We start from the raw sequence: 186,641 nt of genomic DNA, 5'->3' as shown, positions 1-186,641 counted from the left end.
TTGCTCACGTGTTACTCACCCGTTCGCCACTGATCCACTCCAGCAAGCTGGAGCTTCACCGTTCGACTTGCATGTGTTAAGCACGCCGCCAGCGTTCATCCTGAGCCAGGATCAAACTCTCCGTGAAGAAAAAATGCTGACCCCACCGGGAAAACGGTGAAGCAGCGAGTTTGATGCTGACCAAAAACGGATGTCAAAACTGACTTCCAAAATTGATCCAAAGGAATCTCGCAACCAACCAAAAAGGCCGGTTGCCGAGGTTATTTGGCATTTGACAAGTGCACGCTGTTGAGTTCTCAAGGATCGGATGCTCCCAGCCCTGCGACTCCCGCCGCAGCCCTCCGGGGCAACTTCTCTATCTTATCCATCTCGCTCGGCTTGTCAATCCGACACGCCGAGGCGCTGTCTGAGCGACGGGCGCCGGCATCGTCGAGGAGACCTCGAGGAGCTGGATCCTCCACCCTAGACCCGAGGGTCGGCGCGCTCAAGAGCCCGCTGTTCGGAGTGGAGTTCGTCGTCGACCTGGGGTGGGAGCCTTCCGGCTCAACCTCACCGCTTGGCGGCGACAAGGGAATACATTACGTGGATCCGAGGGGCGGGGCAAACCCGGCCATCCCCCGGGCGTGTCGCGCCCCCGGGGCGGGGCCCGTCAGGCGACGAAGAGGCCGGCGAGCGCCTTCTTGCCGCGCCGCAGGACGGACACTCCCCCGGGGAGGGAGCCGGTCACGACCGCGGAGTCGTCGTCGACCTTGGCACCGTCGATCGCGACGCCGCCCTGGGCGATCGCACGCCGCGCCTCGGACGCCGACGACACCAGCCCGGTCTCCACGAGCGCCTGCACGACCGGCGTCCCCGACGCCACATCCGCGTGAGGCAGCTCCCGCAGCGCGGCGGCGAGGGTCGCGGCGTCGAGCGTCGCGAGATCGCCCTTGCCGAAGAGCGCCTCCGAGGCCGCGACCGCGGCCTGCGTGGCCTCGGGGCCGTGCACGGTCGTGGTCACCTCGAGCGCGAGGCGCTTCTGCGCGGCGCGGCGGAACGGCTCCTCGGCGACGAGCCGCTCGTACTCCTCGATCTCGGCGCGGGTGAGGAACGTGAACACCTTCAGCCGCGCGATCACATCGGCGTCATCGGTGTTGAGCCAGAACTGGTACATCGCATACGGGCTGCACATCTCGGCGTCGAGCCAGATCGCGTTGCCCTCGCTCTTGCCGAACTTGGTGCCGTCGCTGTTCGTGATCAGCGGCGTGCCGATGGCGTGGACCGAGACGCCCTCGACCTTGTGGATCAGGTCGACGCCGCTCGTCAGGTTCCCCCACTGGTCGCTGCCGCCCGTCTGCAGCACGCAGCCGTACTGGCGGTGGAGCTCCAGGTAGTCCAGACCCTGCAGGATCTGGTAGCTGAACTCGGTGTAGCTGATGCCCGCATCCGAGTTGAGGCGGGCGCTGACCGCGTCCTTCTTGATCATCGTCCCGACGCGGAAGTGCTTTCCGATCTCACGCAGGAAGTCGATCGCGGACAGCGGCGCCGTCCAGTCGAGGTTGTTCACGATGCGCGCGGCGTCGTCGCCGTCGAAGTCGAGGAAGCGCTCGACCTGCGCGCGCAGCTTCTGCACCCACTCCGCCACGGTCTCGCGCGTGTTCAGGGTGCGCTCGGCGGTCGGGCGCGGGTCGCCGATCAGCCCGGTCGAGCCGCCGACCAGCGCGAGAGGCCGGTGGCCGGCAAGCTGGAGCCGGCGCATGGTGAGCAGCTGCACGAGGTTGCCCAGGTGCAGGCTCGGCGCGGTCGGGTCGAAGCCGCAGTAGAACACGATCGGCGGGCCCGCGAGCAGCTCGCGCAGCGCCTCCTGGTCGGTCGACACGTGCACGAGCCCTCGCCAGAGGAGCTCGTCCCAGATGGTGTCGAAGGACGGATCGGTCTTCGGTGCGGCCACGGTCTCGGTCACCCCACCAGCCTAGGGCGTGCGCCGGGTCAGGCCGCGCCGATGCCGAACCACACGAGGAAGGCCAGCGACAGGGCCTGCACCCAGCTGACCATGCTGCCCACCAGGAAGTACTCGGCCCGGTCTCCCCCGTCGCCGTCGCGCGAGATCTCGGGGAAGCGCACGATGCCCTTCGCGGCGATGAACGCCGCGAGCAGCGGGTAGGCGGCGGCGAGCGTGAGCGCGAACACGATCGCGCGCTCGAGCGGGCCGATCAGCCGGCCGCCCCTCATGACCTGACCCGGACCGAGCTTCGGCATGGCCGTCGGATCGACGATCTCGTGCCGCTCCTCCGGGATCGGATCCGGAGCGATGTTCTCGCGCTCGAGAGCGGCGCGCACGACGACGTTCGCGGCCTCCATCAGGTAGGCGACGGCGCCGAGCGTCAGGACGATCGCGGGAAGCGACAGGGCACCGACCGGAGACGCGATCGACACGGGACCGAACAGACCGGATCCGGCGTCCGCGGGCACCAGGACCACCGCGAGCGCGGCGAGCGAGCCGACCGCCGCGGCGGGCCAGATCGAGGCCGGCGACCGGCCCATGTCCGGCATGAGCTGCAGCCACAGCGCGCCGACCACGACCGCCGCGATGCCGGCGAACGGCGCGGCCGTGACGACGCCGAGCGCCAGGATGGCCACCGCCACGACGCCGAGCGACGCCAGGCGGATCGGCGCCGGCGAGCGCTTGAAGACCGTCCGCACGAGATCGGCGGCGCCGACCGCGAGCAGCAGCAGGCCGGCGAGGATCATGCCCCCATCATGCCCGCCGCGTCCGACATCCCGGCGTCACCGGGCCGCGTTTCCCGGGGCGGGACCTCACAGACCGAGGGCGTGGACCGCTGCCTGGGCGCGGGCGACGAGCTCGGCGCGCTGCTCGGCCACGCGCTCCGGAGCGGTGCCGCCGGCGCCCGTGCGGCTCGCGACCGAGCCCTCGATCGAGAGCACGGCGCGGACCTCCGGGGTGAGGTGGGACGAGACCGACGCGAGCACCTCGTCGGAGGCGTCCTCGAGGCCGATCCCGCGCTCCTCGCACGCCCGGACCAGCGCGCCCGAGATCTCGTGCGCGTCGCGGAACGGGACCCGCCGCTTCACGAGCCACTCGGCGACATCCGTCGCGAGCGAGAACCCCTGAGGCGCGAGCTCCGCCATGCGGGCGGCGTCGAAGCGCATGGTCGCGACCATGCCGGTGAACGCCGGCAGCACGACCTCGAGGGTCGCGACCGAGTCGAACACCGGCTCCTTGTCCTCCTGCAGGTCGCGGTTGTACGCGAGCGGCAGGCCCTTGAGCGTGGTGAGCAGGCCCGCGAGGTTGCCGACCAGGCGCCCCGCCTTGCCGCGCGCCAGCTCGGCGATGTCGGGGTTCTTCTTCTGCGGCATGATGCTCGAGCCCGTGGAGTACCCGTCGTCCAGCGTGACGAAGCCGAACTCGCGCGTGTTCCAGAGGATGATCTCCTCGGCGAAGCGCGACAGGTCGACGCCGATCTGCGCCGCGATGAACGCGAACTCCGCCACGACGTCGCGCGACGACGTGCCGTCGAGCGAGTTCTCTGCGGGCCGGTCGAGGCCCAGCTCGCTCGCGACCAGCTGCGGGTCCAGGCCCAGCGTCGACCCGGCGAGCGCGCCGCCGCCGTACGGCGACACGGCGGCGCGGGCGCGCCAGTCGCGGAGGCGCTCGAGGTCGCGCACGAGCGGCCAGGCGTGGGCCTGGAGGTGGTGCGCCAGCAGCACCGGCTGAGCGTGCTGCAGGTGGGTGCGGCCGGGCAGGATGACGTCGGGGTGCGCGTCGGCCTGCGCGACGAGCGCGTCGATCAGCGCGAGCAGCTCCTTGGCGATCACGCGGGCGTGGTCGAGCAGGTACATGCGCACGAGCGTCGCGATCTGGTCGTTGCGGCTGCGGCCGGCGCGCAGGCGGCCGCCCAGCTCGGGCCCGACGACCTCGATCAGCGCGGCCTCGAGCGCGCCGTGCACGTCCTCGTCGCCGGGGCGGGCCCGCAGCGAGCCGTCCTGGACGGCCTTCGCGAGGGTGTCGAGGCCCTCGTGCATGCGGCGCTCCTCGTCGGGCTCCAGGTATCCCGCCGCCGCGAGCGCCTTGGCGTGCGCGTGCGAGCCCGCGATGTCGTACAGCGCCAGCTGCCAGTCGAAGTGGGTGGAGCGGCTGAGCGCCTGCAGCTCAGGCGACGGCCCGGTCGCGAAACGCGCGCCCCAGAGGGCGCCCTCGTTGGTCCCGTGCTGGCCGCTCGGCTGCTCGCTGCTCATGCGTCCCAGCCTATCGAGCGCGCGCCGCCCTCCCCGCCCGAGGTCGCTCCCTCCGGGGCGCCGGAGATCCCCGGAGCGCGCTCTACGCCGCGCCGGCCGGCGCCTCGCGGGGACCGACCCGGGCCACCCAGCCGACCAGGCGCTCGAGCGGGCCCCGCCCGAGCAGCAGCGCCCACGCGGTGCACCCGGCGAGCGTCGCGATGGTCAGCGGCCAGAACGGATCCAGCGCGCGGAACGCCGCGAGCTCCGATCCCGCCTCGCCCGCCGGCGGCTGCAGCGCCGCCCATGTCAGGAGCTGCGCCGTGTACGCCGTGAGCGGCATCGAACCGACCGCGCGCAGGGGCAGGAACACGGCCCGCGCGGGCGTCGCGCACAGGAGCGTGCACAGCGCGATCGCTCCGAGCGCGAACCCGCCCGATCCGACGGCCTCCCCCATGCCGCTCGAGTGCGCGGTGCTCGACAGCACCACGCCCCAGATCGAGTCCGCGGGCGCGAGCTCCGCCCAGCGGCCCACGATGCCGTAGCCCACGGCCGCCAGCACCGCGCCGACCGCGAGCAGGAGCGTCGCGGTCGCGGGACGCGCGAAGGCCATCCGGCCCGTGCCGATGCCCGCGAGGACGAAGGCCAGCCACAGCGCGAACGGGTAGTGCCATCCGATCGTGTGGGCGACGGTCTGCCCCGCCTCGCCGTCCCACAGCGGCAGCTGGTCGATCGCGAAGACGGCGAACGGCGCGGCCACGGCCACGCCGGCGGACGCCGCGAACAGCCACCCGACCGGCAGCCGCAGGAACGGGAGCGCCAGGAGGAACAGGATGCCGTACGCGGGCAGGATCACGAGCACGGGGGTCTGCAGCATCACGAGCAGGACGCCCAGCAGCCAGATGCAGGCGGCGCGGAGGGCGAGCGAGCAGCGGGCGCTCGCCATCCGGGCGCCGTCGAACGGGCGCTCCCCGCCCGTCACCAGCGCGAGCGACACCCCTGCCAGCGTCGCGAACAGGATGGACGAGCGCCCGTTGACGACGTCGGTCCACGTCGCTGGATGCGTCCATTCGAACGCCGTGGTGTCGAGCAGGTGCGCGGCGAACATGCCGACGACGGCGAGGCCGCGCGCGAGGTCGATCCCGGGCTCGCGCCCGGGACCGTCCAGCCGCGCGCGGCCTCGGTCGAAGCGGCCTCGCAGGCCGCCGTGGGTGGTGCGGGTCAGGCCTGCCGCAGCAGCCACACCAGCAGCGCCTTCTGCGCGTGCAGGCGGTTCTCCGCCTCGTCCCAGATCACGCTCTGGGGACCGTCGATCACCTCGGCGTCGACCTCGTAGCCGCGGTCGGCGGGAAGGCAGTGGATGAAGATCGCGCCCGGATCCGCGACCGACATGGTCTCCTGCGTGACCTTGTAGGCGCCGAGGTCGCGCAGGCGCGCGAGCTTCTCCTCCTCCTTGCCCATGGAGACCCAGGTGTCGGTGACGACCACGTCGGCGCCCGCGGCGGCCTCGAGCGGGTCGGTGTAGAGCGTCACCGAGCCCCCGGTCTCGAGCGCGATGCGGTCGGCGTCGGCCACGACGTCCTCACGGGGCGCGTAGGACTCGGGCGAGGCGACGCGCACGTGCATTCCGGCGGTGACGCCCGCGAGCACGTAGGAGTGCGCCATGTTGCTCGCGCCGTCGCCGAAGAACGACAGCGTGAGGCCCTTCAGGTCGCCCTTGTGCTCGCGGATGGTGAGCAGGTCGGCCAGCAGCTGGCAGGGGTGGAAGTCGTCGCTGAGCGCGTTCACGACCGGGACGCGCGTCCCCTGCGCCATCTCCTCCAGGCCCGCCTGCGCGTACGTCCGCCACACGATCGCGGCGACCTGGCGCTCGAGCACGCGCGCGGTGTCGGCGGGCGTCTCCTTGCCGCCGAGCTGGCTGTTGGCGGTCGAGATGATAAGCGGCGTGCCGCCCAGGTCCGCGATCCCGACCGCGAACGACACGCGCGTGCGGGTCGACGACTTGTCGAAGATCACCGCGACGGTCTGCGGGCCCGCGAGGCTCTTGTCGGCCCAGCGGTCCTGCTTCAGCGTCGCGGCGAGATCCAGGATCTCGGCCTGCTCGGCGGGCGTGATGTCGTCGTCGCGCAGGAAGTGGCGGGTCATGCGGGGTTCCCCTCGGTCGTGGCAGCGGCGTGGCGGGAGGCGACCTCCTCGAGCGCGGCCGCGAAGGTCGACGTGAACTCCGCGACCTCGGCGTCGCCGATCGTGTAGGCCGGCGCGATGCGGATCGCGTCGTCGGTGGGCGCGTTGACGATCAGTCCCCGCGCGTGGGCGGTCGCGCGCACCTCGGCGGCGACGGGCGCGGTCAGCGCGATGCCGATGAGCAGGCCGGAGCCGCGCGTGCCCGCGACCAGCGGCATGCCCTCGACGGCCGCGCGCAGCTGCGCGCCGCGCGCCGTCACGTTGGCGAGCAGGTCGCGATCCTGGATCTCCTGGATCACCGCGTTCGCGACCGCGCTGGCGAGCGGGTTGCCACCGAACGTCGAGTTGTGGGTGCCGGGATAGAACAGGTCGCTCGCGTCGCCGAACGTCACGACGGCGCCGAGCGGGAAGCCCGCCGCGATGCCCTTGGCGAGCGTGATGGCGTCGGGCGCGACGCCCTCGGCCTGGAACGCGAACCAGTGGCCCGTGCGCCCCATCCCGGTCTGGACCTCGTCGAGGATGAGCAGCGCGCCGTGAGCGGTCGTGAGCTCGCGCGCGCGCCGCAGGTAGCCCTCGGGCAGCGGCAGCACGCCGGCCTCGCCCTGGATGGGCTCCACCACGAGGGCCGCGACCTGCTCGCCGCCCGCGAACAGCTCCTCGAGCGCCTCGAGCGTCGGCTCGATGTGGGTGACGCCCGGCAGCAGCGGACGGAACGGATCCTGGTACGCGGCCTTGGGGGTGAGGGCGAGCGCGCCCGTGGAGCGCCCGTGGAACGCTCCGTGCAGGCTCGCGATCACGGCGTCCTGGCGGCCGGTCTTCGCGGCGTGCAGGCGCGCGAGCTTGATCGCGGTCTCGTTGGCCTCGGTGCCCGAGTTCGCGAGGAACACGCGGCCCCGCTCCCCCGTGCCTGCCAGCTCCTTCAGCCGCGCGGCGAGCTCGAGCTGCTGCGGCGTCGCGAAGTAGTTCGACACGTGCGCCAGCGTGGCCGCCTGGCGGCTGACCGCCTCGACGAACACCGGATGGGCGTGCCCGAGCGAGTTCACGGCGATGCCGCCGAGGAAGTCGAGGTAGCGCGTGCCGTCGGCGTCCCACACGTGGGAGCCCTCGCCGCGGGTGAGGAGGGCGAGACGACCGCCCAGGCTCATGAGGTCGCGCGCGGCCGCGTCCTGCCAGGCCGCGGTCGCGGCATCCGTGGTCTGCTGTGCGCTCATGATGCGGTCACCTGCGTTCCGATCCCCTTGCTCGTGAACAGCTCGACGAGCACAGAGTGCTGCACGCGGCCGTCGATGATCGCCGCCGCGCCGACCCCGCCCTCGACCGCGTCGAGGCACGCCTGCATCTTCGGGATCATGCCGCTCTCCAGGCGCGGCATCATCTCGCGCAGCTCGTCCGCGGTGAGGTGCGAGACGAGCGAGTCGCGGTTGGGCCAGTCCGCGTACAGGCCGGCGACGTCGGTCAGGACGACGAGCTTGCGCGCCTTGAGCGCGATCGCGAGCGCCGCGGCCGCGGCATCCGCGTTCACGTTGAGCGACTGGCCGGGGTGGTCCAGATCCGGCGCGATGCTGGAGACGACCGGGATGCGGCCCGCGTCGAGGTGGTCGAGCACGGCGGAGGGGTCGACCTTCACCACGTCGCCCACGCGCCCGAGGCTCTCCTCGACGCCGTCGATGACCACGCCGCGCTTGCGTCCGCCGAACAGCCCGGCGTCCTCGCCGCTCAGCCCCGTGGCCAGCGGCCCATGCGAGTTGATCTTCGCGACGAGCTGCGGGTTGATGTGGCCCGTGAGCACCATCCGGACGACGCTGATCGCCTCCGTGCTCGTGACGCGGTAGCCGCCCTTGAACTCGCTCGGGATCGCGAGGCGGTCGAGCATGCTCGAGATCTGCGGTCCGCCGCCGTGCACCACGACCGGGCGGACGCCCACGTAGCGCAGGTACGCGATGTCCTGCGCGAACGCGTCCTGCAGCTCCTCGCTGATCATGGCGTTGCCGCCGTACTTCACGACGACGATCTGGTCGCGGTAGCGCTTCACCCACGGCAGCGACTCGATGAGGGTGGCCGCCTTCGCGGCGGCCTCCTCGGGGCTGGTGTCCTGGATGTCGATGTGATCGGAGCTCATGAGGAGTAGGCGCTGTTCTCGTGCACGTAGTCGTGGGTCAGGTCGTTCGTGAGGATCGTCGCGGCCGCGTCCCCGGCTCGCAGGTCGATCAGCACGTGGGTGGCGCGCGGCGTCAGATCGACCTCCTCGCGCGGGCGATCCGGGCCGCCCTTGGTGCACACCCGCACGCCGTTCATCGACACGTCGACGTCGTACGGGTCGAACGCCGCCTGCGTGGTGCCGATCGCGGCGAGCACGCGGCCCCAGTTAGGGTCGTTGCCGAAGATCGCGGCCTTGAACAGGTTGTTGCGGGCGACCGAGCGACCGACCTCGACCGCGTCGTCCTCGCTCGCGGCGCCGACGACCTCGATCGTGACGGCGTGGCTGGCGCCCTCGGCGTCGTCCTGCAGCTTCTGCGACAGCTCGCGGCACAGGTCGATCAGCGCCTCCCGGAACGCGGTCTCGTCCGGCTCGACGCCGCTCGCGCCGCTCGCCAGCAGCGTGACCTGGTCGTTCGTCGACATGCAGCCGTCGGAGTCGAGGCGGTCGAAGCTCACGCGGGTCGCGGCGCGCAGGTGCGCGTCGGCCGCGGCCGCGTCCAGCACGGCGTCGGTCGTGATGACCACGAGCATCGTGGCCAGGCCCGGCGCCAGCATGCCCGCGCCCTTGGCCATACCGCCGATCGTCCAGCCGTCGGCGCTGCGCACGGCGGTCTTCGGCACGGTGTCGGTGGTCATGATCGCGGCGGCCGCGTCGTCTCCGCCGGCGGAGCTGAGCGCGGCGACGCCCTGCGTCGTGCCCTCGAGCACCTTGGCGCGGAAGACGTCGTCGCCCGAGCCGATCAGGCCGGTCGAGCACACGAGCACGTCGGCCGCGCTGACGCCGAGCAGCTCGGCGGCCTTCTCGGCCGTCTGGTGCGTGGTCTGGAAGCCGAACTCACCCGTGAAGCAGTTGGCCCCTCCGGAGTTCAGAACCACGGCCTCGACCACGCCGTCCGCGATCGCCTGCTGCGACCACAGGATCGGGTTGGCCTTGGCGCGGTTCGTGGTGAACACCGCGGCGCCCGTCTTGAGCGGACCGCGGTTCACGACCACGGCGACATCCTTCGCTCCGGTCGACTTCAGCCCCACGGCGACGCCCGCCGCCTCGAAGCCCTTGGCTGCGGTCACACTCACGGCGCCACTCCGTTCACGCTGAGCGCGCGGCCCTCGGGGAGGCCGAGCGCGATGTTCATCGACTGGATGGCGGCGCCAGCCGTGCCCTTGGTCAGGTTGTCGACCGCGGTGACGACCACCACGCGGCCGGCCGCCTCGTCGACCGCGAGGCCCATCAGCGCCGTGTTGGCGCCGATCACGTCGGCCGTGCGCGGCATCCGCCCCTCCGGCAGCAGCTGCACGAACGTCTCGTCGCCGTACGCCGCCTCCCACGCCTGGCGCACCTGCGCCGCGGACACGCCCTCGGCGATCCGGGCCGTGCTGGTCGCCAGGATGCCGCGGGCCATCGGCACGATCACGGGGGTGAAGGAGATCCGGACGTCGCCGATCGCGCCCGCCGCGCGCAGCGACTGCGCGATCTCGGGGATGTGGCGGTGCGTGCCGCCGACGGCGTACGGGTTCGCGGATCCGAGGATCTCGCTCGCGAGCAGGTTGGTCTTGAGGCTCTTGCCCGCGCCCGACGGGCCGACCGCCAGCACGCTGACGATGTCGTCCGCCGCGATCACGCCCGCCGCGACGCCCGGAGCCAGGCTCAGCGCCACCGTCGAGGCGTTGCAGCCCGGCGCGGCGATGCGGGTGGCGCCCACGAGGCGCTCGCGCTGCTTCGCGCCGCCGCCGATCGGCAGCTCCGGCACGCCGTAGGTCCACGGCTCGTGGAAGTCGCCGCCGTAGAAGGCGTCCCAGTCGTCCTTCCCCGTGAGGCGGTGATCCGCGCCGCAGTCGATCACGAGCGAGACGTCGGTGAGCGCATCCGTGTACTGCCCGGACTGACCGTGCGGCAGCGCGAGGAACACGACGTCGTGCCCGGAGAGGATCTCGGGGGTCGTGTCCTGCAGCGTCAGGTGCGCGAGGGATCGCAGGTGAGGCTGGTGCTCGATGAGCGGCTGACCGGCGTTGGAGTGCGCGGTCACGGTGCGGATCTCGACGTCGGGATGATCGGCGAGCAGACGGAGCAGCTCGCCGCCCGCATAGCCAGAAGCGCCGGAGACGGCGACCGAAAGGGTCATGGGTTCCACCTTATTGTCCGTGAGCGAGGGCCGTTGACGGCGACGCCACTGACCTGGATCCCAGGCCGCTCGACCGGGCCGTCAGGCGCGGGAGCTTCGCGGCGTCGCCGAGATTCGGCGGCCACGCGGACGTCGACGCGCGTCGATGCTCGGAGCGAGCATCGGGACGAGGGCGCCGGCGGACATGCCGCGAGCGTAGCAGAACGCCCGCGGCCGACGTACCGTGGGGCCATGGGCGAGGCAGCCGGATCCGGTCTCGAGGCCCTGCTCCGCCAGCGGCGCCGGGAGATGATCGAGTGGCATCTGGAGGCGCGGGGCATCCGCGACCGCCGGGTGCTCGATGCCATGGACCGCGTGCCGCGGGAGCGGTTCGTGCCGGAGCACCTCGCGCGCGACGCGTACTCCGACTCGCCGCTGCCGATTGAGCACGGCCAGACGATCTCGCAGCCGTACATCGTCGCGCTGACGGCCGAGGCCGGGCGGATCTCCCCCGGCGACCGCGTGCTCGACGTCGGCACCGGCTCGGGGTACGCGGCCGCCGTCTACGCCGCGATGGGCGCCGAGGTGTGGTCGATCGAGTACGTGGCGGAGCTGGCCGCGACCGCGCGGCGCGCGCTCGACGCGGCGGGATTCGAGCGCGTGCGGGTCGCCTCCGGCGACGGGACGCTGGGGCTGGCGGACGCCGCGCCGTTCGACGCGATCCTCGCCGCGGCCGCGGGCCCCGAGATCCCCGCCCCATGGCTCGACCAGCTCGCGGACGGCGGCCGCATCGTGATGCCGCTAGAGCGCGGCCGCGGGTGGCAGCAGCTGATCCGCCTCATCCGCCGCGGCGACGAGTACGACCGCGACGACCTCGGCGCCGTCCGCTTCGTCCCCCTCCGCGGCGAGCACGGCCTGCGCTGAGCGCGGCGCGGCTGCGAGACAGCAACGCCGCGCTGAAAGCGCAGTGGTGCGCTGCGGTTTCGGCGCGGCGTTGATGTTTCGGCGCGGGGTTGCATTGTCGCCGGCGCGCCTCGGTCGTTCGTCCACAGATCCGGATCCGTCGGGATCCGCTCCGATCGGATCGTGACGTCCGACACGCGACGGCAGGGTGCGGGAGCGTGCCGCCATGTCGATCGCGCTGCCCGAGATTGTCACCATCCGACCGTGTCCGGTGCCGCTGATGCGGCCTGGAGACGCCGCCTTCCGCCTCGACGTCGCCGAGCGCCGGGGCGAGCTGCATCGCGTGGCGCTCGGCGTCTACGCACCGAAGGCGCTCTGGGACCTGCTCCCGCCGTGGGACCGATACCTGGCCCGGGTTCACGCGCATGCGCTGCTGCGCCCCGGTGCCGTGTTCGCGCTCGAATCGGCGGCCGTGCTCGCGGGCCTGCCGATCGTCGGCGAGCCGACGGAGATCCACGTGCTGAGCGCCGACGGCACCTCCCGGCTGGTCGGCCAGGTGCGGACCCACGTATCGACCGACCAGCGCGAGATCGTCCGGATGGACGGGATCGCGTTCGTCGCGCCCGCCGACACGGCGGTCGACATCGCGCGCCACCGACATCCCGCGCTGGGCCTGATGACCGCCGACGCCCTGCTGCGACTCACGCCCGCACTGGATGCGGGTCACCTGCTCGAGCTCAACGAGCTGAGGACGAGCGCGCGCGGACGCGCCGCCGCGCGATGGCCGCTCACCCGCGCCACGCCGCTCGCCGAGAGCAGTCTCGAGTCGATCAGCCGCGCGGGCGTCGAATGGCTCGGGTACCCCGCACCGGAGCTTCAGGTGGTGTTCCGAACCTCCGCCGGCGACGTGTTCCGCGTCGACATGTACTGGCGTGCTCAGCGCCGGATCGGCGAGGCCGACGGCGATCTCAAGTACGACGGCGAGAGCGGACGCGCACGCCTGCGGGAGGAGAAGCGACGCGAGGACATCCTGCGTCGCGGCTGCGACGGCTTCGCCCGGTGGGGATGGGGCGAGGCTCGCGATCCGGATGCGCTCGACGCCGCGCTCCGGGCGAGCGGCTTACGACCGGAGCGGCCCCGTGTGGCGGCACCGTTGCTGACGCTGCCTGCGGCAATCGATCCTCCCCGCGGCCGGACCGCGACTCCGCGCTGACCAAGCAGCTCCGCGCCGAGACTGCAGCGATCCACTGCAGTCTCGGCGCGGAGTTGCCGTCTCGCGGATGGCGCGGCGGCGCGAGGCGGCGCGGAGCTACTCGCGGAGGGCGGCGCCGTGGCGCTCGGCCGCGAGCGCGACGCCCGCGAGCTTGGCCTCGGTGGCCTCCGCGGCCGTGAGGGTGCGGTCGGGCGCGCGGAAGCGCAGCGCGAAGGTCAGGCTCTTGCGGCCCTCCGGGATGCCCTGGCCTCGGTAGTCGTCGACCAGGCGCACGCCCTCGAGCAGCTCGCCCGCTCCCTCCACGAGCGTGCGGCGCAGCTCGCCGGCCGGCAGCGCGGCGTCGACCACGAGCGACACGTCCTGCGTGGCCGCGGGGAACGTGGACAGCGAGGCGACCGTCACGCGCTCACCCGCGAGCGTCAGCAGCGCGTCGAGGTCGAGCTCGGCCACCGTGACGCGGCCGTGCAGGTCGGCGTCCTCGGCCACCTGCGGCAGCAGCTCGCCGACGTAGCCGACCTCGGCGCCGCCGACCGTGAGCACGCCGGTGCGGCCCGGGTGCAGCGCCGCGCGACGGCCCTGCGCGACCTCGATCTCGACGCCCGCGGCGGCCGCGATGACGCGGACCGCGTCGAGTGCCACCTCGAGGCCCGCGGCCTCGGCCTCGCGACCCGGCTGCTTGGGCGCGACCGCGCCGGCCAGCAGCAGCGCCACGTGGCGCGGCTGCGGCGGGATGGACGCGTCCAGGCGCGCGAGCGTCTCGGCGTCGGGGCGCACCGCGAGCGGCGGCACGCTCGGCGTGCCGTACTCCACGCCCGGCTTCGGCAGGAACACCGCCCCGATCTCGTACAGCGCCAGGTCGGTGAGCCCGCGCGCCACGTTGCGGTGCGCGGTCTGCAGCAGCCCCGGGACGAGCGATCGGCGCAGGAACGGCGCCTGGCCGTCCAGCGGGTTCGCGAGGCGCACGCTGGGCAGGTGCTCGCCCGACGCCGAGCCGTGCAGGTCGTTCTGCTCCTCGGTCGTGAACGGGAACGACGGCGTCTCGACGAACCCGGTCGCCGCGAGCGCGTTCGCCACGCGGCGACGCCCCTGCTGCGCCGGCGTGAGGCCGCGGCCGGACGGCGGGGTCGGCAGGACGGACGGGATCTTGTCGACCCCGTCGATGCGCGCCACCTCCTCGGCGAGCGTCCACTTGTCGGTGAGGTCGGGGCGCCACGACGGCGCCGTGACGCTCCATCCGTCCGCGGTCTCCGCGACCTGGCAGCCGATCATCGCCAGCGTCTCGGCGATGCGGGCCGCGGTGTAGTCCACGCCCACGAGGCGCTGGACGAAACCGGCGGGCAGTGCGATCGCCTCGGGCGCGTAGGTCGCACCGAGCGCGCTGCCGAGCTCGTCGGCCGTGCCGCCGCCCAGCTCGACCATGAGGTCGACCACGCGCTGCGCCGACGCGGCCGGCAGCAGCGGGTCGACGCCGCGCTCGAACCGGCGCGACGCCTCGCTGGGCAGCTTGTGGCGGCGCGCCGTGCGCGCGATCGACACGGTGTCGAACACCGCGGCCTCGATCAGCACGTCGGTCGTGTCGTCGCCGATCTCGGTGCGGGCGCCGCCCATCACGCCGGCCAGGCCGATGGGGCCCGAGTCGTCGGTGATCAGGAGGTCCTCGGTGGAGAGCTTGCGCACCTGGCCGTCGAGCGTCTCGAGGGTCTCGCCCTCGGTCGCGCGACGCACGGTGATCCCGCCCGTGAGCCTGTTCAGGTCGTAGCCGTGGATCGGGCCGCCGAGCTCGAGCATCACGTAGTTCGTGATGTCGACCAGCAGCGAGATCGAGCGGATGCCTGCGAGCGTCAGGCGGGCGACCATCCACGGCGGGGTCGGCCGCGACGGGTCGACGCCGCGCACTGCGCGCGTCACGAACTCCGTGACGCCGTTGCGGCCGCGGATCGGCGCCCGGTCGTCGACGACGACCGGGAACCCGGCGCCGGATCCGATCGACGCCAGCTGCGCGGGGTCGCGGAAGTCCGCTCCGGTCGCGTGGGCGTACTCCCGCGCGATGCCGCGGATCGACATGGCGTAGCCGCGGTCGGGCGTGACGTTCACGTCGACCGCGACGTCGTCGAGGCCCAGGAGCGCGATCGCGTCCGTGCCGGGCTCGGGGTCGAGTCCGAGCTCGGCGAGTCGCAGGATGCCGTTGTGCTCGTCGCCGAGGCCCAGCTCGCGCGCCGACGCGATCATGCCGTCAGAGACGTGCCCGTACGTCTTGCGCGCCGAGATCGCGAACGGGCCGGGAAGCACGGCGCCGGGCAGCGACACCACGACCTTGTCGCCCTCGAAGAAGTTCGACGCACCGCACACGATGCCGCGCGGCTCGGGCTCGCCGACGTCGACCTGGCACCAGCGGATGGTCTTGCCGTTCTTCTGCGGCTCCTCCTCGAAGGAGACCACGCGGCCGACGACGACGGGGCCGGTCAGCTCGAAGCGGATGACCTCCTCCTCCTCGAAGCCGACCGACACGAGCGCCGCGAGGACGTCCTCGGGCGTCGCCCCTGCGGGGACGTCCACGTACTCACGCAGCCACGAAAGCGGGACGCGCATCACACCACCATCCCGAACTGCTCGCTGAAGCGGACATCGCCCTCGGCCATGTCGCGCATGTCCTGCACGTCCGAGCGGAACATCAGGGCCCGCTCGATCCCGATCCCGAACGCGAAGCCCGAGTACACCTCTGGGTCGATGCCGGCCGCGCGCAGCACGTTGGGGTTGACCATGCCGCAGCCGCCCCATTCGATCCAGCGCGCGCCGCCCTTGAAGGTCGGGTGCCACAGGTCGAACTCGGCCGACGGCTCCGTGAACGGGAAGTAGTTGGTGCGCAGGCGCGTCTTGGCCTCCTCGCCGAACAGCGCCTTGGCGATGTGGTCGAGCGTGCCCTTCAGGTGCGCCATGGTGATGCCCTTGTCCACGACGAGGCCCTCGGCCTGCGTGAACACCGGCAGATGCGTGGCGTCGAACTCGTCGGTCCGGTACACCCGGCCCGGGCACAGCACGTAGATCGGAAGGTCGCGCTCGAGCATCGAGCGCACCTGCACGGGGCTCGTGTGCGTGCGCATCACGAGGTGGCGCGCCACCGGATCCACGAAGAAGGTGTCCTGCATCTGACGCGCCGGGTGGTCCTCGTCGAAGTTGAGCGCGTCGAAGTTGAACCACTCGTGCTCGAGCTCGGGGCCCTCCGCGATCTCCCAGCCCATGCCGACGAACACGTCGCTGATCTGCTCCTGCAGGACGCTCATGGGGTGGCGCGCGCCCACGCGGGTGCGCGAGGCGACCGCCGTGATGTCGATGCGCTCCGCCTCGAGCCGCGCGGCGGTCTCGGCCTCGGCGAGCTCCGCCTCGCGGGCCGCGAGCGCCTGGTTGACGCGTCCGCGCGCGCCGCCGACCAGCTTGCCGAACTCCGCCTTGCGGTCGTTGGGGACGTGGCGCATCTGCGCGTTGAGCGCGGCCAGCGGGGATCCCTCCCCCGCGTGCGCCGATCGGGCGGCCTTCAGGGCCGCGGTGTCGGGGGCCGCGGCGATCGCCGCCAGCGCGTCCGCGACCGCAGCCTCCACCGCCTCAGGGGTGATCTCGGGAACGTCAGGCACGAGAACCGAGTCTATCCGCGGCCGGATGCCGCCCGTGCCGCGCCCCTGGGGGCGCGGCACGGGCCGGATCAGCGGCCGCCGGGCCCGCGCTCGAGGTCGTGCAGCTCCTGCGCCGCGATCACCTCGGTGTCGGTGCCCTCGTGCAGGCGCGGCGCGATGGCCTCCTGCGCGGCGCGCACGCGCGGCGACTTCTGCATCCGCTTCTCCACCAGGCGCGCGGCGCCCGACAGCAGCAGGCAGAGCCCGATGTAGATCGCGCCCACGACGATCGTGGACTGGATGATCGGCGAGTCGAGCGTCGCGGCGGCGCCGAGGCGCTTGGCGAAGAACAGCAGCTCCTCGTACGTGATGATGAAGCCGAGCGCGGTGTCCTTGAGCGTCACGACGAGCTGCGACAGGATGACGGGCATCATCGCCCGCACCGCCTGGGGAAGCAGGATCAGGCGCATCACGCCCGACTTGCGCAGACCGATCGCGTAGCCGGCCTCGCGCTGACCGCGCGGCAGCGCCTCGACGCCGGCGCGGATGACCTCGGCCAGCACCGAGCCGTTGTACGCGACGAGCGCGATCACGACGACCCAGTAGCTCGGCATCCGGATGCCGATCACGGGCAGGCCGTAGTACAGCAGGAACATCATGACCAGGACGGGCACGGCGCGGAGGAACTCGACCACGGCCGTGACGGGCCAGCGCACCCAGGCGTGATCGGACAGGCGGCCGATCGCGAGCACGAACCCGACGGCCAGGGCGCCGACGGCCGCGAGCGCGAAGGCGCTGACCGTGTTCCACAGGCCGATCGCGATCTGCTCCCAGATGCGCGTGTAGCTGAACGCCTCCCACTTCGAGGCCGCGAACTGGCCCGTGGCGAACAGGCGCCACACGAAGAAGGCGACGATCCCGAGGACGACGACGATCGTCAGGATGCCGATGATCCGGTTGCGGATGATCGCCCGGGGGCCCGGGACGTCGTACAGAACGCTGCCGCTCATCGTGCCACCGTCCAACGCTTCTCGAGGTTGCGCTGCACCCACGAGAGCAGCATCACCAGGGCCACGAAGATCACCATCACCCACACGATCACGAGCAGCTGGTTCTCGCCGCGCTCGCTCAGCCAGTCGCGCATCGATCCGAGGTTGAGGACCGAGAAGCCCGCCGCGACGGTCGTGTTCTTCAGCAGCGCGATGAACACGCTCATCATGGGCGGGATGACCGAGCGGAACGCCTGCGGCAGCACGACCAGGCTCATGACCTGACCGAAGGTCAGCCCGATCGCGCGTGCCGCCTCGGCCTGCCCCACGGGCACGGTGTTGATGCCGGAGCGGATCGTCTCCGCCACGTACGTCGCGGTGTACACGCCCAGCGCCGCGATCGCGAAGCCCATCGCCGCGGGGCCGCTCGCACGGACCTCGATCAGCGGCGGGAGCGCGAACGCGAAGCCGAAGAACACGAGCGTGAGCGGCGTGTTCCGGATGGTGTTGACGTAGAACGTGCCGACGGCGCGCGCGATCGGCACCGGCGAGACGCGCATCGCGCCCACGATGGTGCCCAGGATCAGCGCGACGAGACCGCCGCCGAAGAACAGCTGCAGCGTGCCGAGCAGCGCCTCGCCCCACAGGTCGAGGTTGTCGGTGATGACGCCCATGCCGCTCCTTTCGCGCGCGTCGGATGGGAAGGATCAGGGCCCGGGACGGCCGTCGCGCGGCCGTCCCGGGCGGGTGCCGTCAGTCGACGGCGGGCTGAGTCGCCTCGACGCCGGCGGGCGCGAGGTGCTTCTCGAACAGCGCGTTCCAGACGTCGCCGCCCTCCGTGAAGAGGGAGTTGATGTGGTCCTTGAGCGCCGTGTCGCCGTCGGCGATGCCGACGCCGTAGCGCTCCTCGCTGAAGATCTCGCCCGTGAGCTTGAGCTCCTCCTGCTCGAGCGCGACGTAGCCGGCGAGGATCGCCTCGTCGGTCGTGATCGCGTCCACCTGGCCGGCCTTGAGCTGCTCGACGCACTCCGAGTAGGTCTGGCGCTCGGTGACCTCGCCGCTGTACTCCTCGCGGATGCGCTGCAGCGGGGTGGAGCCCGTGACGGAGCAGGTGACCTTGCCCTCGAGGTCCTCGGGGCCGTTGATCGAGTCGTCGTCGGCCGCGACCAGGAGGCCCTGGCCCGTGATGAAGTACGGCCCGGCGAAGTCGATGACCTCGTCGCGCGCCGGCGTCATCGAGTAGGTGCCGACGTAGTAGTCGATGTTCCCGTTGATGAGCTCCTGCTCGCGGTTGGCCGACGGGATGGTCTCGAACTGGATCTGGTCCTCGCCGAAGCCCAGCGACGCCGCGATCCAGCGCGCGATGTCCACGTCGAAGCCGGTGCGCTCGCCGGTCACGGGGTCCTCGTAGCCGAGGCCCGGCTGGTCCGCCTTGACGCCGATGACGACCTCGCCGGCCTCCGACATGCGGTCGAACGTCGGGCTTCCCTCGAGCTGGACGTCGGTCGCGACCTCCCAGAGGGCGTCGCCGCCGTCCCCCTCGCCTGCGCCGGGGTCGGTGGGCGATCCGCTGTTGCACGCGGTGAGCGCGAGCAGGGCCGTCAGGCCGATGCCGGCGCCCGTGAAGATCCGGGACTTGCGCATGTGATTCCTCCTTGGTGGGGTGGTTCCTCATCGTCGCGCGGCTTCGCGCGACGGCGGGTCAGTGCGTGATGAGCTTCGAGAGGAAGTCCTTCGCGCGATCGCTCTTCGGGTTGGTGAAGAACTCCTCGGGCGTCGCCTCCTCGACGATCTGCCCGTCGGCCATGAACACGACGCGGTTCGCCGCCTTACGCGCGAAGCCCATCTCGTGGGTCACGACGATCATCGTCATGCCCTCCTTGGCGAGCGACACCATGACGTCCAGCACCTCGTTGATCATCTCGGGGTCGAGCGCGCTGGTGGGCTCGTCGAAGAGCATGACCTTCGGCTTCATCGCCAGGGCTCGCGCGATCGCGACGCGCTGCTGCTGGCCGCCCGACAGCTGGGCCGGGAGCTTGGCCGCCTGGTGCCCCACGCCGACGCGGTCCAGCAGCGCCTTGGCCTGCTTCTCGGCCTCGGCCTTGCTCAGGCCGCGCACCTTGATCGGGCCGAGCGTGACGTTCTCGAGGATCGTCAGGTGGGCGAACAGGTTGAACGACTGGAACACCATGCCGACGTCCGCGCGCAGCTCGGCGAGCCCCTTGCCCTCCTTGGGCAGCTCCCTGCCGTCGATCGTGATGGTGCCGCTCGTGATCGTCTCGAGGCGGTTGATCGTCCGGCACAGCGTCGACTTGCCGGACCCCGACGGGCCGATCACGACGACGACCTCGCCCTTGCCGACCGTGAGGTCGATGTCCTTCAGCGCGTGGAAGTCGCCATAGTGCTTCTGCACGTCCTTGACGACGACGAGGGGCTCAGTCATGCGATTCACCCTAGGCCGTCGTGCGGAGCCCGGCCAGCAGGCGGAGCGGCGCTTTACCGACTTGTAACAGGCCGTGTGCGCGAATCGGAATATCCCGGTCAGCCGCCAGTCCGGGTATGTCGCGGGCTCCGACGGCGGCTCAGGCGCGCTGCGCGAAGGCGCTCTCGTAGAGGCACACGCTGGCGGCCGTGGCGAGGTTCAGCGACTCCGCGCGACCGAAGATCGGCAGCTTCAGCGCGCGATCCGCGAGGCCCAGCGCGGCGTCCTCGAGCCCGTGCGCCTCGTTGCCGAACAGCCAGGCCGTCGGGCGCGCGAGGAGCCCCTCGGCGCGCGCGGCGAGCAGGTCGTCGCCCTTCACATCGGCCGCGAGCACCGTGAGCCCGGCGGCATGGGCGCGCTCGACGATGTCCTCGAGCTCGCCCCCGACCGCGACCGGCAGGTGGAAGAGCGATCCGGTCGTGGAGCGAACGACCTTCGGGTTGTACGGATCGACCGTGCGCCCCGTGAGCACGACGGCGTCGGCGCCGGCGGCGTCGGCGGCGCGGATGATCGTGCCCAGGTTGCCCGGGTCGCGCACCTCCTCGCAGATCGCGATGAGACGCGGCCCCTCGGCGAAGATGTCCTTCACGGCCGTGGGGTTCTGCCGGGCGACCGCGACGAAGCCCTGCGGCGTCACGGTGTCGGCCATCGCCTCGAGCACGGCCTCCGAGACGAACTGCGCGTGCAGGCCCTCATCTGTCAGCAGCGTGCGGACGTCCTGGTGCCGCTCGAGGGCGGTGGGCGTGGCGAACAGCTCGACGAGGGTCTCGGGCCGGAAGGCGAGCGCCTCGCGCACCGCCTGCGGCCCCTCCAGGAGAAACAGCCCGGTCTCCTTGCGCGCGTTGCGCTTGGCCAGCTTGGCGACGGCCCTCACGCGCGGCGACCGCGGATTCTCCAGCACGTCGACAGTCTATGGCCGCGCAGGCATACCGACATGAAGCGCAGGTGACGCGCGCGCCGCGCGCACGTCACCTCGGGGAACACGCAGCGACCCGCAGGGGCCTGGATGACCCGCGTCACGCCCCCGCTCCGTCCCTCCGCTCGGACCACCGGTGAGAGTGAGAGCCGGCAGCAACCCCGGGTCATCGACGGTCGTGCGAGCGTCCCCGTGCGCTTCTCCGACCGTCGCATTCGCGACGGCCGGAGCCTCTGCGCCGGGGGCCCAGCGAGCGTGCCGCGAAGCGGCCAAACGCAGCGCGAAGCGCTGCCGAACGGAGCGAAGCGACGTTCCTCGCTCGCGAGTGTCCGGCGCGCCAGCGCCAGCGCGAGCGTGCGACCGCTTCTGAAAAAACAAGAGGGCGCCCCGAAGGGACGCCCTCTCGCGAGAAGGGTGCTTACGCAGCCGACTTGGGCGCGTTCACGTCGCTGGGCAGCGCGGCCTTGGCGGTCGCGACGAGCGAGGCGAACGTGGCGGGCTCGTTCACGGCGAGCTCGGCCAGGATGCGACGGTCCACCTGCACGCCCGCGAGGCCGAGGCCCTGGATGAAGCGGTTGTAGGTGATGCCGTTCTGACGCGCGGCGGCGTTGATGCGCTGGATCCACAGGCGACGGAAGTCGCCCTTGCGCTTACGACGGTCGCGGTACGCGTAGACGAGCGAGTGGGTGACCTGCTCCTTCGCCTTGCGGTACAGGCGCGAACGCTGGCCACGGTAACCCGAGGCGCGCTCGAGGATGACGCGACGCTTCTTCTGGGCGTTGACTGCCCGCTTGACTCTAGCCATTCTTCATTCTTCCTAACGGGATGTTCGCGTCAGCGACCGAGGAGCTTCTTGACCTGCTTGAGGTCGTTGCCCGAGATGACCTGGTCCTGGTTGAGACGGCGCGTGCGACGGCTCGACTTGGACTCGAGGTTGTGGCGCATGCCCGCCTGCTGCTTCTTGATCTTGCCGCTGCCGGTGATCTTGAAGCGCTTCTTGCTGCCCGAGTGGGTCTTCTGCTTCGGCATCTTCTCTTCCTTCGTGATGCGCCCCTCGGGGCGACGTTGTGTGCACCCGCCGGAGCGGGAGTCTGTGGGGCGGATCACTCCGCGGCCGGGGCCTGCGCCTTCGCCTCGCGCGCCGCGGCCTTGGTGGCCGCGCGCTGCGCGTTCTGCTCGGTCTTGACCTCGGACTTGTTCTTGTGCGGCGCGATGACCATCACCATGTTCCGGCCGTCCACCTTGGGGTTGGACTCGACGGTGCCGAACTCGGCGACGTCGTCCGCGAACTTCTTCAGCAGGCGAACGCCCTGCTCGGGGCGCGACTGTTCGCGACCGCGGAACAGGATCATGGCCTTCACCTTGTCACCCGACTTCAGGAAGCCCTCCGCGCGCTTGCGCTTGGTCTCGTAGTCGTGTTCGTCGATCTTCAGGCGGAACCGGACCTCCTTGAGGACCGTGTTGGCCTGATTGCGACGGGCCTCCTTGGCCTTCTGCGCGGCCTCGTACTTGAACTTCCCGTAGTCCATGATCTTGACGACGGGAGGCTTCGAGTTGGGGGCCACCTCGACGAGGTCGAGATCGGCCTCCTGCGCCAGGCGGAGGGCGGCCTCGATGCGGACGACGCCGATCTGCTCGCCGTTCGGGCCGACGAGTCGGACCTCGGGCACGCGGATGCGCTCGTTGGTACGGGGATCGCTGATGCGGAACTCCTTGGGTGGGTGACTGAGGCCACCGTGACGACGTTTTCGTGCCACGGGCGGGAGAGAGACTCAGCATCCACCCGGCAGACGTCACACGTCGGCCTCACCCGACCAGGCATGCCGCGGCGGCCTGGAACACTCGCGCGAACGCGAGGGAGTGCATGACCCGGTAGCCTTATGACGGCAAGCGCGGGTGGGAAGTGAATCCTCTTTCGTCCGGCTTCTCATGCGAGAAGGTCCGGAGCCCGGGAAAGTCTAGCAGAGAGCGGCACATGAGCACCAACCCCGGCCACACCCACTCCTTCGACGCCCAGCGCGAGGCGCGCTGGGAGGAGCAGGACCGCGCCGCGGCCGACACCTCGGCCGTGCGGGACATCGCGGACGTCGCGGCCGTCGAGGTCATCGGCTCGGCCTGCGTCCACCTCATGAGCGCGGCCGCCGTCAAGCTCGGCCTCGCGGACTCCCCCGACGCCGACGCCGACATCGACCTCGACGAGGCGCGCAAGCTCATCAACGCGCTCGCCGGCCTCGTGACCGCCGCCGCCCCCGAGATCAGCGACATGCACGCGCGCCCCATCCGCGACGGCCTGCGGTCCCTGCAGCTGCGCTTCCGCGAGATCTCGACCATCCCGGACGAGCTGGGCAAGGGCCCCGGCGAGAAGTGGACGGGCCCGGTCGTCTGACCGGCACCCGCCCCGCGGCGGCTACTCAGTGCTCGCGAGCTTGACCGCGAGCGAGTCGACGAGGGTCGCCACGCGGTCGTCGGTCGACCAGCGGCGCGCCAGGCGAGCCAGCACGGCGTCGAGCTCGGTCCGGTCCAGCCCGGACATGAGCGTGAGCCGCACCACGAGCTCGGGCCCCTGCAGCCGCGCGGTCGGGTCTCCCGGCTCCACCTCGAGGTCGAGCACGGCGAGCTCGCCCGCGATGCTCTCCTGCAGGCCGAGGAAGACGTCGGGGTCGGCGAAGCTGGGGGTCCACGGCTCGCCCTGCGCGATCGCCCAGACGGCCGGGCGGCGGACGACGAACTCCGTGTCGGACGTGGGGTCCAGCACCATCAGGTCCGTGTGCTCTGCCGACGCGGCCAGCGCCGCGCGCACCGCCTCGACGGGGATCGGACGGGCCTTCGCGTCCCAGCGACCCAGCGCCTCGACGGAGCTGAACACCGGCAGCACGCTGCGGCCGTCCGGCGCGGCGACCGTGACGATCGAGAGCTCCTGCGTCTTGTCCACCACAAGCCCGTGCGCGCCGACGCCCTCGTCGCCCTTCTCTGCCACCAGCGGAATCAGCACGCGCGCGCGACGCAGCGCGTCGACGACCGCGACCTGATCCCCGTCACCCGCGCGGAAGGCGGTCAGCGCCGCGAGCAGCGCGGGGTCGGCGGAGCCGTCGTCGGACGCGTGGGGGTTCGCCTCGAAGTGACGTCCCTCCCACGGGACGCCGGCGGAGTCTGCGCGGTCAGTCGGCCGCGACATCCAGCGCCTCGGCGAGCGTGAACGCGCCCGCGTAGAGGGCCTTGCCCACGATCGCGCCCTCGACGCCGTTCGGCACCAGGCGACGCAGCGCCGCGATGTCGTCGAGGCTCGAGACGCCGCCAGACGCCACGATGGGCTTCGGGGTGCGCGCCGTGATCTCGCGCAGGAGGTCGAGGTTCGGCCCGCGCAGCGTGCCGTCCTTCGTGACGTCGGTCACGACGTAGCGGCTGCAGCCGGCCTCCTCGAGGCGCTCCAGCACGTCCCAGAGGTCGCCGCCCTCCTGCGTCCAGCCGCGCGCCGCGAGCGTCGTGCCGCGCACGTCCAGGCCGACGGCGATCGCGTCGCCGTAGCGGCCGATGACCGACGCGGTCCACTCGGGGTTCTCGAGCGCCGCGGTGCCGAGGTTGATGCGCTGCGCGCCGCTCTCGAGGGCCGCCTCGAGCGAGGCGTCGTCGCGGATGCCGCCCGACAGCTCGACGTTCACGCCGCGCAGGTGCTTGATCACCTTGCGCAGGACGCCCGCGTTGCTGCCGCGGCCGAACGCCGCGTCCAGGTCGACCAGGTGGATCCACTCGGCACCCTGCTTGGCCCAGTTCTCGGCCGCCTCGATGGGGTCGCCGTAGTCGGTCTCGGTGCCGGCGGCGCCCTGGGTCAGGCGGACGGCCTTGCCGTCGGCGACGTCGACAGCGGGCAGCAGGATCAGTCCGGGGGTGGACGCGAAGTCGTTCATAGCTCCCAATGTGCTTCGGATCCGCGAGCGCCGGGAATCTCCCGTCGCGGGCACGATCTCAGAGGTTAGCCCCGCGGAGGCCGTCGATCCAATTCCGCAGCAGGCGGATGCCCGCCTCCCCCGACTTCTCGGGGTGGAACTGGGTGGCCGAGAGGGGCCCGTTCTCGACGGCCGCGAGGAAGCGGCCGCCGTGCTCCGCCCAGGTCAGGACCGGCTGCGGGAAGGGCGGCTGGACGTCGAGCGTCCACTCCTGCGCGGCGAACGAGTGCACGAAGTAGAAGCGCTCGTCCTCGAGCCCGCGGAACAGGCGCGAGCCCTCCCCCGCCTCCACCGTGTTCCAGCCCATGTGCGGCACGACGGGCGCCTTGAGCTCCTCGACCACGCCGGGCCACTCGCCGAGGCCCTCCGTGTCGACGCCCCGCTCGATGCCGTGCTCGAACAGCACCTGCATGCCGACGCAGATGCCCAGCACGGGCCGTCCGCCCGCCAGGCGGCGCTCGATGAGCTCGGGACCCCGCACGGACCGCAGCTGCTCCATGACGGCCCGGAAGGCGCCGACGCCGGGGACGAGCAGGCCGTCCGCGTCGAGGATCAGGCCGCGGTCGCGCGTGAGCCGCACGTCCGCTCCCGCCGACTGCAGGGCCTTGACGGCGGAGTGGATGTTCCCGGAGCCGTAGTCCAGGACCGCGACGACGGGCTTGTCGCCCTCGCGCACGGCGTCGTCGGGGGTGTTCGCCTCGCTCACAGGGCTCCCTTGGTCGACGGGATGCCCTCGACCAGCGGATCGAGCGCCTTCGCCTGGCGGAACGCGCGCGCGAGCGCCTTGTACTCGGCCTCGGCGATGTGGTGCGGATCGCGGCCCGAGATGACGCGCACGTGCATCGTGAGGCCCGCGTTGAATGCGAGCGCCTCGAACGTGTGGCGCACGAGCGACCCGGTGAAGTGACCGCCGATCAGGTGGAGCTCGAAGCCGGCGGGCTCGCCCTCGTGCACGAGGAACGGCCGGCCGGAGATGTCGACGACGGCCTGCGCGAGCGCCTCGTCCAACGGCACGAGGGCGTCGCCGTAGCGCGAGATGCCCGACTTGTCGCCGAGGGCCTCGCGGATCGCCTGGCCCAGCACGATCGAGATGTCCTCGACCGAGTGGTGGGCGTCGATGTGGGTGTCGCCCGTCGCGGTCACCGTGAGATCGGTCAGCGAGTGCTTCGCGAACGCCGTCAGCATGTGGTCGAAGAACGGCACGCCGGTCGAGATGGTGCTGCGGCCGGTGCCGTCGAGGTTCAGCTCCAGCTCGACGCTCGACTCGCTGGTGGAGCGGGTGCGGCGTGCGATTCGGGCAGTCGTCATGCCCGCGAGTCTAGTCGGGGCGCGGTCGCCGCCGGACCGCGCGGCGACCGCGCACGGCCTCCGCTCAGCGACGGCCCAGCTCGGCCAGGGCCTCCAGGAACGCCGTGGTCTCCTCCTCGGTGCCGGCCGTGACCCGCAGGTGGCCGGGGATGCCGATGTCGCGGATGAGCACGCCTCGGTCGTACAGCGCCTGCCACGTCGCGGCGGGGTCGGAGACGCCGCCGAACAGCACGAAGTTCGTCCACGACTCGTACGCGCGGTAGCCGAGCGCCTCGAGCGTCGCCGACATCCGGTCCCGCTGCACGACGATCTCGTCGACCATCCGCAGCATGGTGTCGGAGTGCCGCAGAGCCGCGGTCGCGGCCGCCTGCGTCAGCGCGCTGAGGTGGTACGGGAGACGGACCAGGCGCAGCGCGTCGATCAGCACCGGATCGGCCGCGAGATAGCCCACGCGGGCGCCGGCGAAGGCGAACGCCTTGCTCATGGTGCGCGAGACCGCGAGGCGGGGGCGCCCGCCCAGCAGCGTCAGCGCCGAGGGCGACTCGTGCGGCGCGAACTCCTGGTACGCCTCGTCCACCACCACGATGCCGTCTGTCGCGTCGTACACGGCCTCGACCACGTCGAGCGACAGCGGCGTGCCGGTGGGGTTGTTGGGGGCGCACAGGAACACGACATCGGGCCGCGCCTCCGCCACCTGGCGGGCCGCGTCCTCCGGGTCGATCGTGTAGTCGTGGCCGCGCGTGCCGCCGATCCACTCGGACCCGACGCCCCGTGTGAGGAGCCGGTACATGGAGTAGGTGGGCTCGAAGCCGAACGCCGAGCGCCCGGGACCCGCGAACGCCTGCAGCACGTGCTGCAGCACCTCGTTCGAGCCGTTGCCGGCCCAGATCCGGCTCTCGTCGAGGCCGTGGCCGAGGTACTGCGCGAAGCCCTGCCGGAGCTCGGTGAACTCGCGATCCGGGTAGCGGTTGACGTTGCGCAGAGCCTGGGCCACCGCGTCGGCGATGTCGTCCGCGACCTCGGCCGGCACGGGATGCGTGTTCTCGTTGACGTTGAGTGCCACGGGGAGAGGCGCCTGAGGTGCCCCGTAGGGCTTCTGCCCGCGCAGGTCGTCGCGGATCGGCAGTTCGTCGAGAGTGACCGTCACCCTCTCAATGCTAGGGCCGCTCGGACGGGTGGCCTCTCGTCCGTCAGCGGGCCGAGGAGTACTCCGCCGGGATCGCGAGCCGCTCTCCGGCGGCGACCGACGAGCTCTGCATCTGGTTCAGCGCGACGATCGCGTCCACCACGTCGCGCGGGTCCGCGGCCGGAGCGATCTCCTCCGCGATCGACCAGAGCGAGTCGCCCGCCATGACCGTCACGGTGTCGAACGTGCCGGCGGGTGCGCCGTCCTCGCGCGACGCGAGGGCGCCTCCGCCGCTGATGACGGCGAGGGCCAGGCCCGCGGCGACCGGAGCCGCGGCGAGGGCGGCCAGCACGCGACGACCGCGGCGCGTGAGCCGCAGCCGCGTCGCCGGCGTCACGCGGACGGCGCGCTCGGTGCGGAGGGCACGGGCGGGGCGGACCGGGGCCTGGTAGGCGGTGATGCTCACGGTGGTCATCTGCGGCTCCTTCAGCTTCCTCGAGAGGATCGGAGAGGCTTCGCATCCGGCACTCGGCCGGGAGGGCCGGATGCGAAGCTCTGTTCCGAATCTATCTTCGAAGCTTCGAATCTGTCAACGTCTTCTTCGAAAACCGGTCCGAGATGTCACGCGACACGCTCGAACAGATCTTCCGGATCCGCGTGGTTCTCGGATACCGTTTCGATGAAGCACACTCCACCACGGGCCACCGACATCGGATGTCGGAGCGAAGGAGCACGGGACATGAGCGCCGTCGACACCAGCACGTCGGACCTCGACGCCGGACAGTCGGCCGCGGCCGACGAGAAGCCCCGCACGCGGCGCCGCAAGAGCCTCAGCGACAAGCAGCTGGCCATCCTCGAGGTCATCCAGCGCTCGATCCAGACCAAGGGCTACCCGCCCACGATGCGCGAGATCGGCGACGCGGTCGGCCTCAAGTCGCTCTCGAGCGTCACGCATCAGCTGGGGCAGCTCGAGCTGAGCGGCTACCTGCGCCGCGACCCCGGCAAGACGCGTGCGATGGAGGTGCTGATCGACCTCCCCGGCCAGTCGGCGGAGAACCTCGACGCGGGCATGCCCACGGTCGGCGACGCCGCCATGGTGCCGCTCGTCGGCCGCATCGCGGCGGGCGTGCCGATCACGGCCGATCAGCAGGTCGAGGAGATCTTCCCGCTCCCCCGCCAGCTGGTCGGCAAGGGCGAGCTGTTCATGCTGAAGGTCTCGGGCGAGTCCATGATCGACGCCGCGATCTGCGACGGCGACTGGGTGGTCGTGCGCGTGCAGAACACGGCGGAGAACGGCGACATCGTCGCGGCCATGCTCGACGGCGAGGCCACGGTCAAGGTCTTCCGGCAGCGCGACGGCCACACGTGGCTCCTGCCGCGCAACTCCGCGTTCGAGCCGATCCTCGGCGACGAGGCGGTCGTGCTGGGCAAGGTCGTCGCGGTGATGCGCGCGGTCTGACCTCCGCGGCTCCCCGATAGCGTGGGGGCATGGCACAGACGCTCCCATACGGATCCTGGCCCTCGCCGATCGCGGCAGCCGACATCGCCGGAGGCTCGCCTCGCCTGGACGGCGCGCGCTTCGTGGGCGACGAGATCTGGTGGAGCGAGAGCGTGCCGTCGGAGCGAGGGCGCACCGCGGTCTTCCGGCTCACGGACGACGAGCCCGAGGCGCTGCTGCCGGCGCCCTGGAACGCGCGCTCGCGCGTGCACGAGTACGGCGGCGGTGCGTGGACCGTCACGCCGGCCTCCGAGCTGCTTTTCGTGGAGGGCTCGGATCAGCGCGTGCACCGGTTGACCGTGGGCGGCGCGCCCGAGCCCCTCACGCCGGCGGGCCTGGGGATGAGCTTCGGCGACCTCACGTTCGCCGCCGGTCCCGACGGCGGGGGCCGGCTGTGGGCCGTGCGCGAGACACACGCCGGCGACCGCTCCCCCGTGCGCGATATCGTCGTGATCCCGCTCGACGGCTCCGCGGCCGACGATCCCGAGGCGATCCTCAGCGTGGTGGCCGGTTCGGACTTCCTCGCGTACCCGGCGCCGCGCGGCGACCGACTCGCCTGGATCGCGTGGGACCACCCGGACATGCCGTGGGACGCCTCCGAGCTGCGCGTGGGCCGGATCGGCCCCGACGGGCGCGTGGCGGAGCACGTGGTGGTCGCGGGGGGCCGCACGGAGGACGGCGGGATCTCGGCGCTGCAGCCCGAGTGGACCGGCGACGACGAGCTCATGTTCACCGCCGACCCCGAGGGCCGCTGGAACCTCCACTGGGTGCGGTTCGACGGCCTCGGCGCGACCGGCCCGGAGCCGATCTACCCCGCCGACGCCGACACGGGCGGACCGCTGTGGAACCTCGCGACCCGCTGGTTCGCGGCGCTCGACGACGGCCGGATCGTCGCGGTGCGCACGCACGGCGCCGACGAGCTCATCGTGATCGATCCGACGTGCGGCGCGGTGGACGGCCTGGAGACCTCGCTCACCGGCGGGGTGCTCGTGCGGGACGCACAGGGCTCCCGCGTCCTGCTCACGGGCGCCGGCATCCGCGTCCCCGGAGGCCTCTGGCTCCTGGACGTCGACGCGCGCACGCTCACCGCGCTGCGGGGCGGGGTCTCGGCGCTCGCCCCTGAATGGATGCCGACCTCCCGCGCCGTGACCTTCGAGGGTCCGGACGGCGACGTCCACGCGTTCGCGTACCCTCCGACCAACCCGGATGCGACCGCTCCCGAGGGCGAGCTGCCTCCGTACCTCGTGCTCGTGCACGGCGGGCCGACCGCGCACGCGTCGGGCGAGCTCTCGCTCGCGGTCGCGTACTTCACGAGCCGCGGCATCGGCGTGCTCGACGTGAACTACGGCGGATCGACCGGCTACGGCCGCGCGTACCGCGAGCGGCTGCGCGGCCGCTGGGGCATCGTCGACGTCGCCGACACGGCCGCCGCCGCGCGGGGGCTCGCGGCGGCGGGTCTGGCGGATCCCGCCCGGATCGCGATCAAGGGCGGCTCGGCCGGCGGCTGGACCGTGCTGTGCGCGGTCGCCGACACGGACGTGTTCGCCGCCGGCATCAGCCGCTACGGCGTCGCGGACCTGCGGCGGCTGGCCGACGACACGCACGACTTCGAGGCGCGGTACCTCGACGGCCTCGTCGGCCCGCTCCCCCAGGCCGAGCCGCTGTACGTCAGCCGCTCGCCCCTGTCGCGGCCCGAGACGCTGCGGACGCCGCTGCTCATCCTGCAGGGCGCCGACGACCCGGTGGTGCCGCCGTCGCAGTCCGAGGCGCTGCGCGACGCGCTGGCGGCCAACGGCGTGCCGCACAAGTACCTGCTGTTCGAGGGCGAGTCGCATGGCTTCCGGCAGGCGGAGACGCTCGTGCGCGCGTTCGAGGCCGAGCTGGCCTTCCTGGGCGCGATCCTCGGGTTCGAGACCCCCGGGGTGCCGCCGATCGACCTGGACTGACTCCGGGTCAGCCCAGCCGCATCCCGAACGCCTGGACCCCCTCGTGCGAGGGCAGGCGCGAGAACCCGACGCGGTCGTAGAACGCCAGCGCGCCGGCGTTCCGGGTCGCGGCGGTCAGGTGCAGCCCCGGCACGCCTCGGCGGCGCAGCTCGGCGACCAGCGCCTCGATGAGCCGGCGCCCCCACCCCCGCCCCTGCGCCTCGGGCAGCAGGTCGATGTGCAGGTGCGCGGGGTAGCCCGCCGCGGCGTACGGCTCCGCGCCCGGCCGGCGTCCGTAGGCGTAGAGCAGGATGCCCTCCTGGCGCGTTCGCTCCCGCTCGGGTCGCGCGCGTCCCTCGGTGCGCGACGGCCACCAGTCGACCCGGAACCACTCCTCGAAGGCGTCGGTGTCATCCGTGCCGACCACGTACCCGATCACGCGGCCCTCGTCCTCGAGCACGAAGGCCAGGTCCGGGTGGCGGGACACGTACGGCAGCGCCCACACGTCCGCCCACAGCCCGTCGTCCTCGAGCACGCCCGTGGCGTCCCCGCCGTAGTCGGCCGTGCGCAGGCAGATCTCCGCGACGGCGTCGCGGTCGGCGGCTGCGTACGGCCGGATCCGCATGCTCAGGCCACGCGGAAGGGCTCGAGCGCCGCGGCGAGGCGCTCGGACACGTGGGCGTGCACCAGCGTGCCGCCCTCCTCGTGCGAGCGCTCGAGAAGGTGCCCCTGCTCGTGGATGGCCGAGATCAGCTCGCCGCGGTCGTACGGGACGAGCGCGCGGATCTCGACCTCGGGCATTGGCAGCGCCGCCTCGATGGCCGCGCGCAGCTCGTCGATGCCCTCGCCGCTGCGCGAGGACACGAAGACCGCGTTCGGCTCGAGGCCCCGCAGGACGAGGCGCGTGTCGTCGTCCACGAGATCGGCCTTGTTGAAGACGACGATCTCGTGGATGTCGCGCGCGCCCACGTCGCCCATCACGTCGCGGACGGTCTGCAGCTGCCCGGCCGGGTCGGGGTGATGCGCGTCGACGACGTGCAGGATGACGTCGGCGTCGGCCACCTCCTCGAGGGTCGAACGGAACGCCTCCACGAGCTGGTGCGGCAGGTTGCGCACGAAGCCGACCGTGTCGGCGATCGTGTAGACGCGGCCGTCCGAGGTCTCGGACCGCCGCACCGTGGCGTCGAGGGTCGCGAACAGCGCGTTCTCGACCAGGACCCCGGCGCTGGTGAGCCGGTTCAGCAGGCTCGACTTGCCGGCGTTGGTGTAGCCGGCGATCGCGACCGAGGGGATCGTGTTGCGCTTGCGCTCGCCCCGCTTCGCCTCGCGCGCGGGCGCGAAGTCGCGGATCTGCCGGCGCAGCTGCGCCATGCGCGTGCGGATGCGACGGCGGTCGAGCTCGATCTTCGTCTCACCGGGACCGCGCGAGCCCATGCCCGCGCCGCCGGCGCCGACCTGGCCACCCGCCTGGCGGCTCATCGAGTCACCCCAGCCGCGCAGGCGCGGCAGCAGGTACTCGAGCTGCGCGAGCTCGACCTGAGCCTTGCCCTCGCGGCTCTTGGCGTGCTGGCTGAAGATGTCGAGGATCACCGTGGTGCGGTCGATCACCTTGACCTTGACGACGTCCTCGAGCGCGCGCCGCTGGCTGGGTGCGAGTTCCGTGTCGGCGATCACGGTGTCGGCTCCCACGGCCGCGACGATGTCCTTGAGCTCGTCGGCCTTGCCGCGACCGATGTACGTCGCGGGGTCCGGGTGCGGGCGCCGCTGGAGCACGCCGTCCAGCACCACGGCGCCAGCGGTCTCGGCGAGCGCCGCGAGCTCGCGCAGCGAGTTCTCCGCGTCGGTCAGCGAGCCCTGCGAGTACACGCCCACGAGCACGACGTTCTCGAGCCGGAGCTGCCGGTACTCGACCTCGGTGACGTCCTCGAGCTCGGTCGAGAGGCCGCCGACGCGACGCAGCGCCGCGCGCTCCTCGCGATCCCACTGCTCGCCGTCCGCCGTGCCCTCGCCGGTCGTGGTCGCATCCTGCAGCGCCTGCGCGGCTCCGAAGACCCGTGCCCCGGTGCGCGCCTCGGCGCGCGAGAGCACGCGATCCACCAGATCCGGCTCTGCCTGACCGACGACGCCGTCGGTGTCGGGATCTGGTGTGGTGGTGTCAGTCATCCATGCCTTTCGTCGCGAGCCGATGCGCGGCGCCTGCCGCGTATCGAGCTCTCCAGCCTATTCTCCCGCGCCCCGCGCGGCCATGGGCCCCTCGGCACCGGATGAGCACGTCCGGGCACTCCCGGGCCGCCCGCTCCTCCGGTACGCTGGCCCCCTATGGTGGACCACTACTTCTCTGCGAGTCCCACCAGTGCCGAGAACCTCCGACGCATCCGCGTGCCCCTCGCGGGACGCACCGTGGAGCTGACCACAGCAGCCGGTGTGTTCAGTCCCGAACGACTCGATGCCGGGACGGCGGTGCTGCTCGCGAACGCCCCGGAGCCTCCCTCCGGCGGCGACTTCCTCGACCTCGGATGCGGCTGGGGACCGATCGCCCTCAGCATGGCCCTCTCCTCGCCGCACGCCCGGATCTGGGCGGTGGACGTGAACGAGCGCGCCCTGGACCTCGTCCGCCGCAACGCGGCCTCCCTGGGGCTCGAGAACGTCAACGCCGTGCTGCCGGAGGATGTTCCCGCGGAGGTCTCGTTCCGCACGATCCGCTCCAATCCGCCCATCCGGGTCGGCAAGTCGGTGCTGCACGAGCTCATGGAGACGTGGATCCCGCGGCTCGCCGAGCGCAGCGACGCGTACCTGGTCGTCAAGCGCGATCTGGGATCCGACTCGCTGCAGCGCTGGCTGGCCTCCACGTTCGACGACGGCTACAGCGTCTACCGCACCGCGACCGGCAAGGGATACCGCGTGCTGAAGGTGCGCCGCCACGGCACGCCGCGCACCGAGCCGCTTCAGCTGCCCGGGGTCTGATCGGCGACGCCGAGGCGCCGCAGGTCCTCCGACGTGTCGACGTCGGCCAGCTCGGCGGCCGGCAGCGGGATGCGGATGGCGTCGCCCACGGTCTCGAGGAGCGCGCGCAGGGGCCGGTCACGCGGATCGCCGAGAACGGCGACCCGGGCGCGCAGGACGCGCTCGTCCCACGCGGCGCACAGCGGCTGGTCCCGGCCCGACGGATCGACCGCGAGGGCCACCGCGCCGGGCGCGGCCGACGCCAGCCGCCGCAGCGCGTCCGGGGTCACGAACGGCATGTCGCCGCCGAGCACCAGCACGACCCCGTCGGCGGGCGGCAGGGCCCCCAGCCCCGCGGCGATCGCGGCGAGAGGGCCCGCGAACGGCGGCTCCTCGCGCACGACGGCGACGCCGGCGGGCACCCCGGCCGGGTCGCCCACCACGACGGGCTCGGCGTCGATCGCCCGCAGCGCGCGCACCACGCGCGCCACGATCGGCTCGCCGCCCACCTCGATGGCGGGCTTGTGGCGGCCGCCGAGCCGTGACGAGCGGCCGCCCGCGAGGACGATCCCTCGCAGCGCCGGCGCCTCCATCCGCGGTCCGGTCAGGCGAGCGAGACGGTGCCGGTGTACACGAGCACGGCGGGGCCGGACAGCGACACGTGCTCGCCGTCCTCGGCGGGGAACATCCGGACGCCGAGCGTGCCGCCGGGCACCTCGACTCGCCAGTGATCGGGCGCGTTCGCGCCCGCCCAGTCGCGCACGGCCAGCGCCGTGGCGGCGACGCCCGTGCCGCAGCTGAGCGTCTCGCCCACGCCGCGCTCGAAGACGCGCATGCGCACCCGGCCGACGCCGTCCTTCACGAGCGGCTCCCGCGGCACGACGAACTCGACGTTCGCCCCGTGCGGCGGCTCCGGCTCGATCGCGGGGCGATCGGTGAGGTCCAGGCCCTCGAGCTCCTCGTCGGACGCGAGGGCGACCACCACGTGCGGGTTGCCGACGTCGATGCCGAGGCCGGGACGCGCGACGCCCAGGCCCTTCGCGCGGACGAGAGGGTCGCCCGGCTCGGCGCGCCAGCGGCCGAGGTCGACCTGGTAGCCGGTCTCGCTGCGCATCACGTCGCGGACGCCGGCGCGGGTGCCGACGGGCAGGGTCGAGCCGGCGGGGAGCTCGGCCAGGCCGGCCTCGAGCAGGTAGTGCGCGAACACGCGAACGCCGTTGCCGCACATCTCGGCCTTGGAGCCGTCCGCATTGCGGTAGTCCATGAACCACTCGGCCTCGGGCTCCTCGGCGAGCGCGGCGGCGCCCTCGGGGATGCGGGACGAGCGCACGACCCGCAGCAGGCCGTCGCCGCCGATCCCGAAGCGGCGGTCGCACAGCGCGGCGACCTGCTCGTCCGTGAGGTCCAGCTCGCCCTCGGGGTCGGCGACGATCACGAAGTCGTTGCCCGTGCCGTGGCCCTTGGTGAAGGCGATCTCGGTCATCGCACCAGTCTATTCGCGGGCGGTGGGAGGCGGCGCGGGTCGCGCCGCGGCTCGGCCGTCGAGTCCGATGCTCAGTCGTCGGATCCCTGATGCTGGAGTGGCTGATGCGCGCGCTCGAGTGGGCACCAGCCCCTCCGATCCGGCAACCGAGCGGCCGATCCGACGACCGAGCGGCTCAGTCGTCCGGGATCAGCCGGTGACCCGCGACCCGCACCGTCTCGGGCTGGTAGCCGATGGCGTCGTAGTACGCGAGCACGGCTTCGTTGTCGGCGCGCACCATCAGCATCGCCTTGGGGCAGCCGAGGGCTTCGAGCCGTGTCTCCGCTTCTGCGATCAGCCGCCGGCCGATCCCCTCACCCCGTCGGTCCGCCGCGGTTGCGAGGTAGTACAGCCACCCGCGGTGCCCGTCGTACCCGGCCATGACCGATCCCACGACCCGGTCGCCGTCGGCCGCGACCAGAAGCAGATCCGGCCAGACGGCGCGGGCGCGCGCGAGGTCCTTGTGCGGGTCGTTCCACGGGCGGGTGAGACCCGCCTCGCTCCAGAGCGCGACGACCTGGGCGTCGTCGTCGGGTGCGCAGGGCCGGATGAGGACGGTCGCCGATCGAGTCTGCCAGGCGCGCCGGCTCAGCGGAGCACGTACACCGCGTATTCGCCGTCGGTGCCCTCGCGCACGAACCCGCATCGCTCGAGCAGACGGCACGACGCCGTGTTGCCCTCGTGCGGATCGGCGTACAGCGGGCGGCCCCGCTCGCGCTCGAGGAACGCGCGCATGGCGGCGGAGCCGACGCCCCTCCCCCAGAAGCCGCGACCGAGCCAGTACCCGGTGAAGCGGCGGCCGTCGTCCGCGTCCCACGCCACGATGCTGCCGGCCACGGCGCCGTCGACCACGATGGTCTGGACGAACGAGTCTGGCCCGGCGAGCACGCGCGTGCGCCAGTGCCTCAGGAACGCGTCGCGCTCCCGGGGGACGAAGCGCGAGCGGGCGACCGCCTCGGGATCGTGCTCGTACGCCAGGAAGGTCTCGAGATCGTCCTCGACCACGTCCCGCAGCAGGATCTCCATGCGCCGACCCTGCCACGGGCCTCGGACATCCGCGACGGGTCAGGCCCGGGCCGCGAGCGCCTCGGCGTCGGTCGAGCCGGCGTCGGACCACGCGACCTCGAGCCCGGCGGCCGGCGCGTAGCGCTTGAACCACGACACCTGGCGCCGCGCGTACCGCCGCGTGAGCGCCTGGGTCTCGGCGATCGCCTCGGCCTCGGTGAGCTCGCCCCGCAGCTGCGCCAGCGCCTGCGCGTAGCCGATCGCCCGGGACGCGGTCCGCCCCCGCTCGAGGCCCTGCTCGCGCAGGCGCGCGGTCTCGTCCAGCATGCCGTGGGCCCACATCCGCTCGACGCGGCGGTCGAGACGCTCGATCAGCGCGGCCCGCTCCATCCGCAGGCCCACCACGCTCGCGGGTCGCCAGGGCACGGGCTCCTCCGGCAGCGTGGCCCCATGGGTCGCCTCCCCCAGCGCGAGGATCTCGAGCGCCCGGACGACCCGCCGCCCGTTGCGGGGGTCCACCCGCGCCGCGGTCGCCGGGTCCTGCGCCCGAAGCCTCGCGTACAGCGCACCGGCGCCGTCGCGCTCGAGCTCGGCCTCGAGCGCCGCACGCAGCGCCTCGTCGCGCGGCGGGAAGCGGAAGTCGAACAGCACGCTCGACACGTACAGCCCCGATCCGCCCACGAGGATCGCGTGACGGCCGCGCGCGAGGATGTCGTCGATCGCGGCCCGCGCGTCGTCCTGGTAGCGGGCGACCGCGGCGTCCTCGGTCACGTCGAGCACGTCGAACAGATGATGCGGGATGCCCCGCCGCTCGGAAGCCGGCACCTTCGCCGTCCCGATGTCCATGCCGCGGTAGAGCTGCATGGCGTCGGCGTTGACCACCTCGGCCCCCGCGCCGCGGGCGGCCAGGGCTTCGGCGAGATCCAGCGACAGGTCGCTCTTGCCGGTGCCCGTGGCCCCGACGATCGCGAAGAGCCTCGGGGTCACACGCCCACGCGGAGGGTGGGCAGGCCGAGCTTCACGGCGCCGGCGGCCGTGGTCGAGCCGGGCGTCGGCACACCGCAGGACTCCGCCTGCGAGCGGTCCCAGGCGTCGCCCGCGCGCGTGCGGCGGATACGCAGCGGGGCGCCGTCCTTCGAGTCCGCGAGCAGGTGCGACGGGGCCGCGTGGGTGACCTCGACCGTGACGACGTCGCCCGGCCGCGGCAGCGGCGAGCCCGCGGGGACCTCGAAGTGCACGAGGCGGTTGTCCTCGGCGCGGCCCGTCAGGCGGTGGGTCTCGGCGTCCTTCTTGCCCTCACCGGTCGACACGAGCACCTCGAGCGAGCGGCCGAGCTGCTTCTGATTCTCCTCCAGCGTGATGCGCTGCTGCAGCGCGATCAGCCGGTCGTAGCGCTCCTGCACGACGTGCTTCGGCACCTGGTCGGGCATGGTCGCGGCGGGCGTGCCCTCGCGGATCGAGTACTGGAACGTGAACGCGCTGGCGAAGCGCGCCTGCTCGACGACGCGCAGCGTGTCCTCGAAGTCCTCGTCGGTCTCGCCGGGGAACCCCACGATGATGTCGGTCGTGATCGCGGCGTGCGGGATGCGCTCGCGCACGCGGTCGAGGATGCCGAGGAACTTGGCGCTGCGGTACGACCTCCGCATGGCGCGCAGGATCGTGTCGCTGCCCGACTGCAGCGGCATGTGGAGCTGCGGCATGACGGCCGGGGTCTCGGCCATCGCTTCGATCACGTCGTCCGTGAACGCGGCGGGGTGCGGGCTCGTGAAGCGGATGCGCTCGAGGCCCTCGATCTCACCCGCGGCGCGCAGCAGCTTGCCGAACGCCTGGCGGTCACCGAACTCGACGCCGTACGAGTTGACGTTCTGGCCGAGCAGTGTGACCTCGATCGCGCCGTCCTCGACGAGCAGGCGGATCTCGTTCAGGATGTCGCCGGGCCGGCGGTCCTTCTCCCTGCCCCGGAGGCTCGGCACGATGCAGAACGTGCAGGTGTTGTTGCAGCCGACGGAGATCGAGACCCAGCCGCTGTAGACGGAGTCGCGCTTGGTGGGGAGCGTCGAGGGGAAGGTCTCGAGCGACTCGAGGATCTCCAGCTCGGCCTCGCCGTTGTGGCGGGCCCGCTCGAGCAGGCTGGGCAGCGACCCCATGTTGTGGGTGCCGAACACGACGTCGACCCACGGTGCCTTGCGCTGCACGGTCTCCTTGTCCATCTGCGCGAGGCAGCCGCCGACGGCGATCTGCATGCCGTCGTGCTTGTCCTTGCGGGACTTGAGGTGGCCGAGGGTGCCGTAGAGCTTGCCGGCCGCGTTGTCGCGCACCGCGCACGTGTTGATGATCACGACGTCGGCGTCCTCGCCGTCGGCCGCCCGCACGTAACCCGCGCTCTCGAGGGAGCCGGCGAGCCGCTCCGAGTCGTGCACGTTCATCTGGCAGCCGAAGGTGCGCACCTCGTACGAGCGCGGCCGGCCGTCGGCGGTGACGGCGGCGGGCGAGGGCTCGATCAGAGTGGGGGCGCTGGAAGGGGTAGTCATGGCCTGCTCATTCTACGTTTCGCTGCCCCGGTGGGGCCCGGGAGCGCACGGGCCCGCGGCGGTGCTCAGTCGAACCGCACCGACGAGCGCGGACGCCTGGCCTCATCCAGCGCGGCGCGCGCCGCCGACATCGCCAGGCCGCCGTAACCGCGGCGGGCGAGCTGCCCGGCCAGGCGCCGCAGCGCCGTGTCGTCGTCGTAGCGCAGCAGCTGGGGGGCCTTGCCGCGCGCGTACTCGAGGGCGCGCTCGAAGTCGTCGTCGGGCAGCTCGGCCAGCGCCTGGTCGATCACGGCGCGATCGATGCCCCGCGCGGCGAGGCTCTGGGCGATCGCGCGGCGCCCCTGGTTCTTGCGCTCCACCCCTGCGTACACCAGCTGATCCGCGAGGGCCGCGTCGTCGAGCGCACCGAGCCGGACGAGCCGATCGACGATCTCGTCGATCGCGTCGACGTCGAGCTCGCTCTCGCGCAGCTTCGCGCGGGCCTCCGAGATCGACAGCGACCGGCGCCGCAGCGCCTTGATCAGCCGGTCCTCGGCCTGCTCGCGCAGCGCGCCGGCATCCGGCTCGGCGGGTTCCTCGTCCTCCGGGAGCTCCACGAAGCGCACGCCGCCCGATTTCTTGACCTCGAGCGGCTTCACGGGCGCAGGCCTTCGGTCGCCGGGCCGCGAGCCGAGGTCGCGCCACGTCGTGTGCCATCCCTCGCCCGTCGGATCGTCCGCGGCGGCCTCGCCGCCCCCGGCCGGAGCCGCGGGCTCGACGGGCGCCGCGCCTCCCCCGAAGAGGGGGATGACGGGGGCGAGGCGCTCCTCCTCGCCCCCGTCAGTCGCCATGGTTCACCCCGGTTGTTGAGCGACGCCGAAACACGGTTGTTGAGCGACGCCGAAACATCACGCCGTGCGGCGGGCCGCCACCTCGGGCGCGGGCGCGTCGACCGCGGCGGTCTTGGGCTGGCCGACGCCGAGCTTCTCCTTGATCCGGTTCTCGATCTCGAGGGCCACGTCGACGTTCTCGATCAGGAAGTTGCGGGCGTTCTCCTTGCCCTGGCCGAGCTGGTCGCCGTCGTACGTGTACCAGGACCCGGACTTCTTGACGATCCCGTGCTCGACGCCGAAGTCGATCAGGCTGCCCTCGCGCGAGATGCCGGTGCCGTACAGGATGTCGAACTCGGCCTGCTTGAACGGCGGGGCCATCTTGTTCTTGACGACCTTGACGCGCGTGCGGTTTCCGACCGCCTCGGCGCCGTCCTTCAGGGTCTCGATGCGGCGGATGTCGAGGCGCACGGAGGCGTAGAACTTGAGCGCCTTGCCGCCCGCGGTGGTCTCGGGCGAGCCGAAGAACACGCCGATCTTCTCGCGCAGCTGGTTGATGAAGATCGCGGTGGTCTTGGTCTGGTTCAGGCCACCCGTGAGCTTTCGCAGCGCCTGCGACATGAGTCGCGCCTGCAGACCCACGTGCGAGTCGCCCATCTCGCCCTCGATCTCGGCGCGCGGCACGAGGGCCGCGACCGAGTCGATCACGACGAGGTCGATCGCGCCGGAGCGGATCAGCATGTCGGCGATCTCGAGCGCCTGCTCACCGGTGTCGGGCTGGGACACGAGCAGCTGGTCGATGTCGACGCCGAGCTTCTTGGCGTACTCGGGGTCGAGCGCGTGCTCCGCGTCGACGAACGCGGCGATGCCGCCCGCGCGCTGCACGTTGGCGATCGCGTGGAGCGTGAGGGTCGTCTTACCCGACGACTCCGGGCCGTAGATCTCGATGATGCGGCCGCGGGGCAGGCCGCCCACGCCGAGGGCGACGTCGAGGGCGATCGATCCGGTGGGGATCACCTCGACGGGCGCGCGCTCGTCGCTGCCCAGCCGCATGACCGAGCCCTTCCCGAACTGCTTGTCGATCTGGGCGAGGGCCGCGTCGAGGGCCTTCTCGCGATCGGCTGCTGATGCCATGACCTGCTCCTTCGTGCTCGTGTGTCCGTCGCCTGTAGGCTGTCGCGCCCCGCCCGGGCGTGCGGGGTCTGCGACAAGGCGCGTGGCTCAAGTGCCACCTGCCACGCTAGGCAGGGCCACCGACATCGAGTCCGGCGCCCCCGTCCCGGGGAGCAGATGAGCGGCATGTGCCACCTGGGGACGACACTACGCCGATCTCGAACGGATCTTCGAGGACACGCCGAAGGCGTGCATCCGCTCTTCGAACGCTCTCAGCGCCGCGGCTCGAGGCGGCCCGCGCCGTAGCGGCGGCTGGCGGGCACGTCGGTCTCGGCGCACAGCGCGAGCCAGATCTCGCGCGGCGGCACCCCGTCGTCCAAGGCCTGATCGGCCGTCCGGCCGATGCCGGGCAGCACGAGATCGCTGAGCAGCGACGCGCCGCGCGCGCCGAACTCCTCGTCGACCGCGCGCAGGAACTCGCTGCGCCTCATCGAGCGCTCAGCGCAGCGACAGCTCGGTGCCGACCTCGGCGACGAGGTCGTCCGGAACGACATCCGGGAACGGCTGCACGCCCTCGAGCACGGCGATGCGGTCGCCCACCTCGCGCATGATCGACGAGATCGGAACGTCGAGGGCCTCAGCCACCGACGCGAGGATCTCGCTCGACGCCTCCTTCTGCCCGCGCTCCACCTCGCTGAGGTAGCCGAGCGCGACGCTCGCCCTGCTGGCGACCTGACGGAGGGTCTGGCCCTTCTGCTGACGCATGTCTCGCAGCACGTCGCCGATCTCTTGACGAACCAGGATCATCGCGGCCCCCTCCTCACTGCTTTCCCGACGGGTGCATAACAGTACAACACCGTCGCGGCCAATCTAATCCCGGGCACTGAATGCGGGATGGGAAATCCCCAAGATTCACGTCATCGAAACACACGAAAGCATCACGACAGCGCGTCGAACGCGTCCTCCAGGGCCCGCACGCGCGCCGCCTCCCGGATGGCGGCGCGGTCCCCCTCGAACACGTGCGAGGTCACGAACGTGCCCGACGGGATCGAGACGCCGATGTGGACCGTGCCCACGGGCTGCCCGTCGGGCGAGTCCGGCCCCGCGATCCCGGTCGTCGAGATCCCCATGTCGGCGTCGCGGCCGCCCACCGCGAGCGCGTGCCGCACGCCGTCCGCCATCTGCCGCGCGACCTCGGGATCCACCGCGCCGTGCGCGCGGAGAAGACCGGCGTCGACGCCGAGCAGCGAGGTCTTGATCGCGCTGTCGTACGCGACCACTCCCCCGCGCAGCGTCAGCGAGGCGCCGGGGACCGACACGAGCGACGCCACCACGAGCCCGCCCGTCAGCGACTCGGCCACCCCGAGCGACCAGCCGCGTTCGCGCAGCAGCGAGAGCAGGCCGGCCTCGACGGTCATCGCGCCGCCCGCGCTCCCCGCACCTGCGCGACCACGTAGTCGATCCCGCTCGCGATCGTCAGGATGACAGCGAGCCACATCAGCACCAGCGTGACGATGCTGAACGGCTCGACGCCGATCAGCAGCCAGATCGGGAGCAGCGCCCACGAGAGGGCGACGGCCTGCACGAGGGTCTTGACCTTGCCCATCCACGCGGCCGCGACCACGTGCTCGTTCGCGATGACCAGGCGGTGGATCGTGATCCCCCACTCGCGGATCAGCATCACGATCACCATCCACCAGGGCACCTCGCCGAGGATCGCGAGCCCGATGAAGCCGGCGCCGGTGAGGAGCTTGTCCGCGATCGGGTCGAGGAGCTTGCCCAGGTCGGTCACGATGTCGTGGCGGCGCGCGAGGTAGCCGTCCACCCAGTCCGTCGAGATGCCGACCACGAAGAGGACGGCGGCGATCCAGCGCAGCGCGAGGTCGTCGGCGCCGAGGCGCCCGCCCATCACGAGCAGGATCACGAAGAGGATCGCGAGCGGGATGCGCGCGCTCGTGATCGCGTTGGGCAGCTGCCGGGGGATCGTCATGGGATCAGTCTCGCCCGGTCAGCTGCCAGGCGTCCTCGTCGCCCTCGTCGTCCTCCACCGGATATCCCTGGAACTGCGCCTCGATCGGGTCCTCGCCGTAGCGGTCGTCGCCGTAGCCGTCCTCGGTCGCCGGCGCCTCGGCCGCGGCGGCGGCCGGTGCGGTCCGCGCGGGCGGCTCCTCGCCCTTGATGCGCGCCAGCACCTCGGGGAGCTGCTCCGGCGTCACCAGCACGTCACGCGCCTTGGAGCCCTCGGAGGGCCCGACGATCTCGCGGGATTCGAGCAGGTCCATGAGGCGCCCCGCCTTCGCGAAGCCCACGCGCAGCTTGCGCTGCAGCATCGAGGTCGACCCGAACTGGCTCGTGACGACCAGCTCGGCCGCGGCGAGGAGCACCTCGAGGTCGTCGCCGATGTCCTCGTCGATCTCCTTCTTCTTGGACTCGATGGCCTCCGCGACATCCGCGCGGTACTCGGGCCGGGCCTGGCCCGTGACGTGCTTGACGACGCGGTCGATCTCCTCCTCGGTGACCCACGCGCCCTGCACGCGGATCGCCTTCGAGGAGCCCATGGGCGAGAACAGCGCGTCACCCTGGCCGATCAGCTTGTCGGCGCCGCCCTCGTCGAGGATGACGCGGCTGTCGGTCACGCTCGTCACGGCGAACGCCAGGCGCGACGGCACATTGGCCTTGATCAGGCCCGTCACGACGTTCACCGACGGGCGCTGCGTGGCGAGCACGAGGTGGATGCCGGCCGCGCGCGCGAGCTGGGTGATGCGGACGATCGAGTCCTCGACGTCGCGCGGCGCCACCATCATCAGGTCGGCGAGCTCGTCGACCACGACCAGCAGGTAGGGGTACGGCTTGAGCACGCGCTCGCTGCCCGCCGGCACCTCCACCTCGCCGCGGGCGAGGGCCGCGTTGAAGTCGTCGACGTGGCGGAAGCCGAACGACGCGAGGTCGTCGTACCGCATGTCCATCTCCTTCACGACCCACTGCAGCGCCTCGGCGGCCTTCTTGGGGTTCGTGATGATGGGCGTGATGAGGTGCGGAACGCCGGCGTAGTTCGTGAGCTCCACGCGCTTGGGGTCGACGAGCACCATGCGCACCTCGCTGGGCTTCGCCCGCATGAGGATGCTGGTGATCATCGAGTTGATGAAGCTCGACTTCCCGGAGCCGGTCGAGCCGGCCACGAGCAGGTGTGGCATCTTGGCGAGGTTCGCGACGACGAAGCCGCCACCCACGTCCTTGCCCACGCCGACCGTGAGCGGGTGGCTCGACTTCTGCGCGGCGGCCGAGCGCAGCACGTCGCCGAGTGCGACCGTCTCGCGGTCCGTGTTGGGGATCTCGATGCCGATCGCGCTCTTGCCGGGGATCGGCGCGAGGATGCGCACGTCGTTCGACGCGACAGCGTACGAGATGTTGCTCTGAAGCTGCGTGATCCGCTCGACGCGCACGCCGGGCGCGAGCTCGATCTCGTACTGCGTGACGGTCGGGCCGCGCGAGAAGCCGGTGACCTTCGCCTCGACCTTGAACTCGGCGAGCACGCGCGTGAGCTGCTCGACGACGCGGTCGTTGGCCTCGCTGCGCGCCACGGACGGCGGGCCTGCCGACAGCGACGCGGGCGAGGGCAGCACGTACGGCGCGGCCGGCGGCTGCGGGCCGCGCGCGCCCGGGCCGTCCGTTCCGAAGCCGATCAGGCCCGGCAGCTCGCCCGTGTCGGAGTCGTCGCCGTCGCCCACGAGCCCGGTCGAGCCGCGCTCGGCGAGACCGCCGGTCAGGCCGCTGAGCGAGCTGAGCACGGCGGTGGCCGAGTCGGGCTCGGGCTCGGGATCCGCGACGACGATCGCCTTGTCGTAGCCGCCGTCGCGCTGCTCGGTCAGCAGCTCCGTCAGGTCCTGGGGCGAGTCGACGACATCCGGGTCCTCCTCGCGGCCGGACTTGTTGCGGCGCCACCACGGCAGCGCGGCCTCGGCGTCGTCCTGCGGCAGCACCTCGGTCGCGGCGGTGGCCGCCGGGTCGGCCTTGTCGCCGGGCTCGGGGCGCTCGGCGCCGAACATCCAGGCGTACAGGTCGCCCAGGCGCTGGCCGATGCGGTTCGGCGGCGTCTTGGTGATGATCAGGACGCTGAGCGCGGCGAGCAGCGACAGCGCGACGTACGCGCCGATGTCGGTGAGCAGCAGCGCGAGCGGCTCCCCGACCATCCACCCGAACAGGCCGCCCGCCTGGCTGAGGGCGGGCATCCCGAGCGAGGGCTGCGGGCGCTCGCCGGCGACGTGGCAGAAGCCGGCGACCGTGAGCGTGAGGAGCGCGAAGCCGATGCCGATCCGGCCGTTGTCGTGCACGGACGACGGGTGGCGGAACAGCCAGCCGGCCAGCAGCAGCAGCGCGACCGGGAAGACGAACGCCGTGCGGCCGATCAGCCCGCCGAAGGTGTAGGCGCTGATGTTCGCGGCGACCTCGTGGCCGATGAAGAACCACTCGGTGACGGCGCCCGCCACCGCGAGGAGCACGAGCAGCAGCGGGAATCCGTCGCGGCGCTGATCCTTCTCGAGCGCCTCGAGGCCGAACGCCCGGAACAGGCCGCCGACCGCGTGACCGAGGCCGTTCCAGGCGCGCACGGCCACCGGAGGCCGGTCGGAGGCCTCGAAGTAGGGCTTGGGGGCCGGATCCGGCTTCTTGCGCGCGCGCGAGCCGTTCGCGGCCTCGTTCTTCGAGGCCGCCCGGCTCCTGGTGCCGGAGGTCTTGGACGCGGCGGGCGTGCGTGGCATGCCTCCACGGTACGCGCGGGGGCCGACATCCCGCGGGAGCGACGCCGTGGATGCCGCGGATCCGCGGGGCTGGGCGGCTCAGCCGGCGAGGGCCCGCAGGCGCGCCACGTGGGCGGCGTGCTGCTGCGCGACCCACTCGTCCGCCAGCCGCGCGTCGGTGGTGGGCTCCCCGCCCGCGGCCTCGCGCTCGAGCGCGTCGAGATAGCCGCGATCGCGGGCGAACAGCTCGGCCATCGCCTCGGAGCCCCGCGTGACCGGCCCGTGGCCGGGGACGATCACCCGCGTGCCGCGCCGCGCGGCCGAGGATTCGAGCAGATCGAGCGCCGCGCGGTAGTCGCCGACCGGATCGGACGGCGGCTCGCGGTCCTCGCCGGCATGGCCGACGTCGAGCAGCGGGACCTCGCGCTGCGAGAGCATGTCGCCGACCAGCAGGGCCTCCCCCACCGCGAGGGCGAGGTGGCCGGGGACGTGGGCGTCGTGCCGCAGCACCGCGATCCCCGACGGCGCAGGCGGCGGAAGCTCGTCCGCCTCGTCCGGCAGCGCCGCGAGCACGCCGAACAGCTCCTCCTCGAGCCCGGGCGCGGCCTGGGCGGCCTCGGCCCACGAGCGCCCGCGGTCGCCCGCCATCACCGCGACGGCGCGCGCGGTCGCGAACCGGGGCACCTCGCCCAGGTCCGGGTGCCACAGCACGTGATCCCAGTGCGGATGCGTCGCGACGCCCGCCGCGACCCGCCAGCCACGCGCGCGCATCGCCGCGGCCAGCCCGTCGAGCTCGGCCGTCGTGATCCCGGGGTCGACGATCAGGGCCGATCCGGAGCGGTCGACCACCACCACGGTGTTCGACGCCCAGATCTCCGACTCGGCGACGAACACGCCGGGGGCGACCTCCGCGAGCGACCGAGCGGTCATCCTGCGCGGCTCAGGCCTCGATGACGAGGGGGACGATCATCGGCCGGCGGCGCAGCGACTGGTTCACCCAGCGGCCGATCGTGCGGCGCACGGTCTGCGACAGGGCGTGGTTGTCGCGCACCCCCGACGCCGCTGCCTCCTCGAGCGCCTTGGCGATCTTCGGCTTGACGGCCTCGAACACCGCGTCGTCCTCGGCGATGCCCCGCGCGTGGATCTCGGGGCCCGTGATGATCCGGCCGGTCGCGGCGTCGACCACGACGATGACCGAGACGAAGCCCTCCTCGCCGAGCGTGCGGCGGTCCTTGAGGTCCGCGTCCGTGATCTCCCCCACGGTCGATCCGTCGACGTAGACGAAGCCGAGGTCGAGCTGCCCGGCGACGCGCGCGACGCCGTCCTTCAGGTCGACCACCGTGCCGTTCTCGCCGATGATGGTGCGCTCCTCCGGGATGCCCGTGTCCTGCGCGAGCTTGGCGTTCGCCATCAGGTGCCGGTACTCGCCGTGCACCGGGAGCACGTTCTTGGGCTTGAGGATGTTGTAGCAGTAGAGCAGCTCGCCCGCCGCCGCGTGACCCGAGACGTGGACCTTCGCGTTGGACTTGTGGACGACGTTCGCGCCGAGCTTGGTGAGCCCGTCGATCACGCGGTAGATCGACGTCTCGTTCCCCGGGATCTGGCTCGAGGCGAGGATCACGGTGTCGCCCTCGCCCGGCTCGATCGCGTGGTCGAGGTTGGCCATGCGGCTCAGCACGGCCATCGGCTCGCCCTGCGAACCGGTCGACATGTAGACGATCTGGTCGTCCGGGATGTCCTTGGCCTTCTTGTAGTCGACCAGCACGCCGTCCGGCACCTTGAGGTAGCCGAGCTCGGCGGCGATCGTCATGTTGCGCACCATGCTGCGCCCCAGCAGGGCGACGCGGCGGCCGTTGGCGGCTGCGGCGTCCAGCACCTGCTGCACGCGGTGCACGTGGCTCGAGAAGCTCGCCACGATCACCCGGCCGGGGGTCTTGGAGATCACCTGGTCGATGACCGGGCCGATCGCGCGCTCGGTGGGCGTGAAGCCGGGCACGTCGGCGTTGGTCGAATCGGGCAGGAACAGGTCCACGCCCTCCTCGCCGAGCCGTGCGAACGCGCGCAGGTCGGTGATCCGGCCGTCCAGCGGCAGCTGGTCCATCTTGAAGTCGCCCGTGTGGAGCACGAGGCCGGCCGGCGTGCGGACCGCGACCGCGAGCGCGTCGGGGATCGAGTGGTTGACCGCCACGAACTCCAGGTCGAACGGGCCGATGTCCCAGCTCTCGTCCTCCTTGACCACCGTCAGGAGCGGCTTGATCCGGTGCTCCTTGAGCTTGGCCTCGACGAGCGCGAGCGTGAGGGCCGAGCCGATCAGCGGGATGTCCTGACGCAGCTTGAGCAGGTACGGGACGGCGCCGATGTGGTCCTCATGGCCGTGCGTGAGGACCACGCCGACGATGTCGTCGAGGCGCCCCTTGATGGGCTCGAAGTCGGGCAGGATCAGGTCGACGCCGGGCTGGTGCTCCTCGGGGAACAGCACGCCGCAGTCGATGATCAGGATCTTGCCGTCGAACTCATACGTGGTCATGTTGCGGCCGACCTCGCCGAGGCCGCCGAGCGGGGTCACGCGCAGCGTGCCGGGCGCGACAGCGGGGGGATCGTAGACCGGAGTGGACATGGGTCCGCCTTTCGCGGGCGCCGCTCGCGCGGGCCCTTCCGGACGCCCGCGGGGCATCCGGATTCGTTGTTGTGTTGTGCTGTGCGGCCTTCTCGGCCGCGGGAGATCCGTGGGCGCGTCAGCGCGTGGTGCCCGGCACCTTGGGCAGGGCGCCGCCGGCGGCCGCGTTGCGGTCGGGGCGGAAGTTGGAGAAGTCGACGCCGTCGACGTCCTTCACGAGGGCGAGCTCGTCCTCGATGATGGCGGCCTCCCACTCCTCCGGACCCACGAGCGGCAGGCGCACGCGCGGGCTGGAGATGCGGCCGAGGCCGTGCAGGATGTACTTCGTCGAGACCGTGCCCGGGACGTGCGTCATGACGGCGCGGACGAGCGGCTCGAGCTTCTTGTGCTGCTCGGTGGCCGCGGCCAGGTCGCCGCGGTTCACCGCGTCGACGATCACGCGGTACGGCGCGGCGGCGATGTTGGCCGTCACGCCGATCAGGCCCGTGGCGCCGATCGCGAGGTGCGGCAGCACGTTGGCGTCGTCGCCCGAGAAGTACATCAGGTCGGTCTGGTTGAGCACGCGGCTGACCTCGCTGAAGTCGCCCTTGGCGTCCTTCACCGCGAGGATGTTCGGGTGCTTCGCGAGGCGCAGCATGGTCTCGTATTTGATCGGCACGCCGGTGCGGCCCGGGATGTCGTACAGGATGACCGGCAGATCCGTCGCATCCGCGACCAGCCGGAAGTGCGTCAGGATGCCCGCCTGGGTGGGCTTGTTGTAGTACGGCGTGACGATCATGATGCCGTCGGCGCCGGCCTTCTCGCTCTTCTGGTAGAGCTCGATCGCGTGCGCGGTCTCGTTCGAGCCGCCGCCCGTGATGATCTTGGCGCGGCCCGCGGCGACGTCCTTGCCGACCTCCACGAGGCGGATCTTCTCGGGGTCCGTGAGCGTCGAGGTCTCGCCCGTCGTGCCGGTGACGACGATCCCGTCGGCGCCCGACACGATCACGTCGTCGATGTGCTTCTCGACGGCGGGCCAGTCGACCTCGCCGTCGGCCGTCATCGGAGTGACGAGCGCGACGAGCACCTGTCCGAAGGGGTTGCCCGAGTGCGTCATGGCTCCAGGCTATCGCGCGCGGGCTGGGTGACTCACGCGCGCGCGTTCCATGTGACGGGTCCCGTCCTCAGGGGACGTGGGGCTGGTGTGCGCGGGTCGGCCCCAGCAGGCCTCAGCTTCACCGCAGCCCCTGAGGACGGGACAGTGCGGCGAGGATGGCGCGCTCCACGATCGGCCACTCGTACATCACTAGGGAGTAGTCGAACCGCAGCGGTGTGAAGCCGAGCGAGATGGCGATCGCGTCACGGCGCAGATCCTTGTGGCGCTCGCTCGGGCCGTCGTGGTTCTCCTTGCCGTCCACCTCGAGGATCACGCGGCCCGCGAGCACGAAGTCGACCCGGCCGACGTGACGGATCCGCACCTGACACGCCACGAGGAACGCCTCCTGCCCCAGGCAGTCGGCCGCCTGGATCAGTGCATCGATGAGCGGCACCACCCCGAATCCGGCACCCTGTCCATCCCAGTGCGAGACGCATCGGCATCCGGCATGCGTATGACTGCTTCCGTGCTCGCCCAGCCAGACATGCGCCCGGCGATCGCGCTCGAACGTCCAGATCCCGTGATGGCGCAGAGCGGACGCGCACGCGAGCGCGCCACCATGCTCGGCCGCGAGCACGACTTCAGCGGGCGCCGACCGACCGCGGTACACACCCCGGCGAATGCGGATGAGGACACCCACCGAGCACGATGCAGCGATGTCTCGCTTGGTCATGCCCCTCGCGTACAGCTCGGCGGTGCGCCACACTCCCGCCTCGATCACTCTCATGCAGCACACGGTGCTCGAGCAACCCGCCTCGATCGGCCGTATCCGGCATCTGTGGACGAGCCCATCCCGTCGCCGGGGATGTGGACGACATCCCGGCGCGCGCCCGCCGTCCCGTCGTCAGGGGACGTGGGACGCGTGTGCGCGTGTCGTCCTCATCCGTCACCACCTGCACCGCCTCCCCCGAGGACGGGACAAGTCCGGAGGCCCCGGGCGGCCCGGCCCGGACGCCGGGTCAGGAGCGGCGGAGGACCTCGAAGCGATAGCGGGTGCCGGTGCGGCTGGTGTGCCAGCCGCCGTCTGCCGGGTCGGAGCGGACGAGGTGCCACGAGTCGTCGATCTCGGGCGCGTAGGCGTCGCCGTCGACGTCGAGATCGATGCGCGTGACCCAGAGCTCGTCGAGCAGCGGCATGGCCTGGCGGTAGATCTCCGCTCCCCCGATGACCCACACCTCGTCGTCGAGCTTCGCGGCCTCCTCCAGGGCGTCGTCGAGCGAGTGGACGACCTGGGCGCCGGGGGCCTCGAAGCCCTCGTCGCGCGTGACGACGATGTTGGGGCGGTCCGGCAGCGGGCGGAAGCGCTCGGGGAACGACTGCCAGGTGCGGCGGCCCATCAGCACGGGGCATCCGCTCGTGGCGCGCTTGAAGAACGCCAGGTCCTCCGGCAGATCCCACGGCATGCCGCCCTGGGCGCCGATCGCGCCCGTGGACGCCTGTGCCCAGATCGCCCGGATGGGCATCAGACCGCGACCGCGCCGCGGATCGGCGGGTGGTGCTGGTAGTCGTGCAGCGCGAAGTCCTCGAACTCGTACTCGAAGATCGACGCGGGCTTCCGCGTGATCTCGAGCGTCGGGTACGGGTAGGGCTCGCGCGAGAGCTGCTCGGCGACCTGCTCGCGGTGGTTGTCGTAGATGTGGCAGTCGCCGCCGGTCCACACGAACTCGCCGGGCTCGAGACCGGTCTGCTGCGCCATCATGAGCGTCAGGAGCGCGTACGACGCGATGTTGAACGGCACGCCGAGGAACATGTCGGCGCTGCGCTGGTAGAGCTGGCACGACAGCTTCCCGTCGGCGACGTAGAACTGGAACATCGCATGGCACGGCGCGAGCGCCATGTCGGGGATGTCCGCCGGGTTCCACGCCGACACCAGGATGCGCCGCGAGTCGGGGTTCGTCCGGATCTGGTCGACCGCCTGCTGGATCTGGTCGATCTGCTCGCCGCTCGGCGTCGGCCAGGACCGCCACTGCACGCCGTACACGGGCCCGAGTTCGCCCTCGGCGTCGGCCCATTCGTCCCAGATCGTGACGCCGCGCTCCTGCAGCCACCGCACGTTGGAGTCGCCGCGCAGGAACCACAGCAGCTCCAGCGCGACCGACTTGAAGTGCACGCGCTTGGTGGTGATCAGGGGGAAGCTCTGCGAGAGATCGCAGCGCAGCTGGCGGCCGAACACGCTGGTCGTCCCCGTGCCCGTCCGGTCGTCCTTGTGCGTGCCGTGCTCGAGCACGTCGCGCAGCAGGTCCTCATAGGGGGTCGGGATCGCCTGGCTCACGTGATCAGGGTAGCCCGGGCGAGGGACATCCGGATCAGCCGCACGGCGATCCGCGACGGCGCGCGCGGGCGTGGAGTTCTCCCCTCGTTCACCCGCCGGTCGACGGCGCGTCGCCCGGCGTGACCACGCTGGGCGACGTGACATCCCTCCCCCCGCGCCGCCGGCTCGCAACGCCCGCCGCGCTCACCGCACTGACAGCCACCGCCCTCATCGCGGCCCTCGTGCCGGCGCCCGCCGTCGCGCAGACCGCGCCCGCCGCATCGGGCGGCACCCCGCCGGCGCACGCCGCTGCGACGACCGTCCCGACGCTGGTCGCCCGCGCGACGCTGTCGGCCGACTTCCTCGCCCCGGGCCCCGACTCGGGTGCCGCGGTGACGCCGAACAACGGGCGCAGAGGCCCGTTCGACGGCCAGGTCATCCCGGGCTTCTCGGCCATGGTGGACAACGGCGACGGGACGTTCTGGGCGCAGCCCGACAACGGATTCGGCTCGAAGGGCAACTCGGCCGACTTCCTGCTGCGCAACTACCTGGTGCGCCCGGCCTGGCAGACGGCCGAGGGCGGCGCGGGCGAGATCGAGATCGAGTCGTTCATCGAGTACAACGACCGCAACGACGTGCTCGACTTCCCGATCGTGAACGAGGACACCGACGAGCGCCTGCTGACCGGCGCCGACTTCGACATCGAGTCGGTCGTGCGGGCCAAGGACGGCACGTTCTGGGTCGGCGAGGAGTTCGGCCCGTTCCTGCTGCACTTCGACGCCGACGGCACGCTGCTCGAGAAGCCGTTCCCGCTCGAGGGCGCCGCGTCGCCGCAGAGCCCCTACCTCGCGCCGGGCGAGCAGCCCACGGTCGCCGCGAGCCGCGGCTTCGAAGCCATGGCCGGCTCGCAGGACGGCCGCTACCTCTACCCCGTGCTCGAGGGCGCCTACCTCGCCGACGAGGACCAGCGCCGCCGCGTGATCCACCAGTTCGACACCCGCACCGGCGCGTACACCGGCCGCACGTGGTCGTACCAGGCCGACCAGGCCACGGACGTGATCGGCGACGCCTTCGCGACCCCGAACGGCGAGCTGCTGCTCATCGAGCGCGACGACTTCGAGGGCGCGCAGTCGGTCATCAAGCGCGTCTACCGCGTCGACCTGAAGCGCACGGACGCCGAGGGCAATCTCCGCAAGACCCTCGTGCTCGACGCGCTCCGGATCGACAACCCGCACGGCATCGACGCGGGCGAGGGCTACGGCCTCGGCGACACCTACTCGCTGCCCGTGCAGTCGTTCGAGACCGTGCTGCAGCTCCGGGACGGAACGCTGCTGATCGGCAACGACAACAACTATCCCGGCAACGACGCGCGCAGCACGGGCACGCCGGATGACACGGAGTTCGCGATCGTCGACCTCGAGCGCACCGTCTCGAAGGCCGACGCCGTGACCGTCGTGGCCCACCGCGGCGCCAGCGGCTACCGCCCCGAGCACACGCTCGCGGCGTACGAGACGGCCATCACGCAGTGCGCCGAATTCATCGAGCCGGACGTCGTCGCGACGAAGGACGGCGTGCTCGTCGCCCGCCACGAGAACGAGATCGGCGGGACGACGGATGTCGCCAGCCGACCCGAGTTCGCCGACCGACGCACCACGAAGACGATCGACGGCGTCGCGGTGACGGGCTGGTTCACGGAGGACTTCACGCTCGCCGAGCTGCGCACGCTCCGCGCCGAGGAGCGCCTGCCCGACGTGCGCCCGCAGAGCGCCGCGTTCGACGGCCTCTACCTCATCCCGACCCTGGACGAGGTCATGGACCTGGCGCGCCGCTCGCTGACCTGCGACGGCCGCCCGGTCGGCGTCTACCCCGAGACGAAGCACCCGACGTACTTCGACTCGATCGGCCTGTCGCTCGAGGAGCCGCTCGTGGCCCAGCTGCAGCGCAACGAGCTGGATGACGCCGAGGCCCCGGTCATCCTGCAGAGCTTCGAGACCGGCAACCTGCGGGACCTGAACGAGCAGACCGACGTCACGCTCGCGCAGCTCATCAGCAGCTCGGGCGCGCCATACGACCTGGCCGCCGCGGGCGACCCGCGCACCTACGCCGACCTCGTGACGCCCGAGGGTCTGGCCGAGATCGCGACGTACGCCGACGGGATCGGCGCGGAGAAGAACGTGATCATCCCGCGCAACGCCGACGGCACGCTGTCGGCGCCGAGCCCGGTCGTCGACGACGCCCACGCGGCGGGCCTCGACGTCCACGCGTGGACGTTCCGCGTCGAGAACCGCTTCCTCGCGGCGGACTTCCGCTCGAGCAGCGACCCGAACGCGGCCGGTGACCTGGCCGGCGAGATCCGGGCGTTCCTCGACGCCGGCATCGACGGCCTGTTCAGCGACAACCCCGACATCGCCGCCGCGACCGTCGCGGGCTGACGCACCCAGAACGCGGGGCCGGATCGCCGGAGGGCGATCCGGCCCCGTCCTGTTACCGCGTGCGTCGCCGGCGGGACGCGCCCGTGCCGGTCCGCGTTAGCCTTCCCGCGTGGACCCGATCACCGCCTTCGCCGTGCTCGCGGCCGTGCTCGCGGTCGCGACCGCGATCGGCGTGCTGCTCCGCCGCCGCGAGGGACGCGTGCGGCACCGCGCGCACGACATCGCGCACGTGTCCGCGCACTCCCTGGGGCTGGATCCGGCCGACGTCGCGTTCGGCGAGACCGCGACGCTGCTGCAGTTCAGCACCGAGTACTGCACGCGCTGCCCGGCCGCGCGCCGGCTGCTGGGCGCCGTCGCGGACGAGCGCCCCGGCGTGACGCACGTGGACGTCGACCTCACGCAGCGCCCGCACGTCGCCCGCCACTACGGCGTGCTGCAGACCCCCACCACCCTGATCGTCGACGGACGCGGCGCGGTCCGCGGCCGCATCGGCGGCGCCCCGCGCCGCGACGACGTGATCGCCGAGCTCGACCGCCTCGAGGAGGACGCCCGTGTCTGAGTCACCCGCCGGAATCGACCCGCGCGGACCGCGCTTCGCGGCCGCCATCACGACCGTGCTGCTCGCGGTCGCGACGTACCTCGCGCTGGTGGGCACGTCGCCGCGGGTCAGCGAACCCGTCAGCTTCGGCTGGTTCGCGTACCAGCCGCTCACCGGCGCGGCGTTCCATCCCGGTCTCGCGCCGTGGCGGCACCTCGCCGATCCCGCGTTCATCCTGCTGGTCGTCATCGCCGCCCTGTTCCTGTGGGCCGTGGTCTCGCCCCGCACCGCGCCGTGGGGCGTCGTGTTCCGCCGCTTCGTGCGGCCGCGCCTGGCGCCGCCCGCCGAGCTCGAGGACCCCCGCCCGCCGCGGTTCGCGCAGGGCGTCGGCCTGTTCGTCACGGGCGCGGGACTCATCCTGCACGCGGCCGGCGTGCCGTGGGCGCTCGGGATCGCGGCCGCGGCGGCGCTGATCGCCGCGTTCCTGAACGCGGCGTTCGGCTTCTGCCTCGGCTGCCAGATCTACCTGCTCCTGCAGCGGGCGGGCCTGATCGGACGCTCCCGGGCCGCATGACCCGTGACGTCGGCGCGGGGCGTCGATAGGCTGGCCGCGACCGCAACCGCACCGATTCGGAGGACGTCATGACCGTCACGAGCGAAGCCACCACCGCCTGGACCGGAAGCCTGATGGAGGGATCCGGAACCGTCTCGTTCGGATCCGGGATCGGATCGTTCCCCGTGAACTGGAAGGCGCGTTCCGAGGGCTCGGACTCGACCACCACGCCCGAGGAGCTCATCGCCGCCGCGCACGCCTCCTGCTTCAGCATGGCGCTGTCGCACGCTCTGGCGCAGAACGGCACCCCGCCCGAGAAGCTGGACACGACCGCCTCGGTCACGTTCAAGCCGGGCACCGGCATCACCGGCAGCCACCTCAACGTCAACGCGGTCGTCCCCGGCCTCGACGCCGCCAAGTTCCAGGAGATCGCGGAGGGCGCCAAGTCGGGCTGCCCGGTCTCGCAGGCGCTCGCGGGCGTCGACATCACCCTCGAGGCCACGCTTGCGTAGCAAGCCGCTTCCGGTCGTTGAGCGAGGAGCGCAGCGACGAGTCGAAACGCAGACGCTGGCCTGATGCACGTCGTCGTCGGGGGCGCGTCCGGTCTGATCGGGCGCGCCCTCGTCGCGTCTCTGGAGCACGACGGCGCGCGAGTCACGCGGCTCGTGCGCCGGGATCCCGCGGGCCCGGACGAGGTGCGCTGGCTGGACGGCCATCCGCTCGACCCCGCGGTCCTCGCCGGCGCCGACGCGGTCGTGGGGCTCAACGGCGCGAGCATCGGCCGGCTGCCGTGGACGCGCCGCTACCGCAGCGAACTGGTGTGGTCGCGGCTCACGCCGACGCGCGCGCTCGCCCGGGCGATCGAGCCGCTGCCCGCCGGCGAGCGCCCCCTGCTCGTCTCGGCCAGCGGCGTCGGGTACTACGGATCCGCGCCGGGACGGGTGCTCACGGAGGATGCGCCCGCCGGCGACACGTTCCTCGCCGCCCTCTGCGTCGAGTGGGAGAACGCCGCGCGCATCGCCGACGACCGGGTCGCGCTGCTGCGCACCGCCCCCGTGGTGCACGCCGAGGGCGTGCTGAAGCCGCTGATCGCGCTCACGCGCGCGGGCGTGTCCGGCCCGATCGGCCCCGGCACGCAGGCCTGGCCGTGGATCTCGCTCGACGACGAGATCGCGGCCATCCGGCACGTGATCGACGCCGGGCTCACCGGGCCGGTGAATCTCGCCGGCCCGACACGCGCGACGGCGAACGACCTGGGCTTCGCGCTGGCGGTCCGGATGAACCGGCCGTTCGTCGTGCCCGCTCCCGCGCTCGCCCTGCGCGCGGCGCTCGGGGCGGATGCCGCCGAGGGTCTGCTCCTGGCCGACGCGCACGTCGTCCCCGACGCGCTGCGGACATCCGGGTTCGCGTTCCGGCATCCGACCGTCGAGGACGCGATCGCCGCGGCGATCCCGGCCTAGCGGCTCAGCGCGTCGCCGCCTCGCGCCGGATGGCCTCGCGCGCGGCGCCGCGCGCCCGGCGACGGTCGCCCGCGGCGTCGTAGGCCAGGCTGAGGCGGAACCACGCGCGCCAGTCGTCGGGCGCCGCCTCGACCTCGGCGCGGTAGCGCGGGAACAGCGCGTCGCCGTCCGCGCGCGAGATGCGGCCGCTCGGGGTCGTGGCGACCACGTCGTCGGGAAGGCCGCCCTCGGCCTCCAGGCGACGAGCCAGCTGCTCAGCGCGCACGCCGAACCAGAGCTCGCGCCCCAGGGCCCAGATCGCGATCAGCGGCAGGGCGATGAGCGCGACGCCCATCGCGATGCCCACGGGCTCCCCGGTCTGCACGAGCTGCACGGCCCGCCATCCGATGAGCGCGATGTAGAGCGCCAGAAGCGCGGCCATCACGGCCACGCCGATGCGGACGCTCACGCGCTGGTCGCCTGCGCGACCTGGCCGGGCGCCGTGCCCGCGTCGACGGGCTTGCCGTCGAGCGTGCGGGGCGCGCCGAAGCCGATGTCGATGAAGCTCTCCAGACCGATCACGACGCCGCGCACGTCGGCCGCGTGCTCGAGCGCGATCCGGATGCCCGGCGCGTACGCGGCGGCGGGATCCGTCGTGTCGTGCACGATCGACAGCGCCTCGCCCGGGCCGGACAGGATCGTCTCCTGGCGCGCGATCACGCCGGGGCGGCGGAGCGAGTGAACGGGAACGCTGGCGACCTGCTGGCCGCGGGCGCGCTGGTCGGCGTGCGGGGCCTCGACGGGGGCGCGGCGGGCAGCCGTGATCAGCTCGGCCGTGCGCACGGCCGTCCCGCTCGGCGAATCGACCTTGGTGTCGCGGTGCGCCTCGACGATCTCGGCGAACGGGAAGAACCGCGCCGAGGCCGCGGCGATCGCGCTGCCGATCACGGAGCCCAGCGAGAAGTTCGGGATGAACACCGCGCCCGTGCCGGCGGCGTCCACGAGGGGGCGCACGAGCGCGATGCGCTCGGCCGACCAGCCGCTCGTGCCGACCAGCACGTTCAGGCCGCGCTCGATCGCGGCGCGGACGACGTCGATGCTGACCGCCGGAGTGGACGCGTCGACCACGAGGTCCGCACCGTCGAGCTCGGCCAGGTCGCTGCCCGAGCCGAGCACCGAGACGACCTCGAAGCCGTCGAGCTCGCCGATGACCTCGTGGATGATGCTCCCGAGCTTGCCGGTGCCGCCGACGAGGGCGATCCGTGTCGTCATGCGCTCCATCCTATTGGCCCGCATACCGCCGCGTCCGGGGCCGCGCCGTGACGCATAGGCTCGGATCGTGATGGAATTCCGCGCCGCCTCCCCCGCCGATCCGGATGCCCACGAGCTGATCGTCGAGTACTTCGCGGAGCGCGCGGCCGGCTTCCCCGGCGAGTACCGCCCGACGTTCCCCGCCGCCGACGCGTTCACGCCGCCGGACGGCGTCCTGCTCCTCGTCGAGCACGACGAGCGCGGCCTGATCGGGTGCGGCGCGATCCGCCGCATCGCCGACGGCCCGCACGGCGCGCGCTTCGAGATCAAGCACGTCTTCATGCGCCCGGCCGCGCGCGGCCTGGGCGCCGGTCGCCTGCTGCTCGAGGAGCTCGAGCGCCGCGCCCGCGCCTGGGACGCGCGGGAGCTCGTGCTCGACACCCATCACACGCTGGAGGCCGCCGCCGCGCTCTACGCCCGCACCGGCTTCACCGCGATCGACCCCTACAACGACAACCCCAACGCCACGCGCTGGTACGGCAAGCCGCTGGCGTGACGCCACGTCGCCGGTTCAGGGGATCCCGGCTGCTCAGGGCCGGATCCGTCCGATGCGCCCTGAGAACGTGGGATCCCGGTGCGAAGCAGGGAGACAGTCGGTGTGAGCCATGACGACACGGCCCGCACGCGCGGGCTCTACGCTGCGGTCGCCGACGCCTACGCCGCGGCGCTGCCCGACACGCGCGCGGAGTCGGACGCGGACCTCGCGCTGATCGGCCGCTTCGTGGCGTCGTTGCCGCCGGGTGACGCGCCGGTCCTCGACGCGGGCTGCGGGACGGGCCGGATGCTCGGCTACCTCGCTGGGCGCGGCGTCTCAACGCTCACCGGTGTCGACCTGTCGCCTGAGATGCTCGCGCACGCCAAGCTGTCGCATCCGGATGTCCCGCTCGCCGTCGCGGATCTGCGCGCTTTGCCGGTCGCCGATGGCGCGGTGCGCGGCATCCTGTGCTGGTACGCCGTCATCCACACGCCGGACGCCGGGATCCCGGCGATCGCCGCGGAGTTCGCCCGTGGGACGGCGCCCGGCGGGGCGGTGCTGCTCGCGTTCCAGGCCGGCACGGGCGAGCGGACATCGCCCGGCGCGTACGGCCAGGACGTGACCCTGCACGCCGTCCTGCACGAACCCGCGCGGGTGGCCGAGGTGTTCGAGCACGTCGGGTTCGACATCGTCGAGACCGTCAGGCGCGCGCCGAGCGGCCACGAGCGGCATCCGCAGGGCTTCGTGCTCGCGCGTCGCCGGTGACGCGCCCGGTCGTCGGATGGGCCACCCAGTCGTCGGATCGCATGGTCCGTTCGTCGGGTTGGTGGGGCGGATGTGCACGCCTGAGGCTCACGAGGCGACACCAGCCCCGCGGATCCGACGAGCGGCCCGGCGGTCCGACGACTCGCGCCGGATCAGAACGGGAAGGGCTCGGGGAGGCCCGTGCGGAGCTCGACCGGGAGGTGCGCCTGATCGTTGTGCGTGAGGAGGGTCCAGGGGCGGCCCTGGCGCTGGCCGATGACCGTGAGGCCGCAGTTGGCCTGGTTGAGGGTCATCCAGCGCCACTCGGGCGCCTCGAGGACCTCGCGCACGAACCACGAGATCACGAAGTTGTGCGTGATGAGCAGCTCGTGGACGTCGCCCTGCTTGCGCACCAGGAACTCCCCGACCGCGTCGGCCATCTGCGCCTTGCCCGCCTCGAGCTGCGCCTCGGTCACGCCGCCGAAGAACGGCTCGAACACGGCCGGCGTCTCCTCGGTCATGCCGCTGGGCACGCAGTCGAACAGGAGCGCGTGGGGCTGCGGCTCGACGGCGGGCATGCGCTCCGCGATGATCCGGGCCGTGTCGGTCGCGCGGACGAGCGGCGAGTGCCACACGGCGTCGAACGGGATGCCCGAGAGCCGGTCCGCGATCAGCTCGGCCTGGCGCCGGCCGCGGGGCGACAGCGGGCCGTCCTCCATGCCGTGCTCGGCATCCTGCTGCTCGCCATGCCGGACGAGGTAGATGTAGTGCGCCACCGCGGCCTCACCCCGTCCTTCGTCCTGCTCGCGTATCCGTCGTCTGTCGTTGATCGGACCGCGCGGGATGACGCGGGGCGTCGAAGCGGGGTCCTCCCCCACACTACGTGACGCGTCCGACGCGCGCCGAGGACGGTCACGGAAGCGTCACACAGCGGGACGCCCGGTCTACTCGGCGGCCTTCGTCAGGTCGGAGAGGTGGCCGCGGGTGAGGCGCACGCCGACGCCCTGCACGAGCTCGTCGATGTGCGTCGGCGAGTATGCGTTCACGATGGGCGCGACCACGCCGCGCTGGGCCAGCAGCCAGGCCATCGCGATCGCTGCATGCGGCACCCCGAGCTCGGCCGAGATCGCGTCGAGCGCCTTCAGCACGCGCGTGCCCCGGCGGTTCAGGGACTCGGCCAGCTGGTGCCCGCGGGCCAGGGTCGTGATGTCGCGGCGGCTGCGGTGCCGGCCGGAAAGGAACCCGTGCTCGAGCGCGTGGGACGGCGTCACGGCCAGGCCCTGCGCTCCGGCCACGAGCCGGATGTCGCCCTCGAACTCGCGGCGCCTCATGAGGTTGTAGGGCACGTCGAGCGCCTCGAGGCGCGGGTAGCCCGCGGACGCCAGGATGCGCGCCTCCACGAGGTGCTCGGCCGTGAACGCGTACGCGCCGACGTGCCGCACCTTGCCGGCCTCGATCAGCCACTCGGCGGTCGCCAGCGTGTCCTCGATGGACCGCACCCGCTCGGCCGACGCGTCGAGGTACAGCACGTCGATCCGGTCGGTGCCGAGACGCGTCAGCGACGCCTCCACGGCGCGCACCAGGTTGACCGACCCCAGTCCGGGGTTGTCGGGGTGGTCGCCGACGCGCACGGCCAGCACGATGTCGTCGCGCACGCGGCGCGTGGCCATCCAGCGCCCGATGATGTGCTCGCTGCGTCCGGCCGCGTAGCAATCGGCGGTGTGCACCGCGTTGCCGCCCGCCGCGACGAAGTGGTCGAGGAGCGCGTGCGCGCGCTCCTGGTCGGTGGTCCAGCCGAACTCGGCGCCGCCGAGCATGAGCGGGAAGACCTCGAGGCCCGTATCGCCGAGCGTCTCGCGGAGGAAGGAGCCCAGCGCGGGGCCCTGCACCGGGATCGGCGCCGAGGGGTGGTCGGAGGCGACTCCCGGGCGCTCGAGGGCGGCCGCGAGCGGCGTCTGCGGGGTCGACCCGTCACCGGATCGGGCCCTGCCGGCCTGTGCCTCGTCCATGCCCCCACCCCCTCACGGGCGACCGGGGAGGTGCGCCCGTGTCACGCCAGCGATCGGCGTGTGCTTCGAGCGTATTCCAGGCCCCGGACGCCCGCGCTCGCCGCGCCGATAACGCTTTCGTCACGCGCTTGTGGGATCGCGCCAGGTGGACGTCCCCCACGCGGAACGCCCCGCCCATCCGGAGGATGAGCGGGGCGTTCGCGGACTCGGACGGATCAGGCCTCGGCAGGAGCCTCGGTCTGCTCGGCCTGCGCCTCGTTCTCGTCGATGACGGGCTCGAGGGCCATCTTGCCGCGGTCATCGATCTCGGCGATGCGCACGAGGATCTTCTGACCCACGGACACGACGTCCTCGATGTTCTCGACGCGCTTGCCGCCGTTCAGCTTGCGGATCTGCGTCACGTGCATGCGACCGTCCTTGCCGGGCAGCAGCGAGATGAACGCGCCCGACGGGATGATCTTCACGACCGTGCCGAGGAACTGCTCGCCGACCTCCGGGTTGGTGGGGTTGGCGATCGCGTTCACCTGGGCACGGGCGGCCTCGGCCGAGGGGCCGTCGGTCGCGCCGATGTAGACGGTGCCGTCCTCCTCGATCGAGATCTGCGCGCCGGTCTCGTCCTGGATCGCGTTGATCGTCTTGCCCTTGGGGCCGATCAGCTCGCCGATCTTGTCGACGGGGATCTGCACGCTGATCACGCGCGGAGCCGTCGGCGCCATCTCGTCCGGGGCGTCGATCGCGGCGTCGAGCACCTCGAGGATGCGCAGACGCGCGTCCTTCGCCTGCGTCAGCGCGCCGGCCAGCACCTCCGAGGGGATGCCGTCGAGCTTGGTGTCGAGCTGGATCGCCGTGACGAACTCGCGCGTGCCCGCGACCTTGAAGTCCATGTCGCCCAGGGCGTCCTCGGCGCCGAGGATGTCGGTCAGCGCGGCGTAGCGCGTCTGGCCGTCGACCTCGTCCGAGACCAGGCCCATGGCGATGCCGGCGACCGAGGCGCGCAGCGGCACACCGGCGTTCAGCAGCGACAGCGTCGAGGCGCAGACCGAGCCCATCGACGTCGAGCCGTTCGAGCCCAGCGCCTCCGAGACCTGGCGGATCGCGTAGGGGAACTCCTCGCGGCTCGGCAGCACCGGCACGAGCGCGCGCTCGGCCAGGAAGCCGTGCCCGATCTCGCGACGCTTCGGGCTGCCCACGCGGCCGGTCTCACCGGTCGAGTAGGGCGGGAAGTTGTAGTGGTGCATGTACCGCTTGCTCGTCGTGGGCGACAGCGAGTCGATCTGCTGCTCCATCTTGAGCATGTTCAGCGTGGTGACGCCCAGGATCTGGGTCTCGCCGCGCTGGAAGATCGCCGAGCCGTGGACGCGCGGGATGACCTGCACCTCGGCGTCGAGCGGGCGGATGTCGGCCAGACCGCGGCCGTCGATGCGGACGCCCTCGGTCAGGATGCGGCCGCGCACGATCTTCTTGGTGACCGACTTGTAGGCGGCGGCGAACTCGAGCGGGGCCGCGGCGGGCAGCTCGCCGGCCTCGACCTTCTCGATCAGCTCGGCCTTGACGCGGTCCTTGACCTCGTCGTCGGCGGCCTGACGCGTCTGCTTGTCGGCGATCTGGTAGACCTTCGCCAGCTCGTCGTAGGCGCGCTCGTTCACGAACGCGAACGTCTCCTCGCTGTAGGCGGGGAAGACCGGGAACTCCAGCGGCTCCTTCGACGACTTCGCGGCCATCTCCGCCTGGGCGGCGACGAGCTGCTTGATGAAGGGCTTCGAGGCCTCGAGGCCCTGGGCCACGATCTCCTCGCTCGGCTTCGTGGCGCCCGACTTGATCAGGTTCCAGCTGTGCTCCGTGGCCTCCGCCTCGACCATCATGATCGCGACGTCCTCGGAGCCGTCCTCCTTCGTGACGACGCGTCCCGCGACCACGAGGTCGAAGACGGCCGACTCGAGCAGCTCGGCGTTCGGGAACGCGACCCACTGGTCGGCGTTCTCGCCCTGGCCGGGGATGAGCGCCAGGCGCACACCCGCGATGGGGCCCGAGAACGGCAGACCCGAGATCTGGGTCGACGCCGACGCGGCGTTGATCGCGAGCGCGTCGTAGAACTCGCCGGGCTCGATCGAGAGGACCGTGACGACGATCTGGATCTCGTTGCGCAGGCCGTCGACGAACGACGGGCGCAGCGGCCGGTCGATCAGACGGCAGACCAGGATGGCCTCCGTCGAGGGGCGACCCTCGCGGCGGAAGAACGAGCCCGGTATCTTGCCGGCGGCGTACGAGCGCTCCTCGACGTCGACGGTCAGCGGGAAGAAGTCGAAGCCCTCGCGCGGGTGCTTGCTCGCGCTCGTGGCCGAGAGGAGCATCGTCTCCTCGTCGAGGTATGCGGCGACGGCGCCCTGCGCCTGCTGCGCGAGACGACCGGTCTCGAAGCGGATCGTACGGGTGCCGAAGCGGCCGTTGTCGAGAACGGCCTCGGCGGCGGTGATTTCAGGACCTTCCAAGAGGTCTGTCTCCTTCAGTCTGTGCGCGGCAGAGCGCCGCGCAGCTACGTCAGGAGCAGGGAACAGGCAGATATGGGCTCAAGGCGCATCGTTCACGCTCGCCTGCGCTGGCCACCAGGAGAAATCCACCAGAGACGGATCCGGGATCCGGGCCTGGGAGACCACTTCAGGGGACCAGCTTCCTGCCAGCCTGCTCCTACTTCACGTATGGAATTGTTCGGCTCCCGCTCGGAGAGCCTTTCCCACCCTACCAGCGGAAACCCGATCCGGTCAGGCCCTGTCGCCCGGCGGCGCGGCGCGCCTATCGTGGGTGCCATGAGCGACTTCCGCGATCCGCTGCCCGATGAGGAGCGCCCCGTCATCCCCGACGACGAGCGCATCGTCGACCTGGACGACGAGACGGAGCTCGAGCTGCCGCCGCCCACGCTCGACCCCGACGAGAGCGTCGAGGACGAGCCGGATCCGCTCGTCGAGGACGAGCGCGACGAGGCCCGCGGCCTCGGCGGCATCGAGGAGTAGGCGCTCCCCCGCGCGTCAGCCGAGCTTGCTGCGCTTGGGCGCGTTGCGTCCCGGGATGACGATGTAGTCGGCGTGCTTGGAGACCATGCCGTCGCCCGCCGTCCGGCCGCGCATGCGGCGCCACACCCACGGCAGCGCATGCTCCCGCAGCCAGTCGGTCTGCGGCGCCGGCTCCTCGCCGGCGTCGAACCCGTGCAGGGCGTCGTCGAGCCGGCCGAGCGCCTCCGCGTCCGGGATGCCCAGCGCCTCCGCCGCGCGGTAGGCGAGGTACCGGTGCCCGCGCGAGCTGAGGTGCACCTTGTCGTCCGCATACATCGACCGGTCCCCCAGCGCGGGCAGGGCGGCCGCGTCGAGCAGGTACGAGTCGGTCTCGGCCGCGATGCGGCGCAGCTCGACCGCGTAGAGCGCGAAGCGCCGGGCGAAGATGCGCGCCGGGCGCCGGTCGGGCAGGAACGGCGTCACGAGCAGCACGTCTGCGCCGGTCGCGCGGATGTCGCGCACCACCTTCTCGACGTGCGCCGCGAGGCGCAGCGGATCGGCCCCGTGGCCGACGAGGTCGTTGGCGCCCATGAACACCGAGGCCAGGTCGGGCCGCATCGCGAGCGCCTGGGGAGCCTGCTCGTGGACGAGGTCGCGCACGCGGCGGCTGCGCACGGCGAGGTTCGCGTACTGGAACCGGCCGCGGCCCTGGGCGAGCATGGTCGAGAGGCGGTCCGCCCATCCGCGGTACTCGCCGTTCTCCATGCGCGACGTGTCGCACAGGCCCTCGGTCAGCGAGTCGCCCAGGGCGACGTAGCGCTTCCACGCGCGCGCCTGCGGCGGCTGCACGGAGTCGGGCCGGGCGAGGCCGCGCGCGCGGCTGGCGTCGTCGATCGGCCGGAGCCGCTGGGCCTCGCGGTAGTAGCCGAGCAGCTGGTCGCCGAGCGACTCCCAGGTGCGCTCGGCGACGCTCTCGCGCGCGGCCTCGCCGAAGGAGCGGCGCTTGGCGTCGTCGCCCGTGAGGTCGAGCACCCGCGCGCGCAGGTCGTCGAGGTCGCCGGGCCGGTAGAGCCAGCCGTCGACGCTGGAGCGGACCAGATCGACGGGGCCGCCGCGGCCGGTCGCGACCACCGGCACACCGCTCGCCAGGGCCTCCTGCACGGTCTGACAGAAGGTCTCGCTCTCGCCCGGGTGGACGAAGACGTCGAGGCTCGCGAGCGCGCGGGCCAGCTGGTCGCCGCCCAGGAAGCCCGTGAACACGGCGCCGGGGAGCTGCCGCTCGAGGCGCTCGCGCTCGGGTCCGTCTCCGATGATCACGAGCCGCACGCCCGGCAGGTCGGTCAGCACGCGCAGGTCCTCGACCTGCTTCTCGGCGGCGAGACGGCCGACGTAGCCGACCAGGAGCTCGCCGGGCGCGATGCGGGCGCGCCAGCTCTCGCTGCGGCGGTCGGGGCGGAACCGCTCGGCATCGACGCCGCGCCCCCAGCGGCGCAGGCGGTCGATGCCGAGCGCCGACAGCTGCCCCTCCGAGGCGGACGACGGCGCGAGCGTGAGCGTGGCCCGCTTGTGGAGCCGGGCCACGTGGGCCGACGCGAGGGGCGCCGCGCCGGGCAGGCCGTAGCGCTCGGCGTAGGCGATCACGTCGGTCTGGTAGACCGCGACGCTGGGCAGGCGCAGCGTGTCGGCGGCGACCTGGCCCTTCCAGCCGAGGGCGAACGGGGACGCGAGGTGGACGACGTCCGGGTGGAAGTCGCGCAGCACGCGGGCCAGGCGCGCGGTCGTCGGGTAGGCGACGCGCACGTCCGGGTAGGACGGCATGGCCACCGAGGGCAGCAGCTCGGTGCGGCCGTGCGGGGCGCGTTCCGCGGCCTCGCCCGCGTCGGGGGCGACGACGAGGGTCTCGTGGCCGCGGGCCTCGAAGTGACGGATCATCTGCAGAACGGAGTGCGTGACCCCGTTCATGTGGGGCAGGAAGGACTCTGCGACCAGCGCGATTCTCACGCTTCCAGGGTGACGCGCGGCGGCCGTCGCAGGCGGCCGGGGACGCCCGGGTTCCCCGAGCGTTCATCCGGAGTTGCCCATCCTTCACCGGCGCACCCCCGGGCGGTCACCGGATCGGCCCCGCGGGCGATGAGCGGGGCGCGTTCTCCGGTCGTTCACCGGCGTCGGGTACACACGTGTCATGGACGCGATGATCGTCGGGCTCGCGGCGAACCCCTGGGCGCTCGCGGTGCTCGCCGGGGTGGTCTTCGCCGACGCGTTCCTGGTGGTCGTCCCCGGCGAGGTGGCCGTGACGGCCCTCGGCAGCGTCGCGGCGGCGAGCGGGCTGCCGCCGCTGTGGTCGGTGATCCTGATCGGGGCGCTCGCGGCGTTCGCGGGCGATGCGTCGTGCTACACGATCGGCCGGCTCCTGCACCCGCGCACGTGGCGCGTCCTGCAGCACCCGCGGCCGCAGCAGGCGATGGACTGGGCATCGACGCGCCTGCGCACGCACGCCGCCACGGCGGTGTTCACGGCGCGGTTCATCCCGTTCGGCCGGCTCGCGGTCAACCTCTCGGCGGGCGCCGCGGGCGTGCCTGCGGTGCGCTACCTGCCGATCGCCGCCGTGGCCGCCACGGCCTGGGCCGCGTTCCAGGCGCTCGTGGGCGCGGCGATCGCCTCCATCGTGCCCGGCGGCACCGTCGGGGCGGTGCTCATCTCGATCGCCATCGCACTCGCGGTCGGCTGGACGATCGACTTCGCGATCGGGCGCATCCGCCCGGCCGCATGACGAAGGCCCGGACCGCGCGCGGTCCGGGCCTTCGATCGTGCGGGTCACTCCCCCGCGAGGCCTCCCAGCAGGTGGCCGAACGAGCGGCCCTGGCCCAGGTAGGTGTCGGGGTCGAACGGGTCGGCCTCGGTGAGCGAGGGCTTGGCCGCGATGGCCTCGGCGAGCTCGCGCGCGCCGCGCTCGATGCGCGAGCTCAGCGGGGCGACCTCGTCCTCCTTGCCGCCCCAGTCGCTCGAGGCCGCGAACACGCCCGTCGAGACCGGCTCGGCGTGCAGGTAGGCGAACAGCGGGCGGATGGCGTAGTCGATCGCGAGCGAGTGCCGGGCCGTGCCCGCGTTCGCGCCGATCAGCACCGGCTTGCCGCTCAGCGCCTCGCGGTCGAGGATGTCGATGAACGACTTGAACAGCCCCGAGTAGCTCGTCGAGAAGATCGGCGTCACGACGATCAGCGCGTCGGCCGTGGCGACCTGGGTGAGCATCTTCTCGAGCGCGGGCGGAGCGAAGCCGGCCAGCAGGTTGTTGGTGATGTCGTGCGCGTAGTCGCGCAGCTCGAACACCTCGGCCTCGCCCGTGATGCCGCGCTCGTCGAGCTCGGCGACGGTCGCGGCCGCGAGGCGGTCGGCGAGCATCCGCGTGGACGACGGCGTGGACAGTCCCGCCGAGACGACGGCGATGCGGCGCGTGTCGGTCATGTCGATCTCCTTGTGGGGTCTCGGGGGGGGTCAGCGGGTCGCGGCGCTGCCGAAGGCCGAGCCGGCCTTCGGGGCGGCGGCGGGGGTGTCCTGGTAGGGACCGCCGACGGTCAGGTTGTTGCCGCCCGCCGACGTGGGCCGCGCCTCGCGGGGCGCGGCGTCGCCGTAGACGGCCTTGACGCGCGCGGCGTGCGTGGGCGCGTCCGGCACGCTCTCCGGACGGTTCTGCGCGAGCTCCCTGCGCAGCACCGGGACGACCTCGCCGCCCAGCAGGTCGAGCTGCTCGAGCACGGTCTTGAGCGGCAGGCCGGCGTGGTCCATCAGGAACAGCTGGCGCTGGTAGTCGCCGTAGTAGTCGCGCATCGCGGCGTAGCGGTCGATGACCTGCTGCGGCGAGCCGACGGTGAGCGGCGTCATCTCCGTGAAGTCCTCCATCGACGGGCCGTGGCCGTAGACCGGGGCGTTGTCGAAGTAGGGACGGAAGGCCTTGACCGCGTCCTGCGAGTTCTTGGCCATGAACGCCTGGCCGCCGAGGCCCACGATCGCCTGCTCGGGCGTGCCGTGTCCGTAGTGCGCGTAGCGCTGGCGGTACAGCGTGATCAGGCGCTGGTAGTGCTCCTTGGGCCAGAAGATGTTGTTCGCGAAGAAGCCGTCTCCGTAGTACGCGGCCTGCTCGGCGATCTCCGGGGTGCGGATGGATCCGTGCCACACGAACGGCGGCACGCCGCCCAGCGGACGGGGGGTCGCCGTGAAGCCCTGCAGCGGCGAGCGGAACTTGCCCTCCCAGTCGACGACGTCCTCGTCCCAGAGGCGGCGCAGCAGCGCGTAGTTCTCGATCGCGAGCGGCAGGCCCTGGCGGATGTCCTGACCGAACCAGGGGTACACCGGGCCGGTGTTGCCGCGGCCCATCACGAGGTCGACGCGGCCGCCCGTGAGGTGCTGCAGCATCGCGTAGTCCTCGGCGATCTTCACCGGGTCGTTCGTGGTGATGAGCGTCGTGGCGGTCGACAGGATGAGGTCCGTCGTCTGCGCGCCGATGTACGCGAGCGTCGTCGTGGGCGACGAAGAGAAGAACGGCGGGTTGTGGTGCTCGCCGAGCGCGAAGACGTCGAGACCGACCTCCTCGGCGTGCTTGGCGATCGTGACGATGTCGCGGATGCGCTCCGCCTCGCTGGGCGTGTGGCCCGTGGTCGGGTCGGCGGTGATGTCGCTGACCGAGAAGATGCCGAACTGCATCTGGCTCATCTGTTCATCTCCGATCTGCCCGTCGTTCGGCGGGTGCGTGGGGTGGGCCGCATTTGTATGCGCTTGAATATACCCGCTTCAACACGCGATCGCCAGATCTATTCCCGCATGCCGCGCGCCGCGACGGTAGCGTGATCGGGATGAGCTCGGCACCGAACGCCCCGACGACGGGGGCCGTCCCCCGCCCGCGCCGACGCGTCCCCTACTGGGACAACGCGCGCTTCGCGTGCATCGTGCTCGTGGTGCTGGGCCACGCGATCCAGCGGCTGACGTACGACTCCGACATCGCGTACGCCCTGTATCTGGTCGTGTACGCGTTCCACATGCCCGCGTTCGCGATCATCTCGGGCTACTTCTCGAAGGCCGACCCGCCCACGCGGCGGCAGATGGCGCGCGTCATCACGGACATCCTGGTGCCGTACATCATCTTCGAGGCGCTGTGGTGGATCACGAAGGGCCTGGTCGAGGGTGACCCCGATCCGAACCTGACGCAGCCGTCGTGGACGCTGTGGTTCCTGCTGGCGCTCGGCATCTTCCGCCTCGTGCTCCCCTACCTGGCGCTCCTGCGCTGGCCGCTGCTGTGGACCGTCCTGATCTCGATCGGCGTCGGCTACCTCCCGAACGTCGACAGCACGTTCTCCCTGTCGCGCACGCTCGGCTTCCTTCCGTTCTTCGCCCTGGGATGGTGGCTGCGCGAGCACGATGTGGTCGACCGGCTGCGCCTGCTCGAGCGAAAGGCGTGGTGGGCGCGGCTGAGCGCGCTCGCGGTGTTCGCGCTCGCCGGGTGGACCGCCTGGGCGGGGCTTCCCGGCTGGGAGGCCATGGACATGCGCAACTGGCTCTTCTACGACCAGGACTACGCGCACTTCCTCGGCGACGCCCCGTGGTGGGCCGGCGGCGTGCGGCTCGCGCTCATGCTGGTGGCGCTCATCCTGTGCGCGGCGTTCTTCGTGCTCGTGCCGCGCGGCGGCTTCTGGTTCACGCGCTTCGGCACGTACACGATGTACATCTATCTGCTGCACTCGTTCGTGCTCTACCCGTTCCGCGAGTCCGGCGCGCTGCGCGATCTCGAGCCGACGTGGCTGTGGCTGCCGCTCGTGTGCATCCTGTCGGTCGCGATCACGCTGCTGCTCGCGTCGCGCCCCGTGCGGTGGCTGTTCCGGCCGCTGATCGAACCCCGCTCGCGGTGGCTGTTCGCCGACCCCGGCATCACGCCGCAGGCCGGCCGCGGGATCGACCCGACGGGATCGCGCCGCCCGCGCGCCGAGCCACGGTCCTGACCCGCTCCATGTGACGACAGGGCCCTCGCGAGCACCCGCGGCGAGCCCCCGCCGTAACAGTGCCGCCCGCGGGGATCCGTCGGACCCCCGACCGTCGTAGCGTGGTGACATGACCGACCTCAACCTGCCGATCCTCGACATGTCCCAGCTCGACGCGGGCGACGAAGCGGCCGCGCGCTTCCGCGACGAGCTCGCCGCCGCGACGCGGGACGTCGGGTTCTTCTACCTCACCGGCACGGGAGTCTCTCCCGAGCTCGAGGCGCGCCTGCACCGCGTCGCGCGGGAGTTCTTCGCCCTCCCCGAGGAGGAGAAGCTCGCGATCGAGAACGTCAAGAGCCCCCAGTTCCGCGGCTACACGCGGCTCGGCGGCGAGCTGACGCAGGGCAAGGTCGACTTCCGCGAGCAGATCGACATCGGTCCCGAGCGCGAGGTCGTGACCGACCCCGAGGCACCGGACTACCAGCGCCTGACGGGCCCGAACCTGTGGCCCGAGGCCCTGCCCGAGCTGCGCGAGGTCGTCGAGGAGTGGCACGACCGCCTGTCGGACGTGTCGCGCCGGCTGCTGCGCGCCTGGGCGCTCTCGCTCGGCGCCGAGGAGGACTTCTTCGACGGCGCGTTCCAGGACCCGTCGTCGCTCATCAAGATCGTCCGGTACCCGGGATCGACCGAGCCGGAGCCGCAGCAGGGCGTCGGCGCGCACAAGGACGGCGGCGTGCTCACGCTCCTGTGGATCGAGCCGGGCCGGGGCGGGCTGCAGGTCGAGCGCGAGGACGCGGACGGCAACCGCTACTGGGTCGACGCTCCCCCGGTGCCGGGCGCGTTCGTGGTCAACATCGGCGAGATGCTCGAGGCGGCCACGCAGGGCTACCTGCGTGCGACGAACCACCGCGTCGTGTCGCCCCGGTACCCCGAGGACCGCATCTCGGTGCCGTTCTTCTTCAACCCGGGCCTGGACGACTACATGCCGACGCTGCAGCTGCCCGCCGAGCTGGCGGCCCTGGCGCGCGGCGTCGAGGACGACCCGAGCAACCCCATCCACACGCTGTACGGCGAGAACGCCCTGAAGTACCGCCTCCGCGCCCACCCCGACGTGGCGGAGCGCTGGCACGCCGATCTCCTGGCGGCGCGCGCCAAGGCGTAGTCCTCCCGGTCATCGGTAGCGCCCGCGCGGCGGCCCCGCAAGGGGGCTGACCGCGCGGGGGCCGCCGTTCTAGCCTCGGCCGTATGGACGTCACGATCTTCGCGCCGTCACCCGCGCTCACGATCACGATAGAGGAGCAGGACGCGCGGCCCGACATCCACATCCACGCCGGAGGCCAGGGGGTCTGGCAGGCCCGGATGCTCCGCCGCCTGGGTGTGCGCGTCACGATCTGCTGCGCGCTCACCGGGGAGACCGGGCGCGTGGTGCAGCGCCTGCTCGAGGACGAGGGCTTCCGCGTGGTCGCGGTCGAGCGGTCGGGCCGCGGCGCCGCGTACGTGCACGACCGCCGCGACGGGCAGCGCACGGAGGTCGCCGAGATGGACGGGGATCCGCTCGGCCGCCACGAGCTGGACGAGCTGTACGGCGCGACCCTGCGCGAGGGCATCGCCTCGGGGCTGACGATCCTGAGCGGCCCCCACGGCGAGGGCGCGCTGCCCGCGGACACCTACCGGCGCCTGGCCGCCGATCTGCGGACCAACGACGTGCGCGTCGTCGTCGACCTCGCGGGCGACCGGATGACCGCGGCGCTCGAGGGCGGCGTCGACCTCCTGAAGGTCAGCGACGAGGAGCTGCGCGCGGACGGGCTTCTGGAGGGCGAGGACGTCGGCTCGGTCGTCGCGGTCATGGAGGCCATGCGGGACCGCGGCGCGCGCAACGTGATCGTGACCCGCGCGGACCGGCCTTTCCTGGTGCTGGACGGCCGCACCGTTCACGAGGTGACGCCGCCCGCGCTGCAGACGACCGACACCCGGGGCGGCGGCGACTCGCTCACCGCCGGCGTGTGCGCGGGGCTGGCCGCCGGCGAACCGCTGCGCGAGGCGATCCTGACCGGAGCCGCGGCGGGCGCGCTCAACGTGACCCGCCACGGGCTCGGCACGGGCGAGCAGGAGACGATCGCGCGCCTGAGGGACAGCGTGCGGGTGCGGACGCTCCGGGGCCCCTCGGCCGACGACTCGGACGACAGCCACGGCCGCGTCAGCCCCGACGGCCTCGCCGCGCTGGCCGAGCCGACCGATCATCGCCCGCATCACGAGGAGCCCGCGCCGGAGGACCCCGCATGACGCGCACCCTGGTCACGAACGACGACGGCATCGACGCCCCCGGCCTGCACGCGCTGGCGCGCGCCGCGCGCGAGCACGGTCTGGACGTGACGATCGCGGCGCCCGAGCGGCAGTCCAGCGGCGCCAGCGCGTCCATCGTCGCCGGCGAGGAGGAGGGCCGGATCGCCGTGGACCGCCGGGAGATCGACGGGCTGGAGGAGCTCCCCGCGTTCGCGGTCCGCGGCGGCCCGGGCCTGATCGCGCTGATCGCGGCCCACGGGGCATTCGGCGACACGTTCGATCTGGTGCTGTCGGGCGTGAACCACGGTGCGAACGTGGGGCGCGCCATCCTGCACTCGGGCACGGTCGGCGCGGCGCTGACCGGCGGGCTGAACGGCGCGTGGGGGCTCGCGGTGTCGCTCGACGTCGGCATGCGCCCTGAGGTGTTCGAGTGGGACGCGGCCGCCCAGACCGCGATCGACGCACTGCCGTTCCTGATGTCGCTGGAGAAGGGCTCCGTGGTCAACCTCAACGTGCCGAACGCGCCCGAGCATCGCGGGATCCGCGAGGCGCCCCTGGCCCCGTTCGGCATCGTGCAGACCACGCTGAGCGAGCGCGGCCACAAGCACATCCGACTCGCGGTCGAGGACCTGCCGCACGTCCCGCAGCCGGGGACGGATGCCGCGCTGCTCGCGGACGGCTACGCGACGCTCACGGGCATCGAGCCGGTCTCGCACCGCCACCTCGGCTACGAGGGGTGAAGCCGTGGGGCGGGGCGGCTTCGACTCGCTCAGCCCGTTTCGACTCCGCTGCGCTCCGCTCAATGACCGGGTGCGGGTCCGGCTTCGACTCGCTGCGCTCGCTCAGCCCGTTTCGACTCCTCGCTGGCGCTCGTCGCTCAACGACCACAGGGTGAGCGCCCGTTTCGACTCCGCTTCGCTCCGCTCAACGACCGGGGCCAGAGCCCCCCGACACTTACAGTCGTGCGAGCGAAGCGAGCGTGGAGCGAAGCGACCCCCGCAGCGCGAAGCGCTGCCGAACGGAGCGAAGCGACGTTCTCGCTCGCAAGGGTGCCGCTTGCGGCCCCGAAGCGTGCGACCGCTCCTGAAAAGAACGTGCGAGCGAAGCGAGCGTGGAGCGAAGCGACCCCCGCAGCGCGAAGCGCTGCCGAACGGAGCGAAGCGACGTTCTCGCTCGCAAGGGTGCCGCTTGCGGCCCCGAAGCGTGCGACCGCTCCTGAAAAGAACGTGCGAGCGAAGCGAGCGAGGAGCGCAGCGACGTTCCTCGCTCGCGAGTGTCCGGCGCGGAGCGTCGGCGCGAGCGTGCGAGACGCTCCTGAAAAAGCAAGAGATCCCGCCCCACACCTGGGACGGGATCTCTCGAAGACGATTGAACGCTGGTGCGCTCTGCTGCTCTCAGCTCAGCGGCGCAGACCGAGACGCTCGATCAGCGAGCGGTAGCGCTCGATGTCGATGTCCTGGAGGTAGCCGAGCAGACGGCGGCGCTGACCGACGAGCAGGAACAGGCCACGACGCGAGTGGTGGTCGTGCTTGTGCTCCTTGAGGTGCTCGGTGAGGTCCTTGATGCGCTGCGTCAGCATCGCGACCTGCACCTCGGGGGAACCGGTGTCACCGGGGTGCGTCGCGTACTCTTCGATGATCGCCTTCTTGACGTCTGCTTCCAGTGCCATAGAACCGATCCCCTTCCTCTTCGTTGCGCGGCGCCCGACGCCTGATGCGCGAGCTCTCTTTATCCGCGGCCGATCGAACGGCAACCACGTGAGTCTACCAGCGTCCGGCGGCCTCGGCGACCGCACGGCGCCCGGCCGTTCGCGCACGGACTAATGTCTTCTCGTGGCTCGAACCGGCGGCGGACATCTCATCGACCTGCGTCCGCTGACCCAGAGCCCCGCGTTCGCGCGACTGTGGGTGGGGACGCTGCTGGGAGGTCTGGGCGGCCAGCTCACGATCACGGCCGTGATGCTGCACATGTTCGCCCTGACGGGATCGACCTTCGCGGTGTCGATGATCGCGGTCGCGGGTCTCGTGCCGATGATCGTGGCGGGGCTCTACGGGGGCATGCTCGCCGATCACTTCGACCGCCGGCTCGTGGCGCTGGCCGCCGCGGCGATCGGCTGGAGCGCCACGGTGCTGCTCGCGGTGCTCGCGTGGTCGGGCCTGGTGAACGAGGCGTGGCTGTACGCGCTGTCGATCGCGAGCTCGGCCGCGACCACCGTCGCATCGGCCACGAAGGCCGCGATGACGCCCGCCCTGGTCGGCACGCACCTCATCCCGGCGGCCGCCGCGCTCACGGGCATCTCCGCCGGGATCATGGTGATGGCCGGGCCGGCGCTGGGCGGCCTGCTGGTCGCGGCGTTCGGCTACCCCATCACCTACACGATCGACGCGGTGCTGACGCTCTCTCTGTTCCTCGGCATCGCGACCCTGCCTCCCCTGCCGCCCGAGGGGCAGACCGACCGTCCGGGGCTGCGGTCGATCATCGACGGCCTGGGGTTCCTGAAGGTAGCCCCGAACATCCGGATGCAGTTCGTCCTGGATGTGATCGCCATGACGTTCGGCCAGCCGATCGCCCTGTTCCCCGCGCTGGGCGTGGTCCTGCTCGGCGGCGGCGAGGTCACGTCGGGCCTGCTGATGGCGTCGATCGCGGTCGGCGTGCTCGTGTCGAGCCTGTTCTCGGGCCGGGTCGGATCCGTGCGCCGGCAGGGCGTCGGGATCGCGCGCGCGATCCAGGCGTTCGGCCTGGCGACGGGGCTGTTCGGGCTGGTGCTTCTCGTGGCCGAGCTCGGCGGGAGGACGGTGGACGAGACGCATCCCGACGTCGCGCTGATCCTGCTGGCGTGCGCGTGCCTGGCCCTGACCGGCGCGGCCGACAACATCAGCGCGATCTTCCGCCAGACGATGCTGCAGGCCGCGGTCCCGGATGCCGTGCGCGGCCGCCTGCAGGGCATCTTCATGGTGGTCGTCGCCGGCGGGCCGCGGATCGGCGCGCTCTACACCGGGACGCTGGCCGGCATCGCGCTGTGGTTCCCGCCGCTCGTCGGCGGCGTGGCGATCATCGTCATCGTGGCGGTCATCCTGCGCTTCGCGACCCGCTTCCGCGCCTACGACGCCGAGGCGCCCACGCCCTGACCCGGGTGATCCGCGGACGCGACGAGAGGCGGGTGCCGTGGCACCCGCCCCTCGTCCGTGATGTCAGTCCTGCTGGAGCGCACCCTGCAGGTCGAGCGTGATGGTGACGTCCTTGCCCACCAGCACGCCGCCGGTCTCGAGCGCGGCGTTCCAGGTGAGGCCGAAATCCTCGCGGTTGACGGTCGCGGTGCCCGTGGCGCCGGCCTTGTAGTTGCCCCACGGGTCGGCGCCGAAGCCGCCGAACTCGACCGTGAAGGTGACGGGCTTGGTGACGCCCTTGATGGTGAGGTCGCCGTCGACGAGGAACTCGCCGTTCTGCTCGCGCACGCCGGTCGACTCGAACGTGATGGTGGGGTGGTTCTCGGCGTCGAAGAAGTCGGCCGAGCGGAGGTGCTGGTCGCGGCCCTCGTCCTTGGTGTTGATCGACGCGACGTCGGCCTTGGCCGAGACCTTGGCCTCGAGCGGGTTCTCGGGGGCGACGATGGTGCCCTCGATGACGTGGAAGCTGCCCTTCACCTTGGAGATCATCATGTGGCGGACGTTGAAGCCCACCTCGCTGTGCGCGGGATCGATGACGTAGGTGCCGGGACGGTAGCCGGGGATCTCGATGGTCATGTGGTCTCCTCGAAGGTCGTGCCGTGATCGGCGGTGTACAGGAGACAATACCTATGCGCGCGCATATATTCCACGACGGCCGGATGAATTCTCCGGAAACGGCGAGACGCCCCTCACCGCACGGCCGGAGGGGCGCCGGAGGGGCGCCTCAGCGGATCGAGATCAGGCGACGTCGATCAGGTCGATGATGAAGATGAGCGTCTTGCCGCTCAGGAAGTGACCCGCGCCGGCCGGGCCGTAGGCGAGGTGCGGCGGGATGACCAGCTCGCGGCGGCCGCCGATCTTCATGCCGGGGATGCCGTCCTGCCAGCCCTGGATCAGGCCGCGCAGCGGGAACTGGATGCTCTCGCCGCGGTTCCACGACGAGTCGAACTCCTCGCCGGTCTCGTACTCGACGCCGGCGTAGTGCACGGTGACGGTGTCGCCGGGCTTGGCCTCGGCGCCGTCGCCGACGATGAGGTCGCGGACGACGAGCTCCGACGGGGCGGGGCCCTGCGGGGCGTCGAACTCGGGCTTGGTGCGATCTGCGCTCATGGCATCCATCGAACCATGAACGCCGCGGGCGATGGGGCCCGCGGTCGCCGGATTACGCCGACAGCGCACGCCGCGGGCCGGGCGCCTCGAGGGGATGCTGCGCCCGGCCCGCGACGGGTCTCATGCGACGATGCGCCGCCTGGGGCCGGCCAGCAGCAGCCACCCGGCCAGAACCGCCCGATCGGGCGGCATTCAGCGCACCGCCCCGCGACGGCGGACCCCGCCCGGGGCGCCGGCGTGGGCGCCGGGCCGATCCGAATTGCCATACCTGGACATCTGCTGCTCCTACCCGGGCACACGCCCCGATCGCGCGTCCGCACGAGGGTGCTGCCTGCCGGATGCCGCCTCGGGTCGGCGGCGATCCGCCCGGGAGCCGCGGACGTCACACGCAAACGATCCGCGCGCCACGTACCCGGCCGGAGGCGGTCCGGGGCAATTTCACCCCGGGTGTCACCCGGTGCCCGGATCCGCGTGATTCCGCGGAACAACGGGGGTTCACCCGGCCTGTCACCCGGCCAGTGGGTCAGCGAGTGAAACACCACTAGGGCGATGTCGCAGGGCGGGAGCATAATGACGCTCGTGAGGGGAATCACCGAGATCTCGGTCCCCGGGCACTACCCGAAGCCCACCCCCGCCGCGCAGATCTATCGTGCACTGGGAGCCCAGGCATGGGACGACGCCCTGCGGATCGCCGAGCGCGACTGGAAGCAGCTGCTGACGAGCGGCCTGCCCGCCATCCGCGCCCTCGTCGACATCGTGCCGAGCGAGCGGCTCGACGCGGATCCGCGCTGGCGGCGCATCCGGGCGTATCTCCAGGCGGCGCCGGTGGCCGGCGCCTCCCTCACCGCGACGTCGCGCGCCGACGCGGTCGCGGCGGTGCTGCGTCTCACCAGCGAGGCGCGCGTCGCGCGGGTGTCCGGAGATCTCCTCGGGGCGCTCGCGCTCGCCCGGCGCGCGAGGGAGGACTTCGAGCGGCTCCCCCACGAGCATCGCGCCGCGCTCGAGGGCGATCTGCCCCACGTGCTGTTCGCCTGGGGGCTCACGGAGGTGCTCGCCGGAGACGCGACCACGGGGTTCGAGGACCTCGCCCGCGCCTACTCCGCGGCCAGGGCCCGCGGCGACACCCGCCTCGCCCTCCTGGCGGCGGGAGAGCTCGCGTGGCTGCACGCGACCGAGGGCCGGGTGCTCGTGCGCGACCAGTGGATCGCGAACGCGCACGCCCTGCTCCCGACGGCGGTCAGACGGACTCCTGAGCCCGCGTCCCTGGCGCTCGCGGAGACCGCGGCCGCGTTCGATCGCCTCGAGTACGACGAGGCCCGCAGCGCCCTCGCGCGGGCGGCGGACGCCCCGGGCGAGCACACGGTCGAGCTCGCCTGGGCGAGGGCGCTGCTCGCATCCAAGGACCCCGCGTCCGACCTGCCCCGGGCCCTCGCGGACCTCGAGCAGCTGGACGACGCGCTGTTCGGCGACGCGCCGTCGCAGCTCAGCCCGCTCACGGCCGCGCGCGCCGCCCTCCTCCTGCATCTGGGGCGGGGCGAGACCGCGCGGACCCTGCTCGAGGACCTCCCCTCGCCCGTGCTGCCGTCGATCCGCACGATCCGCGCCGCGGTGCACCTCGTCCAGGGCGACCTGGACCGCGCACTGCACGACGCGCAGGCGGCCCTGCACGACCTGGGGCGCCCGCGCGCGGTGGTCGAGGCCTGGGCTGTCATAGCGGCGGTGCACCTGCGCCGCCGCGATCCGGCGACGGAGGCGTCGTTCCGCCGCGCCGTGACCCTGGCCGACACCCACGGGCTGCCCTCGGGCCTGACGCACCTGCCGCTGCGGGACTTCGAAGCCCTCGCGGCCTTCGCCCCGCCGCGGAGCCCGAGCATGCTCGCCGTCGGCACGGCCGGCACGCGCCGCCCTCCGGCGCAGGGGACGCCGCCGCCGCGCGCGACGCCGAGCGAGCTCGCGGCCCTGCGTCTGCTGGCGGCGGGCCGGTCGACCGGCGAGACGGCCGCCGCCATCGGCGTCAGCCCCAACACCGTCAAGACCCTCACCCGGCGGCTGTACGCGAAGCTGGGCGTCTCCGATCGGCAGCAGCTGGCCCTCGCGGCCGCCGAGCACGGACTGCTCTGATGATGCTCGACGGCGCGCGGCCGCCCTCGCTCCGCGCCCCGCAGACCCGCGGCAGGTCCGACGCCCCCGTCGACGACGTCACCTCGGCCGTGTTCGCCGCGCTGGCGGACAGCCGCTGGCCCGAGGCGATCCGGATGGTCGAACGTCACTTCCCCCTCCTGATCAGCCATCGGCCGGCGGTGGTGCGCGCCGTCGCCGACGCGCTGCCGCCCGCCGAGCTCCGCAGACGGCCGCGGTGGATGGGCATGCGCCAGTACGTGACCCACCTGCTCACCTACCCGTCGAAGCCTCCCGTGTTCCCCGACACCGAGATCCGAGTGCCCGAGCACATGCCGCCCTCCGACCGGCTGGATCTGCTCACGGCCCGGACGGCCGGGCTGCGCACGCGCGGGCGCTACGAGGAGGCGGCCGAGGTCGCCGAGAACGCGTTCGAGGGCTGGCAGGGGCTGTCTCCGGAGGATCGCGCGGACGCGCAGCCGCGCATCGGCACGCTCGCCACGCAATGGGGCATGACACTGGCGGCCGCCGGCCTCATCGCCCGCGCGGTCCAGGTGCTCACCGAGGCGCACGCGGTCTCCGAGAGCACGGGCAATGTGCGCGCGGCTCTCGAGTCCGCGGGCGAGCTGGCCTGGCTGCATGCGATGAACGGCACGGGCGCCGCGGCGGACCGCTGGATCGCGCGGTCGGCCGAGCTGCGTGCCCGGCACCCCGATGTCCAGCGGGTGCGGGCGGGGGCGGCGCTCGGAGCCGCCTATCGCGCGAGCGACCGGCTCGACTTCGACAGCGCCGTCGGGCTCGTGAGCGATCCGGCCCACGACTTCGAGGAGCTCACGGTCATGGCGGCCGCGGTCCGGGCCGTCTTCGGCACGCGCGGCGGCGAGTCCGACCCCGTGGACATGATGAGCCGCCTGGAGGTCGCGGTCGAGAGCCAGCCCGCCCCGCGCACCGCGGGCGGGCTGAACGCGTGCGCGCTCGCGATCGCGCGCGGAACGCTCCTGGCGTACCAGGGCATGCACGAGGCGGCGCTGCTGGCGCTGGCCCAGTGCCCCGACCTGCCGCGGCCGGCGATCGGACTGGTGCGGGCGCGCAAGGCCGCCTCGCGCCTCGGTCTCGGAGACATCCCCGGCGCCCTGCGCGAGATCGCCCACGAGACGTCCAGCCCGTCCCCCCGCATCCGCGTCGAGTCGCTCGTGGTGCGCGCCGCCGCCATGCTGCGGCAGGGGCAGGACGCGTCGGCGTCCGCGTCCTTCCGGCTCGCGGTCGACACCGCGGCGACGCACGGGCTGCGGGCCTCGCTCGCGGTGGTGTCCCGCGCCGACCTCAGCGCGCTGGCAGCGACGGCCGGGATCCCGTCTCTGGCGGATCTGATCACGTCGCGCGTGCTGCTGCCCCCAGCGACCTCGGACGTCGTCGGACGGCTCTCGCCGCAGCAGCTGGCGGTCCTGCGCGCCTCGGCCGAGCACGACCAGATCGGCGAGGTCGCCGCCGCGCTCGCGCTGAGCCCCAACACGGTCAAGACGCATCTCCAGGCGGCCTACCGCCGACTGGGGGTCTCCGATCGCGGGGCCGCGATCGAGGAGGCGTCCCGCCGCGGGCTGCTCTGATCCACCGGTGCGGCGGATCAGAGCCCGGAAATTCCTCAGCGCCCGGGCCGCGGCGATGCCTGCGAGTCTTCCGGGCGCTGAGTTGATCTGAGAACAGGATGCTCCCGCCCGCGGGACGTGTCAAGACCCCGGGCGAGCTCTTCCGCGGTCAGCGCGAGAGGAGCGCCTGACGCGTGGCGGTGATCCGCGCGAGCAGCACGTGCTCGTCGTGGGCCGCCTGGGGGTCGCGCCCCGAGATCGCGCGCTGCCGCGCCGCGGCGAGCGCGGCGGCATCGCGGATGAAGGCGGTCATGAGGCGGCTGCGCCCGCCGGGGAGCGACGCCGCCCACGCCCTGCCCGTGCGCCGCCCCTGCGGCGTGGCGAGCATGTCGACCTCCTGCGGGGTGAACCATCCCGCCGCGGCGTAGTCGCCCAGGCGCGCGCGCGTGAGCCGCGCCTCCTCGCGCCGCAGCATCACGACGCCCCACACGAACAGCGCGAAGATCGGCACCTGCAGCACGAAATAGTAGCCGAGGAAGGTGTCCAGGCCGCCTCCGACCACGAACGTCGCGCCGTTCCAGAGCGCGTGCAGCAGGATCCCCGCGATCATCCCCACGATCCAGAAGACGAGGGCCGACGGGGTCTTCATGCCGCGCCGGGCCGCGAGACCCAGCGCGAAGCCCGTGCACGCGGTGAACATCGCGTGCGCGAACGGCGACAGGATCGCGCGCATGAAGAACGTGAAGCCGAGCGTCAGCGCGCCGCCCTCGATGAGGGAGATCGCGAAGTACTGGATGTTCTCCGTGAAGGCGAACCCCGCGCCGATCAGCGCGCCGTAGACCACGCCGTCGACCGGTCCGTCGAACGCGCGCCGGCCCATCCAGAACACCAGCAGCAGGCCGAGGCCCTTGAAGAACTCCTCGACCACGGGTGCCTGGATGACCGCGCCGAAGAAGTCGCTCTCCGACAGCTGCGGCACCGCGATCGTCAGGGCCAGGTCGAAGATCAGCGTGAACGCGATCGACGCGGTCGCGCCCCACGTGAGGGCGAAGAACACGAGGCCGCGCGGCTCGGGCTCCCATCGGTCGATCAGCATCACGGTCATGATCACGACCGCGAACGGGATGAGCGCCGCCAGCAGGCCGACGGTCGATGCGGCGGCGCCGAGGAACGACACGAAGTACGCGACAAGCGCGAGCAGGAGGAGCGCGAGCACGGGCCAGAGCCAGATCCAGGCCCGGCGGCCGCGGGGGCTCGCGACCGGAAGCGCCGCGGTCACGGGCGCGGGTGCGATCGCCGCGCCGGGCGCCCGGTCCGGCTGAGCCATCGCGGTCGGGAAGGGCTGCGGATGGGGCGGGGTCAGACCCGTGCCGTACGTCATGTGCGATCCTCGTGCTCCGTGGTTCGGCCGTCCGCGCGCCGGCTGCGTGGCCCGTCGCGTGTCACGGTCATCATAGGGGCCGCGCGCGGGCCGCTCCGAGGGGAGCGCCCGCCGATCACGGCTAGCCTGGAGGCATGCGTTTCGCCCACGTCGTGCTCCCCGGGGGCGACGCCCCCACCCTCGTGCTCGTCGACGGCGACGGTGCGGTGCCCGTGCCGTCGCTCCTTCCCGACGGTCCCCGCACGCTCGAGCAGCTCATCGCGGGCGGGGACGACCTGCTCGCCGCGGTGCGCGAGGCGGCCGCCTCGGGCGCGGGCGATCGGATCAGCATGGACGACGCGGCGTTCGCCCCGGCCGTCCTGACGCCGCCGTCCATCATGGCGGTGGGTCTCAACTACTCGGCGCACGCGGGCGAGCTCAACCTGAAGACCGACGACACCCCGACGGTCTTCACGCTGTGGCCCAACTCGCTGGCGCCACACGAGGGCACCACCACCTGGTCGCGCTCGCTCAGCGAGGCGGTCGACTACGAGGCCGAGCTGGGGGTCATCATCGGACGCCCGGCGCGCGACGTCGCCGAGGCGGACGCGCTGGACTACGTGTTCGGCTACACCGTGGTCAACGACATCACCGCCCGCAACGTGCAGTACTCGGAGTCGCAGTGGTGCCGCGCCAAGTCGTTCGACGGGTTCACGCCGGTCGGCCCGTACGTCGTGACGGCCGACGAGGTCCCCGACCCGCAGGACCTGCACATCTGGACCGTGCTCGACGGCCACACGATGCAGGACGCCTCGACCGGGACCATGGTGCGCTCGGTCGCGAAGCTCATCGCGCACCTGTCGCACGGCATCACGCTGCTGCCGGGGACGCTGATCTCCACGGGGAGCCCGGGCGGATCGGGCTACTCGCGCACGCCGCAGGTGCTGATGCGCGACCGCTCGACGGTCACCGTGGGCATCGACGGCATCGGCGAGCTCACCACCCACTGCCGCGTCATCGACTGACGCGCGGCGCGCGGTCCGCGCCGCTCAGGCGACCAGCGCGCCCCTCGGGTCCCGGATTGCGGCCTCCCGGATCGCGGCGTCCGTCTCGCCGCGCAGTCCCGCCGCCACGGCGAGCGCGGTCTCGGGCCGGTTGAGCGAGTACACGTGCAGCGCGGGTGCCCCCGCGTCGAGCAGATCGCGCCCCAGCCGCACGGCTCGCGCGACCGCGATCTCCTCCCAGCGGCGCGGGTCCTGCTCGTTCTCGAGCTCGAGCACCTGCGCGACGGGCGCCTGCACGCCCGTGAGCGCCGTGATCCGGCGCAGGCGAGCGGGAGACGCGATCGGCATGATGCCCGGGATGACGGGGATCGTCACGCCCGCCCGCCGCGCCCGCGCCACGTAGCACGCGTACGAGGCCGCGTCGAAGACGACCTGCGTGAGGGCGAAGGCGGCCCCGGCCGCCTGCTTGGCGAGCAGCGCCGCCACGTCCCCGTGCGAGTCGGTGACGCCGGCCTTGCCGTGCGGGTGCGCCGCGACGCCGACCGCGACCTCGAGGCCCTGCGCCGCGGCGATCCGGCGCAGCAGCCGGATGGCCGCCGGGGTCTCGATCCCCGGCCGCGCGCGCACCGCGCGGGGCGCGTCGCCGCGCACGGCGAGGAAGTCGCGGACGCCGGCGGCGAGGTGGGCCTCGATGCGCTCCGTGAGCTCGGCCCGCGCAAGGCCGCCCCCGGTGATGTGGCCGACGGGCCGCGCCCCGGCCGTGTCGCGGACGTGCCGCAGGAGCGCGAGCGATCGCTCCTGGCACACCCCCGCGGCGCCGGTGCGCACCGAGATGAACGACGGCGCGGCGGCGGCGAGCGCGCTCGCCGCGCGCTCCACCTCGGGCGCATCCTCGGTGCGTCGCGCGGGCGTGATCTCGAATGAGACGGGGGGCGGGAGGTGCGGAGCCTGCGACATTGTGTGACCTCGGGGGAGAGCGTGCGGGCGGAGGGACGAGCACTGCTGTGACGTCCGCCCGGGGGTGCGGAGGCCACCGCCCCACACGGTAGGCCGACCCCTCCGGGCGGCCCCAATCGTGTGACGACGTATTTCAATATCCTACCCGACCGAGAGATTGGGCTAGACCACTCTCCCGCCGCGTGGGACCCCGAAACGCGCGAGGGCCCCGCAGCGTCCGCTGCGGGGCCCTCGCGGGCGCAGGCTCAGTTCGTGGTCGGCAGGTCCTCGGGCGCGACGACCGGTACGGCGGCCGTGATCGCCTCGATTCCCGACAGGCGCATGGGCGACAGCTGCTTCTCGACCTCCTCGCGGTCCATCAGGCCCGCCTCGACGACCAGGTCCGCCACGTTCCGGTTCGTGAGCAGCGCGGCCTTCGCGAGCGCGGCCGCCGCGGCGTAGCCGATGAACGGCGTCAGCGCGGTCACGACGCCGACCGACGACCCCACCATCGCCCCGAGGCGCTCGCGGTTCGCCGTGATGCCGTCGACGCAGTTCACCCGCAGCGTGCGCATCGCCTGCCGCATCCAGATGATGGACTGCAGGATCGAGTGCGCGATCACGGGCTCGAACGCGTTCAGCTGCAGCTGACCCGACTCCACCGCCATGGTCACGGTCATGTCCGCGCCCGCGACCGAGAACGCGACCTGGTTCACGACCTCCGGGATGACCGGGTTGACCTTGCCGGGCATGATGCTCGATCCGGCCTGGCGCGGCGGCAGGTTGATCTCGCCGAACCCGGCCTGGGGGCCGGACGACAGCAGCCGCAGGTCGTTGCAGATCTTCGACAGCTTCATGGCGTTGCGCTTGAGCGACGAGGAGAACGACATGAACGCGCCGGTGTCGCTCGTGGCCTCGACCAGGTCCGTCGCCGTGGTCAGAGGCAGGCCCGAGATGTCGGCCAGATGCTTGCGCGCCGACTCCGCGTAGCCGCGCGGCGCGGTCACGCCGGTGCCGATCGCGGTGGCGCCCAGGTTGATCTCGGTCAGCAGCGACGCGTTCTCGGTGAGCCGCTGGTGGTCCTCCCCCAGCGTCGTGGCGAAGCCGTGGAACTCCTGCCCGAGCGTCATCGGGACGGCGTCCTGCAGCTGCGTGCGCCCGACCTTGAGCACGTCGTGGAACTCGTTCGCCTTCGCGAGGAAGGCGCGCCGCAGCAGATCGAGCTCCTCGAGCAGCGACACGTGGACGAGCGACAGCCCCAGCTTGATCGCCGTCGGGTACACGTCGTTGGTCGACTGGCTGCGGTTGGTGTGGTCGATCGGCGAGAGGTACGCGTAGTCGCCCTTCTCGCGTCCGGCGATCTCGAGCGCGATGTTGGTGATGACCTCGTTCGCGTTCATGTTGGTCGACGTGCCGGCGCCGCCCTGGATGACGCCCACCACGAACTGGTCGTGGAACTCGCCGTCGATCACGCGCTGCGCGGCCTGGTCGATCAGGTCGGCCTTGGCGGGCGAGAGCACGCCGATCTCGCGGTTGGCGCGCGCGGCGGCCTGCTTGACCATCGCGAGCGCCACGACGAACTCGGGGTAGACCGAGATCGGGCGCTTGGAGATGTCGAAGTTCTCGACGGCCCGTGCGGTGTGGATGCCCCAGTAGACGTCGGCGGGGATCTCCATCGATCCCAGCGAGTCGGTCTCGGTGCGGGTCGCGCTCGCCGTCGAGCGCGCGGAAGTGGTGTCGGCCATGACTGGTCCTCAGGTATCGCGGCGATGCGAAGCCGCCGGTGGTGCGGGGGTCGTCACCGAGCCTACGCGCGGCGAGGCGCGCCCGCCTCAGCCGCGCGGGGGCTTGCGCGAGAAGAGCTCGAGCCGCTGCTCGCGCGTCATCCGCGCGATCCGGTCGTACCACTCGGGCCCGAAGAACGCGGCGGCGTCGTCCGCGTCGACCGGCACGACCGTGTGGGTGACGGTCTCGTCGTACACGTGCACGAGGTGGAACGTCTGGCCCGCGTCCATGCCGTTCACGCGCGTGGGCGGCAGCGCGACGTCCATCGTGTAGCAGGACGCCGACGCCACGCTCACCGGGATGCCCGCGAACGTGCCGCTCATCGAGTAGTGCAGGTGCCCCGCCAGGATGGCGCGGACGTCGCTGCCGGCGAGGACCTCGGCCAGCGCCGGCTGGTCGCGCAGCTCCAGGATGTCGAACACCGGCACGTGGCTCGGCAGCGGCGGGTGGTGCAGGGCGAGGATCGTGCCCAGCGGAGCGGGAGCCTCCAGCTGGGCCCGCAGCCACTCGCGCTGCGCCGCGTCGATCTCGCCGTGGTGCCAGCCGGGCACCGAGGTGTCGAGCGCGATGAGCCGCAGCCCGCCGAGATCCCACACGCCCGTCACGGGCTCCTGGCCGGCAGGCAGGCCGAGCAGATCCCGCCGCAGCTCCGGACGCTCGTCGTGGTTGCCCGCGACCCAGACGACCGGCGCGCCGATCCGCGCGGCGACCGGTTCGACGAGCTCGCGCAGCCGCGCGTACGCGCCCGGCTCGCCGAGGTCGGTGAGATCGCCCGTGAAGACGAGCGCGTCGGGTCGCACGGCGCCGTCGGCCGTGAGCTGCTCGACGCGGGCGAGGGTGCGCATCAGATTCGCCTCGGTGTCGTAGCGCCCGCCGAGCGGCGCGTTCCCCGCGAGCAGGTGCGTGTCGCTCAGGTGGACGATCGTCCGGCGAGCGGGCGCATACTGACCGAACTGCATGAGGCGAGCCTAGCGACGGCCGGCGACGAGAGCGCGCGGCTGCGGGCCGGCCTCAGCCGAGCACGATGAGCAGGATGCCCGACCCCACCGCCAGGGCGCACACCGCGAAGCACGCGAACGCGCCGATGAGCGACAGGCGCTTCGCGCCCTCGGTCAGCGGGCTCTTCGCCGCCGCCTTCGCGGCCGACTTCTCGGCCCGCTTGATCTGCTTGGGCGAGAGCACCGTGATCGCGTCCGTGAAGGTCGCGGGAAGCGCCACGGGGATCCGGCCGCTGCGCGCCAGCAGCCGCAGTCCGAGCGCGTAGAACCCCACGACGACCACGCCGGCCGTCAGCGCGGCGAGGAACACCTGGAGGAACGCGAGCCAGTCGATGGTCACTTCTTCGACTCCTTCTCGGCCTGGCGCTGCGCGAGCCTGCGGCGCTGCCGGGGCGTGGGCGGCGGGTTCTCGTCGACCTTGACCGCGAGCCCGGACTCGGCGACCTCGCTCATGGCGTTGCCGGCGTGGACCTCGTCGCGGCGCGAGCGCAGATACAGGTAGGCGATGATCGCGATCGCGAGCAGCGCGTCGATCGCGACGCCGACCACGCCCAGGCCGGCCGCCTGGGTCCACACCACGACGAGGGCGGCGAGCGCGCCGACGGCCCCGGCGGCGGGGAGCGTGAGCAGCCAGCCCACCATGATCCGGCCGACCGTGCGCCACCGGACCTCCGAGCCGCGCCGCCCGAGGCCGGAGCCGATGACGGAGCCGGAGGCGACCTGCGTGGTCGACAGCGCGAAGCCGAGGTGGCTCGAGGCGAGGATCGTCGCCGCGGTGGACGTCTCGGCCGCGAAGCCCTGCGCGGGCTTGACGTCGGTGAGGCCCTTGCCGAGCGTCCGGATGATGCGCCATCCGCCCACGTAGGTGCCGAGCGCGATCGCGGCGGCGGCCGAGACGATGACCCAGAGCTGGGGCTCGTGGTGCTCGGCGGACTGCCATCCGGCCGCGATCATCGCGAGCGTGATGACGCCCATGGTCTTCTGCGCGTCGTTCGTGCCGTGCGCGAGCGCGACCAGCGAGGACGTGAAGATCTGGCCCCACCGGAACCCGGCCCGGCCGTCCGGCTTGCCGTCGTAGCGCCGCGTCACGGCGTACGCGACCTTCGTCAGCGCGAACGCGATGATCCCGGCCGTGAGCGGGGCCAGCAGCGCGGGCAGCACGACCTTGGACATCACGACGCCGAAGTCGATCCCGGCCAGGCCGAAGCCGACGAGCGTGGCGCCGATCAGGCCGCCGAACAGCGCGTGCGACGAGCTCGAGGGAAGGCCGAGCAGCCAGGTCAGCATGTTCCATGTGATGGCGCCGATCAGGCCCGCGAAGATCAGCGAGGGGAACACGTCGCCGGCGATCTCCTCCTCGCGGATCATGCCGCCGGAGATGGTCTTGGCCACCTCGGTCGACAGGAAGGCGCCGACGAGGTTCAGGATCGCGGCGAGCGTGACGGCGGCCTTGGGCTTCAGCGCGCCGGTCGCGATGGGCGTGGCCATCGCGTTGGCGGTGTCGTGGAAGCCGTTGGTGAAGTCGAAGAAGAGTGCGAGCGCGATGACCAGCACCACGATGAGGGCTGCGGTTTCCACCGTCCGCCTTCCGGATACGCAGGGGATGCCTCCGCCGAGAGCGGCGGGGGGCGAACGAAGAGTTCACCGGGTGTTCAGCGTCTGGCAACCAGACCGTGACCGATCCTCGCATCCGCGGCCGGGGCGGTCAAACCGCGCGGAGCATCCGCGCACGTGCGATCGAACAGGGCGGCCCCGGCGGATAGCGTTGTCGGGTGAGCCCGACCGATCCCGCCGCCTCCACCCCGCCGCAGCCGGCCCGCCGCCCCCAGGCGCGCACGCACCACGGCGACACGTTCGAGGACCCCTACGACTGGCTGCGCGCCAAGGACGACCCCGAGGTGATCGCGCACCTCGAGGCCGAGAACGCCCACACGGACGCGGCGCTCGCGCACCTCGAGCCGCTGCGGGAGCGGATCTTCCAGGAGATCAAGGGGCGCGTGCGCGAGACCGACCTGAGCCTGCCGAGCCGGCGCGGCGACTGGTGGTACTACGGCCGCACGATCGAGGGGAAGCAGTACGGCATCCAGTGCCGGGCGCCGATCGCCGGGCCGGACGACTGGACTCCCCCGGTGCTCAGCCCCGAGGTGGAGGTGCCGGGCGAGCAGGTGCTGCTCGACGCCAACGTGGAGGCCGAGGGCCACGAGTTCTTCTCGCTCGGGTCGTTCGACGTCTCCAACGACGGCACCCGCATGCTGTGGGGCGTCGACCTCGCGGGCGACGAGCGGTACACCGTGCGCGTGAAGGACCTCGTCACGGGCGAGGTCCTCCCGGACGTGCTGGAGGGGACGTTCTCGGGCTCGCACTTCCTGCCGGACGGCACGCACATCGTCTACACGACGGTCGACGACGCGTGGCGCCCCGACCGCGTGTGGCTGCATCCGGTGGGCCGGGCCGGCCGCGACGAGGACCGCGAGATCTACCGCGACGACGACGAGCGCTTCTGGGTCGGCGCCGGGGTGACCCGCAGCGACCGGTTCCTGATCGTCGAGTCCGGCTCGAGCGTGACGAGCGAGGTCGCCATGCTCGACGCCGCGACCGTGGCGACCGACCCCGAGGCCCGGCCGCGGCTGGTGTGGCCGCGCCGGGAGGGCGTCGAGTACGGCGTCGACCATGCGGTGATCGACGGCGAGGACTGGCTCTACATCCTGCACAACGACGGCGCGCTGGACTTCGAGCTGGTGCGCGCCCGCGTCGGCGCGCCGGACGTCGTGGAGACCGTGCTCCCGCACGAGCCGGGCCGCCGCCTGCTCGACGTCGACTGCTTCCGCGACTTCGCGGTCGTCGAGTACCGGCGCGAGGGGCTCCCCCGCGTGGCGCTGCTGGACTACCGCACGCACGCGCTCACCGAGATCTCGTTCGACGAGCCGCTGTACGCCGCCGGCTTCGGCTCCAACCCGGAGTGGGCGCCGCCCGTGCTGCGGATCGGATACGGCTCGTTCACGACGCCGGGATCGGTGTTCGAGTACGTCCTGCCCGATGCCGATCCGGGCCTCGTGCGCGACGGCGAGCCGGGCGAGCTCATCCTGCGGCGCCAGGTCGAGGTGCTGGGCGGCTACGACCCGGCCGACTACGGGCAGGCGCGCCTGTGGGCGCCCGCCCAGGACGGCACCCGCATCCCGGTGTCGCTCGTGTGGAAGCGCTCGTTCGGCGAGCCCGGCGCGGGCATCCGCCCGGTGCACCTGTACGGGTACGGGTCGTACGAGCACTCGATCGACCCGTCGTTCTCGGTCGCCCGGCTGTCGGAGCTCGACCGCGGCGTGGTGTTCGCGGTCGCGCACGTGCGCGGCGGCGGCGAGATGGGCCGCCAGTGGTACGAGGACGGCAAGCTCGGCGCCAAGCGCAACTCGTTCACCGACTTCGTCGACGTCGCGCGGCACCTGGTCGAGAGCGGATACACGACCCCCCAGCGCATGGTCGCCGAGGGCGGCTCGGCCGGCGGCCTGCTGATGGGCGCCGTCGCGAACCTCGCCCCCGAGCTGTTCGCGGGTGTGCTCGCGGACGTGCCGTTCGTCGACGCGCTCACGACCATCCTGGATCCCTCGCTCCCGCTCACGGTGATCGAGTGGGACGAGTGGGGCGACCCGCTGCACGACCGCGAGGTGTACGAGTACATGAAGTCGTACTCGCCGTACGAGAACGTGCGGGAGGGGGTGGCGTACCCGCGCATCCTCGCGATGGCCTCGCTCAACGACACCCGCGTGCTCTACGTCGAGCCCGCCAAGTGGGTCGCGCGCCTGCGCGAGGTCGGCGCCGACGCCCTGTTCAAGTGCGAGATGGTCGCGGGCCACGGCGGCGTGAGCGGCCGCTACAACTCGTGGCGCGAGCGGGCGTTCCAGCTCGCATGGCTCCTCGACGTGCTCGGCGTCGCCGAGGCCTGACCCGGCGGGGGCGTCCGGCGCCCCCATCCATGTCTCACTTCGGCGCGGAATCCCGCCCGTATTCCGCGCGAAAGTGAGACACGGGACCGCGGGGGCATCGTCCCCAGCAGGCGGGCGGAGTGGCGTTGTCCCGCGGGCGCCGGATGAGCCACCGGCCGCACCGGTGCGGGTCGCAACGTGGTGTCATGGCACGCACCCCGTCGCAGCTCCCGCCGGAACTGAGGGCCGGCTCGTTCTCGGTCGCCGAGGCGCGGCGCCTCGGCGTCAGCCCGCGGCGGCTGGGCGCGAGCGATCTGGCGCAGCCGTACCGCGGGCTGCGCACGAGCGCCTCGGCCGACGCGCCCACGGCCCTTCTCGAGCGATGCCTCGAGTACGCACCGCGGATGAGCCCGGACCAGTTCTACAGCGGAGAGACCGCACTCGCGCTTCACGGCGTTCCCACACCGCGATTCGACGGCCGGATCCCCATCCACGTCGCGACGCATCGTCCCCACTACCCGCCCCGGATCGCGGGCATCGAACGCCACCGGCTGCAGAGGCGCGAGGCCGCATGGAGCGAGAGCGCGCCCGGTCTGCGCGTGGAGTCGCCCGTGCGGGCGTGGCGACAGGCGGCGCAGACCTGGACGCACGACGATCTCGTCATCGCCGCCGACCACATGATCCTGCCGGCGAACGGGCTCGCCACGCTGGATGAGCTGCGAGACGAGGTGCGGCTCATGGGCGACCTGCGCGGAGGCGTCCTCGCAAGCGCGATCCGGCACGCCCGGGTGGGCGCGGAGTCTCCCGGCGAGACCCGCCTCCGCCTCGTGCTCGTGCGCGGCGGACTTCCGGAGCCCGATCTGAACCACGACATCTACGACGATCACGGCACGCACATCGCGCGCCTCGATCAGGCCTATGTCCGGTATCGCGTGGCCCCCGAGTACGACGGCCGGGTCCACGCAGAGGACGTCGGGCAGTTCCGCCGGGATGCGGATCGGTGGGAGGCCATCCGTGCGGCGGGCTGGCGCCACGTCCGCATCCTCGCGCACCACGTGCGCGGCGCGGCGCCGCGCGCCGTCTCCCTGGTCAGGGAGGCCCTGTTGGAGCGGGGATGGCGCCCGGGAGACTCGAGCTGATCCCGTGTCTCACTTCGTGTCGGAATTCGGGTGGGATTCCGGCACGAAGTGAGACATGGGTGGGAACGGCGAAGGCCCCTCGACGCCGCACACGTCGAGGGGCCTTCGTGCGGGAGGGTCAGCCGAAGAGGGCCGCGGCCTCCTCGTAGCGCGAGAGCGGGACGGTGTGGAGCTCGCCGAGCGCGTCGGCGAACGGCACGCGGACGATGTCGGTGCCGCGCAGCGCCACCATGTGGCCCCAGGCGCCCTCCACCACGGCGTCCGCGGTGTGGAGGCCGAGGCGCGTGGCGAGCACGCGGTCGAAGCCCGACGGCGAGCCGCCGCGCTGGATGTGACCCAGCACCGTGGCGCGCGTCTCGACGCCCGTGATCCGCTCGATCTCGGGCGCGAGCACCTCGCTGATGCCGCCGAGGCGCGGGCGGTGGAAGGCGTCGAGGCCCTTGTCGCTGTAGGCCTCCTCCTGGCCCTTCAGCTTGAAGCCCTCCGACACGACGACGAGGGGCGCACGGCCGCGCTCGAACGCCGAGGTGACCTGCGCGCAGATCTCCTCCATCGACAGCGGGACCTCGGGGATGCAGATCACGTGGGCGCCGGCCGCCATGCCCGCGTGCAGGGCGATCCAGCCGACGTGACGGCCCATGACCTCGGCGACCATGCAGCGCTGGTGCGAGTCGCCCGTGGTGCGGAGGCGGTCCATGGCCTCCGTGGCGATGTTCACGGCCGTGTCGAAGCCGAACGAGTAGTCGGTGGCTCCGAGGTCGTTGTCGATCGTCTTCGGCACGCCGAAGACGTTGATGCCGTCCTTCGAGAGGCGGTCGGCGGCCGCGAGGGTGCCCTCGCCGCCGATCGCGATGATGCCGTCGATGCCGTGCTCGTCGAGGGTGGCCTTGATGTTCTCGGCGCCGCCGCGCTCGCCCTCGTACGGGTTGGTGCGGCTGGTGCCCAGGATGGTGCCGCCGACCTTCGCGAGGCCCTTGACCTCGTGACGGGTGAGCGGGAAGAAGTCCGCGTCGACGACACCGCGCCAGCCGTCGCGGATGCCCACGAACTCGAGGTCGTAGGTGGTGGTGCCCTTGAGGACGACGCCGCGGATGACCGCATTCAGTCCGGGGCAGTCACCTCCGGACGTGAGGATTCCGATCTTCATGTCTTCGACATTAGGGCAGGAGCGAGGCGCTCATTTCCCGCGCTCCCCGCCCGCGGCGGGCGAGGAGCGCGGGCGAGGATCAGAGAGCGCTGCGCAGCACGTGCATGAGCGCGGCGAGCTGCACCGAGTCGCTCGACGTCGGGTCGACGGCCTCGCCGTCCAGGGCGCGGGCCGCGAGGCCCTGCTTCTGGTCGATGAGCTCGGCGATCTTGGTGTCGATCGTGTGCGCGGCGATGATGCGCCACGCGGTGACGGGCTCGTCCTGGCCGATGCGGTGCACGCGGTCGATCGCCTGCGTCTGCTCGGCGGCGGTCCAGCTCAGCTCCGCGAGCACGACGTTCGACGCGACCTGCATGTTGACGCCCACGCCCGCCGCGGTGAGCGAGCAGACCGCCACGCCGACCTCGGGGTCGTTGTTGAACGCGTCGATCGCGGCCTGGCGCACCGCGCCGGTCTGCTCGCCGCGCACCGAGACGCTCTTGACCCCGGCGGCGGCGAAGTGCGCCTCTGCCTGGTCCATGACGTCGATGTGCTTGGCGAAGAACACGACCTTGCCCACCGAGCGCTGCAGCTGCGCCGCGTAGTCGGCGGCGAGCTGCGCCTTGGCCTGGCCGATCCGCCGCACCATCGTGAAGACGTTGTCGCCCTCGGTGCCGGCGGCCTTCGACTCCTCGAGCTCGCCCTGCGCGACGAGGCGCACGATGTCCTCGTCGATCTCGCCGTGCGCGAGCCCGCGGTCGCCGCGGGCCTCGATGATGCGGTGGTACCGCGCCGCGAGGCGCGCGGCGAGCTGGCGCTCCGCCTCGCGGATGCCGCGCCCGAACTCGTCGTCGAGCTGCACGGGCAGGTCGGCGATGAGCTTGTCGGGCAGGTCCTTGGCCACGTCCTTCTTGCGGCGGCGCACGATCCCCATCGAGATGACCGCGTCGCGGGCCGCGGGGTAGAACGCCTTGTCGGCGGGCGTCAGCCCGGTCGCGTCGAGCTTCTCCATGAGCTCCGGGCCGGGCTTGTCGCCGTTGGTCCAGCCGAGGAAGCGCCAGATGGCGTCGAAGTCCTCGACGTCGTTGATCAGCGGCGTCCCCGTGAGCGCCATGAGCAGCGGATCGCCGCCCGGCGTGCTCTCGCGGATGCTCGCGGCGAGCGCCAGCACGTTCTGCGAACGCTGCGACGACAGGTTCTTGATGAAGTGCGCCTCGTCGACGACCATGCCGCGCAGGCCGATCTTGGCCAGCCAGCCGAGGTGACGGTCCAGGATCTCGTAGTTCACGATGAAGACGTCGGCGAACGCGTCGATGTCGGCGCCGTCGCCGTTGATCACGGTCGCGCGGCGGTGCGGCGTCCACCGCTCGACCTCGCGCGCCCAGTTCATCTTCACGACGTTCGGGACCACGGCGACCAGCGGGTAGGCGTCGGCGACCGATGCCGCCAGCACCGACTCGGCGGTCTTGCCGAGGCCCGGCTCGTCCGCGAGCAGGAACGTGCGGTGGCCCGCGCGCACGGCCTCGAGGAACCGGGCCTGGTGGGCCATGATCTCGAGGCCCTTGGGCGAGAGCCGGTCGAACTCCGGCACCTCAGGCAGCTCCATGGTGGCAGAGCCGCCGCCGGCGCCCTGCTCGAACGCCTTGTACAGCGGCCCCATGAGCTCCCAGCCGTCGAGGCGGCGGCGCGGGGTGGGTCCGCCCGCGCGCCGCGTGAAGTCCGGCGCGAGGAAGGGGTTCGACTCGATGCGAGCCTCGATCTGCGGCGGCGTCACCTGGCGCTCCGCGGCGGCCGGCGGCACGAGCGTGCTCTGCACGACCGGCTTCACGTCGGCGATCACGAGCTCCTCGGGCGGCAGGTCGGCGCCCGACTCGAGCAGCCAGTCGCGGCGCATCCGGCGGGCGACCGGCGACGTGGCCTGGTCGACCTCGAGCAGCTGGATGAGCGACGTGTCGCGCGCGGCCGTCTTGGCCAGGATGGTCGCGACGCCGTCGAGGCGCTTGAGCAGCTCGGCGCGTGCGGCGTCGGTCAGCTCGGCGTCGGCCTTCACCCGGGCGCGCTCCTCGCGCACGAGGAACGCGATCACCTGGAACTTCGTCCGGTTGGTGGGGCCGAGCTTGCCGCGCTGGGCCTTCGCCTCGACCTCGCGCACCTTGCGGGCGAGGATCGGGATGAGCGGGGCCTCGTCGTCGCGGCGCGAGGTCCCGGACTTCTTGCGCTGTCGCGCGGGTGCCGTGGTCGGCATGCTCCTCCTGAGCGTTGAGACCGTCCGGGTGCCGGACGCAGGCGGTGCGGCCCGACGGTCGAAAGTCGTGCGCGGCGTTCCCGGAGCCGCGGATGCGGCGACGTCGCGGGCTGCGACCGCCGGATGCGCGGTGGCGATCCGGCGACGAGAACGCGGTTCCGGCCGGCGCGGTGACGCCCGTGAGGATCACCCTGGCGTCGAGAACGCGTCGGGGGCGAGGAACCTGCTCCCCCAGTTTATGCCATGCCGGCCCCGGATTTCTGGATGAGACGCGGCGCGTGCCCGGATGGGGTTCCCGCGTCAGCCCTCGATCGTCGCGATCATGTCGGCCACGGCCTCCTGGACGAGCGTGAAGTCGGCGTTCAATCCGGCGCTGAGCAGGAGGAGGTCGCCATGGAGCACGTGGTACTCCGTCCGCTTCGCGCCCTGCGTCTGCTCGGACTCGCTGACGCAGACGAAGTCGCCGCCCGTGTCCTGGCAGCCGGGGATGTTCGCACTGAGGACCGCGCGGATGTCATCCGCCCGGTCCGGAGCGACGAGGATCGCGTCGGTCATGAGCGCGACCTCGCCCGGCGGCGACCACAGGCAGGTCAGCGTCGGCAGCGGCTGGACGATGTCGTAGAGGTCGCCCATGAAGTGCGTGTTGTACGAGCCGCCCTCGGGATTCAGCTGCCCGAACGCCTCCCGGAGGCGATCGGCCATCTGCGGCGAGTAGGCCGACGCGCAGTCGGCCGGGAGCGCGCCGGCGGAGCCGGTCGGCTCGGGCGCCGGGGTCTCGCTCGCGGTCGGCTCCGGGCTCCGGGGCGCCTCGGTGGTCGGTGCGGCCGAGGGCGCGGGGCTCGTGGCGCCCGGATCCGGCTCGGGCGCGCACGCGGCGAGCGCGATCCCGGCCGCGGCGACGACGGCGGCGGACACGGCGAGGCGGACGGGGCGCATGGCCCCATCCTGCCCCACCGTCGAGGGCCGGCCCGCAGCGACGGGCCGACCCTCGGCGCTCAGCGGAACGCGCGCAGCCGCAGGCTGTTGAGCACGACGAACACGCTCGAGAAGGCCATCGCGGCGCCCGCGATCATCGGCGTCAGCAGGCCGAGCGCCGCCAGCGGGATCGCCGCGACGTTGTAGCCGAACGCCCAGAACAGGTTGCCCCGGATGATCCCGAGCACGCGCCGCGACAGCCGCACGGAGTCCGCGGCGGCACCCAGCGAGTCGCGCACGAGCGTGATGTCGCTCGCGTTCATGGCCGCGTCGGTGCCGCCGCCCATCGCGATGCCGAGATCGGCCGCGGCCAGCGCGGCGGAGTCGTTGACCCCGTCGCCGACCATCGCGACGCGACGGCCCTGCGCCTGCAGACGGCGGATCTCGTCCACCTTGCCCTCCGGAGAGACCCCGGCGATCACGCGATCGATGCCGACCTCCCGCCCGACCGCGCGCGCCACGCCCTCCGCGTCGCCCGTGAGCAGCACCACCTCGAGCCCCAGCTCGCGCAGCGCCGCGATCGCGGCGGGGCTGTCGTCGCGCACGGTGTCGCCGACCAGCAGCGCGGCCCGCGCCGTCGGGTTCATGCCGGGGGCCGAGGCCCATCCCACCACCACGACGGTCGACTCGGCGTCGCGCGCGACCGCCTCGAGCTCGGCCGGCACCCGCGCGCCGCGCTCGAGGGCGAAGGCCGGGCTCCCCGCGAAGGCCTCCCGGCCCTCGACGACGCCCGTGACGCCGCGCCCCGCGTGGCTGCGGAAGCCCGTCGCGTGCGGCAGGACGTCGCCCTGTGCCTCGGTCGCGAAGGCCACGACGGCCCGCGCGATCGGGTGCTCCGAGCCCGACTCGAGCGCGCCCGCCACGCGGAGCGCCTCGGCGCGGTCGGCGCCGCCCGCGAGCACCGCGTCGCGCACCGACATGCGCCCGCTCGTCACGGTGCCGGTCTTGTCGAGCACGATCGTGTCGATCCGGCCCGCCGTCTCGATGGCCTCCGGGCCGGTGATCAGGATGCCTCGCTGCGCCCCGCGCCCCGTGCCGACCAGGATCGCGACCGGGGTCGCGAGGCCGAGCGCGCAGGGGCACGCGATGATCAGCACGGCGACCGCGGCCACGAAGGCCGCCTCGACCGGCTGCCCGGCCAGCAGCCAGCCCGCGAAGGTGAGGACCGCGAGGCCGATCACGACGGGCACGAAGACGCCCGAGATGCGATCCGCGAGGCGCTGGATCTGCGACTTCCCGGCCTGCGCGTCCTCGACCAGCGCCGCGATCCGGGCCAGCCTCGTGTCGCCGCCGACCGCCGTGGCGCGCACGACCAGGCGCCCGTCGGTCGCGATCGTGCCGCCGGTCACCGATGCGCCGGGTCCGACGGCGACCGGCCCGGACTCGCCGGTCAGCATGCTGGCGTCGACCGCCGCCTCGCCGTGCTCGACGACTCCGTCGGTCGCGATGGTCCCGCCGGGGCGGACGACGAAGCGCTCGCCGGTGCGGAGCCGCTCGATCGGCACGGTGGCGCCGTCGCGGCCTTCGGCGTCCGCCAGGGTCACGTCGCGGGCGCCGAGCTCCATGAGAGAGCGGAGCGCGGCGCCGGCGCGCCGCTTGGAGCGCTGCTCGATGAAGCGCCCGAGCAGCAGGAACGTGGTCACGACGGCCGCCACCTCGAAGTACACGTGCATGCCGCCCGTGACGGTCACCCACGCGCTCCAGAGGAGCGCGGCCATCGTACCGAGGGTGATCAGGGTGTCCATGGTCGCCGCGCCGTGCCGCGCGTTGCGCAGCGTCGCACGATGGAACGGCCATCCGGCCCACAGCACGACCGGGGCCGTGAGCGCGAGAGCGAGCCACTGCCAGCCCGGGAACTGCAGAGGCATCGCCATCGACACGAGCAGGATGGGCGCGCTCAGCGCCGCCGCGACGATCAGCCGCGTCCGCAGGGTCGTCCGGCCGGGCTCGTCCTCGACGTCGTGATCGTGTGCGCCGTGCTCCGCGTGCTCCGTGTGCTCGGACTCGTGAGCGGCAGTCTCGTCGGCGGCATGCTCGTGAGCCGCGTGGTCCTCGGCCGGGGGTGCGACCGCGCGGACGCGGGCGTCGTAGCCCGCGGCCTGCACCGCGGCGACGAGCTCATCGTCGGCGACGCCCTGCGGGACGTCGACCTTGGCGGACTCGGTCGCGAGGTTGACGGCGGCGGTCACTCCGGGGACGCGCGCGAGGCGCTTCTCGACGCGGGCGACGCAGCTGGCGCACGTCATCCCCTCGATCTCCAGCACGACGGCGCGGCTCTGAGCCGCGGGCGTGCCGTGGGCGCGGTGCTGATCGGCGGACGCGCCGGGGGCGATCTCGGTCATGATGCTTCCCTCCTTCGGGGTCGCCGGCCACAACCATGATACCCCCCTGGGGTATTCCCGCACCATCGGAGCCGTAGGCTGGGGGCATGAGCATCGAGCTGACCGAGCAGGCCGTCGCCGCCACCATCGACCACGCGATCCTGAAGCCCGACTTCACGCGCGCCGACGTGGATCGCGAGCTCGAGATCGCCGCCGAGTGGGGCGTGTTCAGCGTCTGCGTCCGCCCCAGCGACATCGCGTACGCGGTGCGCCGCCTCGACGGCACGGGCGTGGCCGTCGGCACGGTCATCGGCTTCCCCCACGGAACCACGTCGACCGCGGCGAAGACGGCCGAGCTGGCCCGCGCGCTGGACGACGGCGCCACCGAGTTCGACATGGTCGTCCACATCGGCGCGCTGCGCTCGGGCGAGGACGACCTCGTCCAGGCCGACATCGCGGCCGTCGTGGAGGCGGCGGGCGGGCCGTCGGCATCCGGCGGGCACGTGACCAAGGTCATCCTCGAGACCAGCTACCTCGACCTCGAGCAGATCGCGCGCGGCAGCCGGCTGACGGAGGCGGGCGGCGCGACGTTCGTGAAGACCTCGACGGGCTTCGCGGGCGGCGGCGCGACGGTCGAGCACGTGCGCCTCATGCGCGACAGCGTCTCCCCCGCCGTGCAGGTCAAGGCGTCGGGCGGCGTGCGCGGTCTCGACTCCGCGATCGCGATGCTCGAGGCCGGCGCGACGCGCCTCGGCACCAGCGCAAGCGCGACCATCCTGGGCGAGCTCCGCGCCCGCGCCGAGGGCCGCGCGGCCACGGGCAGCGAGGACACATCGTCGTACTGATTTCGCGGCGTAAGCGGAACCACCCAGTCGACGGATCCGATGCTCGGTCGTCGGGTCGGTGGGACGGAAGTGCCTGGTGAGGCTCCCGACGGCACTTCTGCCCCTCAGGTCCTGCGACCGCGCCCTCGATCCGATGACTGAGCGGGTCGTGAGGCGCGGTGATCCGCCGCTCAGCGGCCGGCGGCCGCGTCCGTGAGGGCGAGGCGCGCCTGCACGACGTCGTCGGTCATCTGCTCGACGAGCTTGTCGACCCCCTCGAACGCCACCATGCCGCGGATGCGGGTGACGAACTGGATCTCGACGCGGCGGCCGTACAGGTCGAGCCCCGTCTCATCGATCACGTAGGCCTCGACCTGCGGCACGTCCACGTCGTCGAACGTCGGGTTGGTGCCGACCGAGATCGCCGCCGGATACCGCGCGCCCGAGCGCAGCACGCCCTGCGGCGAGCGCTCGATCAGCCAGCCTGCGTAGACGCCGTCGGCCGGCACGTAGCCCTCGGTGTCGGGCGAGAGGTTCGCGGTGGGAAAGCCGAGCTCGCGTCCGCGCTTGAGGCCGTGCACCACCTCGCCCGTGACCGCCGGATACCGGCCGAGCAGCTTGGCCGCGCGCTCCACGTCGCCGGCGTCCAGCAGCTCGCGGATCCACGTCGACGAGACGCGGCGGCCGTCCTCGGCGCTGGCCACGTCGGCGACCTCCTCGACCGCGAAGCCCAGCTCGGCGCCCATCCGGCGCAGCAGGGCGGCGTCGCCCGCGCCGCCGCGGCCGAAGCGGAAGTCGCTGCCGACGAGCACGCGCTGCGCGTGCAGGCCGGCCACGATGACCCGGCGCACGAACGCCTCGGGCTCCTCGGACGCGAGCGCCTCGTCGAAGCGCAGCATGAGCGTGGCGTCGATGCCGGTGCGGCCGAGCAGCTCGACCTTCTGGGTCACGCCGACCAGCGAGCGCGGGCAGCGCTCCGGGGCGAGCAGGGCCAGCGGGTTGCGGTCGAACGTGACGGCGACCGTCCGCGCATCCGTGGACGCGGCGTCCACCAGCATCTTCTCGATCAGCGCGCGGTGCCCGGCATGCACGCCGTCGAACTTGCCGATCGCGATCACGGTCGGGCCGAAGTCCGCCGGGATGTCGGCGACGTCCTCGAACAGGATCATCGCGCCTCCTCCCCCGCGCGGTCGGCCCCGGATGCGGGCGTGCGGTGGGTGATGAGCCACCAGAGCCCGAAGAACGGCAGCACGAGCGGGACGAACACGTACCCGATGCCGTACAGCGACCACACCGTGGGGTGCTGGAACAGCTCGGGCAGCACGACGGAGAGCGTGCCGACGACCAGCACGCCGACGAGCTCGAAGCCGATCGCGATCCACGCGACCGTGTACCAGCCGGGGCGCCGCGCGAACACCAGCGCGAGCGTGGCCAGGATGTAGACCACGGCCGACGCGGCCGACAGCGAGTACGCGAGCGGCGCCTCCGCGAAGCGCTCCGCGATCTGGACGAACGAACGCCCGGTCGCGGCGAGCGCCATGACTCCGTAGACGAACACGAGCACGCGGCCGATGCCGGTCATGCGACGCGCGGAGCGGGCGGGGGCATTCGCGGGAGCGGTCATAGCCCGACCAGTCTAGTTCCGCCGCGCGGGACGCCGCCGGACGCGGAGGTCAGCCGACCCCAAGCGTCCAGATCGTCTGCATGCGCCACACCATGACCGCGATCGAAAGGGCGACCACGCCCAGGATCACGGTGCTCCAGCGGCTGCGCTCCAGCAGCGCCCACACGACGCCCGCCGCGGGCAGCAGCACCGCGGAGACGAGGTAGGTCCAGAACTCCAGGACGCTGCCGGTCGGCGGGTTGCCCGCGAAGGGCGCCACGACCGCGATCACGACCTGAGCGATCAGCAGCAGCTCCACGAGCACGAGCGCGCCGACGGACACGTCGCTCGGGCGGCGCCCGGCCAGTCCCAGCACGACGCACAGCAGGCCCGCGGCCGCCGCGACGACGACCTGGACGATCGTGAACCACAGGATCACCGCTGCTCCTCCGGCATGTTCATGGCGCTCTTGAGCGCGTCGCCGCGACGCTCGAGGATGCCCACGAGCCGTCCATCGGGATCGATCGCCGCCGCGGTCGCGCCGGTCATCCGGCCGCCCGCGCCCTCGAGCCGCTTGCCGTGGCGGAGGTCGCGCGCCTCGTCGGCGGTCACGTCCAGGCGTCCGAGCACGCGCGCGGCGACCTCGGCGGGCTCGAGCAGGAGCCCGACCGGAGCCGAGTCCGGCGCGAGCGTGTCGATCGAGGCGGCGCCGGCCAGGTCGAACGGGCCGATGCGCGTGCGACGCAGCATGGTCAGGTGCCCGCCGACGCCGAGCGCGGCGCCCAGGTCGCGCGCGAGAGCGCGGATGTAGGTGCCCGACGAGCAGTCGATCGTCGCGTCGAGCTCGATCGCGTCGCCGGAGCGGCGGATCGCGTCGACCGCGAAGCGCGAGATCGTGACCTCGCGGGCCTTCAGCTCCACGTCCTGGCCCGCACGGGCCAGGTCATACGCGCGCTTCCCGCCGACCTTGATGGCCGAGAAGGTGCTCGGCACCTGCGAGATGCGGCCCGTCAGCGCGGCGACGCCTTGGGCGATCCGCTCGTCCGTGGCCGCGGCGAGCGCGTCGGCTCCCGCGGTCGCGACGACCTCGCCCTCGGCGTCGTCGGTCGTGGTCGCCTGGCCGAGCCGGATGGTGGTCTCGTAGGTCTTGTCCAGCCCGACCAGGAACGTCAGCAGGCGCGTGGCGCCCTCGATCCCGAGCACGAGCAGCCCCGTGGCCATGGGGTCGAGCGTGCCGGCGTGGCCGATCTTGCGGGTGCCGAACGCGCGCCGGCTGCGGGCGACCACGTCGTGGCTGGTGACCCCGCCCGGCTTGTCGACGAGCAGGATGCCGGACGCGGGACGCATGCCCTCCAGCGTACGCGTCCCCCGCCCCGGCCCCCGGTCAGCAGTGCTCGTACGCCGGCTGCCCGACCGCGTTGACCGACACGGAGCGCACGATCCCCTCCACGGGTCCGTCCGTGCCGTAGTCGACGCCCTCCTGGCGCACGAAGTGCTCGAAGTGGATCGCGCCGTCCTGGCCGTCCGCGTCGACGCTCACGAACCTCCGCTCGGCGGTCGGCACCACCTCGCCCTCGCTCGCTCCGGGGTAGGCGGCGCGCACCTGGTCCAGCGGGCTGAAGAGCGTGATGCCCTCGGCGGTCTCCGGCACCGGGGTGCCCTCCGCGAGTCCGCCGTCGTCCGAGAGCGTCAGGTCGTAGACGACGCCGTCGCCCTTCCACACGCGCAGGCCGAGACCGCCCGGCCCGTCGGTGTCGGGCAGCCCCACGTGCGCGGCGCAGCCCTCCTCCTGGTGCGCGTACTGCAGGTCCCAGCCGAGCTCGTCGGCCAGAGCGACCGCCTCATCCCACGGCATGCCGAGCTCGAACGGTCCGATCGCCTCCTCGGTGATCACCCACGCCGAGATGTCGCCGGGGTCCGGCGCCGGGGTCGCACTCGGGTTCGGCGTCGGCGTCTCTGCCGGCGCCGAGGTCGCCGGGGCCGGCGCGGTCGTCGACGGCGCGGCCCCGGGGCCGGCCGGGGTGGCGCAGCCCGCGAGCGCGAGCACGATGGCGACGCCGGCGGCCGAGGCGCGGGCGGAACGCGAGATGCGGATCATGATGGGTCCCCCTCCGGGCGGACCGTTCCGCCCTTCTCTCTGGTTATTGCCGCGCGCGGCGCGCGCGCTTCATGCCGACCGGTCACGGTCGCATAACGCCTGCCGCATGTGCGGGCGCGGCTAGGCTGACCCGGTGCCCGAGTTCCACGCCGCCGCACTCCGCGACATCCCCTCCGACGTCCTGTACCGGATCCTGAAGCTGCGCGTGGACGTGTTCGTGGTCGAGCAGGACTGCGCGTATCCCGAGCTCGACGCGCGGGACCTCGAGCCGACCGCGCTCCTGCACTGGGTGGCCGAGGGCGACGACGTGCTCGCCACCATCCGCGTGCTCCACGACCGCCCGGCAGGCTCGGGCGAGGACCGCCGGATCGGCCGGGTCGCCACGGCGCCGCATGCGCGCGGGCGGGGCCTCGCGGGCGAGCTGATCCGCCGTGCGCTGACCGACTGCGCCGGGCGCACCATCCGACTGGACGCGCAGTCTCAGCTCGCGCAGTGGTACGCCGGGTTCGGCTTCGCCCCCGACGGCCCAGAGTTCCTCGAGGACGGCATCCCCCACCTGCCGATGGTCCGCCCGGCCTGACGTCGCGAGAGCGCCGTCTAGGCGCACACCTCGTACGACGGCTCGGCGGCGGTCGTCAGGACGACCGCCTGCGCGCCCTCCTGGCCCTCCAGGAACTCGAAGAACAGCGTGCCGTCGTCCGGCTCGTCGTCCGCGATCCGCAGGAAGCTGCGGCCCTCGATCGCGGACGGCGTCTCCTCCGCGCCCGGGAACGCCGCGAGGACCTCGTCGCGCGTCGATCCCAGCCCGATCCCGGTGTCGTCGACCCGCGGGCCGACGTCCGCGATCCGGTCCGGTCCCCACTCGACCGCGACGGTCTGCACCGGCCCGGCGTCGGTCTGCGCATCGCGCGAGAACCACACCATGTAGGCGCCGCCCGGCTCGTTCCAGAACGCGGTCCACGCGCACCGGTCCTCGTTCAACCAGGCGTCCGGCGGCAGCTCGCCGAGCGCCTCCGCGAAGTCCTCGCCGATCTCGATCGGGCCCACCTCGCCGTCCTCGATCTCCCAGCTGCCCGGATCCGAGAGATCCTCCTCGGCGTCATCGTCCGCCGGGGAGCCCGAGGGGCTCGGCGCGACGCTCGGCTCGGCACTGGGTGCGGCCGACGCGCTCGGGGTGACCCCGCCCGCGCCGCCCGTCGGGGTCGCGCAGGCCGCGAGCGTGACGGCGAGCGCGAGCAGCGCGCCCGCTCCGGCTGCGGTCCGGCGTCGATGCAGGATCATGGCTTCTCCCCTTCGGCTTCGCTGCTTCGACGCTACGCCGTGCCCCGCCGCGGGAACAGCCCCGGCCGGCCGGCGGTTCGTCAGCCCGCATGCTCGGTCGTGACGAACCCGAAGACGACATCGTCGTCACCCAGCAGGAAGATCAGGTCCGGCTCCCCCGGAACGGAGCCGAACGGACGGAAGGTGCTGGCGCCTCCCGGGAGCCGCCCGACGCCCCCCCGGGCGAGAACTCCTCGAGCTCGGCGCGCGTGGATCCGACCGTGAGCCCCTCGAGTCCGTACGGCATCGCCGACAGCTCGAGAGGCTCGAGCACCTCGTCGGTCTCGAGCGGCGCCTCCAGGAAGAGGAGCGCCGAGCCCTGGAGCCCCTCCGTCTCGTCCAGGTACGCCACGATGTCGCCGCGCCGGCCGTCCACGGCCACCGGCAGGATCCGCAGCTCGGCGGCCGCTGGGCCCGGGCCCGGATCCGCCCCGGGTGCGAGCCCCGCGAAGACCAGTCGCGTCTCGGCGGCGATCTCCGACCAGGGCCGATCCGGCCAGAGCGTCCCGAAGTCCATGCCGGTCGCGTGCCACGTCGCCGGGTCCGCGGGGGTCTGATACGGCACCGCGAGCGACGGGGCCGTGACCGTCATCGCGTCGACGACGCCCGACCCCGGAGTCTGCGTCATGCCGGTGATGGACAGGACCAGGCCGGTGGGCGACGCCCCGGGCGTGCCCTCCGTGACGAGCCGCGTCGCGCCGTCGTCTCCGAACAGATCGTCCTCGACGGCCCCGGGGTACGCCTCGTAGGCGTCCGCGAGGCTGGAGCCGATGCCGATGCCCTCGCTCGTGCGGGGGAAGGCCGAGAGGCTCACCTGGGGCGCCGGGGCGGAGGACAGCGACCCGTAGACGGTCCTGACCGAGGTCTCACCCGTGATCAGGGTCATCTCCTCCACGCCGTCCGCCGCATCGACGGAGACCTGGAGGAGCCCCATCTCGCCGTCAGCCTCGACCACCAGCCGGTGCAGCGCCGGCTGCCCTCCCCCGCCGGTCTCGGCCTGGAACGGGAGCCCCGCGACCGCGTCGCGGAGCGCCTCCTCGGACATCCCGAGCTCGATGGGGCCCATCCGCGCGGCGTCCACGACCCAGGTCGCCGGGTCGGCTCCGTCCGCGGACCCCGGGGCGACCCGGCCGCCGTGGTGGCGCATCCGGAGAGCGTGGCGAGCAGCAGCGCCGCGGCCACGGCGGTGCGAGCGATCCGGCGGTCGATGTCCATGGTCCCTCCCGGGGGTTCGACTCGACGCTAGGGCGCCGCGTCCCCGCTGTCTGTCCGCCTTTCGGCGGGGTGCGGCATGCCGCTCCGGGCTGCCGTCCCCGCGCGTGCGCGCGCCCCGCTTAGCCTGGATGGATGCCCTCCGCCCCGCCGGTCGCCGAGCGCCTCACCCCGTGGTACGAGGGCGCGCGGCGCGACCTGCCCTGGCGCGCGCCCGGGTTCGGGGCGTGGGGTGTGCTCGTGAGCGAGTTCATGCTGCAGCAGACCCCCGTGGCGCGGGTCATCCCTCGCCTGGAGGCCTGGCTCGAGCGCTGGCCCACGCCGACGGCCCTGGCGGCCGATCCGCCGGCCGAGGCCGTGCGGCAGTGGGCGAACCTGGGGTACCCGCGCCGGGCGCTGTGGCTCCACCGGGCGGCGGTCGAGATCCGGGACCGGCACGCCGGCGAGGTGCCGCGCGACGTGGACGCGCTGCTCGCGCTGACCGGGATCGGCGACTACACGGCGCGGGCCGTGGCCGCGTTCGCGTACGGCGACCGGCACCCGGTCGTCGACACCAACACCCGGCGGGTGATCGCCCGAGCGGTGCACGGGCTGGCGCAGCCCGGGGCCCCGAGCCGCCGGGACCTCGACGACATGGAGGCGCTGCTGCCGCCTGACGACGCCGGCGCGGCCGTCATGAACGCGGCCGCCATGGAGCTCGGCGCCGTGATCTGCACGGCCCGCTCCCCGCGCTGCGGCGAGTGCCCGGTGCGGGACCTGTGCGCGTGGGTGCGCGCGGGCTCTCCGGAGACGCCCGACGTGCGCCGCCGTCAGGCGCGGTACGAGGGCAGCGACCGCCAGGCCCGCGGCGCGGTCCTGCGCGCCCTGCGCGAGGCCGGGTCGCTGCCGCACGAGGCCGTGATCCCGGACTGGCCGGACGCGCTCCAGCGCGACAGGGCCATCCTGACCCTCCTGGACGACGGCCTCGTGGAGTCCGAGGACGGCGTCCTGCACCTGCCCCGCTGACCGCCCGCGCGGATCAGTCCTCGTCGTCGAGCTCGCGGGGCTTCACGTAGGGGTCGGCGTCGCCGGCGTACTGCGCCGAGGCGGCCAGTCCCGCGACGGCCGCGTCGCGCTCGCGCGCCTCCTGCAGCAGCGCCGACAGGTGGTCGGCCGACTCCGGCAGCGCGTCGGCGATGAACTCCAGCGTGGGGGTGAGCCGGGTGTTGAGCTTGCGCCCGACCTCGCTGCGCAGCATGCCCGTCGCCGACTTCAGCGCGGCGCCGCTCGCGACGCGCTCCTCGTCCGAGCCGTACACGGTGTAGAACACCGACGCGTGCTGCAGATCGCCCGAGACGCGGACGTCCGTGATCGTCACGAAGCCGAGGCGCGGATCCCGCAGCCCCTTCTCCAGCCGCTCGGCGAGGATCACGCGGATCCGGTCGGCCAGGCGCGCCTGTCGTTCGTTCGCGGCCATGGTCTTCTCCCTCCCTGGAGAAAAAGGTCCTGCCGGGCGGCCGAAGCCGCCCGGCAGGATCAGTGTGTCAGAGCGACCCGCGCGTCACGCGCGCGGCTTCTCGACCATCTCGATGGTCTCGATCTCGTCGCCGATCTGGATGTCGTTGTACTTGCCCAGACCGATACCGGCCTCGAAGTCCGTGCGCACCTCGGTGACGTCGTCCTTGAAGCGGCGCAGCGACTCGATCGCAAGGCCGTCGGCGATGACCACGCCGTCGCGGATGACGCGCGCCTTGGCGTTGCGCGTGATCGTGCCCGAGCGGACGATGACACCGGCGATGTTGCCGAACTTGGAGGAGCGGAAGATCTCGCGGATCTCCGCGACACCCGACTGCTTCTCCTCGTACTCCGGCTTGAGCATGCCCTTGAGCGACTGCTCCACGTCGTCGATCGCGTTGTAGATGACCGAGTAGAAGCGGATGTCGACGCCCTCGCGCGCGGCGGCCTCGCGGGCCTTCGCGTCGGGACGCACGTTGAAGCCGATGACGATCGCGTTGTCGATCGTCGCCAGGTTCACATCCGACTCCGTGATGGCACCCACACCGCGGTGGATGATGCGCAACTGGACGCTGTCGTCGACCTCGATCTTGAGCAGCGACTCCTCGAGCGCCTCGACGGCACCCGACACGTCGCCCTTGATGATGAGGTTGAGCGACTCGACCTTGCCCTCCTCGAGAGCGCGGGTGAAGTCCTCGAGCGACATGCGCTTGCGGGCCTTGGCCAGCTGGGCGTTGCGCTCGACGGCCTCGCGCTTCTCGGCGATCTGGCGGGCGGTGCGGTCCTCGTCCGTGACGATGAACATGTCGCCGGCGCGCGGCACCGAGTTGAGACCCTGCACCTGCACGGGACGCGACGGGGCCGCCTCCTCCACGTGCTCGCCGTTCTCGTCGATCATGGCGCGCACGCGGCCGTAGGCCGTGCCCGCGACGATCGCGTCGCCGACGCGCAGCGTTCCGGACTGGATGAGCACCGTGGCCACCGAGCCGCGGCCCTTGTCGAGCTTCGCCTCGATCGCGACACCGCGGGCCGCCTTGTTCGGGTTGGCCGTGAGGTCCAGGCCGGCGTCGGCCGTGAGCAGCACGGCGTCCAGCAGGTCCTGGATGCCGGTGCCCTGACGGGCCGACACGTCGACGAACATGACGTCGCCGCCGTACTCCTCGGCGACCAGGCCGTACTCGGTCAGCTGCTGGCGCACCTTGGCCGGGTTGGCCTCGGGCTTGTCGACCTTGTTGACCGCGACCACGATCGGCACACCGGCCGCCTGGGCGTGGTTCAGGGCCTCGACCGTCTGCGGCATGATGCCGTCGTCGGCCGCGACCACGAGGATCGCGATGTCGGTCACCTGGGCACCGCGGGCGCGCATGGCCGTGAAGGCCTCGTGACCCGGGGTGTCGATGAAGGTGATCGCGCGCTCGATGCCCTCGTGCTCCGTCCAGATCTGGTAGGCGCCGATGTGCTGCGTGATGCCGCCGGCCTCGCCCTCGACCACGTTGGTCTGACGGATCGCGTCGAGCAGTCGCGTCTTACCGTGGTCGACGTGACCCATGACGGTCACCACCGGGGGACGGATCTCGAGGTCCTCCTCGCTCTCCGCCTCCTCCTCGGCCTCGAGGTTGAGACCGAAGCCCTCCAGGAGCTCCTTGTCCTCGTCCTCGGGCGAGACCATCTGCACCTTGTAGCCGAGCTCGGCGCCGAGCACCTCGAACGTCGCCTCGTCGAGCGACTCCGTGGCCGTGGCCATCTCGCCCAGGTGGAACAGGACGGTCACGAGGTTGCCGGGCTGGACCGACATGCCGGTGATCGACTCGATCTTGTCGGCGAAGTCCGAGATCGACGCACCGCGGCGCATCCGGATGACCGTGCTGCCGTCACCGCGCGGGACCTTGACGCCGCCGATGATCGGCGCCTCGCGCATCTCGAATTCCTGGCGCTTGGCGCGACGCGACTTGCGCTGCTTCGACTTGCCGCCGCCCTTGCCGAACGCGCCGGCCGTGCCGCCGCGACCGCGGCCGCCGGGACCGGGACGGCCCGGGAAGCCGCCGCCACCGCCGGCGGGCGCGCCGCCACCGGGACGGAAGCCGCCGCCACCGCCGCCACCCGGACGGCCGGGGCCGCCGGGACGCTGCTGGAACGGGGCACCCGGACGACCGGCGCCGCCGGGACGACCGGGGCGACCGGCGCCGCCGGGACCACCGGGACGCGGGGCGCCCGGACGGGGCGCACCGGGACGCGGCGGCTGCGGCTTGGGGATGTTGTTCGGGGTCGGGCGCTGGCCCATGCCCTGCGCCGAGGCGAAGGGGTTGTTGCCCGGGCGCGGGCCCGCGGGGCGCTGCCCCATGCCCTGCGCCGAGGCGAACGGGTTGTTGCCCGGGCGCGGGCCGCCGGGACGCGGCGCCGGGCGGGGGCCGCCGGGCGTGGGTGCGTCGGCCGCGGGCACGGCGGGCTTGTCCGCGGCGGGCGCCGCCGGCTTCTTGGCGGCGGGCTTCTCCGCGGCGGGCGCGGCGGGAGCCGGCGCGGCCGGAGCCGGTGCCGTCGGGGTCGCGGGCGCTGCCGGAGCCGGGGCGGCCTCGGCCTTCGGCGCCGCGGGCTTCGCCGGGGCGCCGGGCTTGGCGGTCGTCGCGCGGGCCGGGCCGGGACGGCCGGCCGGCTTCGCGGGCGCGGCGGGCTTGTCCGCCGGCTTGGCGGCGCCCTCGGCCTCGAACGCTGCGCGCAGCTTGCGCGCGACCGGCGGCTCGATCGTCGACGACGGGCTCTTCACGAACTCGCCGAGCTCTTTGAGCTTCGCCAGGGCGACCTTGCTGTCGACGCCGATCTCCGCAGCGATCTCATGTACGCGTGGTTTTGCCACAATTCTCCTGTCTGGGCGGCCTGCCCCGGACAGGGCAGACCTCTAAAGGCGGACGGGTCTCATTTCGAGCCGTTCACTTTGTTTCCATAGCCGTTCAGCCATTTCTCGAGGGTCTGCGTGTCAAGAGGGCCTGACACACGCAATGCTCGTCCGAAGGCGCGGCGCCGCAGGGCGTTCTCCGCGCACTCGCGAGTGGGATGCAGCCACGCGCCCCGGCCGGGCGAGCTCTTCCGCTCGTCGATGACGAGCTCGAGATCGCACGCGACGACTCGCATGAGAGCGGATCGGGGGGCACGCGTGCGACAGCCGACGCACGTTCGTACGGCTTCCATCCTACACCTCTCCTCTTTGCTCGCTTCGCTCGCGCGTCCCACGCGCTCGGGCACCCGCTTCGCGGATGCCGCTCGGCGAGGGACACCGCGTCGCTTCGCTCCGCGGGAGGCAGCGCTTCGCGCTGCGGGGCCGCATCCGCGGCACGCTCGCTGCGCTCGCACGACGGTAGATCATCGGGACGACCTGTCGGTCGTTGAGCGGAGTGAGCGTCAGCGAACGGAGACGAAACGGGCTGAGCGAGCGGAGCGAGTCGAAGCCGTCACTCCGCTTCGAGGATGCTGTCGGGCTGGATGTCGATCTTGGCGCCCGTGAGCTTGGCGGCGAGGCGGGCGTTCTGGCCCTCCTTGCCGATCGCGAGCGACAGCTGATAGTCGGGAACCAGCGCGCGCACGGCCTTGGTGTTGGCGTCGAGCACGAAGCTCGAGGTCACCTTGGCGGGCGACAGCGCGTTCGCGACGAACTTCGCGAGCTCCGGGTCGTAGTCGACGATGTCGATCTTCTCCCCGCTGAGCTCCTCGGTCACGGCGCGCACGCGGCGGCCGAGCTCGCCGATGCAGGCCCCCTTGGCGTTGATAGAGGGGTCCTTCGCGACGACCGCGATCTTGGTGCGGTGCCCTGCCTCGCGGGCCAGCGACGTGATCTCGACCAGGCCGTTGGCGATCTCGGGGACCTCCAGCGCGAACAGTTTGCGGACGAGGCCGGGGTGCGTGCGGGAGACCGTGATCGCCGGGCCCTTCGTGCCCTTCGAGACGCTCGTGACGTAGACGCGCAGACGCGATCCGTGCGTGTACTCCTCGCCGGGCACCTGCTCCTCGGGGGGCAGGATGGCCTCGACCGAGCCGAGGTCGACGTGGATCATGCGCGGGTTCGGCCCCTGCTGCACGACGCCGGCGACGATGTCGCCCTCCTTGCCGCGGAACTCGCCGAGCACCGCGTCGTCCGCGATGTCGCGCAGCCGCTGGCTGATGACCTGCTTGGCGGCGTAGGCGGCGATGCGTCCGAAGTCCTCGGGGGTCGTCTCCTCCTCGCCGATGACCGCGCCCTCGTCGTCGGTCACGGGGATGTAGATGCCCACGTGGCCCGTCTTGCGGTCCAGCTGAGCGCGGGCGCCCTGCGGCACCTCGCCGCTCTGCGACACGTGCTTGCCGTAGGCGGTCAGGATCGCCTGCTCGATGATCCGCACGAGCTCGTCGAACGGAATCTCCTTCTCGCGCTCGACCGTGCGCAGCAGCCCCAGATCGATGTCCACAGCGACCTCCCTATTCAGCTCTCACCGGCATACGTCCCGCCGATATCCCCCTGACATTACCGGACCGCCGCGGCCGCTCGCTGTGAGGACGCCACCCGGAGGGTGCCCGGGGGCGAGTCGCGGCGCGCGCCGCCAGCGGGCAGACTGTCCCGGATGGACGAATTCGCTGACTGGCTCGCCTCGACGGGCGACGGCCTGTGGACTTGGATCGTGCTCCCCGTCGTGGTGGCGCTCGGTCTGTACCTCACCCTCCGCTCCGGCGTGGTGCAGTTCCGCCTGATCCCCGAGATGTTCCGGACCCTCACCGACCGCACGCCGCGCGACGCCGACGGCGCACCGCAGTCGGTGTCGTCGTTCCAGGCGTTCTCGATCTCGGCCGCGTCGCGCGTCGGCGTCGGCAACATCGCGGGCGTCGGAACCGCGATCGCGATCGGCGGCCCGGGCGCCGTGTTCTGGATGTGGACCATGGCGTTCATCGGCGCCGCGTCGGCCTTCTTCGAGTCGACGCTCGCGCAGGTGTTCAAGGTGCGCGACCGCGGCGCCTTCCGCGGCGGCCCGGCGTACTACATGGAGCGCGGCCTCAAGGCGCGCTGGATGGGCATCGCGTTCGCGATCATCCTGATCTTCTGCTTCCCGTTCGCCTTCTCCGCGCTGCAGGCCAACACCATCGCGGCGTCGAGCACGGCGGCGGTCGGCTCGATCGTCGGCGCCGACGTGTCGGGCTGGATGCCGCTCGTCGCGGGCGTCGTGATCGCCGTGCTGACCGGGCTGGTGATCTTCGGCGGCGTGCGCCGCATCGCCAACGTGTCGTCGGCGCTCGTGCCCGTCATGGCGCTGCTGTACCTGCTGCTGGGCCTGGCCGTCGTCACGGTCGAGATCGACCGCCTCCCTGCCGCGTTCGCGTCGATCTACACGCAGGCGTTCGGCTTCAACGAGGTCGTCGGCGCCGCGTTCGGCGTGATCGTGATGCAGGGCGTCAAGCGCGGCATGTTCTCGAACGAGGCCGGTCTCGGCTCGGCACCGAACGCGGGCGCCGCGGCGGCCGTCACGCACCCGGTCAAGCAGGGCCTCGTCCAGTCGCTCGGCGTGTACTTCGACACGTTCCTGGTGTGCTCGATCACGGCGTTCACGGTGCTCGTGGCCGTCCCCGACCTGTCCGGCGCCGAGACCGGCATCGCGCTCACGCAGACGGCGCTGGCGTCGACCCTCGGCGACTGGTCGCTGACCGCGCTGGCGGTGATCGTGTTCCTGCTGGCCTTCAGCTCGATCATCGGCAACTACTACTACGGCGAGTCGAACCTGGAGTTCATCACCACCAGCCGCGTCTGGCTGCAGGTGTTCCGCGCGCTGGTCGTGGTCGCGATGCTCGCGGGCGCCGTCGCATCGGCCGCCGTGGTCTGGAACCTGGCGGACGCGCTGATGGGCCTCATGGCGCTCATCAACCTGGTCGCCCTGGGCCTGCTGTCGGGCATCGGGTTCCGCCTGCTGCGCGACTACACGCGCCAGCGGCGGGAGGGGCGCGACCCCGTCTTCACCCGCGCGCTGCTGCCCGACGTGACGGGCATCGAGTGCTGGGAGGACGAGTTCACGGTCACCGGGCCGCTCGACACCTACACACGAAAGAAGCAGTCGGCCAAGCACGCCGACCACCTGCACCACGGCTGACCCGCCGAGAGCGGGTCGTGACACGCGAGAGCGGCCGGGCGGATCATCCGCCCGGCCGCTCTCGTCGTCCGCGCGTCAGCCGATCCGCACGGGCTCCGACTCGGCCGTCGCCGGGCGGTATCCGTCCAGCGTGCCGGTGACCTGCACCGACACGTCGTGGCCCTTCAGATGGCCGGGGACGCGCAGCTCCGGGCCGCTCGCCCAGGCGAGGGGCTCGCCGTCGACGAGCCACTGGTACGTCAGCTCGGCGCCCTCGGTCCACACGCCCGGGTCGACCGTGAGGACCGCACCCACCTTGGGCGCGCCCTTGCTCGAGGTGATCACCGGCTCCCCCGCCTGCACGACGAGGGGCGGGAGGTCGAGACCCACGATCTCGGGGTTGTGGTCGCTCGCGCGGAACACCGACTCGTCGTACAGGATCGTCGCGTTGTAGTTGTGGCGGCTGTATTCGAAGCCCACCTGCTCCTGCGCGTTGATCTGCCAGACGTCGACGCCGGTCACCAGCTCGAGCGCACCCGTGTTGGCGAAGACATGGTCGAGCGAGCCGTCCATGCCGTCGAAGCTGTAGGTGGCCTCGCCGCCGTTGAGCGCGACGTTGACGTCGGTGTAGCCGGCCTCCTCGATGACCTGCACCGGGTCCTCCGCGCCGTACGCGTTGAAGTCGCCCGCGAGGAAGACGTCCTCGATGCCGGTCTCGGCGATGAGCTGGGCCGCGAAGTCCACCAGCGCGTGCGCCTGCCCGACGCGATCCGGGTTGGCCAGGCCCTGGCCCGTGCCGTCGTCGACCCCGGAGCCCTTGGACTTGAAGTGGTTGACCGAGACGAGGAACGCGTCCTCGTCCGACCCGCCCGCGGCCTTGAAGGCCTGGAACAGCGGCTCGCGCGCGTTGTCGAAGTTCTCCTCGTCGATCAGGATGCGCGACTCCCCCACCGGAACGACCTCGACGGGCTTGTAGATGAACGCGGTGCGGATGACGTCCTCCGACGCGAGCGGCGGGACGGTCGCGGGCGACGGGACGTACTCCCACACGTCGGCGCCGGCGTGCTCGTTGAGCGCGGAGACGAGCGTCGCGACCGCGAAGTCGCGGTCCTTCTGCCTTCCTTCCGCATCGAGGAAGTGGGCGGAGTTCTCGATCTCCTCGAGCGAGACGATCGAGGCGCCGAGGCCCGTGATCGCCTTCACGATCTTGATCTCCTGGCGCTCGAAGTCCTCGGCCTCGGCCGCGCCGCGCGGGCCGGTCGGACCGCAGTCGCGGGCCGTGACCGGGTCGCCGGCGCGGTCGTCGTAGGTGGTGCAGGTGCCGCCCGCCGCGACGTACTCCTCGACCGTGGTCGGGAAGTAGTTCAGGACGTTGAACGTGGCCAGGCGGGCGTCGCCGCCGACGTCCTGCGGCTCGAGGTTCGGCGTGCGGGTGTCGCTGAACGACACGACAGCCGAGCCGTCGTCCGTGACGGGGGTGGTGGGCTGGAAGGCCCACGCGCCGTAGCGGTACTCGAGCACCACGGGCTGCAGGAACGTCGCGGCCGAGCCGACGCGCACGGGGTTGGCCGGCGTGAGGTACGGCAGCGGGACGCCCTTGTTGGCGGTGCTGTTGAAGTTGGTGCTCGCGCCGTCGTCGAGACCGATGCGGCGCGCGTCGTTCTCGGCGCGGATCGCGTCGAGGCCGGCCGTGTCGTCCGCGTCGGCGTGCTCGGTCGGGGTCTTGAGCGCGCCCTCGCCGTGCGCGAGCACGAACGAGCCGTAGAAGTTGGCGTCGTAGTTGTCGGTGACAGTGAAGGCGTCGGCGGGCCGGATGAGCTCGCCCTCGTGCGCCTCCTTCTCGGCGGGCGCGTCGATCGCGGCCCAGTCGGTCACGGGCGCGACGGCACCGAGCGCCTCGGCGAGGACGGTGACGCCGCCCGCCGCGGGCGTGATCTCTGTGAGGCCCTGGTACTCGCTCACGACCCCGGTGACCCGCACGCTCTGGCCGATCTCGGCGCGCGCGTTCGAGCCGTACGCGAAGATCGCGTCGCTGCGGCCGTCGGCGGGGTCGCCCGCGGGGTCCTGGACGTAGAACCCGTTGAAGCCGCCGGTCCGGTAGTCGGCCGTGACCACGCCCTCGACCGTGACGGTCTGGCCGGCGAGCGGCGAGGCCTCGCCCGCGCCCTGCACGTCCGCGATGCGGATGACCGCGGGCGGCTCGGTGGGCGTCGGCGTCGGCGTCGGCGTGGGCTCCGGGTCGACCGGGCCGCCGTCGCGCGCTGCCTGCGGCGTGGGCGCGCCGGTCGCGAAGTCCGCGGCGTTCGAGTCGCTGTCGGCGCCGATGGCCGCACGCGCGACGCTCGTGCCGTTCGTCGTGCCGGGCGCGGGGGCCGTCTCGTACGTCGCGGCGGAGGTGCCCCATCCGATCATGTCGATGAGGTCCTCGCGGCCCGCGGCGTCGCCCGTCGCGCCCGCGTAGACCGACGTGCTCGGCAGCAGGAACAGGCGGCCGGTCGTGCCGGACAGGTTCGGCGCGCTGAGGGCGAGGTCGGCCTGGGGCAGCGGCTGCCCGTTGCCGTTGCCCGCCGCGAGCTGGACGAGGAAGGTGTCGCCGGGAGCAACCGTCCCGCTGAGCGCCGCGACGCCGCCGGATCCGCCCGTCGCGGACCAGTAGTTCAGGCCCATGCCCGCGAGGTCGATGGGCTCGGCCGTCGGGTTGTAGAGCTCGACGAAGTCGTGAGTGAACGCGGCGCCGCTGTTGCCGCCGCCGCCGTACACCTCGTTGATCACGAGCTCGCCGCCGTCGGGGGCGGCGTGCGCGGCGGTGGGGAGGGCGGCGAGGCCGGCGGCCGCGAGGGCGACGCTCGCGAGGCCCGCGAGGCGGCGCGCGCTGGCGGGACGGGATGAGGACATGCGGGGACTCCGAGTCTGGCGGGGAGGTGAGGGGCACTGACCCGGGCACACTATCGCCGGGCACGGACACCACTGTCCACGACACCCCTGGACCGGCCGTTGCGGGCAGGTTACGTGTCGGGAAACATGCCCAGGGCATGACGCGGAACCGCCCAGGTCACACGCGGATGCGGGTGACCTGGGCGGTCGGATGCGATGCGGCGGGTGCAGGCCTCAGCGGGCGGTGAGGCGCGCGACGGCCTCCGGGGCGGGCACGACCTCGCGCTCGCCCGTGCGGCGGTCCCACAGCTCGACCTCGCCGTCGGCCGCGCCTCGGCCGACCACCAGCAGCTGCGGCACGCCGATCAGCTCGGCGTCGCCGAACTTGACGCCGGGCGAGACCTTGGGCCGGTCGTCGAACAGCACGTCCAGACCGGCGGCCTCGAGCTCGGCGACGACCTTCTCGCCGAGGTTGAGCGCGTCGTCGCCCTTGCCCGTGGCGACCACGTGGATGTCGAACGGCGACACCGAGGCGGGCCAGATGAGCCCCTTGTCGTCGTTGTTGAGCTCGGCGATCGCGGCCAGGATGCGCGTCACGCCGATGCCGTACGACCCCATCGTGACCGTGACGAGCTTGCCGTTCTGGTCGAGCACCTTCAGGCCCAGCGCCTCGGCGTACTTGCGCCCGAGCTGGAACACGTGGCCGATCTCCATGCCCCGCTCGAGCGTGATCGGCGTGCCGTCCGGGGCGATGTCGCCCTCGCGCACGGTCGCGACGTCGACGACGCCGTCCGCCGTGAAGTCGCGGCCCGCGACCAGCGAGTGCACGTGCTTCTCGTGCTCGTTCGCGCCGGTCACCCACGCGGTGCCGTCGACCACGCGCGGGTCGACCAGGAACCGGATGCCGCTCGCCGACTCCTCCCCCAGCACGGCGCCCTGCGCCGACCAGGGGCCGATGTAGCCCTTCACGAGCGCGGGGTTCGCGGCGAAGTCGGCCTCGGTCGCGGCCTCCACCTCGGCGGGCGCGAACGCGGCCTCGACGCGCTTGTCGTCCACATCCCGGTCGCCGGGCACGGCCACGACGACCAGCTCGCGCGTGCCGTCGGGCTGCTTGAGCGCGAGCACGACGTTCTTGAGCGTGTGCGCGGCCGTCCACTCCCCCGACGCCGGCGCCTCGATGTGCGCGTTGAGGTGGTCGACCAGGGTCTGGATGGTCGAGGTCTGCGGCGAGTCGAACACGACCGGCGCGGGCTGCCCGTCGAGCGGGAGGGGCTCGGGCGCGAGCGTCTCGAAGGCCTCGACGTTCGCGGTGTACCCGCCCTCGGAGCGCACGAACGTGTCCTCGCCGATCGGCGTGGGGTGCAGGAACTCCTCGGACTTCGAGCCGCCCATCGCGCCGGCGTCGGCCTTGACGATGACGTACTCCATGCCGAGCCGCTGGAAGATGCGCTCGTACGCGTCGCGCTGCGCCTGGTAGGACGCATCCAGCCCCTCATCCGTGTAGTCGAACGAGTACGCGTCCTTCATCGTGAACTCGCGGCCGCGCAGCAGGCCCGCGCGCGGACGCGCCTCGTCGCGGTACTTGTCCTGGATCTGGTAGATCGTCAGGGGCAGGTCCTTGTACGACGAGTACAGGTCCTTCACCAGCAGCGTGAAGGCCTCCTCGTGCGTCGGCGCGAGCAGGTAGTCGGCGCCGTGACGGTCGTGCAGGCGGAAGATGCCGTCGCCGTACTCGGTCCAGCGGTTGGTGGCCTCGTAGGGCTCGCGGGGCATCAGCGCCGGGAAGTGGACCTCCTGCGCGCCCGCCGCAGCCATCTCCTCGCGGATGATCTGCTCGAGCTTCGCCTTCACCCGCAGGCCGAGCGGGAGCCACGCGAAGATGCCCGGGGCCTGGCGCCGGATGTACGACGCGCGCACCAGCAGACGGTGGCTGACGACCTCCGCGTCGGCGGGGTCCTCCCGGAGGGAGCGGAAGAAGAAGGATGAGAGCCGCGTGACCATAGGCATCCAGTCTATTGACGCGGCGCCGGGCCGCTCTCCCGGACGTCGCCCGCCGGGTCTACGCTCGGCGCCATGGCAGAGGTGATCCGCACGCGCGGCCTCGTCAAGCGCTACGGACGCACCGCTGCGCTCGCGGGCCTGGACCTCTCGGTGCGTCCGGGCGAGGTGCACGGCTTCCTCGGTCCGAACGGCGCGGGCAAGTCCACGACCATCCGCATCCTGCTGGGCCTCGCGCGCGCGACCGCGGGCGAGGTCTCGGTGTTCGGCGCGGATCCGTGGCGGGAGGCGCCGCGGCTGCACCGCCGCATCGCGTACGTGCCGGGCGACGTCAGCCTGTGGCCGAACCTGACCGGCGGCGAGGCGATCGACCTGATCGGCCGGCTGCGCTCGGGGTCGCGGGATCGCGCGGCCGCGGCGGCCGAACGCGAGCGGCTCGTCGACGCCTTCGATTTCGACCCCCGCAAGAAGGGCCGCGCGTACTCGAAGGGGAACCGGCAGAAGGCCGCGCTGATCGCGGCGTTCGCGACCCCCGCGAAGCTGTACATCATGGACGAGCCGACCAGCGGCCTCGATCCGCTCATGGAGCAGGTGTTCAACCGCGAGGTGCGGCGCGTGGCAGCCGAGGGCGCAACGGTGCTGCTGTCGAGCCACATCCTGAGCGAGGTGGAGCAGCTCTGCTCGCACGTCTCGATCATCCGCCAGGGCGCCGTGGTCGAGTCCGGCACGCTGGCCGACCTGCGCCACCTCACCCGCATGTCGGTCGCGTTCTCGGACGCCGGCGTCGCGGATGCGGACGTGCGCGTCGTGGGCGCGCTTCCCGGCGTCCACGACGTCCGCCGCGAGGGAGGCCGCGTCACGCTCTCGGCCGACGACACCGCGATGTCCGGCGTGCTCGCCGAGCTGGCGCGGATCCGCGTCACCGGCGTGATCGTCCAGCCCGCCTCGCTCGAGGAGCTGTTCCTGCGGCACTACGCATCGTCGGAGTCGGAGTCGGAGTCGGAGTCGGAGCCGGAGCCGGAGCCGGAGCCGGACGCGGGGCCGGGCGGCCGGCCGTGAGGCTCCTGGCGGCTCTGCTGCGACAGCGCGCCCGGCGGGACGCGCTGCAGCTCGCGCTGTGGCTGGCGGGCCTCGCGGGGCTGACGGCCGCCGCCACCGCGGCCGCGGTGTTCGATGCATTCGCCGACGAGGACGACCGGCGCGAGATCCTCGCCGTCGCGATCGCGACGCGGACCATCCTGATCTTCCGCGGCACGCCGAACGGCGTGAGCGACGGCGCGTTCGCGTTCTTCCTGCTGTACGCGTGGATCGCGATGCTGGGCGGCCTCATGGCGGTGCTGCTCGCGGTGCGCCACACGCGCGGCGACGAGGAGACCGGCCGGGCGGAGCTGATCGGTGCTACGCCGGCGGGGCGCGTCCTGCCGCTGGCGGCGACCGTCCTCCACGGCGCGCTCACCCAGCTCGGGCTCGCGGTGCTGACCGCGGCCGGGCTGGTGGCGGCGGGTCTGGAGCCGCACGGCTCGCTCGTGTTCGGTGCGGCGCTCGGCGCGTCCGGCGTCGCGTTCCTCGGGATCGGGCTCCTGGCTGCGCAGGTGTTCGGAACCGCGCGCGCCGCGTCCGGGGCGTCGATCGCCGTCGTGCTGGCCGCCTACCTCGTGCGCGGCATCGGCGACGCCGCCGGAACGCCATCGGACGACCTGGTGCGCGTGACGCCCGCGTGGCCCTCCTGGCTCTCGCCGATCGGGTACGGGCAGCTCACGGGCGCGTACGTCGAGAACGACCTCGCGCCGCTGACGGCGCCGCTCGCGTGCGGGGTCGTGCTGATCGCGCTCGTGTTCGCCCTGCAGTCCGCGCGCGACCAGGGGGCGAGCCTGCTTCCCGACCGCGGCGGCCGGGCGCGCGGCAGCCGCCTGCTGTCGTCCTCGCTCGGGCTGGCGTGGCGTCTCAGCCTGCCCGTCCTCGCCGCCTGGAGCGCCGGCGCCGTCGTCGCGGGCCTGCTCGCGACGACGCTCACCGCCGCGATCGACGAGCTGTCGGGCGACCTCCCCCAGGTGGTCGAGCTGCTGCAGGCGCGGATGGGCGCCATCGGCTCGATCGAGGAGGCGTTCGTGGCCCTGTTCTTCGGCATGGTGGGGATCCTCGCGGCCTGCTGCGCCGTGCAGGCAGGGCTGCGCGCGCGTCAGGAGGAGTCGCGGGGCACCGCCGAGGCGATCCTGGCGACGCCCGTGCCCCGGGTGCGCTGGCTGGCCGAGTACGGGCTGGTCGGCGTCGCGGTGATCGCGGTCATGCTCGCGGCCGCGGCCGCGGCCGGCGCGATCGGGGCCGCCCGGGGCGACCACGCGGAGACGCTGGTGCCGGTCGTGCTCGAGGCCGCGGCCGCCCAGCCGCCCGCCTGCCTGACGTTCCTGGGAGTCACGATGCTCCTGGTCGCCGCGGCGCCGCGGATCGCCGCCACGGTCGCCTGGACCCTCGTGGGGCTGTCGGGCGTGCTCGGGTTCTTCGGCCCGGTGCTCGGCCTTCCCGAGGCCGTGGTCGATCTGTCGCCCTTCGCCCACACGCCGGTGCCGGTCGGCGACGAGGCGGGGTGGTCGGGCGGCCTCTGGCTCGCGATCGCCGGGGTCGTGGCGGCGGGCGCCGGCCTCGTCGCGATGCGCCGCCGCGAGCTCGCGACCGACTGAGGCGGGCGGCGGGGGTGCGCACATAGGCTGACCCCATGCCGGCACGCTTCACCCGCCTGTCCCCGTCCGCCGTCCGCACGCAGCTGGCCGATGCGCTGGCCGAGCTGCGGAGGTCGCTCGAGCTGCCCGAGCAGTTCCCGGCGGAGGTGGTCGCCGAGGCGGAGGCGGTGGTCGCCTCGGGCGCGGCCGTGGACGGATCGGACGCCGGCCGCGCCGACCTGCGCGAGATCGAGTTCCACACGATCGATCCCGAGGGCTCGCGCGACCTGGACCAGGCGCTCAGCATCTCCCGCGAGGGATCCGGCTTCGTCGTGCACTACGCGATCGCCGACCTGGCGGCGTTCGTGCGGCCGGGCGGCGCGATCGACGCCGAGACGCGACGCCGCGGTCAGACGATCTACGCGCCGGACGGATCCGTGCCCCTGCACCCCGAGGTCCTGTCGCACGGAGCGGCGTCGCTTCTGCCCGAGCAGGACCGACGCGCCTACGTGTGGCGGTTCGTCCTCGACGAGCACGGCGCGCAGCACGAGCCGCCCGCGTCGCCCGTGCGCGCGTGGGTCCGCTCGCGGCGGCAGTGGAGCTACGTCGACGCGCAGGAGGCGATCGACACCGGCGACGCCCCCGACGCGCTGGCGCTCCTGGCGGCGGTCGGACCTCTGCTGATCGCGCAGGAGGCCGCGCGCGGCGGCGCCAGCCTGAAGTCGCCGGAGGAGGAGATCGTGGCGACGCCGGAGGGCTACGACCTCCGCGCCCGGGTCACGCTGCCGATCGAGGACTGGAACGCCCAGATCTCGCTCATGACCGGCATGGCCGCCGCGGCGATCATGCTCGAGCGGGGCGCAGGCATCCTGCGCACCCTGCCGGCGGCCGAGCCCGAGGCGATCGCGGAGTTCCGGCGCCGCGTGGAGGCCATCGGGCATCCGTGGCCCGAGGACATGCCCTACGGCGAGTACCTCCGCCGCGTGGACCGGGCCGATCCCGCCGCGCCCGCGATCATGCAGGCCGCGAGCAAGCTCTTCCGCGGCGCGGACTACGTCCCGTTCGACGGCGCGCCGCCCGCCGATCCCGTGCAGGCGGCGATCGGCGCGCCCTACGCGCACACCACCGCTCCCCTGCGGCGCCTCGTGGACCGGTTCGTGCTCGCGATGTGCACGGATGCGCCCGCGTGGGCGCGCGACGCCCTGCCCGAGCTCGCTGAGATCATGCGACAGACCGGGAGCCTGGCCAACCGCCTCGAGGGCGGCGCGCTCGACCGCATCGAGGCCGCCGAGCTGCAGGCGCATCTCGGCTCCGAGCTCGACGCCGTCGTGGTGTCCGAGACGCGCGGCGGTTCGCGCGTGCAGATCGCCGACCCCTTCGTGACGGCGACGATCCGCGAGACGCGTGACCCGGGATCCCGCATCCGCGTGCGCGTGACGGGCGCGGACATCGCCACCGGCGCCGTGCAGCTCGTCGTCGCCTGAGACGACCGGGCGCCCGGGGCCGTCGTTACGCTCGAGGCATGAAGTTCAGTCTCTGGCTCCCCGCGAACCTGCCGTGGCGCGACCTGCACGCCGCCGCCTCCCACGCCGCGACCTCGACGGCCGGCGGGTCCGCACGGTGGCGCGGGCTGTGGCTCGAGGACCACTTCATGGACAACACCCCCGAGCCGAACGACGGCGCGCGGGGCGAGTGCCTCACGCAGCTGACCGCTCTCGCGGCGACGGTGCCGGATGTGCGCATCGGCTCGCTCGTGCTCGGCAACACCTACCGGCATCCGGCCGTCGTGGCGAAGCAGGCCGCCGCGCTCAGCGACATCGCCGACGGGCGCTTCGTGCTCGGCGTCGGCGCAGGCTGGCAGGAGAACGAGCACCGCGCGTTCGGCCTCGAGTTCGGCGACGTGCCCGCGCGCATCCGGTGGTTCCGGGAGGCGCTGCAGGTATGGACCGGGCTCCGGGACGCCGGCGAGGGCGAGTTCGTCGACTTCGCGGGCGAGCGCTACCGGCTCGAGCGCGCCTCGCTGCACCCGCGGCCGCACGCGACCCTGCCGATCCTGATCGGCGGCAAGGGCGAGAAGGTCATGCCGAAGCTCGTCGCCCGGTACGCGGACGAGTGGAACATGTGGTCGACGCCCGAGCTGTTCGCCGAGAAGAACCGGATCTTCAGCGCCGCGCTCGACGCGCGCGGTCGCGACCAGGGCACGCTGTGGCGCACGACGCAGGCGCTGGTGTTCTTCGACGACCCCGAGAAGGCCGCCGCCGTGAACGCGAAGGGCCGGCCGGCGATCGGCGGGTCGGCGCAGCAGCTGGTCGACGCCATGGCCGCGTATGCCGAGGCCGGCGTGGACGAGTTCATCCTGCCGCTCACGACCATCCGGGACGTCGCAAAGCTGAACGACGTGGCCGACCGCTTCCTCGCGGAGGTCGCCGCGCACGCGGGCTGAGTTCCGGCGCGCGGCGGATCAGATCTCGAACGTCGCGACGATCGCGGCCTCGACCTCGATCTCGGGCGTCGTGAACGACAGGGCGTCCGCCTCGGCGCGCGCGAACATCGGCATCCCGGGTCCGCCGCCGTTCACCTGGCGCTCGACGACCGACACGAGCTTCGGCTCGGTCGCCTCGCCCGGTCGGATGGCCGCCGCGTAGGACCGCGCGCGCCGCACGGCGTCGCGGACCGCGTGACCGCGGGCGGTGTCGAGCAGGTGCTCGCGGCTCTCGGCCGACAGCTCCCAGCGCACGGGGTGCGCCGAGACGTCGGCGTCGGCGGCGAACGCCGTGACGTCCGCGGCGAGCGCGTCCAGGTCGACGTACGTGATCGCGATCGTGGAGGTCACGTGGTGGACCGGCGCCGGCCGGTCGGATCCGGCGACGGGCGCGGGCGCGTCCGTCCACGCCCAGGGGCTCCCGACGTCGATCACCGCGGCGGTTCCGGCGGCGCGTCGCTCGTGCGCGATGCCCGCGAGCCGCTCGTGCAGCCGCGCGTGGCGCGCGACCACCGCGTCCCTGTCATCGCCGTGCGCTCCCGCCTCGAGCGTGAGCGCGCCCCGCTCGGCGGCGCGTGCGACCCGGTGGGCGCCCTCGACCGTGATGGTGATCATGCCCGGAGGCTACTCCCCCGGGGCCGGCAGCGCGGGTCAGGCGGTGACGACCTGCGCGGTGCCGATCTGCGCGTCGGGGCCCATCTCGTCCGCGATGCGGCGGGCCTCCTGGATGAGGGTCTCGACGATCTCCGACTCGGGCACGGTCTTGATGACCTCGCCCTTGACGAAGATCTGGCCCTTGCCGTTGCCGCTCGCGACGCCGAGGTCGGCCTCGCGCGCCTCGCCCGGGCCGTTCACGACGCAGCCCATGACGGCCACGCGCAGCGGCACGGTGACGTCCTTGAGGCCCTCGGTCACGTTCTCGGCGAGCGAGTACACGTCGACCTGGGCGCGCCCGCACGACGGGCACGACACGATCTCGAGCTTGCGCTCTCGCAGGTTGAGCGACTGCAGGATCTGGTGCCCGACCTTGACCTCCTCGGCCGGCGGGGCCGAGAGCGAGACGCGGATCGTGTCGCCGATGCCCTCGCCCAGCAGGATGCCGAACGCCGTGGCGCTCTTGATCGTGCCCTGGAACGCCGGACCCGCCTCGGTCACGCCGAGGTGGAGCGGCCAGTCGCCGCGCTCGGCGAGCTGCCGGTAGGCCTTCACCATCACGATCGGGTCGTTGTGCTTGACCGAGATCTTGAAGTCGTGGAAGTCGTGCTCCTCGAACAGGCTCGCCTCCCACACGGCCGACTCGACGAGCGCCTCGGCCGTGGCCTTGCCGTGCTTCTCGAGCAGGCGGCGGTCGAGCGATCCGGCGTTCACGCCGATGCGGAGCGAGACGCCGGCGGCCTGTGCGGCCTTGGCGATGGCGCCGACCTGGTCGTCGAACTTGCGGATGTTGCCGGGGTTCACGCGGACCGCGGCGCAGCCGGCGTCGATCGCCTGGAACACGTACTTCGGCTGGAAGTGGATGTCGGCGATGACCGGGATCTGGCTCTTCTTCGCGATGATGTGCAGCACATCCGCGTCGTCCTGGCTGGGCACCGCCACGCGCACGATCTCGCAGCCGCTCGCCGTGAGCTCGGCGATCTGCTGGAGCGTGGCATTGATGTCGGTGGTGGGCGTCGTCGTCATCGACTGGACGCTGACGGGCGCGTCGCCGCCCACGAGCACCTTGCCCACCCGGATCTGGCGGGACTTGCGGCGCGGGGCGAGGGTTTCGGGGACGCGGGGCATCCCGAGGTTCACGGCAGGCACCCCACCAGGGTACGCGGCGCGGGTGAACCCCGGCTGGATGTCGGCTTCCGCTCGGCGACTGCTCAGGCGATGCCAGGCCCGTGCCAGCGGGACGTGATTGGACCGCGCGGAGGAGGCCGCCGTGGCGTGAGGCTGTCGGGATGACGACCGCGACGCCTCCCCGCACCGCCGCCGACGCGCGGGCGGTCCGGTCCGCGCCGCGCGCGGGCCTGGCGTGGGGGCTGGCCGGAGTGGTGGCGTTCTCGTTCACGGTGATCTTCACCCGCGTGGCGGTGCAGGACCTCGAGCCGCTGTTCGTCGGCGCCGGCCGGGCGGTCGTCGCGGCGGCGCTCGCGGCGATCGCGCTCACCATGACGCGACAGCGCCGCCCGCGCGGGCGCCAGTGGCTGCGCCTGGCGGTCGTGGCGGCCGGCGTCGTGGCGGGCTTCCCGCTGCTGACGTCCTTCGCACTCACCACCGCCCCGGCGGGCCACAGCGCGGCCGTCATCGCGGTGCTGCCCGCCGCGACGGCGATCGCGGCCGTGCTGCGCACGCGCGAGCGCACAACCCCCGCGTTCTGGGCGGTGGCAGCCGCGGGAGCCGCCGCGGCGGTCGTGTTCGCGATGCTCGGCAACGGCGGCCTGGGCCGGCTCCACGCGGCCGACCTGCTGCTCATCGCGGCCGTCGCGCTGTGCGCGATCGGGTACGCCGAGGGCGGGCTGCTGTCGCGGGAGCTCGGCTCGTGGCAGACGATCTCGTGGGCCCTCGTGGTCGCCGCGCCGGTGATGCTCGCGCTCACGCTGGTCTCGGCCGCGGCCGCACCGCCCGTCGCCGGCCCGGCGCAGTGGGCGTCGTTCGGGTACCTGGCGGTGGTCAGCATGTTCCTCGGGTTCTTCGCGTGGTACCGGGGGCTGGCGATCGGGCCCATGACCCGCGTCAGCCAGCTGCAGCTCGCCCAGCCGGTCCTCACTCTCGCGTGGGCCGCCCTCATCCTCGGCGAGGCGCTCACGTGGCCCACCGTGCTCGGCGGCATCGTGGTGATCCTGTGCGCCGCGGCGGCGGTCCGGATCCGGCAGCGCCCGCCCGCCCGGGACCGCTGACGGCGCACCGCCCCGCGCGGGCTGTGGTACGTTTCCGGCATGTCCGCGAACCTCACCACCTGGTGGCCCGCCTCCTAGGCGGTGCTTTCGCGAACCACGAGAACAGACCGCCGCTCCAGGCGGTCTTTCTGCATGTCAGGCCGCCGTACCGCTGAGGAGAACCCGCATGACCGGGCCCGCCACCGCCGACCTGATCCGTCGCCTCGCCGACGATCCCGACGCGTCCTTCGCGCTCATCGCGCGCGCGGGCGACACCGGCGCGGTCGACGCCGTCGAGGTGCTCACCGGCCCCGTCGCCGACGTGGATCTGCTCGCCGACATCCCGCTGAACGCCGCCGACGGCACGCCGCGCGAGGTCCTCGCGATGGTGCCGTACCGCCAGGTGCGCGAGCGCGGCTTCGAGGCGCACGACGACGGCGCTCCCCTGCGCTGCCTGCTCATCGAGACGCACGAGCGGATCCCGCTCGCCGACGCGATGGGCGTGCTCCCGACCGAGACCGTGCCGCTCACGGACGCCGGATTCGACATCCCCGACGAGGAGTACGCCGACATCGTGCGTCGCGTGATCTCCGACGAGATCGGACGCGGCGAGGGCGCCAACTTCGTCATCCGGCGCGACTACGTGGCCGGCGTGAACGCCGACCCGCGCGTCGCCGCCCTGACCTGGTTCCGCGCGCTGCTCGAGCACGAGCGCGGGGCGTACTGGACGTTCGCGATCATCACGCCGGGCCACGTCGCGGTCGGCGCGAGCCCCGAGGCGCACATCACGGCCGTGGCGGGAGCCGTGGGCGAGCCGAGCACGGTCACGATGAACCCGATCTCCGGGACGTTCCGGCACCCGGCGGGCGGCGCGACCGTCGAGACCCTCGCGGCGTTCCTCACGGACACCAAGGAGACCGAGGAGCTCTTCATGGTGGTCGACGAGGAGCTCAAGATGATGAGCGCCGTGTGCAGCGACGGGGGCCGGATCACGGGACCGCACCTCAAGGAGATGTCGCGGCTCACGCACACCGAGTACATGCTGCGCGGCTTCAGCCGGCTCGACCCGCGGGACATCCTGCGCGAGACCATGTTCGCCCCGACGGTCACGGGCTCTCCCATGCAGAACGCGTGCGCGGTCATCCGCCGGCACGAGCGCACGCCGCGCGGGTACTACTCGGGCGTCGCGGCGCTGTTCACGCCGCGCGCGGACGGCGGGCACGACCTGGACGCGCCCATCCTGATCCGCACGGCCTACCTGGTCGACGGGCGCCTGCGCGTGCCCGCGGGCGCGACGCTCGTGCGCCACTCCGACCCGTACGGCGAGGTCAACGAGACCCACGGCAAGGCCGCCGGGGTGCTCGGCGCGATCGGCGCCGTGCCGCGTGCGCACGCCGACGACCCGGATGAGCCGGCGCCGCGCCGTCCGCTGGCCGAGGACCCGCGGATCGCCGAGCTGCTCGCGTCGCGCAACGCGCGCCTGGCGCCGTTCTGGCTCGAGCCGCAGGGCTCGGCGCCCGGTCCGTTCGCGGGCCGCTCGGCGCTCGTGATCGACGCCGAGGACCGCTTCACCACGATGCTCGCGCACCAGCTGCGCCACCTCGGCCTCGACGTGCGGATCGCGCACTGGTCCGAGGCCACCGACGCCGACGTGGACGCCGCCGAGCTGGTCGTGTCTGGCCCCGGCCCCGGCGACCCCCGCGACGCCGGGAACCCGCGCATCACCCGCATGCGGGAGCTCGTGACGCGCCGCCTGGACGCCGGCACGCCGCTGCTGGCGGTGTGCCTGAGCCACCAGATCCTGAGCGACCGGATCGGGATCCCGCTGGCACCGCTCGCGAGCCCGCACCAGGGTCTGCAGAAGACCGTCGACGTGTTCGGCGAGCCCGCCTCGATCGGCTTCTACAACACGTACACGGCGCGCGTGCTGCCGGGCGTCACGCGGCTCACGCCGAGCGAGACCCGCTGCGGTGCGGTCGGCGACGTGGAGGTCGCGGCCGAGCCCGCGACGGGCGACGTGTACGCGCTGCGCGGCCGCGGCTTCGCGTCGGTGCAGGGCCACCTGGAGTCGATCCTGTCGCGCGACGGCATGCGCACGCTCGAGCGCCTGGTGACCCACGCGCTCAGCTGACGCCGCGGCTCCTCCGACACAACGCAGGACCTCGGAGGCCGGGCGGGCGTGTCGGCCGCGGAGTTCCGCGGTCGACCGTCCGCGACACGCCCGGGACGCTCAGGAGGTCCTGCGTTGTGTCGGCGCCTCCTGCGCGAGCACCACGCCCGCCAGCACGAGCACGCCGCCGACGATCTGCGGCGCGGTCACGGCCATGCCCAGCAGCACCGTCGCGATCGCGGTGAACACCGTGATCAAGTTGAGCGAGACGCCCGCCTGCGCGGGCGGCACGTGCTGCAGCGCGTAGTTCCACAGCACGTACGACGCGATCGACGGGAACACCGCGATGTACGCCAGCGACCACGCGCCCGCCGCGGTCTCGGGCAGGCTGAGCCCCTGGATCAGGACGACCGGCGTCAGGCCGATCGCGACGCACAGGCCCTGCACCGCCACGGCCGAGATGGGCGGGAGGCGCGGCCCCGTGCGCCCGATGATCGTGTACGCGGTCCACGCGACGATCGCGCCGACCATGATGAGGCTGCCGACCTTCGGCGGGTGCTCGAGGATCGACAGCGGACGCCCGCTCGAGATGATCCAGAGCACGCCCGCGAAGGCGAGCAGGATGCCCCCGATCCCCCGCCAGCCCAGCCGCGCGCCGAGGAAGACCACGGCGGCGATCGCGATCAGAGCCGGATTGAACGCGTTGATCAGGGAGAGCTGGAACGGCGTCTCGGTGCCGAGCGCGGCGTACAGCAGCAGGTTGTAGCCCGCGACGCCGATCGCCCCGAGCAGCGCGAGCCGGGGCCAGGCGCGGAACAGCGCGCGCCAGTCGGGCCGCTCGACGAGCTGCGCGATCAGGAACAGCGGGACGACCGCGAGCACCCAGCGCAGCCACGTGAGGCTGACCGGGTCGGTCTCGGCGACCGCGATCACGCCCAGCAGGTAGTTGCCCGCCCACGAGAGCGTGGCGCCGACCAGCGCCAGGTATCCCAGCGCACGCCCCCGCGTCGTCACGACGGGTGCGGAGGCGGCGGGAGCGGACATCCCCTCCACGCTACCCGCGGGGCGACGGGCCCGGCCCCGCTCAGCCGATCAGGCGGACGGGGTTGAAGATGTCGGCCGCGAACAGCAGGGCGCCCATGCCGACCATCAGCACGACCACCAGCAGCGTGACGGGCACGAGGCGCGTCGCGTCGACCGGCGCCGGCTCGGGGCGGCCGCGCAGCCGCGCCCATGCGCGCTTGAGCCCGTCCCACAGCGCGATCGCGACGTGCCCGCCGTCGAGCGGCAGCAGCGGGATCAGGTTGAACACGAACAGCGCGATGTTGACCGAGGCGAGCAGCCCCACCATGGCCGAGACGCGGTCCAGGATGGGCGCCTCGGTCGCGGCGACCTCGCCGGCCAGGCGGCCGACACCGACCACGCTGAGCGGCCCGTTCGGGTCGCGCTCCTGGCCCGTGAACAGATCCACGGCCGTGTCCCACAGGCGCTGCGGCAGCTGCAGGATGATGCCGGTCACGGATCCGACCGTCTCGAACGTCGCCTGCGGCCCGGACCAGATCGGCTGCCGCACGCGCTCGACGGCCGCGGTGATCCCCGCGAAGCCGACGCGCTGCGTCGTGACCTCGCCGTCCTCGCCCGCGATCTGACGCTCCGCGAGCACGGGGGTCAGGGTGAGCGCCACGCGCTCGCCGGCGCGATCGACGACCACGGGGAGGGGCCGATCGGGCGCGGCCTGGATGATCGCGGACGCCTCCGCGAACGTCGACACCTCGGTGCCGTCCAGCGACACGAACCGGTCGCCGGGCCGCAGCCCCGCGGCGAGCGCGGGCGAGGCGGGATCGTCCTCGTCGCACGTCTCCGACGCGGAGCCCGCGGGCTGCACGCACTCGGACACCGCGTCGATCGTGGTCGTGGTCTGCTGCAGGCCGATGCCGCTGTAGAGCACCGAGAACAGGACGACCGCGAGGATCAGGTTCATGACCGGCCCGCCCAGCATGACGACGATGCGCTTCCACACCGGCAGGCGGTAGAAGGCGCGCGAGTCGTCGACGCCCTGGAGCGTCTCGGCGTTGGCGTCGCGCGCATCCTGCACGAGCGTCGCGAACATCCCCCTGGCGCGCACGCCCTGCCTCGTCGGGGCGTACATCCCCGCCATCGAGACGTAGCCGCCGATCGGCAGGAGCTTGACGCCGTACTCGGTCTCGCCGAAGCGGCGCGACCAGATCACGGGGCCCAGGCCGACCATGTACTGCCCGGCGCGCACGCCGAACCGCTTGGCCGGCACGAGGTGGCCGATCTCGTGCAGCGCGATGGACACGGCCAGCCCCACCACGACGACGAGCACGCCGATCACGAACGCCACGACAGTCACGCGCACAACGCTAGCCCCCGCATCCTCGGAAACCCCGGGGCGCGACGGCCGCGGGCGGGGATGCCGTGCGCGGGTAGGTTCGAGGGCATGACGGCCCGGCAGCAGCGCGCGCTCCGCGGCGTCGCCGCGTCGTCGGTCGCCACCCTGCTGGCCGCCGCGTCGCACACGGTCGCGGGCGGGCCGGCTCCCGCGTTCCTGCTGGTCGCGGCCATGATCGCGCTGCTCACGCCGGTGGCCGGCGCGCTGGCCGGCCCGCGCATGAGCCTGTCGCGGCTCGCGGCCGCGGCGCTGGTGAGCCAGGCCGCGTTCCACGGCGTGTTCCAGCTGCTCGGCTCACCCTCGGGCGCGGGCGCGTCCGCGAACATCGAACGACACGGGCACCACATCACGCTGATCGCGGCGTCCGCCCCCGCGCCGGAGGGGGCGGGTATGTACGTCGCGCACGCGGTCGCGGCGCTCGTGACCGTGGCGCTGCTGTGGCGCGGGGAGCGGCTGGTGCGCGCGATCGCGCGCGGCGCCGTGGCCCTGCTGCGGCGCGCCGCCGCCCCGCTGCCGCCCGCCGCGCCCCGGCTGCCGCGTGCGCTGCCCGCGCCCGCCGTCGCGGCCGTCCTCCCCGCTCTCCTCTCCTCGGTCTCCCGGCGCGGGCCCCCGGCGGCGCTGCGCGCCTGAGCCCTCCCGGGCTCCAGGCGCACGCCGTCACCGACCCATCCGACCGCCGCGGCCGATCCGCGACGCGGTCGCGCGCCCGTGCGCCCGCACGGCGCGGAACCTCCGAGGAGAACCCATGTCCCTGTCCATCCCCACCCGCCGTCCGCTCCGTCGATCGCTGATCGCCGCGTCCGGCGGCGCGCTTGCCGCCGGTCTCGTGCTCGCCGCGCCGCTGGCCGCGAGCGCGCACGTCACCGTGACGCCGGACGCCCCGGTCGCCGGCGGCTACGACGTGCTGACGTTCGCGTTCAGCCACGGCTACGACGGATCCCCCACCACCGCCCTGCGGATCGACGTGCCCGACGGGCTCGACTCCGTGTCGCCGACCCTGCAGCCCGGCTGGACGATCGACGTCGAGCGCGACGCGGCCGACGGCCTCGTCTCGCGCGTGGTCTACACGGCGAACGAGCCCGTCCCGAGCGACCTGCGGGCCACGGTCGAGCTCGGCGTGAAGTACGCCGACGACGCCCCTGTCACGCTCGCGTTCCCGGTCGAGCAGGTGTGCAGCGAGGGAGCCGTGTCCTGGTCCGAGATCCCGGAGGACGGCCAGGATCCGCACGAGCTCGACAGCCCCGCGCCGACGGTCACGCTGGACGCGGCGGCGGCGGGCGGCGACCACGCGCACGCCGCCGGGGCGGAGGCGCCTGTCGCCGCACCGGCATCGGATCCCCTCCCGGTCGCGCTGGGAGCCGGCGGGCTGGCCGCGGGCATCGCGGCGCTGGTCGTGTCGGTCCTCGCCTGGCGCCGGTCGGCCCGCGGCTGACCCGTTCCCCCGCGCCCGGCCGGCCCCGCGCGGCGGCCGGGCGCGGGGCCGCGCGGCCCGCGTCACAGCGGGGTGGACGGCGCGCGCGTGCGAGACTGGGAGACGCCATGACGAACCCTCCTGCGAACCTGCCTCCGGTCCTGCGTCCCGAGAACCCGCCCCGCCGGTCGCTCGCCGAGCTGGCCGATCGCTTCGGACGCGAGACGCGCGGATCGCTCGACGGGATCGAGATCCGCGGCATCACGCTCGCGACCGCGGATCTGCGGGAGGGCGAGGCGTTCGTGGCGATCCGCGGCGTGAACCGCCACGGCGCCGAGTTCGCCCCGGTGGCCGCCGAGAAGGGCGCCGCGGCGATCGTGACCGACGCCGAGGGCGCCGACATGGCCGCCGCGTCCGGCCTTCCGATCGTCGTGGTGGACGACCCCCGCGGCGCGCTCGGCGCGCTGTCGTCGTGGGTCTACGCGACGGATGCGGACCTCCCGCTGCTGCTCGGCACGACCGGCACGAACGGCAAGACCTCCGTGACGCACATCCTGGACGGCATCCTGCAGCAGATGGGCGTCGTCTCCGGCCTCTCCTCGACGGCCGAGCGACACATCGCGGGCGAGGTCATCGTCTCCCGCCTGACCACGCCCGAGGCGTCCGAGTTCCACGCGCTGCTGGCCCTGATGCGGGAGCGCAGCGTGGAGGCCGTCGCGGTCGAGGTGAGCGCGCAGGCGCTGACCCGCCACCGCGTGGACGGCCTCGTGTTCGACGTCGCGTCCTTCACGAACCTCACGCACGACCACCTCGACGACTACGCCGACATGGCCGAGTACTTCGAGGCCAAGCTGCAGTTCTTCCGGCCGGATCGCGCCCGCCGCGGGGTCGTGTCGCTGGACTCCACGCCCGGGTTCGACATCGCCGCGAAGGCGGAGATCCCGGTCGTGACGATCGCCACGCCGTCGATCGCGGCGGACCCCGACCGGGCCGCCCGGGCCGAGTGGATCGTGACGATCGACGAGGAGACGCAGAGCGGCACCCGCTTCACCCTGTCGCACGGCGACGGCCGCTCCCTCACGACGTCGGTGCCCGTGATCGGGCCGCACATGGCCTCGAACGGCGGCCTCGCGATCGTGATGCTGCTCGAGGCCGGCTATGCGTGGGAGCGCATCGCCGAGGCCCTCGAGCGGGACGGCGGCATCCGGGCGTACCTCCCCGGCCGGACGCAGCGCGTCTCGGGCGACGAGGGCCCCGCCGTGTACGTCGACTTCGGCCACACTCCCGACGCGTTCGAGAAGACGCTCGCGGCCGTGCGCCGCGTCACGCGGGGCAAGGTGCTGATGCTGTTCGGCGCCGACGGCGACCGCGACAAGACCAAGCGCTTCGACATGGGCCGCACGGCGGTCGAGGGCAGCGACATCGTGGTCATCACCGACCACCACCCCCGGTTCGAGGACCCCGACGCGATCCGGGCGATGCTGCTCGAGGGCGCCCGCGCGACGGATCCGGATCACGAGATCCACGAGGTCTCGCCGCCCGAGGCCGCGATCGTGAAGGCCGTCTCGCTCGTCGGTCCCGGCGACGCCATCCTGTGGGCGGGCCCCGGCCACCAGGACTACCGCGACATCCGCGGCGTCCGCACTCCGTACTCGGCCCGCGAGCTCGCCCGCCGCGCCCTGCGCGACGCGGGCTGGCCGGTGCCGGAGCCCGCCTGGCCGGTCCCCTACAGTTCTTGACTCTCACGCCCCCGCATCCGCTCGTGCACCCCTCCAGGGCGCCACTCGCGTCTGCAGCGCTGTCGCTGGCGCTCCATCGATGGCGTGAGTGGCGGGCGCATGAGCGCCCGCACGCTCCGCGCTGGCGCGCGTCGCAGGCCGGTTGCGCGGAACTCTAGCCCGAGATCATCCGGTCGGCCTCGGCGCGGGCCCAGGCCTCGGCCTCCGCGAGCGACTCGCGCGTGAGCTCGGCGGGGGCGTCGTGCGCGTCGACCACGCGGCGCACGGTGTCGACGATGCCGAGGAACGGCAGGCGCCCCTCGTGGAAGGCGTCGACGGCCTGCTCGTTCGCCGCGTTGTAGACGCCGGGATACGTGCGGCCCGCCTCGCCGACCTGCTTGGCGAGGGCGACGGCGGGGAAGGCCTCGTCGTCGAGCGGCTCGAACGTCCACGCCGAGGCGGCGGTCCAGTCGAGCGGCGCACCGACGCCGGGCACGCGGTGCGGCCAGTCCAGCCCGAGCGAGATCGGCAGCCGCATGTCGGGCGGCGACGCCTGCGCGATGGTCGAGCCGTCGACGAACTCGACCATCGAGTGGACGATCGACTGCGGGTGCACGACCACGTCGATCCGGTCGAAGGGCACGTCGAACAGCAGGTGCGCCTCGATCACCTCGAGGCCCTTGTTGACGAGCGTGGCCGAGTTCGTGGTGACCATGCGGCCCATGTCCCACGTCGGGTGCGCGAGCGCCTCCGCGGGCGTCACACCCGCGAGCGACGCCCGATCGCGGCCTCGGAAGGGGCCGCCCGACGCCGTGAGCACCAGCCGGCGCACCTCGTCCGCCGTGCCCGAGCGCAGCGCCTGCGCCAGCGCCGAGTGCTCGGAGTCGACGGGCACGATCTGCCCCGGCCGAGCGACGCGCTTGACCAGGTCGCCGCCCACGATGAGCGACTCCTTGTTCGCCAGCGCGAGCGTGCGCCCGGTCTCGAGCGCCGCGAGCGTCGGGCCGAGGCCGACCGAGCCGGTGATCCCGTTGACGACCACGTCCGCGTCGACCGAGCGCACGAGCTGCTCGGCCTCGGCGGCGCCCAGCGCCGTGTGCTCGACGCCGAACTCGCGCGCCTGGGCGGCCATGGCCTCGGCGTTCGAGCCGGCCGACAGGCCCACGACGACGAACCGCTCCGGGTTGGCGCGGATCACGTCGAGGGCCTGCGTGCCGATGGACCCCGTGGATCCGAGGATGACGACGCGGCGCGCTGCGGCCGGGGACGCGGTCATGCCTGCGCGCGCCTCACTGCGCCGGGGCGGGGTGCTGGGTCGCGAGGATGTCGACCACGAACGTCAGCGTCTCGTCCTGCAGCTCGTGGCCCTCGGACGACCCGTAGCCGTCGGCCGGCGGCATCGTGACGAGCACCTGCGAGCCGACCGTCTGGCCCTCGAGCGCCTTGGTGAAGCCCGGCACGACCTGGTTCGTGACGAACGCCGTCGGGGCGCCGTTCACCCAGCTCGAGTCGAACACGCTGCCGTCGGACCACTTCACGCCCGTGTACTGGACGAGCACCTGATCGCCCGACTCGACCGTGTCGCCGTCGCCGACCTTGAGCTCGCTGACCTGGGTCTCGCTGGGCGCCTCCGCGTCGGGGAGCGTGATGGTGGGCTCGCCGTCGTCGGCGAGCTCGACCGTGGGCTCGCCCCCGACGGGCTCCTGCGGGTCGCCCCACGCGGCCGACGGCGTGACGCCCGTGAGGTCGAACACGTAGACCTGGCCGGGGACCTCGCTGCCGTCCTGCCCCTGCGACGCCGGGAAGGTGCTCACGACGCGCGTGCCGACCGTGGCGCAACCGAGGATCTGGGCGAACACGCTCTCGGGCGTGATCTGCTGCGGCAGCAGCTGGCCCTCCTCGTAGCCGATCACGCCGAGCTCCTCGCCTGTCGTGGCGTCGTACGCCGACATCGCGTATTCGATGAGCTGGCCGGCCTCGATGGGCTCGCCCTCGCCCTCGGCCACGACCGTGCTCTGCAGCTCGGTGATCTCGAGCGGCTTCTCGAACGTCGCGGTCGACGCCTCGCCGGGCTCGCCCTCGACCGTCACGGCCTCCGACGCGGCTCCCGATCCGACCGCGGCGCCGCACAGGTCGCCGGCGGCGGAGGCGCTCGGCGAGGACTCGGGGGCCGGCTCGCCGGAGCAGCCGGCGAGCGCGATCGCGGTGACCGCGAGGGTGGACAGGAGGGCGGTGGAGCGAAGACGCACGGAGATACCTCGTTCGTTGGGGATTCATCCCATCTTGTCCCATTCCGGTTACGAACCGCCTGAGCAGATCGTGCGAGAGCTGCCCGGGGATCATTCCGCGGCGGGCATGGATCCCGCGTTACGCTCTTCGGATGACCTCTCAGGAGTCGCCGGCACCCGAAACCGACGAGACCGAGGCCCCGCACCAGCCCAGCTGGTTCTACACGTTCGGCCGCATGGCGCTCGCTCCCCTGGCGCGCGCCCTCTACCGCCCGCACGTCGAGGGACGCTCGAACATCCCGCGCGAAGGCGCCGTGATCTTCGCCAGCAACCATCTCTCGTTCATCGACTCGATCGCCATCCCCGTCGCCGCGGCGCCGCGGCCCGTGCACTTCCTGGCGAAGTCGAGCTACTTCGAGGGCACCGGCTTCAAGGGCTGGCTCTCGAAGGTGCTGTTCACCGCGGTCGGCGCCATCCCCGTGCGCCGCGGCGCGGGGCAGGCGGCTCTCGACGCGCTCGAGCAGCAGCGGCAGATCCTCGAGACGGGGGCCGCGGTCGCGCTGTACCCCGAGGGGACGCGCTCGCTGGACGGCCGGCTCTACAAGGGCCGTACGGGCGTCGCGTTCCTCGCCCTGCAGACCGGCGCGCCGGTCGTGCCGGTGGGCCTGATCGGGACCGACAAGGTCATGCCGGTCGGCTCGAAGTTCCCGTCGATGCGCGAGCGCGTCACGATCCGCTTCGGCGAGCCGCTCGACCTCTCCCACCACGGGCCCGCGACCTCGGGCCGCGCGCGCCGCACGGCGACGGACGAGATCATGGCGGCCATCCACGCCCTGTCGGGCCAGGAGCTCGCGGACGCGTACAACGAGTCGCCCGCGCAGACGCCGATCGAGAAGATCAAGCGCGCGCTCCCGCACGAACGACGGTAGTTCCCGTCGCGGTGCGAGACTGGCGGCATGCATCGCGAACACCGCTACGCGCTCACCGCCACCTGGACCGGCAACCTCGGTTCGGGGACCTCCGGGTACCGCGAGTACTCGCGCGACGTGACGATCGAGGTCGACGGCAAGCCCGCGCTCCTCGCCTCCTCGGACAAGCCGTTCCGCGGCGATCCGGAGCGGTGGAACCCCGAGGACATGCTGATCGCGGCCCTGTCGGAGTGCCACCTCCTGTCCTACCTGCACGCGTGCGTGGTCGCCGGGGTGGTCGTCACCTCGTACGTCGACGAGGCGACCGGGCTCATGGTCGAGGACGGCGCCAGCGGCGGCCAGTTCGCGGAGGTCGTGCTGCGCCCGCGCGTGACGGTCGCCGACGCCTCCATGATCGAGGCGGCGGAGGCGGCGCACGAGACCGCTCACGGCTGGTGCTTCATCGCGCGCTCGGTCAACTTCCCGGTCCGCCACGAGGCCACGGTCACGGTCGGCTGACCCCCGCCGCGTACCGGAGCACGGCGCCCCACCGTCGTGCGAGCGAAGCGAGCATGCCGCGGATGCGGCCCGCGCGCGAAGCGCGCCCTCACGCCTCACTGGAGCGTCAGCGACAGTGGTCGAGCGGCGAGTGGCACCGCTTGCGGTGCCCGAGCCGATCGACGGGCGTGAGATTCTAAGTAGATGTCCGAGACTTTCAGCGTGCAGGATTCCGTCGAGCTCGCGGTCGTGGAGCGCAATGGATTCGTGGAGTCCCGGCATGCGGGCTCGGCGATCGTGCTCGCGCCGAGCGGTGAGATCGTCGCGAGCCTGGGGAACCCGGATGCGCTGATCCTGCCCCGGTCCTCGCTCAAGCCGCTGCAGGCCGTGGCGTGCCTCACGGCGGGCGCCGAGCTCGCGGGCGAGCGGATGGCCCTCTCGACCGCGAGCCACGCGGGCACCGACCGCCACGTCGCGGTGGTGCGCGAGATGCTCGCGGCGTCGGGCCTCACGGAGGACCACCTGGCGTGCCCGGCGAGCTGGCCCTCGGACGTCGCCACGCGCGACGCCATGGTCCGCGATCACGCCGACAAGGCCCGCGTGCGGCACAACTGCTCCGGCAAGCACGCCGCGATGCTCGCAGCGTGCGTCGCGACCGGATGGGACGTGAACGGCTACCTCGACCCGGTGCACCCGCTGCAGCTGCACATCCGCGAGGTGGTCGAGCGGCTGACGGGCGAGAAGATCCCCGCCACCGTGATCGACGGGTGCGGCGCCCCCGTCCACGCGCTGCCGCTGACCGCCCTCGCGCGCGGCATCCACCGCATCGGCACCTCCTCCGAGCGGTCGCCGTTCGCGCTGCACCGCGTGGCCGGAGCGCTGGTGCGCACCGTGCGCGAGAACCCGTGGGCGATCGACGGGCCCGGGCGCTCCGACACCTTCGCGATCGAGCGGTTCGGCGTCTTCTCAAAGCTCGGCGCCGAGGGCGTGCAGGTCATGGTCGCCCCCGACGGCACCACGGTCGCGCTGAAGATGCTCGACGGATCGCTGCGCGCCGCCTCGCTGGTCGCGCTCAGCCTGCTCGCGAAGGCGGGCGCGGTGACCTCGGGCGACGTCGTCGACGCCGCGGCCCACCCGATGTACCGCGTCGAGGGCGGCGGCCGCGAGGTCGGCCGCATCCGCGCCACCGTCTGAGCTCGGGTCCCTGGACGTCGGTCAGGGCAGGATGATCCGCTCGGGCGGGCGGCCGTCGCGCACGAGCCAGGCACGGGATGCGCGCGTGCGGGCGTAGGGCGGGAGCTCGCGCTCGCCCAGAAGCGTGCGGAGCTCGGGCGCGCAGTCGGCGCCGACCGCGAACGGCGCGCCGCCGCGCACGTCCTGCAGGAGGGACCACTGGCGCTGCCAGGTGTCGCCGTCTCCGGCGAGCACCAGCCGCTCCCCCGGGCGATGCAGGTCCGCGAGCCGCGCACCCGGCGGGAGGTCGTCGACGGGCAGCACCCGGACGCCGGCCGGCCACGCCGCCGCGAGCTGCTCGCCGCGGCGACGCGCGGCACGCAGCACCATGCCGGCGACCGGCGCGTCGGGCACCCAGCGGGGCGGCTCCTGCACGGCCGGCGCGGGCAGCGACTCGCCGAGCGCGAACTGCACCTCGAGCCCGTCCAGCACGGCGCGCCCGGGCGGTCGGCGCGGATCGAACGTGTCGGCTGCGCCGCCGGCGGCGGCGTGCTCGGCCCGCCCCGGCAGCGCGAGCAGCGCACGGCGCGGAAGGAGGTCGGCGAAGCGCTGCACGGGCCCCGAGAGCCGCGCGGCCGTGAGCAGGACCGTCGTGCCGCTGTCCCCCGCGTCCCGCACGATCCCCTCGAGCCGGTCGGCGGTGGCCTGTGCGTACTCGGGCGGGAACCGGGTGAGCAGGGCGTCGACGTCGTCGATCACGAGCAGCGCGGGCCGGATGCGCTCTGCGCGCTCCAGCGCATCCCACGCGGCCTCGGCGTCGCGCGGCACGATCAGGGCGTCGGGCCGCGCGCCCGCCACCAGCCCGGCGACCGCCGAGCGCCCGGACCCGCCCGCGCCGACCACGACCAGGCCGCGGTCCGAGCCCGGCCGCAGGAGGACGGCGGATCGCCGCTGTCGCGCGGGCTCGTCGGCGACGCCGAGCAGGATCGCCTCGGGCGGCGGCTCCCCCACGAGCGCCACCGCGTCCGCGCGGGAGAGGCGGGTCGGCAGCGGCGGCAGCCAGGGCCCGGGGCGGCGCGGCCGATCCGCGAACCGGGCCGCGGCGGTCGCGACGTCGTCCGGCGAGGTCAGCGCGATCCGCGTCAGCCGGGCGCCGGAGTCGCCCGCGCGGCGGATCCACGCGAGCCCGCGCCCCTCCGCGCCGCCCGGGAGCGCCGCCGCTTCGTCGGTCCCGAGCAGAGCGCGGCTCTCGGCCGGCTCCGCGACCCGCAGGCCGATCCGCAGCGGGCTGTTGGCCACGAGCGCGTCGCGCAGCACGCCCCCTGCCCGCTGGGTGCCCAGCACGAGATGCAGGCCGAGCGCCCGCCCGCGGGCCGCCACGTCGGTGAAGACCGCGTGGAGATCCGGATGCTCCTGCAGCATCGCGGCGAACTCGTCCACCACGATCACGAGCCGCGGCAGGTCGACACGCGGGTCCGACACGTCCCGCGCCCCCGCCTGCGCGAGCACCGCCTCGCGGGCGCGCAGCTCGGCGCGGAGGCTCTCGACCGCGCGGCGCGCACCCCCGGCATCGAGGTCGGTGATGACCCCGGTCACGTGCGGCAGCGCTGAGAGCGGTGCGAACGCGGTGCCGCCCTTGAAGTCCGCCAGCAGGAACTGCACGCGCTCGGGAGGCAGGACGGCGGCGAGCGACGCCACCCAGGTCACCAGCAGCTCGCTCTTGCCGCTGCCCGTCATCCCCACCACCACGGCGTGAGGCCCGTCGGCCACGAGGTCGACCTGCGCGGGGGTGGCGCCCTCGACGCCGATCACCGCGCCGAGCGCGCCCGAGCGCTCAGGTGCGCGCTCCAGGAGCTCTCCGAGGCCGACCGTCCCGGCGCGGCCCGCCGACGACGACTCGGCCGCGGGCCGTCGCGCCGCGAGCTGCGCCGCGATCGCCTCCGCCTGGGCGAGCGAGACCGCCTCCGCGGCGACCGAGGCGGTCTCCCCCGCCCACGTGAGCCGTGCCTGCGGCACGGGCCCGGCCTCGAGCAGCGCCCCGCACTCCGGAGGGACCTCGCCCTCAGGCGCCACCACCGCGATCACCACGTCGGACGGCGGCGCGGGCGCCGCGGCGTCCGCGAGGGAGACGCGCAGGCCGTCTCGGGCGCCCGGGCGCCAGTGCGGCAGCCGCTCCGCCCACCCGGACTCCCCAGGCGGCACGGCCACGAGCGCCGCGTCGCCCGCCGGATGCGCGAGGCACAGCTGCAGCACCAGGCCACGGGCGATCGCCCGCGCTGCGACGGGATCGCCCTGCACGGCGACGCCCGCGCGCAGCGGCACCGTCACGGGCGCGTCGGCGAGCTGGGCCGCGCGCCGCCGCAGCTCCCTCCCCTCGGCGTCGTCGTCCCCCACGGCCACCCGCACGATGCTCGGCACACGGCCGCGGCCGACCACCAGCTCGTCCGCGCCGCTGCGCCACTGCCGCCGCGGGTCCTTGATCAGCGCCGCCACGTCGGGCCGCTCGCGCCATCGCGTCGCCCGCTCTGCGGCGTGCCGCCGCGCGACCTGCTCGCGCGCCCGGCGCAGCGCCGCCTCGCGCTCGGCTCGCGCTTCGCGGCGCCGGCGCCGCCCGCTGCGGGCACCGTCGATCAGCGAGGCCACGGCCATCAGCGGTCCGAGCGCGGCGAAGCAGAGCGCGAGCAGGGAGCCGGTGACGGCCCAGATCGCGACCGACGCGACGACGGGGACGACCGAGGCGACGATCGGAAAGGGCCCGCGGCGGGGCGGGGGTTCCGGGGTCGGCAGGGTGATGGGCTCGTCGTGCGCTGCGGGCATGCGCCCAGTCCAGCGGCTCCGCGAGCGCGGCGCGGCGGCGCGGACGGCCCCGGCGGATTACTCGCGCGCGTCGTCGCCTGTGGACGAGTCGTCGGCGGGCTCCGCCGGCGGGTCGAACGTGTCGTGCGGGTCGGCCTCGGGCAGCTCCCGCGTGTCGGCGTCGTCGGGGCGCACCTGGCCCGGCACCGTGACGTTCAGCACCACGATCGTGATGTTGTCGCGCCCCCCGTTCTCCAGCGCGGCTTCGAGCATGGCGTCGACCGCCGCCTCGGGCTCTGGGTGCAGACGCAGGAAGTGGAGGATGCCGTAGTCCGTGAGCTCCTTGGTGAGCCCGTCCGAGCAGATGACGAACCGGTCCCCGTCGCGCACGTCGAGGCGCACGTAGTCGGGCACGGCGCCCTCGCTCGGCCCCACCGCGCGCGTGATCACGTTGCCGTACGGGTGGTTCTCGGCCTCCTCGGGGCTGAGGCGCCCCGCCGCGACGAGCTCCTGGACGAGCGAGTGGTCGGTCGTGACCTGCGCGAGCGCGTCGTCGCGCAGCAGGTAGACGCGGGAGTCGCCGATGTTCAGCGCGACCCAGGTCGCCTGGTCGTCGGTGATGTCGAGGTACACGCCCGTCACGGTCGTGCCGGTGCCCTCGTCGGTCGTCTCGGGGTGGTCGCCGATGTCGCGGACGGCCTTGATCAGCGCCTTCTCGATGCGCTCGGGCGAGACCGGGCCCTTGCCCACCATGCGCTGGAGGCGGTCGACCGTGCTCGCGCTGGCGATCTCGCCCCCGATGTGGCCGCCCATGCCGTCGGCGACGACGAACAGCGGGAACGCCGTGAGCAGGGCGTCCTGGTTGATGTCGCGCTTGCGGCCGCGGTGCGTGACCCCGGCCCACGTCAGGATGGCGTCGACGCCAGTGGGCAGCGTGACCGTCTGCGACTGCGCCGTCGTCGGGGCGTCGGACACGGGCATGGACCTCCGATATCGGGCGACGGGGTCGACCCGGGGTGCAGGGCCGGTCCGTCGCGGGCTCTCACATCCTATCGGCAGCCCGCCGACGCGCCGCGCCGGCCCGCTGACCGGCGCGGGACGCGTCAGATCACGGGCACCGGCGGCCCGGGGAACAGCCCGTCGAGCACGACCTGCTCCTCCGGCGTGGGGCGCCAGGCTCCGCCGGCGGCGGCGTTCGCGGCGACCTGCTCGGGCGAGGTCGCTCCCGCGATGACGCTCGCCACGCCCTCCTGCGCGAGCAGCCAGCCGTAGGTCGCCTCCAGCATGGTGATGTCGCGCACGTCGCAGAAGGCCTGATACGCCTCGAGCGCATCCCACGGCGCGTCCCGCCACAGGTGGGGCCGCTGGGACATGATGCGGCTCCCCGCCGGTCCGCCCTCGCGCGTGAACTTGCCCGTCAGCAGCCCGTTGTACAGCGGGAAGTACGGGAAGAACCCCAGACCGTAGCGGCGGACCGCCGGCAGCACCTCCCGCTCGGCGCCGCGCTCGAGCAGCGAGAACTCGTTCTGCGAGGAGATGAATCCGGACCGGACGCGCGCGCGGGCGGTGAGCTCGGCCTCCGCGATCTGCCATCCGACGAGATTGGAGTGGCCGTAGTAGCGGATCTTGCCCTCGCGCACGAGGTCCTCCAGCGCGTCGAGCGTCTCCTCGATCGGCGTCTCCGGATCCGGCGTGTGCAGCTGGTACAGATCGATCCAGTCCGTCTGCAGGCGCGACAGCGACGCCTCGACCGCGCGCCGGATATACGCCCGCGAGCCCTTTGCTCCGGCCGCGGGGCCGAAGCCCATGTCGCGCGCGTAGTGGCCGAACTTGGTCGCGAGCACGACCTGGTCCCGCCTGCCACGCAGCGCCTCGCCCATGAGCGACTCGCTCACGCCCTCGCCGCCGTAGATGTCCGCGGTGTCGAGGAACACCACGCCGTGCTCGATCGCGGCGTCCAGCACCGCGCGGGTCCCCTCGAGCGTCTCGGTGGCGGTCCCCTTGCGGCCGAAGTTGTTGCAGCCGAGGCCGACCTCCGACACCAGCAGACCCGATCGACCGACCCGACGCATCGCCACGCTCATGCCCCCACGCTAACCGACGCGGAACGGCCCCGCGCCGACGGGTCGGTGCGGGGCCGTTCGGGGCTGGTCGCTACGGCGCGGGCGGCGCCGGCGGGGTGGTGCCGGCCGGCGGCTCGTCGGAGCGGGGCGCGCCGGGCGCGGGCGGCGGCACCGGCGGGACCGCGCCGCCCTGCACGGGCGGAGTGGGCGCCTGGCCGGGCTGCGCGGGATATCCGGGCTGCGGGTGTCCCTGCGGCGCCGGCGGCTGACCGTAGCCGGGCTGACCGTAACCCGCCTGGCCGTAGCCGGGCGCGACCGCGGCGGTCTGCGTCGGCACGCCGTCCCACTGGGTGTTGTCGCCGAGGAAGGCGTTGCCCGCCCACGGAGCCGGCGGCACCGCCTGGTTCCAGCGCGACCTGTCGAACGCGAGGATGCCGAGCCAGACGATCGAGAGGAGCACGTAGAGGACGACCCACCACGCCTCCTTCTGCAGCTTCAGGCCGATGCGGTAGGCGGCGATGGCCGAGAACACCGCGAGGGCCAGGCTGAACAGGTAGCCGATGCCGATCCAGCTGAGCAGGATCGCGCCGCCGAAGCCGTAGAGCACCAGCCACGGGCTGAGGTCGCCGAGCTTGAAGAAGACCATCATGTTGTAGACCGGCACCCAGGCGCGCCACGCGCCCTGCACCCCGGCCTTCTGGAAGATCTTCATCATGAAGAACGAGGTCAGGACGTAGATGACGATGGCGAAGAGGATCATCAGGCCCGTCATGGCCAGCAGCGCGGCGGCGAAGGCGCCGTCGTCGTAGGAATTCATGCGTCCTCCTGGAGATCTGCGTGCGGCGTTCCGCCGCGGCTCCAGGTTAGCGATCCTGAGTGCTTGCTGAACAGAGGCGCGCGCGATCGGGCGATCAGCCCTCGCCGACCAGCTCGACCTCGCCCGCCCGCGCGCCGGGCCGGATCACGAGTCCCTCCGTCGCGGCCCACGCCACGAGATCGCCCACGTCCGACAGCGCCGGGCGGGTCTGCGCGAGCCGCCGGGTCAGCAGCCCCTTGGCCTTCTTGTTGAAGTGGTTCAGGGCGCGCACGGTGCCGTCCGCCCCCTCCGCCACGACCCGCACGTAGGTGCTCGCGACGCCGGCGGGCACCGGCCCGAGCGCCGCGTAGGCCTCGGAGCGCAGATCGATCACGAGACCGCGCAGGCCGCCGAACGCCTCGGCCACGGCCGGGGCCCAGTGCCGTCGCAGCGGCGGCACCCCGGGCAGCGAGGCGCCGGCCGCGAGCCGGTACGACGGGATGGCGTCGAGCGCGCCCACCGGGCCGAGCAGCGCGGTCTGGATCAGCGCGCGCTCGCCCAGCCAGGCGCGCGCCTCCGCGCCCAGGGTCGCGGCGTCCAGCGCGTCGAACAGCACGCCGGTGTAGCGGTCCACGGCGGGCATGGTCGGCGCGGTGCGCAGGGCGGCGTTCACCTGGATCTCCCCGAGCTGGCGGGGCGAGAGCTTCAGCACGCGCGCGGCGAGGTCCGGATCGGCGGACAGCGCCACGACGGACGCGACGACGGCCTCGCGCCGCGGTGCGAGCACCGGCAGCGCGAGGCCGTCGTAAGCGAGTGGCGCGTCCGATCCGCCTGCCCGCTTCGTCTCCGAAGGGGGCAGGAGGATCGTGGTCAGGAGCTCAGCGTCGCGTGACCCGCGACGATCGTGAGGCGGTTGTTCTCCATCGACACGAAGCCGTCGCGAGCGTCCGCGATCACCTTGGTGCCGTCCTCCTGGGTGATGCGCACCTGGCCGTCGCCCAGGATCGCGAGCACCGGCTCGTGACCCTGCATGAAGCCGATCTCACCCTCCGTGGTCTTGGCGACCACGAGGTTCGCCTCGCCCGTCCAGACCTCCGCCTCGGCGGAGACCAGGGTGACCTGAAGGCCCATGCTCAGCCGTTCTCCTTCTGGATCTGCGCCCACTTGGCCTCGACGTCGCTGATGCCGCCGACGTTGAAGAACGCCTGCTCGGCGACGTGGTCGAACTCGCCCTTGACGATCGCGTCGAACGACTCGATGGTCTCCTTGATCGGCACGGTCGAGCCCTCGACACCCGTGAACTTCTTCGCCATGTAGGTGTTCTGCGAGAGGAACTGCTGGATGCGGCGCGCGCGGGCGACGACGATCTTGTCCTCTTCCGAGAGCTCGTCGACACCGAGGATCGCGATGATCTCCTGCAGCTCCTTGTTCTTCTGCAGGATCTGCTTCACGGCGGTGGCCACGCGGTAGTGGTCCTCGCCGATGTAGCGCGGGTCCAGGATGCGGCTGGTCGACGTCAGCGGGTCGACGGCCGGGTACAGACCCTTCGACGCGATCTCACGCGAGAGCTCGGTCGTGGCGTCGAGGTGCGCGAACGTGGTCGCGGGGGCCGGGTCGGTGTAGTCGTCGGCCGGCACGTAGATCGCCTGCAGAGAGGTGATCGAGTGGCCGCGCGTCGAGGTGATGCGCTCCTGGAGCACACCCATCTCGTCCGCGAGGTTGGGCTGGTAGCCCACGGCCGAGGGCATGCGGCCCAGCAGGGTCGACACCTCGGAGCCCGCCTGCGTGAAGCGGAAGATGTTGTCGATGAAGAGCAGCACGTCCTGCTTCTGCACGTCGCGGAAGTACTCCGCCATCGTCAGGGCCGACAGGGCGACGCGCAGACGCGTCCCCGGCGGCTCGTCCATCTGACCGAACACGAGGGCGGTCTTGTCGAAGACGCCCGCGTCCTCCATCTCGTGGATGAGGTCGTTGCCCTCACGCGTGCGCTCGCCGACGCCGGCGAACACCGACACACCGCCGTGGTCCTGCGCGACGCGCTGGATCATCTCCTGGATGAGGACGGTCTTGCCGACGCCCGCGCCGCCGAAGAGGCCGATCTTGCCACCCTGCACGTACGGGGTGAGCAGGTCGATGACCTTGATGCCCGTCTCGAACATCTGGGTCTTCGACTCGAGCTGGTCGAAGTTCGGGGCCTTGCGGTGGATGGGCCAGCGCTCGGTCACCTCGATGGTCTCGCCGTCGGGCAGGTTCAGCACATCGCCCGTGACGTTGAAGACCTTGCCCTTGGTGACGTCGCCCACGGGCACCGAGATGGGGGCGCCGGTGTCGCGCACCTCCTGGCCGCGGACCATGCCGTCGGTCGGCTTCAGCGAGATGGCGCGCACCATGTCGTCGCCGAGGTGCTGGGCGACCTCGAGCGTGATCTCGGTGGCCTGCTCGCCGATGACGATCGTCGTCTTGAGCGCGTTGTAGACCTCGGGGATCGCGTCGTGCGGGAACTCGATGTCGACGACGGGACCCGTGACGCGGGCGACCCGTCCGACGACCGCGGTCTCAGTGGCAGTCATTTTTCGTCTTTCCTCTTCTGGGTTCCAGCTCAGGACGCCAGGGCGTCGGCACCGCCGACGATCTCGGCGATCTGCTGCGTGATCTCGGCCTGACGCGCGTTGTTGCGCAGGCGGGTGTAGTCGGTGATGAGCTTGTCGGCGTTGTCGCTGGCCGACTTCATCGCCTTCTGCGTCGCGGCCTGCTTGGCGGCGGCCGACTGCAGGAGGGCGTTGAAGATGCGGCTCTGGATGTAGACAGGCAGGAGCTTGTCGAGCACGGCGGTCGCGTCGGGCTCGAACTCGTACAGCGGGTAGACCTCGCTGCTCGCCTCGGCCGTCGCGTCGCCCTCGACGACCGCGAGCGGGAGCAGGCGCACCTGGTCCGCCTCCTGGGTCATCATGCTGACGAAGCGGTTGTAGACGATGTGGATCTCGTCCACGCCGCCCTCGGACGCGTCCTTCTCGTACGCCTCCAGCAGCACGTCGGCCATCTGCTCGGCGGTCTCGAAGCGCGGCACGTCGGCGTCGCCCACCCACTCGGCCTCCGCCGCGATGTGGCGGAACTGGAAGTAGCCGACGGCCTTGCGGCCGAACAGGTAGAACGCGACGTCCTTGCCCTGCGAGCGCAGCAGCTCCGCCAGCTCCAGCCCCTCGCGGATGACCTGCGAGTTGAACGCGCCGGCCAGGCCGCGGTCCGAGCTGAGGATGACGATCGCCGAGCGCTTGACCGACTCCGGCTCCCGCGTGAGCGGGTGGTCGATGTCGGTGTGCGTGGCGACCGCGGAGACCGCACGCGTCACCGCGCGGGAGAAGGGGCTGGACGCGTTCACACGCGCCAGCGCCTTCTGGATGCGCGAAGCCGCGATGAGCTCCATCGCCTTCGTGATCTTCTTGGTCGTCTGAGCAGAAGAGATCTTCTGCTTGTACTCCCTGAGCTTTGCTCCCATGATGCGTCTTCTCCGCGAGGCTTACGCCCGGCGGCCCTTGACGATCTTCTCCTGGTCGACGTCGGCGGCGTCGGCCGCCTGGTGCTCCTCGTGGCCCGGAGCCGTGAGGGGAACGCCCTTGCCGCCCTGGAACTCGAGCAGGAACGCGTCGATCGCCTTGTCCATCTCCGCGACCGTGTCGTCCGACAGCTGGCCGCTGTCGCGGAGCGTGTCGAGGATGGTCGTGTTGCGGCGCAGGTGGTCGAGCAGCTCGCGCTCGAAGCGCAGCACGTCCTCGACCTCGATCGTGTCGAGCTTGCCGTTCGTGCCGGCCCAGATCGAGACGACCTGCTCCTCGGCGGGGTACGGCGAGTACTGCGGCTGCTTGAGCAGCTCGGTCAGGCGCGCACCGCGGGCGAGCTGACGGCGCGAGGCCGCGTCGAGGTCGGACGCGAACATCGCGAACGCCTCCAGCGAGCGGTACTGGGCGAGCTCGAGCTTGAGCGTGCCCGAGACCTTCTTGATGTGCTTCAGCTGCGCGTCGCCGCCGACTCGCGAGACCGAGATGCCCACGTCGACCGCGGGACGCTGGTTCGCGTTGAACAGGTCGGACTGCAGGAAGATCTGGCCGTCGGTGATCGAGATCACGTTGGTCGGGATGTAGGCCGACACGTCGTTGGCCTTGGTCTCGATGATCGGCAGACCCGTCATCGAGCCCGCGCCCATGTCGTCCGACAGCTTCGCGCAGCGCTCGAGCAGGCGCGAGTGCAGGTAGAAGACGTCACCGGGGTACGCCTCGCGGCCCGGCGGGCGGCGGAGGAGCAGCGACACGGCACGGTAGGCCTCGGCCTGCTTCGACAGGTCGTCGAACACGATCAGGACGTGCTTGCCGTCGTACATCCAGTGCTGGCCGATGGCCGAGCCGGTGTACGGGGCCAGGTACTTGAAGCCCGCCGGGTCCGACGCGGGGGCCGCGACGATGGTGGTGTACTCCATCGCGCCGGCCTCCTCGAGGGCGCCCTTCACCGAGGCGATGGTCGAGCCCTTCTGGCCGATCGCGACGTAGATGCAGCGGACCTGCTTGGTCGGGTCGCCCGACTCCCAGTTCGCCTTCTGGTTGATGATCGTGTCGATCGCGATCGCGGTCTTGCCGGTCTGGCGGTCGCCGATGATCAGCTGGCGCTGGCCGCGGCCGACCGGGATCATGGCGTCGATCGCCTTGATGCCCGTCTGCATCGGCTCGTGCACCGACTTGCGCTGCATGACGCCGGGCGCCTGCAGCTCGAGGGCGCGGCGGCCCTCGATGCCGGTGATCTCGCCGAGGCCGTCGATCGGGTTGCCGAGCGGGTCGACCACGCGGCCGAGGTAGCCCTCGCCCACGGGGACCGAGAGGACCTCGCCCGTGCGGGTGACCTGCTGGCCCTCCTCGATGCCGGCGAACTCGCCGAGGACGACGACGCCGATCTCGTGCTCGTCCAGGTTCTGGGCGAGGCCGAGCGTGCCGTCGCCGAAGCGCACGAGCTCGTTGGCCATGACGCCCGGCAGGCCCTCGACGTGGGCGATGCCGTCGGCCGCGTCGGTGACGGTGCCGACCTCGGTCGCCGCGTCGCCGGTGGGCTCGTAGGCGGCGACGAAGTCCTTCAGCGCGTCACGGATGACGTCGGGGCTGATCGTGATGTCTGCCATTGTCTTCCTTCAGGTTGTGGGATCCGCGATCCCCAAAAGCGATTCCGCCGGGGCGGCAAGTGTGGAGGGTCAGCCGGCGAGCTTCTGGCGCACGTCCGCGAGACGCGACGCGATGCTGCCGTCGATGACGTCGTCCGCGATCTGCACGCGCACGCCGCCGACGACCGAGGGGTCGACGATCGCGCTGATCGTCACCTCGCCGCCGTACGTGCGCGAGAGCGCGGTGGCCAGACGCTGTGTCTGCGCCTCGGTGAGCGGGGTCGCCGTGGTGACCGTCGCGACCGTGCGGCCGCGCTGCGCGGCCACGATGCGGATCGCACGCGACAGGATCGCGCGGACGCGGCGGTTGCGCGGCTGCTGCACGAGCGACGAGACGACCAGCGTGGTGCCCTCGCCGGCGCGGCCGCCGAGGAGCGTCTTCATCAGGTCGCCCTTCGCCGCGCCGTCGCCCAGGCGGCTGCCCAGCGCGAGCTCGAGCTCGGGGTTCTCCGCGACGATGCGGGAGACGCGGAACAGCTCGCCCTCGAGGTCGCCGTGGTCGGCCTTGGCGGCCGCCCGTATGGCGAGCTCCTCGAGACCGTCGAGCAGCTCGTCCTGCGACGACCACCGCTGGGCGGCGGTCGTCGCGAGGAGCGACTGCGCGGTCGGCGACAGCGAGCCGAACACGCGCGCGACGAGCGCGCTGCGGGCCTGGGGAGCCGCGGTCGGGTCGGCGAGCGCGCCGCTCAGGGCGCGCGAGCCGGCGACGGCACGGGCGGCCGCGAACAGCTCGCGAGCCGTGTCGAGGTCGACCGTCGCGGTGCCCAGTGCCTGGGCCTGCGCCGCGAGCGCCTGAGTGGTCGCGCTGCCCATTACTTGGCCGCCTTCTCGGACGCCTCGAGGTCGGCCAGGAAGCGGTCCACCACGGCGGCGGCCTTCTGGTCGTCCGTCAGCGTCTCGCCGATGACGTTGCCGGCGAGGTCGATCGCGAGCGCGCCCACCTCGCTGCGCAGCGTGACGAGAGCCGTCTGGCGCTCGGCCTCGATCTGCGTGTGCGCGGTGGCGGTGATGCGCTCGGCCTCCGCGGCCGCGTTGGCCTTGGCCTCGGCGACGATCCGCTTGCCGTCCTCGCGGGCGGCCTCGCGGATGTCGCCGGCCTCCTTGCGGGCCTCGGCGAGCTGCTTCGTGTACTCCTCGAGGGCGGCCTCGGCCTGACGCTGGGCCTCGTCGGCCTTCGCGATGTTGCCCTCGATGGCCGCCGAACGCTGGTCGAGCATGGCCGTCAGGCGCGGCAGGGCCACCTTCCACACCACGAAGAGGATGACGAGGAAGCAGAGCGCCGACCAGATGATGTCGTACCACGCCGGCAGGAGCGGGTTCGGCGTCTCCTCCGCGGCGACCGTGACAAGAGCGTTCAGCATCCTGTCTCCTTACGTGTCAGCAGCGAGTGTTACTGGGCGGCGTAGCCGAAGATGAAGCCGGTCGCGATGCCGATGAACGCGAGGGCCTCGGTGAAGGCGATGCCGATCCACATCAGAACCTGCAGACGACCGGCGAGCTCGGGCTGACGCGCAACCGACTCGATGGTCTTGCCGACGACGATGCCCACGCCGATGGCCGGGCCGATGGCGGCGAGACCGTAGCCGACCGTCGCGATCGAGCCGTACACGTTGGCGAGAACCGTAGTAGCGTCCACGGGGTTTTCCTTTCGGTTAGGCGGTGCGCCGTGTGGCGGACCGTCAGTGCTCTTCCGCAACCGCGAGCTGGATGTAGACCGCGGTGAGGATCGTGAAGACGTAGGCCTGGAGGAAAGCCACCAGGACCTCGAACAGGGTGAAGGCGAGACCGAAGGCGAGGGTGCCGACGCCGAGAGGCGTCCACCATCCACCCGCGGTGAAGAAGAAGAAGTGCGTCGCCGAGAAGAACAGGACGAGCATGAGGTGGCCGACGATCATGTTCATCAGGAGTCGCAGCGTCAGCGTGACGGGGCGGATGATGAAGGTCGACAGGAACTCGAGCGGCGTCACGATGATGTACAGCGCGGCCGGGACGCCCGACGGGAACAGCGCGTTCTTGAAGAAGCCGCCGGGGCTCTTCTTGATGCCCGCGTAGATGAACGTGACGTACGAGATCACGGCGAGCAGCAGCGGGACCGCGATCACGCTCGTGCCGGCGATGTTGATGCCGGGGACGATGCCCGTCAGGTTCATGAACAGGATCATGAAGAACATCGTGGTCAGCAGCGGCAGGAAGCGGTTGCCGTCCTTGCGACCGAGGATGTCGTGCGCGATGTTGACGCGGACGAAGTCCAGGCCCATCTCGACGACGCTCTGCAGGCGGCCCGGCACGACCTTCATGTTGCGCGTGCCGACGAGGAGCAGGATCACCAGGACCGCGGTGGCGAGCAGCTGGGCCGCGTTGATGCGCGTGAACTCGAACGAGCCGATCTGGAAGATCGCCGGAGGGAAGAAGTCGAGGATCGACGGCGGGTGGAACGCGCCTTCGGTCTCTTCGGCAGAGACGATCAGCATCGCGGCTTGAGTCAACGTGTGGCTCCGGCTTCATAGCTCCGGTGCGAGGACCGGGGAGGGCAGGAAGTCGTCATCTGCACGGGCCCCATGTCACCATCGGCATCCGCGGGAACTCGGCAGGAACGTCAGTCAGCCTATCAAAGAATCGACGGCTTCTACGACGCGTCGAACTTCGGATCCTCGTCCTTCGGGGCCCCGGGCAGGGACACGTCCACGTACGGCTCGCGCGAGCGCAGCATCGCGATGCCGTCGACGGCCAGCGACGCGATCACGCTCACCACGAGGGCCACGAAGAACACGACCGGCTCGATCCACGGCTGGCCGCGCAGGAGCATCAGGGCGACGATGAACAGCACCAGCTTCAACAGCCAGCCGCCCAGCACGATGCCGAAGAAGATCGGCACGTACAGCGCGTCGCCGAACCACCGGTTGGCGACCAGGATGCTGACGGCCGTGAGCAGCATGAACAGCGCGGCGATCGCGGCGCCGGCGAAGGCGCTCAGCATGCCGTCGACGCCCGCGACCGCGAAGCCGATGGCGCCGCCGACCGCGGCGATCACGAGCGTCGCGACGCCGCCCCACACGAGCGCGGTGCGCAGCACGGGCGTGCTCGAGATGGGCGGCTGCGGGCGATCCGGGGTGGTCATTCAGGCCTCCTGGGGAGCGGGCGCCGAGCGCCGCGTGGGAAGGAAGGTGAGCACGAGGCAGGCCGCGACGCCGATCACGCCGAACACGACGCCGAGCCAGTACGAGCCGAACCAGTCCTCGCGCGTCGCGAGGTACATCAGCAGGAACGCGAGCGAGATGATCGCGGTCCACGCGTAGAAGATCAGGACCGCGTCGCGGTCGGTGTGGCCGAGGTCCAGCATGCGGTGGTGCAGGTGCTTGCGGTCGGGCGCGAACGGCGACCGGCCGGCGCGCATGCGCCGGATCACCGCGAGGCCGAAGTCGGCCAGCGGCAGCAGCACGACCACGATCGGCAGCAGGATGGGCAGGAACGCACCCAGCAGCTGCGAGCGCGCGATGCCGTCGTCCGGGTCCAGCAGGGACGGCGGCAGCTCGGTCACCGCGATCGCGCTGGTGGCCATCAGCAGGCCGAGCACGAGCGCGCCCGAGTCGCCCATGAACAGCTTGGCGGGCTTCCAGTTCAGCGGCAGGAACCCGAGGCACGCCCCGATCAGCACGGCCGCGATGAACGTCGCGAGGCTCGAGTTCGACGTCGAGATGTCGCGCGTCAGGATGTACGAGTACGCGAAGAACACGCCGTTGGCGATGAGGCAGACGCCCGCGACCAGGCCGTCCAGCCCGTCGATGAAGTTCACCGCGTTCATGACGACGACGATCGAGAACATCGTCAGCGCGATGCTCACCCACCCGGACCACAGCGTCATCCCGCCGATCGGCAGGGCGTAGATCTGCAGCCCTCCCCCGACCGCGATGATGCCGGCGGCCAGGAACTGGGCCCCGAGCTTGATCGCCCAGTCGAGGTCCCACAGATCGTCGGCCACGCCCACGAGCGCGATCAGGAGGATGGCGCCCAGGATGGACAGCACCTTCTCCGGCTCGGCCCAGAACAGCTGGAAGAACGGGTTCGCGGACGACACCGCGATCGCGGCGACGATCCCGAGGAACATCGCCACTCCCCCGAGCCGCGGCGTCGGCGTCTTGTGCACGTCGCGGTCGCGGATGCCCGGATAGAGCTTGAAGCGCATGCTCAGGCGCCACACCGCCCAGGCGAGCGCCGTCGTGAGCGCCGCCGTCAGCAGGATCGTGAAGAGGTACTGCCTCACGCGCCCGGCCGGTCGTCGGGCCCCGCATGCGGATCGTGCTCGGGCAGCTCGAGCAGGTCGCCCAGGACCTCGGCGAGCTCCTCGCGCGAGACCGCGCCGTCGCGCAGGATGCGCACGCGCGGCTCGGCGTCGCCCTCGTGCGCGCCGACCAGCGACGTCGCGTCGACGATCGTGGACGCCACGCCCGTGCGCGACGGGCCGTCGTCCAGGTACACCGCGACGCTGTCGCCGAGCATGGCGCGGGCGTCGTCGCCCGTGACGGCCGCGGGCTGTCCCGTGAGGTTCGCGCTCGACACGGCCAGGGGGCCCGTCTCGCTCAGCAGCTCCAGCGCGATCCGGTGGTCCGGCATCCGCACCGCGACGGTGCCCTTGGTCTCCCCCAGGTCCCACGACAGCGACGGCTGCGCGGGCAGCACGACCGTCAGGCCGCCCGGCCAGAACCGCTCCACGAGCCGCTCGACGGCCTCGGGCACCTGCTCCACCAGCGCGCGCATCGCGTCGATCCCCGACACCAGCACCGGCGGCGGCTGCTGACGGCCGCGGCCCTTCGCATCCAGCAGGCGCTGCACGGCCGCGGGGCTGAACGCGTCGGCCGCGACGCCGTACACGGTGTCGGTGGGCATGACGACGACATGGCCGCGGGCGATCGCCTGGCGCGCCTGACGCATGCCGGTCAGCAGCTGCGCCTCGTCCCGGCAGTCGAAGAGAGGGGAGGACATCGTTTACATAGTAGAGAGTCCTGATCGATCGTTCGCCCGACGCTTCGCGCCGGGACTCGCGATCGATGCGCTGTCGCTTCGCCGTTCTCTTCAGAAGCGGTCGCACGCTGCGGGGCCGCAAGCGGCACCCTTGCGAGCGAGGAACGTCGCTGCGCTCCGTTCGGCAGCGCTTCGCGCTGCGATCTGGCCGCTTCGCGGCACGCTCGCTTCGCTCGCACGACCGTAGATGTCCGGGCTCAGTGTCGGTCGTTGAGCGGAGCGCCAGCGGAGACGAAACGGGCTGAGCGAGCGGAGCGAGTCGAAGCCGTGACGCCACCCCGTGGACCCGGCCGGCCGGGATGGTGCGGCCACGTTTCGACTCCGGCGCTGGCGCGCCTCCGCTCAACGACCGAGGGGCGTCAGGGGCGGAGGGCGGTGGTGGTGCGGTCGCGGTGGGTGAGGTCGGGGTGGGTGGCGGCGGCGCGCCAGCCGTCGGCCGTGAGGAGGTCGCGGATCGCGCGGCCCTGCAGCTCGCCGTGCTCGATGATCAGCGTGCCGCCGGGGCGCAGCAGGCGCATGCCGACGCGGCTCAGCTCGCGCACGACGTCGAGGCCGTCGGGGCCGCCGTAGAGCGCCGCCTCGGGGTCGTGCAGGCGCACCTCGGGGTCGCGCGGGATCGCGTCGTCGGGCACGTACGGCGGGTTGGAGACCACGACGTCGACCGTGCCGTCGAGCTCCGGGAACGCGACCGCCAGGTCGGCGAACGCGAGCCGGAGGTTCGTCGCGCCCGAGCGGGCGACGTTCTCCCTGGTCCAGACGAACGCGTAGGGCGAGTTCTCGGCGGCGTGGATGCGCGCGTGCGGGACCTCGGTGGCCATCGCGATCGCGATCGCGCCGCTGCCGGTGCCGAGATCAACGCCGATCGGCCCCTCGCCGTCCGCCGTGACCGGCACGGCGCGGAGGGCGTCGATCGCGAACTGCGCGACCGACTCGGTCTCGGGCCGCGGCACGAAGACGCCGGGGCCGACCGCCAGCTCCAGGTGCCGGAAGTACGCGACGCCCGTGATGTGCTGCAGCGGCTCGCGGGCCGCGCGGCGGGCGATCAGCTCCTCGTACGCGTGGCTCTCGGCCGTCGTCAGCTCGTCGCCGCGGATCGTCGCTGCCTGCACCTCGCCGCGGCTCTGGCCCCGCAGGTGCGCGAGCAGCAGCTCGGCGTCGACCTCGGGGTCGGGCACGCCGGCGTCCGCGAGGCGGGTCGCAGCCGCGCGGAGCGCATCGCGCAGGCCCGGCGCGGCGGAGAGGGCGGTCATGGGGTTCCAGCCTAATCGCCGCGGGATTCCCGGGCCGCGATGGGGCCCGGGGTGCGGGCATGCCGGCGGCGGAATGCGCATCCGGCTTCACAATGCGTCACACGCGCGCGCCCCGGAGCGGGCAGGGACCCTACGCTGATGCCTGGCGGCGCCCCGTCCGCCCGGCAGCACCGCAGACCGCATCCCGCACACCGAGGAGAACCGCCATGCCTGGCATCCACGCCGACATCACCACCGCCTTCGGGAACACGCCGCTCGTGCGCCTGAACCGCGTCGCCGAGGGCGCGGGTGCCGAAGTGCTCGCGAAGCTCGAGTACTTCAACCCCGGATCGTCGGTCAAGGACCGCCTCGGCATCGCGATCGTGAACGCCGCCGAGGAGTCGGGCGAGCTGAAGCCGGGCGGCACGATCGTCGAGTCGACGAGCGGCAACACGGGCATCGCCCTCGCGCTGATCGGCGCGGCCCGCGGCTACAAGGTCATCCTCACGATGCCCGCGTCGATGTCGAAGGAGCGCCGCGTCCTGCTCAAGGCGTTCGGCGCCGAGCTGGTGCTGACCGACCCCGCGGGCGGCATGAAGGCCGCGCTCGCCGAGGCGGAGCGCATCGTCGCCGAGACGCCGGGCGCGGTCCTGGCCAAGCAGTTCGCGAACGCCGCGAACCCCGAGATCCACCGCCGCACCACGGCCGAGGAGATCTGGAACGACACCGACGGCGAAGTCGACATCTTCGTCGCGGGCGTCGGCACCGGCGGCACGATCACGGGCGTCGGCCAGGCGCTCAAGGCCAAGAAGCCGGACGTCCAGGTCGTCGCGGTCGAGCCGACCGCCTCGCCGCTGCTGTCGACGGGCACCCCCGGCCCCGCGAAGATCCAGGGCATCGGCCCGAACTTCGTGCCGCCGATCCTCGACACCGAGATCTACGACGAGGTCGTGGGCGTCGAGTTCGAGGACGCCATCGCGACGTCCCGCGCGCTGGCCGCCGGCGAGGGCATCCTGGCCGGCATCTCGGCGGGCGCCGCGGTCTGGGCGGCGACCGAGATCGCCAAGCGCCCCGAGAACGCCGGCAAGAAGGTCGTCGTGATCGTGCCGGACACGGGCGAGCGCTACATCTCGACCGCGCTGTTCGAGGACCTGCGCGAGGACTGAGCGCCGCTCCGCCGCCGATAGGCTCGAGCCCATGGGATTGAACATCCGCGAGGATGTCGCAGCCGCGCGTCGCCGTGATCCGGCGGCGCGCGGCTTCCTCGAGATCGTGGCGCTGTATCCGGGTCTCCACGCGGTGTGGGCCCATCGCGTCAACCACTGGCTGTGGACGCGCGGATGGCGGTTCGTCGCCCGCGCCGGGTCGCAGCTCACGCGCTGGCTCACGGGCGTCGAGATCCACCCGGGCGCCCGCATCGGGCGGCGCTTCTTCATCGACCACGGCATGGGCGTCGTGATCGGCGAGACGGCCGAGATCGGCGACGACGTCATGCTCTACCACGGCGTCACGCTCGGCGGCACGTCGCTGACCCAGGGCAAGCGCCACCCCACGCTGGAGGACGGCGTGGCGGTCGGCGCGGGGGCCAAGGTGCTCGGCCCCGTCACGATCGGCGCGCGCAGCGCCGTGGGCGCCAACGCCGTCGTCACGAAGGACGCCCCCGCCGACAGCATCGTGGTCGGCATCCCCGCGAAGGCGCGCCCGCGCGGCGCGGGCGAGGACACCCGCCGCGTCATGATGGCCCCCGAGTACGTCATCTGATCGGCCCGGTGCCATGACCGCGTTGCACGAGCTCGGCCTGCGGGGGCTCGCCGCCGCGCTGCGACGCGGCGACGTGACGCCCGCCGAGGCCGCCGGGCACTTCCTGGCGCGGATCGAGGCGCGCCGCGACCTGGGCGCGTTCGCCGAGGTGACGGCGGACGCGGCCCTGCGCCGCGCCGCGTCGCTCGGGCGTCCGCCGGCCGACGCGCCGCCGCTGTGGGGCGTGCCGCTCGCCGACAAGGACCTCACCGCACGCGCGGGCGTGCCCACGCGCTACGGCTCGCGGTGGTCCGCGCACGACGTGCCCGCCCGCTCGGATCCGCTCGCGCTGGCGCTCGACAACGCCGGCGCCGTGAGCCTCGGCAAGACCGCGACGCCGGAGTTCGGACTGACGGGCTTCACCGAGACCCGGATCGGCCCGCCGGCGCGCGATCCGTGGGATCCGGCGAACGGCGCGGGCGGCTCCAGCGGCGGCGCGGCCGTGGCGGTCGCCGCCGGGCTGCTGCCCGCCGCGCCCGCGTCGGACGGCGGCGGCTCCATCCGGATCCCGTCCGCGACGGTGGGCGTCGTGGGACTCAAGCCGTCGCGCGGGCGCGTGCCGGCGGGATCGGGCCTCGACTCCCCCGGCGGCCTCGCGGTGGCCGGCCCGATCGCCCGCACGGTGGACGACGCCGCGCTGCTGCTCGACGCCCTGACCGCCGGGCCGCTCCCCTTCGCGACGCGCGCGCCTGGCCAGGGGCCGTTCGCGGAGGCCCTCCGCGCGCCCGCGGGGCGGCTGCGGATCGGGATGACCACGGTCTCGCCCTGGGACGAGTCGCTGGACATCCGACTCGACGCGGGCGCCCGCGAGGCCTTCGCGCACGCGGCCCGCGTGCTGTCCGGCGCGGGCCACGAGCTCGAGGACGCCGCGTGGCGGCCCGAGGGCTACGCCGACATGTTCATGACGCTGTGGCGCGCGTCTGCCGCGCGCATCCCGGTGCCGGACGAGCGCCTCGACGAGCTCGAGCCGATCACGGCATGGCTCGCCCGCGAGGGCCGTGCGCTGTCCGCCGAGCGCCTGCTGGGCGCGCTCGCGGCGGCGACCGCGTTCGAACGTCGCACGATCGAGGCGTTCGCGGGCTTCGACGCCGTGCTGACCCCGGCGCTCGGGCTGCTCCCGCGCCCGATCGGCTGGTTCGCGCAGGACGACCCGGAGCTCAGCTTCGCGCGCCAGTGCGAGTACGCGCCGTACAGCAGCTTCGTCAACGTCGCCGGGCTCCCGGCCGTGACGGTCCCGGTGGCGGAGGCTCCCGGCGGGCATCCCGTCAGCGTCCAGCTGATCGGCCGACCCGGCGGCGAGGCGGTCGTCCTGCGCCTGGCCGCGCAGCTCGAGGCCGCGCGCGGCGCGCTGCCGCGCCCGCCGGCCTGGTGACACGCCGGGCGAATCCGCCCCCCGGGTGAATCAAAGGGCCGCGTCGCGACTCCTGGTCCTCGACGCGGCCGCGCACCCCCGATCGACGTGGCCCGGAAGGGATCACGATGACGCAGCAGCCCGGCACCCTCACGGGGGCCATCCCGACGCTGGACACGGACGGCGTGCCGATCCACCTCGTGGCGGCCGAGCCCGCCCTGGAGGTGATCGTCGAGGCGGCGGAGCACCATCCGGAGCACCCGCTGGGCGTGGCCTCGATCAACCTCGACCACCTGCACCACTTCGGGCGCCATACGCACCACCCCGCTCCGCTGACCGCCGAGGGCGGCGTCGAGTGGCTGAACCTGATCGACGGCTCTCCCATCGCCGCGTTCGCGCGCCGCAAGACCGGGCACGACCACCCCAAGCTCTCGGGCAGCGACCTGATCGGCGCCGTCCTGGACCGCGCCGCCGCGCGCGGCCTGTCGGTCGCGGTGCTCGGCGGGCAGCCGGCCGTCACGCGCGCCCTGCGGCGCCGGTTCGCCGTGGACTGGCCCGGCATCCGGTTCGCGGGCCACTGGACCCCGCCCGCCGACGACCTGACGTCGCCGTCGCGCGCCGCGCGCCTCGCGGCCGAGATCCGCGAGGCCGGCCCCGACGTGCTCCTCGTGTGCCTGGGCAAGCCGCGACAGGAGCAGTGGATCGCCGCGTACGGCGCCCAGACCGGCGCGGGCGTGATGCTGGCCTTCGGCGCGGTCGTGGACTTCCTCGCCGGCCGCGTCAGCCGCGCCCCGCGGTGGATCTCGGAGGCCGGGCTCGAGTGGGCCTGGCGCCTGCTGCACGAGCCGCGCCGCCTCGCCCGCCGCTACCTCGTCGAGGGGCCGCCCGCCTACCTCGCGCTGCGCCGCTCGGCGCGCGGCGCCGCGGCGGCCGTGCTCGCCGTGCCGATGCAGCGCCATGCCTGACCTGCCCGGCCGCTTCGCGCGCACGGGACCGGCCGACGTCGCGGCGATCGTCGTGACGTACGAGAGCGCGGCCGACCTGGGGGCGCTGCTGAAAGGGCTCCGGCTGGAGGCCCGTGACCTCGACCTGCGGGTGATCGTCGTCGACAACTCCCCCCGCGACGACACCCTGCGGGTCGCCCGTGGCCACCCTGATGTGATCTCGGTGGCCACGGGCGGCAACCTCGGCTACGCGAGCGGGGTGAACGCCGGGCTCGAGCACGTCGGCGACACCGCGAGCGTGCTCGTGCTCAACCCGGACCTGCGCCTGGGTCGCGGCGCCGTGTCGGCGCTGCTCCGGACGCTGCGCGAGGACCCCGCCCGCGGGGCCGTGGTGCCGCGCATCGTGGACGCCGGCGGTCGCACCGCGCCGTCGCTGTTCCGCGAGCCCGGTGTGCGTCGCGCCCTGGGCGACGCGCTGCTCGGCCCGGTGTGGCGCGGCCGCGCGTGGTCGGAGGCCGTGCGGGATCCGCGTGCGTACGCGCACGCGCACGACGTGGACTGGGCCACGGGAGCCGCCGTGCTGCTGTCCGCCGAGGCCGTGGCCCGGGTCGGCGAGTGGGACGAGCGGTTCTTCCTCTACTCCGAGGAGACCGACTACCTGCGACGCGTGCGCGACGCCGGATTCGCGGTGCGCTACGAGCCGGCCGCGACGGTCGCCCACGCGCAGGGCGGATCCGGCTCTTCGCCCGCGCTCGACGCGCTGCTGCAGGTCAACCGCGTGCGCTACATGCGCCGGCACGCGCCGCGCCGCGCGCGCGCGTACCGGGCCGCCGTCGTGCTCGGCACGGCGCTGCGCGCGGTCCGCGGGCGGCGGCACCGGGCGCTGCTGCGGGTGCTGACGGACGAGCGCCGGTGGGAGGACCTGCCGGCGGCCACCTGGCGGGGCCACGGCACGCCCGTCGCGGCCGTGCTCATCCCGGCGCACCAGGAGGCCGCCGTGATCGCCCGCACGCTCGCGCGGCTCGCGGAGCCCGCGGCGGCCGGCTCGATCGAGGTGGTCGTGGTGTGCAACGGATGCTCGGACGACACCGCCGAGCGGGCGCGCGCGTTCGCCGGGGTGCGCGTCGTGGAGCTGCCGCAGGGCTCGAAGCCCGCCGCGCTCAACGCCGGGCTGCGGCTCACGACCGTCCGGCCCGTGATCGTGCTCGATGCGGACATCGACCTGCCGGCGGCCGCGATCCCCGGCCTCGTGCGCGCGCTGCGGCGGCGCGGAGCGCTGGCCGGACGGCCGCCGTTCGCGTACGACGCCTCCGGCGCGGATCCGTGGGTCCGGGCGTACTACCGCGCCCGGGCCCGGGTGCCCGAGCTCACCGGCGCGATCTGGGGCGCCGGCGTCTACGCGCTCTCGTCCGAGGGCGAGGCGCGGGTCGCGCCCCTGCCCCCGGTGACCGCCGACGACGTGCACGTGGACGCGAGCATCCCGGAGGAGGCCAAGGTCATCCCGCCGCTCGCGCCCGTGCGCGTGCGCGTGCCGCGCACGACCGGCGCCCTGCTCTCGACGCTCGTTCGAGTGCGCCGGGGGCCGGCGCAGCTGGGCGTGGACACGCACCGGTCGACGCTGCGCGGCCTGCTGCGCACCGTGACCGGCCCGGCCACCGCGTGGGACGCGCTCGTGTACGCCGCGTTCGCGCTCGCGGCGCGGCGGCGCGCCGCCCGCCCCGCCGCGCGCTCCGGTGCGATGTGGGAGCGCGACGAGTCGACGCGCCTGGCCGTGGCGGGCTGAGGCCCGTCCGCGCCGCGGGGCCCCGGCTCAGCGCCGGCGCGCCGCCGCGACCTCGGCCAGGACGCGGCTCACGCCGTCGCTGAAGACGCGGTGGTCGCGCTCGGCCTCGACGCGACGCCGCCCCGCGGCGCCCATCGCGGCCGCGCGCTCCGGGTCGTTCCAGAGGCTCAGGACGGCCTCCCGCAGCGCGTCCGCGTCTCCCGGCGGCACCCACAGCCCCTCGCGCCCCTCGACGAACGCGTCGCGCTGACCCGCCACGGCCGAGACGATCACGGGCCTGCCCATCGCCCACGCCTCGTTCATGCACGTGATGCCGTTGTCGCTGTCGGTGGGCCGCAGCGGCACCACGACGGCGCGGGACCGGGCGTAGAGCGCCCTCAGCTCGGCGGCCGGCATCGTGCCGAACGTGACGTTCGGCGGCACGAGGTCCTCGCCCCGGCGGTCGCCGTCGTCCGCGTTCCACCAGTCGGGCCGCGCGGTGTCGAGCACCCCGGCGATGTGGCACGGGATGTCGAGGCCCGTCATGGCGCGCACGAGCGTCGGGTAGTCGCGCATCTCGCCGCCCGCGGCGCACACGGTCGTGGACCCGGCGGTGGGAGCGGCGGATCCGTCGTCCGCCCAGAAGCGCGTGTCGAGCGTCCACGGCAGCGCCACGAGCTTGGACTCGGGGACGCCCAGCTCGCGCGCCGCGAACTCGCGCTGCGTGACGGGCGGCAGGATGATCCGCGCCAGCGCGGGGTGCGCGAACCGCAGCAGCCGGGCCTTCTTGCGCTCGGACACGCGGGTCAGGAGCGCCACGATGGGCAGCCGGCGCCGGCTCAGCCGGCACAGCAGCGCCAGCGCGAGCGCGACGTCCGCGACGCTCCAGCAGAGGATCGCGTCGTAGTCGCGGCCGACCCGGTGGGCCTCGAGCACCTGCACGAGCCACATGGGAAGGCGGCGGTACAGCGCGCGCCGCCGGCGCGGCGGGCGGGTGCGCATCCGCCGGTCCACGTACTCCAGGTCGGCGTCCACGTCGCTGATCCACGCGCGGGGCGTGCCCGGATCGCGCAGCGCGGCGAGCTCGTCGGGGTACGGCGGCGAGAACAGCGTGTTGGCGAGCACGAGCACGCGCGGGCGGGCGCGGGCGTCCGTCGCCTCCGTGCCCGCCGCGGATGCGCGGGCGACCGCGCGGGGCGTCATCCCCGCCTCCGAGGGGCGAGGACGCGCGCGAGCCCCATCCGACCGTCGGCATGGCCGATCGCCCGCACCGCGCCGGCGAGCCCCAGGAGCAGGGCGAACATGCCGGCCGAGATCGGGAAGCTCAGCCCGTCGAAGAACGCGAACAGCACGGCCGTGGTCAGCAGCGCCGCCGCGACGCCGCGGCCGAGGGCCGCGACGTCGGGGTACGGCGACCGGCGCACGGTCTGCACCGCACCCCAGGCGGCGGTCCCCACCACGGCGCCGGCGGCGAGCAGGCCGAGGACGCCCAGCTCGAGCAGCAGCAGCGCCCACTGGTTGTCGAAGATGTAGTAGCGCGGCAGGAACGTGCCGAAGCCCACGCCGATCACGGGGCTCGTGGCCAGGAACTCCGGCAGCCGCGCGAGGCCGTCCGTGCGCGACTCGGTGCTCGAGTCCGTGCCGATGCCGAGGAACAGGCCGACGATCGTGCCGTACAGGCCCGGCACGGCCACGGCGGCCGCGGCGGCGGCGACGCCGCCGCCCGCGGCCACCATCCAGCGGTAGGCCTTCGGCAGCGCGGGAAGCGACAGCACGAGCGCCACCGCGAGCCCGATCAGCCCGGAGCGCGACACGGCGAGGATGGCCGCGAACACGATCAGCGCCGCCGGGATCCACGTCCACGGCAGGCGGCCGCGCCCCTCCGCCGCGCGCGTCACGCCAAGGGTCACGGCCAGCGGGATGATCGAGCAGATCGCCGCCGAGTACTCCAGCGGATGCGTCGCGGTGCCGGTGGGCCGGGTGAAGCCGCCCCGCGCGATCACGCCGGCGTCCTCGGCCTGCAGCCCCGGGATGAGCGCGAACACGTCGTGCAGCGTCTGGCCGGTCGTGAACTGCGCGATCCCCAGCACCGCCACCAGGGTGCCGGCCGCGACGATGCGGCCCACGAGCGCATCCAGGTCGCGCAGGGTGCGCAGACCGTCCATGGTGACGAGCAGCACGCCCGCCCACGACAGCAGCCGCACGATGGACGACACGGCCGATCCGATCTGGTCGTGCGGCTGGCCGCGCAGCATGGCGGCCGAGAAGCTGACGAGAGCGACGACCAGCAGCGCCACGTATGCCCACCGCAGCGGCTGCGGGGCGGGCGGCACGTCGATCGCGCGGGCCTGCAGCCGCACCACGACCCACCACAGCAGGAGCACGAGCCCCCACAGCAGCGAGGGCCGCCCCATCGAGCCGAGGCCCGTGACCACGAGGTTCGACGGCACGCCGAACAGCAGGACGACGTAGACCGTGACCATCGTCAGGGCGCTGCCGGCGCGCGGGCGCGCGGCCATCCGCCCCCAGGCGACCGACACGGGCGGCGCCGCGGAGGACGGCCGCGCCCGTCGCGCCGCTTCCGGCGGGCCGTCGCCGCGGGTCTCGCGCATCCGCACCTCGTCCATCCGGATCCGATCCGTCCCGACGCGGGTCAGGATCGCCTCGTCGGACGCGCGCCGATCGGCTCGCCCGCGGCGGGGGCCTCCCCCAGCATCCGCTCGATCGCCACCTCGACCTCGACCTCGTCGGGCGACGCCTCGACGGGCGGCGCGGCGTCGTGGGCCTCCGCGCCCTCCGCGTCGTCATCGACCGCCGGGCGCCGCATGGCGCCGGGCTCGGCGTCGCGCTCGGCGCGTCGCCGGCGGCCCGCCTTGCGACCCCGGTGCCCGCGGCGCGGGCGTCGCGCCAGGCCGTCGATCAGGGCCGCCAGCAGCAGCGACATCAGCGCCGCGCCCGCCCCCACGCCCACCGTCGCGAGCATCCGCTCCCGGGTGCCGAGCGTGCTCTCGGGCGCCACTGCGACGGTCCAGATGCTCACCTGCGAGGCGGCCGGCACGTTCTGCTCGTCCTGCAGCCGGGCCAGCACCTCCTCGTTCGAGGCCAGCATGGCGTCGACCACCTCGGCCGCGACGTCGTCGGCGGTGGCGCTGACCGTCACGAGCAGCATGGGCGCCGAGTTGCTGAAGTCGCGCGCGACCGTGATCTCGGTGCCGGGGTGGCGCTCCGTGAGCTCCTGCACCGCCTCGGCCGCGCCCGCCGCGCTGACCAGCACGTCGGCGGCGGTCGACAGGCCTCCCAGGTACAGGAACGGGTTGGGCGTCGTCTTCTCCTCCTCGCCGTCGATCTCGACGACCACGGCGGGCAGGCTGGCCTCGCCGGGCATCAGCAGCTGCTTCGCGGTGCGCTCGTACGTGGGCGGCACCTGCGTCCAGACGAAGGCCGCGGCCGCCGCGGCGGCCAGCAGGCCGGGCGCGACGATGTACCACCGCCGGAGCAGTCCCCGAAGCGTGTCCTGGACGTTCATGCCATCTCCTCGTGGTGCGCGATCCCGCGCGTGCGCGCGGTCCTGCCGCCGCGCCGTGTCCGGTGCGCGAGCGCGCGATCGAATCCGACGGCCGAGCCGACCGACGTGAGCAGGCCGGCGACCGTCATGGCCCCCAGCGCGGCGACCTGCGCCGTGCGCTCGGGCCGGATGTGCTCGATCCGCAGGGTCAGCGGATCGACGCGGATCCGGATGTCGGCGGGGGTGCCGGGCTGCCGACGGAGGTAGCTGCTGTACTCGACGCGGCGCAGCGCCTCGGTCTGCTTCGCCTCGACCCACTCGGCGCTCGGCCCCACGATCTGCAGCACGATCACCGCGACCGCGTAGCTCGGCGCCCACTGGTTGCCGTAGTCGACGAGTCCCACCTGGACGCCCTCCCGGAGGCCGGCGCCGTAGTAGGGCGCGTCGACCGCCGAGTACCGGATGGCCTCCTGCCCCGGCACGACCTCGGCCGCGACCGCGCCCGCGAACGCGATCACGTTCTCGTCGCGCAGCGACCCCTCCAGGCTCAGCGCGCTGTCGTATCCGTAGAGGAACGTCACGGCCGTGCGCGTGGAGTACACGCCGGCGGCCGCCGTCGAGGCCAGGTGCCACGTCAGCAGCGCCGCGGCGGCGAGAACGGCCGTCACGACGTACCAGCGCCGCCCGAGCATGCCGAGCAGCTCCCGCGCGGTCATGACGCGCCCGCCGTCGCCAGGGCGGCGCCGTCGAGCTCGGCGGCCGACGGCCCGCAGACCTCGTCCTCCAGGATGCGCAGCACGTCGGCCTGCGCGGTCGTCCATCCCGAGCGCGCCGTGGACGCGATGCGCAGCGCGTGCGCGTCGCGGTCGGGCCGCTCCACGGCGGCCGCGAGCGCGCGGGCCAGACCCGCCGGGGTGGCGCGCGCCCACGCGGCCGCATCGCCGGGAAGGTCCGCCCGCGCCGACGGCGAGTCCGCGACCACGGGGACGACGCCGGCGGCGATCATCTCCTCGGCCACGAGCGAGATGTTCGTGAAGGACATCGCCAGTCCCGCGACGCAGCGCGCGTAGAGCGCGTTCAGGTCGGCCGGGGCGAGCCGGCCGTGCAGGGTCGCCGGGAACGGCAGGTCGCGCACGCGCTCGCCGTACACGTGGATCGGCACATCCGGGCGCAGCTCGTGGAAGCGCGCGAGCGCGAGCCGCGCCAGCTCCCAGCCCCGGCGCGGGACGCCCGGCCTCGCGTAGGCGACGACGCCTTCTCTGCGCGCGCCCGGCAACGGGCGGTAGACCGCGGTGTCGCAGCCGAACGGCGTGACGTCGGGCGCGATCCCGATCTCGCGGCGCAGCGCCTCGGCGACGGCCTCGCCGAGCGCGATGGTGCGGAATCCGAAGCGGTAGGTGTCCTCGGCGAGCGCGTACGCCGCTCCGCGGGGGTGGAACCAGGGCTCGAAGTCCTGCACGAAGTACAGCCGCCGCATGGGCTCCCGGCCACGGGAGGCGAGCACGTGCGCGGTCTCCCAGGACGACGCGACCGCCGCGTCGACGCCCCAGTCGCCCGCGCGGGCGTCGCGCACCTCGGCGCGGACGCGGGGCCACCAGTCGCGGATGACGCGCTCGCGGTCGCGCGGGTCGGCGCCGTGGCGCTCGTCCAGCAGCACGACGCATCGGTGCCCCGCCGCCTCGACGGCCTCGATCATCCGGAACAGCGTCGTGTGCCCGCCGGAGCCGGCGCTCGGAGGGGCGACGACCCATCCGATCGTGAGCGGCGTGCCGCGCTCGGGTCGGTGCGCAGGCAGCGCCAGGTCGAGCTCGGCGGAGTCGGCCACGTCGGCGTCGGGCAGGCCGAGGCCCGGACCGGCAGGATCCAGGCGCGTCTCGATGCGGCGCACGACGCGCAGCGCGGCCGCGCGCGCGCCCTCCCGGCGCAGCACGCGCGCCGCGGCCGCGAGCGCGCTCATGCCGGCGCCTCGCGAGGCACGCCGGTCGCGTCGCCCGCCGGAAGCGCTCCGGATGCGACCGCGACGGGCTCGAACACGCCGGTGCGGTGCCAGCGCCGGAACTGCGCGTCGGCGCGCAGCCGCCGCGCGATGCGCGGCGCGGCGCCGGCCGCGACGGCCGCGCTGCGCGGCCACGAGGACGCGCGCCGCCGTGCCGCCTCGAACGCGCGCCACCCGGCCGAGGCCTCGATGCCGGGGTCGACCTCGAGCGCGAGCGCGCGCAGGTCGTCGACCAGAGCCGACGGGATGCCCCGGTCGAGGTCGCCGCGGGCGTAAGCGAGGGCCTCGCGCGCGATCGCGCGTCGCGCCGATCGACGCAGGCCGCCCGAGTCGGCGAGCCCGTCGCACAGCGTCTCGAAGGCCGCGTGCTTCTCGCGCAGGAAGACCCTCGGGTCGTCGGCGCGCCGCGACAGGCTGCGGGGGTGCTCACGGTGCCACGCCTGATCGCATCCCTCCAGGTGGGCCACGTCGGAGTGCGCGGCGATCCGCAGCCACATCTCCATGTCGTGCGTGTGGGCCAGGTCGCGCTGCCCGCCGACGAGGTCGACGACGCTGCGGCGCATGACCGCCTCGGGCGACGTGATGACGTTGGCGCCGGTCGCGCACCGCGCCTCGAGCCAGGCGCGCCCGGACCACACGGTCCAGGCCGTGGGCCGCGTCCGCGCGGGCGCGCGGCCGTGCGAGAAGTGCAGGGGGTGGCCGTACACGAGCCCGACCGCGGGCAGGTGCTGCATCACGGCGACCGCGCGGAGCAGGGCGCCGGGCGTCAGCAGGTCGTCGGCGTCGAGGCGGACGAGGAACTCGCCGCCGGCCAGCTCCAGCCCGCGGTTGAAGGTCGCCACGGGCCCGCTGTTCACGTCGTTCGCGACCACCCGCACGCGCGGGTCCTGCTCCTCCAGGCGGCGCGCCAGGGCGAGGCTGCCGTCGGTCGACGCGTCGTCGACCACGATCACCTCGACGTCCACGCCACCCTGGTCGAGCGCGCTGCGCACGGCCTGCTCCAGGTAGCGCTCGTACTGGAAGCACGGGATCACGACCGACACGGTGGCCTCGACGACCGACGGCAGCGGCTCCAGGCGCACGGCGGCGGAGCGCGGGCCGCGTCGGAGCAGGTCGGTCATCGGATGTCCTCACTCGGGTCGGGGCCCGGCTCGCGCAGCTCGCGGATGCGAGCGCGCAGCCAGTGCCCGACCACTACGAGGTGGCACACTCCGGCGCTGATACCTCCGACGAGCAGGGCGGCGAGCGGATCCGGCACGGTCGCCGCGACCAGGGCCGCGACCGCGACGCACGGCACCGACGCCGCCGACGGCAGGGCGAGGGCGCGGATCACGGCCGAGGGGCGCGCGCCCGCCGCGCGCAGCGCGACGAGGTAGCCGGGCAGGATGAGCAGCGCGGCCACCGCCACGTGCGCCCACGCGGCCGCGACGATCCCGCCGAGCGGCGCGACGATGACCAGCGCGACGGTCAGTGCGGCGAGCGAGGCGATCTGCAGCCACATCACGGGGCCCGGCCGCCCCCGCGCGTACAGGTATCCGGCGAACGCGTCGAACAGCACGCGCAGCCCGCCGTACACGCCGAGCGCCGCCAGCGCGGGCGCGGCGGGCAGCCAGCGGGCGCCGTACAGCACCTCGACGAGCGGTCCCGCGAGCACCGCCAGCAGCGCGCCCGCGGGCAGCGCGGCGGCCCACACCAGCGAGGTGACGGCGGCGAACCCTCCCGGGCCGCGCGAGAAGTACGGCAGGGCGATCGAGCGGACCACGGACGACAGCGCGCTCATCGGCCAGCCGGCGATGTTGAAGGCGAGCACGTAGAACCCCAGGGCCACGGCGCCGACCGTGCGGGCGAGCACGACGTTGTCGACGTTGATGAGCGCCCACGACAGCATGTTGGCCGCCGCGACCGGCAGCCCGAACGCGAGCACGGCGCCCGCGACGCGGCGGTCGAAGCCGTAGCGCGGGCGCACCCGCGCGAGCGCGAACTGCAGCGCGCTCGCGACGGCCTGGGCCGCGACCCGCCCGATCGCGAGCCCCAGCACGCCCATCCCCGCCGCGACCAGCGCGAGCGTGAGCACGGTCGACACCACGAAGTCCGCCAGGGCGATCAGGAACAGCTCCCGCTGGCGGAAGCGCCGCATGAGCAGCCCGTACGGGACCACCGAGGCGCCCGCCATCAGCAGCGTCGCGGAGAGGATCGCGATCGCCGGTCCCGCCTGCGGCGCCCCGAGCAGGGCCGCGAGGTCGCCGCTCGTGAGCAGCGTCAGGGCCGCGAGCGCTCCGCCCGCCGCGAGCCCCAGGGATGCGACCGTCGGGGCGATCCGGTCGGGATCCCGCGACCGGATGATGTCGGCGGAGAGTCCGAGATCGGCGAGCGTCATGAGCACGCCCTGGACGGTGAGCGCGATCGCGTAGACGCCGAACTGCTCGGGCGTGAGGAGCCGGGCCAGCACGATGCCGACGATCACGCTCCCGAGCCGCAGCAGCAGCGTGCTCGCGCCGCTCCACGCGGCGCCGCGGGCCGCGCGGACGCCCAGCGTCGCCGTCTCAGACATCGCGGCCCCGCGTCCTCCGCCACGCCCGCTGCGCCGCGGGGGCGGCGAGCGCCGCGCGCAGGCGCCCGTACCGCACGAGCGCGCGAAGGGCCTCCCGTGGCCGACGCGCCGCCGGCACCGCCGCCTCCGACACGTACAGGTCCTCGAGCCGGTCGACCGCGCGCGCCGCCGAGAACCGCTCCGCCACGAGCATCCGGCCGTATCCGCCGAGATCGCGGCGGCGGTCCGGGTCCGCGGCGAGCGCGGCGACCAGCGCGCCGAGGCCCTGGCCCGCGGGACCCGCGCCGAAGAAGCCGTGCTGGAGGAAGCCGGCGGCGGACGCCGGCTCGACCAGGCGCCAGAACCCGCCCTCGCCCTGCACGATGACCGGCCGCGCGTGGGCGAGCGCGCGCAGGGCGGAGGCGCCCATCCCGAACGCCACGTCCGCGGCGTCGTACACGTCGCGCGGATCCGGGACGTCGCCCAGCATGCGCACGTCGATGCGCGCGCGGCCGGCCGCCTCCCGCACCGCGCCCTCTTCGTCGCCCGCGCCCGCGACCAGCAGCACGGGCCGCACCCCCGGCGCCGGGTCGCCGAGGCGGTCCAGCTCGCCGATCGCCTCGATCACGCCGCGCGCCTTGCCGTGCTCGCGCGAGAGCCTGCCGACCACCGACACGACGAACGCGCCCGCGTCCACGCCGAGCCGCTCGCGCGCGGCCACCCGGTCCCCCGGTGCGTCCGCGACCGTGTCCACGGGCGGCTCCATCAGAAGCACCGGCCCGCTGCGCTGGGCGACCTGTCGCGCGATCGCGACCGTGCCCACGAGCAGCGGCACGCCGTCGGGCACGTGCGGCGGCACCCACATGGACAGCACGCTCTCGATGTGGCGCAGCGGCAGGGCCGCCGCGGCGACGCCGGCGACCAGCGCGGGCCCCGACTCGTAGGTGTGGACGATGTCGGGCTCGAACGCCCGCAGCTCGCGCAGGAACCGCGCGACCGCGGCCGGGTGCAGCGAGTCGCCGCGGAAACGCGGGGCCGGATGCCAGGTCAGGCCGCGCTCGCGCAGCCGCTCCTCGAGCGGCCCCCGGGGCGCGTACACCGCGACCACGTGCCCGCGGTCGCGCAGCCGCGCCGCGAGGTCGATCGCGATGAGCTGGCTGCCGCCCGTCACGAGCTCGTGCGGGCACACCAGGATGCGCAGGGGTCCGGCCGCGGGGACGTGCGCGTCCCCCCGCCCGCGCTCGTGCTCCGCACGCGGCGCGGACCGGGTGTCCGCGGGAGCCGGCGCCATGACCGCGCCTCAGCCGCGCGCGCCGCGGCGCCCGAGGGCGCGGCGCAGCGCGTCGGCGACCGCGGCCTGCTGCTCCGCGCGCAGGTGCGGCGACATCGGGAGCGACAGGATGCGCTCCGCCGCCGCCTCCGCCACGGGGAACTCGCCCCGCCGGCGCCCGAGGTGCGCATACGCCCCGGTCAGATGCAGCGGCGTCGGGTAGTGCACTCCCACGCCGATCCCGGCGCGGGTCAGCTCCTCGGCGACCCGGTCGCGCTCCGCGAGGCGCACGACGTAGAGGTGCCACACGTCGCGGTTGCCCGGCAGGCTCGAGGGCGCCCGCACGTCGTCGAGGTCCGCGAGCAGGCGGCCGTAGCGCGCGGCGGCAGCCCGCCGCGCGGTGTTCCACGCGTCGAGCCGCCTCAGCTTGGCGCGCAGGACGACCGCCTGCACGGCGTCGAGGCGGGCGTTGACGCCCACCCGGTCGTGGACGTACCTGACGGCGCTGCCGTGCGCCTGCAGCGACCGCACGATCCCCGCCAGCTCGGGGTCGCCGGTCGTGACGGCTCCCGCGTCGCCCGCGGCGCCGAGGTTCTTGCCGGGATAGAAGCTGGTCGCGGCGATCCGGCCGATCGCGCCGGCCCGGCCCGCGGGGCCGACGGCGCCCTGCGCCTGGGCCGCGTCCTCGACCACCGCGAGGCCGTGCCGCTCCGCGAGCGGAGCGATCCGCTCCACGGGCGCCGTCTGACCGAACAGGTGGACGGGGACGATCGCGCGCGTGCGCGGCGTGATCGCCGCCGCGACGGCGTCCGGGTCGATCAGCAGATGCTCGTCGTCCACGTCGACGAACACCGGCACGGCTCCGATCCGGCTGGCCGCGGCGGCGGTCGCGATGAACGAGTTGACCGGCACGATCACCTCGTCGCCGGGCCCCACGCCGACCGCGCGATAGGCGAGCTCGAGCGCGTCGGTGCCGTTCGAGACGCCGATCGCGTGGGCGGCGCCGACGAACGCGGCGTACTCGCGCTCGAACGCCGCGACCTGCTCGCCGCCGACGAACGCGGCCGAGAGCAGCAGCTCGCGCCAGGCGGGCAGCACCTCGTCGGCGATCTCGCCGGACTGCGCGGGAAGGTCGAGGAACGGGACGGGATCGTGCGGGACGGCGTCCGGCGGGACGGGCTCGCGCCACGCGGGCACGTCGCGCACGAGCACGGGGGCGGGGCGGGTCATGCGGGCACCTCTCGAAGGGGATCGGGTCGAAGGGGATCGGGTCGAAGGGGATCGGGTCGAAGGGGATCGGGTCGAAGGGGATCGGGCACGGCGATCCGGGCGTCGCCGGTCTCCGCGATCGGGATGGGCCGCGTGTCGAGCGGCAGGGCGCGGGCCGGCACGCCCGCCCACGTCTCGCCGGCGGGCACATCGCGCAGGACCACGGCGCCCATGCCCACCGTCGCGCCCGCGTGGACGGTCGCGTGCGGGCGGACCGAGGCGTTCATGCCGAGGTACGCCGCCTCCCCGACGCGGACGCCGCCGCCCAGGCTGACGCCGGCGGCGAGCGTCGCGAAGTCCTCGAGCACGTCGTCGTGCGTCACGGTGCACCCGGGCATCAGCACCACATGCCGGCCGAGCCGCGCATCGGCCGTGACGACCGCGCCGTCGAGCAGGATCGAGCCCGCGCCGACGACGCTGGAGCGCCCGACCCGGGCCCCCGGGGCGACGAACACGGCGTAGCGCTCCGGGGCGACGCCCGCGCGATCGAGGCGGCGCACGACCTGGCGGCGGGACCGGCCGGGCCCGATGCAGACGAGCAGCCGCTCGTCGCGCCGTGCCGCGTCCTCGGCCGGTCCCACCACGGGCACCCCTCCGCACAGCGCGCCGAGCATGCCGGGATCGTCGTCGAGCACTCCGACGACGTCCGGCGTCCCGGCGGCGATGACCTCGCGCGCGAGACCGCTCGCGCCGATCAGCAGCACGCTCACGCGGAGCCCCCCGCCCCGCGCACGACCGCGATCACGCGATCCTGCTCGGTCTCGGTCATCGCGTGGAACAGCGGCAGGATGAGCGTGCGGTCGGTGAGCCGCTCGGTCGCGGCGAGGGCGGCGGATCCCGTGTCGCGCGCGACGTAGGCGGGCTGGCGGTGCGAGGCCATGATGCCCCGGCGCGCCGAGACGCCGTGCCCGGCGAGCGTCGCGAGCAGGCCCTCCCGGTCGAGCGGATACGGCGGGGCGACCTCGATCCACAGCGACTGGAAGCTGCTCTGGCCCCACGGCGGATCGTCCACCACGCGGATGCCGGACACGCCCGCGAGCGCCGCGCGGTAGCGCGCCGCCAGCGCGCGCCTGCGGACCACGATCTCGGGCAGGCGCGTGAGCTGCACGAGCCCGATGGCCGCCTGCACGTCCGTCATCCGGAAGTTGAAGCCGATCTCGTCGTAGCTCTCGCGCGGCGACAGGAGCGCGGCGTGGCGCTCGGCCGCCGAGGCCCCCATGGCGTGCTCGCGCAGCCGGCGCGCGCGCTCCGCCCAGTCCTCGCGGCTCGTGGTGAGCATGCCGCCCTCGCCCGTCGTGAGGATCTTGCGCGGGTGGAACGACCAGGCGGCGAGCTCGGCGCCGGCGCCGACCGGGCGCCCGCGGTACGTGGATCCGATGCCGCACGCGGCGTCCTCGATCACGACGACGCCGCGCGGATCGCACAGCGCGCGGATCGGCGCGAGGTCGACGGGGATCCCTCCCTGATCGACCGCGATCACCGCGCGGGTCACGGGCGTCAGCGCGGCGGCGACCGTCGCCGCCGTGACGTTCCCGGTCGCGGCGTCCACGTCGGCGAAGACCACGCGCGCCCCCACGTAGGAGACCGCGTTGGCGGTCGCGATGAACGACAGCGACGGCACCACGACGTCGTCGCCGGGGCCGATGCCCGCCACGAGCAGGGCGAGGTGCAGCGCGGTGGTGCAGCTCGACGTCGCGACCGCGTGCCCTGCCTGCACGGTCGCCGCGAACTCGCGCTCGAACTCGGCCACGCGCGGCCCCTGCGCGACCCAGCCGGACGCGATGGTCTCGGCCACGGCCGCGGCCTCCTCCTCGCCGAGCCACGGCCGCATCACGTCGATGCGCGTCGCGGCGGCCGCGGTCATGCCGGCACCCCGACGCCGCTCACGCGGTCCGCGCCCGCGGCGTCCTCGGAGCCCGCGGGCTCCCAGTTGCGGTCCTCGATGCGCGCGAGCATCTGCTGGGGCGTGCGCGGCCGGCCGCGGAACCAGGTCACGAGGTCGGCGACACCCGCGTCGAACGGCATCGCGGGGCTGAACCCCGTCAGCCGGTGCATGAGGCGGGCGTCGACCAGCAGCCGGCGCACGTCGCCGGGCCTCGGCTCGAGGTGGACGGGCGCCAGCCCGGGCCGCCCGGTGAGGCGCGCGACGGTCTCCGCGAGCGCGGCGATCGTGACCTCGCGGCCCGATCCGAAGTTCACGGTGCGGCCGATCGCGTCGTCGCACTCGGCGAGCGTCGCGAGCCCGCGCGCCGTGTCGGTCACGTGCATGAAGTCGCGCGACTGCCGTCCGTCGCCGTAGATCAGGGCCGGCAGGCCGCACAGGTTGCGCACGATCGTGCGCGGCAGCACCTCGCCGCTGTCGCCCTCGAAGTGGCTGCGCGGCCCGTAGGTGTTGAACGGCCGCACCACGATGACCGGCTGGCCGTGCGTGCGGAACGCCGCCCGCGCGTACGCCTCGCCCGCGAGCTTGGCCGCGCCGTAGACGGTCTCGGGCCACGTGGGGTGGCGCTCGTCCATCGGCACCCGCTGCGCGGTGCCGAACACCTCGCTCGAGCTGACGTGCACGATCCGGCGCACGCCGGCCGCGCGCGCCCGCTCGAGCAGCGCCAGCGTGGCCGTGGCGTTGACCTCGTGATTGGTCATGGGGTCGTGGAGGCTGTGGCGCACGCCCAGGCACGCCAGGTGGAACAGCACGTCGGCGCCGTCCAGCGCGCGCAGGGCGGCATCCGAGCGGATGTCCGCCTCGACGAGCCGCACCCGCGGATCCGCGAGCCGGGCCGACAGATTCTCGCGGCTGCCGTTCACGAGCGAGTCGACGACCGTCACCTGCGCCACGCGCCGTCGCTCCACCAGCTCGTCGACCAGGTGGCTGCCGATGAATCCCGCGCCGCCCGTGACCACGACGCGCGCACCCGTCAGGGACGTCATGCCGCACCCCCCAGCGCCACGAGCTCCGGTTCCCGCTCGACCGCCGCCGGGGCGCCCTGCGCGGCCAGGCTGCGCGAGGCGGCCTCCAGCACGGACAGGACCCGCAGGCCCGCGTCGCCGTCCGTGCGCGGGGCGCGGCCCTCGCGGATCGCGGCCGCGAACTCCGTCACCACGTTGCCGAGCGCCTCCTGCTCCGGCAGGGCGGGCGACCACGTATCGCCCAGCCGGTACGAGACCCGCGCCTGGCGCGCGCCCTCGCGGCCGGCGGGCAGGTCGACTCCCCGGTCGAACACGCTCAGCCGCTGCTGCGGGTTCAGATCGTCCCACACGAGCGTGCGGCGCGTGCCGCCGATCACCATGCGCCGGATCTTCGTGGGGCTCAGCCAGTTGACCTGCACGTGCGCGATCGCGCCGCCCGCGAGCGGCATGGCGAGGTATCCGACGCACGCGCGGCCCGTGCCGAGCGGGTCGGCGCCCGCCGCCGAGACCGTGGCCGCCGTGAGGCCGCCCGGCAGCACGAAGTCGAGGATCGACAGGTCGTGCGGCGCGAGATCCCACAGCACGTCGACGTCGGGCTGCACGAGCCCGAGGTTGATGCGGGTCGAGTCGACGTACAGGATGTCGCCCAGCGCGCCCTCCGCGATCAGCTCGCGGATGCGCAGCACGGCCGGCGTGTAGCAGTACGTGTGGTCGGTCATGAGCACGAGCCCCTGCTCGCGCGCGGCGGCCACCATCGCGATGCCCGAGGCGCGGTCGGCCGCGAGCGGCTTCTCGACGATCACGTGCTTGCCCGCCGCGAGCGCGCGGCACGCCAGCGCGTGGTGCGTGCGGGCGGGGGTGGCGATCGCGACCGCGTCCACCAGCGGATCCGCCAGCACCTCGTCGACGTCGGTGCGCACGGGGGCGCCGCCCACGGACTCCGCGACGCGTCTCGCGCGATCGCGGTCGAGATCGCACACGGCCGCGAGCTCCCACGCGTCGGACGCGCGGAAGTTCCTCGCCAGGTTCGGCCCCCAGTACCCGGCGCCGATCACGCCCACACCCAGTCGTCCTGTCACCGATCCGCTCCTCGCCCTGCCCGTGTCCGCCGAACTCCCGAAGCGCGCCTTGTCGGCGCGGGCGGGCGGTGCCACCCTGGTGTGACCCGCGCCTGTCATGAGTGCCGCGGACCGCGTCTGATACGAAGGGATGCCGATGTCGGCTCCGCCCGCGATCGATCCGTCCGCCGACGTGTCGCCCGAGGCCCGGATCGGGGACGGCACGCGGGTCTGGCACCTCGCGCAGATCCGCGAGGGCGCGCGGCTCGGCGCGGACTGCGTCATCGGGCGCGGCGCGTACATCGGCCCCGGCGTCGTGCTCGGCGACGCCTGCAAGGTGCAGAACCACGCGCTGGTCTACGAGCCCGCTCGCCTGGGAGACGGCGTCTTCATCGGCCCCGCCGTGGTGCTCACGAACGACGAGTTCCCCCGCGCCGTCACGCCCGACGGGCGCCTCAAGGGCGCCGAGGACTGGCACGCGGTCGGCGTGACGGTCGGGCGCGGCGCGTCGATCGGCGCGCGGGCGGTGTGCGTCGCGCCCGTGGCGATCGGCGAGTGGGCGCTGGTGGCCGCGGGCGCCGTGGTCACCAAGGACGTGCCGGCGTACGCGCTGGTCGTGGGCGTGCCCGCCCGCCGCATCGGCTGGGTCGGCCGCGCCGGCCGCCCGCTCGGACGGGACGGCGACGCGTGGGTCTGCCCCGAGACCGGCGAGCGCTACCTCGAGCGCGACGGCCTGCTGGAGCCGGCCGGCTAGAAGCCGCTGCCGTGGCTCAGGAACGGGGCCACGATCCCCGTCTCCTGCGAGGCCAGGGCGAGCGCCTCCGAGGGCCCGAAGCCCGTGGCCAGGCCGCCGTGGAACGAGCTCAGCAGCTCGGCCGCGACGTCGTCGGTGACGACCACGGGCGCCGCGACCACGCACGCGGATCCGGCGTGCAGCCACGCGTGCGCCATCCCCAGCGCCTCGGCGCCCCAGCGGACCGACGACCGGCCGAGCTCGCAGGCCGACAGCACGACGGTCGCGGGCGGCCGCGCGATCCGGTCGATGTCGTATCCGAACAGGGTGCCGTCGGCGAGGCTCACGCCCGACAGCATGGGCGTCGCGGTCGAGTGCCTCCCGTGCGCGACCATGTGCAGCACGTCGACGTCCTCGGCCAGCGCCGCGACGGCGTCGACGCGCGCCTGGTCGCCGTGCAGCACGCGCGGCGCGCCGAAGGCCCCGAGCCCGCCGTGCTCGAGCTCCCACGCGAACGCGGCGCGCTCGGCCTCCTCCATGCCGCGCGCCACGGCGGGGCCGACCGCGAAGCCGGCGGAGCGCGCGGGGACGCAGCGCCCGCGGGACTGGACCCATCGCGACGCCGAGCGCGCCAGCGTCGCGGCCCGGCCCCGCATCGCGGGGAGCATGGTCCACGGCAGACCGGCGAGCACCCCGGGCGCGGTGAGCAGCACGCGACGGGGGTCGCCCGCGGCGTCCAGAGCGCGCTCCACGAGCAGTCGCGACAGCTTGCGCAGGCGCGCCTCGAGAGCGGCGGCGACGACCCCGGCCATCGGGCCGGCCCGCACCGCGGCCGCGACATCGAGGTCGGCGCGCAGGCCCGGCAGCAGCCGGCGCACCTCGGGCCACGCGATCGGGAACGCGCTGGGCGGCCGGTCGTGCGGCACGACCAGGCACGTCAGCCGCCCGCGGCTGTAGAGGTAGGTGACCAGCGCGGTCTCGTCGTCGAGCGCGGCGGTCAGCTCGTCGAGCGCCACGCGCGGCACGGCCCGGCTGTCGGCGGCCGTGCCCCACTGCCGGTTGCGGACCCGCTCTCGGATCTCGGCCACGCGCCGGTCCCGGGCCCAGTCCGCCTCGTCGATCTCCTCGCGCAGCAGCCGCAGCTGCGCGAGGTCCGCGGCGTGCCGGGGGTCGGGCGGCGGCCGCAGCGGCATGACCTGGTGCGCGAAGTGCCGGGCGCGCTCCGACCACTCGAACATGACCTCGGGCCTGCGCGAGGCGACCGCGGCGTCGATGCCCTCGAAGATGAGCCCGCTGCCGTGCATCGCCACGGAGGAGGCCACCTCGAGCGCGCCGAACGTCGCCTGCCACTGCGACAGGCTCTCGAGCCCCGCGGCCGCGTGCCGCCGCGCGTCGCCGAGCCGCCCCCGCGCGGCAGCGCGCACGGCGCGCGCCTCGTGCACGAGCAGCCGCACCGGGAGCGGGTCGCGCGCCCGCAGCCGCGGCGCCGGGCCGGTCGGCTCGCCCGCCCGGGCCCGCGCGATCCCGTCGGTCAGGCGCAGGGACGCGGCCTCGTCGGGGAAGCCCGCGCGCTCCAGGTCGACCGCGGCGCGCTCGATCTGGGCCGCGGTGGGGGCGCGGCGCCCTGCGGCGGCGCCCAGCTCCCGCAGCGCTCGCAGCCGCACGCCCTCGGCGCGCGCGGCCCACGCCGCGCTGCCCAGCGCCCGGAAGCGCCGGGCCGCCGCTGCCGCCACGGTCGCGGCCCGGTTCCGGTCGTGCGTGAGCAGGGACCGCGCGAGGTGGAACTCGGCCTCCGCGCGTGACTGCGGCATCCGGGCCGCGCCGAACGAGCGGGCGACCTCGGCGAGCGTGTCCTCGGCCTCGAACACCTGCCCGGCGTCGCGCAGCACCTGGGCGCGGTCGAGATCGCAGATCGCGGCGTTCACGGGAGAGGATGCCGCGATCGGCCGCGCCTCCGCCATCTTCTCGAGCGCCGTGACGAGGTCGCCCTCGAGCAGCGCCACGTAGCCGGCGTTGTGGACGGTCAGCGCGCGGTCGTGCTCGTGGTCCGCGTCGCTGAAGCGCGCCGCGGCGGCGTCGAGGTCGACGCGCGCCTCCGACAGCCGCCCGAGGCGCATGAGGGCCACGCTGCGGTTGGTCAGCATGTTGCCCAGGCGCAGCGGATCCCGCTCGGCGTGGATCGCCTGGTCGAGCCACGCGAGCGCCTCCTCGAAGTCGCCCCGCTCGACCGCGAGGGCCCCCAGCTGGCCCTGCAGCACCGCCGCCGTGTCGGGGGCGAGCCTGCGGCGCTCTCCCCCGGCGCCGAGCGCCTCGCGGCAGATGCGCTCGGCCTCGTCCGGGTGCCCCGTGCGGGTCAGGATGTACGCGAGCGTGCCCGTGATCCGCGCACGCTGCTCGGGGGACGACGCGCGCTCGGCCGCATCGTGGAGCGCGCGGCGCGCCGCCGCCATCCGGCCCTGATTGCCGAGTCGCACGCCGCGGGCGTGGAGCTCATCCGCCGACAGGCGCATCCGCTCCTCCTCCCCCGCGCTTCCCCTTCCATTCGGCGTCGCGCGGGTGCACCATGTGCGAGAACACTGTTCGTGCCCTCATGGTCAGTGTCCACCCCACCCCCGACACACAGAAGGGCATTCCCCCCGATGCCGTTCACCCGGACCAACGCCCACGTCTGCGCTCATGAGCCGGTGCTCGCCCTCACACGCGGGAGCCGTCGCCCGCACCGATCTCGTCGAGCGCCGCACGCGTGGCACGCCGCGACCGCTCGATGCGGTCCGGCGTCGTCGACGCAGGCCTGAACTCGCCCGCCGCCAGCGCGGCGGCGATCGCGCCCGCCACGTACGGCGCGGCGAACGACGTGCCGCTCCACACCGCGAAGCCGCCGCGGAACCCCTCCGCCGCGATCGTCTCGCGGCGGCGGCCGTACTCGTCCGAGCGCGTCGCGGCCTGTCGCCCGCCCTCGAAGGCCGGGATGGCGCTGACCACGGCCGCGCCGGGCGCGTAGGCGCGCACCCACGGTCCGACGTTCGAGAACAGCGCGACCGACGTCCCTCCCGGATTCAGCGCGCCCACCGAGACGTGCTCGGCCAGGTCGTCGGGCGCGATCCCGTTGTCGGATCCCGACCACGGCCACAGCGACGCCGGGAACGCGGGCCGGTCGATCGCGTCGTTGCCCGCCGAGCAGACCACGGCGCAGCCGAGTCCGCGCGCGACGCGCAGCACGTCGTACACCGTGCGCGAGAACAGGCCGTCCTCCGGCGTCTCGTGGTAGTACCCGAGCGACAGGCTGATCACGTCGATCGGGCGCCCGCCCTCCTCGCCGGCGTCGTGCCGCCGGGCCAGCTCGACCACGTCCGCGAGGGTCGTGATCAGCGTGCTCTCGTCCACGACGCCGAGCGCGTTCGCGAGGCGCACCGAGACGATGTCGGCCTCCGGCGCGACCTGGCGCACGACGCCCGCGATGAACGTGCCGTGGCCCGCGACCGGATCGATCTCGCCGTCGAGCTGGCCGTACAGATCGCCGAAGCGCTCCGGGTCCGCGTCGTCCGTGAGGCCGATCGGACGGCCGTCGAGCTCGGGACGCCGCGTCACGATGTCGTCGGGCAGCCAGGTGTGCTCGCCGCAGCCGGTGTCGAGGATCGCGACCACCGGGCGGCGCCGCCCCTTCGGCAGGACGCCCCGCACGGGACCGGCGCCGAGGTGCGCGACCGGCTGCCGGCCGCCCCAGCCCGGCTCGGCGTACTCGCCCGCGCCAAAGGGGTTGGTCTTCGTGAAGGGGTTGGTCTTCGTGAACGGGTTGGTCTTCGTGAACGGGTTGGTCTTCGTGAACGGGTTCACGCCCACCGGGTCGATCGTGAGCAGATGGTCGAGACCGACGCCCGTGAGCGTGGAGTCCGCGAGCCGCCGGGCGCGCTGCAGCAGCCGCCACGCGTCCGGCGCGGGTCCCGGCTCGCCGCGGCCGTCCTCGCGCGCCCGCAGCAGCAGCCGCGTCACGCCGGGCACGTCGGGCAGCAGCGGCTGCGGCTCGTCCTGGAGTCCCTCCAGCCGCTCGCCGCGCAGCGACTCGGCCTCGAGCGCGAGCCCCAGGCTCTCCGCGGCGGCCTCGAGCGCGCGCAGGTGTCCCGAGCGCTCGCCGCCGGAGCTCGCCACGAGCAGCCGATCGGGCACATAGACCGTGGGGAACGCCTGCACGCCGGGGGCGGGCTCGGTGTCCGGGTCCAGGACGCGGCCCGGCAGCAGCGATCCCGCCGCGCGATCCCGCCAGGTCCACTCCTTGGGCGTCTCCTCGGCCATGGGTCATCCTTCCGCGGCCGCGCCGCACTCCACCCTCACGTCGGCGCGGGGGCGCCGCCGTGCAGAGGGAGGCCGGCTCACACCTCGAACTGCGGCGTGATGAACTCCCTCAGCTCTCCGTCCATCCGGACGATCAGTCTCACCGTGGACAGCCCGGCCGGGACCTCCGCGAAGGCGAAGCGCCCCTCGTCGCCGAGGTCCGCCGCCCACTCGTGCGCGTCCTGCGCGAGCCGTGCGGCCAGCACGGGCGGATCGGACCAGCCGTCCACCCGGCGCCCGCCGCTCTCGGTCGCCGACACGTGCAGCAGCACGCTGGTCGCGTCGTCGCTGAACTGCAGCGTCAGGCGCGACTGCTCGCTCCGCACGGCGCCCTCGAGCGCCGTCACGGGCGTCAGCAGCGCGTACTCGCGGGACACGTCGTCGACCGCGACCGAGGCGATCATCCGCTCGGTCAGGTCGGACGGCGGCGCGTCGCGCTCCTCCCACACGTCTCGCAGCGAGGCCAGCAGCGCGGCGTCGCGCTCCTCGTCGTATGCGTTCATCCCCTCCACACGCACCATCATGCCCCCGCTTCCTCGCCGTGTCCGACGATGAGCGCGCGGAGCTTCGCCAGGCAGCGGCCCCGCGTCGGTCCGATGCTGCCGATCGGCATGCGCAGATCGGCGGCGATGCGGCGGTAGTCCGGGCGGTCGTCGAACGCGACGATCCGCAGCAGGCGGCGGCATCGCTCGTCCAGCTGCTCGACGGCGTGCCACAGGCCCTCGGAGGCGACGGCCTCGACGGCCTCGTCCTCGGCCGACCGGTGCGTCGGGAGGCGCGGCTCGAGCCGCTCGTCCTCCATGGCGTTCGAGCGCGAGTCGACGCGCGACGTGCGCCACGCCTCCCGCCGCGCGGTGACCGTGAGCCACGCGGACACGGCCGTGGGATCGAGCACCGAGTCGTGCTTGCGCACGAACGTGAGCCACGTGGTCTGCACGACGTCCTCCGCCGCCGACGGGCTGAGCCCGTAGGCGCGCGCCATGTGCCACAGCGTCGGGGTCATGAGCCGCACCAGGTCGTCCATCGCCCGGGTCTCGCCGGCGCGCCACCGGCCGAACAGCTCGGCGGCCTGCTGCCAGCGGGGAGGCTCTCCGGCCGCGGACGACTCGTCCTCGCCCTGGCCGGGAGCGCGTGCGCCGGGCGCCGCCTCCTCGGGCCGCGGGGCGTGCCGCCCCTCGGGCATGGCACGCAAAGGTTCGTCCTCCACCCGGTCATTGTGTTCACGGAATGGAGGATGCCGCAAGGACCGGGATGATACCGACGCCGGCACTCACACCGGTGGGGACTTCTGCCCACCGGGGCCGGGCGCCGGATCATGGGCGCGGATCCTCTGCAGGCCGGTCTTGACCGCGTCCAGGCCCCGCTTGCCGCCGACCGCCAGTATCGCGCGCTTGGCGGCGAGGCGCATCCCCTCGCGGGACTCGCGGAGCGGTCGCCGCACCCAGCCGTCGAGGGCGACGGCCGATCGGGGCGTCGCCGGCACGTCGTCGAGCACGCCGGGGAAGCGGTCGCGGTGCCGGGCCGCGTCGGTCAGGCGTCCCCGGACGCGGTTGCTCACGTTGCGCCCGTGGACGACCTGGAGCCATGCCGGCGGTCCGCCGGCCGACACGGCGGGCATGCGGCGGTGCAGCAGCGTGTGCCAGTCGCACCAGGCCGTCGCGGGCGCGTCCCAGGGCTCGGCGACCGACGCGAAGGCGTTGTGGCGGTCGCGGCGCAGGTACACGCGGTCGCCCCGGCGGATGAGGCCGTCCGCCAGGTACAGGGCGCGGCGCTCTCCCGGGACGGCGAGCGCCTGCAGGCGCGCGGCGAAGTCGATCGCGAGGCCGTCGTCGTTGTCGAGATTCGTGGTGAGCAGGACGTCGCCGCGCGCGCCCGTGACCGCCCGGGCGTCGTCCGCGAGCTGCGCCGCGGTGACGCTCTCGCGGTACACCGGCACGAAGGCGCCGGCGTCCGCGAGCGGCGACAGCCGGTCGACGAGCCAGGCGGGGCTCGCGGGGTCGAGGTACACGATCCAGGACACGCGGGCCGTCTGCGCCGCCACGCTCGGCACGGTGTACCGCAGGAACAGCCCGACGCGGTCGCGCAGCCAGCCGTCCTGCGCGCGGATGACGCTCTCGGGCCCCACGGAGGGGAGGTTGAACCGGGTCAGCAGCACATGGTCGACGCTCACGGCGCCCCCTCTCCCCCGCACTCGGCGGGCTCGACCTCGACCGGCGCGTCGCCCGCCAGCGGCGTGTGGATCAGCACCGGCACCGCCCCGCCCGGCTCGGCCGCGACGACGCGGAACTCGATCGTGGTGGTCTCTCCCGGCGGCACCGCGACGCGCGTGCCGACCGCGGGCCTGCCGTGCGCGGTCCCGGCGTCGGAGTGCACTGCCGCGCCGTCGCGCCACACGCCCTCGACCGCGGCCCCCTCCGGGGCGATCGCCGTGACCCGCAGCCCGAGCTCGTCGCGCGCGAACCCGCTGAACCCGGGCGCCGCCGTGAACGGGAAGTCGACCTCGGCGGGCACCGCGCTGCGGATCGTGGCCGCCAGGGTCACGGCGGCGCGGCCGTCCGGCCGGCAGGACGCCCGCGCCGAGAACGACGCCTCCAGATAGGCGTCGAGCTTGCTGCCGGAGAGGTTGTCGAGCAGCACGCCGAAGCCCTGCCCGCCCCGCCCGTCCGCCTGGTCCAGGCGGGCGAGCATCCCGGCCGCCGGGGTGGCGGCGATGAGCCGCTGCTCGTCGGGATCGGCGCTCCAGGCCGAGATCCGGCCCTCCTGCGCGAGCGGCCCGAGCACGGCGGCGAAGCGCGGCAGCTGGGACCTCGCGGCGAGCACGGCCTCGGTCGAGGCGGCCACGACGTCGCGGAAGTACCCGGTCTGCTCGTCCTGCGACAGGGTCAGATACGGGCGCCGCAGCAGCGCGTCGAGGATGCCGTCCGCGTCGATGCGCTCCCCCGCGAGCTCGAACGGGCCGATCACCTCGAGCAGGGCCTGCAGCACGACGGGGTCGATCGAGACGACCGCGTCGGGCCGCTCGCCCTTCTCGAGCCGCCACCATTCCGCGGCCAGTCGCGCCGACAGGGTGAAGTCGGGCGTCATCGTGAGGTTCTGCACGAACCGCCCGGTCGTGCGCCCGCCCGGCGCGTCGCCGAGCGGCACGACGGGTTCGTCCGCGACCGCGAACGCGGAGCTGTCGCTGTTCCCCACCAGCTCGAGCGAGCCCTCGTGCGCCTCGAGGGCGAGGAACGTGCCGGTGATCCCGCCGCCGGCGCGCAGCTCGGCGTTGTTCTGCACGATCACGAGGATCAGGCGCGGCTCGGCGGAGCCGATCATCGAGGCCGCGAGCGCCGAGACCGGCTCCAGCGCCGCGAGCAGCGGCTGGGCGCGCTCGAGCGCGCCGTCGACCCGCGCCAGCATCCGCCGCACGGGCTCCAGCACCGCGGGGGTGTCGACCTCGGCCAGCTCGCGGCGCGCCTCGTCCACCGCCCGGCGCGCCTCGGCGGCGACGTCGGCCAGCGCGCGGGTCGCGCCCACGTCGATCCGCTCGCCGTCGAGGCGCAGCGCCTCGGCGAACCCCGCGGCCGCGTCGGCGCCCGGTCGCACGCCGCGTGCGGCGACCTCGTCCAGCGCGCGGGCCGCGACGCGCACGGCGCTCAGCGTGGGGCCCGCGAACGGCGCGAGCTCCGCGGCGCGCCACACGGGGTCGGCCGTGTGCGCCGCGAGCGCGGCGGCGTGGGCCGCGAGCTCGTCGGCCTCGGCCGCCACCGCGGCGTGGTCGAGGGGCTCGGCGGCGACAGCGGCCTCGAGCCGCTCGGCCGTGCGCAGCAGCGCGCTCGCCTCGCCGTACGCGAGGAGCGCGCGGACGCCCAGCAGCACGATCGCCGCGGCGAGCAGCGCGCCGCTCCAGATCGCGACGCGGACGGCCACGCGGCGGCGACGCCGGCGGCGCCCGGCCGCGTCGGTCAGCGCCGCGGCCGACGGCTCGCGCGCATCCACGCGAGGACGCCTCCGACGAGCATGGCGGCGCCGACCCCCAGCGGGGTGGCGAACTCGGCGCCGGTGGCGGCGAGCCCGCCGCCCGGCGCTGCGGCCGGCGCGGGCGTCGGCGGCGCGGCCTCGGGGCGCGGCCCCAGCACGCACCCGGGCGTCGACGGCGGATACGAGGCGGCCACGACCGCCGCGGGGTTCACCTCGAGCGTGATCACGGCGCCCGACCGCGTCCACCCGAGGTTGGCCTCGCCGACGTCGCGCCACACGCCGTCCTCGAGCAGCCATCCGGGCCAGGCCGATCCCGCGCCGTCGGGTCCGACCGCGGCGGCCGGCCACAGCACGCGCCCGGCGAGCCGGTCGTCCGGCCCGAGCGTGCCGAGCGGCAGCTCGAAGCGCTCGCCGCCCTTCGTGAACACGAGCGACGCGTCACGCGAGGCGCTCAGCCCGTCGGGTTCGATCAGCGTGACGTCGTAGGTGATCCAGGGCGCATCGTCCACGCACTCGGCGAACGCGCTCGCGTTGAGCGAGGGCTCGGTGCGCGGAGGAGGCTGGTAGGGCGCGTACAGGTCGTCGTCGACGCCCGCGCTCGCCCCTGGCGCGAGCAGCAGGGCGATCGCCGCTCCTCCGGCCATGGCGTGCAGCACGATGGGTTCCCCGTCCGGTCAGCGCCCGCCGGCGGCGGACGTCACCCGCTATGAGCCGGATCGGGGCGCGCTGATACCTCGGGATCAGGCGCCGTCGCCGAGCGCGGCGAGGCGCTCGGCCTCGTCCGCCTCGATGCACGACTGGACGACGGGCTCGAGCGCGCCGTCCATCACCTGGTCGAGGTTGTACGCCTTGTAGCCGGTCCGGTGGTCCGCGATGCGGTTCTCGGGGAAGTTGTAGGTGCGGATGCGCTCCGAGCGGTCCATGCCGCGGATCTGCGACTTGCGCGCATCCGCCGCGGCGGCGTCCAGCTCCTCCTGCTGCCGCGCCAGCAGGCGCGCGCGGAGCACGCGCAGCGCGGCCTCGCGATTCTGCAGCTGCGACTTCTCGTTCTGCATCGACACCACGATGCCCGTGGGCACGTGCGTGATCCGCACGGCCGAGTCGGTCGTGTTGACCGACTGCCCGCCCGGGCCCGACGACCGGAAGACGTCGATCTTCAGGTCGTTGGGGTCGATGTGGATCTCCTCGGGCTCGTCCACCTCGGGGAACACCAGCACGCCGGTCGTCGACGTGTGGATGCGCCCCTGCGACTCGGTCGCGGGCACGCGCTGCACGCGGTGCACGCCGCCCTCGTACTTCAGGTGCGCCCAGACCCCCTGCGCGGGGTCGGACGACGAGCCCTTGATCGCGATCTGGACGTCCTTGTAGCCGCCCAGGTCCGACTCGTTGCGCTCGAGCAGCTCGGTCTTCCAGCCCTTCGACGCGGCGTACTGCATGTACATGCGCAGGAGGTCGGCGGCGAAGAGCGCCGACTCCGCGCCGCCCTCACCCGCCTTGATCTCCATGATCACGTCGCGGGCGTCGTCCGGGTCGCGCGGGATCAGCAGGCGACGCAGGCGCTCCTGCGCCTGGGCCAGCTTCTCCTCGAGCGCGGGGACCTCGGCGGCGAACGCCTCGTCTTCGCGCGCGAGCTCGCGGGCCGCCGCGAGGTCGTCCCCCGCGGCGGTCCACGCCTCGTGCGCGGCGACGATGCGGCTCAGCTCGGCGTAGCGCCGGTTGACCCGCTTGGCGCGCGCGGAGTCGGCGTGCACGGCGGGGTCGGAGAGCTCCTCCTGCACCCGCCGGTGCTCGTCGATCAGCGCATCGACGGACTCGAACATCCGGTCAGCGGATGTCGTTCTCGTGGCCCGAGGAGCGTCCGCCGGCCGCGGGGATGTTCTTCTGCATCTGCACGAGGAACTCCACGTTCGACTGCGTCTCCTTGAGCTTGTCGAGGATGGTCGCGAGCGCCTGCTCCGGCGACAGACCCGCGAGGGCGCGGCGCAGCTTCCAGGTGATCTTGACCTCGTCGGGGCTCAGCAGCATCTCCTCGCGGCGCGTGGACGACGCGTTGATGTCGACCGCCGGGAAGATGCGCTTGTCGGCGAGCTGGCGCGACAGGCGCAGCTCCATGTTGCCGGTGCCCTTGAACTCCTCGAAGATGACCTCGTCCATCTTGGATCCGGTCTCGACCAGCGCGGTCGCCAGGATGGTCAGCGAGCCGCCGTTCTCGATGTTGCGCGCGGCGCCGAAGAAGCGCTTGGGCGGGTACAGCGCCGACGCGTCCACGCCGCCCGAGAGCACGCGGCCCGAGGTCGGGGCCGACACGTTGTAGGCGCGGCCCAGGCGCGTGATCGAGTCGAGCAGCACGACCACGTCGCGGCCGAG

172 protein-coding genes and 1 rRNA gene (1 of these 173 cut by a window edge) are annotated in these 186,641 nt (G+C 73.2%); 47 read left to right on the top strand and 126 right to left on the bottom strand.

The window, feature by feature from the left end:
• From B5M43_RS05625 to argC, 10 genes are all read right to left on the bottom strand, one after another.
• Positions 1 to 127, bottom strand: a 16S ribosomal RNA gene (locus tag B5M43_RS05625); the annotation flags it as partial.
• A gap of 522 nt (positions 128 to 649) precedes the next feature.
• Positions 650 to 1,942 carry a tyrosine--tRNA ligase gene (tyrS, locus tag B5M43_RS05620; protein ID WP_055993370.1) on the bottom strand — a complete coding sequence of 431 codons (1,293 nt, stop codon included), beginning with the start codon at positions 1,940 to 1,942 and terminating at the stop codon, positions 650 to 652.
• Positions 1,943 to 1,968: 26 nt separating this feature from the next.
• Positions 1,969 to 2,730 (bottom strand): hypothetical protein, encoded by a 762-nt coding sequence (locus tag B5M43_RS05615; RefSeq protein WP_055993368.1) that lies wholly within the window; start codon positions 2,728 to 2,730, stop codon positions 1,969 to 1,971.
• Between the two features lie 66 nt (positions 2,731 to 2,796).
• Positions 2,797 to 4,236 carry an argininosuccinate lyase gene (argH, locus tag B5M43_RS05610; protein ID WP_055993366.1) on the bottom strand — a complete coding sequence of 480 codons (1,440 nt, stop codon included), beginning with the start codon at positions 4,234 to 4,236 and terminating at the stop codon, positions 2,797 to 2,799.
• Positions 4,237 to 4,318: 82 nt separating this feature from the next.
• Positions 4,319 to 5,458 carry a heparan-alpha-glucosaminide N-acetyltransferase domain-containing protein gene (locus B5M43_RS05605; RefSeq protein WP_230667699.1) on the bottom strand — a complete coding sequence of 380 codons (1,140 nt, stop codon included), beginning with the start codon at positions 5,456 to 5,458 and terminating at the stop codon, positions 4,319 to 4,321.
• Positions 5,437 to 6,360, bottom strand: coding sequence for an ornithine carbamoyltransferase (gene argF, locus B5M43_RS05600; protein WP_055993364.1), 924 nt, complete (start codon positions 6,358 to 6,360; stop codon positions 5,437 to 5,439). The genes B5M43_RS05605 and argF overlap by 22 nt, the downstream gene beginning before the upstream one ends.
• On the bottom strand, positions 6,357 to 7,610 hold the full coding sequence (locus tag B5M43_RS05595) for an acetylornithine transaminase (protein WP_134745797.1): 1,254 nt from the start codon (positions 7,608 to 7,610) through the stop codon (positions 6,357 to 6,359). Before B5M43_RS05595 ends, argF begins: the two co-directional genes overlap by 4 nt.
• Positions 7,607 to 8,518: an acetylglutamate kinase gene (argB, locus tag B5M43_RS05590; protein WP_134745796.1), complete on the bottom strand. Its 912-nt coding sequence runs from the start codon at positions 8,516 to 8,518 to the stop codon at positions 7,607 to 7,609. Before argB ends, B5M43_RS05595 begins: the two co-directional genes overlap by 4 nt.
• A complete protein-coding gene (argJ, locus tag B5M43_RS05585; RefSeq protein ID WP_134745795.1) occupies positions 8,515 to 9,672 on the bottom strand; it encodes a bifunctional glutamate N-acetyltransferase/amino-acid acetyltransferase ArgJ in 1,158 nt (385 codons plus the stop codon). Before argJ ends, argB begins: the two co-directional genes overlap by 4 nt.
• Positions 9,669 to 10,718 (bottom strand): N-acetyl-gamma-glutamyl-phosphate reductase, encoded by a 1,050-nt coding sequence (argC, locus tag B5M43_RS05580; protein ID WP_134745794.1) that lies wholly within the window; start codon positions 10,716 to 10,718, stop codon positions 9,669 to 9,671. Before argC ends, argJ begins: the two co-directional genes overlap by 4 nt.
• 231 nt (positions 10,719 to 10,949) lie before the next feature.
• On the opposite strand from argC, the gene B5M43_RS05575 reads away from it, so the two are divergent.
• Entirely contained in the window at positions 10,950 to 11,621 is a 672-nt protein-coding gene (locus B5M43_RS05575) for a protein-L-isoaspartate(D-aspartate) O-methyltransferase (RefSeq protein ID WP_134745793.1), read from the top strand.
• A 259-nt stretch (positions 11,622 to 11,880) separates the two neighbouring features.
• Positions 11,881 to 12,813 carry a hypothetical protein gene (locus tag B5M43_RS05570; RefSeq protein ID WP_134745792.1) on the top strand — a complete coding sequence of 311 codons (933 nt, stop codon included), beginning with the start codon at positions 11,881 to 11,883 and terminating at the stop codon, positions 12,811 to 12,813.
• Between the two features lie 96 nt (positions 12,814 to 12,909).
• Here the strand turns inward: B5M43_RS05570 and pheT are convergent, their stop codons facing one another.
• The 10 genes from pheT to infC form a co-directional block, all read right to left on the bottom strand.
• Positions 12,910 to 15,402 (bottom strand): phenylalanine--tRNA ligase subunit beta, encoded by a 2,493-nt coding sequence (gene pheT, locus B5M43_RS05565; RefSeq protein WP_134745791.1) that lies wholly within the window; start codon positions 15,400 to 15,402, stop codon positions 12,910 to 12,912.
• Complete coding sequence (pheS, locus tag B5M43_RS05560; RefSeq protein WP_055993353.1) at positions 15,402 to 16,442, bottom strand: phenylalanine--tRNA ligase subunit alpha; 1,041 nt, start codon at positions 16,440 to 16,442, stop codon at positions 15,402 to 15,404. Before pheS ends, pheT begins: the two co-directional genes overlap by 1 nt.
• A 68-nt stretch (positions 16,443 to 16,510) precedes the next feature.
• The gene (locus tag B5M43_RS05555) at positions 16,511 to 17,431 is read right to left on the bottom strand and encodes an amino acid ABC transporter permease (RefSeq protein WP_134745790.1); all 921 of its coding nucleotides are present in this window, start codon (positions 17,429 to 17,431) and stop codon (positions 16,511 to 16,513) included.
• Positions 17,428 to 18,084 (bottom strand): amino acid ABC transporter permease, encoded by a 657-nt coding sequence (locus B5M43_RS05550; protein WP_134745789.1) that lies wholly within the window; start codon positions 18,082 to 18,084, stop codon positions 17,428 to 17,430. The genes B5M43_RS05555 and B5M43_RS05550 overlap by 4 nt, the downstream gene beginning before the upstream one ends.
• Before the next feature lie 79 nt (positions 18,085 to 18,163).
• The gene (locus B5M43_RS05545; RefSeq protein WP_134745788.1) at positions 18,164 to 19,054 is read right to left on the bottom strand and encodes a glutamate ABC transporter substrate-binding protein; all 891 of its coding nucleotides are present in this window, start codon (positions 19,052 to 19,054) and stop codon (positions 18,164 to 18,166) included.
• Positions 19,055 to 19,112: 58 nt separating this feature from the next.
• Positions 19,113 to 19,853 (bottom strand): amino acid ABC transporter ATP-binding protein, encoded by a 741-nt coding sequence (locus B5M43_RS05540; RefSeq protein WP_055993345.1) that lies wholly within the window; start codon positions 19,851 to 19,853, stop codon positions 19,113 to 19,115.
• 139 nt (positions 19,854 to 19,992) lie between these two features.
• Positions 19,993 to 20,793 carry an RNA methyltransferase gene (locus B5M43_RS05535; RefSeq protein WP_055993343.1) on the bottom strand — a complete coding sequence of 267 codons (801 nt, stop codon included), beginning with the start codon at positions 20,791 to 20,793 and terminating at the stop codon, positions 19,993 to 19,995.
• Positions 20,794 to 21,226: 433 nt separating this feature from the next.
• A complete protein-coding gene (gene rplT, locus B5M43_RS05530) occupies positions 21,227 to 21,613 on the bottom strand; it encodes a 50S ribosomal protein L20 (protein WP_055993340.1) in 387 nt (128 codons plus the stop codon).
• A gap of 29 nt (positions 21,614 to 21,642) precedes the next feature.
• Positions 21,643 to 21,837: a 50S ribosomal protein L35 gene (gene rpmI, locus B5M43_RS05525; RefSeq protein WP_055993338.1), complete on the bottom strand. Its 195-nt coding sequence runs from the start codon at positions 21,835 to 21,837 to the stop codon at positions 21,643 to 21,645.
• A 74-nt stretch (positions 21,838 to 21,911) separates the two neighbouring features.
• Positions 21,912 to 22,478 (bottom strand): translation initiation factor IF-3, encoded by a 567-nt coding sequence (gene infC / locus B5M43_RS05520; protein WP_230667697.1) that lies wholly within the window; start codon positions 22,476 to 22,478, stop codon positions 21,912 to 21,914.
• 305 nt (positions 22,479 to 22,783) lie between these two features.
• On the opposite strand from infC, the gene B5M43_RS05515 reads away from it, so the two are divergent.
• Positions 22,784 to 23,194, top strand: a complete 411-nt coding sequence (locus B5M43_RS05515) for a DUF1844 domain-containing protein (RefSeq protein ID WP_055993336.1) — start codon at positions 22,784 to 22,786, stop codon at positions 23,192 to 23,194.
• Positions 23,195 to 23,215: 21 nt separating this feature from the next.
• Here B5M43_RS05515 and B5M43_RS05510 read toward each other — a convergent pair whose 3' ends face one another.
• From B5M43_RS05510 to B5M43_RS05485, 6 genes are all read right to left on the bottom strand, one after another.
• The gene (locus B5M43_RS05510; RefSeq protein WP_055993334.1) at positions 23,216 to 23,983 is read right to left on the bottom strand and encodes an SseB family protein; all 768 of its coding nucleotides are present in this window, start codon (positions 23,981 to 23,983) and stop codon (positions 23,216 to 23,218) included.
• Positions 23,967 to 24,713, bottom strand: coding sequence for a bifunctional 1-(5-phosphoribosyl)-5-((5-phosphoribosylamino)methylideneamino)imidazole-4-carboxamide isomerase/phosphoribosylanthranilate isomerase PriA (gene priA / locus B5M43_RS05505; RefSeq protein ID WP_055993331.1), 747 nt, complete (start codon positions 24,711 to 24,713; stop codon positions 23,967 to 23,969). Before priA ends, B5M43_RS05510 begins: the two co-directional genes overlap by 17 nt.
• A gap of 58 nt (positions 24,714 to 24,771) precedes the next feature.
• Positions 24,772 to 25,458, bottom strand: coding sequence for an imidazole glycerol phosphate synthase subunit HisH (gene hisH, locus B5M43_RS05500; protein WP_055993329.1), 687 nt, complete (start codon positions 25,456 to 25,458; stop codon positions 24,772 to 24,774).
• Positions 25,455 to 26,060 (bottom strand): imidazoleglycerol-phosphate dehydratase HisB, encoded by a 606-nt coding sequence (gene hisB / locus B5M43_RS05495; RefSeq protein WP_055993327.1) that lies wholly within the window; start codon positions 26,058 to 26,060, stop codon positions 25,455 to 25,457. The genes hisH and hisB overlap by 4 nt, the downstream gene beginning before the upstream one ends.
• Positions 26,061 to 26,124: 64 nt before the next feature.
• Positions 26,125 to 27,216, bottom strand: a complete 1,092-nt coding sequence (locus B5M43_RS05490; protein ID WP_374198154.1) for a histidinol-phosphate transaminase — start codon at positions 27,214 to 27,216, stop codon at positions 26,125 to 26,127.
• A 34-nt stretch (positions 27,217 to 27,250) separates the two neighbouring features.
• Positions 27,251 to 27,661: a LysM peptidoglycan-binding domain-containing protein gene (locus B5M43_RS05485; RefSeq protein ID WP_134745787.1), complete on the bottom strand. Its 411-nt coding sequence runs from the start codon at positions 27,659 to 27,661 to the stop codon at positions 27,251 to 27,253.
• 264 nt (positions 27,662 to 27,925) lie between these two features.
• Here B5M43_RS05485 and lexA point away from each other — a divergent pair, with 264 nt between their 5' ends.
• Together lexA and B5M43_RS05475 are read left to right on the top strand one after the other, a co-directional pair.
• Positions 27,926 to 28,645, top strand: a complete 720-nt coding sequence (gene lexA, locus B5M43_RS05480; protein ID WP_055993323.1) for a transcriptional repressor LexA — start codon at positions 27,926 to 27,928, stop codon at positions 28,643 to 28,645.
• 29 nt (positions 28,646 to 28,674) lie between these two features.
• On the top strand, positions 28,675 to 30,630 hold the full coding sequence (locus tag B5M43_RS05475; protein WP_134745786.1) for a prolyl oligopeptidase family serine peptidase: 1,956 nt from the start codon (positions 28,675 to 28,677) through the stop codon (positions 30,628 to 30,630).
• A gap of 7 nt (positions 30,631 to 30,637) precedes the next feature.
• On the opposite strand, the gene B5M43_RS05470 is transcribed toward B5M43_RS05475, so the two are convergent.
• Positions 30,638 to 31,234, bottom strand: a complete 597-nt coding sequence (locus tag B5M43_RS05470; protein WP_055993319.1) for a GNAT family N-acetyltransferase — start codon at positions 31,232 to 31,234, stop codon at positions 30,638 to 30,640.
• Between the two features lie 2 nt (positions 31,235 to 31,236).
• A complete protein-coding gene (gene hflX / locus B5M43_RS05465) occupies positions 31,237 to 32,772 on the bottom strand; it encodes a GTPase HflX (protein ID WP_055993317.1) in 1,536 nt (511 codons plus the stop codon).
• 156 nt (positions 32,773 to 32,928) lie between these two features.
• Between hflX and B5M43_RS05460 the strand changes: the two genes are divergently transcribed.
• A complete protein-coding gene (locus tag B5M43_RS05460; RefSeq protein ID WP_134745785.1) occupies positions 32,929 to 33,573 on the top strand; it encodes a class I SAM-dependent methyltransferase in 645 nt (214 codons plus the stop codon).
• On the opposite strand, the gene B5M43_RS05455 is transcribed toward B5M43_RS05460, so the two are convergent.
• From B5M43_RS05455 to B5M43_RS05365, 19 genes are all read right to left on the bottom strand, one after another.
• Positions 33,555 to 34,145: a molybdenum cofactor guanylyltransferase gene (locus B5M43_RS05455; RefSeq protein WP_134745784.1), complete on the bottom strand. Its 591-nt coding sequence runs from the start codon at positions 34,143 to 34,145 to the stop codon at positions 33,555 to 33,557. The two genes, B5M43_RS05460 and B5M43_RS05455, sit on opposite strands and share 19 nt — an antisense overlap.
• Positions 34,146 to 34,156: 11 nt before the next feature.
• On the bottom strand, positions 34,157 to 35,035 hold the full coding sequence (gene dapF / locus B5M43_RS05450; protein ID WP_134745783.1) for a diaminopimelate epimerase: 879 nt from the start codon (positions 35,033 to 35,035) through the stop codon (positions 34,157 to 34,159).
• Positions 35,036 to 35,210: 175 nt separating this feature from the next.
• A complete protein-coding gene (locus tag B5M43_RS05445) occupies positions 35,211 to 35,720 on the bottom strand; it encodes a GNAT family acetyltransferase (RefSeq protein WP_134745782.1) in 510 nt (169 codons plus the stop codon).
• Entirely contained in the window at positions 35,663 to 36,100 is a 438-nt protein-coding gene (locus tag B5M43_RS05440) for a GNAT family N-acetyltransferase (protein WP_134745781.1), read from the bottom strand. The genes B5M43_RS05445 and B5M43_RS05440 overlap by 58 nt, the downstream gene beginning before the upstream one ends.
• 39 nt (positions 36,101 to 36,139) lie before the next feature.
• Positions 36,140 to 37,066 carry a tRNA (adenosine(37)-N6)-dimethylallyltransferase MiaA gene (gene miaA, locus B5M43_RS05435; RefSeq protein WP_055993308.1) on the bottom strand — a complete coding sequence of 309 codons (927 nt, stop codon included), beginning with the start codon at positions 37,064 to 37,066 and terminating at the stop codon, positions 36,140 to 36,142.
• A complete protein-coding gene (gene miaB, locus B5M43_RS05430) occupies positions 37,063 to 38,610 on the bottom strand; it encodes a tRNA (N6-isopentenyl adenosine(37)-C2)-methylthiotransferase MiaB (RefSeq protein ID WP_055993306.1) in 1,548 nt (515 codons plus the stop codon). Before miaB ends, miaA begins: the two co-directional genes overlap by 4 nt.
• Positions 38,611 to 38,675: 65 nt before the next feature.
• Positions 38,676 to 39,440: a regulatory protein RecX gene (locus B5M43_RS05425; protein WP_055993304.1), complete on the bottom strand. Its 765-nt coding sequence runs from the start codon at positions 39,438 to 39,440 to the stop codon at positions 38,676 to 38,678.
• Positions 39,441 to 39,497: 57 nt separating this feature from the next.
• Complete coding sequence (recA, locus tag B5M43_RS05420; protein ID WP_055993302.1) at positions 39,498 to 40,553, bottom strand: recombinase RecA; 1,056 nt, start codon at positions 40,551 to 40,553, stop codon at positions 39,498 to 39,500.
• Between the two features lie 251 nt (positions 40,554 to 40,804).
• Entirely contained in the window at positions 40,805 to 41,023 is a 219-nt protein-coding gene (locus B5M43_RS05415; RefSeq protein WP_055993300.1) for a DUF3046 domain-containing protein, read from the bottom strand.
• A 7-nt stretch (positions 41,024 to 41,030) separates the two neighbouring features.
• Entirely contained in the window at positions 41,031 to 41,339 is a 309-nt protein-coding gene (locus tag B5M43_RS05410) for a helix-turn-helix domain-containing protein (protein WP_055993297.1), read from the bottom strand.
• A 131-nt stretch (positions 41,340 to 41,470) separates the two neighbouring features.
• The gene (locus tag B5M43_RS05405; protein WP_055993295.1) at positions 41,471 to 41,950 is read right to left on the bottom strand and encodes a CinA family protein; all 480 of its coding nucleotides are present in this window, start codon (positions 41,948 to 41,950) and stop codon (positions 41,471 to 41,473) included.
• On the bottom strand, positions 41,947 to 42,522 hold the full coding sequence (gene pgsA, locus B5M43_RS05400; protein ID WP_055993293.1) for a CDP-diacylglycerol--glycerol-3-phosphate 3-phosphatidyltransferase: 576 nt from the start codon (positions 42,520 to 42,522) through the stop codon (positions 41,947 to 41,949). The genes B5M43_RS05405 and pgsA overlap by 4 nt, the downstream gene beginning before the upstream one ends.
• A 4-nt stretch (positions 42,523 to 42,526) precedes the next feature.
• On the bottom strand, positions 42,527 to 45,289 hold the full coding sequence (locus B5M43_RS05395) for a DNA translocase FtsK (RefSeq protein WP_134745780.1): 2,763 nt from the start codon (positions 45,287 to 45,289) through the stop codon (positions 42,527 to 42,529).
• A 78-nt stretch (positions 45,290 to 45,367) separates the two neighbouring features.
• Positions 45,368 to 46,198 carry an MBL fold metallo-hydrolase gene (locus B5M43_RS05390; protein ID WP_134745779.1) on the bottom strand — a complete coding sequence of 277 codons (831 nt, stop codon included), beginning with the start codon at positions 46,196 to 46,198 and terminating at the stop codon, positions 45,368 to 45,370.
• A gap of 10 nt (positions 46,199 to 46,208) precedes the next feature.
• Complete coding sequence (locus B5M43_RS05385) at positions 46,209 to 47,885, bottom strand: ribonuclease J (RefSeq protein ID WP_055993287.1); 1,677 nt, start codon at positions 47,883 to 47,885, stop codon at positions 46,209 to 46,211.
• Positions 47,886 to 48,003: 118 nt separating this feature from the next.
• Positions 48,004 to 48,981, bottom strand: coding sequence for a 4-hydroxy-tetrahydrodipicolinate synthase (gene dapA / locus B5M43_RS05380; RefSeq protein ID WP_055993285.1), 978 nt, complete (start codon positions 48,979 to 48,981; stop codon positions 48,004 to 48,006).
• Between the two features lie 118 nt (positions 48,982 to 49,099).
• Entirely contained in the window at positions 49,100 to 49,414 is a 315-nt protein-coding gene (locus B5M43_RS15290) for an endonuclease domain-containing protein (protein WP_230667691.1), read from the bottom strand.
• A 565-nt stretch (positions 49,415 to 49,979) separates the two neighbouring features.
• Positions 49,980 to 50,483 (bottom strand): dihydrofolate reductase, encoded by a 504-nt coding sequence (locus B5M43_RS05370; protein ID WP_134745777.1) that lies wholly within the window; start codon positions 50,481 to 50,483, stop codon positions 49,980 to 49,982.
• Complete coding sequence (locus B5M43_RS05365; RefSeq protein WP_055993281.1) at positions 50,483 to 51,292, bottom strand: thymidylate synthase; 810 nt, start codon at positions 51,290 to 51,292, stop codon at positions 50,483 to 50,485. Before B5M43_RS05365 ends, B5M43_RS05370 begins: the two co-directional genes overlap by 1 nt.
• A 137-nt stretch (positions 51,293 to 51,429) precedes the next feature.
• Here B5M43_RS05365 and B5M43_RS05360 point away from each other — a divergent pair, with 137 nt between their 5' ends.
• From B5M43_RS05360 to B5M43_RS05340, 5 genes are all read left to right on the top strand, one after another.
• Positions 51,430 to 53,703, top strand: coding sequence for an esterase-like activity of phytase family protein (locus tag B5M43_RS05360; RefSeq protein ID WP_230667689.1), 2,274 nt, complete (start codon positions 51,430 to 51,432; stop codon positions 53,701 to 53,703).
• A 109-nt stretch (positions 53,704 to 53,812) separates the two neighbouring features.
• Positions 53,813 to 54,262, top strand: coding sequence for a thioredoxin family protein (locus B5M43_RS05355; protein WP_134745703.1), 450 nt, complete (start codon positions 53,813 to 53,815; stop codon positions 54,260 to 54,262).
• Positions 54,255 to 54,815: a DUF4395 domain-containing protein gene (locus tag B5M43_RS05350; RefSeq protein ID WP_134745704.1), complete on the top strand. Its 561-nt coding sequence runs from the start codon at positions 54,255 to 54,257 to the stop codon at positions 54,813 to 54,815. The genes B5M43_RS05355 and B5M43_RS05350 overlap by 8 nt, the downstream gene beginning before the upstream one ends.
• A gap of 68 nt (positions 54,816 to 54,883) precedes the next feature.
• The gene (locus B5M43_RS05345) at positions 54,884 to 55,306 is read left to right on the top strand and encodes an OsmC family protein (RefSeq protein ID WP_055993275.1); all 423 of its coding nucleotides are present in this window, start codon (positions 54,884 to 54,886) and stop codon (positions 55,304 to 55,306) included.
• Between the two features lie 63 nt (positions 55,307 to 55,369).
• A complete protein-coding gene (locus B5M43_RS05340; protein ID WP_134745705.1) occupies positions 55,370 to 56,254 on the top strand; it encodes a TIGR01777 family oxidoreductase in 885 nt (294 codons plus the stop codon).
• A gap of 4 nt (positions 56,255 to 56,258) precedes the next feature.
• On the opposite strand, the gene B5M43_RS05335 is transcribed toward B5M43_RS05340, so the two are convergent.
• A complete protein-coding gene (locus tag B5M43_RS05335; RefSeq protein ID WP_134745706.1) occupies positions 56,259 to 56,702 on the bottom strand; it encodes a hypothetical protein in 444 nt (147 codons plus the stop codon).
• Complete coding sequence (gene dapB, locus B5M43_RS05330) at positions 56,699 to 57,505, bottom strand: 4-hydroxy-tetrahydrodipicolinate reductase (RefSeq protein ID WP_055993271.1); 807 nt, start codon at positions 57,503 to 57,505, stop codon at positions 56,699 to 56,701. Before dapB ends, B5M43_RS05335 begins: the two co-directional genes overlap by 4 nt.
• 70 nt (positions 57,506 to 57,575) lie before the next feature.
• On the opposite strand from dapB, the gene B5M43_RS05325 reads away from it, so the two are divergent.
• On the top strand, positions 57,576 to 58,040 hold the full coding sequence (locus B5M43_RS05325) for a GNAT family N-acetyltransferase (RefSeq protein ID WP_134745735.1): 465 nt from the start codon (positions 57,576 to 57,578) through the stop codon (positions 58,038 to 58,040).
• Between the two features lie 102 nt (positions 58,041 to 58,142).
• Positions 58,143 to 58,784, top strand: coding sequence for a class I SAM-dependent methyltransferase (locus B5M43_RS05320; protein ID WP_055993267.1), 642 nt, complete (start codon positions 58,143 to 58,145; stop codon positions 58,782 to 58,784).
• 152 nt (positions 58,785 to 58,936) lie between these two features.
• Here B5M43_RS05320 and B5M43_RS05315 read toward each other — a convergent pair whose 3' ends face one another.
• The 3 genes from B5M43_RS05315 to B5M43_RS05305 all read right to left on the bottom strand — a co-directional run bounded on the left by B5M43_RS05315 (position 58,937) and on the right by B5M43_RS05305 (position 63,261).
• Positions 58,937 to 59,539, bottom strand: coding sequence for a histidine phosphatase family protein (locus B5M43_RS05315; protein ID WP_055993265.1), 603 nt, complete (start codon positions 59,537 to 59,539; stop codon positions 58,937 to 58,939).
• 168 nt (positions 59,540 to 59,707) lie between these two features.
• Positions 59,708 to 60,772, bottom strand: a complete 1,065-nt coding sequence (locus B5M43_RS05310) for an aldo/keto reductase (RefSeq protein ID WP_134745707.1) — start codon at positions 60,770 to 60,772, stop codon at positions 59,708 to 59,710.
• Between the two features lie 215 nt (positions 60,773 to 60,987).
• Complete coding sequence (locus B5M43_RS05305; protein WP_134745708.1) at positions 60,988 to 63,261, bottom strand: polyribonucleotide nucleotidyltransferase; 2,274 nt, start codon at positions 63,259 to 63,261, stop codon at positions 60,988 to 60,990.
• Positions 63,262 to 63,576: 315 nt separating this feature from the next.
• Here B5M43_RS05305 and B5M43_RS05300 point away from each other — a divergent pair, with 315 nt between their 5' ends.
• Positions 63,577 to 63,780, top strand: coding sequence for a hypothetical protein (locus B5M43_RS05300; RefSeq protein ID WP_055993419.1), 204 nt, complete (start codon positions 63,577 to 63,579; stop codon positions 63,778 to 63,780).
• 15 nt (positions 63,781 to 63,795) lie between these two features.
• Here B5M43_RS05300 and B5M43_RS05295 read toward each other — a convergent pair whose 3' ends face one another.
• On the bottom strand, positions 63,796 to 65,760 hold the full coding sequence (locus tag B5M43_RS05295) for a GDSL-type esterase/lipase family protein (protein ID WP_134745709.1): 1,965 nt from the start codon (positions 65,758 to 65,760) through the stop codon (positions 63,796 to 63,798).
• Between the two features lie 181 nt (positions 65,761 to 65,941).
• On the opposite strand from B5M43_RS05295, the gene B5M43_RS05290 reads away from it, so the two are divergent.
• Positions 65,942 to 66,529 (top strand): DedA family protein, encoded by a 588-nt coding sequence (locus B5M43_RS05290; RefSeq protein ID WP_134745710.1) that lies wholly within the window; start codon positions 65,942 to 65,944, stop codon positions 66,527 to 66,529.
• Between the two features lie 44 nt (positions 66,530 to 66,573).
• Here the strand turns inward: B5M43_RS05290 and B5M43_RS05285 are convergent, their stop codons facing one another.
• Both B5M43_RS05285 and B5M43_RS05280 read right to left on the bottom strand, forming a co-directional pair.
• On the bottom strand, positions 66,574 to 67,221 hold the full coding sequence (locus tag B5M43_RS05285; protein WP_055993257.1) for an FMN reductase: 648 nt from the start codon (positions 67,219 to 67,221) through the stop codon (positions 66,574 to 66,576).
• 30 nt (positions 67,222 to 67,251) lie between these two features.
• Positions 67,252 to 68,457 carry an LLM class flavin-dependent oxidoreductase gene (locus B5M43_RS05280; RefSeq protein ID WP_134745736.1) on the bottom strand — a complete coding sequence of 402 codons (1,206 nt, stop codon included), beginning with the start codon at positions 68,455 to 68,457 and terminating at the stop codon, positions 67,252 to 67,254.
• Positions 68,458 to 68,606: 149 nt separating this feature from the next.
• Between B5M43_RS05280 and B5M43_RS05275 the strand changes: the two genes are divergently transcribed.
• The 4 genes from B5M43_RS05275 to surE all read left to right on the top strand — a co-directional run bounded on the left by B5M43_RS05275 (position 68,607) and on the right by surE (position 72,748).
• On the top strand, positions 68,607 to 69,746 hold the full coding sequence (locus tag B5M43_RS05275; protein ID WP_134745711.1) for an acyltransferase family protein: 1,140 nt from the start codon (positions 68,607 to 68,609) through the stop codon (positions 69,744 to 69,746).
• Between the two features lie 109 nt (positions 69,747 to 69,855).
• Positions 69,856 to 70,887, top strand: a complete 1,032-nt coding sequence (locus B5M43_RS05270) for an isopenicillin N synthase family oxygenase (RefSeq protein WP_134745712.1) — start codon at positions 69,856 to 69,858, stop codon at positions 70,885 to 70,887.
• A gap of 83 nt (positions 70,888 to 70,970) precedes the next feature.
• Positions 70,971 to 72,008, top strand: coding sequence for a 1-phosphofructokinase family hexose kinase (locus tag B5M43_RS05265; protein ID WP_134745713.1), 1,038 nt, complete (start codon positions 70,971 to 70,973; stop codon positions 72,006 to 72,008).
• Positions 72,005 to 72,748, top strand: coding sequence for a 5'/3'-nucleotidase SurE (gene surE / locus B5M43_RS05260; protein WP_134745714.1), 744 nt, complete (start codon positions 72,005 to 72,007; stop codon positions 72,746 to 72,748). Before B5M43_RS05265 ends, surE begins: the two co-directional genes overlap by 4 nt.
• 659 nt (positions 72,749 to 73,407) lie before the next feature.
• Here the strand turns inward: surE and rpsO are convergent.
• Complete coding sequence (gene rpsO / locus B5M43_RS05255) at positions 73,408 to 73,677, bottom strand: 30S ribosomal protein S15 (RefSeq protein ID WP_055993247.1); 270 nt, start codon at positions 73,675 to 73,677, stop codon at positions 73,408 to 73,410.
• A 163-nt stretch (positions 73,678 to 73,840) separates the two neighbouring features.
• Here rpsO and B5M43_RS05250 point away from each other — a divergent pair, with 163 nt between their 5' ends.
• Positions 73,841 to 75,136 (top strand): MFS transporter, encoded by a 1,296-nt coding sequence (locus tag B5M43_RS05250; protein WP_134745715.1) that lies wholly within the window; start codon positions 73,841 to 73,843, stop codon positions 75,134 to 75,136.
• A 63-nt stretch (positions 75,137 to 75,199) separates the two neighbouring features.
• Here the strand turns inward: B5M43_RS05250 and B5M43_RS05245 are convergent, their stop codons facing one another.
• Positions 75,200 to 75,751 carry a YceI family protein gene (locus tag B5M43_RS05245; protein WP_055993243.1) on the bottom strand — a complete coding sequence of 184 codons (552 nt, stop codon included), beginning with the start codon at positions 75,749 to 75,751 and terminating at the stop codon, positions 75,200 to 75,202.
• Between the two features lie 162 nt (positions 75,752 to 75,913).
• Complete coding sequence (locus B5M43_RS05240; RefSeq protein WP_055993241.1) at positions 75,914 to 76,285, bottom strand: FKBP-type peptidyl-prolyl cis-trans isomerase; 372 nt, start codon at positions 76,283 to 76,285, stop codon at positions 75,914 to 75,916.
• 579 nt (positions 76,286 to 76,864) lie between these two features.
• Here B5M43_RS05240 and B5M43_RS15285 point away from each other — a divergent pair.
• Complete coding sequence (locus B5M43_RS15285; RefSeq protein ID WP_167626772.1) at positions 76,865 to 78,406, top strand: LuxR C-terminal-related transcriptional regulator; 1,542 nt, start codon at positions 76,865 to 76,867, stop codon at positions 78,404 to 78,406.
• On the top strand, positions 78,406 to 80,010 hold the full coding sequence (locus B5M43_RS05230; protein WP_134745717.1) for a LuxR C-terminal-related transcriptional regulator: 1,605 nt from the start codon (positions 78,406 to 78,408) through the stop codon (positions 80,008 to 80,010). Before B5M43_RS15285 ends, B5M43_RS05230 begins: the two co-directional genes overlap by 1 nt.
• 148 nt (positions 80,011 to 80,158) lie before the next feature.
• Here the strand turns inward: B5M43_RS05230 and B5M43_RS05225 are convergent, their stop codons facing one another.
• Entirely contained in the window at positions 80,159 to 81,370 is a 1,212-nt protein-coding gene (locus B5M43_RS05225; protein ID WP_134745718.1) for a PrsW family intramembrane metalloprotease, read from the bottom strand.
• A 134-nt stretch (positions 81,371 to 81,504) separates the two neighbouring features.
• Here B5M43_RS05225 and B5M43_RS05220 point away from each other — a divergent pair, with 134 nt between their 5' ends.
• Positions 81,505 to 82,374, top strand: coding sequence for a fumarylacetoacetate hydrolase family protein (locus B5M43_RS05220; protein WP_134745719.1), 870 nt, complete (start codon positions 81,505 to 81,507; stop codon positions 82,372 to 82,374).
• Positions 82,375 to 82,398: 24 nt separating this feature from the next.
• On the opposite strand, the gene B5M43_RS05215 is transcribed toward B5M43_RS05220, so the two are convergent.
• The 5 genes from B5M43_RS05215 to B5M43_RS05195 all read right to left on the bottom strand — a co-directional run bounded on the left by B5M43_RS05215 (position 82,399) and on the right by B5M43_RS05195 (position 87,650).
• Positions 82,399 to 83,310, bottom strand: coding sequence for a methylenetetrahydrofolate reductase (locus B5M43_RS05215; protein ID WP_134745720.1), 912 nt, complete (start codon positions 83,308 to 83,310; stop codon positions 82,399 to 82,401).
• Positions 83,311 to 83,555: 245 nt separating this feature from the next.
• Positions 83,556 to 85,034 (bottom strand): aspartate ammonia-lyase, encoded by a 1,479-nt coding sequence (locus B5M43_RS05210; protein ID WP_055993229.1) that lies wholly within the window; start codon positions 85,032 to 85,034, stop codon positions 83,556 to 83,558.
• A gap of 87 nt (positions 85,035 to 85,121) precedes the next feature.
• Complete coding sequence (locus tag B5M43_RS05205; protein WP_134745721.1) at positions 85,122 to 86,033, bottom strand: phosphodiesterase; 912 nt, start codon at positions 86,031 to 86,033, stop codon at positions 85,122 to 85,124.
• 52 nt (positions 86,034 to 86,085) lie between these two features.
• Complete coding sequence (locus B5M43_RS05200) at positions 86,086 to 86,412, bottom strand: peptidase (protein ID WP_134745722.1); 327 nt, start codon at positions 86,410 to 86,412, stop codon at positions 86,086 to 86,088.
• Complete coding sequence (locus tag B5M43_RS05195) at positions 86,409 to 87,650, bottom strand: inorganic phosphate transporter (protein WP_134745723.1); 1,242 nt, start codon at positions 87,648 to 87,650, stop codon at positions 86,409 to 86,411. Before B5M43_RS05195 ends, B5M43_RS05200 begins: the two co-directional genes overlap by 4 nt.
• Before the next feature lie 194 nt (positions 87,651 to 87,844).
• Between B5M43_RS05195 and B5M43_RS05190 the strand changes: the two genes are divergently transcribed.
• Positions 87,845 to 90,010 carry a S9 family peptidase gene (locus tag B5M43_RS05190; RefSeq protein WP_134745724.1) on the top strand — a complete coding sequence of 722 codons (2,166 nt, stop codon included), beginning with the start codon at positions 87,845 to 87,847 and terminating at the stop codon, positions 90,008 to 90,010.
• A 185-nt stretch (positions 90,011 to 90,195) separates the two neighbouring features.
• The gene (locus tag B5M43_RS05185; protein WP_055993218.1) at positions 90,196 to 91,128 is read left to right on the top strand and encodes a hypothetical protein; all 933 of its coding nucleotides are present in this window, start codon (positions 90,196 to 90,198) and stop codon (positions 91,126 to 91,128) included.
• A 118-nt stretch (positions 91,129 to 91,246) separates the two neighbouring features.
• Here the strand turns inward: B5M43_RS05185 and B5M43_RS05180 are convergent, their stop codons facing one another.
• The 4 genes from B5M43_RS05180 to B5M43_RS05165 form a co-directional block, all read right to left on the bottom strand.
• On the bottom strand, positions 91,247 to 92,275 hold the full coding sequence (locus tag B5M43_RS05180) for an ATP-dependent 6-phosphofructokinase (RefSeq protein WP_055993216.1): 1,029 nt from the start codon (positions 92,273 to 92,275) through the stop codon (positions 91,247 to 91,249).
• A gap of 79 nt (positions 92,276 to 92,354) precedes the next feature.
• Positions 92,355 to 94,499 (bottom strand): DEAD/DEAH box helicase, encoded by a 2,145-nt coding sequence (locus B5M43_RS05175; RefSeq protein ID WP_134745725.1) that lies wholly within the window; start codon positions 94,497 to 94,499, stop codon positions 92,355 to 92,357.
• 300 nt (positions 94,500 to 94,799) lie between these two features.
• Complete coding sequence (locus B5M43_RS05170; RefSeq protein ID WP_055993212.1) at positions 94,800 to 95,435, bottom strand: hypothetical protein; 636 nt, start codon at positions 95,433 to 95,435, stop codon at positions 94,800 to 94,802.
• Positions 95,436 to 95,494: 59 nt separating this feature from the next.
• Positions 95,495 to 97,816: a cation-translocating P-type ATPase gene (locus B5M43_RS05165; RefSeq protein WP_134745726.1), complete on the bottom strand. Its 2,322-nt coding sequence runs from the start codon at positions 97,814 to 97,816 to the stop codon at positions 95,495 to 95,497.
• An 86-nt stretch (positions 97,817 to 97,902) separates the two neighbouring features.
• Between B5M43_RS05165 and deoC the strand changes: the two genes are divergently transcribed.
• Positions 97,903 to 98,640 carry a deoxyribose-phosphate aldolase gene (gene deoC / locus B5M43_RS05160; RefSeq protein WP_134745727.1) on the top strand — a complete coding sequence of 246 codons (738 nt, stop codon included), beginning with the start codon at positions 97,903 to 97,905 and terminating at the stop codon, positions 98,638 to 98,640.
• Positions 98,641 to 98,810: 170 nt separating this feature from the next.
• On the opposite strand, the gene B5M43_RS05155 is transcribed toward deoC, so the two are convergent.
• From B5M43_RS05155 to B5M43_RS05135, 5 genes are read right to left on the bottom strand one after another with little or no spacing between them, the layout of a single operon-like run.
• Positions 98,811 to 99,788 carry a bifunctional riboflavin kinase/FAD synthetase gene (locus B5M43_RS05155; protein ID WP_055993206.1) on the bottom strand — a complete coding sequence of 326 codons (978 nt, stop codon included), beginning with the start codon at positions 99,786 to 99,788 and terminating at the stop codon, positions 98,811 to 98,813.
• Positions 99,785 to 100,243, bottom strand: a complete 459-nt coding sequence (locus tag B5M43_RS05150; RefSeq protein ID WP_055993204.1) for a hypothetical protein — start codon at positions 100,241 to 100,243, stop codon at positions 99,785 to 99,787. The genes B5M43_RS05155 and B5M43_RS05150 overlap by 4 nt, the downstream gene beginning before the upstream one ends.
• Before the next feature lie 49 nt (positions 100,244 to 100,292).
• Positions 100,293 to 100,661, bottom strand: coding sequence for a hypothetical protein (locus tag B5M43_RS05145; protein ID WP_055993202.1), 369 nt, complete (start codon positions 100,659 to 100,661; stop codon positions 100,293 to 100,295).
• The gene (gene truB, locus B5M43_RS05140) at positions 100,658 to 101,569 is read right to left on the bottom strand and encodes a tRNA pseudouridine(55) synthase TruB (protein WP_134745728.1); all 912 of its coding nucleotides are present in this window, start codon (positions 101,567 to 101,569) and stop codon (positions 100,658 to 100,660) included. Before truB ends, B5M43_RS05145 begins: the two co-directional genes overlap by 4 nt.
• Positions 101,570 to 101,606: 37 nt before the next feature.
• Positions 101,607 to 102,320 (bottom strand): hypothetical protein, encoded by a 714-nt coding sequence (locus B5M43_RS05135; protein WP_134745729.1) that lies wholly within the window; start codon positions 102,318 to 102,320, stop codon positions 101,607 to 101,609.
• Positions 102,321 to 102,453: 133 nt separating this feature from the next.
• Here B5M43_RS05135 and B5M43_RS05130 point away from each other — a divergent pair, with 133 nt between their 5' ends.
• Positions 102,454 to 102,900, top strand: coding sequence for a GNAT family N-acetyltransferase (locus B5M43_RS05130; protein WP_134745730.1), 447 nt, complete (start codon positions 102,454 to 102,456; stop codon positions 102,898 to 102,900).
• Positions 102,901 to 102,917: 17 nt separating this feature from the next.
• Here the strand turns inward: B5M43_RS05130 and B5M43_RS05125 are convergent, their stop codons facing one another.
• Positions 102,918 to 103,601 carry a hypothetical protein gene (locus B5M43_RS05125; RefSeq protein WP_055993194.1) on the bottom strand — a complete coding sequence of 228 codons (684 nt, stop codon included), beginning with the start codon at positions 103,599 to 103,601 and terminating at the stop codon, positions 102,918 to 102,920.
• A 142-nt stretch (positions 103,602 to 103,743) separates the two neighbouring features.
• A complete protein-coding gene (locus B5M43_RS05120) occupies positions 103,744 to 104,787 on the bottom strand; it encodes a hypothetical protein (RefSeq protein ID WP_134745731.1) in 1,044 nt (347 codons plus the stop codon).
• 200 nt (positions 104,788 to 104,987) lie between these two features.
• Here B5M43_RS05120 and B5M43_RS05115 point away from each other — a divergent pair, with 200 nt between their 5' ends.
• Positions 104,988 to 105,857 (top strand): A/G-specific adenine glycosylase, encoded by an 870-nt coding sequence (locus B5M43_RS05115; RefSeq protein WP_134745732.1) that lies wholly within the window; start codon positions 104,988 to 104,990, stop codon positions 105,855 to 105,857.
• Between the two features lie 13 nt (positions 105,858 to 105,870).
• Here the strand turns inward: B5M43_RS05115 and rbfA are convergent, their stop codons facing one another.
• From rbfA to nusA, 4 genes are all read right to left on the bottom strand, one after another.
• Positions 105,871 to 106,308 carry a 30S ribosome-binding factor RbfA gene (rbfA, locus tag B5M43_RS05110; protein WP_134745733.1) on the bottom strand — a complete coding sequence of 146 codons (438 nt, stop codon included), beginning with the start codon at positions 106,306 to 106,308 and terminating at the stop codon, positions 105,871 to 105,873.
• Between the two features lie 84 nt (positions 106,309 to 106,392).
• The gene (gene infB / locus B5M43_RS05105) at positions 106,393 to 109,197 is read right to left on the bottom strand and encodes a translation initiation factor IF-2 (protein ID WP_055993186.1); all 2,805 of its coding nucleotides are present in this window, start codon (positions 109,195 to 109,197) and stop codon (positions 106,393 to 106,395) included.
• Between the two features lie 59 nt (positions 109,198 to 109,256).
• Positions 109,257 to 109,529 (bottom strand): YlxR family protein, encoded by a 273-nt coding sequence (locus tag B5M43_RS05100; protein WP_082543178.1) that lies wholly within the window; start codon positions 109,527 to 109,529, stop codon positions 109,257 to 109,259.
• Positions 109,530 to 109,789: 260 nt separating this feature from the next.
• The gene (gene nusA, locus B5M43_RS05095; RefSeq protein ID WP_055993184.1) at positions 109,790 to 110,779 is read right to left on the bottom strand and encodes a transcription termination factor NusA; all 990 of its coding nucleotides are present in this window, start codon (positions 110,777 to 110,779) and stop codon (positions 109,790 to 109,792) included.
• 153 nt (positions 110,780 to 110,932) lie between these two features.
• Here nusA and B5M43_RS05090 point away from each other — a divergent pair, with 153 nt between their 5' ends.
• Positions 110,933 to 112,444, top strand: coding sequence for a sodium:alanine symporter family protein (locus tag B5M43_RS05090; RefSeq protein ID WP_055993181.1), 1,512 nt, complete (start codon positions 110,933 to 110,935; stop codon positions 112,442 to 112,444).
• Between the two features lie 75 nt (positions 112,445 to 112,519).
• Here the strand turns inward: B5M43_RS05090 and B5M43_RS05085 are convergent, their stop codons facing one another.
• Positions 112,520 to 115,318, bottom strand: coding sequence for an ExeM/NucH family extracellular endonuclease (locus B5M43_RS05085; RefSeq protein WP_134745675.1), 2,799 nt, complete (start codon positions 115,316 to 115,318; stop codon positions 112,520 to 112,522).
• A 213-nt stretch (positions 115,319 to 115,531) separates the two neighbouring features.
• On the bottom strand, positions 115,532 to 117,298 hold the full coding sequence (locus B5M43_RS05080) for a proline--tRNA ligase (protein ID WP_134745676.1): 1,767 nt from the start codon (positions 117,296 to 117,298) through the stop codon (positions 115,532 to 115,534).
• Positions 117,299 to 117,370: 72 nt separating this feature from the next.
• On the opposite strand from B5M43_RS05080, the gene B5M43_RS05075 reads away from it, so the two are divergent.
• Genes B5M43_RS05075 through B5M43_RS05060 form a run of 4 tightly spaced genes read left to right on the top strand, consistent with a single transcriptional unit; the run spans position 117,371 to position 122,395 of the window.
• Positions 117,371 to 118,354 carry an ABC transporter ATP-binding protein gene (locus tag B5M43_RS05075; protein WP_134745677.1) on the top strand — a complete coding sequence of 328 codons (984 nt, stop codon included), beginning with the start codon at positions 117,371 to 117,373 and terminating at the stop codon, positions 118,352 to 118,354.
• A complete protein-coding gene (locus B5M43_RS05070; protein WP_134745678.1) occupies positions 118,351 to 119,973 on the top strand; it encodes an ABC transporter permease in 1,623 nt (540 codons plus the stop codon). The genes B5M43_RS05075 and B5M43_RS05070 overlap by 4 nt, the downstream gene beginning before the upstream one ends.
• A 35-nt stretch (positions 119,974 to 120,008) precedes the next feature.
• Positions 120,009 to 121,436, top strand: coding sequence for an RNB domain-containing ribonuclease (locus tag B5M43_RS05065; RefSeq protein ID WP_055993171.1), 1,428 nt, complete (start codon positions 120,009 to 120,011; stop codon positions 121,434 to 121,436).
• 38 nt (positions 121,437 to 121,474) lie between these two features.
• A complete protein-coding gene (locus tag B5M43_RS05060) occupies positions 121,475 to 122,395 on the top strand; it encodes an LLM class flavin-dependent oxidoreductase (RefSeq protein WP_134745679.1) in 921 nt (306 codons plus the stop codon).
• Between the two features lie 18 nt (positions 122,396 to 122,413).
• On the opposite strand, the gene B5M43_RS05055 is transcribed toward B5M43_RS05060, so the two are convergent.
• Together B5M43_RS05055 and ispG are read right to left on the bottom strand one after the other, a co-directional pair.
• Positions 122,414 to 123,049 carry an SIMPL domain-containing protein gene (locus B5M43_RS05055; protein WP_134745680.1) on the bottom strand — a complete coding sequence of 212 codons (636 nt, stop codon included), beginning with the start codon at positions 123,047 to 123,049 and terminating at the stop codon, positions 122,414 to 122,416.
• A gap of 36 nt (positions 123,050 to 123,085) precedes the next feature.
• Entirely contained in the window at positions 123,086 to 124,216 is a 1,131-nt protein-coding gene (gene ispG / locus B5M43_RS05050) for a flavodoxin-dependent (E)-4-hydroxy-3-methylbut-2-enyl-diphosphate synthase (protein WP_134745702.1), read from the bottom strand.
• Positions 124,217 to 124,377: 161 nt separating this feature from the next.
• Between ispG and B5M43_RS05045 the strand changes: the two genes are divergently transcribed.
• The gene (locus B5M43_RS05045) at positions 124,378 to 125,316 is read left to right on the top strand and encodes a DMT family transporter (RefSeq protein ID WP_134745681.1); all 939 of its coding nucleotides are present in this window, start codon (positions 124,378 to 124,380) and stop codon (positions 125,314 to 125,316) included.
• Positions 125,317 to 125,482: 166 nt separating this feature from the next.
• On the top strand, positions 125,483 to 127,426 hold the full coding sequence (locus B5M43_RS05040) for an anthranilate synthase family protein (protein ID WP_134745682.1): 1,944 nt from the start codon (positions 125,483 to 125,485) through the stop codon (positions 127,424 to 127,426).
• A 99-nt stretch (positions 127,427 to 127,525) separates the two neighbouring features.
• Here the strand turns inward: B5M43_RS05040 and B5M43_RS05035 are convergent, their stop codons facing one another.
• Both B5M43_RS05035 and B5M43_RS05030 read right to left on the bottom strand, forming a co-directional pair.
• Positions 127,526 to 128,449, bottom strand: coding sequence for a DMT family transporter (locus B5M43_RS05035; RefSeq protein ID WP_134745683.1), 924 nt, complete (start codon positions 128,447 to 128,449; stop codon positions 127,526 to 127,528).
• Between the two features lie 40 nt (positions 128,450 to 128,489).
• A complete protein-coding gene (locus B5M43_RS05030) occupies positions 128,490 to 129,779 on the bottom strand; it encodes an RIP metalloprotease (RefSeq protein WP_055993415.1) in 1,290 nt (429 codons plus the stop codon).
• An 87-nt stretch (positions 129,780 to 129,866) separates the two neighbouring features.
• Between B5M43_RS05030 and B5M43_RS05025 the strand changes: the two genes are divergently transcribed.
• The 3 genes from B5M43_RS05025 (at position 129,867) to B5M43_RS05015 (ending at position 132,968) form a co-directional block, all read left to right on the top strand.
• Positions 129,867 to 130,448, top strand: a complete 582-nt coding sequence (locus B5M43_RS05025) for a hypothetical protein (RefSeq protein WP_134745684.1) — start codon at positions 129,867 to 129,869, stop codon at positions 130,446 to 130,448.
• 115 nt (positions 130,449 to 130,563) lie between these two features.
• Positions 130,564 to 131,250, top strand: a complete 687-nt coding sequence (locus B5M43_RS05020; protein ID WP_134745685.1) for a YcnI family protein — start codon at positions 130,564 to 130,566, stop codon at positions 131,248 to 131,250.
• Between the two features lie 107 nt (positions 131,251 to 131,357).
• A complete protein-coding gene (locus B5M43_RS05015) occupies positions 131,358 to 132,968 on the top strand; it encodes a Mur ligase family protein (protein ID WP_055993152.1) in 1,611 nt (536 codons plus the stop codon).
• Between the two features lie 154 nt (positions 132,969 to 133,122).
• Here B5M43_RS05015 and dxr read toward each other — a convergent pair whose 3' ends face one another.
• Complete coding sequence (gene dxr / locus B5M43_RS05010; protein ID WP_134745686.1) at positions 133,123 to 134,223, bottom strand: 1-deoxy-D-xylulose-5-phosphate reductoisomerase; 1,101 nt, start codon at positions 134,221 to 134,223, stop codon at positions 133,123 to 133,125.
• 13 nt (positions 134,224 to 134,236) lie between these two features.
• Positions 134,237 to 135,196 carry an FKBP-type peptidyl-prolyl cis-trans isomerase gene (locus B5M43_RS05005; protein ID WP_134745687.1) on the bottom strand — a complete coding sequence of 320 codons (960 nt, stop codon included), beginning with the start codon at positions 135,194 to 135,196 and terminating at the stop codon, positions 134,237 to 134,239.
• A 131-nt stretch (positions 135,197 to 135,327) separates the two neighbouring features.
• Between B5M43_RS05005 and B5M43_RS05000 the strand changes: the two genes are divergently transcribed.
• From B5M43_RS05000 to B5M43_RS04990, 3 genes are all read left to right on the top strand, one after another.
• Positions 135,328 to 136,104: a 1-acyl-sn-glycerol-3-phosphate acyltransferase gene (locus B5M43_RS05000; RefSeq protein ID WP_055993146.1), complete on the top strand. Its 777-nt coding sequence runs from the start codon at positions 135,328 to 135,330 to the stop codon at positions 136,102 to 136,104.
• Positions 136,105 to 136,131: 27 nt separating this feature from the next.
• Positions 136,132 to 136,602 carry an OsmC family protein gene (locus tag B5M43_RS04995; protein WP_055993144.1) on the top strand — a complete coding sequence of 157 codons (471 nt, stop codon included), beginning with the start codon at positions 136,132 to 136,134 and terminating at the stop codon, positions 136,600 to 136,602.
• A gap of 183 nt (positions 136,603 to 136,785) precedes the next feature.
• A complete protein-coding gene (locus B5M43_RS04990; RefSeq protein ID WP_055993143.1) occupies positions 136,786 to 137,775 on the top strand; it encodes an asparaginase in 990 nt (329 codons plus the stop codon).
• A 21-nt stretch (positions 137,776 to 137,796) separates the two neighbouring features.
• On the opposite strand, the gene B5M43_RS04985 is transcribed toward B5M43_RS04990, so the two are convergent.
• The 17 genes from B5M43_RS04985 to prmC all read right to left on the bottom strand — a co-directional run bounded on the left by B5M43_RS04985 (position 137,797) and on the right by prmC (position 154,878).
• Positions 137,797 to 140,571, bottom strand: coding sequence for an FtsK/SpoIIIE domain-containing protein (locus B5M43_RS04985; protein ID WP_134745688.1), 2,775 nt, complete (start codon positions 140,569 to 140,571; stop codon positions 137,797 to 137,799).
• A 57-nt stretch (positions 140,572 to 140,628) separates the two neighbouring features.
• On the bottom strand, positions 140,629 to 141,531 hold the full coding sequence (locus B5M43_RS04980; protein WP_134745689.1) for a PP2C family serine/threonine-protein phosphatase: 903 nt from the start codon (positions 141,529 to 141,531) through the stop codon (positions 140,629 to 140,631).
• A gap of 122 nt (positions 141,532 to 141,653) precedes the next feature.
• A complete protein-coding gene (locus tag B5M43_RS04975) occupies positions 141,654 to 142,634 on the bottom strand; it encodes an aldo/keto reductase (protein WP_134745690.1) in 981 nt (326 codons plus the stop codon).
• Between the two features lie 70 nt (positions 142,635 to 142,704).
• Positions 142,705 to 143,430, bottom strand: coding sequence for a DUF5684 domain-containing protein (locus B5M43_RS04970; RefSeq protein WP_134745691.1), 726 nt, complete (start codon positions 143,428 to 143,430; stop codon positions 142,705 to 142,707).
• Between the two features lie 94 nt (positions 143,431 to 143,524).
• Entirely contained in the window at positions 143,525 to 144,274 is a 750-nt protein-coding gene (locus tag B5M43_RS04965) for a YaaA family protein (RefSeq protein WP_134745692.1), read from the bottom strand.
• 5 nt (positions 144,275 to 144,279) lie between these two features.
• Entirely contained in the window at positions 144,280 to 144,540 is a 261-nt protein-coding gene (locus tag B5M43_RS04960; protein WP_055993133.1) for a F0F1 ATP synthase subunit epsilon, read from the bottom strand.
• 2 nt (positions 144,541 to 144,542) lie between these two features.
• A complete protein-coding gene (gene atpD, locus B5M43_RS04955) occupies positions 144,543 to 145,979 on the bottom strand; it encodes a F0F1 ATP synthase subunit beta (RefSeq protein WP_055993131.1) in 1,437 nt (478 codons plus the stop codon).
• A 29-nt stretch (positions 145,980 to 146,008) separates the two neighbouring features.
• Positions 146,009 to 146,905 (bottom strand): F0F1 ATP synthase subunit gamma, encoded by an 897-nt coding sequence (locus B5M43_RS04950; RefSeq protein WP_055993130.1) that lies wholly within the window; start codon positions 146,903 to 146,905, stop codon positions 146,009 to 146,011.
• Between the two features lie 21 nt (positions 146,906 to 146,926).
• On the bottom strand, positions 146,927 to 148,570 hold the full coding sequence (atpA, locus tag B5M43_RS04945) for a F0F1 ATP synthase subunit alpha (protein ID WP_055993128.1): 1,644 nt from the start codon (positions 148,568 to 148,570) through the stop codon (positions 146,927 to 146,929).
• Positions 148,571 to 148,639: 69 nt separating this feature from the next.
• Complete coding sequence (locus tag B5M43_RS04940) at positions 148,640 to 149,422, bottom strand: F0F1 ATP synthase subunit delta (RefSeq protein WP_134745693.1); 783 nt, start codon at positions 149,420 to 149,422, stop codon at positions 148,640 to 148,642.
• Complete coding sequence (locus B5M43_RS04935; protein WP_055993124.1) at positions 149,422 to 149,970, bottom strand: F0F1 ATP synthase subunit B; 549 nt, start codon at positions 149,968 to 149,970, stop codon at positions 149,422 to 149,424. The genes B5M43_RS04940 and B5M43_RS04935 overlap by 1 nt, the downstream gene beginning before the upstream one ends.
• Positions 149,971 to 149,999: 29 nt before the next feature.
• Positions 150,000 to 150,245 carry an ATP synthase F0 subunit C gene (atpE, locus tag B5M43_RS04930; protein ID WP_055993122.1) on the bottom strand — a complete coding sequence of 82 codons (246 nt, stop codon included), beginning with the start codon at positions 150,243 to 150,245 and terminating at the stop codon, positions 150,000 to 150,002.
• A 43-nt stretch (positions 150,246 to 150,288) separates the two neighbouring features.
• Positions 150,289 to 151,080 (bottom strand): F0F1 ATP synthase subunit A, encoded by a 792-nt coding sequence (gene atpB, locus B5M43_RS04925; protein ID WP_082543176.1) that lies wholly within the window; start codon positions 151,078 to 151,080, stop codon positions 150,289 to 150,291.
• A gap of 155 nt (positions 151,081 to 151,235) precedes the next feature.
• On the bottom strand, positions 151,236 to 151,727 hold the full coding sequence (locus tag B5M43_RS04920; protein ID WP_055993120.1) for a hypothetical protein: 492 nt from the start codon (positions 151,725 to 151,727) through the stop codon (positions 151,236 to 151,238).
• The gene (locus tag B5M43_RS04915) at positions 151,728 to 152,870 is read right to left on the bottom strand and encodes an MraY family glycosyltransferase (protein ID WP_055993118.1); all 1,143 of its coding nucleotides are present in this window, start codon (positions 152,868 to 152,870) and stop codon (positions 151,728 to 151,730) included.
• Entirely contained in the window at positions 152,867 to 153,589 is a 723-nt protein-coding gene (locus B5M43_RS04910; protein WP_134745694.1) for an L-threonylcarbamoyladenylate synthase, read from the bottom strand. The genes B5M43_RS04915 and B5M43_RS04910 overlap by 4 nt, the downstream gene beginning before the upstream one ends.
• Positions 153,590 to 153,987: 398 nt before the next feature.
• On the bottom strand, positions 153,988 to 154,878 hold the full coding sequence (gene prmC / locus B5M43_RS04905; RefSeq protein ID WP_134745695.1) for a peptide chain release factor N(5)-glutamine methyltransferase: 891 nt from the start codon (positions 154,876 to 154,878) through the stop codon (positions 153,988 to 153,990).
• 206 nt (positions 154,879 to 155,084) lie between these two features.
• Between prmC and cysK the strand changes: the two genes are divergently transcribed.
• The 5 genes from cysK (at position 155,085) to B5M43_RS04880 (ending at position 160,735) form a co-directional block, all read left to right on the top strand.
• Positions 155,085 to 156,023 carry a cysteine synthase A gene (gene cysK, locus B5M43_RS04900; protein WP_055993112.1) on the top strand — a complete coding sequence of 313 codons (939 nt, stop codon included), beginning with the start codon at positions 155,085 to 155,087 and terminating at the stop codon, positions 156,021 to 156,023.
• Between the two features lie 31 nt (positions 156,024 to 156,054).
• On the top strand, positions 156,055 to 156,618 hold the full coding sequence (epsC, locus tag B5M43_RS04895; RefSeq protein ID WP_055993110.1) for a serine O-acetyltransferase EpsC: 564 nt from the start codon (positions 156,055 to 156,057) through the stop codon (positions 156,616 to 156,618).
• Between the two features lie 13 nt (positions 156,619 to 156,631).
• Complete coding sequence (locus tag B5M43_RS04890; protein WP_134745696.1) at positions 156,632 to 158,029, top strand: amidase; 1,398 nt, start codon at positions 156,632 to 156,634, stop codon at positions 158,027 to 158,029.
• 107 nt (positions 158,030 to 158,136) lie between these two features.
• On the top strand, positions 158,137 to 158,973 hold the full coding sequence (locus B5M43_RS04885; protein WP_055993106.1) for a WecB/TagA/CpsF family glycosyltransferase: 837 nt from the start codon (positions 158,137 to 158,139) through the stop codon (positions 158,971 to 158,973).
• Positions 158,966 to 160,735, top strand: a complete 1,770-nt coding sequence (locus tag B5M43_RS04880; RefSeq protein ID WP_134745697.1) for a glycosyltransferase family 2 protein — start codon at positions 158,966 to 158,968, stop codon at positions 160,733 to 160,735. Before B5M43_RS04885 ends, B5M43_RS04880 begins: the two co-directional genes overlap by 8 nt.
• Positions 160,736 to 160,762: 27 nt before the next feature.
• Here the strand turns inward: B5M43_RS04880 and B5M43_RS04875 are convergent, their stop codons facing one another.
• Genes B5M43_RS04875 through B5M43_RS04815 form a run of 13 tightly spaced genes read right to left on the bottom strand, consistent with a single transcriptional unit; the run spans position 160,763 to position 175,270 of the window.
• Complete coding sequence (locus B5M43_RS04875) at positions 160,763 to 161,917, bottom strand: glycosyltransferase (RefSeq protein WP_134745698.1); 1,155 nt, start codon at positions 161,915 to 161,917, stop codon at positions 160,763 to 160,765.
• A complete protein-coding gene (locus tag B5M43_RS04870; protein WP_156377196.1) occupies positions 161,914 to 163,326 on the bottom strand; it encodes an O-antigen ligase family protein in 1,413 nt (470 codons plus the stop codon). The genes B5M43_RS04875 and B5M43_RS04870 overlap by 4 nt, the downstream gene beginning before the upstream one ends.
• 41 nt (positions 163,327 to 163,367) lie before the next feature.
• Entirely contained in the window at positions 163,368 to 164,240 is an 873-nt protein-coding gene (locus B5M43_RS04865; RefSeq protein ID WP_134745699.1) for a hypothetical protein, read from the bottom strand.
• Entirely contained in the window at positions 164,237 to 164,935 is a 699-nt protein-coding gene (locus B5M43_RS04860; protein ID WP_134745700.1) for a hypothetical protein, read from the bottom strand. Before B5M43_RS04860 ends, B5M43_RS04865 begins: the two co-directional genes overlap by 4 nt.
• Positions 164,932 to 166,176 carry a glycosyltransferase family 1 protein gene (locus B5M43_RS04855; protein ID WP_134745701.1) on the bottom strand — a complete coding sequence of 415 codons (1,245 nt, stop codon included), beginning with the start codon at positions 166,174 to 166,176 and terminating at the stop codon, positions 164,932 to 164,934. The genes B5M43_RS04860 and B5M43_RS04855 overlap by 4 nt, the downstream gene beginning before the upstream one ends.
• The gene (locus tag B5M43_RS04850; protein ID WP_230667685.1) at positions 166,173 to 167,336 is read right to left on the bottom strand and encodes a glycosyltransferase family 2 protein; all 1,164 of its coding nucleotides are present in this window, start codon (positions 167,334 to 167,336) and stop codon (positions 166,173 to 166,175) included. The genes B5M43_RS04855 and B5M43_RS04850 overlap by 4 nt, the downstream gene beginning before the upstream one ends.
• Positions 167,333 to 168,766: an oligosaccharide flippase family protein gene (locus tag B5M43_RS04845; protein WP_134746153.1), complete on the bottom strand. Its 1,434-nt coding sequence runs from the start codon at positions 168,764 to 168,766 to the stop codon at positions 167,333 to 167,335. Before B5M43_RS04845 ends, B5M43_RS04850 begins: the two co-directional genes overlap by 4 nt.
• Complete coding sequence (locus B5M43_RS04840) at positions 168,759 to 170,036, bottom strand: glycosyltransferase family 4 protein (RefSeq protein ID WP_134746154.1); 1,278 nt, start codon at positions 170,034 to 170,036, stop codon at positions 168,759 to 168,761. The genes B5M43_RS04845 and B5M43_RS04840 overlap by 8 nt, the downstream gene beginning before the upstream one ends.
• Before the next feature lie 9 nt (positions 170,037 to 170,045).
• On the bottom strand, positions 170,046 to 171,245 hold the full coding sequence (locus B5M43_RS04835) for a DegT/DnrJ/EryC1/StrS aminotransferase family protein (RefSeq protein WP_134746155.1): 1,200 nt from the start codon (positions 171,243 to 171,245) through the stop codon (positions 170,046 to 170,048).
• A complete protein-coding gene (locus B5M43_RS04830; protein ID WP_134746156.1) occupies positions 171,242 to 171,994 on the bottom strand; it encodes an acetyltransferase in 753 nt (250 codons plus the stop codon). Before B5M43_RS04830 ends, B5M43_RS04835 begins: the two co-directional genes overlap by 4 nt.
• Positions 171,991 to 173,148 (bottom strand): DegT/DnrJ/EryC1/StrS aminotransferase family protein, encoded by a 1,158-nt coding sequence (locus B5M43_RS04825; protein WP_134746157.1) that lies wholly within the window; start codon positions 173,146 to 173,148, stop codon positions 171,991 to 171,993. Before B5M43_RS04825 ends, B5M43_RS04830 begins: the two co-directional genes overlap by 4 nt.
• Positions 173,145 to 174,212, bottom strand: coding sequence for a dTDP-glucose 4,6-dehydratase (locus B5M43_RS04820; RefSeq protein WP_055993084.1), 1,068 nt, complete (start codon positions 174,210 to 174,212; stop codon positions 173,145 to 173,147). The genes B5M43_RS04825 and B5M43_RS04820 overlap by 4 nt, the downstream gene beginning before the upstream one ends.
• Positions 174,209 to 175,270 carry a Gfo/Idh/MocA family protein gene (locus B5M43_RS04815; protein ID WP_167626792.1) on the bottom strand — a complete coding sequence of 354 codons (1,062 nt, stop codon included), beginning with the start codon at positions 175,268 to 175,270 and terminating at the stop codon, positions 174,209 to 174,211. The genes B5M43_RS04820 and B5M43_RS04815 overlap by 4 nt, the downstream gene beginning before the upstream one ends.
• A 136-nt stretch (positions 175,271 to 175,406) precedes the next feature.
• Here B5M43_RS04815 and B5M43_RS04810 point away from each other — a divergent pair, with 136 nt between their 5' ends.
• Positions 175,407 to 176,003 (top strand): acyltransferase, encoded by a 597-nt coding sequence (locus B5M43_RS04810; protein ID WP_134746159.1) that lies wholly within the window; start codon positions 175,407 to 175,409, stop codon positions 176,001 to 176,003.
• Here the strand turns inward: B5M43_RS04810 and B5M43_RS04805 are convergent.
• From B5M43_RS04805 to rho, 9 genes are all read right to left on the bottom strand, one after another.
• Entirely contained in the window at positions 176,000 to 178,492 is a 2,493-nt protein-coding gene (locus tag B5M43_RS04805; RefSeq protein ID WP_134746160.1) for a CHAT domain-containing protein, read from the bottom strand. The genes B5M43_RS04810 and B5M43_RS04805 overlap by 4 nt on opposite strands.
• Before the next feature lie 184 nt (positions 178,493 to 178,676).
• On the bottom strand, positions 178,677 to 180,272 hold the full coding sequence (locus B5M43_RS04800) for a S8/S53 family peptidase (RefSeq protein ID WP_134746161.1): 1,596 nt from the start codon (positions 180,270 to 180,272) through the stop codon (positions 178,677 to 178,679).
• 77 nt (positions 180,273 to 180,349) lie between these two features.
• The gene (locus B5M43_RS04795; RefSeq protein ID WP_230667683.1) at positions 180,350 to 180,835 is read right to left on the bottom strand and encodes a hypothetical protein; all 486 of its coding nucleotides are present in this window, start codon (positions 180,833 to 180,835) and stop codon (positions 180,350 to 180,352) included.
• Complete coding sequence (locus B5M43_RS04790) at positions 180,832 to 181,518, bottom strand: RNA polymerase sigma factor (protein ID WP_230667681.1); 687 nt, start codon at positions 181,516 to 181,518, stop codon at positions 180,832 to 180,834. The genes B5M43_RS04795 and B5M43_RS04790 overlap by 4 nt, the downstream gene beginning before the upstream one ends.
• Before the next feature lie 63 nt (positions 181,519 to 181,581).
• Positions 181,582 to 182,481, bottom strand: a complete 900-nt coding sequence (locus B5M43_RS04785; RefSeq protein WP_134746162.1) for a glycosyltransferase — start codon at positions 182,479 to 182,481, stop codon at positions 181,582 to 181,584.
• Positions 182,478 to 184,292, bottom strand: coding sequence for a DUF4012 domain-containing protein (locus B5M43_RS15280; RefSeq protein ID WP_134746163.1), 1,815 nt, complete (start codon positions 184,290 to 184,292; stop codon positions 182,478 to 182,480). Before B5M43_RS15280 ends, B5M43_RS04785 begins: the two co-directional genes overlap by 4 nt.
• Positions 184,259 to 184,930: a cell wall protein gene (locus B5M43_RS04775; protein ID WP_134746164.1), complete on the bottom strand. Its 672-nt coding sequence runs from the start codon at positions 184,928 to 184,930 to the stop codon at positions 184,259 to 184,261. The genes B5M43_RS15280 and B5M43_RS04775 overlap by 34 nt, the downstream gene beginning before the upstream one ends.
• 84 nt (positions 184,931 to 185,014) lie before the next feature.
• Positions 185,015 to 186,094 (bottom strand): peptide chain release factor 1, encoded by a 1,080-nt coding sequence (prfA, locus tag B5M43_RS04770; protein ID WP_134746165.1) that lies wholly within the window; start codon positions 186,092 to 186,094, stop codon positions 185,015 to 185,017.
• A gap of 4 nt (positions 186,095 to 186,098) precedes the next feature.
• A protein-coding gene (gene rho / locus B5M43_RS04765; RefSeq protein ID WP_134746166.1) for a transcription termination factor Rho crosses the window boundary here: on the bottom strand, positions 186,099 to 186,641 show its 3' end. The gene runs 1,497 nt beyond the window's last position; only the last 543 of its 2,040 coding nucleotides appear in the window; its start codon lies off the right edge, out of view — the gene reads right to left on this strand; it ends in the stop codon at positions 186,099 to 186,101.

This window comes from Microbacterium sp. MEC084 (genome assembly GCF_004514465.2).
In the GTDB taxonomy this organism is placed as follows: Bacteria; Actinomycetota; Actinomycetes; order Actinomycetales; family Microbacteriaceae; genus Microbacterium.
The sequence above is the reverse complement of the archived record's forward strand: the minus strand, read 5'-3'. Positions and strand labels throughout refer to the sequence as shown.

Excerpts from the sequence above, each read along its gene's own strand:
- B5M43_RS05155 (WP_055993206.1), bottom strand. The coding sequence starts at position 99,788 with ATGATCCTGTTCGAGGACGTCGCCGACATCCCGGCGGACTTCGGCCCG.
- B5M43_RS05545 (WP_134745788.1), bottom strand. The coding sequence starts at position 19,054 with ATGCGCAAGTCCCGGATCTTCACGGGCGCCGGCATCGGCCTGACGGCC.
- B5M43_RS05045 (WP_134745681.1), top strand. The coding sequence starts at position 124,378 with ATGACGACCGCGACGCCTCCCCGCACCGCCGCCGACGCGCGGGCGGTC.
- B5M43_RS05550 (WP_134745789.1), bottom strand. The coding sequence starts at position 18,084 with ATGGGCGTCATCACCGACAACCTCGACCTGTGGGGCGAGGCGCTGCTC.
- B5M43_RS05100 (WP_082543178.1), bottom strand. The coding sequence starts at position 109,529 with ATGGAAGCCGTACGAACGTGCGTCGGCTGTCGCACGCGTGCCCCCCGA.
- B5M43_RS05065 (WP_055993171.1), top strand. The coding sequence starts at position 120,009 with ATGCCGGCACGCTTCACCCGCCTGTCCCCGTCCGCCGTCCGCACGCAG.
- B5M43_RS05000 (WP_055993146.1), top strand. The coding sequence starts at position 135,328 with ATGACCTCTCAGGAGTCGCCGGCACCCGAAACCGACGAGACCGAGGCC.
- B5M43_RS04800 (WP_134746161.1), bottom strand. The coding sequence starts at position 180,272 with ATGGCCGAGGAGACGCCCAAGGAGTGGACCTGGCGGGATCGCGCGGCG.
- B5M43_RS05555 (WP_134745790.1), bottom strand. The coding sequence starts at position 17,431 with ATGAGCGGCAGCGTTCTGTACGACGTCCCGGGCCCCCGGGCGATCATC.
- B5M43_RS04820 (WP_055993084.1), bottom strand. The coding sequence starts at position 174,212 with ATGACGTCCCTGACGGGTGCGCGCGTCGTGGTCACGGGCGGCGCGGGA.
- B5M43_RS04950 (WP_055993130.1), bottom strand. The coding sequence starts at position 146,905 with ATGGGAGCAAAGCTCAGGGAGTACAAGCAGAAGATCTCTTCTGCTCAG.
- B5M43_RS05175 (WP_134745725.1), bottom strand. The coding sequence starts at position 94,499 with ATGCCGACCACGGCACCCGCGCGACAGCGCAAGAAGTCCGGGACCTCG.
- B5M43_RS05025 (WP_134745684.1), top strand. The coding sequence starts at position 129,867 with ATGACGGCCCGGCAGCAGCGCGCGCTCCGCGGCGTCGCCGCGTCGTCG.
- B5M43_RS05345 (WP_055993275.1), top strand. The coding sequence starts at position 54,884 with ATGACCGTCACGAGCGAAGCCACCACCGCCTGGACCGGAAGCCTGATG.
- argF (WP_055993364.1), bottom strand. The coding sequence starts at position 6,360 with ATGACCCGCCACTTCCTGCGCGACGACGACATCACGCCCGCCGAGCAG.
- B5M43_RS05615 (WP_055993368.1), bottom strand. The coding sequence starts at position 2,730 with ATGATCCTCGCCGGCCTGCTGCTGCTCGCGGTCGGCGCCGCCGATCTC.
- B5M43_RS05165 (WP_134745726.1), bottom strand. The coding sequence starts at position 97,816 with ATGACCGAGATCGCCCCCGGCGCGTCCGCCGATCAGCACCGCGCCCAC.
- B5M43_RS05300 (WP_055993419.1), top strand. The coding sequence starts at position 63,577 with ATGAGCGACTTCCGCGATCCGCTGCCCGATGAGGAGCGCCCCGTCATC.
- B5M43_RS04910 (WP_134745694.1), bottom strand. The coding sequence starts at position 153,589 with ATGTCCTCCCCTCTCTTCGACTGCCGGGACGAGGCGCAGCTGCTGACC.
- priA (WP_055993331.1), bottom strand. The coding sequence starts at position 24,713 with ATGAACGACTTCGCGTCCACCCCCGGACTGATCCTGCTGCCCGCTGTC.
- B5M43_RS04805 (WP_134746160.1), bottom strand. The coding sequence starts at position 178,492 with ATGCGCCTGTCGGCGGATGAGCTCCACGCCCGCGGCGTGCGACTCGGC.
- B5M43_RS05460 (WP_134745785.1), top strand. The coding sequence starts at position 32,929 with ATGGTGGACCACTACTTCTCTGCGAGTCCCACCAGTGCCGAGAACCTC.
- B5M43_RS04995 (WP_055993144.1), top strand. The coding sequence starts at position 136,132 with ATGCATCGCGAACACCGCTACGCGCTCACCGCCACCTGGACCGGCAAC.
- ispG (WP_134745702.1), bottom strand. The coding sequence starts at position 124,216 with ATGCCCCGCGTCCCCGAAACCCTCGCCCCGCGCCGCAAGTCCCGCCAG.
- B5M43_RS05510 (WP_055993334.1), bottom strand. The coding sequence starts at position 23,983 with ATGTCGCGGCCGACTGACCGCGCAGACTCCGCCGGCGTCCCGTGGGAG.
- B5M43_RS05455 (WP_134745784.1), bottom strand. The coding sequence starts at position 34,145 with ATGGAGGCGCCGGCGCTGCGAGGGATCGTCCTCGCGGGCGGCCGCTCG.
- dapB (WP_055993271.1), bottom strand. The coding sequence starts at position 57,505 with ATGACGACACGGATCGCCCTCGTCGGCGGCACCGGCAAGCTCGGGAGC.
- B5M43_RS05225 (WP_134745718.1), bottom strand. The coding sequence starts at position 81,370 with ATGACGTACGGCACGGGTCTGACCCCGCCCCATCCGCAGCCCTTCCCG.
- B5M43_RS05125 (WP_055993194.1), bottom strand. The coding sequence starts at position 103,601 with ATGATCCTGCATCGACGCCGGACCGCAGCCGGAGCGGGCGCGCTGCTC.
- B5M43_RS05085 (WP_134745675.1), bottom strand. The coding sequence starts at position 115,318 with ATGTCCTCATCCCGTCCCGCCAGCGCGCGCCGCCTCGCGGGCCTCGCG.
- prmC (WP_134745695.1), bottom strand. The coding sequence starts at position 154,878 with ATGACCGCCCTCTCCGCCGCGCCGGGCCTGCGCGATGCGCTCCGCGCG.
- surE (WP_134745714.1), top strand. The coding sequence starts at position 72,005 with ATGACGCGCACCCTGGTCACGAACGACGACGGCATCGACGCCCCCGGC.
- B5M43_RS05310 (WP_134745707.1), bottom strand. The coding sequence starts at position 60,772 with ATGGACGAGGCACAGGCCGGCAGGGCCCGATCCGGTGACGGGTCGACC.
- B5M43_RS05120 (WP_134745731.1), bottom strand. The coding sequence starts at position 104,787 with ATGCGCCACCACGGCGGCCGGGTCGCCCCGGGGTCCGCGGACGGAGCC.
- B5M43_RS05410 (WP_055993297.1), bottom strand. The coding sequence starts at position 41,339 with ATGATCCTGGTTCGTCAAGAGATCGGCGACGTGCTGCGAGACATGCGT.
- B5M43_RS05245 (WP_055993243.1), bottom strand. The coding sequence starts at position 75,751 with ATGACCATCGAGATCCCCGGCTACCGTCCCGGCACCTACGTCATCGAT.
- B5M43_RS04970 (WP_134745691.1), bottom strand. The coding sequence starts at position 143,430 with ATGAATTCCTACGACGACGGCGCCTTCGCCGCCGCGCTGCTGGCCATG.
- miaB (WP_055993306.1), bottom strand. The coding sequence starts at position 38,610 with ATGACTACCCCTTCCAGCGCCCCCACTCTGATCGAGCCCTCGCCCGCC.
- B5M43_RS05210 (WP_055993229.1), bottom strand. The coding sequence starts at position 85,034 with ATGGCCGACACCACTTCCGCGCGCTCGACGGCGAGCGCGACCCGCACC.
- lexA (WP_055993323.1), top strand. The coding sequence starts at position 27,926 with ATGAGCGCCGTCGACACCAGCACGTCGGACCTCGACGCCGGACAGTCG.
- argC (WP_134745794.1), bottom strand. The coding sequence starts at position 10,718 with ATGACCCTTTCGGTCGCCGTCTCCGGCGCTTCTGGCTATGCGGGCGGC.
- B5M43_RS05150 (WP_055993204.1), bottom strand. The coding sequence starts at position 100,243 with ATGACCGCTCCCGCGAATGCCCCCGCCCGCTCCGCGCGTCGCATGACC.
- atpA (WP_055993128.1), bottom strand. The coding sequence starts at position 148,570 with ATGGCAGACATCACGATCAGCCCCGACGTCATCCGTGACGCGCTGAAG.
- B5M43_RS05240 (WP_055993241.1), bottom strand. The coding sequence starts at position 76,285 with ATGAGCGCAGATCGCACCAAGCCCGAGTTCGACGCCCCGCAGGGCCCC.
- rpmI (WP_055993338.1), bottom strand. The coding sequence starts at position 21,837 with ATGCCGAAGCAGAAGACCCACTCGGGCAGCAAGAAGCGCTTCAAGATC.
- B5M43_RS04960 (WP_055993133.1), bottom strand. The coding sequence starts at position 144,540 with ATGGGCCTTCAGGTCACCCTGGTCTCCGCCGAGGCGGAGGTCTGGACG.
- recA (WP_055993302.1), bottom strand. The coding sequence starts at position 40,553 with ATGGCATCAGCAGCCGATCGCGAGAAGGCCCTCGACGCGGCCCTCGCC.
- B5M43_RS05285 (WP_055993257.1), bottom strand. The coding sequence starts at position 67,221 with ATGACCGACACGCGCCGCATCGCCGTCGTCTCGGCGGGACTGTCCACG.
- cysK (WP_055993112.1), top strand. The coding sequence starts at position 155,085 with ATGCCTGGCATCCACGCCGACATCACCACCGCCTTCGGGAACACGCCG.
- rbfA (WP_134745733.1), bottom strand. The coding sequence starts at position 106,308 with ATGGCCGCGAACGAACGACAGGCGCGCCTGGCCGACCGGATCCGCGTG.
- B5M43_RS05390 (WP_134745779.1), bottom strand. The coding sequence starts at position 46,198 with ATGACCGCTCGGTCGCTCGCGGAGGTCGCCCCCGGCGTGTTCGTCGCC.
- B5M43_RS04940 (WP_134745693.1), bottom strand. The coding sequence starts at position 149,422 with ATGGGCAGCGCGACCACTCAGGCGCTCGCGGCGCAGGCCCAGGCACTG.
- B5M43_RS05090 (WP_055993181.1), top strand. The coding sequence starts at position 110,933 with ATGGACGAATTCGCTGACTGGCTCGCCTCGACGGGCGACGGCCTGTGG.
- B5M43_RS04875 (WP_134745698.1), bottom strand. The coding sequence starts at position 161,917 with ATGACGCCCCGCGCGGTCGCCCGCGCATCCGCGGCGGGCACGGAGGCG.
- B5M43_RS05340 (WP_134745705.1), top strand. The coding sequence starts at position 55,370 with ATGCACGTCGTCGTCGGGGGCGCGTCCGGTCTGATCGGGCGCGCCCTC.
- B5M43_RS05265 (WP_134745713.1), top strand. The coding sequence starts at position 70,971 with ATGGACGTCACGATCTTCGCGCCGTCACCCGCGCTCACGATCACGATA.
- B5M43_RS04975 (WP_134745690.1), bottom strand. The coding sequence starts at position 142,634 with ATGAGCGTGGCGATGCGTCGGGTCGGTCGATCGGGTCTGCTGGTGTCG.
- truB (WP_134745728.1), bottom strand. The coding sequence starts at position 101,569 with ATGCGTCCCGCGTCCGGCATCCTGCTCGTCGACAAGCCGGGCGGGGTC.
- B5M43_RS05425 (WP_055993304.1), bottom strand. The coding sequence starts at position 39,440 with ATGGCGACTGACGGGGGCGAGGAGGAGCGCCTCGCCCCCGTCATCCCC.
- B5M43_RS05135 (WP_134745729.1), bottom strand. The coding sequence starts at position 102,320 with ATGATCCGCATCTCGCGTTCCGCCCGCGCCTCGGCCGCCGGCGTCGCC.
- B5M43_RS04890 (WP_134745696.1), top strand. The coding sequence starts at position 156,632 with ATGACCGCGTTGCACGAGCTCGGCCTGCGGGGGCTCGCCGCCGCGCTG.
- B5M43_RS05515 (WP_055993336.1), top strand. The coding sequence starts at position 22,784 with ATGAGCACCAACCCCGGCCACACCCACTCCTTCGACGCCCAGCGCGAG.
- B5M43_RS05185 (WP_055993218.1), top strand. The coding sequence starts at position 90,196 with ATGGCACGCACCCCGTCGCAGCTCCCGCCGGAACTGAGGGCCGGCTCG.
- B5M43_RS05275 (WP_134745711.1), top strand. The coding sequence starts at position 68,607 with ATGAGCTCGGCACCGAACGCCCCGACGACGGGGGCCGTCCCCCGCCCG.
- B5M43_RS05470 (WP_055993319.1), bottom strand. The coding sequence starts at position 31,234 with ATGCGGATCCGGCCGTACGCAGCCGCCGACCGCGACGCCGTCGCGGAG.
- B5M43_RS04880 (WP_134745697.1), top strand. The coding sequence starts at position 158,966 with ATGCCTGACCTGCCCGGCCGCTTCGCGCGCACGGGACCGGCCGACGTC.
- B5M43_RS05020 (WP_134745685.1), top strand. The coding sequence starts at position 130,564 with ATGTCCCTGTCCATCCCCACCCGCCGTCCGCTCCGTCGATCGCTGATC.
- B5M43_RS05075 (WP_134745677.1), top strand. The coding sequence starts at position 117,371 with ATGGCAGAGGTGATCCGCACGCGCGGCCTCGTCAAGCGCTACGGACGC.
- B5M43_RS05230 (WP_134745717.1), top strand. The coding sequence starts at position 78,406 with ATGATGCTCGACGGCGCGCGGCCGCCCTCGCTCCGCGCCCCGCAGACC.
- B5M43_RS05370 (WP_134745777.1), bottom strand. The coding sequence starts at position 50,483 with ATGCCCATCCGGGCGATCTGGGCACAGGCGTCCACGGGCGCGATCGGC.
- B5M43_RS05040 (WP_134745682.1), top strand. The coding sequence starts at position 125,483 with ATGACCGGGCCCGCCACCGCCGACCTGATCCGTCGCCTCGCCGACGAT.
- B5M43_RS05280 (WP_134745736.1), bottom strand. The coding sequence starts at position 68,457 with ATGCAGTTCGGCATCTTCTCGGTCAGCGACATCACCGCCGACCCGACC.
- prfA (WP_134746165.1), bottom strand. The coding sequence starts at position 186,094 with ATGTTCGAGTCCGTCGATGCGCTGATCGACGAGCACCGGCGGGTGCAG.
- B5M43_RS04985 (WP_134745688.1), bottom strand. The coding sequence starts at position 140,571 with ATGCCCGCAGCGCACGACGAGCCCATCACCCTGCCGACCCCGGAACCC.
- B5M43_RS05060 (WP_134745679.1), top strand. The coding sequence starts at position 121,475 with ATGAAGTTCAGTCTCTGGCTCCCCGCGAACCTGCCGTGGCGCGACCTG.
- B5M43_RS05325 (WP_134745735.1), top strand. The coding sequence starts at position 57,576 with ATGGAATTCCGCGCCGCCTCCCCCGCCGATCCGGATGCCCACGAGCTG.
- dapF (WP_134745783.1), bottom strand. The coding sequence starts at position 35,035 with ATGACCGAGATCGCCTTCACCAAGGGCCACGGCACGGGCAACGACTTC.
- B5M43_RS05205 (WP_134745721.1), bottom strand. The coding sequence starts at position 86,033 with ATGCAGTTCGGTCAGTATGCGCCCGCTCGCCGGACGATCGTCCACCTG.
- B5M43_RS05015 (WP_055993152.1), top strand. The coding sequence starts at position 131,358 with ATGACGAACCCTCCTGCGAACCTGCCTCCGGTCCTGCGTCCCGAGAAC.
- B5M43_RS04850 (WP_230667685.1), bottom strand. The coding sequence starts at position 167,336 with ATGACCGACCTGCTCCGACGCGGCCCGCGCTCCGCCGCCGTGCGCCTG.
- B5M43_RS04865 (WP_134745699.1), bottom strand. The coding sequence starts at position 164,240 with ATGAACGTCCAGGACACGCTTCGGGGACTGCTCCGGCGGTGGTACATC.
- dapA (WP_055993285.1), bottom strand. The coding sequence starts at position 48,981 with ATGACGCACTCGGGCAACCCCTTCGGACAGGTGCTCGTCGCGCTCGTC.
- B5M43_RS05270 (WP_134745712.1), top strand. The coding sequence starts at position 69,856 with ATGACCGACCTCAACCTGCCGATCCTCGACATGTCCCAGCTCGACGCG.
- B5M43_RS04835 (WP_134746155.1), bottom strand. The coding sequence starts at position 171,245 with ATGACCCGCCCCGCCCCCGTGCTCGTGCGCGACGTGCCCGCGTGGCGC.
- B5M43_RS04885 (WP_055993106.1), top strand. The coding sequence starts at position 158,137 with ATGACGCAGCAGCCCGGCACCCTCACGGGGGCCATCCCGACGCTGGAC.
- B5M43_RS05405 (WP_055993295.1), bottom strand. The coding sequence starts at position 41,950 with ATGACCGTCGAGGCCGGCCTGCTCTCGCTGCTGCGCGAACGCGGCTGG.
- B5M43_RS04935 (WP_055993124.1), bottom strand. The coding sequence starts at position 149,970 with ATGCTGAACGCTCTTGTCACGGTCGCCGCGGAGGAGACGCCGAACCCG.
- B5M43_RS04990 (WP_055993143.1), top strand. The coding sequence starts at position 136,786 with ATGTCCGAGACTTTCAGCGTGCAGGATTCCGTCGAGCTCGCGGTCGTG.
- B5M43_RS05475 (WP_134745786.1), top strand. The coding sequence starts at position 28,675 with ATGGCACAGACGCTCCCATACGGATCCTGGCCCTCGCCGATCGCGGCA.
- B5M43_RS04810 (WP_134746159.1), top strand. The coding sequence starts at position 175,407 with ATGTCGGCTCCGCCCGCGATCGATCCGTCCGCCGACGTGTCGCCCGAG.
- B5M43_RS05080 (WP_134745676.1), bottom strand. The coding sequence starts at position 117,298 with ATGGTCACGCGGCTCTCATCCTTCTTCTTCCGCTCCCTCCGGGAGGAC.
- B5M43_RS04860 (WP_134745700.1), bottom strand. The coding sequence starts at position 164,935 with ATGACCGCGCGGGAGCTGCTCGGCATGCTCGGGCGGCGCTGGTACGTC.
- B5M43_RS05115 (WP_134745732.1), top strand. The coding sequence starts at position 104,988 with ATGCCCTCCGCCCCGCCGGTCGCCGAGCGCCTCACCCCGTGGTACGAG.
- B5M43_RS04795 (WP_230667683.1), bottom strand. The coding sequence starts at position 180,835 with ATGATGGTGCGTGTGGAGGGGATGAACGCATACGACGAGGAGCGCGAC.
- B5M43_RS05385 (WP_055993287.1), bottom strand. The coding sequence starts at position 47,885 with ATGTCCACTCCGGTCTACGATCCCCCCGCTGTCGCGCCCGGCACGCTG.
- atpB (WP_082543176.1), bottom strand. The coding sequence starts at position 151,080 with ATGCTGATCGTCTCTGCCGAAGAGACCGAAGGCGCGTTCCACCCGCCG.
- B5M43_RS04870 (WP_156377196.1), bottom strand. The coding sequence starts at position 163,326 with ATGCGCGAGACCCGCGGCGACGGCCCGCCGGAAGCGGCGCGACGGGCG.
- argB (WP_134745796.1), bottom strand. The coding sequence starts at position 8,518 with ATGAGCTCCGATCACATCGACATCCAGGACACCAGCCCCGAGGAGGCC.
- B5M43_RS05395 (WP_134745780.1), bottom strand. The coding sequence starts at position 45,289 with ATGCCACGCACGCCCGCCGCGTCCAAGACCTCCGGCACCAGGAGCCGG.
- pgsA (WP_055993293.1), bottom strand. The coding sequence starts at position 42,522 with ATGACGATCCCCCGGCAGCTGCCCAACGCGATCACGAGCGCGCGCATC.
- hisB (WP_055993327.1), bottom strand. The coding sequence starts at position 26,060 with ATGACGACTGCCCGAATCGCACGCCGCACCCGCTCCACCAGCGAGTCG.
- B5M43_RS05290 (WP_134745710.1), top strand. The coding sequence starts at position 65,942 with ATGGACGCGATGATCGTCGGGCTCGCGGCGAACCCCTGGGCGCTCGCG.
- B5M43_RS05170 (WP_055993212.1), bottom strand. The coding sequence starts at position 95,435 with ATGCGCCCCGTCCGCCTCGCCGTGTCCGCCGCCGTCGTCGCCGCGGCC.
- B5M43_RS05035 (WP_134745683.1), bottom strand. The coding sequence starts at position 128,449 with ATGTCCGCTCCCGCCGCCTCCGCACCCGTCGTGACGACGCGGGGGCGT.
- B5M43_RS04920 (WP_055993120.1), bottom strand. The coding sequence starts at position 151,727 with ATGACCACCCCGGATCGCCCGCAGCCGCCCATCTCGAGCACGCCCGTG.
- pheT (WP_134745791.1), bottom strand. The coding sequence starts at position 15,402 with ATGCGCGTCCCGCTTTCGTGGCTGCGTGAGTACGTGGACGTCCCCGCA.
- B5M43_RS05415 (WP_055993300.1), bottom strand. The coding sequence starts at position 41,023 with ATGAGGCGCAGCGAGTTCCTGCGCGCGGTCGACGAGGAGTTCGGCGCG.
- rplT (WP_055993340.1), bottom strand. The coding sequence starts at position 21,613 with ATGGCTAGAGTCAAGCGGGCAGTCAACGCCCAGAAGAAGCGTCGCGTC.
- B5M43_RS05485 (WP_134745787.1), bottom strand. The coding sequence starts at position 27,661 with ATGACCACCGTGAGCATCACCGCCTACCAGGCCCCGGTCCGCCCCGCC.
- B5M43_RS04825 (WP_134746157.1), bottom strand. The coding sequence starts at position 173,148 with ATGACCGCGGCCGCCGCGACGCGCATCGACGTGATGCGGCCGTGGCTC.
- B5M43_RS04840 (WP_134746154.1), bottom strand. The coding sequence starts at position 170,036 with ATGGCGCCGGCTCCCGCGGACACCCGGTCCGCGCCGCGTGCGGAGCAC.
- B5M43_RS05055 (WP_134745680.1), bottom strand. The coding sequence starts at position 123,049 with ATGATCACCATCACGGTCGAGGGCGCCCACCGGGTCGCACGCGCCGCC.
- rpsO (WP_055993247.1), bottom strand. The coding sequence starts at position 73,677 with ATGGCACTGGAAGCAGACGTCAAGAAGGCGATCATCGAAGAGTACGCG.
- hflX (WP_055993317.1), bottom strand. The coding sequence starts at position 32,772 with ATGACTGACACCACCACACCAGATCCCGACACCGACGGCGTCGTCGGT.
- B5M43_RS04855 (WP_134745701.1), bottom strand. The coding sequence starts at position 166,176 with ATGAGCGCGCTCGCGGCCGCGGCGCGCGTGCTGCGCCGGGAGGGCGCG.
- deoC (WP_134745727.1), top strand. The coding sequence starts at position 97,903 with ATGAGCATCGAGCTGACCGAGCAGGCCGTCGCCGCCACCATCGACCAC.
- B5M43_RS05540 (WP_055993345.1), bottom strand. The coding sequence starts at position 19,853 with ATGACTGAGCCCCTCGTCGTCGTCAAGGACGTGCAGAAGCACTATGGC.
- B5M43_RS05575 (WP_134745793.1), top strand. The coding sequence starts at position 10,950 with ATGGGCGAGGCAGCCGGATCCGGTCTCGAGGCCCTGCTCCGCCAGCGG.
- B5M43_RS05220 (WP_134745719.1), top strand. The coding sequence starts at position 81,505 with ATGCGTTTCGCCCACGTCGTGCTCCCCGGGGGCGACGCCCCCACCCTC.
- B5M43_RS04845 (WP_134746153.1), bottom strand. The coding sequence starts at position 168,766 with ATGTCTGAGACGGCGACGCTGGGCGTCCGCGCGGCCCGCGGCGCCGCG.
- epsC (WP_055993110.1), top strand. The coding sequence starts at position 156,055 with ATGGGATTGAACATCCGCGAGGATGTCGCAGCCGCGCGTCGCCGTGAT.
- atpD (WP_055993131.1), bottom strand. The coding sequence starts at position 145,979 with ATGACTGCCACTGAGACCGCGGTCGTCGGACGGGTCGCCCGCGTCACG.
- B5M43_RS04980 (WP_134745689.1), bottom strand. The coding sequence starts at position 141,531 with ATGCCCGTGTCCGACGCCCCGACGACGGCGCAGTCGCAGACGGTCACG.
- dxr (WP_134745686.1), bottom strand. The coding sequence starts at position 134,223 with ATGACCGCGTCCCCGGCCGCAGCGCGCCGCGTCGTCATCCTCGGATCC.
- B5M43_RS05445 (WP_134745782.1), bottom strand. The coding sequence starts at position 35,720 with ATGCGGGTTCGTGCGCGAGGGCACCGACGGCGAATACGCGGTGTACGT.
- argH (WP_055993366.1), bottom strand. The coding sequence starts at position 4,236 with ATGAGCAGCGAGCAGCCGAGCGGCCAGCACGGGACCAACGAGGGCGCC.
- B5M43_RS05440 (WP_134745781.1), bottom strand. The coding sequence starts at position 36,100 with ATGGAGATCCTGCTGCGGGACGTGGTCGAGGACGATCTCGAGACCTTC.
- B5M43_RS05215 (WP_134745720.1), bottom strand. The coding sequence starts at position 83,310 with ATGTCGCAGGCTCCGCACCTCCCGCCCCCCGTCTCATTCGAGATCACG.
- B5M43_RS05595 (WP_134745797.1), bottom strand. The coding sequence starts at position 7,610 with ATGAGCGCACAGCAGACCACGGATGCCGCGACCGCGGCCTGGCAGGAC.
- B5M43_RS05180 (WP_055993216.1), bottom strand. The coding sequence starts at position 92,275 with ATGAAGATCGGAATCCTCACGTCCGGAGGTGACTGCCCCGGACTGAAT.
- B5M43_RS05570 (WP_134745792.1), top strand. The coding sequence starts at position 11,881 with ATGCGGCCTGGAGACGCCGCCTTCCGCCTCGACGTCGCCGAGCGCCGG.